The organism is Streptomyces sp. QH1-20 (genome assembly GCF_041283565.1).
Lineage (GTDB): Bacteria > Actinomycetota > Actinomycetes > Streptomycetales > Streptomycetaceae > Streptomyces > Streptomyces syringius.
This window is the reverse complement of sequence record NZ_CP166299.1, coordinates 4742891-4973576: the sequence shown is the minus strand read 5'-3', so window position 1 is coordinate 4973576 and position 230686 is coordinate 4742891. Positions and strand designations below refer to the sequence as shown.

Below are 230686 nucleotides of genomic sequence, written 5' to 3'. Positions count from 1 at the left end.
GGACGACGGCCGTCAGCCGGCCGTCAGCCGGGCAGGAACTGCGCCGCGTAGCTCAGCAGCGGCAGTTGCTCCAGGGCGCCGCCCTGGGAGAGCGGCGCGGTGAGCATCGCGGTGCTCACCGGCTGGAAGTCGGCGACCTGGGTGCCGACCGCGTTGTCCGTCGGGTCGCTTCCCGTGCCGGCGAGCGGGTTGAGCCGCAGCACCTTGAGCGGGCCGAAGGCGCCCGCGGAGGAGTGGTACAGCGACTGGCCGAGGGCCGTCCCGGCCGACTCCGCCGAGATCTCGCCGAGCGAGACGCCGACCGGCTGGGCGCTGTCCTTGGCCGGCGCGGCGTTCGCGCTCGCCGCACCGCCCGCGACGATCGCAGCTCCCGCCGATACGGACACCCCGACGCGCACGAGGCCGCGCGGGAGCCCCGGACGGGGAGACTTGGAGCGTGCGTGTCGTGCGTGCGAGGCCATGGCCACCTGCCGGGTCGGGGGATGTCGGAGGACGACAACGCAACGTAGTGGAATAGTGACGTTTCGCGCACGTTTCGACCCGGGGGGATCCCCCATGCGGCCCAATGCCTCACACTGGTGTCCCGTGACTCCCCACCTGACTGAAGCGCGCGTCATCCTGCTGACCGGACCCTCTGGTTCCGGAAAGTCGTCCCTCGCGGCCCGCACCGGACTGCCCGTGCTCAACCTCGACGACTTCTACAAGGAAGCCGGCGACCCGACCCTGCCGCTGCTCGCGGACGGGGCCGGCGCCGACTGGGACTCGCCGCTGTCGTGGGACGCGGAGGCGGCCGTCGCCGCGATCGACGCCCTGTGCCGCACGGCCCGGACGCCGGTGCCGCTGTACGACATCTCCACCAGCTCGCGGACCGGGCAGAGCACGCTGGACATCGGGCGCACCTCGCTGTTCATCGCGGAGGGCATCTTCGCCGCGGACATCATCGAGCGCTGCCGGGAGCTGGGCGTCCTCGCCGACGCGCTGTGCCTGCGGGGCCGCCCCTCGACGACCTTCCGCCGCCGGCTGGTGCGCGATCTGCGGGAGGCCCGCAAGCCCGTCCCGTACCTGGTGCGGCGCGGCCTGCGGCTGATGCGCGCCGAGCGCGGCATCGTGGCCCGGCAGACGGCGCTCGGCGCGCACGCCTGCGACAAGGACGCGGCCATGGGCCGCATAGCCGCCGCGGCCGCCGGACGACGAGAGACGTGCGCCCCCGGCCCGGACCCCGTGCGGGTGGCCTGAGCTCAACCCGTCAACGGCCGGGGACCCGGAAAACGGCGAGAGCGGGCAGGACAGACCCCCCGGCTGTCCGCCCGCTCTCTCCCCCGTGGTTCCCCCGTTGGTCCCCGGCCCTGGCTGCGGGCCGTCGTTGCCGCCTGCGGCGGCGAGCGCCCTGCGGGCGCGTCCTCAATCGCCGGCCAGGCCTAGGCCACCAGCTCGCCGAAGGACTCGACGGCGCCACGGCCGGAGCCGATGACCTCGTCCTCGCGCAGCCGGCGCAGCGAGCGCCAGATGCTGCTCTTGACCGTGCCGACGCTGATGTCCAGGATGTCCGCGATCTCCGGGTCGGTGCGGCCTTCGTAGTAGCGCAGCACCAGCATCGTGCGCTGGAGTTCGGGCAGCCGGGCCAGCGCCTGCCAGAGCACGGCGCGCAGTTCGGTGCCGCGCATCGCGTCCTGGTCGCCCACCGTCTCCGGCAGCTCCTCCGTCGGGTACTCGTTGAGCTTGCGCCGACGCCAGGCGCTGATGTGCAGATTGGTCATGGTGCGGCGCAGATAGCCGCCCACCGCCGCCTTGTCGGCGATCCGGTCCCAGGCGCGGTAGGTGGAGAACAGCGCGCTCTGGAGCAGGTCCTCCGCCTCGTAGCGGTCACCGGTCAGGTGATAGGCGGTCGCGTACAGGGAGGCGCGGCGCTCCTGGACGTAGGCGGTGAACTCCGCCTCCGTCCGGGACTCGGCCCTGGGTTCCCCCGAACCCCCGGGCTTTTCCCCCGTGCCCCGGCCGGCCTCCCCGTACACGCTCGCGTCGATGGCCGCCAGGTACATGGCCTGCGACCGTCCACGTCCGGTGCCGCGGGCGCACCCCCGTCCGCCCACGGCACCGGACTTCTCCGAACCCCGCCCGGCGTCGTGCAGGCGCGTGCGAATGACTGCGCTGGTCGTGGTGCTGTGCAGTGTGTTCATCTCGCGCCCCCCGTCGGTGGAGCCAGCTCGGTCCGATTGCGTCCGAGCCCTGGTACCGCTCGGTGAAACCAAAGCCTGCCGGGCCAGTTTCATCGCGCTGTCCCCCGACTGTCACAGCCCTGCAACAGGGCACGGAGCACTCCGGACACACTTCGGCCGCACTCCGGACGACGCCGTCTGTCGAACTGAGGGCCACTCTTAGGCCAGAATGACCACCGTGCCTTTCCTGTTGCTGATCGAGGACGACGACGCCATCCGCACGGCCCTCGAGTTCTCCCTGTCCCGCCAAGGTCACCGAGTGGTGACCGCGGCGACCGGCGAGGACGGCCTGAAGCTGCTGCGCGAGCAGCGGCCGGATCTGATCGTGCTGGACGTCATGCTGCCCGGGATCGACGGTTTCGAGGTCTGCCGCCGGATCCGGCGCACCGACCAGCTGCCGATCATTCTGCTGACCGCGCGCAACGACGACATCGACGTCGTGGTCGGTCTGGAGTCCGGGGCGGACGACTACGTGGTCAAGCCCGTGCAGGGCCGGGTGCTCGACGCCCGGATCCGCGCGGTGCTGCGCCGCGGCGAACGGGAGTCCAACGACTCGGCGTCGTTCGGCTCGCTGGTCATCGACCGCTCCGCGATGACCGTCACCAAGAACGGCGAGGATCTGCAACTCACCCCGACCGAGCTGCGGCTGCTGCTGGAGCTCAGCCGGCGGCCGGGGCAGGCGCTGTCCCGGCAGCAGCTGCTGCGGCTGGTCTGGGAGCACGACTACCTCGGCGACTCGCGGCTGGTCGACGCCTGTGTGCAGCGGCTGCGCGCCAAGGTCGAGGACGTTCCGTCCTCCCCGACCCTGATCCGTACGGTCCGCGGGGTCGGCTACCGCCTGGACACCCCGCAGTGATCACTTCGAACCGCCACAACAGCACAAAGAGCGCACCGTGAATCAAGAGCCCGGTCGGGTACGGGGCTGGGCGGCGGCGAAGCGGGTCGTGCAGCTCAGCATGCGGTGGGTGAGCCTCCGGCTGCGGCTGATGCTCGTCTTCGCGCTGGTCGCGCTGGCCGCGGCGGTGTCCGCGTCCGCCATCGCGTACTGGCTCAACCGCGACGCGGTCCTCACCCGCACCCAGAACGCCGCCCTGGACGACTTCCGCAAGTCCCTCCAGGACAACACGGGTTCGCTGCCGCTGACCCCGACCTGCCCGGAGCTGCAGGAGGCCGCGGACCGGATGGCCGCCACCTCGCAGAAGTACGAGGTGCTGCTGATCGACAAGGTCACCGGCGGCGGCAGTTGCGCGGCGCCCTCGGACCGGGACCTGTTCACGCTCGAGGTCGTGCCCGAGTCGCTGCGCAAGGCCGTGAACCGCGAGCGGCCGGTCACCGAGTCGAACCGCTACCCGTACCACCTGTACTGGCAGCGGATCACGCTCGACGGCAAGCCCTATCTCGTCGGCGGCGCCAAGGTGATCGGCGGCGGGCCCACCGGCTATCTGCTGAAGTCCCTGGACAACGAGCGGGCGGACCTCAATTCCCTCGCCTGGTCCCTGGGCATCGCCACCGGTCTGGCCCTGATCGGCTCGGCCCTGCTCGCCCAGGCCGCCGCCTCGACGGTGCTGCGGCCCGTGCAGCGGCTCGGTGACGCGGCGCGGCGGCTCGGCGAGGGCAAGCTCGACACCCGGCTCCAGGTGTCGGGCACGGACGAGCTGGCCGATCTGTCGCGGACGTTCAACAGGACGGCGGAGTCGCTGGAGAAGCGCGTCGAGGAGCTGAGCGCCCGGGAGGCCGCGAGCCGGCGCTTCGTCGCCGACATGTCGCACGAGCTGCGGACCCCGCTCACGGCGATCACCGCGGTGACCGAGGTGCTGGAGGACGAGGCGGAGAACCTCGACCCGATGATCGCGCCGGCGGTGCAGCTCGTGGTGAGCGAGACCAGGCGGCTGAACGACCTGGTGGAGAATCTGATGGAGGTCACCCGCTTCGACGCGGGCACCGCCCGGCTGGTGCTGGACGACGTGGACGTCGCGGACCAGGTCACCGCCTGCATCGACGCCCGTGCCTGGCTGGACGCGGTCGAGCTGGACGCCGAGCGCGGCATCATGGCGCTGCTCGACCCGCGCCGCCTGGACGTGATCCTCGCCAACCTCATCGGCAACGCCCTCAAGCACGGCGGCTCGCCGGTGCGGGTGGCCGTGCGGACCGCGGACGACTCCCTGGTGATCGAGGTGCGCGACCACGGCCCCGGCATCCCCGAGGACGTCCTGCCGCACGTCTTCGACCGCTTCTACAAGGCGAGCGCGTCCCGCCCCCGCTCCGAGGGCAGCGGCCTGGGGCTGTCCATCGCCCTGGAGAACGCCCATATCCACGGCGGCGAGATCACCGCCGCCAACTCGCCCGACGGCGGCGCCGTCTTCACCCTCACCCTCCCCCGGGGCACGGCCACGGAGAGTGAGCCGGACGACGGGGACGGCAGCGGGGCGGACGGCGACGGGGACGGCTCGTCGCCGGGTACGGCTGAGGGGAACGCGCGATGAGGACCGTGACCGCGAGGACCGCGGCCCGGGCCGCCACCCGGGCACTCGCCCTGACGCTCGGGGCGGGCGCCCTGGCCGGGTGCGGGATCCGGGGCACAGCCGTGCCGGTGGACGCCGGCAGCGCGCCCTCACGGGCGACGTGTGTCGTGCGCTCCGGCGCGCAGAGCCTGCCGCCCGCGGGCAGCGTCGCGATGTCCGCGCAGCTCGTGTGCGGCTCGCAGCTGCTGCCGGTGTCCCGGGTCATGCCGCTGCCCGAGAAGACGCCCGAGGACGCCCTGACGGTCGCCCAGGCGCTCCTTGAGGAGCTGCGACGGGCTCCTTCGTCCACGGAGGCCGCCGCCGGGTTCTCCACGGACGTCCCGCTGCGGCTGTCCGTCAGCGGGCCGCGCAAGGACGATCCGGCCGGGACGCTGCGGCTGAGCCGCGCCCCGGAGGAGCTGCCGCCGCTCGCGGTGGCGCAGCTCGTGTGCACGTTCGCGGGCACCGCGGCGACGGGCGGCAAGGCCGCGGTCGTCCTCGGCGGGCCGGGCGACGAGGCGCCCAAGCGCTTCGTCTGCACCGACGAGGTCCGCACCCGGCCGGAGACCGTGCGGGGCACCGCCGTCCGAGGGGGCGCGGCGGCGTAGCGCCGGGGTGTTGACGCTCCGTTGCCGACCGGCGGAACCGCGCGGGGCGCGCGCCGCGTCCTGTGGGGCGTGCAGGGTCATGGTTACGGCGGTACGACCGCCCTCCGATACCGCTACCGCGTCGCGGGCTGCGTCCTTCTGGCCGTCCACCTTCTCGTCGTCGGCTGGCTGGCCCTGCGCCCGCTGACCGCGCCGTGGGTGACCGCCGCGCAGGTCGAGCCGCTGGCCACCATCCGCGCCGACCTGGCGCTGGCGCCGTGGGACGCGGCCCGGGCGATCGGCGCGATGGTGCTGACGTTCGCGCCGCTGGGCGTGCTGCTGCCGTGGGCCCGCGGCCGGCTGGCGGTGTCGTCGCTGGGGTCGCTGACCCGCACGGTGTTCACCAGCGCGATGATCGCGCTGGTGCTCCAGGTGGTGCAGAGCGGCGTCGTGGGCCAGGTGCTCAACGCGGACGCGTTGTTGCTGAACGTGACGGGCGTGGCCCTCGCGCATCTGGCGGTGGTCCCGGCCCTCCGGGCCCGGCTCCGTCGCGGGGGTGAGGTGCGGCCCCGCAAAGCCCTCCGCCGGGATGAGGTGACTCAGGGTATGACCCCGACGATCCCCAGGGTCGGTATCGCCCCTTAGAGTGACGCTTTGCCCGGGGCGCGGTCGTAGCGTGGAGTCATCAGGGAAACCCCCGCGGCCGCCGCGTCACCATCGCGTCGCCGCACCGACGACGAGGAGTCGCCACCATGTCCGCTCCGCTGGTCCGCCCCCGGAACAACAGGATGATCGCCGGTGTCTGCGCGGGTCTGGCACAGCGCTTCGGCGTCTCCCGGACGACGATGCGGGTGATCTTCCTGGTCTCGTGCCTGCTTCCCGGCCCGCAGTTCGTGCTCTATCTGGCGCTGTGGCTGCTGCTGCCGAGCGAGAAGGCGCACAGCGAGGCCACCGCGTGGTGACCTACGGTCTGTTCCTTGGATCGTCGCCGATGGCCGTCCGTGCCGCCTGCGGCGGCGGGCGCCCTGCGGGCGCGTCCTCAAACGCCGGACAGGCTGATTCCGGCTGAGCTCAGCCGATTCCAGCCCGCTGGGCGCCTCCCGGACATCCCACAGCGTTCTCACACGCACGGCGGGCCGCGCACCCCTTACGGGGGCGCGGCCCGCTCGTCGCGCGCTACGGGCCTCAGCCGGTGAGGCCGCCGACCGGGAGGCCCTTGGTGGGCAGCTTGCCGGCGAGGGCGCCGGGCTGCAGGCCGCCGAGCAGACCGCCGTTGCCCTTGGTGTCGGTCGGCAGGAGGTGGGGGGCCGCCGCGGTGTCGACGGCCTTGGCGGCGCTCGTCACGACACCGGTGGCGATGGCCCGGTTCACGGCGGAGACGACCGGGCCCCCGGCCGGAGCCAGATTGGCGACCTGCTCGACGGGGAGGCCCGCCATGGTGCCCTGGGCGGTGGTGCTGACCGACTCGAGAGTTCCGGCGGTACCGGCCGCGGAGGCGGTGCCCGCCGCCGTGACGGCGAAGGCGGCACCGACGGCGGCGACGCCGAGCGTCTTGATGGTTCCCTGCTTCATCAGAAATCTGTCCTCGTGACGGGGGGATTTTGAGCGGCACTGCAACCTAGTCACGAGTCCGGGGAGCCCGCAAACAATGACACGGCCGGGACATTGAAGTCCCGGCCGTTTTCACTGTATTCGACGCTGATGGACCGTCAGCCCTCGGTGGAGTCGGAATTGCTGGTCACAGCGGTCGCGGCGGCCGTCTGGCGGAACAGCCACTCCGACCGCAGCTCCGCGTAACCCGGCTTGATCACGTCATTGATCATGGCCAGACGTTCATCGAATGGGATGAACGCGGACTTCATCGCGTTGACGGTGAACCACTGCATGTCGTCGAGGGAATAGCCGAACGCCTTGACCAGGTGCTCGAATTCGACGCTCATGCTGGTGCCGCTCATCAGACGATTATCCGTATTCACCGTCAGACGGAAATGCAACTTCCGCAGAAGACCGATCGGATGGTCCTCGTACGAGCTCGCGGCGGCGGTCTGGAGGTTCGAGGTCGGGCACATCTCCAGCGGAATGCGCTTGTCCCGGACGTACGACGCCAGCCGGCCGAGCGTGACCGTGCCGTCCTCGGCGACCTGGATGTCGTCGATGATGCGCACGCCGTGGCCGAGCCGGTCGGCGCCGCACCACTGCAGGGCCTGCCAGATGGACGGCAGACCGAAGGCCTCGCCCGCGTGGATCGTGAAGTGGTTGTTCTCGCGCTTGAGGTACTCGAACGCGTCCAGGTGACGGGTGGGCGGGAAGCCCGCCTCCGCGCCCGCGATGTCGAAGCCGGCCACGCCGCTGTCGCGGTAGCGGTTGGCGAGTTCGGCGATCTCCAGCGCACGGGCGGCGTGCCGCATGGCGGTGAGCAGCGCGCCGACGCGGATGCGGTGACCGTTGGCCTTGGCCCGGCGCTCGCCCTCGCGGAAGCCCTCGTTCACGGCCTCGACGACCTCTTCGAGGGTGAGCCCGCGCTCCAGGTGCTGCTCGGGGGCGTAGCGCACCTCGGCGTAGACGACACCGTCCTCGGCCAGGTCCTCGGCGCACTCGGCGGCCACCCGGAACAGGGCCTCGCGGGTCTGCATGACGGCACAGGTGTGCGCGAACGTCTCCAGATAGCGCTCCAGCGAACCGGAGTCGGCCGCCTCCCGGAACCAGACGCCCAGCTTGTCCGGGTCGGTCTCGGGGAGGTTGGTGTAGCCGATCTCGCGAGCGAGATCGACGACGGTGCCGGGGCGCAGGCCGCCGTCCAGGTGGTCGTGGAGCAGCACCTTGGGCGCGCGCCGGATCTGATCGGGGGTGGGCTGTGAGGTGGTCTCGCTCGTCATCTCGGCACTCTAGCCCCTACGCGCGTAGATGGCGGCGAACGATACGGAAAGGTGACCCGTCGGCGGGGTGGACACCACCCGGCCTTCTGCCATGGTTTCTGCCATGGCTCAGCAAGCGTTGCCGCAGCGGGACCCGGAGAGAACGGTCCGCCTCGGAAAACCGCTCGGTGCCGGGCACACCGTGCACGGTGTGGCCCTACTGCTCCCCGGCGGCCGGGCCGCCGGGACCCGGCGCCCCTCCCCCCTGACGCTCGCCGCGCAGCGCCCGCTGGCTCGCCGGCTGACCCGGGCGGGTGAGACGGAGGGACTGGTCACCCATGTGGTGCGCTACCGCTACCGCGGCTGGAACGGCGCCGCGGCCCACCCGGTGCGGGACGCGGAGTGGGCCGCGGACGAGGTCGTGCGGCGCTACGGCGACGTGCCGGTCGTCCTGATCGGTACGGGCATGGGGGCGCGCGCCGCGTTGTGCGCCGCCGGGCACACGGCGGTGACGTCGGTGCTGGCGCTCTCCCCCTGGCTGCCGGAGCCCGAGGCGGTCATCGACCCCGACCCCGTCCGGCAGCTCAGCGGCCGCACGGTGCTGCTCGTCCACGGCACCGACGACCAGCGCACCGACCCCGACCTCTCCTACCGGCTCGCCGAGCGGGCCAAGAAGGTCAACCGCGACACCTGCCGGTTCGAGGTCCACTCCGACGGTCACGACCTGCGGCAGCACCGGTCCGAAGTGCTGGCGCTCGCGGCGGACTTCGTACGGGGTGCGCTGTTCGGCCACCACTACGCCCGGCCGCTGGCCGACGCGCTGGCGGCGCCGCCGCCGCTGGGTTTGCGCATGCCGTTGGCCTGCGGCTTCGGGGAGTCTTTGGGGCACTGAGCGTCGTGGGTCCGCAAAGACCGGACGGGCCTGTTGTCCTACGTCCTCAAGCGCCGGACGGGCTGGATTTCCAGCCCGTCCGGCGCTTGAGGACCGGGGTCCGGGGCGGAGCCCCGAAGGCCGTCAACCGTGCAGCAACTGCCCGCGCCGTGACAGCAGGAACTTCTTGAAGGCCGCCACGGGCGGGGTGTCGGGATGCCCGTCGAGCCAGGCCACACCGATCTCGCGGAACGCGCGCGGGGCGGTGACGGTCAGCTCCACGACCCCGGGGCGGGGGACGGCCGGGGGTGGCAGCAGCGCGACGCCGAGGCCCGCGGCCACCAGGCCGCGGAGCGTCTCGGCCTCCTCGCCCTCGAAGGCGACCTTCGGGGTGAAGCCCGCCTCGGCACAGACCGCGTCGGTGATCCGGCGCAGCCCGTAGCCCGGTTCGAGGGTGACGAAGAGTTCGGCGGCGGCCTCGGCGAGCCGGACGCGCTTGCGGGCGGCCAGCGGGTGGTCCTCGGGGACGACGAGCCGGAGCTTCTGCTCGTCGAGGCGGCGGGCGACCAGATCGGGGGCATCGGGCACGGGCGAGGTCAGACACAGATCGAGGTCGCCGGTGCGCAGGCGTTCGAGCATGGCCTCGCCGTAGTTCTGCACGAGCTGGAACCGTACGCGCGGGTGATCGACGCGGAAGGCGCGGATGAGACCGGGGACGGTCTCGGGGCCGAGGGTGTGCAGAAAGCCGAAGGCGACCTTGCCGGCCGCCGGGTCGGCATCGGCCCGTACGGACTCGGCGGCGCGGTCGACCTCCGACAGGGCACGCTCGACGGAGACGAGGAAGGTGCGGCCGGCGGCAGTGAGGGAGACGGTGCGGCCGTGCCGGGCGAACAGGGCGACGCCCAGGTCGTGTTCGAGGCGGGCCATCGCGCGGCTGAGGGTGGACTGCGGCATGGCCAGCTGCTGCGCGGCCCGGGTGACGTGCTCGTGGCGGGCGACGGCCACGAACTGCGCGAGGCGCGGGGTGAGGGTGACCGCCCAGGAATCCACCTCGATGTCAGGTGTGTCGGGTGTTACCGGGATGTCAAAATTCTTGGTAACTCTCGTGTTGCCACTTGGTGACAGAGCCCTGGCTGACCTGCGCTGATGCTGCATGGGAACGATTATCGCGATTTTGTGCATTGGACGCATGAGCGGTGCGTGCATACGGTCGGTACATGCCTCCTGCGGATACCGGGGCATCCGACGTGATCACGCGTCCGGATGCCTCTGCCTCGTCGTCCCCGACTCCTGTCTCTCCCTCCTCGCCCTGCGACACCAAGCTGGCTCCCGGCGGGCCCGGCTACCGCCGGATGAGCTTCGCGCTCTTCGCCGCCGGTGTCGCCACCTTCGCGCTCCTCTACTCCACGCAGGCCCTCCTGCCCGCGATCTCCGCCGACCTCGGGGTGACGCCGGATCAGGCGAGCTGGACCGTGTCCGCCGCGACGGGCGCGCTCGCCGTCGCCGTCGTCCCGCTGAGCGCACTCTCCGAGCGCTTCGGGCGCCGCGCGATGATGACGGCCGCGCTCTGTGTGGCCGCGTTCGTGTCGCTGCTCGTGCCGTTCGCCCCGGACCTCGGCTGGCTGATCGCGCTGCGCGCCGTGCAGGGCGTGGCGCTGGCCGGACTGCCCGCCTCGGCGATGGCGTTCCTGGCGGAGGAGGTGCGGCCGAAGGCGCTGGTCGGTGCGATCGGGCTGTTCGTCGCGGGCAACGCCATCGGTGGCATGTCCGGACGGATCGTCACCGGCTGGGTGGCCCAGGCCTGGGGCTGGCGGGCCGGGCTCGCCGCGGTCGGGCTGATGGCCATGGTGTGCGCGGTCGTCTTCCGGCTGCTGATCCCGAAGGCCCGGCACTTCACGCCGGCCAACGTCTCGCCGCGCGCCCTGGCCCGTACGGTCGGCGGTCACCTCTCCGATCCGCTGCTGCGCCGGCTGTACGCGATCGGCGCGCTGTTCATGACCGTCTTCGGCGCGGTCTACACGGTCATCGGCTACCGGCTGGTCGAGGCGCCGTTCTCGCTGCCGCAGGGTGTCGTCGGTTCGATCTTCCTGGTCTATCTGGTCGGTACCGTCTCCTCGGCGGCGGCCGGAAAGCTCGTCGGCCGGCTGGGCCGCCGGGGTGCGCTGTATCTGGCGGTGGGCACGACGACGGCCGGACTGCTGCTGTCCCTGTCCGAGTCGCTGGGGGCCGTACTGCTCGGCCTGGTCCTCATCACGGCGGGTTTCTTCGCGGGCCACGCGGTGGCCTCGTCCTCGGTGAGCCGCGCGGCCAAGACGGGCCGGGCGCAGGCGTCGGCGCTCTATCAGACGGCGTACTACCTGGGCAGCTCGCTGGGCGGCACGGTGGGCGCCCTCGCCTACAACTGGGGCGGCTGGGACGGCACGGTGGTGCTGGGTCTGGTGGCCATGGTGAGCGCGGCGTCCATCACCCTCTACGCCACGCGTAAGGCTCTCGCCGAGCAGCGGATGATCGTGGCGGCCCGCCGCTGAGGCCTCAAATGCCGGACGGGCTTGATGTGGCTGAGCTCAGCCACATCAAGCCCGTCCGGGCAACCGACGGCGGTTACGCGATGCGGTCCAGCACGATCGGGTTCGCGGTGAACTCCGTGCCGGCCGGGGCGTAGTCCGCGGCGCCTTCCAGGGCCTGGAGGGCGTAGTCGAACTTCTCCGGCGTGTCGGTGTGCAGGGTCATCAGCGGCTGGCCCGCCGTGACCGTGTCGCCCGGCTTGGCGTGCAGCTCGATGCCCGCACCGAACTGGACCGGGTCCTCCTTGCGCGCGCGGCCGGCGCCCAGGCGCCAGGCGGAGACGCCGACGGCGTAGGCGTCGAGCTTGGTGAGGACACCGGACTCGGCGGCCGTCACGACGTGCTGCTCGCGGGCGACCGGCAGGGCCGCGTCCGGGTCGCCGCCCTGCGCGATGATCATGCGACGCCAGTGATCCATCGCGGAGCCGTCCGCGAGGGCCTTGGCCGGATCGGCGTCGGGCAGACCGGCCGCGACGAGCATCTCGCGGGCCAGTGCGACGGTCAGCTCGACGACATCGGCCGGGCCGCCGCCCGCGAGGACCTCGACGGACTCGCGGACCTCGAGGGCGTTGCCCGCGGTCAGGCCGAGCGGGGTCGACATGTCGGTGAGCAGCGCGACGGTCTTCACCCCGTGGTCCGTGCCCAGGCCCACCATGGTGGAGGCCAGCTCACGGGCGTCGGCGAGGTTCTTCATGAAGGCGCCGGAGCCGACCTTGACGTCCAGGACGAGCGAGCCCGTACCCTCGGCGATCTTCTTCGACATGATGGACGAGGCGATCAGCGGGATCGCCTCGACCGTGCCGGTCACGTCGCGCAGCGCGTAGAGCTTCTTGTCGGCGGGGGCGAGGCCGTCGCCCGCCGCGCAGATGACGGAGCCGACGTTGCGCAGGACGTCCATCATCTCGTCATTGGAGAGCAGCGCGCGCCAGCCGGGGATGGACTCCAGCTTGTCGAGCGTGCCACCGGTGTGGCCGAGGCCGCGGCCGGAAAGCTGCGGCACGGCCGCGCCGCAGGCGGCGACGAGCGGGGCCAGCGGCAGGGTGATCTTGTCGCCGACGCCGCCGGTGGAGTGCTTGTCCGAGGTCGGGACGGGCAGCGAGGAGAAGTCCATGCGCTCGCCCGATTTGATCATCGCGGCGGTCCAGCGGGCGATCTCCGCGCGGTCCATGCCGTTGAGCAGGATCGCCATCGCGAGCGAGGACATCTGCTCGTCGGCGACCTCGCCGCGGGTGTACGCGTCGATGACCCAGTCGATCTGCGCGTCGGTCAGTCGGCCGCGGTCACGCTTGGTGCGGATAACGGAAATGGCGTCCATCAGCACATTTTCCTTAAGGTTCGTGCGTCCTCAGTCTTCCCGGGGCCGGAAAGTGACCCGGACGGGCTGAACATCAGCCCGTCCGGCGCTTGAGGACATCTTTATCGATTCAGGTCGGAGGGCCCAAACGCGTCCGGCAGCAGCTCCGCGAGCGGGCGGACCCCCTTGGCGGTGTCCACGGCCAGCTCCGGGCCGCCGTGCTCCCACAGGAGCTGACGGCAACGGCCGCACGGCATGAGGATGTTGCCGTGCCGGTCGCAGCAGGTGAACGCGGTGAGCCTGCCGCCACCCGAGGAAATGAGAGCGGAGATCATGCCGCACTCGGCGCAGAGGGTCACGCCGTAGGCGGCGTTCTCCACGTTGCAGCCGGTGACGGTGCGCCCGTCGTCGACGAGGGCCGCCGAGCCGACGGGGAAACCGGAGTACGGAGCGTAGGCCCGGGACATCGCGTCCCGGGCCTGCGTCCGCAGGTTCTCCCAGTCGATGGGAGAGGTCACTTTCCTTCACCCTTCCGGTAGGGCTTGCCGTTGGCCTTCGGCATTCGCAGGCGTTGCGCGGAGAAGGACAGCACGAGCAGCGTGGCGACGTACGGGGTGGCGTCGACGAGCTCCAGCGGCACGGTCTTGGTCATCGTGTACCAGACGATGAGCGCCACACCGAAGGCCGCGCTGACGATCGCGGGCCGGGTCTTGCCGGCCCGCAGCCGCCAGGCGGCGAAGCCGATCAGCAGCACCGCGACGAGCAGCAGCAGCGCGTGGACGGTCGGGCCGCCGGAGCGCAGCTGGAGGCTGTCCATGAAGCCGAACAGACCCGCGCTCATCGCGACGCCGCCCGGCCGCCAGTTGCCGGAGATCATCGTGGCGAGACCGATGTAGCCGCGGCCGCCGGTCTGGCCGTCGGAGTACATGTGCGTGCCGATGGCGAGGAACGCGCCACCGAGGCCCGCGAGACCGCCGGAGACGACCACGGCCGCGTACTTGTACTTGTAGACGTTGACGCCGAGGGACTCGGCCGCCACCGGGCTCTCACCGCAGGACCGCAGGCGCAGACCGAAGGAGGAGCGCCACAGCACGAAGAACGTGAGGACGAACAGGCCGCCCGCGACGATCGTCAGCCAGGACACGTCGGTGACCAGGCCGTCGACGATGCCCGCGAGGTCGGAGACGAAGAACCAGTCCTTCTTCTCGACCGTGTTCAGCCAGTCGGAGAGACCGGGGATCGAGAAGTGCGGCATGTTGTCCATGACCGGCGACTGTTTGTCGTTGCCGCCCGCCTGCTGGGCCTCGCTGCCCTCCGCGCCGAACCAGAGCTTGGCGAGGTACTGCGTGACGCCGAGCGCCAGGATGTTGATCGCCACACCGGAGATGATGTGGTCCACGCCGAAGGTGACGGTGGCCAGCGCGTGCACGAGGCCGCCGAGCGCGCCGCCGAGGATGCCGGCGGCCGCCGCGGCCCAGGGGCCGTGCTGCCAGCCGATCCAGCCGGCGCTGAAGGTGCCGAGCATCATCATGCCTTCGAGGCCGATGTTGACGACGCCCGCGCGCTCGGCCCACAGACCGCCGAGGCCCGCGAGGCCGATCGGCACGGCAGCGCCGAGGGCGCCGCTGAACTGGCCGGAGGAGGTCAGATCCTCCGCGCCGGTGATCATCCGCAGTACGGAGAGCACCAGCAGCCCGCCCGCGATGAGCAGCAGGATCACGGGGTAGGAGAGCTTGCGCCGCTCGCCCTTGTTCTTGCCGGACAGGCCCTTGGCAAGCGCGTCGGTGAAAGTCGTACTCACGCGGAAACCTCCGCCTTGTCGCTCTTGGCCTGGGCGGCGAGCTCCTCGCCGACCTTGCGCTGCTGCATCTTGAGGCCGTACCGGCGCACGACCTCGTACGCGATGACGACGCACAGGACGATGACGCCCTGGATCACTCCGACGATCTCCTGCGCGTAGCCCTCGAACTCGAGCTGCGTGCCGGTGCGGTCCAGGAAGCCCCAGAGCAGGGCGCCGAGCGCCATGCCGATGGGGTGGTTACGGCCCAGCAGCGCGATGGCGATGCCGGTGAAGCCGATGCCGGTGGGGAAGTCGGTGCCGTAGTTGTACGAGACGCCGAGCAGGGTCGGCATGCCGACGAGGCCGGCCATCGCGCCGGAGAGCACCATCGAGGTGATCACCATGCGCTTGACGTTGACGCCGCTGGCCTGCGCCGCGGACTCGGAGCGGCCGACCGTGCGCAGGTCGAAGCCGAACCGGGTGCGGTTCAGACCGAACCAGTAGACGACGCCCGCGAGGGCCGCGATCACGACGAAGCCGTAGATCGGCTTGGGCATGGTCGGGATCTCGAAGAAGTGGGCCGAGTCGGGCAGGTAGGGCGTGTGGATCAGGTTGCCCTCCTTCTCCGCGAGCCGCCCGTCCTGGAGCAGATAGCCGATCAGCGAGGCGCCGATGGCGTTCAGCATGATGGTGCTGATCACCTCGCTGACACCGCGGGTGGTCTTCAGCAGACCGGCGATACCGGCCCAGATCGCACCCACGATCATCGCGACGAGGATCATGACCGGGATCTGGATGATGCCCGGCAGCGCCATCGCGCCACCGACGACGGCGGCGAAGAAAGCCGCGATGCGGTACTGCCCGTCGACGCCGATGTTGAAGAGGTTCATCCGGAAGCCGATGGCGACGGCCAGCGCGGCCAGGTAGTACGGAGTCGCCTTGTTGACGATCCAGACCTGGCTGTCGCTCTTCGACCCGAAGTCGACCATGACCTGGTAGGCGTGGAACGGGTCCTTGCCGGTGGAGACGATGATCAGCGAGGTGATCACCAGCGCGGCCACGATCGCGAGGACCGGGGCGGCGAAGCCCAGGACGATCTTGTCCTTGTCGAACTTCTTGGTGAGGCTCATGCGGAATCGCCCCCTTCCCGCTGTGTGTCGTTGCTGTCGGCGGCGGTGTCGGTCGCGGCGTCCCCGCCGTCCTCGACGTGCTCAAGGTGGCCGGTTGCGGCGCCGGTCATGGCCGAGCCCAACTCCTCCGGGGTGATGGTGGCCGGGTCCGCGTCGGCGACCAGACGGCCGCGGAACATGACCCGCAGGGTGTCGGAGAGCCCGATGAGCTCGTCCAGGTCGGCGGAGATCAGCAGCACCGCCAGGCCCTCGCGGCGCGCCTCGCGGATCTGGTCCCAGATCTGCGCCTGCGCGCCGACGTCCACGCCCCGGGTGGGGTGCGCGGCGATGAGGAGCTTCGGCTGGTGGCTCATCTCGCGGCCGACGATCAGCTTCTGCTGGTTGCCGCCGGACAGCGAGGCCGCGGTGACCTCGATACCGGGGGTGCGCACGTCGTACTCGCGGACGATCCGCTCGGTGTCGGTGCGGGCGGCCTTGTTGTCCAGGAGCCCGCCCTTGCTGTTGGGCTTCTCCGTGACGTGGCCGAGGATACGGTTCTCCCACAGCGGGGCCTCGAGGAGCAGGCCGTGCCGGTGGCGGTCCTCGGGGATGTAGCCGATGCCGCCCTCGCGCCGCTTGCGGGTCGGGGCCTTGGTGATGTCGGCGCCGTCGAGGGTCACGACGCCCTCGCTCGGGGTCCGCATGCCCATGATGGCCTCGACCAGTTCGGCCTGGCCGTTGCCCTCCACACCCGCGAGGCCGAGGACTTCGCCCTTGTGGATGGTGAAGGTGATGCCGTCGAGCACCGCGCGGACGACACCGTCGGGGTCGGTGGCGGACAACCGCAGCCCCTCGACGTTCAGCATCGGCGTGTCGGTGACCGTCGACTCCCGGGTCTCGGGCGAGGGCAGCTCGCTGCCGACCATCAGCTCCGCGAGCTGCTTGGGGGTGGTCTCACTCGGGGCCACGGAGGCGACGGTGGTGCCGCGCCGGATGACGGTGATGTCGTCGGCGACGGAGAGCACCTCGCCGAGCTTGTGCGAGATGAAGATGACGGTCAGGCCCTCGGCCTTGAGCTCGCGCAGGTTGTCGAACAGGGCGTCGACCTCCTGGGGCACCAGGACGGCGGTCGGCTCGTCGAGGATCAGCGTGCGCGCACCGCGGTAGAGGACCTTGAGGATCTCCACCCGCTGGCGGTCGGCGACGCCGAGGTCCTCGACGAGGACGTCGGGACGCACGCCCAGGCCGTACGCGTCGGAGATCTCCTTGATCTTCGCGCGGGCCTTGTCACCGATGCCGTGCAGCTTCTCGGCGCCGAGGACCACGTTCTCCAGGACGGTGAGGTAGTCGGCGAGCATGAAGTGCTGGTGCACCATGCCGATACCGCGCGCGATGGCGTCACCGGGGCTGTGCAGGCTGACCTGCTCGCCGTCGAGCGTGATGGTGCCCTCGTCCGGCTTCTGCATGCCGTAGAGGATCTTCATCAGGGTCGACTTGCCGGCGCCGTTCTCACCACAGAGGGCGTGGACGGTGCCGCGGCGGACGGACAGGTGGATGTCGTGGTTGGCCACGACACCCGGGAACCGCTTGGTGATGCCCGCGAGTTCTACGGCGGGGGCGGTACCAGCGGGTGCGGTACTACTGGACGCTTTGATGGCGCACTCTCCTCGGGGAAGGGAGCGGGGAAGCCTGGTCGGCAGGACGGGGCTACCGGAAGATCTCCGGTTGAGCGGGGGCGAGGCTACCGCGTTCAACGCCGCGCTACGCGCGTAGCGTTGGCTCGCATCGCGGGCCCGGCACGAGAAGAACGCTTCTCGTGCCGGGCCCCATGACCTACTGGACCGGTCGAAACCGGTCATGGATCACGGAGAGGTCTTGACCTTGACCGAACCGTCCGCGATCTTCTTCTTCGCCTCTTCGATCTTGGCCTTGATGTCGTCGATGTGACCACCGGAGGTGGCCAGCGAGACGCCGCCGTCCTTGAGCAGGTAGGCGTGCGGGCCGGTCAGCGGCTTGCCGTCCTTGACGCTCTTGGCCAGGTCGAACACCGCGACGTCGACGTTCTTGACGACCGAGGTGAGGATCGAGTCCTTGTACTTGGCGAGACCCGGCTGCTGGTACGCGTCGGAGTCGACGCCGATCGCCCAGGCACCCTTCTGGCCCGCGACGGCTTCGATCGAGCCGTTGCCGGAGAGGCCGGCCGCGGTGTAGATCACGTCGATGCCCGAGTCGAGCATGCCCTTGGCCTTGTCCTTGGCGGCCGCCGGGTCGTTGAAGCCCTTGTCGTTGTTCGGGTACAGGTACTGCGAGGTGACCTCGATCTTCGGGTCGGCCGCCTTGGCACCCTGCTCGAAGCCCGCCTGGAACTTCTGGATCAGTGCGTTGTTCACACCGCCGATGAAGCCGACCTTGTGGGTCTTGGACTTCAGCGCCGCGGCGACACCCGCGAGGTAGGAACCCTCGTGCTCACCGAAGGTGATGCTCTCGACATTGTCGCCCTTGGCAACCGAGTCGACGACGGCGAAGGTCGTCTTCGGGAAGTCCTTGGCGACCTTCTCGATGGACTTCGAGTAGTTGAAGCCCACGCCGATGACCGGGTTGTAACCCGCCTCGGCGAGGGAGTTCAGCCGCTGCTCGCGCTCGGCCTCGGTCTCGCCGTTCTTGGCGGTCAGCATGCGGGCACCGACGCCCAGCTCCTTCTCCGCCTTGTCCACGCCACGGGCGGCGGACTCGTTGAAGGAGTGGTCGTCACGGCCGCCGACGTCGAACGCGAGGCCGATGCCCTTGTCCTTGCTGCCACCCGACTCCGTCGAGGACTCGCCACAGGCGGTGAGAGAGAATGCGAGAGCCGCGGTAGCAAAACCCGCGACAGTGATTGTGGATACCCGGCGCACGAGGGGCCCCTTCACTCGAAGCGCCTCCGTCGGCGCTGGTTCGCGGGAATCGTAACGCGCGTAGATGGAGATAAAAGGGGTGCTTCAAAGCCGTTATCGGATCGTCGCGAACCTGTCTTGACCCGAATGGCTACATTCGCCCTCCATCCAGCAATGCGGCGGCGGTGAACAGTTCCACGGCGACCTGGATCGCGCCCTCGTCCACGTCGAAATCACCGCAATGCAGGTCACGGCGGGTCGTATCGCCGACGGGACGCACTCCGAGCCGGGCCATCGCCCCCGGCACGCGCTCCAGGTACCAGGAGAAGTCCTCGCCGCCCAGGCTCTGCTCGGTGTCCTCGATCGCGAAGGTGCCCCGCCGGGCCGTCATGGCCCGCCGCAGCAGGCCCGTGACCTCGGCGTCGTTGACCACCGGGGGCACGCCCCGGACGTAATTGATCTCCGACTTGGCGCGGTGCATCGTGGCGACCTCGTCGATCGCGGCGTGCACCAGGTCGGGGGCGTCCCGCCAGGCGTTCAGATCCAGGCAGCGAACAGTTCCGGACAGCTCCGCGTGCTGCGGGATGACGTTGCAGGCGTGTCCCGCCTCCATCCGTCCCCAGGTGACGGCCAGGCCCGAACGGGCGTCCACCCGGCGGGCGAGCAGGGCGGGCACGTCGGTGGCGACCCGAGCGGCGGCCGTGACCAGGTCGGTGGTGAAGTGCGGCCGGGCGGTGTGGCCGCCGGGGCCGTCCAGCGAGACCTCCAGCCGGTCGCACGCGGAGGTGATCGGGCCAGCCCGCAGCCCGAGCCGGCCGACCTCGACCTTGGGGTCGCAGTGCACGGCGATGATCCGGCCCACCCCGTCCAGCGCCCCGAACTCGATCGCGTCGAGCGCGCCACCGGGCAGCACTTCCTCGGCGGGCTGGAAGATCAGCCGTACCGGGCGCGGCAGCAGGGCCCGCTCCGCCAGCTCGGCGAGGACGAGACCGGCGCCGAGGACGGCGGTGGTGTGCACGTCGTGACCACAGGCGTGCGCCATCTTGGGGACGGTCGAGCGGTACGGGACCGTCTTGGTGTCCGGGATGGGCAGTGCGTCGAGATCCGCGCGGAGCGCGAGCATCGGCCGCCCGGCGCCGGCCCACGCCCCGGTGCCGGTGTCGATGTCCGGGCCGATGTCACAGATGAGCCCGGTGCCCATGGTCAGCGTGCGGGGTCTGAGCCCCGCTTTCTCCAGCCGCGCCTTGACCGCCGCCGTGGTACGGAACTCGCGGTTCCCCAGCTCGGGGTGCATATGCAAGTCCCGGCGGAAGTTGATGAGTTCGGCGCGCAGCCCCGAGGGCAGCGCGCCGGGCAGATCGCCATCGGCGGTGTCGGGCTCGGCTTCGCAAGGCATCAGATGGTTCACCCTGCGAAGGGTAGAGCCCCGAATGGGGCAACTGCCGCCCGATCAAGAAAAGTTCAGCCGCATGGATGGGTTCCCTATGGGGTATGACCCGTATTTACGGCCTGCGTCGTTGAAAGAGGGGCATACGGCAGCCTGCGCACATCGCGGGCCGTGTCGGTGACGCCGGAGAGGAAGCCCTCGGCGCGCGGCGAGGCGGTGTCCGTGAGCCACGCGGGGTCGATGTCGCAGACCACGACGGTGACGCCGGTGCCGGCGAGGGCGAGCGGCAGGGTGTGCACCACGGTCGAGGGGAAGCTCAGCACCGTGCGCCCGATGGGGCCGCGGCGCGCGATCAGTTCCAGCGGCAGTTCGGGCCGTACCACCTCCAGGCCGAGCCGGGCGCCGATGCGGTGCAGCTTGTCGGTGTGCTCGCGGCGGTGTGCGAAGTAGCGGGTGGCGCCGTGGGTGCGGGCCAGCGCGGCGACGGCCTCCAGATAGGCCTCCGCGTCCACGACACCGGTCTCGACGAGGGACGTTCCGACCAGGTCCGTGCCGCGGGTGAGCCGGGGCGGGCCGAACGTGGCCCGGGTCCAGGCGAAGTCGTTGGCCGTGACGGTCACCCCGGCGGGTGCCTCGACGGGCATCGAGGTGAACACCTCGACGCTTCGGCGGGTGTTCGGGGTCAGTTTCCGGCGCGCGGAAGCAGACACAGGCGCGAAGACGACATCGCGCGCCCCCCGGCCGCCGCGCCGGTGCCAGCGCACGAGGCGTTCACCGCGCGCGAGTTGGGAGACGAACTCCATGGTCGCCGTGCCGTCGTCCACCACGACCAGCTCCCGGGCCCGCGTGATCATCAACAGCAGCTGGACGTACCGCGAGAACGGATCGCCGATGACGACGCGACGCGCCTTGCGCAGCGCCCCGGCGAGCCCCCCGATCGTGTGCGCGGGCGCCCCGGGGCCGCCCCGTGCCTCCTCCCAGCGGACCCGGTACCCCTGCTCCCGGGCCAGTTCGGCCATCCGGCGCAGCTGTCCCCGGGTCATGGGGTCGTGCGGCGCGAGGACGACGAGGAGCAGACCGTCGGCGTCGTCCGGGAGGGGCGGCGTCGACTCGCCGGGGTGCCGCCCTGAGCTCTGGCGCGGTACGCCGTCGCACAGCGGGCTGTGGTCCGGGCGGGCCGCACCCGTGTGGTGGTGGGCCCATTCGAGGACGTTCAGCAGCTGGACCGGGCTCTCGACGAAGGCCAGCGTCGGTGCCGTGACCCGCTCGGCGGCGGGCCCGCGCCCCCGGAAGCGGCCGGGCGAGGCGGCCGGGGCCGCCTCCGGGGGTGGGCCGGGGACCGGCCCTTCGGAAGGGGTCACCGTGGTGGCCGTCAGACCGCTACGGGCTTGCGGTCACCGGACCCGGCGGCCTCGGCGACGACGCCCGGCACCCGGCGCAGCTTCTTCATCGGACCGAGCTCGCTCTCGTACACCTTCTTGACGCCGTCGCCCAGCGACTCCTCGACCACCCGGATGTCGCGCACGAGCCGCTGGAGCCCGCCGGGCTCGACGGACGCGGCCTGGTCGGAGCCCCACATGGCCCGGTCGAGCGTGATGTGGCGCTCGACGAAACCGGCGCCGAGGGCGACGGCGGCCAGGGTGGTCTGCAGGCCCGTCTCGTGGCCGGAGTAGCCGATCGGCACGTTGGGGTACTCGGCCTGGAGGGTGTTGATCACCCGGAGGTTGAGCTCCTCCGCCTTGGCGGGGTAGGTGGAGGTGGCGTGGCAGAGCACGATGTTCTCGCTGCCGAGCACCTCGACGGCGTGCCGGATCTGCTGCGGGGTGGACATCCCGGTGGACAGGATGACGGTCCGGCCGGTGGCGCGCAGGGTGCGCAGCAGCTCGTCGTCGGTGAGCGACGCGGAGGCGACCTTGTGGGCCGGGACGTCGAACTTCTCCAGGAAGGCCACGGCCTCGGTGTCCCACGGGGAGGCGAACCAGGCGATGCCGCGGCGCTCGCAGTGCTCGGAGATCCTGCGGTACTCCTCCTCGCCGAACTCGACGCGGTGGCGGTAGTCGATGTAGGTCATGCGCCCCCACGGGGTGTCGCGCTCGATGTCCCACTGGTCGCGCGGGGTGCAGATGTCGGGGGTGCGCTTCTGGAACTTGACGGCGTCGCAGCCGGCGTCGGCGGCGGCGTCGATGAGGGCGAAGGCCTTCTCCAGGTCGCCGTTGTGGTTGATGCCGATCTCACCGGTGATGTAGACGGGGTGGCCGGGGCCGACCGCCTTGTCGCCGAGGATGCGGGTGTTCCGGACGGTGCCGGTGGACAGCGTGGGGCTCATGGAGGCCGTTTTCCTTCGGGTTTCGGGTGAGTGTGCGGGATTCGGTGAAACGGTCAGAGGGACGGGCCGAGGAGCCAGGAGGCGATCTCGCGGACGGCGCCGTGGCCGCCGGGTGCGGAGGTGACGGCGCGGGCGGCGCCGCGTACGACGTCGTGCGCGTCGGCGACCGCGACGGGCCAGCCGACGAGGTCGAAGCAGGGCAGGTCGTTGACGTCGTTGCCGACGTAGAGCACGCGTTCGGGTGCGACGGCGTGTTCCTCGCACCACTGCTTGAGCGCGAGGTCCTTGCGGTCGATGCCGTGCAGCACGGGCACCCGCAGCTTGCGGCCCCGCGCGGCGACGACCGCGTTCACCTCGGTGGACAGGACGAGCAGGGCCAGCCCCGCCTTCCGCAGGGCGGCGACGCCGAGTCCGTCGCCGCGGTGCACGGCGACGAGTTCGCGCCCGTCGGAGTCGATCAGCACCCGGTCGTCGGTCTGGGTGCCGTCGAAGTCGAGGACGACCGCGTCGATGTCGTCGCGGGTGGGCAGCGCGCCGGTCCCGGGGGTGTCGAGCAGCGGGGCGAGCGCGCGGGCCCGCGCGAGATCGTGCGGGTCGTCGATCTCCAGCACGCGGGCGGTGTCGGTCCGCACGAGCTCGGTCCGCCCGAAGAACCGGTGCCCGGCCCTGCGGAACCCGTCCGCGCGCATGGCGTACGCGGCACCGGTCTCCAGCAGGTCCTGGGGGCGGTCCTGACGGCGGGGGCGGTGGGACTTGTCGTGGTTGACGCCGTGGCCTCCGGCGGCGGGGGGCGTGGATTGCGTGGCCGCGGGCCGCGACGGGGCGCGGAGGGCCCGGGCGGTGGCCGGGACAGGTGTGGGTCCGCCGGCGTCCGCCGATGCCGGGACACGCCCGTCGGCAGACGCGGGCACCACGGCGAGCTCATCCCCCGGCACCGGCCCGGCGCCGCCCCGCGCGTCCGTGGCTGCCTCCTGCCCGGCGGGCCGATCGCCCCGCGCGAGCGGAACCGCGGCTGTGAAGCCGTCCTCCTCCCGCCACACGAAGCCGTGGAAGGGGGCCACCGTCAGCGCGCTGTCGGCGCCCTGTTCGAGTACCGCGGCGGCCACGCCGTCGATGTCCTCGCCGGTGAGGAAAGGGCTGGTGCACTGGACCAGCAGGACCGTGCCGACCCGGGTGCCGTGCATGGCCTCGTACGCGTCCATCGCGTGCAGCACCGCCGCCTCGCTCGTCGCGGTGTCGCCCGCGATCACGGCGGGGCGCTGCACCACGACCGCGCCCGCGCCGCGCGCGGTGGCCGCGATGGCTGCGTCGTCGGTGGACACCACGACATCGGTGACCAGGCGGGCCGCCCGGCAGGCCCGTACCGCGCGGGCGACGAGCGGGACGCCGCCGACCGCGGCGAGGTTCTTGGCGGGCACGCCCTTGGACCCCCCGCGGGCGGGGATGACGGCCAGCACGGCGGCGGGTCCGGACGGGGCGGCGGACATGACGGTCTCCTTGCGGTCGCGGGGTGTTCCGGCCCTCACAGCTCCCCCAGCCGGCGGATGGCGGGGGCGACGCGCTGGACGCCGTGGCGGTACGCGCCGCGCGCCGCCTCGCGCACCGCGCGCCGCACGGCGCTCGGCTCGCCGGGCTCCCGGGCGGCGCCGGGCAGCGGCCGGCCCTGCGGGTCGAGGCCGTGGCGGGCGAGGATGGCGGGCAGATAGTGAGGGGCGGTCTCGGTCGTGTAGTACGGGGCGAGCGGGGGCAGCGTGTCCGCCGCGACCAGCTCCGTGATCCGTCGCCGCGCCGCATCGAAGGCGGTGGCGTACGAGCCGTCCGCGGCGACGCCCTGGCGGGCGGTCCACGCCGGGTCGGCCACCGGCAGGTGCCCGGCGTCGAGTTGGTCCCAGGAGGCGAGGCAGCCGGAGCCGAGGAAGTGGTGGTTGCCGAGCGGTTCGCGGATGCCGAGGTCGGTGAGGACGGCGGTCGGGATGCCCCGGTGGAGGGATTCCAGGGCGGCCGTGGAGCTGACGGTCACGAGCAGGTCGGTCCGGTCGAGGACCTCGCCCATGTGCCCGTAGACCAGGCGGCAGTTGGGCGGCAGCCCGCCCGGCAGCTTGGCCGCCAGCTTCTGGTACGGGAGTTCCTCGATGTGCGTGGTGTGCTCACCGGGCTTGCTGCGCAGCTTGATGAGCACCTCCCGGCCGGGGTGCCGCCGGGCGTGCCGGACGGCGCGGCGCAGCAGGTACGTGCGGTCGGCCCGGTTGTCGGGGACGGAGGGCTGGGCGGCGAACACCACGGTGCGGGGTTCCTCCGAGGCGGCCTCGGCCGCGTACCGTGCGCCGCCGAGGAACGGCAGCGCGCACTCCGTGACGCTCTCCCCCGAGACGCCGACGCCCGCGTACACCTCGCGGAACCGCTCCGCGTCATGGCGGGAGTTGGCAAGCACCACGTCCGCGCCGTGCCGCAACAGCAGTCCGTCGGCGAGCTTCTCGTAGACGACGCCCACGTACCCGGTGGCGACGACCGGCCGCGCTGCGGCGCCGTCCCAGGCCCGGCCCAGGCCGTGCAGCATGGCCTGGACTGCGCCGCCGACGCAGGCCAGTACGGTGAGGTCGTACCGCGTGCGGTCGATCGCCCGGACGAACTCGGTCCCCGTGACCTCGCGCAGGGCGTCCGCCCGCACGCCGACCTCGGCGAGCTGCCGGACGGTCGGCGTGGCGCGCCCGCGCAGCAGATAGCCGTCGAGCCGGGCGGCGTCCGGGGCGAGGCGGTGCGCGGTGAGGGCACCCCATTTCCACCGGGTGTCGGAATCGGCGAGCACGGCGACGCGCGGCGGGGATTCGGTTCGTTGTGGCACGTGGCCGACGATAGGAATCCATTCCGTTTCGTTGCCCAACGCGAGTTCAACAACCGGTAAACAGCACACCGCCGGACGGCGAATCGACTGGCGTCCGTGGCGGGTTCACCATTCCGCCGTTCTTCGTTCACCTCCGCGTACGCCTTAGGTCAAGACGAATGCCGGGGGGCCACCTAACGTCACCCGAGTGGTTAAGCTCTCCGTCATCGTGCCGTTCTTCAACGTGCAGACCTACGCGCCCGACACACTGAGAAGTCTGCGTGCGAACGCCCGCGCGGACTTCGAATTCATTCTCGTCGACGACTGTTCGACCGACGAGACCCCGGACATCCTCCGGCGCGCCGAGCGCGAGTTGCCCGGGGCCGTGCTCGTGCGGCACGAGAAGAACGGCGGCCTCGCCACCGCCCGCAACACCGGGCTGGAACGGGCGCGCGGCGAATACCTCACGTTCCTCGACGGCGACGACTGGCTCGCGCCGGGCTACTACGAGCAACTGCTCGATGTGATCGAGGGGTTGGGGGTGGAGTTCGTCCGCACCGACCACGTGCAGTGCACGGGCCGCGCCCGGACGGTGCACCGCGTGCCGCACGGCAGGCGCGGTGTGGTGCTGAGCCCGCGCGACGCGATACTGCCCGCCGACCGCTCCACGTCCGTGGACTACGCCTACGCCTGGGCCGGGATCTACCACCGGCGGCTGCTCGACGAGGGGCTGCTGCATTTCCGGCACGGGCTGCGGACGGCCGAGGACCGGCCCTGGATCTGGCGGCTGCACCGCGAGGCGCGCACGTTCGCGGTGGCCGGGCTGCTCGGCGTCTTCTACCGGCGGGGGGTCGCGTCCTCATTGACCCAGATCGGTGATGTGCGGCAACTCGATTTCCTTCGCGCATTCGATCAGGTAATCGACGAAACCTCGCACGACGCGGATGCGGAGATTCTGCTCCCGAAAGCCGTACGCACCTATTGCGCGATCATTTCCCACCATCTCGGTTCCATCGAACGATTCGAACCGGCCGTGGCCCGAACATTGCGTTCGAAGAGCGCGGCCGCCCTGCGGCGGATGCCCCAGGATCTCCTCAAGGACGCCCTGAATTCCATGGACGACGATCGCGCGGCCCGGCTGCGCAGGCTCCGCCGCCGCCCCGCCCCGGCGGAGGTGACCGGCTGATGGCCGAGCGCCGGCGCACCCAGATCTTCCTCGCCTCGACGCTGTACGGGGCGGCGACGCTCGCCGCCGCCCTGGACGCCGAGCAGTTCCCCCGCGCCGACCGCCGGCTGCTGCTGGTGGCCAACAACGCGGCGACGCCCGAGACCACCCCCGCCTTCGACGAGGCGCCCGGCTTCGACCGGCTGCGTGCCCGCTTCGACGGGGTGCTGTCCTGGAACGAGACGATCAGGCCCTTCCACCCCGGCGGCTGGTCGCCCCGCCCGGACGACGTCCCGCTGTGGGAGCGGCACCTGCGGCTGCTGTGGGGGCTCGGCACCGACGACGTCGAACTCGTCGTCGAGTCCCTCCAGGTCAACCCGGCCCTCGCGATCGCCCAGCTGTTCCCCGACGCACCGCTGGAGGTCTACGCCGACGGTCTGATGAGCTACGGCCCCACCCGCAACAAGCTCGATCCGCTGGTGGGTGGGCGGGTGCGGCGGCTGCTCCACCTCGACCTGGTGCCGGGGCTGCGGCCGCTGCTCCTCTCGGAGTTCGGCGTCCCGGCGGAGATCGTCCCGGCCGAGGCCTTCACCAAGGTGCTGGCCGAGCTCTGTGACGCCTCCCCGCTCGTCGAGGCCCCCGAGGGGGCCGCGCTGCTGCTCGGCCAGTACCTGTCGGCGATCGACATCCTCACCCCCGAGGAGGAGGAGCGGCTGCATGTGCGGATGCTGCGCGGCGCGGCCGCCCTCGGCCACCGCGAGCTGGTGTTCAAGCCGCACCCGAGCGCCCCGGCCCGCTGGTCGCGGATGCTGGAGGCGGAGGCCGGACAGCTCGGTGTCGCCCTGACGGTCCTGGACACCCCCGTCCTGGCCGAGGTGGTCTTCCGCCGGTCGCGCCCCGCGCTCGTCGTCGGCTGCTTCTCGACGGCGCTGCTCACCGCGAGCACCTTCTACGGGCTGCCCGTGGCGCGGGTCGGCACGGATCTGCTGCTGGAGCGGCTCAGCCCGTACCAGAACAGCAACCGGGTGCCGGTCACGCTCGTCGACGCGCTGCTGCCCGACCTCGAACGGCCCGAGACGGTGGCGGGCTGGAGCCCGGGGAAGCTGCCGGGCGAGGGGCTGTCGGGGCTGCTGGCCGCCGTGGGCTTCGCGATGCAGCCGCAGATCTACCCGGCGCTGCGCCCGGCCGCCGAGCGCTATCTCGCCGACCACCTCGACGCCGGCACCCGGCGCTATTTCAAGCGCCGTCGGCTGACCGCCCTCGCCCTGCCGGGCGCCGTCCCCTCCCAACTGGCCTTCCTGCCGCGCAATCCGACCGTGCGGAAGGTGGCCCGCCGGGCGCGGTCCGTGCAGCGGCGCCTCGCGCTGCGGCTTCCCGGACAGCGGGCCTCGGTGCCGGGCCGGACCCGGAACGGAAACGGGCGGTGACGTCCGAAGCGGTGCTGCCCGCCGCACTGCCGGACGCCCGGACGGGCCGCCCGGCGACCGTCTCCCCGCCCGCTCGCGGCAAGGGCCGCCTCCGGGCCCTGGACGGCCTGCGGCTGCTCGCCGCCCTCATGGTGGCGCTGTACCACTACGGCGGCCGGGGCGGGGAGGTCGAGCAGGCGTGGGGTGCGTCGCCGCGCCGGGAGTTCCCGACCCTGTCGGGCGTCTTCGCGTACGGCTGCCTCGGCGTGCAGATCTTCTTCGTCATCAGCGGCTTCGTGATCTGCATGAGCGGCTGGGGGCGCCCGCTGCGCTCCTTCTTCGCCTCGCGCGTCGCACGGCTCTACCCCGCGTACTGGGCGGCGATCGCGCTCGTCACGCTGGCCTTCGCGCTGCCGTGGGTCGCGTACCGGACGGTCTCCCCGAGCGACCTCCTGGTGAACCTCACCATGCTGCAACAGCCGGTCGGCGCGCAGCGGGTGCTCGGGGTGTGCTGGACGCTCTGGGCGGAGCTGCGCTTCTACGCGCTCTTCGCGCTCTTCGTGGTGCTCCCGGGCGCGACCCGCCGCCGGGTGGTGCTCTTCTGCGCGGTGTGGACGCTGGCGACGGTCGTCACGACCGCTTCGCACGTGGAGGTGCTCCGGGTCGTCGTCATGCCCGAGCACTCCTCGTTCTTCATCGGCGGCATCGGCCTGTATCTGATCCACCGGTTCGGTCACGACGCGCTCGCCTGGGGCATCGTGGCGGTCAGCTTCCTGATCGGCCAGCACTACGCGGTCGCCGGCCTGTGGCATCCGCCGGGCCCGCAGTACTTCTCCTACCGCTCCCCGTACGTCATCATCGCCGTCGTCGCCGTCGGCTACGCGGCCGTCGCCGCCGTCGCCGTGGGCAGGCTGCACTGGGCGAACTGGCGCTGGCTGACCGTCGCGGGCGCGCTGACGTACCCCTTCTACCTCGTGCACGAGCACCTGGGGTGGGTGGTGATCGGCGGCCTCCACCGGGGCCTGCGCATCCCCTCCTACGCGGCCTTCCCGCTGACGATCGCGCTGATGCTGCTGCTGGCGTGGGTGCTGCACCGCTGGGTGGAGCAGCGGCTCACGCCCCTGCTGCGCGGCTCACTCCTGCCCGGCCGGGGCCGGTAGCAGCGTCACCCCGACGCCCGCGATGACGGCGCGCAGCCCGTCCTCGAACCCCGCCTCCAGGTCGTCGAAGAACTCGTGGCCCGCCTCGACGGCGAGCGGGGAGTCGCCGAGGCGGCCCTCCCGCAGCGCCTGGTCGTAGGCGGGGTCGCGCTCCCCCGGCACGGGGTGGACGGACTGCTCCTCGATGACGTAGCCCATCGTGTAGGTGTTCACCGTGAACCAGGCGCGGGCGGCGCCGCGTGAGGTGAAGCCCGCGTCGAGGCAGGCCTGGAGGAACGACTCCAGGGTGCCGGCGTAGGAATCGTCCGTGAAGCGCGTGCCGCCGAAGACCTTCGCGCCGTCGCGGTAGCCGAGCAGCTCACGGCGCAGCACGTGGGCGGCGTGTGCCATGCCCTCCTGCCAGGTGGCCCCTTCGGACGGCGCCAGCTTCGGGAGCATCCGACGGAACATCTCCGTCGCCATCTCGTCCAGCAGCTCCTGCTTGTTCTTGAAGTGCCAGTACAGGGCGGGAGCCTGGACGTTCAGCTCCTTGGCGATCCTGCGCAGTGTGAGCCCTTCGAGGCCCACCTCGTTCAGCAGGCGCAGAGCGGTGTCCGCCACCAGGGCGCGGTCGATTCGAGTTGCCACCTTGACAGCTTAACGCTGTTCAGTTCAGGCTGGGGGCACAGCGAACTTAACGACGTTAAGGAGGCCTCTCATGGGCCTGCCCCCGACCACCCCTCCCACCGAGGTCCTGATCTCCGGTGCCGGGCCGACCGGTCTCGTCCTCGCCATCGACCTCGCCCGGCGCGGCATCCGGCACCGCGTCGTCGACCGCTCCGAGCGCGGCTTCCCCGGGTCACGAGGCAGCGGGATACAGCCGCGCAGCCAGGAGGTGCTGGACGACCTGGGCGCGATCGACGCCCTGTGGGCCGCCGGCGGACCGTGCCCGCTGGTGCGGATCTGGGAGGGCACCACCCCCCTCGGCGAGCGGCGGATCGTCGAGCCGGCCGAGCCGTCGCCCGGTGTGCCCTACGGCGAGACCCTGATGGTCCCGCAGTGGCGCACGGTGGAGATCCTCACCGCACGGCTCGAAGAGCTGGGCGGCCGGGTGGAGTTCGGCACCGAGCTGACCGGCTTCGAGCACGACGCGGACGGCGTCACGGCCACCCTGCGGGACGCCGAGGGCGTCGAGCGGACCGTACGGGCGGAGTATCTGGTCGCGGCCGACGGCGGACGCAGCACCGTCCGCAAGGCGCTCGGCATCCCCTTCAGCGGCGAGCAGGTCGACGCGCGCCCGATGCTGATCGCCGACGCGATCGTGGAAGGCGAGCTGCTGGACCGCGACGTCTGGCACATGTGGCCCCGGGCCGAGGGCGGTTTCCTCGCCCTGCGGCCGCTGGAGAACGTGGAGACCTGGCAGGTCATGGCCGGCTTCAACGACGCCTCCCACGAGCCCGACCCGGCCCGCGACGCCACCCCCGAGGCCCTGGCCCGCCTCATCTCCGAGCGCACCGGGCACCCGGGGGTGCGCACCGGCGAGGTGCGGTGGGCCTCCGCCTTCCGGGCGCGGGCCGCCATGGCCGAACGGTTCCGCACCGGCCGGGTCCTGCTCGCCGGGGACGCGGCGCACGTCCACTCCCCGGCGGGCGGCCAGGGGCTGAACACCAGCGTCCAGGACGCGTACAACCTCGGCTGGAAGCTGGGCGCGGTACTGCGGCTCAGCGCGCCCGACGCGCTGCTCGACACCTACGACACCGAGCGGACGCGGGTCGCCGCCGACGTTCTCCGCCTGTCCACCAGCGTCCACCAGGCCGACCAGACCGGCGGGGGCCCGAGCCTGCGCGGCCGCGAGACCCACCAGCTGACCCTCAACTACCGCGAGAGTCCCCTCACCCGGGAGCTGCGCCGGGATCTGCCGGAGGGCGCCCTGCGGGCGGGCGACCGCGCGCCCGACGCGCCCTGCGTGGACGCCTCGGGCACGGCCGTCCGGCTCTTCGACGCCTTCCGGGGCCCGCACTTCACGCTGCTGGCGCTGGGCGACGTGGAGTGCGCGGCGCCGGACGTCGCGTGGGTGCGCACGTACCGCGTGGGCGGTGGCCCGGCGGCGGACCTGCTGGACACGGAGGGGCACGCCAAGGCGGCCTACGGCTCGGGGCTGTTCCTGATCCGCCCGGACGGCTACGTGGGCCTGGCGACGGACGACCCGGCGGACATCGCGCCGTACCTGGCGCGGGTGGCGGGCTAGGCGGGACCCGGCATCCCCTCACCAGTGGAGCAGGACGAGTTCGCTGGTGAGGCCGGGGCCGACGGCGAGGAGCAGGCCGTGCGATCCGGGCGCCGGTGGGGCGGCCATGGTCCGGTGGAGGACGTCGAGCACGGACGCGGAGGAGATGTTGCCGCGCTCGGCCAGCGAGGTCCGGGTGCGGTCGAGCGCGCCGGGCGGCAGGTCGAGGCAGCGGTCCAGGACCTCGATGATCTTCGGGCCGCCGGGGTGGCAGACCCAGGTGGCGATGTCCTTCGTGGCCAGCCCGTGACCGGCGAGGAATCCGTGGATCTCGCCGGGGAGGTGCTTCTCGACGAAGTCGGGGATGTGCGGGGAGAGGAAGACGACGAAGCCGTCGGTCCCCAGCCGCATGCCCATGAGGTGCTCGGTCTCCGGGTGCAGCCGGCTACGGGTCGCCACCAGCGCGGGTCCGGCGACCTCCGGGGCGCGGTGGGCGCCGAACACCACGGCGGCGGCCCCGGCGTCGCCGAACAGGCCGGTCGCGACGAGATTGGCGACCGAGGCGTCCGTGCACTGGAAGTTCAGCGAGCACAGTTCGACGGAGACCAGGACGGCTATCTGATCCGGGTGACCCCGCAGATAGTCGCGCGTCCTCGCCAGGCCCGCGGCGCCTCCCGCGCAGCCGAGTCCGAGCATCGGCATCCGGGCCACATCACGCGGCAGGCCGACGCGCCCGATGAGTCCGGCGTCGAAGGACGGGACGCAGGCCCCGGTGGTGGTCGTCGTGACGATGGCCCCGACCTCGTCGGGCCGTACGTTCGCCGCGTCGAGGGCCCGGGCGAGCGCGTCGTGCCCGACCTGGTGTGCGGTGACGGCCCACGCCTCGTTGTACTCGGTGAAGGTGCGCGGCCGGCGGTACTCGGCCAGGGGCAGGGAGAGGTTGCGGTACTCGATGCCCGTGTGCGCGGCGATGCCGGTGAACTGCCGGCGGACGACCGCGTCGGCGGCGAGGAACGCCCCGGCGAACACGGCGGCGATGTCCCGCTGACGGTGCCGGTGCGGCGGTACGGCCACCGCGACGGAGGCCACCCGGGGAGCCGTGGGGCGCGCGTCGCTCATGGGGCCTCCCCCTCGCAGTCGCCCGCGCGGCCGCCCTCACGGTCGGATCCGTTCGGCACCGGGCACCCCACGGTGACGCGGGCGCGGCCCGGTCCGGCAGGGCGTACGGCCGGGCGTGAGGGCGCGTCCTGCGGCGCGGGGGGCCTGCGGCGCTTTCGGTCGCGCGGGGAAAGCGGTGGAACCGGAGGTGCCCGGGGTAGCCAAGTCGCCGTCAACCGCGCCGGGGTCCGGCGCACGCGCGGCAGCGAAGGGGTACCCCCATGATCGGCAAGCGTGGCATCGGAATCGCTCTGTCCTCCCTCACCCTTCTCGCGGCGAGCATCGGCTGGGCGCCGACGACACAGGCCCACACCGCCGGAGCCCACACCGTCCAGGACTGCACGGGCCGGGAGAACATCACCTACGGACCGGGGCTGGGCCTCTCCTCCGAGCCCGCGACCGTCACCGTCGACGGCGTCTACCACTGCGTGGACGCCTCGGGCCGCGGCGTCACGGCGGAGTACCACACCGAGGGCACCACAGCGGGCACCTGTCTGCTCCTCGCGTGGAACAGATCAGAGGAAACGCTGCGGTACGCGGACGGCGGGAAATCGGTCATCGCCTATCGCTCCGGCCCCTCCGTACGGGTGCTGGGGCTCAACACCGCGAAGCTGGAGGGCGTGGTCGTCGCCGGGCGCGGCAAGGGATCGGCCGCCGAGAAGATCATTCAGACGGTGCCCGGCAGCCTGCCGACCGACTGCGTGCTCGCCGACGGCATCAAGCGCACCACCGCGTTCACGCATCTGAGCATCCACCCCTGACCGAGGCTTTCGGCTCCCGGGCGGGCCTGTTCTCCGGCCCGCCCGGGACTCCGCTGCACCACCGAGCTCCCTTACAACACCAGCGACAGCAGCATCACGAAGCCGATCCCGACGACCGAGATGATCGTCTCCATGACCGACCACGTCTTGATCGTCTGACCGATGTCCATGCCGAAGTACTCCTTCACCAGCCAGAATCCGGCGTCGTTGACGTGGCTGAAGAACAGCGAGCCCGCACCGACGGCCAGGACGAGGAGGGCGGAGTGGGTCGTGCTCATGTCGGCGGCGAGCGGGGCGACCAGTCCCGCGGCGGAGATCGTGGCCACCGTCGCCGAGCCGGTCGCCAGCCGGATGCCGACCGCGATCAGCCAGGCCAGCAGCAGCGCGGAGACGGACCAGTCCTCGGAGAAGTCCAGGATCATCCGGCCGACGCCCACGTCGATCAGCGTCTGCTTGAAGCCGCCGCCCGCGCCGACGATCAGCAGGATGCCGGCGATGGGCACCAGGGACTTCTCGACGGTCACGGCCAGCCGGTCGCGGCCGAAGCCCGCGGCCCGGCCGAGGGTGAACATGCCGACGAGGACGGCGGCGAGCAACGCGATCATCGGTGAGCCGATGACGTCGGTGACCCGCTGGACGTGGTCCTTCGGGTCGTCGACGACGATGTCGACGAGCGCCTTGGCCAGCATCAGCACCACCGGCAGCAGCACGGTCGCCACGGTGGCCGCGAAGCCCGGGCGGCGTTCGAGGTCCTCCGAGGGCCGCTGGGGTATGAGCTTCTCGGGCGGGGTGATGTCGACCCAGCGGGCGGCGACGCGGGAGAAGAGCGGGCCCGCGATGACCGCGGTCGGCACGGCGACGAGCACGCCGAGCGCGAGCGTCACGCCGAGGTTCGCGCCGATGGCGTCGATGGCGACCAGCGGGCCGGGGTGCGGCGGCACGAGGCCGTGCATCACGGACAGTCCGGCCAGCGCGGGAATGCCGATGCGCATCAGCGAGTAGTTGCCGCGCTTGGCGACCAGCAGCACCACCGGGATCAGCAGCACGATCCCGACCTCGAAGAAGAGCGGCAGCCCGATGACGGACGCGATCAGCACGATCGCCCACGGCATCGAGCGGGGGCCCGCCTTGGCCAGGATCGTGTCCACGATCTGGTCGGCGCCGCCGGAGTCGGCGAGCAGCTTGCCCAGGATCGCGCCGAGCGCGATCAGCACGCCGACGCCCGCGACCGTGGCGCCGAGCCCGGTCGTGAAGCCGGCGATGACCTTGTCGAGCGGTGCGCCCGCGACGGCGCCGAGCACCAGCGAGCCGATGGTCAGCGCCAGAAAGGCATGCAGCTTGAAGCGGGTGATGAGGAGGACGATGACGGCGATGCCGATGAGGACGGCGATGCCCAGCTGTGCGTGACCTGCCGAAGTGATCGGTCCGGCGGGGGCCGCGGCCAGCATCTCGACGCTGAGAGTGCTCACGGGGCTTCCTGGGGAGGTGGGAGGGGAATGAGGGGCGAGAAAGGTGTCAGAGGTGCCGCAGTGCGGCGGTCGCCCGGCGGGCGATGGCGTCCGGGCCGGGCGCGACGTCCACCGCGACGCCCGCCTCGTCCGCGTCCAGTGGCTCCAGGGCCGCGAACTGCGAGTCCAGCAGCCGGGTGGTCATGAAGTGCCCCTTGCGGGCCTCCATCCGCTCGGCGATCAGCGCGCGGTCGCCGGTGAGATGGAGGAAGACGATGCCGGGGGCCGCGGCGCGCAGCCGGTCGCGGTAGGCGCGCTTGAGGGCCGAGCAGCTCACCACTCCCCCTCGTCCGGCGCGCCCGTGCGCCCAGGCGCCGATGGCGTCGAGCCAGGGGGCGCGGTCGGCGTCGTCCAGCGGGGTGCCGGCGCTCATCTTGGCGATGTTCGCGGGCGGGTGGAAGTCGTCGCCCTCGGCGTAGGGGACGCCGAGGGCGTCCGCCACCAGCGGGCCGACCGTGGTCTTGCCCGTACCGGACACTCCCATGACGGCCACGACAGGGGGGTGGGGGGCCTGCATCGCTACCTCGCTGTCCTCGTTGACCTCGACGCCATTGGCGATGCGGACACTCAAGCTCATAAGTACGACGTATTCAAGACCTCGTGACTTAAAAGTCATACTTAATTGGCCCGCTGGATCTACCCCCGGCCGCACTCCGGCCGCGGCCCGGGCAGCGACCCGGCTGGGCCCGGTCGAGCCCGGGCGGCGGGGGCCATGCGGCGGAAACCGTAGGCTGAGCCCATGGAGAACCAGGGGCAGGGGTTGCACGCGCGCGTGCTGCAATCCCTCGGGCCCGCGATCACGGCCGGCGAGTACCCGCCCGGCACCGTGCTGCGCACCGACGAGCTGGAGCAGCGCTTCGACGTCTCGCGCACGGTCATCCGCGAGGCGATACGCGTACTGGAGTCCATGCGGCTGGTCGCCTCCCGGCGCCGGGTCGGGGTGACCGTCCTGGCCACCGAGGAGTGGAACGTCTACGACCCGCAGGTCATCCGCTGGCGCCTCGCGGGCGCCGACCGCCCGCGCCAGCTGCGCTCACTGACCGTGCTGCGCTCGGCCGTGGAACCCGTCGCGGCGGGACTCGCCGCCCAGCTCGCGACGCCCGCGCAGTGCGCGGAGCTGACGGACCACGCCCTGGGCATGGTCGCCACCTCGCGCGGCCAGCAGCTGGACGCCTATCTGGTCCACGACATCGCCTTCCACCGCGTCATCCTGCGCGCCTCCGGCAATGAGATGTTCGCCCGGCTCGGCGACGTCGTCGCCGAGGTACTGACCGGCCGCACCCACCACCAGGTGATGTTCACCGACCCCGACCCGGCCGCCGTCACCCTGCACGTCCGCGTCGCCGAGGCCGTACGGGAACGGGACGCGGCCCGCGCCGAGGCCCTGACCCGCGAGATCGCCAGCGGGGCGATGGCCGAACTGGACATCCTGGCGCCGTAGTCGGCCACGCGTGGGGCGCCGCCCGCGCATGATGGTGATGTCCCCGCTACGTGACGGCCTTGCCACAAGCTCCCGCCCCGGCCGTAAAACTGACGCGTCATCGAACAGACGTCCGTAGGCTGGCTCCATGAGTCGCCACCACGACAGCGAACCGCTCCTGGTCCGCCAGCGGTACGGAAACCGCTGGGTCTACCACCACCGCAATCCCGGGGGCCTCGCGCTCGTCGTCATCACCCCGATCGTTGCCGTCCTCACGCTGTGGGCCCTGTCGAGCGGCATCCCGCGCTGAGCGGACCGCTCCGCCCGGCCCCGTCCGGCCACCGCTCGTACCACCGCTGGTCCGCCTCCAGTTGCGCGGCCAGCGAGATCAGCAGCGGCTCGCTGTTCGCCGGGCCGAGGAGCTGCGCGCCCATCGGCAGCCCGCCCGCGGTGAATCCCGCGGGCACGTTCACCCCCGGCCAGCCGAGCACGTTCCAGGGCCAGGCGTAGGGGCAGGCCGCGATCATCGTCGCGTCCGTCCGGTGGCTGGACAGCTCCGCCAGTTCCCCGGTGCGCGGCGGAGGGACCGCCGTGGTGGGGGTCAGGACCACGTCGAACCGGCCGAAGAGCTCCCCCGCCCGCCGCCGCAGCGGCCCCTCCGCCGCCCGCGCCGCGCGCAGCACCCCGCCGCCGAGCAGCAGCCCGCCGCGCGCGTTCACCCGCGTACGGGCGTCCAGCAGCGACGGGTCGGGCACCCGCCCGACCCAGTCCCGGATGCCGGCCATCGACCGCGGCACGAACGACAGCCCGATCAGCCCGTAGCGCGGCTCCTCCTCCACGACCTCGTGCCCGAGCGCCGCCAGCCGCTCCGCGGTCCGCACGGTCGCGGCCCGGACGACCGGATCGAGCCGCTGCCGGACCACCGCGAAGGCGGGCCGCAGCGAGAGCGCGATCCGCAGCCGCCGCGGCTCGCGGCCCGCCGCCGTCAGCAGGTCGACGGACGGCGGCCGGTGCAGATCACCGGCGTGCGAACCGCTCGCCGCGTGCAGCAGCAGCGCGGCGTCGGCGACCGTACGGGCCAGCGGACCGTCACAGGTGATGCCCCGGAACGCCTCCGCGTCCGGCCAGGTCGAGATCCGGCCCCGCTGCGGCTTGATGCCCACCAGATGCGTCCAGGCGGCGGGGATACGGATCGAGCCCGCCCCGTCCGACCCCAGCGCGGCCGGTACGAGCCCGGCGGCGACGGCCGCGGCGGAGCCGCCCGACGACCCACCGGGGGTGTGCGCCGGCTGCCAGGGGTTGCGCGTCACCCCGAAGGCCGGGCCCTCGGTGAACGGCCATTGCCCCAGCTCGGGGGTGTTCGTCTTGCCGACGATCACCGCGCCCGCGGCCCGCAGCCGCCGCACCGCCTCACTGTCGGCGCGCTTCGGCGGAAACGGTCCGGGGCACCCGAAGGCGGTCGGCTCGCCCGCCACGTCCATGTCGTCCTTGACCGCCACCGGCACGCCCAGGAGCGGCAGCCGCTCCCCCGCCGCCAGCCGCCGGTCGGCCGCGTCGGCCTCCTCCAGTGCGGCCTCGGCCCGCACCCTGCGGAAGGCGTTCACCGTCGCCCGCGTCTGCTCGATCCGCTCCAGCGCCCGCTCGACGAGCATCCGCGAGGACACGTCCCCGTCGGCCAGCGCACGGGCTTGATCCGCCAGTCCGTCGCCCATGAACCCGGTCACCCGATCCCCTCCCGTCGGTCGAATACACGGTAGGGGAACGCGAGTTGCTCGCACATCCGTCTGGCGGTGGTGGAGGTGCGGTGGGCCGACGGGCGCCAAAGGGGAGCCGGGGGCTACCCCCACCCTCCGGGGAACGGCTGGCCGGATGGGCAGGCCGCCGGGCGTCAACCACCCTTTCCCCATGCCACTTTCGAACCGGACGCACCGCAAGGCCCTCCTGCTCACCCTCGCCACCACGGCGGTCGCCGCGACACTCACCACCCCCGTACAGGCGTCCTCCGCCGCACCCGCCCTCACCTGGAAGCCGTGCGAAAGCCCGGCCGGCGCCACCGAGTGCGCGACGCTCTCCGTCCCGATGGACTACCGCGACCCTGGCGGCCGGCGGGTCGACCTCGCCGTCTCCCGGCTGCGCGGCGACTCCCATGCCAGACGCGGCACCCTGCTGGTCATCCCGGGCGGCCCCGGCGGTTCGGGCGTGGCCCGCCTGGCGTCCAAGGGCGCCGAGCTGCGGAAGCAGACGGGCGGGGCGTACGACATCGTCGCCTTCGACCCGCGCGGCGTCGGCGGCAGCACCCCGGCCGACTGCGGTGTCCTTGACGACGACCGCGAGCTCACCCACCTCCGCCCCTGGCCGGGCCCCGGCGGCGACATCACCGCCGGGCCCCGGCGGCGACATCACCGCGAACGTCGCCCGCGCCCGCCGCGTGGCCGCCGCCTGCGAGGCCAACGGCGGGGCCATGGTGCGCAACATCTCCACCGCCAACGAGGTCCGCGACATCGAGAGCCTCCGCCAGGCTCTCGGCGAGCGGAAACTGTCGGCGTGGGGCGTCTCCTACGGTACGTACGTGGCGGCGACGTACGCGCAGAAGTACCCGCACCGCACGGACCGTTGGGTGCTGGACAGCAATGGCGACCCCGACCCGAAGCGGGTCGCCCGGGGCTGGTCGGCGAACATGTCCGTCGGTACCGACGACCGCTTCCCCGACTTCGCCGCCTGGGCGGCCGACCCGGCCCGCGGCCCCGCGCACCGCCTGGCCGAGCGCCCCGAGGACGTCCGCCCGATGTTCCTGGAACTGGCGGCGAAACTGGACGCGGCGCCCCGGACGTTCGCCGATCCCGCCCACTTCCCCCTCACCGGCAACCGACTGCGCCAGGCCCTGCAGCAGACCCTCTACAGCAAGAACGCCTTCGCCCCCCTCGCCGAACTGATCCTGGCCGCCCGCGACACGACCGGCCCGCTGACCGTCCGCGACGTCCTGCCCGGCGGCCCGTTGAGCCAGCGCGATACGGCGGTCCTGGTCGGCACCCTCTGCAACGACGTCGGCTGGCCGCACGACGTCTCTTCCTACGCCCGCGCCGTCACCGCCGACCGCGCCCGCCACCCCCTCACGGCGGGCATGCCGGTGGGCGTCATGCCCTGCGCCTTCTGGAAGACCACCCCCACCGACAAACCCGTCCGCCTCACCCCCCACGGCCCCTCGAACATCCTCATGATCCAAAACCTCCGCGACCCCGCCACGCCCCACCACGGCGCCCTCAAAATGCGCGAGGCCCTCGGCGACCGCGCCCGCCTCGTCACCGTCGACTCCGGCGGCCACGGCGCCTACTTGGCAAACGGCAACACCTGCGGCGACCGCACGGTCACCGACTTCCTGACGACGGGCCGCCGCCCGGCGGGGGGCGTGGTCTGCCCGAAGGAGTGACGTGATCTTCACGGTTGCGGCTGCGAAATCGCGCGTGCGAGCATCGCAGTCATGACCATGACGGGGGATCAGGCAGGCACGCGGGCCGACGAGGGGAACGCGGCGGCGTTCGACGAGGCCCGCCGCACGTTCGCGGCCGCGCTCGGCGGCTTCCGCCGCTCCCCCGTGCTGGTCCCGCTCGACGACCGGGGCGGGCTGTGGACCACGTCGTACGGGGGCGTGTGGTGGATCCACGCCTTCTCCGACGAGGATTCACTGGCCGACTTCGCCCGGGCGCGGGACGAGCCCGCCGGGAGGCAGTGGGACTACGTCACCGTCCTCGGCGCACGACTCCTGGACGTGGTGATTCCCGGCATGGGGGAACCCGCGGGCATCGCCCTCGACCCGGGAGGGGCCCACCCAGCGCTGTTCCCGCCGCTCAAGGGAGTCGTACCGGACAGTGCCGCGATCGACGGCTACCCGCACGCGCATGAGGAGGGGGCGCGGTGAGCGACCAACCGGATCTGAAGGCCCACGCGCACGACCTGTCCCTGATCGCGAAGGGGCTGACGGACGCGCTCTCCGAGCTGGGCGAACTCAGCCCCATGGGCGGGGCCGCCGCGGGCCGCGGCTTCGAGGACATCGCCCTGTCCGGCCTGGAGCTCGGACACACGGGCCTCGCCGCGCAGTTCAAGGAGTTCTGCGAGCGGTGGGAATGGGGAGTCCGCACCCTCGTCCACGACGGGAACGAGTTCGCCCGGCGGGTGGGGCTGTCGGCCGGCACGTACTACGAGCAGGACAAGTACGCCGAGGGAACGATGAAGGTGGCCGGTGCCGCGTTCGGCGCGAATCCGAATCTCAAGGACGAGGACATCGAGAACATGTCCTGGGACGAGCTGAAGGCGAACGGGAACTTCGCGGACGTCGACTACAGCGGGAAGTCGTTCGAGAAGGCGTGGGACCACGGCAAGGAGACGTGGGACGGGGTGACCAAGGACATGGAAGCCACCCGGAACGAAAGGCTCCGGATGTTGCTGGAGCAGGCCGCGCAGCACGCTCCGCGGTCGGCCGGTCAGCAGCCGGGTGACCGCTGATGGGCACCTATGACATGTTCAAGGACGTCGTCAACGCGGCGGCCGACAAGGCCGGCGACCTCGTCGACAAGGGCAAGGAGAAGGCCGGCCAGGCCGTCGACTGGGGCACCGAGCAGATCGGCGCCGGCCTGGACCGGATGGGCCTGCACGACGCGGCCGACGTGATCGAGGACGCCGGTGACTTCCTCGCGGACCGGATGGGCGCGAAGGTCGCCGAGCAGCAGCTCGGGCAGACCGAGCAGGCCGCCGAGCTCATCCACGGGTCGCCGGGGAGGATCCGGGCCTCGGCACTGCACCTGAAGGACTTCCACGCCGCGTTCGACCGCGTCGGACAGGGGATGAAAGGCCTGGACTCCGACCACTGGCGCGGGGAGGGAGCGGAGGCGTTCCGCAAGAAGTTCGCCATGCACCCCCAGCAGTGGCTGAAGGCGGCGGACGCGTGCGAGGAGGCCTACAAGGCCCTGGAGTCCTACGCGGAGACGGTGACCTGGGCCCAGGGCCAGGCGAAGGAGGCCATCGCCGCGTACAAGGCCGGCAAGGAGGCCACCAAGAAGGCCGTCGCCGCGCACAACGCGCAGGTCCACGCCTACAACGCGGCGGTCGACGCCTACAACGCCCGGCTGGGCGAGGGCAAGGACCCCGGCGCGAAGCCGACGGGCGCGCCCGGGGCGTTCAGCGACCCCGGCGCGGCCAAGATCAAGGAAGCCCGGGAGATCCTCGCACGGGCCCGTTCGCAACGCGATTCCGCCGCCGAGAAGGCGCGGGAGTCGGTCGGCGGGGCACTGGCCCACGCACCGCAGAAGCCGGTGTTCACCGACCGTGTGTCGGACGACTTCGCCGACTTCCGCACGGCGTCCGCCGACACCGGCCTCCATGTGCTGGGAGGCGTGACCAAGGGGGCCGCGGACGGAGTGAAGTTCGTCCGCGGCGTCTTCCCCCTCGACCCGTACAACGTGACCCACCCCGCCCTGTACCTGGACCACCTCAACACCAGCGTGGCGGGCCTGACCACCCTGGCGAACCATCCGGACCGGGCGCCGCAGGCACTGCTCGGCGAGGGCTGGGGCAAGGACCCGAGGGAGGCGAGCGGACGCCTCGGTTTCGACCTGACCGCGGCACTCGCGACCGGCGGCACGAGCACGGCGGGCAGCGCGGGACGGCGAGCCGTCGCCTCCGGGACCAAGGAAATGGGCAAGGAGGGCGCGGAGAGCCTGGCCCGCAGGGAACTCGGCGGGGACGCACGCGAACCCGCGCGCACGGACGGCACGAAGTCCACCTGCGAGACCGACCCGGTGGACCTGGCGACCGGCAAGATGTTCCTGTCCCAGACCGATGTCGCGCTGCCCGGCACGCTGCCCCTGGTGTTCCGCCGACGGGTCCAGTCGGGGTACCGGCTGGGGCGATGGTTCGGCCCCTCCTGGTCGAGCACGGCCGACCAGCGGCTGGAGATCGACGCGGCCGGTGTGGTCTTCGTCCACGAGGACGGCCTGCTGCTGGACTATCCGCACCCGGCTCCCGGTGTCCCCACCTTGCCGGTCGAGGGCCCGCGGTGGCCGCTGGAGAACGCGGCGGACGGCGGGTACGTCGTCACCGATCCGATCGCCGGTCGCACCTGGCACTTCACACCCCATGGCGACGAGCTGGCCCTGCTGGACCAGATATCCGACCGTGGCGGCCACTGGATCACCGTCGAGTACGACACCGACGGCACCCCTACGGCTCTCGCCCACGACGGCGGTTACCGCATCCGCTTCTCCACGGACGCCGGTCGCGTCACCGCCCTGCACCTGGTCGGCGCGGGACCGGGCGGCACCGACACGGAGATCGTCCGCTACGGCTACACCGACGGCGATCTGACCGAGGTGATCAACTCCTCCGCCCTGCCCCTGCGGTTCACGTACGACGAACGCGGGCGGGTCACCTCGTGGACGGACCGCAACGACAGTCGCTACGACTACGCCTACGACGACGAGGACCGGTGCGTCCACCAGTCCGGCGTCGCGGGCCATATGCGCAGCACGGTGGAGTACGGACCACGCGACCCGGCGAGCGGGCTGCGGGTCACCAGCGTGACGAACTCGCTGGGCCACACCAGCCGTCTCACCTTCAACGCGGCCCATCAACTCCTCGCCGAGACCGACCCGACCGGTGCGACCACCCGCTACCGGTGGGACCGCTACGACCGCCTCCTGTCACGCACCGACCCGCTCGGCCGCACCACGCGCTTCCGCCATGACGAGGACGGGCGGCTGGTCGCGGTCGTCCGCCCCGACGGGCGCGAGGCGACGACCACGTACAACGCGCTGAGTCGGCCGGAGACGGTGACGCACGCGGACGGCACGACCTGGCGGCAGACCTTCGACGACGCCGGCCGCCGGACCTCTGTCACCGACCCCTCGGGGGCGACCACCCACTACGCCTACGACGCGCTCGGCCATCCGGCCTCGGTCACGGACGCCCTGGGCAACACCACCCGTGTGCGGTGCGACCGGGCGGGACTCCCCGTCGAGACCACCGACCCCCTGGGCGGGGTGACCACCTACCTCCGTGACGCCTTCGGCCGTGTCACCACGGTCATCGATCCGCTCGGGGCAACGACAAGGCTGTCGTGGTCGGTGGAGGGCAAGCTGCTCCGCCACGTCGCTCCGGACGGGTCGGAGCAGTCCTGGACGTACGACGGCGAAGGCAACTGCACCGCGCACACCGACGCCCTCGGCGGCGTCACCCGTTCCGAGTACACCCACTTCGACCTGCTCAGCGCCCGGACGGGCCCCGACGGCGTACGTCACGAGTTCACCCACGACACCCGGCTGCAACTGGTGGAGGTCACGAACCCGCAGGGCCTGAAGTGGAGTTACAGCTACGATCCGGCGGGCCGCCTCGCCGCCGAGACCGACTTCGACGGACGCACGCTCACCTACGCGCACGACGACGCGGGCCGGCTCACCGCCCGTACCGACGCGTCGGGCCGGACCATCGCCTACCGGCACGACGAGCTCGGGCGGGTGGTCGCCAAGGACGCGGACGGCAAGGTCACGACGTACGCGCACGACCCGGCGGGCAGGCTGCTGGAGGCCTCGGGGCCGGACGCAACACTGCTGTACAGCCGCGATCGGCTCGGCCGGATCACGTCCGAGACGGCAGGCGGCCGCACGACCGTCTTCACCCACGACGCACTGGGCCGCCGCACACGCCGTGTCACCCCCATGGGCGCCGTCAGCACCTGGACGTACGACGCCGCAGGCCGCCGTACCTCGCTCACCGCTTCCGGCCACGCCTTCACCATGGAGCACGATGCGGCGGGCCGCGAGATCGCCCGCCACTTCGGCGCGACGCTCACTCTGGCGCACGGTTGGGACGCGACGGGCCGCCTCAACTCGCAGACGCTGACGGGCGAGGGCGTGGGAACGGTCCAGTCGCGGACCTACACCTACCGCCGCGACGGCAACCTCACGGCCGTGGACGACCGCCTCTCCGGCCTCCACACCTTCGACGTGGACGCGGTCGGCCGCGTCACCGCCGTATCGGCACCCGGCTGGTCCGAGCGCTACGCCTACGACGAGGCGGGCAACCAGACCGAGGCCGCCTGGCCCGCCGAACACACGGGCCCGGAGGCCCTGGGCTCCCGTTCGTACACCGGCACCCGCATCCACCACGCGGGGCGCGTCCGCTACGAACACGACGACCTCGGCCGTGTCGTCCTGCGCCAGAAGCCCCGCCTTTCCCGCAAGCCGGACACCTGGCGCTACACATGGGACGCGGAGGACCGTCTCGTCGGCGTCGTGACCCCGGACGGCACGCGCTGGCAGTACCTGTACGACCCGTTGGGCCGCCGTATCGCCAAACAGCGCCTGACCGACACCGGGGACGTCGCCGAGCGGGTGGACTTCACGTGGGACGGCCCGACGCTCGTCGAACAGACCACGACGACGACGGGCCTGCCGAACCCGGTCACGCTCACCTGGGACCACGACGGCCTGCGCCCGGTCTCCCAAACGGAACGCATCACGGCCGCGGACGCGTCCCAGACGGAGATCGACAGCCGCTTCTTCGCCATCGTCACGGACTTGGTCGGCACGCCCAGCGAACTCGTCGACGAATCCGGCACGATCGCATGGCGAAGCCGCGCGACGCTGTGGGGTACGACGACATGGGCGGCGGACAGCACGGCCTACACGCCCCTGCGTTTCCCGGGCCAATACTTCGACCCGGAATCGGGCCTCCACTACAATTTCCACCGCCACTACGACCCGGAAACGGCCCGCTACGCCTCCCCGGACCCGCTGGGCCTGGCGCCGTCACCGAATCCTTCGACGTATGTCCATAATCCGCTGACGTGGGCGGATCCGCTGGGGCTGGCGCCGTGCCCGGTGGGGACCAGTTCATCCGGTCAAGCATCGAGCAACACCGCGTACCACTACACAACTGATGACGGCATACAGAGAATACTGGACTCAAACACGCTCAATCACTCGACCGGATCTGTGCACGCACGGTTCGGAGAAGGGCAATACTTCACCGATATTGCACCGGACAGAATCCAGGGGCTAAAGAAGGCCGACCTCACCCCGGACCAGATCGCTGAAGGCGAGATATCGAGATACCAGTTGGTCAGACAACTATTCGGACGTCCATCCCGATGGGGATTGACGAGAACCTCACATTTTCTTGAGATCGATCTGACCGGGCTGGAGATAGTCGCCTGCCGCCCCAACGTTCTCCTGCATCAGAATGGGGCTCCCCTGGATATAAGCGAACGAATCGTCAACCACGGAAAGACTCCGTTCTGATGGCAGAATATTTTAAGCTTGACATCGAGACCCTGGACTACCAGGACGGCATTACTTATATCGAATTCATCGACCGCGTTCCGACTCGGCAAGTGACTCATGTCGGTGAACGCTGGTTGAGCTCTCTCCGGGAGCACGACACGGCGGTTGGCCCCCTGCTCACAGACCAGCCCCTCCAACCGGGAGAGTTTGACGACAGCGATCGAGTATCAGCAGCCGAGTTTGAAGATGCTTGGACCCTCGCGATCACCCAGGAAAGAGACCAAGCAATGATCGAGCACCGGATCGGGGACCTGTTCACAGCTGACGATGCCGACGCACTCGCGCATGGCTGCAATTGCGCAGGGGCCATGGGACGTGGCATCGCTGTCGAGTTCAAGCGACGCTGGCCTCAAATGTATGAGGAGTACAAAGCCCTCTGCCGCGCAGGGAAGCTCACTCCTGGCGAAATTTTTCCCTGGCAGGCTGGCGAACGCTGGATCTATAACTTGGGCACACAGGCTCACTGGCGCACACGTGCAGAAATGCAGGCAGTCGTGTCGTCGGTCGATCGCATGCTGGCCCACGCCGGCGCACACGGCGTTCGCCGCATCGCCATGCCTCGGATTGCAGCCGGGCTCGGGGGCCTGGAGTGGGCCCACGTCGAGGATGCTCTCACCCCCATAGTCTCAGCTCATGGAATCAGCGTGGCCGTCTACCAGCTTCCGTAGATTCACCGCTGAAGTCAGTTTCCGCAACTTGGGGGCTACCGCTCCGAGGACGGCCGTACGCTGCGGTAGGGGCGTCCCTATCGGTCCGACACGCTCTCCAAGCTTCAGGGACTGGGAACGCTTCCTCGCGCCTGACGTGCACACCGTCCCCAATCTGCGCTACCCCTGGGAGATTGCGCGGAGCGGCTACGTTCCCGCGCACGGCCAAGTCGCCTGTCGCGACCTTGGCGTTGAGCACCGCCCTACGACCAGGTGGCGATCAACCCCGCCCTCGGCCCCTGGCGCTATCTCACCGACCGGTCCCTCGACAGGCCGAGGAGCTCCGCCAGGCTCTCGAACGACTGGCGGGGCACGCATCCCACGCAGGCGCTCACCTGGCCGGGATACGGGCGGGCGCCGGGGAAGGTCATGCGATTGTTCCCGGCCGATCTGGCCGCCGAGTACGGGTTCCGTGCACGGGTTCGCCACAGGGCGGCCGGGGGCCGACAACGCCCCCTCTCACAGTTGCGGCGCAGCCACCCGCTCACCGGTGGTACAGCCCCCGCGCCCTGTCCCCGTCCACAGAGCCGTCCTCCGGTATAGCCAGGAAGTAATGCGTCTGCCACTTCTGCGTGGTGCCCGCCTGGCGGTTGGTCGTGGTGACCCACGGCGGGTAGACGCGGAACGCGCGCTTCCCGCCGACACCGTCCGTCGACACGATGTCGCGCTCGCGCAGCACCTCCCGGGGGAAGACGAACTGACCGAAGCGGTCGCCGTCGCGGGTGCTGATGACGAAGAGGTCGACCGGGTCCGATGCGTCGAAGGGCTGGATCGGGCCGCCCGGGGATCGCTTCCAGACCGTGACGAATTGGCCCACCTTCGTGGGCGTCGTCTTCGCCACCCGGAATCGGACCGACCGGCCGTCCACCGTGAATGCGTGCGCCGCGTACTCGGCGCTCTCCGCCTCGGGCACCGGCTCCGAGCAGGTGAACCCGTTCGGGTCGTACACCAGCGTCCTCGCCGCGATCAGGTCGTCGTGGGTCGTCGTCATCACCTCATCCTGTCATCCCGCCGAAGGCACGGGATGCGGCCTTTGGCCCCTCGTGTCAGCCTTTCCGCGAGACCCGGGACCCGATCCGTGTCACCCCCAGGGAGTGATCAAGCATGGGCAATGAAGAGAAATCGCGGGGCAAGGCGCGGCAGAAGTCCGACGACGCCGCGTCCAAGACGTCCGGGGCCAAGGAGCAGGCCGAGGAGCGGGCCCGTAAGGCCAAGCTGAAGGCCGACGAGGAGGACCAGCGGGCCCGGGAGACGTTCGACCGGGACTACGACGCCTGACCCGGGCCGCACCCGGCCGCGACCCCTTATGCGACCGTTCGGGTCGATTTTATGTAAAGAATCCCGCCCGGCCGCGTGCCCCACCCCGCATTCGCCACGATGCCTGGCGCCCTTTTCTCAACAGGAGCGTAAAGAAGGGGCTGATCGCAGTGTTGATGTACAAGGTCAGGATCGCCGTCGCCGACATCAACGAGGCCGGCACCGACGAGAAGGTGCAGGCGCGCCTGGTTTTCCGGGACGGCTGCTCGACGGTGTGGACCATGCTCGGCACGTTCCAGCGCGGCACCAGCCCCGCCTTCGACATCGTTCTCGAGCAGGACCTCGGCACGCCGACGGGGATCGAGCTGATGAAGAACGGCCCCGACAACCTCTGTCTGACGGCGATCGAGGTGATCTGCCCCGGCGGAGCCGTCGCCCGGTGGATCGGCGACGGCAGCGTCCGTGAGTGGCTGGCCCACGAGACCAGCGACCGCTACGACACGTACTTCGGCGTCCGGAGCCTGTTCGACCTCAGCCCGGCGGACCCGACGACCGCCATCGCCCGGCCGGCAGCACAGCCGCCAGCCCAATCGGCGGCACAGCCAGCAACACAGCCCGTATCCCCATCCACCACGCCGCCCGCCGCGCGCGCCGCCGCCGTGCACGCCGTGCTGCCCGTCCCCGACCATCAGCGGGTCGACGGCAAGAGCCGCTTCTGGGCGTTCAACGGCGACCACTACCGGCTGATCGAGATCTCCGACGGCCCCGACCGCACCGCCTCCATCGTGGCTCGCGACCGGCCGATCTCACAGTGCCCGGCGCTCGTCGGGCTCCCCGCCCTCGACACCATCTGGCCGGTCCCCGACCGCCAGCGGATCGGGCCCCTGGACGGCGGGGAGGGCACGGAACCCACCAGTGAGTTCTGGGTCTTCTCCGGCGACCGGTACCGGAAGATCGCCATCGAGGACGGCCCCGCCCACACCAACCGTGCGCTCGGCGAGGACCACCCGATCCGTGACTGGTCGGCCCTCGACGGGTTCTCGTTCCTGGACGCCGTGCTGCCCGTGCCCGGCCACCAGCGCATCAACGGCACCAGCCGCTACTGGGTGTTCAGCGGTGACCGTTACCGGCTCATCGAGATCGAGGACGGCCCCGCCCACGCGAACACCATCATCACGCCCGACCGGCCGGTCGGGCAGTGGGCGGCGTTCGAGGGCTGGACCCACGTGGACACCTTCCTGCCCGTCCCCGACCACCAGGGCGTGTTCGACAAGAGCCGCTTCTGGGCGTTCAGCGGTGACCATTTCCGGATCATCGAGATCGACCACGGCGTGGGACACGCCGACAACCTCGTCGCCGGCGACCGGCCGGTCTCACAGTGGGCGACGCTCACGTAAGACGCTCACGTAAAGCGAGAAGACGGCGAAGGGGGCGAGCCACCCGGCGCGCTCGCCCCCACCCCCTCACCCCTCCAGTACCGCCCTGAGCTGGTCCAGCCCCCAGTCCAGGTCCTCCTTGCTGATCATCAGCGGCGGCGCGATCCGGATCGTCGAGCCGTGGGTGTCCTTCACCAGCACGCCCCGGTCCATCAGCCGCTCCGAGATCTGCCGGCCCGTGCCGTGGGAGGGGGCGATGTCGACGCCCGCCCACAGGCCCCGGCCGCGGACCGCCTCGACCGCGCCGGTGCCCGCCAACAGCCCCAGTTCGTGGTGGAGGTGCTCCCCCAGCTCCGTCGCCCGCTGCTGGAACTCGCCGGACTTGAGGATCGCCACGACCTCCAGGGCCACCGCGCACGCCAGCGGGTTTCCCCCGAAGGTCGAACCGTGCTCGCCCGGGCGGTAGACACCCAGGACCTCCCGGGAGGCCGCCACGGCGGAGACCGGCACCACGCCGCCGCCGAGCGCCTTGCCCAGGATGTAGACGTCGGGCACCACGTCCTCGTGCTCGCACGCGAAGGTCTTCCCGGTGCGCCCCAGCCCCGACTGGATCTCGTCGGCCATGAACAGCACGTTCCGCTCGGCGGTCAGCCGTCGTACGCCCGCGAGATAGCCGGCCGGCGGCACGAGCACCCCGGCCTCGCCCTGGATCGGCTCCAGCAGCACGGCGACGGTGTTCTCGTCGACCGCGGCCTCCAGCGCCGCCAGGTCGCCGTACGGGACGATCTCGAAGCCGGGGGTGTACGGGCCGTAGTCCGCGCGGGCCGCGGGGTCGGTGGAGAAGCTGACGATCGTGGTCGTGCGGCCGTGGAAGTTGTTGTCGGCCACGATGATCTTCGCCCGGCCGTCCGGCACGCCCTTGACGCGATAACCCCACTTACGAGCGGTCTTCACGGCCGTCTCGACCGCCTCCGCCCCGGTGTTCATCGGCAGCACCATGTCCTTGCCGCACAGCGCGGCCAGCTCGGTGCAGAACTCGGCGAACCGGTCATGGTGGAAGGCGCGCGAAGTGAGTGTCACCCGTTCCAGTTGTGCCTTCGCCGCGTCGATCAGCCGGCGGTTGCCATGGCCGAAGTTGAGCGCCGAGTAGCCGGCGAGCATGTCCAGATAGCGACGCCCTTCGACGTCGGTCATCCACGCGCCCTCCGCGGTCGCCACGACGACCGGCAGCGGGTGGTAGTTGTGGGCGCTGTGTTCCTCGGCGGCCGCGATGCTGTCTTGCGTGAAGGTCAACGTGTGCTCCGTTCGGTGTCGGGGCATGCTGCTGCTCACTTTCTACACCCCCACCCGTACCGCCGGACCGAGTCCGGTTCCGCACCTGAGAGAATGTGTGCATGGCCCTTGATCGTCCGCGCGCTCTCTCCGGTATCCAGCCCACCGCAGGCTCGTTCCACCTCGGGAACTACCTCGGTGCCGTCCGGCAGTACGTGGCGCTGCAAGAGACCCACGACGCCTTCTACATGGTCGTCGACCTGCACGCGATCACCGTGCCGCAGGATCCGAAGGAGCTGCGGGCGAACACCCGCATCGCCGCCGCCCAGCTGCTGGCCGCCGGCCTCGACCCGGACCGCTGCACCCTCTTCGTCCAGAGCCATGTGCCCGAGCACGCCCAGCTCGGCTGGGTGATGAACTGCCTCACCGGCTTCGGCGAGGCCTCGCGCATGACGCAGTTCAAGGACAAGTCCGCGAAGCAGGGCGCCGACCGCACCACCGTCGGCCTGTTCACCTACCCCGTGCTCCAGGTCGCCGACATCCTGCTCTACCAGGCCGACTCCGTGCCGGTGGGCGAGGACCAGCGGCAGCACATCGAGCTGACCCGCGACCTGGCTGAGCGCTTCAACACCACCTTCGGCGAGACGTTCACGATGCCGTCGGCGCACATCGTCCGCGAGACCGCGAAGATCTACGACCTGCAGGACCCGACGGCGAAGATGAGCAAGTCGGCGTCGAGCACCAAGGGCCTGATCAACCTGCTCGACGAGCCCAAGGTCTCCGCCAAGAAGATCAAGAGCGCGGTCACCGACACCGACACCGTGATCCGCTTCGACGCGCAGAACAAGCCGGGCATCAGCAACCTGCTCACGATCTACTCCACGCTCACCGGAACGGGTGTAGCGGAATTGGAGCAGAAGTACGAGGGCAAGGGTTACGGTGCGCTGAAGACGGATCTGGCCGAGGCCATGGTGGAGTGGGTCACCCCGTTCCGGGCCCGCACCCAGGAATATCTGGACGACCCCGAGACGCTGGACTCTGTCCTGGCCAAGGGTGCCGAGAAGGCCCGCGCGGTGGCGGGCGAGACCCTGGCCCGGGTCTACGACATGGTGGGTTTCCTGCCCGCCAAGCACTGACAGCACCGGTCACGGGGCCGGTGCGGACCGGCCCGTACCACCGGTGACGGGACGGTCACGGAGCGCGCGGGGCCTTCCGGTCCCGCGCGCGAAGGACCGAGTGACCTGGCGACAGGTGTGGCTCAGCCGCCACACTGGCCACGGGGACGTACAGGCTGCACAGGAGGGAGAACGCAATGGGGACCGTAACGCTCGGCGTTTCGATCGCGGTCCCGGAGCCGTACGGCAGCTTCCTCCAGAAGCGGCGCGAGGGCTTCGGTGACCCGCACGCACACGGCATCCCCACGCACGTCACCCTGCTGCCGCCCACCGAGGCCGACGACTCCTGCCTGCCCGCCATCGAGGCCCATCTGGCCGAGGTCGCGGCCGCGGGCCGGCCCTTCCCGATGCGGCTGTCCGGGACCGGTACGTTCCGCCCCCTCTCGCCCGTCGTCTTCGTCAACGTGGTCGAGGGCTCCGCCGCCTGTGCCTGGCTGCAGAAGCGGATCCGGGACACCGCCGGCCCCGTCGCCCGCGAGCTGCTGTTCCCCTATCACCCGCACGTCACCATCGCGCACGGCATCGCCGAGGAGGCGATGGACCGGGCGTTCGACGAGCTGGCGGAATTCGAGGCCGCCTGGACCGTCGGCGGCTTCGCGCTCTACGAGCAGGGCACGGACGGCGTATGGCGGCTGGAGCGTGAATACCCTTTCGGCCAGGGTGAGCAGGACGCGCCGCCCTTGGCAGCCGGCGTACCTCATCAGGGTGTGGTGCGCCCTTCCGCGCCCTCCCGCTGACGCGAAGCCGACGCACCCACCCGCGCTCCGGCCCGCGCTTCTTCCCGCCCCTCCCCCGCGCCCCGCTCCGCCGTCACACCCTCGGGATGCTGCCCGCTCACGCTTTCGGGGGACAGGGGTGTCCGGCCGTGAAGTGGTTAGGTGTCGTCCATGGACTGGTTGACCCGGCTGCCGTGGATCGGACCCCTGATCGCCCGGCTGATGCGCACCCATGTGTGGCGCTCGTACGAGACTCTCGACCGGGCGCATTGGGCCCGGCTGGCCGCCGCGATCACCTACACCAGTTTCCTCGCGCTGTTCCCCCTGATCACCGTCGGCGCGGCGATCGGCGCGGCCGTCCTCGACGACGCGCAGCTGAAGAAGCTGGAGGAGAAGGCCGCCGAGCAGGTGCCCGGCATCGCCGGCCAGCTCGACCTCAGCACCCTCGTCGACAACGCGGGCACGGTCGGGGTCGTCGCCGGTGCCCTGCTGCTGGTCACCGGTGTCAACTGGATCGGGACGCTGCGCGAGTGCCTGCGCGCCGTGTGGGAGCTGGAGGAGGCCCCCGGCAATCCCTTCCTGCTCAAGGGCAAGGACGCGGCCGTGCTCGTCGGCCTCGGCGGAGTGGCGCTGGTGTCGCTCGGCTGCTCGGCGTTCGCGTCGGCGGCGGTGGGCTGGGTCGTCGAGAAGACCGGGCTCGCCGACGGCGGGGCCGGTGCGCCGCTGCTGACGGCGGCGGGTTTCGGCGCCGCCGTGCTCGCCGACTTCGTGATGATGCTCTACGTCCTGTCGCGGCTGCCCGGCGTGCTGCCCGAGCGACGGCCGCTCGTCGTCGCCGCGCTGCTCGGCGCGGTCGGCTTCGAGCTGCTCAAGCTGCTGCTGAGCGGCTATCTGCAAGGGGTGGCCGCGAAGAGCATGTACGGGGCGTTCGGCACCCCGGTCGCGCTGCTGCTGTGGATCAACTTCACGGCCCGGCTGGCGCTCTTCTGCGCCGCCTGGACGGCCACCCCGCACGGCGAGGTGCCCGCGGCGCAGGACGGGGCCGAAGAGGTCTCCCCCTCCGGCCCCGTATCCTCCGGACCCGAATCCTCCGGACCCGGCCGGTCCTCCGGGGCGGTCAGCCCTGGCGTCGGCTCCGGTCCGGCAGCGGCCAGCGACGATGCACGGCGAACCCCGCCACCGCCACCGCCACCAGCGAGGCCAGCGTGATGCCGACCGCTGTCCACATCCCGCCGCCCGATCCGGCGACCGAGGCCTGCGAGCTGTCCGCCGTACCGGGGACACCGCTCTGGCCCGTCCTGTCGGCCACACCCGGCGGCGGCACCAGATGGCCCACCGGCTTGACGTGCCCGGCCGCCTCGAAGCCCCAGTCCAGCAGGCGCGCGGTCTCCTTGTAGACCTCGTTGGCCTCCCGGTTCTCCGGGTTCATGACGGTGACCAGCAGCTTGCGGCCGTCGTGCTGGGCGACGCCGGTGAAGGTGTTGCCGGCGTTGGTGGTGCTGCCGTTCTTGACGCCCGCCATGCCCTTGTAGGCGGCCATCCCGTTCGCCCCGGTCAGCAGCCGGTTGGTGTTCATGATGTCGAACGTGCCCCGCTTGCCGTCCTTCTTCAGCTCACCCGGGAACTTCGCGTACGCCGTGGAGCAGTACTCGCGGAAGTCCGCCTTCTGGAGCCCGGAGCGGGCGAAGAGGGTCAGGTCGTACGCGCTGGAGACCTGCCCCTCCGCGTCATAACCGTCGGGGCTGACGACATGGGTGTCCTTCGCCTGGAGCGCCTCGGCGTGCGCCTGCATGTCCTTGACGGTCTGCGGGATGCCGCCGTTCATGGAGGCCAGCACGCGCACCGCGTCGTTGCCCGAGCGCAGGAAGACGCCGAGCCACAGATCCCGGACGGAGTACGTCTGGTTCTCCTTGACCCCGACCAGGCTGCTGCCCTCGCCCATGCCCGCCAGATCGGCGGGCTTGACCTTGTACTCCCGGTTCTTGGGGAACTTCGGCAGCACGGTGTCCGCGAAGAGCATCTTCAGGGTGGAGGCGGGCGGCAGCTGCCAGTGGGCGTTGTGCGCGGCGAGCACCTCGCCGGACTCGGCGTCCGCGACCAGCCACGAGCGGCCGGTGAGCTCCTTGGGCAGGGCGGGCGCCCCGGGGCCCAGCCGCACCTGGGTGCCCGGCCTGCCGAGCAGCTCACCGCCGACGGTGGACATCCGGGCGGGCGGCTGGGCCGGCGGGCGGCCCTTGTCGTCCTTCTTCTCGTCGGCCAGGGCCGGGGAGGCGGTGAGCGCGGGGAGCAACAGGGCTGCGACCAGAGCGGCGGCGCGGCGGCGCGGCGTGGCGCACCGCGGGGAGTGTGATGTCGTCGTCGGCACGTTCGTGAACGTACCTCCAGGTCCACGCCCACAGGAGGGCGCCTCACCGGCGCGTGCCCCCGGCGTGGACCCGATAGGACCAGTGCGCGGGGCCGAACGCATACTGAAACCCATGCCGAACTCTTCCGAGGACTCCCCCCGCGCGGGTTTCACCCTCTCGCGCCCCGTGGCCTGGTTCCTGCTCGCCTTCGGGGTGTGGAGCTGGTTCATCTGGATCACTTTCGTCAAGAACCTCTGGAAGGACGGCAGCGGGCTCGCCTTTGACGACGCGGGCGATCCGACCGCGTACTTCTGGGTCCATCTGCTGCTCGCGATCACCTCGTTTCTTCTGGGGACGGCTGTCGGGGTCATCGGGTTGCGTGGTGTCAGGGCGTTGCGGCGCAGCTCATAGCCGACCGCCCGGGCACACTTGGCGATCACTTGGCCGATTCCCGGGACGTACGTCCGTTCGTGTGTTTAGGTGATGCGCATCACTGGGCGGAGGGGGCACGGGGTGCGCGGGGTCCGGGTTCGGACGGCTACATCGAGTGCGGTGGGCGTTTTATTGCTGGCGGTCGGCGTCGGAGGCTGCTCGCTCCTGTCGCCGGAGACGAAGAAACAGGAGCCGATCTCGGTCGGCACGACCGACACGGTCAGCTCGCTGGACCCGGCGGGAGCATACGACGCGGGCTCATGGGCGCTGTACAGCAACGTGTATCAGTCACTGTTGACCTTCGCGGCGGGCTCCAGCTCCCCGGTGCCGGACGCGGCGGAGCGCTGCGACTTCAAGGACCAGTTACGCACGTACGAGTGTGTGCTGCGGCCCGGGCTGAAGTTCTCGAACGGGCGGGGGCTGACCGCGAAGGACGTGAAGTTCTCCTTCGACCGCATCCTGCGCATCAAGTCGGACCAGGGTCCCCGGTCGCTGCTGGAGACCCTCCGGTCGGTCGAGACGTCGGGCGACGACCGGGTGACCTTCCGGCTGAAGGTGCCGGACGCCACCTTCCCGTTCAAGATAGCCACGGGCGGCGGGGCGATCGTCGACAGCACCCGCTACCCCGCGGACCGGCTCCGCACGGGTGACGAGGTGGATGGCTCGGGCCCGTACGTCCTCAAGAAGTACCGGCCGGGGGCGAGCGCCGAGCTGGCCCCCGCCGAGCAGTACCGGGGCGGCATGAAGCGCAAGGGCTCCCCGGTGGTCGTGCGCTACTTCGCCGATTCGGAGCGGATGAGCCAGGCGTGGCAGCGGCGGTCCATCGATGTCGCCACCCGCTCGATGCCGCCGACGGACATCGCGGCGCTCTCCCCCGCCGACTCGGACGTGAAGGTCATGGAGTCCGCCGCGGCCAGCACCCGGAATCTGGTCTTCAATCTGCGGGACGGCTCACCCGTGAAGGACGTCGCGGTGCGCCGGGCCGTCGCCTCGGTCGTCAACCGCGAGGCCCTCGCCCGTGATGTCCACCGCCGGACGGTCGAGCCGCTGTACTCCCTCGTCCCCACGGGCCTCACGGGCCACACCACGTCCTTCTACGACCGCTATCCCCGGCCCGACGCGGCCAAGGCCCGGCAGTTGCTGCGGGAGGCCGGGATCCGGGTCCCCGTCCGCTTCGACCTCGCCTATTCGCAGGGCGCCGCCACGGACCAGGAGGCGAAGCTGCTGAAGAAGCAGCTGGAGGCGAGCGGACTGTTCGAGGTGACCACCCGGCGCGTGGGGTGGGCGGAGTTCCAGAAGGGCTATGCCCGTGGGGCGTACGACGCCTACTGCGTCAGCTGGGTCGCCGACTTCCCCGACCCGGACACCTTCACCAGCCCCCTGGTCGGTGCGGGCAATGCCCTGCACTCGGGCTACTCCAGCCCCCGCGTCGACCGGCTGATCGAGGCGGGCCAGCGGAACGAGCAGCGCGGCCGGGTCGCGGGCACCTTCCGGGACATCCAGAAGATCGTCGCCGAGGACGTGCCCCTCCTGCCGCTGTGGCAGAAGAAGGACTACGCCCTCAGCGACTCCACCATCTCCGGCACGCAGTACCTCTCGGACGGCACGGGCACCTGGCGGCTGTGGCAGCTGGGACGCATCTGACGCACCTGATCGGCCGTCAGAGCGCCTGTCACAGGCCGTGCTTGTCCAGGAAGCTCGTGATCAGCTTCTGCCACTCCTCGGGCCGCTCGGCCATGGGGACGTGCCCCGTCTCGATCTCGGCGTACTCGGCGCCGGGGATCCGCTCCGCGAGCACCCGGGAGTTGGCGGGCGAGACCAGCGTGTCCAGGGTGGTGGCGATGACGAGGGTGGGGACGGAGATCCCGGCGAGGTCCCCCGTGGTGTCGGCGGTCTGCACGACGCCCGCCTGGTCGGCGGCACCGTCCGGGACGCCGGCGGCGAGCATTCCGTAGAAGGAGTCGCGCTGCTCGGTGGGCACGGCGTTGAAGAACGGCTCACCGAAGCCGCTGAGGGCGACGAAGCGGGCGAACGTCTCCCGGTCCCCGTCGGCCAGCAGCTTCCGCCAGATGTCCAGGGAGGCCAGCAGCCGGTTGTCGGCCTTGGCCGTACCGGCCGTCAGAACGAGCCCGCGCACCCGCTCCGGGTACCGGGCCGCCGCCCGCACGGACACCAGGGTGCCCAGCGAGTAGCCGACCAGGGTGAACGTCTCCAGGCCCGCCTCGGTGGCGGAGGCGACCACGGCGTCGGCGAGTCCGTCGAGGGTCAGCGGCTCGGTGGCGCGGGGCGTACCGCCGGAGCCGGGGTAGTCGGGGGCCACCACGGTGTGCCGCTCGGCGAGGGCCGGGATGATCGGCAGGTAGTTGCCCTCGATGCTGCCTCCCGCGCCGTGCGCGAGCAGGAGGCCGGGGCCGGAGCCGTGGACGGTGGTGGCGAGGGGCGTGAGAATCTGTGTCTGTGTCATGGGCGAGAGGTTGCCGTATGACATCAGTGTCAAGGTCAAACGCGGGTGGGGGTAGTCGCGCGATGCGGATCGGTGAACTGTCACGGCGTACCGGGGTGAGCCCCCGGCTGCTGCGCTATTACGAGGGCCAGGGCCTGCTCGTCTCCGAGCGGGACTCCAACGACTACCGGCGCTACGGGCCCGACGCGGTCGAGCGGGTGACCCGCGTCCGTGAGCTCCTCGCGGGCGGTCTGACGACGGAGGCCATCCGGGACCTGCTGCCCTGCACACAGGGCGGGCCGGGCCTGCTCGCCTGCGAGCACTCCGTCCAGGTGCTGGACGGGCAGCTGTCCCGCGTGGAGGAACAGTTGGAGGAGCTCCTGCGTAAGCGCGAGGCGCTGCAGGGAGTGACGTCGGCCATGCGGCCGGAGTAACCGGGGCTCCGCCCCGGACCCCGGCCCGGGGTCGCCGGACGGGCTGAAATTGCAGCCCGTCCCGGGAATGCCCGAGGGCCCCGCCCCCGTCGTATCGACGGAAGCGGGGCCCTCGGGCGTACAGACCCGACCAGGGGTCAGAAACGACGCGTGATCAGCGCGCGCTTGACTTCCTGGATCGCCTTCGTGACCTCGATGCCACGCGGGCAGGCGTCCGTGCAGTTGAACGTCGTGCGGCAGCGCCAGACGCCGTCCTTGTCGTTCAGGATCTCCAGCCGCTGCTCGCCGGCCTCGTCACGCGAGTCGAAGATGAAGCGGTGGGCGTTGACGATGGCCGCCGGGCCGAAGTACTGGCCGTCGTTCCAGAACACCGGGCAGGACGACGTGCACGCGGCGCACAGGATGCACTTGGTGGTGTCGTCGAACCGCTCGCGGTCCTCCGCCGTCTGCAGGCGCTCACGCGTCGGCTCGTTCCCCTTGGTGATGAGGAACGGCATGACGTCGCGGTACGCCTGGAAGAACGGCTCCATGTCGACCACGAGGTCCTTCAGGACCGTGAGGCCCTTTATCGGCTCGACGGTGATCGGCTTGGCGGGGTTGATGTCCTTGATCAGGGTCTTGCACGCCAGGCGGTTCTTGCCGTTGATGCGCATCGCGTCGGAGCCGCAGATGCCGTGCGCGCAGGAACGCCGGAACGTCAGCGTGCCGTCGTGGTCCCACTTGATCTTGTGGAGACCGTCGAGGACCCGCTCCTTGGGGTCGATCTCCAGCTGGAAGTCCTGCCAGGTCGCCTGGTCGGAGATCTCCGGGTTGAACCGGCGGATCCGGAAGGTGACCGTGATCAGGTGCGCGGGGGCCTCGGACTCGGCCGAGGCCGCGCTCTTCTCGAGCGTCGGGGTGCTCATCAGTACTTACGCTCCATCGGCTGGTAGCGGGTCTGGACGACCGGCTTGTAGTCGAGGCGGATCGAGTCCTTGCCGTCCGCGTCGACCTCGCGGTACGCCATGGTGTGCCGCATGAAGTTGACGTCGTCGCGGTTGGGGAAGTCCTCGCGGTAGTGACCGCCGCGGGACTCCTTGCGCGCCAGCGCGGACACGGCCATGACCTCGGCCAGGTCGAGCAGGTTGCCCAGCTCGATGGCCTCCAGCAGGTCGGTGTTGAACCGCTTGCCCTTGTCCTGGACGGAGACGTTCAGGTACCGCTCGCGCAGCTCGGCGATCTTCTCGACGGCCGTCTTGATGGTCTGCTCGGTGCGGAACACCATCACGTTGGCGTCCATGGTCTCCTGCAGCTCCTTGCGGAGCTCGGCGACCCGCTCGTTGCCGGTGGAGTTGCGCAGCCGCTCGACCTGGTCCGCGACGAGCTGCGCCGGGTTGTCCGGCAGCTCGACGTAGTCGGCCTTCGCGGCGTACTCGGCGGCCGCGATGCCCGCCCGCTTGCCGAAGACGTTGATGTCCAGCAGCGAGTTGGTGCCGAGGCGGTTGGCGCCGTGCACGGAGACACAGGCGACCTCGCCGGCGGCGTACAGGCCGGGGACGACGGTGTCGTTGTCGGCCAGCACCTCACCCGCGACGTTGGTCGGGATGCCGCCCATGGCGTAGTGCGCGGTGGGCTGGATCGGGATCGGGTCCGTGTAGGGCTCGATGCCGAGGTACGTGCGCGCGAACTCGGTGATGTCCGGGAGCTTGGCGTCGAGCTGCTCCGGCGGCAGGTGGGTGAGGTCGAGGTAGACGTGGTCGCCGTCGGGACCGCAGCCACGGCCCTCGCGGATCTCCGTGTAGATGGAGCGCGAGACGACGTCTCGCGAGGCGAGGTCCTTCATGACGGGCGCGTACTTCTCCATGAAGCGCTCGCCGTCCTTGTTGCGGAGGATGCCGCCCTCACCGCGGGCGCCCTCCGTCAGCAGGATGCCCATGCGCCAGATGCCCGTCGGGTGGAACTGGAAGAACTCCATGTCCTCCAGGGGCAGACCGCGGCGGTAGCAGGCGGCCTGGCCGTCACCGGTCAGGGTGTGGGCGTTGGAGGTCACCTTGAAGAACTTGCCGGTGCCGCCGGAGGCGTAGATGACGGCCTTCGCCTGGAAGACGTGGATCTCGCCGGTGGCGAGCTCGTAGGCCACCACGCCGGCCGACTTCTTGACGCCGTCGACCTCGGTGATCAGCTGGTCGAGGACGTAGAACTCGTTGAAGAACTCCACGCCCTCCTTGACGCAGTTCTGGTACAGCGTCTGGAGGATCATGTGGCCGGTGCGGTCCGCGGCGTAGCAGGACCGGCGGACCGGGGCCTCGCCGTGGTTACGGCTGTGACCGCCGAAGCGGCGCTGGTCGATGGTGCCGTCCGGGGTGCGGTTGAACGGCAGGCCCATCTTCTCCAGGTCGAGGACCGCGTCGATGGCCTCCTTCGCCAGGATCTCGGCGGCGTCCTGGTCGACCAGGTAGTCGCCGCCCTTGATCGTGTCGAAGGTGTGCCACTCCCAGTTGTCCTCTTCCACGTTGGCCAGCGCGGCGGCCATGCCGCCCTGCGCGGCACCCGTGTGGGAGCGGGTCGGGTAGAGCTTCGTCAGGACCGCGGTGCGGCTGCGCTTGGTCGACTCGATGGCCGCGCGCATGCCGGCGCCACCGGCGCCGACGATGACGGTGTCGTACTTGTGGATCTTCATGGTCGCGTCAGCCCCGGGCTCTAGCGGATGTTCGGGTCGAAGGTGAAGATCACCAGCGTGCCCAGCAGGACGGTGAACACCGTGGCCGCGTACAGCAGGTTCTTCAGCCAGAAGCGGGTCTTGGGCCGCTCCGCGTAGTCGTTGATGACCGTGCGCAGGCCGTTGGCGCCGTGCAGCATGGCCAGCCACAGCATGAGCAGGTCCCAGCCCTGCCAGAACGGCGAGGCCCAGCGGCCGGCCACGAAGGCGAAGCCGACCTTGCTGACGCCGCCGTCGAGGACGAGCTGGATCAGCAGGTGGCCCAGGACCAGGACGACCAGCACGACGCCGGACAGCCGCATGAACAGCCAGCCGTACAGCTCGAAGTTGGTGCGGGTCGACTTCGGGGTCTTCTTGGTGCGCTTGCGGGGCGGCTCGATGACCGGCGCCGGATTGTCCACGTCGTACAGGCTCACGCCCTCGACGGGATCGACCGCGGAAGAGGTGTCAGCGGACATCAGGCGTCAGCTCCCGAACAGTTCGCGTGCGGCGTGCCCGAGGACGGGGTAGACAGCCCCGGCCATCAGCACGATCCAGATGGCCATGACGGACCAGAGCATCTGCTTCTGGTACTTCGGGCCCTTGGACCAGAAGTCCACGGCGACGACGCGGAGGCCGTTGAGCGCGTGGAAGAGGATGGCGGCGACGAGGCCGTATTCCATCACGGCGACGATCGGTGTCTTGTACGTCGCGACGACGTCGTCGTATGCCTCGGGAGAGACACGGACGAGCGCGGTGTCGAGGACGTGCACGAACAGGAAGAAGAAAATGAGGACGCCGGTGACTCGATGAGCCACCCAGGACCACATGCCTTCCCGGCCGCGGTACAGCGTTCCAGCCGGCACGGAAAACCCTCCGGGAGCGGGGATTGGGGCCTGCCGGCTTCACTGTCAGCGGGCCCGGCCGGGTACGGTCCACCGGCCCTGGCCATCGTAGCGACGCCTTGTCGGTTCGGTCTCGCGGGGTATGTCAGGTGTGATCAAACAGGCACGTACGGCCTAGCTACCGGGGGGCCGATGCCTCGTCGAGGCGTCCGGTCCGTCCCAGCGTGTCCGATACGGGTGGGGCTTTTGTCAGGATAGATGCGACTTCCGTCTTCCGCTCATACGAGTCCGATCTTGCGACCAAAACGTCACCGCCGACTCCCCTGACGCTCCCGCAGTTCCCGGGCCGGTCCGCCGCGGCCCGGCGCGAGGGTGCCTTCGGCCAGTCGGGTGAGGCGGCCGCGGGCGATGCGGCGCAGTTCCCCGGCGGCGGTGGCGTGCTCCTCGTGGAGGGTGCCGGCGAGACGGGCGGCCAGGGCCGAAAGCAGCCGGCCGAGGGCCTCCTCGGGGCGGCAGCCGTCCAGACAGATCACGAAAACGTGGCCGAATCTGCGCTCGTAGGCGGCGTGCGCGGCTCGTAACGCCCCGGCGGCGCGCGCCTGCGAGGGGGTGAACGCCGCGGCGGCCTCCGCGGCGAAGGCCTCGGAGAGGTCGGCGCGGCCGAGGGCGCGGCCCGCGGCGTCGGCGGCGGCCAGCAGGGCGTCCGGTCCGGGGTAGGGGCGGTGGGCCGCGACCCGCCTGGCCCAGCGGCGGCTGCCGCAACAGGCGAGGAGGGCGGCCTCGGCCTCGGCCTCGTCCGCGGCGTTGAGCCGGTCGAGCCCGTCGAGCCGATCAATCCGATCGAAGCGGTCGAGGTCGTCGTGCAGCGTGAGCTCCTCGCAGAGGGCTGGCGGGAGGCGGCGAAGAGGAGTAACGAGAAACGAGAAAGGGGGGCAGAAAGCGGCAGGACCGGGCAGTACGGGGCGGGAGTGACGAACTGCGGCGGGAGCGACGGCCGGGACGCCAAGCTGAGACGTCATCGACGCCAACCCGAGACGTCACGACGTCAAGGTTTACGCCACGGTAACGATGCATCTCAGCCACTGTCCGACGGATGCGCGAATTTCATTCGGACGAGAGGGGTTTCGGGCGCGTAGTCGACGCCGGGAGGGGCAAAGGGCAATACCTTCGCCCCAGAGTCGCACCAAATAGGAGATTTGCTCCATGGGACTACCTGGCAGGATCACCCGCGCTCAGCTCATCCGCACCCCGATCGCCCGCACTCCGATCGCGCGGGGACTCGTGGCGAGCCTCTCGCTCGTCGCCACCCTGAGCCTCGTGGGCTGCCCGGGGAACGGCGACGGTGCCAAGGACGTCCCGACCAGGCTCGACTCCCGCTCCCCGGCGAGCGCGGCGAGCTCCCCCGGCACCTCCGCCGCCGCGACCTCCTCCGCCCCGGCCTTCGCCGCCGTCCCGGCCGGGCCCCCGCGCACCATTCCCTCCGTGCGGTCCTTCACCGCGGGCAGCGGCCCCGGCTGGCGGCCCACCTCCGGCGCCCGGGTCGTCACCGACCCCGGCGGCCCGCTCGCCGACGAGGGGCGCCGGCTCGCCCAGGACCTGGGGCTCACCTCGGCCGGCGGCCCCGCCCGCCCGGGCGACGTCGAGCTGGCCCTGCGCCCGGGCCAGAGCGGTGGCTCCGAGGGGTACGAGCTGACCACCCGTGGCCGCAAGGTCCTGATCACCGGTGCGGACCAGGCGGGCGTCTTCTACGGCACCCGGACCGTCGTCCAGGCCGTGCGCTCCGGCGGCGGGGTCCCCGAGGGCGTCGTGCGCGACAGCCCCGACCGGCCGCAGCGCGGCCTCAACCTCGACACCGCGCGCAAGCACTTCCCCGCCGCGTGGATCGAGGCCCGGCTGCGCGAGATGGCCGACCTCAAGCTCAACATGCTGGGGCTGCACTTCTCCGACGACCAGGGCTTCCGCATCGCGAGCGACTCCCACCCCGAGGTCGTCTCCGCGCAGCACCTCACCAAGGCCGAGGTCCGCCGGATCGTCGCGCTCGCCGGTGAGCTGCACATCACCGTCGTCCCCGAGCTGGACTCCCCCGGCCACCTGGGCGCGGTGACGGACGCCCACCCCGCCCTGGAGCTGCGCAACCGGTCCGGGTCGCCCGCCGAGGGCGCGGTCGACGTCACCAAGCCCGAGGCCGCGCGCATCGTGGACGATCTGCTGCGCGAGTACGCGCCCCTCTTCCCCGGCCCGTACTGGCACCTGGGGGCCGACGAGTACCGCGCGCTGCTCGCGAAGGACCCTCAGGCCTCCTATCCCGGCCTGGCCCAGCAGGCGCGGGCGAAGTACGGCCCCCAGGGCCGCGTCCAGGACCTGGCCACCGGCTGGCTCAACGACCGGGCCGCCGTGCTGCGCGGCCTGGGCAAGAAGGCCAAGGCCTGGAACGACGGCTTCTTCCGCGGCGGTGTGGTCACCGCCGACAAGGACATCGAGGTCGAGTACTGGACCGGCAAGGAGCTGGGGGCCCGCGAGCCGCTGGAGTATCTGAACGAGGGCCGGCCGGTGGTCAATCTCAACGACGAGTACCTCTATTACGTCCTCGGCGAGCCCAATGAGTTCCGCTACCCCACGGGTGAGCGGATCTACGAGCAGTGGTCCCCGGCGGTGCTGCGCGGTACGACCGCCGTACCGGCGAACCTCGCCGGGCCCTCGCGGATCCTCGGCGGCCGGCTCGCCGTCTGGTGCGACCGGGCGGGCGCGCAGACCCCGCAGCAGGTGGCGAACGGCATCCGGCTGCCGCTGGCCGCGCTCGCCCAGCGGCTGTGGGACCCGCGCCCGCCGACCCTGCCCTGGAGGGACTTCTCGGCACTCGCCGGGCGTGTCCGGGCGCCGGGGGCTTAGCCTCCGGGGGTGAACCACGTGGGCCGTCCCTTCGTCGCACGGATACGGAAGGACAGATTCGGGATGCCCGCGTACTCTCCACGGCGGAGTGCGCGCACGCGCGCCCGCGCATCTGAACGAGGGCCCGATGAAGATCGAATTCCTGCTTCACAACGCGTACGGGATCGGCGGCACGATCCGCTCGACCGTCAACCTCGCCGCCGCCCTCGCGGACCGGCACGAGGTGCGGATCGTCAGCGTCAACCGCCCCGTGGACGACCCAGAGCTGGCCATCGACCCACGGGTGCGCCTGACCCCCCTCGTGGACCTGCGCGAAGGCACCGAGGGCGACGAGTACGCGGCCCCGCGGAACCAGCTGCCGAGCGAGATCTTCCGTGACGAGCGCATCGACAACGGCCGGATGGCCGCGACCGCCCTCACCGACGAGCGCGTCGCCGCCCACCTCGCCGCCACCGACGCCGACGTCGTCATCGCCACCCGGCCCAAGCTCATCGGCTATCTCGCGAAGTACGGCAGCGACCGCTATCTGCGCCTGGGCCAGGAGCATCTGACCCACGAGGCGCACGTGCCCGAGCTGCACGCCGTGATGGACCCGGCGATCGCCGCGCTGGACGCCTTCGCCACCGTCTCCGAGGCCGACGCCGGGCACTACCGGGACGCCCTCCCCGGCGCCCACTCGAAGATCCTCTCCATCCCCAACGCCGTGCCCGCCCCGGCCGCCGAGCCCTCCACCGGCGACTCGAACACGATCGTCTCGGCCGGCCGCCTCGTGGGCGTCAAGCGCTACGACCGGCTCATCGCCGCCTTCGCGAAGATCGCCGCCGAGCGCCCCGAGTGGAATCTGCGGATCTACGGCCGCGGCCCCGCCAAGGCCAAGCTGCGCAAGCAGATCGAGGAGCTGGGCCTGTACGAGCGGATCACGCTCATGGGCGCCCGCTCGCCCATCGAGACCGAGTGGTCCAAGGGTTCCGTGGCCGCCGTCGCCTCCGACGCCGAGTCCTTCGGGATGACCATCGTCGAGGCCATGCACGCGGGTCTGCCCGTCATCGCCACCGACTGCCCCTACGGTCCGCGCGAGATCCTCACCGACGGCACCGACGGCGTGCTCGTCCCGCTCGACGACGCGGACGCCGTCGACGCCTACGCCGACGCCCTGCTGAAGCTCACCGGCGACGCCGAGCAGCGCCGCCGTCTGGGCGCCGCCGCGCGCGAGACCGCCCACCGCTACGAGCCCTCGCGGATCGCCCAGCGCTACGAGGAGCTCTTCGAGGAGCTGCGCCCGGGCTCGACGGCCGAGAAGAAGAAGGGGCTGCTGCGCGGTCTCTTCGGCGGCGGACGCCCCAAGGCCGCCCCGGCCCCCGCGCCGCAGGCCGACATCGCCCACCCCGTGGCCCGCTGCGCCGTCGAGGCCGACGGCACCCTGACCGTCCGGCTGCGCGCCGAGCAGCTCACCGCCGCCGACACCCATGTGCTGCTCCGGCACCGCGGCACCAAGGGCAAGGAGAGCGTGCGCGCCGAGCTGACCGGCCGCCGGGAGCCGGGCGGCTGGGCCGAGGCCCGCTTCGCGTGCGCGCCCATGCCCGAGGGCCGCTGGGACAGCTACGTCGAGCGGCCGGGCGAGAAGTCCCGCCGCCGGTTGGCCGCCGGGCTCGTCGAGCAGAAGGCGCTGCTGACGCTGCCGCTGGCGGCGACGGCGGACGGCGTCGCGGCGCGCGTCCCGTACGAGACGAGCGACGGCTTCCTCGCCGTGCGCACCTGGCTGCGCCCCGAGCACGCCGAGGTCACCGAGGTGCGGGTCGGCGAGGACGGCGTCACGCTCACCCTCGCCGCATACGGCACGGCGTTCGGCGAGGGCGCCGAGCTCGTCGCCCGGCTGCGCGGCGGCGACGGTTCGGTGGGGGATGTGCGCGCGCCGCTCACGGGCGGCACGGGCCGTCTGCCGTACGGGCCGATGGAGACGCGGCGCGGTGCCGAGCAGGATCTGTGGGACCTGTGGGTGCGCCCGGCGGCGGGGGCCGCGCTGGTGCGCGTCGGCCGGATCGGCGGGGACTTCGCGGACCGCAAGGGCATCGACACCTTCCCGGCGGCGACCCGCGGCGCGGCGGGAGGGGTGCGGCTGCGCCCGTACTTCACGGTGACCAACGACCTGACGATCACCGTCAAGGACGTCACCGACGAAGCGGCCGAATAGCGCGGGGGCGGCTCCGGACGGAGGACGGCCGGAGCCGCCACCCCCCACAGGAGAGGCTCCGGCCGCCGTCCGGTGCGAACCATGGAGTGGCCCGCACTTCCTACAGCGCCACGACCCGCGATTTCGTCACACCCGCCGGTGGAATCGCTCGCGCCCAGGAGGCGGGGGGCGGTGTGGACGCGGCCGGGCCCCAGCCCGTAACGTGCCCTTTTCCGCGCCTGGTGGGCGCGATCGTCACTGCCTTTTCCCGGTGGCCGGGGTCACGGCCACATCCCCTGGGGGCTGAAGAAGATGTATCCGTGCGGTCACTGCCGCGCTGTCGCCGTGGGTCCGGACGGCCGCTGCGCGGCGTGCGGCTCCTTCCAGCAGCCGCAGCCGATGGGCATGCCGGCACCGCCGTACCCGTACGCCGGGGCGCTGCCCGTCGGCGGTGTGGACCTGCGCCGCGGGGTGCGTACCGCGCTGACCGTGCTGCTGTGGGTGAACGTCCCGATGCTGCTGCTGGTCATCGGGGCGCGCGGCAAGCACCGGGCGGCGATGCAGGACTTCCTCGACTCGGGCCTGTCGCTGTCGGCCGGGCGTGAGCTCGACGACGCGGAGGCTTTCGCCGTCGGCATGGACCTCGTGTACCTCCTGGTGTTCGCCGCCACGGCGGTGCTCTGGGTGATCTGGTTCCGGCGGGCGCGGCTGAACGCGGAGTACTTCGCACCGGGCACGCACCGCTTCGGCTCCGGCTGGGCGGTGGGTGCGTGGTTCACGCCGGTCGTCAATCTCTGGTTCCCCAAGCAGATCGCCAATGACATCTACCGGGCAAGCTCCCCGGCGGGCCCGCACAACGTCCGCAAGGGGCTGCTCAACTCCTGGTGGACCCTGTGGGTCGCGGCCATGGTGATCAGCGTCATGGGGTCCGTCACCTACTCGGGCGCCGAGACGAAGATCCGGGCCCGGGGTTACGACGCCTCCGACATCGAGGGCGATGTCCACACCCTGATGACGGGCGTCTCCTTCACCGTCTTCTCCCGGCTGCTGCTCCTCGTCACCGCGGTGCTCGCGGTGCTGCTCGTGCGGCAGCTGACGAAGATGCAGGAGCAGCGCGCGATGGCCGGCCCGCAGGCCGCCTTCCCCCAGCCCGGATACCCGCAGGCCGGTTTCGCGCAGCCCGGCTTCCCGCCCGCCGGCGCCCCGCAGCCCGGCTTCCCCGGTTACCCGCCCGCACAGCCCGGTCCGCAGCCTGGTTCCCCGTACGGCCCCGGCGGCCCTGCGCAGAATCCTTTCGGCAGCGGTCCGGCGGGCTACTGAAGTTCGGTTTCCGCCAGTGGGGCAGGATGAGGGCGTGCAGGGGGACGACGCTGAGCTGACCGTCGCGGTGCGTGCGGCGCAGGACGGGGACGAGACGGCATTCCGTACCGTCTACCGGTCCGTGCACCCTCGGCTGCTCGGATACGTGCGATCGCTCGTCGGTGACGCGGACGCCGAGGACGTGGCGTCCGAGGCGTGGTTGCAGATAGCCCGGGACCTCGCCCGGTTCTCCGGGGACGCCGACCGCTTCCGCGGCTGGGCGGCCCGGATCGCCCGCAACCGCGCGCTCGACCACATCCGGATGCGCGGGCGGCGCCCGGCCGTCGGCGGCGACGAGAGCGAGCTCGCGGGCCGCCCCGCCGACGCGGACACCGCGGGCGAGGCCCTGGAGTCCCTCGGCACCGGCCGCACCCTCGCCCTGATCGCCCAGCTCCCGCAGGACCAGGCCGAGGCCGTCGTGCTGCGCGTCGTCGTCGGACTCGACGCGAAGAGCGCGGCGGGCGTACTCGGCAAGCGCCCCGGCGCGGTGCGCACCGCCGCGCACCGGGGCCTGCGACGGCTGGCCGAGCTGGTCACGGCCGGTCCCGGCCAGCAGTCGGCCGACCAGATCCCCGGACAGCGGCAGTCGTCCCCCGGAGCCAACGCTTCTGCGGGTGTGACGCAATTGCGGCCGCGGACGCAGAAGGACATGTGATGGCGGACGACCACCGGTACGACTGGCTGGATGACGACGCCGTGGAGCGGTTGCTGCGCGGCGGAACGGTCGACTCCGCAGCTCTGGACGAAGACACCCGGCCCGCCGCCGAGCGGCTGGCCGCGAGCCTCGCCGACCTGCGGCACCCGGTGCTGCCGGAAGCCGGGGCCGACGGGCCGCTGCCCGGCGAGGAGGCGGCACTCGCCGCGTTCCGCTCCGCCCGGGCCGAAGGCGCCCCGGGTATACGGGCGTCCCTGCGCTCGGTGCGCGGCGGCGCGTCCGGTGTGTCCGGTGTGTCCGGTTCCGGTGCTGCCGCGGACGCCGACGGGCCCGTCGTGCGGCTCGCCGCCCGGAGCGGCACCCGGTCGTTCCTGCGCCGCCCCGTCAAGGGGGCGCTGGCCCTGGCCCTGGCCGGGTGCGCGCTCGGCGGGGTCGCGGTCGCCGCCGGAACGGGCGTGCTGCCGGGCCCCTTCGGGAGCGCGGGCAGCGCACCGGCTCCCGCCACCAGCGTGTCGGCGGCCGAGGACCGTGACACGCGGACCCTGGCCCCCGGCATCGGCGATCACGGCGCCACGCCCTCGCCCGGCGCCACCGGCACCCTGCGGCCGAGCGAGAGACCTTCGGCGTCCGGCTCCGCGACGCCGGGCCACGGCTCGCCCAGCGGGCGGGACGGCAAGCACGACGGGCCCGGCGAGAGTCCCTCGGCCACGACCGGCCCGGGTGACGACCGCGCCGGGACCGGCAAGGACGGCGGCGCCAAGCAGGACCCCAAGGCCTACGCCCGGGTGTGCCGCCTGCTGCTGGCCCGTCAGCGCGTCGACGAGGACGAGGTCCGCACCCTGGAGCGCGCCGAGGGCGGCGCGGCGCAGTTGCGCGCCCTGTGCGAGCGGATCCTCAAGAGCGGCACCGTCCCCGACTGGGACGACGTCCACCGCACCACACGGCCCGTGCCGCACTCGCGCAGCGGCTCGCACACCCGGCCGCCGACGCTTCCGGTGCCCCTGCCGCCGGCGCTCCCGGCGCCCACCGCGGCGACGCCGGTGCTCGACGTCCTGGTCCGCTGACCGCGCTCCGTCCCCCACGGATTCGCCGGATTCTTCCGACGGTGTGACGTTCGGTGTGACGTTTTTCGACCCGGTGACGCAGAAGGAAGTGGGCCGACTGGTCATCGGCCGCGCATGAGCTGGAGTTCCCCCAACAGCCGGCTCTGCGCACCCGGCGCGGGCGGGGCTCTTTCCCCCGGCCCTGCCCGCGCCCCCCTCCCTCCCCGACCCGGGGTGTGCCCGTGCGCGCCCCCGCCCCCGCCCGCTCCCCCGCCGCTACAGTCGCGTTGCACAGGCTCTGGTGGTTGCCGGTGACGGCGGCGGGAGGCGTGAAGACATGGCACGCGAGTCGGACGGCACATGGACGAACGAGTCCCGACTGCCCGTCCAGCCGGTCTACGGACCGGGGGCGCTGGAGGGCTGGGACCCCGAGGAGAAGCTGGGCGAGCCCGGCGCGTTCCCCTACACCCGCGGCGTCTACCCGACGATGTACACCGGCCGCCCCTGGACCATGCGGCAGTACGCGGGTTTCGGCACGGCCGCCGAGTCCAACGCCCGCTACCGGCAGCTCATCGACCACGGCACCACGGGCCTGTCGGTCGCCTTCGACCTGCCCACCCAGATGGGCCACGACTCGGACGCCCCCCTCGCGAGCGGCGAGGTCGGCAAGGTCGGGGTCGCGATCGACTCGCTGGAGGACATGCGGACGCTGTTCGACGGCATCCCGCTCGACAAGGTCTCCACGTCGATGACGATCAACGCCCCGGCGGCCCTGCTCCTGCTGCTCTACCAACTCGTCGGCGAGGAACAGGGCGTCCCGGCACACCGGCTGAACGGCACCATCCAGAACGACGTCCTGAAGGAGTACATCGCGCGCGGGACGTACATCTTCCCGCCCAAACCGTCGCTGCGGCTGACCGCGGACATCTTCCGGTACTGCGGCGCCGAGATCCCCCGGTGGAACACGATCTCGATCTCCGGCTACCACATGGCCGAGGCGGGCGCCTCGCCCGCGCAGGAGATCGCCTTCACCCTGGCCGACGGCATCGAGTACGTCCGCACCGCCGTGGCGGCGGGCATGGACGTCGACGACTTCGGCCCGCGGCTGAGCTTCTTCTTCGTCTCCCGGACGACGCTGCTGGAGGAGGTCGCGAAGTTCCGGGCGGCACGGCGGATCTGGGCGCGGGTGATGCGTGAGGAGTTCGGCGCGCGCGACCCCAAGTCGCTGATGCTGCGCTTCCACACCCAGACGGCCGGGGTACAACTGACCGCGCAGCAGCCCGAACTGAATCTGGTGCGGGTGGCCGTCCAGGGCCTCGCCGCCGTCCTGGGCGGCACGCAGTCCCTGCACACGAACTCCTTCGACGAGGCCATCGCCCTGCCCACCGACAAGTCCGCCCGCCTCGCCCTGCGCACCCAGCAGGTCCTCGCCCACGAGACCGACGTCACGGCGACGGTCGACCCCTTCGCGGGCTCGTACGCGGTCGAATCGCTGACCGACGACGTCGAGCGGGCCGCGCTGGACCTGATGACCCGCGTCGAGGACCTCGGCGGCGCCGTCGCCGCCATCGAGCACGGCTTCCAGAAGGGCGAGATCGAGCGCAACGCCTACCGCATCGCCCGGGAGACCGACAGCGGCGAGCGGGTGGTCGTGGGCGTCAACCGCTTCCAGCTCGCCGAGGAGGAGCCGTACGAGCCGCTCCGCGTGGACCCGGCGATCGAGGCCCGCCAGGCCCGGCGCCTGGCGGAGCTGCGCGCCGCGCGCGACGGCCGGGCGGTCCAGACGGCGCTGTCGGACCTGAAGCGCGCGGCACAGGGCACGGACAACGTCCTCTATCCGATGAAGGAGGCCCTGCGCGCTCGCGCCACCATCGGTGAGGTGTGCGGCGCGCTCCGCGAGGTGTGGGGCACCCATGTGCCGACGGAGTCGTTCTGACGCGCCCACGCGCCGGTGGCGCCCGGACGCCGGCTCGCGGGGGCGCGGCCGCGCTGCGTCACACTGGTGTCATGTCCTCTCCCCGCCGTACGTGTCCCGTCTGTGCCCGTGAGATCGCCGTCGTCGGCGGTCGCTTCGCGCGGCACGATCCGCCGGGCCGCCGTTCCTCCTTCGAGCTCATCTCCTGTCCGGGGTCGCGCAAGTCCGCGCCCCTGCTGTCGACGGCCCCCCGGCTCTTCGACCCGGACGAGCCGCCGACGCCGGGCCAGCAGCAGCTGTTCTGAGCCCGGACGGGGTGCGTCAGAGGATCACGTGGGGCAGGAAGCGCGCGTAGCCGTCCGTGACCAGGCCGGAGGACTCCCGGATGCCGAGCCCGGCCGCCTCGTCCTCGACGACCCACGCGCCGAGCACCACGCGGTTGCCGTCGAAGTCGGGCAGCGGCGCCAACTCCTGGTAGCAGCAGGCCTCGTCGCGGGCGGGCGCGGCGGAGCCCGGTTCGTGGACGGTGACGCCCGCGCCCTCGCGGCCGAGCAGCGGCTTGGCGACGTAGCCGCGGCCGTGGGCCAGCTCGCGCGGGCCGTCGAGGTAGGCGGGCAGCAGGTTGGGGTGGCCGGGGAACAGCTCCCACAACACCGCGAGCAGGGCCTTGTTGGACAGCAGCATCTTCCAGGCGGGCTCGATCCACAGGGTGGAGCCGGTGCCGCCGCCGTTGTCGAGGGTGTCCAGGACGTGCGGGCCGAAGCGGTCCGTGGCCAGCCACTCCCACGGGTACAGCTTGAAGCAGGCCCGTACGAAGCCGTACCGCTCGTCGACGAAGCGGCCGGAGAGCCGGTCCCAGCCGATGTCCTCCATCGAGATGGCCCGGGTGTCGAGCCCCGCCTGTTCGGCCGTCTCGCGCAGGTAGGCGACCGTCATCAGGTCCTCGCCCAGCTCGTCGTCGGCCGAGTGCGCGAAGTACAGCGGCGCGCCGGGCGGCAGCAGCGGGGCCTGTCGCTTCCAGGAGTCGACGAGCCGCTCGTGGAGGGAGTTCCACTGGTCGGCGTCGGGGAAGCGGTCCTCCATCCAGAACCACTGCGGGCTCGCGGCCTCCACGAGCGAGGTGGGGGTGTCGGCGTTGTACTCCAGCATCTTGGCCGGGCCGTCGCCGTCGTAGCGCAGGTCGAACCGGCCGTAGAGGGACGGCAGTTCCGCGCGCCGCCGCCAGGACTCGGCGATCAGGGCCGCGAGGCGCGGGTCGGTGATGCCGAGGTCGGCGAAGCGGCCGGTGTCCACGATGTGCGCGGCGGCCGTCAGGCACATGCCGTGCAGCTCCTCCACGACCTCCTCGAGCTCCTCTATCTCCGCCAGCCCGAAGGAGTAGTAGGCGCTCTCGTCCCAGTACGGCCTCAGGGAGCCGTCCGGGTAGCGGGTGAGGGGATAGATGAGCCCCTGCTCCTCGACGGTGGCCTGCCAGCCGGGCCGGGGCTCTGTGCGATGGCGGCGCATGCTCGCTCAGCCACCGCCCGAGCCGGAACCGGAGCAGCCGAAGCCGCCGCGGTCGACGGCCTGGCTCTTGCTGAACGTGCCGCGGTCGGAGAAGCCGCCGGACTTGTCGCCGTCGTAGTACCAGCGCCCGGACGAGGAGCCGCCGCTGCTGCCGCTGCCGCCGCCCTTGCCGCACGCCTTGGAGTCGACGACCTTGTAGCCGCGCGAGACGTCGTAGCTGTTCGGGTCGACGCAGCGCTTGTCGGGTTCGGAGCCGCAGGAGGTCAGGGCGGTGGCGAGGACGCCCATTCCGCCCAATACGACCGTACTGGACCGCAGTCGTCGTCGTTCCTTCGCTGCCATGTGGCTGACCCCCGTCAACTCGGACCGATTGAAGTCCGTTCACCCTAAGGGGCGCGTCCCGGCATCGGAACTCAGGGCGTTCTACAGTCGGTATGTGCTTTTGGGGATGATCTGCGCGCTCGGTTCCGCGGTCTGCTTCGGCACCGCGTCCGTTCTCCAGGCCGTCGCGGCCCGGGCCGTCGCGCCCGGCAGCGGCTCGGGCGTGGACACGGTGCTGCTGATGCGCGTGCTGCGCCAGTGGCGGTATCTGGCGGGCCTGGCGCTCGACGCCCTCGGCTTCGCGCTGGAGCTGTTCGCCCTGCGCCATCTGCCCCTCTACGCCGTCGGCGCCGCGCTCGCCGCGAGCCTCGCGGTGACGGCCGTGGTGGCCTCATGGGTGCTGCGGGTGCGGCTCAGCGGTGTGGAGTGGGCGGCGGTGGGCGTGGTGTGCGGAGGCCTGGCGATGCTGGGCCTGGCCTCCGGCGCGGAGGGGGACGAGACGGGCTCCCTCGCCCTGCGCGTGGGCACCCTGTGCGTCGCGGCCGGGGTGCTGGGCCTGGGCGCGTTGGCCGGACGGCTCCCGGGCCGGGCCCGGGCGGCGGCCCTCGGCCTGGGCGCGGGCATCGGCTTCGGGGTGGTGGAGGTCGCGGTCCGGCTGACCGACGACCTCTCGCCGGGCGCGCTGGTCACCGACCCCGCCGCCTATGCCGTACTGCTCGGCGGCGGCGCGGCGTTCCTGCTGCTGACGTCGGCGCTCCAGCGCGGTTCGGTGACGGCGGCCACCGCCGGCATGGTCATCGGGGAGACACTGGGTCCGGCGTTGGTGGGCGTGGTCTGGCTCGGCGACCGCACCAGGCCGGGCCTGGCCCCGCTGGCGGTGGCGGGCTTCGTCCTGGCGGTGCTGGGCGCGCTGGCGCTGGCACGCTTCGGGGAGGCGCCGGTGGTCGAGGAGCACGCCCCGTGAGGGCGCCTCACATCATTTCGGCGAAGGTCTCCACGACCTGCGTCCGCCCGGTGACGATGATGATGTCCCCGGGCCGTACGACCGTCTCGGCCGTGGCGTACGTGAAGTCCTCGCCGGCCCGCTTGATGCCGACCACCGTGATCCCGTACGTGGAACGGATCTTGAGCTCACCGAGCGGCCGCCCGGTGGCGCAGGCGGGGGCGACGGTCTTGGCCAGGGCGTAGTCGTCGTCGAACTCGATGAAGTCGAGCATCCGCCCGGTGACGAGATGCGCCACCCGCTCCCCCATGTCATGTTCGGGCAGCACCACATGGTGGGCGCCGACCCGCTCCAGGATCCTGCCGTGCTGACGGCTGACCGCCTTGGCCCAGATGCGCGGGACGCCCGCGTCGGCGAGGTTGGAGGTGATCAGGATGCTGGACTCCAGGGCGTCACCGATGCCCACCACGGCCCTCGGGAACTCCGGCACCCCGAGCTGCGCCAGGGCCTCGGGGTCGGTGCAGTCCGCCGCGGCCGCGTGCGTCAGCTCGTCGCGCAGCCGCTGCACGAGGGCCGCGTCGCAGTCCACGCCCAGGACGTCCCAGCCGCGGCGCATCAGTTCGGTGCCGAGCGAGATCCCGAAGCGCCCCAGCCCGATGACCGCGACCCGCAGGTCTCCGGCGCCGGAGCCGTCGGCGGCGCCCCGGCGGTGCGTACGGCGGATGCGGCGCGGGCCGCGGCGCAGTCGGTCCATGTGACTAGCCAATGACGGGTCGCTCCTCGGGCAGCTGGTAACGGCGGCCGCGCACGCGCAGCGCGAGCGCGGAGGCGAGGGTGATCGGGCCGAGCCGGCCGAGGAACATCAGCGCGATGAGGATCAGCTGCCCGGCGGCCGGCAGATCGCCGGTGATGCCCGTACTCAGCCCGCAGGTGCCGAACGCCGAGGTGGCCTCGAAGAGGACGGCTTCCAGGGGCTCGTCGGTGATGGTCAGCAGAACGATGGTGGCGAGCATGACCGCGCCGACACCCAGCAGGGCGACGGTCAGCGCCTGGCGCAGGACGGAGGGCGCGATCCGGCGGCCCATTACCTCCACCGCGGTGTCGCCGCGCGCCTCGGCGAGGATCGCCGCGGCCAGCACGGCGAAGGTGGTGACCTTGATGCCGCCCGCGGTGCTCGCGCTGCCGCCGCCGATGAACATCAGCACGATGGTGCCGAGCAGGGTCGCGGGCCGCATCTCCCCCACGTCGACGCTGTTGAAGCCGGCCGTGCGGGCGGTGACGGCGTTGAAGAAACCGTTGGTGAGCTTGTCGGGCCAGGTCAGCGGGCCGAGGGTGCCGGGGTTGCCCCACTCCAGCAGCAGGGTGAAGGCGCCTCCGGCGACGAGCAGGACGGCGGTGGTGAGGAGGGTGAGCCGGGTGTGCAGCGACCAGCGGCGGGCGGACCGGAGGAAGGCGCCCGAGCGGGCACCGCGCAGCACTTCGAGGAGTACCGGGAAGCCGATGCTGCCGAGGAAGCAGGCCAGGGCGATCGGCAGCATGACCCAGACGTCCATGGCATGGCCGACGAGATTGTCGGAGCGGAGCCCGAAGCCGGCGTTGTTGAACGCCGACACCGCGTGGAACAGCCCGTGGTACACCGCTTCCCCGATCGGCTGCCCGCGGCCGAAATGGAAGCGCAGCGTCAGCCAGACGCCGGTTGTGATCTCCACGGCGGCGGTGATGACGACGACGCCCAGCAGGACCTTGCGGAGGTCGCCGATGCCGAGGCTCTGCGTCTCGGCCTGGGCGGTCAGCTGCAGGCCGAGCCGGAGCCGGCCGGAGACCAGCAGGCCGAGGAGGGAGGCGAAGGTCATGATCCCGAAGCCGCCGAGCTGGATCATTCCCAGCACCACGAGCTCGCCGAACGTGCTCCAGTGCCGGCCGGTGTCGACGACGGGCAGTCCTCCCGACATCGCACTGGCCGCCGTGAACACGGCCGTCAGCAGGCTCGTGGACCGCCCGCTCTCCGTCGACACGGGCAGCATGAGCAGCCCGGTCCCGAGCACGATGACCACGGTGAAGGCCCCGACCAGCACCCGCGCCGGATGGGCCAGCAGCGCTGCCCACCGCGTGCGGTCCATGCCGTGCCCCTTCGCCTCCGACGCCGCGCACCAAGGTACTGGCAAGACGGGACGAAGAGGGCATATGACGCCGTACGGCGGGGCCTGGATGGCGGCGGATACATGACGGGCACCAACCCGCCCATTACCCGGGCACGCCTTTCCGAATGACAGCTGTTTCAGCAGCCACGTAATCGGCGTACGGCTTCATTGCCGCCCGTATAAGCGTTGCATAAAGGGCCCGTCCATAACGTATCACCCGGCCACCCCGACGCATAATCAAGTCCGTTGCCCCAGACGGAATTTCGCCTTCCAGATATACCGAGTTGACGGCCCCTCACCAGCGCTTATGCTCAGCCAGCCCATACATGGGCATCTCACAGCACGTTGGAAAGGCCGACTCGGTGAAGAGAAGTGTCTACTCCGCGAGAGCGAGAAGGCAGACGAATACCGGCATGCGCGGTGCGTGCCTGACCGTGGTGTCCCTGGCCCTTGTCGCGGGATTACTCGGTACGAGCCCCGCAGCGGCCGACGCGGCGGATGACGTCACTATCGTCAACCCCGTTCCGGCGACCGAACGCGGCCGAATAGTCGACCTGTGGAAGACCGGCGGCCCGGGCGTCAAGGCGGCTGCGGAAGCGGCCCTGTTGGGCAGTGACGCGGACGTCCGTCGCTTCCTCGACAGCGAGAAGGAACTCGCCGAACTGCACGACGACCGCGTGGCCACGGTCCAGGTGTTCACCCTGGGCGGCCGTGGGGTGCGCGAGGCCGCGAAGCAGGCCCTCGCCGGCACCCGGGAGGAGCTGCGGACGTTCCTGCGGAGCGGCTGGCAGGCTCCGATGGAGCAGGACCAGCGGGTCCGGGTCATGCAGATCGTCAGCGCGGGCGGCAGCGGCGTCCAGGAAGCCGGCAAGGCCGCACTGGGCGGCACGGCGGAGGACGTCCGCAGGTTCCTCGACGAGGGCCAGTACCCGGCCCGGGAGGCCGACGACCGGGTACGGCTCATGCAGATCATGAGCTCCGGCGGCCCCGCGACGAAGGAAGCCGCCAAGGTCGCCCTCGCCGGCTCGATCGACGACATCCGTGAGTTCCTGGACGTCGGGCAGAACGTGGCCCGCGCCCGGGACGAGGAGCGCTCCACGGTCGCCCAGCTGGCCGAGCGCGCCAAGGAGGCCGGGAAGCTCGCCAAGCGGGAGACCGACGCCGCCAAGGAGGCCTCCGAGCGCGCGGTGATGGCCGCGAAGCTGGCCAAGGAGGCCGCACAGAAGGCGGCCAAGGAGACCGACGAGGCCCGTAAGGACTCCAAGCGGGCGGCGAACGCGGCGGGCCGGGCGGCGGAGGCCGCGACCGGTGCCGCCGAGGCCGCCCAGGAGGCCATCGGCGCGGCCCGCGCGGCCAACACCTCGGCCCGCATCGCGGCGAGTGCCGCCTCGCAGGCCGCCGAGGCCGCCGCGGGTGCCGCCGAGGCGGCGGCCCGCGCACGGGGTGCCGCGGCGAACGCGGCGACCGACGCGGGCCAGGCCGCGGCCGCCCGCAAGGCCGCCGAGGACGCCCGCAACGCCGCCAAGGGCGCACGGCTCGCGGCCGACGCCGCCGTGGCGGCGGGCGAGGCGGCGACCCAGGCCGGTGAGGCGGCGGCAGCCGCCGCCGGTGCGGGCGCCAACGCCACCGCAGCCGCGGACGCGGCCGACGAGGCCGGCAACTTCGCCGACGCCGCCGGTGCGCAGTCCGCCGTCGCCAGGTCGGCCGCGGCAGCGGCCCGCCGCCACGCACGCGAGGCGACCCGCGCGGCCAACGCCGCCCAGTCCCTCGCCCAGCAGGCCGCGGGCGCCGCCTACCAGGCGCGCGACGCCGCCACCTCGGCGGCCGAGCACGCGGAGAAGGCGGCGGCAGCCGCCGAGGAGGCCGCGAAGCACGCCGGTGAGGCGGCGAAGGCCGCCAAGGAGTCCACCGCCCACGCGGAGGCCGCCAAGAAGGCCGCCGACGTGGCGTCCGGCGCCGTGGACAAGGCCCGTACCGTCCAGGAGATCGCCCGCAAGGTCGAGGACGAGGAGCTCAAGTCCCGTACCGCCGGGGCGATCGAGCAGGCCAAGGACCTCAAGGCCGCCGACAACGAGCGCAAGGCCAAGGCCGCCGAGGGCGTCAAGGAGGCCAAGGCGCTCGACGAGGAGGCGACCCGGCTCGCCGCCGAGGCCGCCAAGCCCGGTACGGACACCAAGCAGGTCGCCGAGAAGGGCCGTCGGGTCGCGCTGCTGGCGATGAAGACCCGTGGCCCCTGGAGCCGCACCGCCGCCGAGTCGGCGCTCGCCGCGTCCGACGACGCGGTCCGCGCCTACGTCCGCTCGGGCTGGAAGACGGCCGCGCAGCAGGACGAGCGCGCCCGCGTCGAGCGGTTGGTCGACGAGGCCGACTCGGAGTCCGTGCGCAAGGCCGCGGCGGAGGCCCTCAAGGGCGACGCCGCGAAGGTCAGTGAGTTCCTGCGCACCGGCCAGCACCAGGCGGCGGTCGACGACTACCGCGTGAGCGTGGTCCAGATCGCCAACAACAGCAAGCGGGGCATCCAGGAGGCGGCCAAGGCGGCGCTGAAGGACGGCTCCCCGGCGAAGCTGCGCGAGTTCCTGGGCGAGGGGCAGTACGCGGCCCGCGAGGCCGACGAGCGCGTCGAGGCCGTGCAGCTGATGAGCACCGGTGGCGCCGAGCTCAAGGCAGCCGCCCGGGTCGCCCTGGAGTCGCCGCCGCTGCTGCTGCACGCCTTCATCCAGAACGGGCAGTTCAAGGCCGCGCGCAAGGACCAGCTCACCGCCACCCACGTGGCCGAGGTCAAGAGCCTCATCGCCGGGGCCTCCGTGGTCGCGGCGACGGCTCAGCAGAACGCGGCGGAGGCGGCGCGCGTCGCGGCCGTCGCCCGTAAGGCGTCCGCCGAGGCCGACGGCTGGGCCAAGCAGGCCGCGGACTCCGCCAAGCAGGCCAAGGGCTACGCGGTGGACGCGCTGAACTCCGCCAAGCAGGCCGCGGCCTCGGCGGCCGACGCCGCCAAGTCCGCCAAGGTCGCCCGTGAGGCCGAGGCCGCCGCCAAGCGCGACGCCCGTGACGCGGAGCACTCCGCCGCCCGCGCGGCCGTCTCCGCCTCCTGGGCCCGCTCCTCGGCCGACGAGGCCTACGCCGCCCGGGACGAGGCCCGTGCCTCCGCCACGGCCGCGGGCAAGGACTCCGAGGCCGCGAACAAGGCCGCGGAGGAGGCCTACGAGGTCGCCGTCGCCAAGCAGCGCGCCGAGGACGAGGCCCGCCGCCGCGAGGAGCAGCTCCGCAAGGAGCGCGAGGAGGAGCTCCGCAGGCAGGCCGAGAAGGAGGAGGACGACGGCTGGGGCTGGGGCGACTGGGGTCACCTCGCCCTCGACGTCGTGGGCGCCGTGCCCGGCATCGGCACCATCGCCAACGGCGTCAACTGCGCCTGGTACGGGGCCGAGGGCGACTACGGCAACGCCGCCCTCTCCTGCGCGGCCGCCATCCCGATCGCCGGTGAGGCCGCCACGGCGGCCAAGCTCGCCAAGTACGGCGACAAGGGCCTCGGATTCATCAACGGCCTGCGGAAGGCCTGCAAGAACAGCTTCACCCCGGGCACGCCCGTGCTGATGGCCGACGGCTCCGTCAAGCCCATCAAGGACGTACGGACCGGCGAGAACGTCCTGTCGACCGATCCCGCGACGGGCCGGACGGAATCACAGCCCGTCGACGGCGTCATCGTCGGCAACGGCGTGAAGCAGCTGGTGAACCTCACCGTCGACACCGACGGGGACAAGGGCGACGCCACCGGCACGGTCACCGCGACCGCGGGTCACCCCTTCTGGCTCGCCGACCGGCGCGCCTGGGTCAAGGCCGGCGACATCAAGCCGGGCGGGATGCTGCGCACCGCGACGGGGGCGACGGTCAAGGTCACGGGCACCGACGCGCGGACGGCGACGCAGCAGGTCTTCAACCTCACCGTCAATTCGATCCACACGTACTACGTGCTCGCGGGCCGGACCCCGGTCCTCGCCCACAACGCCGAATGCAAGATCGACACCATCGCCAACGACTGGGCCGCCAAGGGCTTCCACGTGAAGCTGCCGGGCAAGGGCAGTGCCGGTGAGGTCTCCGTCTCCGCCGACAAGTCCGGGGCGATCACCTACCGGTCCACGTTCTCCGGCAAGGCGGGCAAGGAAGCACTGGCCGCGGCCAAGAAGAGCTTCTCGAACGCCGCGTTCCAGAAGAAGGCCCTGGAGGCGGCCGAGAAGGGACTGAAGTACCTCAAGGAGAATCACAGCTTCAGCAATGAGATCCCCGGCCTGGAGCGGCTGGTGGAGACACTGAAGAAGCTCACGACTCCGTGAGTGCGGACCGATGATCGAAGAACCGATGAGTGAGGAGCGACCCTGATGAATGCCCTCCTGCGCTTCATGCGCACGGGAGAGCTGGGCGCGGCCGTCCCCGGAACCGACTACCGCGACCTCGTCGCGCTGTGGGGCGAGCCGGACGGCCTTGCCAGCGAGGACCCGGTCTTCTGCCTGTACGGGGACGTCCAGCTGGGGTTCTCCGCCGAGGGCTCGCTCCACCACATCGCGGTCGAGCCCGACGGGGACACGGTCTCCGTCCCCGGTGACGGGGGCGCGTTCTCCGACGAGCGGGTCCCCCGCCTGTCGGAGGCGCTGTCCCGACTGGCCGAGGACGGCTACGGCGCGACGAAGTGCGCGCCGTTCGTCCCGGACGAGACGTGGTGGCGGATCGACCGCTCGGGCGTCCTCGTCCCGGACGACCCGGACGACCGCCTGACGGCGATCCACCGGACGCTGCCGTAGGCGTGTCCCGCACCTCGTAGCCGGGGTTGTTCACCCGGAGCACCACCGAGCCGACCGCCGGTCGGCTCACCCACCGCAGGCCCTGCCGGACTCCCCGGACAGGGCCTGCGGCTTGTGCCCCTCCCACGCTGCTCGTTCACCTCGCCGGGGTGGTCAGCAGCAGGTCGGCCACCCCGGGGCGGGGACGGCCGCCGGTCTCCTCGAAGCGGCGGATGTGGTCGGCGACCCAGGGGATCGAGTTGTCGTGGACCGTGACGGTCATGCGGCGGACACTCCCGCGTGGGTCCGGTGCAGGGTCGGGGCTTCGGCCTCGTCCAGCAGCGCGCGGGCGAAGTCCCCGGCCGTGATCCGGCTGTCGGCGGCCGCCGGGGCGGGCAGGTACCCGCCCGAGGGCTCGCCCTCGTGGTCGAAGTCCCCCGCCGGGCTCAGCACGACCCAGTCCAGCGCCTCCGGCGCGGCCGCCCGCAGGGCTTCGGTGCCGGCGCCGTGGCCGACGTAGAACTCCCGCCACTCCTGCGGGTACCCGGGGGTGTCCATCAGCAGATCACCGGACGCGGTGGCCAGTACGGACGCCAGCCCGACCGACACCAGCCGCTTCACCCCGGCCGCCGGGAGCCCCTCCGCGAGGGCGCGGGCGACGGCCGGGAAGAACTCGCCGGGGCGCGCCCCGGCGTCGTACACGGCGACGATCGCCGCATCGTGCCCCGCCGCGAGCCGCGCCACGGCCGCCGGGTCCGTCACGCTCCCGTCGCCCCGCCCGGCCTCCGTGACCTCATGGCCCCGCCTCCGGGCCTCTGCCACGGCCGCCCGGCCGACCCGGCCGCCCGCCCCGAACACGATGATCCTGCTGCTCTTCGCTTCCATGGGCAGGAGCGTAGAGAGAGGGCTGGTTTCCGATCGGATACCGCCCTACGGTGTGGATCATGACGAAACCGCAGGCCGGACGGGCCCCTCTGGACCCCGAGATGTTCGACCCCGTCTGCCCGTCCCCGCTGGTGCCGTTCCGCGTGGGCGACAAGTGGGCCACGCTGATCCTGCGCTGCCTCCAGGACGGCCCGCGCCGGTTCTCGGAGCTCAAGGTCCCCTTGCGCGGCATCACCGCCAAGTCGCTGAGCCAGTCGCTGCGCAGGCTGGAAGGGGACGGCTTCGTCGCCCGGCAGGAGTACGAGGGCGCGGAGCGCCGCGTCGAGTACGCCCTGACCCCCCTCGGCCGGGGCCTACTGGGCCCCCTGGACACGGCCTGCGAGTGGACGCGGGAGCACTGGGACGAGCTGATCGACGCGCAGGAGGCGGGGCTTTCGGGGAGCGCCTGACGGGGGAGGCCGTGCGCGCCGGCCGTCAGCCGTCAGCCGGGGCCGTCGAGAGGGGCGACTCGCAGTCGAACTCGAACGTCTCGATGGCGGCTTCGGCGGGGAACTCCGGGTGGTCCTGCCAGACTTCGGCGAGGGCAACCAGAAGGTTCCATGAGGCGGTGGCGTGCAGCTCGGTTTCCGTCGCGCGCTCCGGCGGAGAGTTCCGGTGAAAACGCACGGCCGCGATCTGCTTGAGCGCGGCCACACGCAGGGCTGTGGCCGTGCGACGGGCTTCGCCCTGGAGCGGCTCTGCATCAGGGATGCGCGCCATCACAAAGCTGACCAGCTGCGCCACCTGCTCCTCAGTGATCCGTTCCATTCTCGCCCTCCGGCCGCGGTGAAGAAAATTTACGTCAAAAAATCCGGGCAGACGAGCCCGAAAAAACAGGCCACCCGACAGGCCGACATATAAGGGCGACATAAATGCGCCGCCCACAATCTACCATCACCGTTGACTTTGCGACTTCTTGACGCTCATCCAGGTTCACATCCCCCTGATTTCCGGGGCGTACCGCAAGTAACTGAATGACGCGAGCATGACATCAACCCGGTCCCATTCCTGAATCTGGAACAGGTAACTCCGGTTAACGGCAACCGAGTTAACGAACCCAGCTATGGATATGCTCCGTCGGCCGAAATTCGGCGCACCCGACCTGACCGTGCGGGTTGCATTCGATGGGAAACACCAAAGTGAACAGATCTGGGGGGAGATGGGGGCGCGGCATACGCACGTTGTGCGCGGGCGCCCTTTCGCTCTCTATCGCCGCGGGGGCGCTGGGCGCCAGCCCGGCGGCGGCCGATGACGCCGTCACCAGCCCGATACCCGCTACCGACCGCGGCCGCGTCGTCGAGCTGTGGCGGTCGGGAGGTCCGGGTGTCCGGGCGGCGGCGGAAGTCGCGCTCATGGGCACCGACGAGGACGTACGCCGATTCCTCGACAGCGAGAAGGACATCGTCCAGCTGCACGACGAGCGGGTCGCTCTCACGCAGCTTTTCGAGGTCAGCGGCCGTGGCGTGCGCGAAGCCGCCAAGGCGGCGCTCAACGGCAGCCGCGACGACCTGCGGACGTTCCTGAAGGACGGCTGGAAGGCCCCGCTGGAACAGGACCGTCAGGTCCGCGTCATGCAGATCGTCAGCGAGAACGGCGGCGCCACCAAGGAGGCAGGCCGGGCCGCGCTCAACGGCGGTCCGGAGCAGATCCAGGAGTTCCTCGAGGAGGGCCAGTACCCGGCCCGCGAGTCCGACGACCGGGTCGAGCTCACGCAGATCGCGACCACGGGCGGCCCGGCCACCAAGGCCGCCGCGAAGCTCGCGCTCAGCGGCACCATCGAGGACGTACGCGAGTTCCTCGCGGTGGGCCAGCACGTGGCCCGCGCCCGCGACCAGGAGCGCGCGTCCGTCGCGCAGTTGGCCGAGCAGGCCAAGGCGGCGGGCATCCGGGCCAAGCGGGAGACCGAAGCCGCGCAGGAGGCCTCCGCCCGCGCGGTCGAGGCCTCGAAGCTGGCCAAGGAAGCCGCCCTGAAGGCGGCCAAGGAGACCGACGAGGCCCGTAAGGACTCCAAGCGCGCCGCGAACGCCGCGGGCCGGGCCGCCGAGGCCGCCCGTGGCGCGGCAGCCGCCGCGCAGCAGGCCATCAGCGCCGCACGGTCCGCGAACCACTCCGCTCGGGTAGCGGCCTCCGCCGCCTCCCAGGCCGCCTCCGCCGCCGCCGGTGCGGCCGAAGCCGCCTCCCGGGCACGTGGCGCTGCAGCAGCCGCCGCCAACGACGCGGGCCAGGCGTCCACCGCACGCAAGGCCGCGGAGGAAGCCCGAAACGCGGCCAAGGGTGCCCGCATGGCGGCCCAGGCCGCCTCACAGGCCGGTGTCGCCGCCGACGCCGCCTCGGGTGCGGCCAGGGCTGCCGCGTCTGCGGGCGCGAACGCCAATGACGCCGCAAACGCGGCCGGCGAGGCCAGTGGCTATGCCGACGCGGCCGGTGCGCACTCGGCCGAGGCGTCCGCCGCGGCGGCATCCGCGCGTCGTCACGCACGCGAGGCGACCCGTGCGGCCAACGCCTCCGAAGCGCTGGCACGGGAGTCGTCGGCTGCCGCCTACGAAGCGCGGGACGCCGCCAACGAGGCCGCTGAGCACGCCGAGAAGGCGGCCGACGCTGCCGAGGAAGCGGCCAAGCACGCGGGCGATGCGGCAAAGGCCGCAAAGGAATCGACCGCCCACGCCGTTGCGGCCAAGAAGGCCGCCGACACCGCCACGAACGCGGTGGCCAAGGCCCGCAAGATTTTCGAGATCACCCGCAAGACCGAGACCGAAGAGCTCGCCGCACGCACCGCCGCCGAGATCGAGCAGGCCAAGGACGCCAAGGCCGACGACGACGCGCGCAACGCCAAGGCCGCCAAGGCGGCTCAGGAGACCAAGGACCTCGACGCCGAGGCCGCACGTCTCGCGGACGAGGCCACCAAGTCCGGCGCGGACACCAAGCAGGTCGCGGAGAAGGCCCGCCGGATCGCGGTCATCGCGATGAAGACCCGTGGCCCTTGGAGCCGTGCCACCGCCGAGGTCGCCCTCGCCGGTTCCGACGGTGTCGTCATCGACTACCTCCGCACCGGCTGGAAGAAGGCCGCCGAGCAGGACGACCGCGCACGCGTCCAGCGCCTGGCGGACGAGCCCCGCACGGTCGAGCTCCGTACGGCGGCCCAGCAGGCGCTGACCGGCGACGCCGACCAGGTCCGCACCTTCCTGGAGTCCGGCGCGGACAAGATCATGCTGGACGACTACCGCGTCCGCGTCACGCAGGTCGCCACCTCCAGTGGTCGCAGCGTGAAGGAAGCGGCCATGGCCGCCCTCAAGGACGGCAGCGCCGCCAAGCTCCGCGAGTTCTTCACCTCGGGCCAGTACACCGCCCGCACCACCGATGAGAAGGTCCAGGCGACCCAGCTCAGCAGCGGGGGCCCCGAGCTCAAGTCCGCCGCCCGCGTCGCCCTCGAAGGCACGCCGCAGCAGCTGCACCGGTTCATCGCGACCGGCCAGTACCAGGCCAAGCGCAAGGACATGCTCGCGGCGGCGCACATCGCCGACGTCCAGCACCTGATCGCCGGCGCCGCCGGTATCGCCGCCGGAGCACAGAAGAACGCCGCGGAGGCCGCCCGGGTCGCCGCCATCGCCCGCAAGGCCGCGGACGAGGCCAAGGACTGGGCCAAGAAGGCCGACGAGTCCGCCGGCCAGGCCAAGAAGTACGCCGCCGACGCCAACAAGTCGGCGAACGAGGCGGAAGCCTCCGCCGCCCAGGCCAAGGAGTCGGCGAAGTCCGCCCGCCAGGCGGAGGCCGACGCCAACCGCGCCGCCGCCGACGCCATCGACTCCGCGGCCGCCGCGCAGAGTTCGGCCGATTTCGCACGTGGCTCAGCGGACGTGGCATGGACCGCCGCCAACCAGGCGCGCAGCTCCGCCACCGCCGCCGGTAAGGACTCGGTGGCAGCCGACAAGGCATCCGCCGAGGCCTTCACGATCGCCGTCACCAAGCAGAAGGAAGAGATCGAGCGGCGGCAGAAGCTGATTGAGGCGTATAAGAAGAAGTACGCCGAAGCCGAGAAGGCCGCCCAGGACAAGGACGACGGCTGGATCCCCGACTGGCTGGAGAACGGCGCCAAGACGGTCGGTAACTACGCCACGGAGCTCCTGAACCCCGACGTCGTCATCGGCGCCGGCGAAACGGCTCTCGGCATCGTCATGATGGGAGTCGGCGGCTCGGGTGACATCGCGGGCGGCGCCCTGTGCATCACCGGAATCGGCTGCTTCGCGGGAGCCCCGGCCATTGCCGTCAGTACCGGCCTCATCGTCGGCGGCGGGTACACCGCTGCGGACGGAATACGCCGCATCGACGAAGGCGTCGGAATTGCACTCCGTAACGCTCGCAGCAAGGGGGGCGGCGGCGCCAACAAGGATCCGGAACCGCATAACATCGTCCATGAAGGCGTCGAGGCCATCCGGAACGGACGCCCTCAGCGCCTCAAGCCCGACGGGAAACCTGACTTCTTCGAGGTACGCACGGGCGGGAACAATCCGACTCCGAAACGAATCGCGGACAAGTGGGGCGGCGCCGAGATCTACGACATCGACGGCGGTGGGGACTCGTACCGGATCCTCATCAACAAGTACGGCGACATCGGCTGGGTGGTAAACCACAACTACAACAAGATCATCCCGTACAAGCCGCGCCCCTGATCCCGAAGAGAGAGGAATTTTCGTGGAGGCCACTGAAATTGCGCACCACCTAGCAGCGTCAGGCTTGCGGCTGTGCGGGATAGAAGAGCCGGGCACGCATCTGCCCGTGTGGGGCGCGTGGGTCGCCACCGGATGCCGCCCCGACGAGGGGAGGCGGGACGTCGTCGTCACCAAGGACGACCCCGACTTCCCGGACTCCGCGAATTCTGCGTGGTTCCGCCTGGCGGAAGATGAGGGATTGCTCGACGAGAACGGCGAGTTCCTTCTCGCGGTCCCGGGCGGACCAGGCAATAAGGCGTCCAGAATGCAGTGGGCGAGGGTAAGCCTCATGGACGGATGGGACATATTCGGAAGCCGCTCCGATGCGGATTCCGAGTTCTTCGGACCGGAAGGCTTCCCAGAATTCGCCATGCTGTCCACCGACGGAACGCTCGTCCTACGGGCCACCACCTGGGGCGATGGCACCATCGGCCTGCTGATGCTGCCGGACCCTCGACGCATGGAGACGATCAGCCGCTACGTCGAGCGCCGCAGCGCCAACCCGACGTCGCCTCCGCACGAGCGCACTGAGGGTATGAACTGGCTGAGCTCGCCCGCGTAGTCCCTCTGGGGATGAACGCTATGCAGCCCCCTTTCCGGCTTTGCCGGGGAGGGGGCTGCTCACTACCCAACAACCAACCTCAACGGGAAGGGACTTCGTGAAGTTCACCGTCATCTCATATCCGAAGGGCTCCGATCACCCGGATGGCGAGACGGATGTGTCGGAGGTCGGAGTGGAAGCTCTCGCCAACCTGCTGGGCATCCCGGCCGACAGCCTCATCGACGTCTACCCCTTGGGCGAGGTCCAACTGGTTGCCCTCCACCGGATCTCCAGGATCAGTTTCGATCTGAGCTCTCACGAATACTTCCTGGAACCGCAGGGTTCTGAAGGAGAGGACGCCAAGCAGTCATTTGGCTGGCCGACGGTTGCCATGGCCGTCGGCACTCGCGTCACGGTCGTCCGCGACAGCTCTTGGGACGGGCCGTGGCAGGTCGAGTTCCAAGGGACGATTGGCGACCTCTACGCCCCCGAACCTGTGCGGCATTCCATGGCGCGGGACGGCGAGTTGGAGTACTGGGTCGTCTTCGACGAGCCGCAGTACGACAGCAGTGGGGAAGGCCCGTACCGAGGGGCGCAGATCTGGGACCGCTACCTGATCCCCGAGGTGTAGCAGCTGTCCTTCCGGACGGCGGTGACGAAGGTGTGCCACGCGGCGGGGTGGAATGTGAGGGCGGGGCGGTGGGGGTGCTTGCTGTCGCGGACAGCCACGATGCCGGTGGGTATGTTGTCGGCGATTTCGAGGCAGTCTTCCTGGTCGTCGCTGTACGTCGATTTACGCCACTGGACGTTGCTTGGGCTCACTCGTATGGCTGGCATGTTCCGATCTCCTCCATTGCCTTCTCGATCCATCTGACAGAGGCGGCTGGCGAGAGCGCCATGGCGTGCACCCGATCGTACTTGTGGGAATACCGAGCCACCCGTTTGCGATCCTTCACCAGATCCGTCAAGGCACCACCTTCGAGGTAGACCAGGTTCGGCCCGGTATCGAAGGACAACACGGTCACCGAACTGCCCATGGCGGCATGGCCTCCAGCAGCGAAGGGCAGCACCTGCACCTCGATGTTCGGAGCGGCTGACGCCTCCAAGAGGTACCTCAACTGTTCACACATGATTGACGGTCCACCCACCGGCCGCCGAATGACCGCCTCGTCCAACACCACCCACAGCAGCGGCGGAACGGACTTCGCCAGCACGTCCCTCCGGGCGAGTCGTGCGGCTACCTTCTCCTCGATTTCGTCCTCAGTGCACCATGGCAACGCGTGGCTCATCATCTCGCGCGCATACGCCTCGGTCTGCAATAGACCCGGCACGGAGTGCGCCAGGTACTTGTGCATAGCAGCAGCCTTGGCCTCGAGCTCCTTGAACTTGAGGAACGCATCCGTGTGCGGGAACCGCTCTACGTGGACCCACAGGTCGGACAGGTCGCCGTCCGCGCCAAGGAGCTTGTCCATGAGGTCAGAGATGTCCTTGGACGGCGTCTCGTTGCCGAGCTCGAACTTGGCGATCAGGCTGTGGTGGACCGGGATCTTGTCCCCCAGCTCTCGCTGGGTCCAACCCGCCCGGATACGCAGTTTGCGGAGCTTCACGCCGTAGAGGGAGGCCAGCGAGGCCGAGGGATCAAGTTCCTTTGGTGGAGGCACCGTTGTCACCAGGTTTCACTTTGACTCGCCGAAATCAGCTACTCCTGGCGAGCGTAGCTCTGGAGTCCGAAGCCCGTAACCGAAAACGGGACAACCACCCTGAACGAGTGTCGGAGCACCGAATCCGCCTTCCCGGCCCCGCCCGCAGGGCTAGCGTGCCGTAAACGAAGCGACCCCCGACGCCGGAGGCAACCGGCGGCAGGGGTCTACATCCCCCAGGAGAAAAGGGCTCCCCGAGAATGCTCAGGCATGTTATCGCTCCCACGCGCTTCTTCACCCAAGTATCGAACGAGATCATCCGCCACCCCCGGCTGTCGGCGGCAGCCGTACGCCTGCTGACCTGGCAGATCTCCTACCCCGCCGGCACAGACGAACCCCTGGGTGCGACGGCCGCCCGAGCCGACATCAAGAAGACGGCGTTCACCCAAGCCAAGCGCGAACTGGTCGCCGAGGGGTATCTGCACGAGTGGAGCGAGCAGGTCGAGAAGGGCCAATGGGTGACCATCCAGCTCATCTCGAACGTGCCGCTGACGGCGGAGGAAGCGACGGCCGCGCGGAACCCGGGTGCTTCACCGGCTGCCGCCGAACCAACTGCCGTCGAACCAACTGCCATCGAACCGACTGCCGCAGAACCGACTGCCGCAGAACCGACCGTCGGCGAGCCGACCCCTCGGTCCGTCGGCCGCTCCCAAGAAGAAACAACGGGGGCCAACACGTCCCACCCTCCCCACCCGCTGGCCGAACGCGGCGCTCAAGCCCTCACCGCGGTCTCGCGGGGCGAACGCAAACTGCGGCTGTCGCCCCGCGACATCGCCCGACTCGCCCCGCTCGCAGCGGAATGGCTACAGCGCGGGTCCACCTTGCGGGAGCTGCGTGAGGCGCTGACCTCCGGGCTTCCGGCTCGGATCAACTCACCGGCGGGCCTGACGCGCGACCGGCTGGTGCGGAAGATGCCCGAACCGCCGTCGTTCGCCGATCAGCGAGCCGTGGAGCCCACGGCACCCCGCGTGGCGAGCATGCGGGAGTGCCGGGGTGATCACATGCATCCGTACCTGTTCCGGCCGGTGGACGGGGAGACGCTGTGCCGCGACTGCCGCCAGGAACAGGCAGCCGAAGCCCAGGACGACGCCTCCGGCGCCATTGGTGCCGCGCTACGCGGCGGCAGCCTGGTGCGGGCGGCGCTGCGGGGCGGGCAGCGGCAGCCGTCGTAGCCCCCAGGCGCAGCCGAGCGGCTCGCCGCGCGACCGGGGTGGCGCGGGCCTAGCCTGGTGCTGACGCACTGGTCCTCGTACGGCAGGAGGCCATGCCGTGAAATCGACCCGCATTCGGCTGCGCCGGGCCTGCGTGGCCACTGCCGCCGCAGGTGCGCTCATCGCCCCGGCCGCCGAGGGCTCCGCGTACGGGGCGACCGCTCCGGCGCTGCCCGTCCCCGCAGCCGCCTCCACGGATCACGACAAGGACTTCCGGCACCTCACCCCGGCCGTCGCGGCGAAGCTGGACGCGGCCGTACGCCAGGTCATGGACGAGACGCAGGTGCCGGGCGTGAGCGTGGGGCTGTGGACCCCCGACAAGGGGAGCTACGTGCACACCTTCGGGGTGGCGGACAAGGCGACCGGTGCGCCCATGGCGACCGATCTCTACACGCGCATCGGCAGCGAGACCAAGACGTTCACGGTCACCGCACTCCTCCGGCTGGTCGGCGAGCGAAAGGTCGGCCTGGACGATCCCATCGGCACGTACGTCAAGGGCGTTTCGAACGGGGACCGCATCACCCTGCGCCAACTGGCTGGGATGCGCAGCGGTCTCTTCAACTACAGCGAGGACTCCGACTTCGACAAGGCACTGGAGACCGACCCGAGACGCCCGTTCACGCCACAGGAGTTGCTCGACTTCTCCTTCAAACACCCCGTGCAGTTCCAGCCGGGCGCACAGTTCGACTACTGCAACACCAACCTGATCCTGCTGGGCCTGGTGGTGGAGAAGGTCACCGGCCGTCCGCTGCACGAGGTCATCAGGCAGGACGTCCTGAAGCCGGCCGGGCTGCACCGCACGCTCTTCCCCACGGGCGCGGAGATCCCGGACCCGCACGCGCACGGCTATACCAACCAGACGGCCTCGGGGAAGATCGAGGACGCGACGGACTGGGACCCCTCCTGGGCCTGGGCCGCCGGAGCGATGATCTCCGACCTTCAGGACCTGCGCCGCTGGGCCCATACCCTCGCCACCGGCAAGCTGCTGACGCCCGCGACTCAGGCGGAACGCCTGAAGACCACGCCGATGGACATTCCGGGTGACGGCTACGGGCTGGGCATCTTCAACGTCCAGGGCTGGATCGGCCACAACGGCTCGCTGCCCGGTTACGAATCGCTGACCGTCTACCTGCCGGAGGCGCGAGCGACCCTGGTCATTATCCTCAACACCGACGTCCTGCACGACGGCCAGGAGCCCAGCACGCTCTTCGGCGAGGCAGTCACCCGCATCGTGAGCCCCGATCACGTCTACCCCGGCCACAAACCGGTCGCGCCCCGCCACGACTGACGGGCGCACGCCGCCGGCCCAGAACTGTCCGAGTTGCCACGGGCACATGTCCTGCTTCTGCCTTCGCGCCACGACGTCCTACGCATAGCCTGACACTCCGTCATCGCCCTTGCGTTGGAGGCCTCGTGCGAAACGTCATGCCCCGCCCCTCTCTGCGCCGCGTCGGAGCACTGACCGCCATTACGGCCGTCATCGGCCTGGGCCTCGCCGCCCCGGCCCAGGCGGGCCCTGGCCCCATCCCACCGCTGACCGCCTCCGAGCAGGCCCTGCTCAACTCCAGTGCCCCCAAGGCCGTCGCGCTCGACCCGGCCACCGGCCGGATCCTCTCCGTCAAGCCGCAGTCGACCGACCAGAGCATCAGCCAGCGCAGCGGCTGCAACTCGGGCGACGGCTGCTATCTGAGCGGGCGCGTCCCCTACGCCCATCGGGGCTTCTACGGCTCACGAGGCACCGCACGCGGCAGCTGGCCCTACCGCATCGCCTACAACACCGGCCGGTACACCGCGTCCGCGTGCTGGGTACAGGCCTGCGCCCAGCGCTCATTCCCCCCGAACACCCGTGTGGACTTCAACGGCGCGCTCGTCACCGGGACGTCCTTCCGCATCCACTGAGGCAGGGTCTTCGGCAGCCCCTAACCGGCCGCGGCGAACGCTCCGTTCGTGAGGACGGGGACCACTTCACAGGCATCCAGCTCCGTCGCGATGGCGACATCGTCGGCATAGCCGTCGTCGATGAGTTCCCGGCCCGAGGCGCTGGTCGCGACCGTCGTGCCGACGTCCGTGACGCCTGCGAAGGCTGCTGCTGCCACGGTGGCCTCCGGCGAGAGCCGGTCCCTGCCGTGGCGGCGCAGTGAGGCGATCACCGCTCCGGCCCCGAGGAGATCCTCAAGCGCGGGCCGGAGACTGCTGTCGGGCCAGCGCTCGCCCGAGGCGATCACGGCGACGGGCCGTTCAGTCGTTCCGTAGCCTCGATCCGCCAGCCATTGCCCCACGGCGGTCGCGTTCCGCAGCGAAGCAGCGACCACGGTGGATTCGCCCGCAGCGGCGGCGATGGTGGAGCCGTTGGGCGACGGAAGCACCAGACGAGGGGTGAAGGGCGCCCTTCGCAGCGCGGCCGGTGACAGCGACCATGGTGATGTCGCGGTGGCCGCGCGGCGCCCTACGGCGAGGTCGGCGCCCATCTGCTCGGCGAACGTCGCGGCGGTCTCATCACGCCAGCGATACGGGATGACGTGGGTCCCCGCCTCCACCGCCACCGTCACCGACGTGGTGAACGAGAGCACGTCGACGACGACAAGACAGGCGACGTCCTCCGCGAGACGAGCCGCGCCGACGGGGCCCCATTCGAACCGCACCCCGTGGCCTGCCTGCATGAACCAATCCCCCATGACCGGTGATCATGCCAGTACCGACGCGCCCGGAGGTCAGTGGGTGAGCCCCCGAACCCTTGGCGGACACGGCGCCCCTCACCCGAATGGCGGAGCCGAAATGCCGGATGGACTAGACCACCCTACGGTTGTGGGTCCAGGTGCCCGATCCGTCGAACACCTGATCCCCCTCATGGAGGTCACCATGAACCGTCTTCGCACCCACGCCATCGCCCTCGCGGCGGCCCCCATCGCCCTGCTCATCGGCGTGGCGGGCACAGCGTCAGCCGCGGACGACCCGGCACAGACCAAGCCCACGACCTCGCGCGCGGCCTGTGACACGCCCGCCACCGACGCCGTCCTCACCAGCCAGGAAGGCATCGCGCTCAGGAACTGCACCACCTCGAAGGCCGCCCAGACCAAGACCTGGCACTGGATGGGCAACTACGGGTCGGTCTACGACGTGGCCAACGCCGCCAACGGCGGCGGGATAGGCGCCGGCGAGGTCATCACCCAGTACCTCAACGGGCTGTACCCGACGTTCATGTACTACTGATCGTCAGTAGGACACGGACGGGCACGACCGCCCCTCCCGCAAGGCCGAGCGACGATCGTCAACCGCACGCCGTCATGGCGTGCGGTTGACGACGCTCGTGGGCTGAAGACCAGCGGGCACGCACAGCCGAGTTCATCGATCAGGCGACCGGCCCGCCCGCGTTGTGGATCAGCCGCTGGAGCACCTTCATCGTCGTGACGTAGTCCGCGTCGTCGATGCCCTCGTGGAGGGCGGCGCGGATCGCGGGAGCGTTGCGCGCGAGGTCGACGCGGGCCTGTTCCCCCTCCTCGGTGAGCCACAGCCGGTCCTCGGCGTCGCGGGTCAGCCAGCCGCGCTCAAGAAGCGGCTCGGCCTCCGCCGCCAGGTCGTCCTCGGGCCGGATGTAGGAGGCCATGGCCTCCCGCAGCTCGGGGACGGTCATCCCCTGACCGTCCGGCGAGATGTCGTTCTCCGACAGATTGCGCAGCAGCCAGAACTGAGGCTGGGTGTAGCCCTTTGCGGCCTGCTGGGCCCGGGTGTACGCGATGAGCGCCTCGTAGGCCATACCGGTCCAATATGCGGCGGGCTGTCCTGCGAGCTCGGCGTCCGACATCTGCTGGGTCGTCACGGGATGCCCCCTGGTACTTCGGTTCGGAGCCTGCACACCGTGCAGGTCATGCACAGACCGTAGGACCTCAAGTGCGGTTGAGGGCAAGCGCGTGATCTCCGGACCGCACACGCCCGTCCCGGGATCTCACGGCGTGCCCTTCGCCTCGGAGGCGAGGCCGTCACGGCGGGCGCGGCGGGCTCCGATCAGCAGCAGGGCGCACGCGAGCGCGAAGAGGGGCCAGGGCGTGAAGGGGAGGACTACGGCGTCGACGACGGTCCAGATCCCCAGCGTCCAGGCGATGAACGCCGGCGGGGTGATGCCGCGGCGGTCCAGCCACAGCACCGTCAGGCCGATCAGGACGAGCGGCACCCCGAAGCTTTCCAGGCTCAGAAAGTACGCGCTGCCCGCCGGGCTCATATCGGCAAGGTCCTCGCTCCACAGTCCGCCGCTGAACCATGTCCCGGCGTGACGCGCGGCTTTCTCCACCGTCAGGGCGCCGACCGTGTGTACGGACCCGCATAACGTGATGATCCAGCCAGCCCACTTGATCATCCGAGTACTCCGTCCCGGGTTGGAGGTTACGAGACCGTGGTTTCGATACTCGCGTTCCGTATCATGCGGGCATGACAGCGAGAAGGCAACGGGTTGGACGCCCCCGGGACAGCCGCGTGGACGACAAAATCCTGCGGGCCACCCGTGAGCTGATCGACGAAGTCGGCTACCCGGCCCTGACCGTCGACCAGGTCGCGACGCGCGCCGGGGTGGGCAAGGCGGCCATCTACCGCCGCTACGCCTCCAAGGCCGAGATGGCGTTCGACGCCACCCTGCACGAGCAGCCGCTGCCTCCGTTCACCGGCACCGGCTCCCTGCACGGGGACCTGCTGGCACTGGTCCGCGCGTTCCACGTCCGCATGGCCACCCCGGCCGCGCGACAACTGACACCGGCCCTGATCAGCGAACTGGCCGGCAATCCGGAACTGGACGCCCGGTTCCAGGACACCTTCCTGGCCGCCGAACAGGCCTGCTTCGCCGAGATCATCGAACAGGCCGTGGCCCGCGGGGAGCTGGCCGGGGCCGTCGACCCCGCGACGGCCCACGTGCTGCTGCTCGGCTCCCTGGCGTCCGCCCTGTACATCCTCAACCTTCCCGTCGACGACGCGATGGTCACCGACCTCGCTGCCGCCGCCACAGCAGGGATCACCGCCCTGGCCGACCTGCGCCACAGGAACCCCGGTGGAACCGCCGAGCCACGCTGACAGGGCGGCTTCCCCTGGGGGGCGGCCGTCCGGCCCTGCAAGAACCCCACTGGCCGTTGCCAACGATGCGGCCAGCGGTTAACGAGACATGACGCGCAATTCGATTCTCCGGACGGTCAAGAGCAGCCGCCCCCTCCGGCAGGCCGGACGGTCCCTGGCGGCGCAGTGGCATCGCGTCACCGACCGGCCCGTGGCCGACATCCGCGCGCGGCGGATCGCGGCCGTGCCCCTGACGTTCGCTTCGCTGGTGCTGCTCACCTTCTTTCACGTGGCGGCGCTGCACCACGCGGGGGCGCGGCTGGTGTGGCTGGTCGGAGGGATCCGGGCCGATGTGCCGCTGGCCCTGGTCGCGGCACGGCTGCCCCTGTCGATGTTCGTCCCGGCTCCGGACCTCCCCTTCCTGCTGGCGCTGTTGCAGGTCGCCGTGGTCTTCGCGCTCGCCGAACGGGTCCTCGGCGCGGGACACACCGCCGCCGTCGCGCTGCTCACCACCCTCGCGGCGACCCTCGCCGTCCGGGTCCTGAGCCACCTCGGACCCGGCCACCCTCTCGGCCTCCCGACCGACGAGGCACTCGCCCTGGACACCGGGCCGTCGGCCGCCGTGGTGGGGCTGCTCATCTGCGTCGCGTGGAAGTGCCGGTCCCCGGTCCTGCTGACCGGCACGGTGGCGGCCATGGTCCTCGAAGTCGCCGTCGTCCCCAACATCGCCAGTCGCGGACACCTGGTGGGCATCACGGCAGCGCTCGTCTACGCCGCGGCGACCCGCTCCCGGCTGGCCGCGACGGCCTGAGGCGTGGCCGGCCCAACTACGCGTTCAGGGGGCCTTTGTCCTTGAGGACGTAGCCGCCCTTGATCACCGCCGCGTCGGCCGCCGGGGCCATGCACTTGGCGATCTGCGTCTCACCCGCCTTCGGGAACCCCGACAGCCCGATCCGGCTGGGACCGCCGCCCTTGCCCGCGACGTAGAAGCTGATGCCCATGCGGGCGTGCCGGTCGGCGAACTCCTGCCAGGGGCCGCCGGGGACGGTGCGGACGAGGGTTCCGGTGACGGTCGCGGTGGGGCCGCCGGTGGTCAGGCAATCGACGGTGAAGTCACCCCAGTTGACGAAGGCAGGCTTGCCCTTCCCCTGGTCGATGCGGTGGTACACGCGGAACGTGCCCGAGGAACGGGTCGGGAAGGACGGGCTGTCCTTGGTGTAGGTGCCGTGGGCGTCGACGGAGATCTGGACGTCGTTGCCCGGTGCGGGGAAGTCCATGCGCCCCCAGCCCTTGATGGAGGCGGTGGTGGTGGCCGGGGCCGGGGCGTCGTCGGCCGATGCCTCCGCGGGCATCGCCAAGGCGGTCAGGACGAGAAGAGAGGCGACCGGCAGAGCCTTCTTGATCACGAGGATGCTCCCCTTCGAGGGTTCGCGGATTCCGTTTCGAGGATTCCGGGTTCAAGGGATGACGTCTGTCCCCTCGATCCTCGCGATCAGCGACCCCGCGTTCGTCGCCCTGACGGCCGAGACGCCTCCGCCGCCCGAGCGAGGCGCCGGGGGCACTGCCGCGCCGCGCGACGGGCCGGGGCCTCCCCCACCTGGGGGAATGCCGGGCAGCCGGGGAGAGCGGGGGCGGCGGAGCGGCCGCGCCACAGAGCTTTCGTGTACGACGTAGACTTACTGCACGGCGTTCAGTGACGGCACGGCGGAGAGTAACCCAACGCTGTAAGGTGACAACCGTGGGAGACCAGACGCAGAACCGACGGGCCAGGCTCCGGGCGGAAACCGCCCAGGAGATCAAGACGATCGCGCTGCGGCTCATGGCGGAGGGCGGGCCGGACGCGATCTCGCTGCGCGCCATCGCCCGTGAGATGGGCATGACGGCCGGGGCCATCTACGGCTACTACCCGACCCGGGACGACCTGGTCACGACGCTGATCTCCGATGTCTACACCTCACTCGTCGACCGGGCGGAGGCAGCCGTCGCACCCCTGCCCGCCGACGACGTGGCGGCCCGCACCCTCGCCTGGGCGCAGGCCTTCCGCACCTGGTCCGTGGCCAACCCCGAGGGTTTCCGGCTCATTTACGGCGACCCCGTCACCGGCTACCAGCCCCCCGAGGGCGGTCCGGCCGCCGAAGCCGCGCAGCGCGCGTGCGCGGGCCTGACCGCCCTCGTCGCCGGTGCCTGGCCGCGCGCCGAGAGTCTGGAGGCGGCGGACGGGCATCTGTGGTCCGACTTCCAGCCCGCCTTCGCCGCCGACATCCGGGAGCGGTTCCCCGAACTCCCGCCTGCCGGGGTCGCGCTCGCGATCCGCGTCTGGGGCCGGATGCACGGCCTGGTGGCCCTGGAGATCTACGGCCACCTCCGCCCCCTGACCCACGACCCGGCCAAGCTCTACCGCGCGGAAATGCTCGACCTGGTGCGGTCGTTGGGGCTCACGCCGCACGCGTAGCGGCACCCGGCCCTTCGAGCGGGCCTCAGCGCTTGCCCGTGCGTACCGCGCCCGCGCTCGCCGTGACCACCATCGCGATCGCGACCCACTGCGACAGCGACAGCCCCTGGTCCAGCACCAGATAGCCCGCCGTCGCGGCAAGGGCCGGTGACAGACTCGTCAGCACCGCGAACGTCGCCGTGGGCAGCCGCCGCAGGGCGAGCAGCTCCAGGGTGTAGGGCACGCCCGAGCTCATCACCGCGATCGCCAGTCCGAGACCGAGCACTGCCGGTTCCAGCAGCGTCCCGCCCGACGCCCCGACGCCCAGGGGCAGACTGACCAGCGCGGCGACGGACATCGCGATGGCCAGGCCGTCCAGCCGGGGGAAACGGGCGCCCGCACGGGCGTTCAGCACGATGTACGCCGCCCACATCGCCCCGGCGCCCAGCGCGAAGGCCACGCCCGCGACGTTGAGTTGACCGAATCCCCCGCGGCCCAGCAGGAAGACCCCGGCCAACGCGAGCCCCGCCCACAGCAGTCCGGCGGCGCGGCGCGCGGCGACGACCGACAGCAGCAGCGGGCCGAGCACCTCGACGGCGACCGCCGCCCCCAGCGGTATGCGGTCGATCGCCTGGTAGAAGAGGAGGTTCATACCGCCGAGCGCCAGGCCGAACCCGCCGGCCACCGCCCAGTCGGCGCGCGTGTACCCGCGCAGCCGGGGCCGGGCGACGACCAGCAGCAGCACCGCGGCGAACGTGACCCGCAGCGCGACCGTGCCGAGCGCCCCGGCCCGGGGGAACAGCAGCGCGGCGAAGGCCGACCCGAACTGGACGGACACCGCCCCGGCCAGCACCAGGCCGACGCCGCCGAGGGTGCCGCGCCCCGGGGCGCGGCGGAGGAGAACGGGCGTGGCCGTCGTCGTGGATGAGTCCTGCACCGTGGAAGTCATGGGGTTCACGCTAGGCAGCCGACTACGCCCTGTGAAATGCCGATCGCGGCACGGTTATGCTCCTGAGGCATGACCATCGAGCTGCGGCACCTGCGTGCCTTCCTCGCCATCGCCGACGCCGGCAACGTCACCCGCGCCGCAGCCCGCCTCCACCTGAGCCAGCCCGCACTCTCCCGCACCCTGCGCCAACTCGAGGACCACCTCGGCGCCCGCCTCGTGGACCGCTCCACCCACCACCTCGCACTCACCACCGAGGGCCACACCTTCCGCGACAAGGCCGCCGCCGCCCTCGCCGCCGTCGAGACCGCCCTCGACCCCCGAGGGCTGCGCGGTTGGCCGCTGCGCCTCGGCCACACCTGGGCCGCGCTCGGCGACCACACCATCCCCCTGCTGCGCCGCTGGGACGAGACACACCCGGGCACTCCCCTGGAGCTGCTCCGCATCGACGACCGCACGGCGGGACTCACCCGGGGCGAGGTCGACGCGGCCCTGCTGCGCGGCGCGGTCACCTCGCCCGGCCTCCGCATCGAGCCGCTGCTGTCGGAGACGAGGGTGGTGGTCATGCCGGCGGACAGCCCCCTGGCGGCGCTCCCCCGGGTCACCCTCGCGGACCTCGCCGGCCGTCCGATCGCCGTCAACACCGTCTCCGGCACCACGACGATGGACCTGTGGCCGCCCACCGCCCGGCCCGTCGCGACCATCGAGGTGACCAACACCGACGAGTGGCTCATGGCCATCGCCGCGGGCCGTGCCCTCGGGGTCTCCACCTCGGCCACCCCGAGCAACCACGCGCACCCCGCCCTGGTCTACCGCCCGCTCGCGGACGCACCGACCGTTCCCGTCGTCCTCGCCTGGCGCGAGGGGCCGGGACACCCGGCCATCCCCGACCTGGTGGCCCTCGCGCACGAGGTCCTCGCGGCCGGACCATTGGGGCTCACGCCACAAACGTAGGGGCGTCCGGCCCCTTGTGCGCCCTCAGCGTCGGCTGCGACAGTCGCTGACATACCGGGTGGTCGCAGCCAGCCCCAGGCCGAAAATGATGACTGCCAGCGCACCGGCAACAAGGGAGTCGCTGGCATGCAAGGGCCACATCCATGCGTACGGCCGCCCTCCCGGGCCCAGTCCGATCAAAGCGCAGGCCACGGGGAGGACCGCCACTGCGACGGAACCGTATTGCGCGTGGGTGAATCGCTGCACGATCAAGCCCACGCCCAGATATCCCAAGAAGTTGCGGGCAACGGCGAAGGCCAGCGAAAAGTCGAGGAGAAGCGTCTCCAGCAGAGCGACAAGCACAGAGAGGGCACTGGCAGCGGCCAGAGCGACCATCCACCACGAGGCCGCGGGTCGCACCGCGGATGCCTCCGTCTCCCAGGGTGCGCGGTTCAGCCCATAGAGCATCGCGCCGGCAGGAAGCACCGGCAGCACAAGTGGCACGGGAACACCACCTCCTAGCCCGCTGAAAAAAGAAGGCAAGGGGACCGCCGACGTCGACAGAAGCGGAGCCGCCACAAAACACAGAGCCAACGCCCCTGCCCAAGTCGAGACGGCATGCACACGTAGCCACCAGGTCATGTCGTCTGCCCTGCCGCCCTCGCATAGGACGCCGGGTCGAGGTCGGGCTCCACGGAGCAGTCGCGGACCGCCCTCATGTTCTGCTCGAACCACCTCTTCTGCGCCTCCGCCGGCAGTCGGCGGACCTCTTCGCCCAATGCGACGGCCGGGGCAGGCCACTGCCTCTGCAAGGCAGAAGGCTCAGCGCCCGCCGTCAGGGCAAGCCATGAGTGGACAGCCGAGACCGCCTCATCGCCGGGGTAACGGGCATTCGGCCTCTGTGCACAGGCCGGCGGCTCAGAGGGCATCGACCCGGCCGAAATGGCGGTGAGGACAGAGTTACGGTTCGGGATGGTGGCACCGAACTCGACTCGGGACACCGGTTTGATTCCTACGGCACGAAGGTTGCGGTCCGCGTCGTGGGACCAGCGGAGGAAGTCAGCCTCGTTGGCACGTTGTTCAGGCCACAGGCAGACCTGGGGCCTGTTGCCGACGCACTGGAACAAAGACCGGTCCCGCGCTTGGGCTCCCTTGAAACCCATCGGGTGGGCCATTGCCACGCCCGCCGCGATACCGACGAAACCGGCTGTCCAGGCCAGCGCCAGTCGAGCCTTGCTCTTGCGCATCACCAGCACGATCAGCGCCAGGATGATCAGTCCGGCCGAGAAGGCAGCGGCCGACCCCAGACTGCGCAGTGAAGGCTCCTGATCCAAGCCGCAGCATTCCGTGACCCCCTGGCCGTTCAGATGCCGCAGCCAGGAGGGGCTGTCGAGGGCAGCGGGCCAGAACCCCCAGAAGTAGCCGACGATGAGCATGAGCGCCGCGCTGATCAAGCGGGGCAGTCGACAGCCCAGCAGGAATCCCACCGCCATGTGGGAGAGCACGATGAGGTAGGCGGTGGCCAGGACGAGGACGTCCGGATGGCCCGGGGTGCCAAGGGCAGGGCCGGAGAAGGCCACCAGGGAAACGAGCAAGCCGACGAGCCCTAGGACGGCGACCGGGGCAAGGTGGACGGCGGCAACATGCAGCCGAGGCCGCACAGGTGCCCAGCTCTCGATGCCCGCGTCGGTCAGGCGACCGGCTTCCCATGCGGCACAGGCGCCACAGGCTCCGCTGACGAAGCCCAGGACGACAAGGGACTGAGTGCTGGCGGATGCCCAGTACTCCACGGTGGTGTCGGCGTTGCGGGCGCTGAACCACAGCAATGCGGGAAGGAGGACCAAGGCGGCCCACAGGGCGGGGCCGGAGCGCAGAAGCGTCTTGATGCGCATGGCTGGGGTCAGACCTCCCCGCGCACCAGTGACCGGTAAGCGGTCTCCGCGCGCCGATCGCCGGGTACATCGCCGGGGGCGTGAGCCAAGAAGCCGTGGGTGTTGCCCTCGTACGCCACTCGCCCCTGGTCGAAGACCACAACGGAGTGATAGATGTCCGCCAGGTCCTCGGTCTGGTGGGTGGATACCACGAAGTGGACCCTGTCCGAGAGGTCTGCGAGCAGTTCCCGGAAAACTCTGCGCTGTTCCGGGTCCAGACCGGCTGTGGGTTCGTCCAAAAGGACCACCTCCGCCCGGTGCACGATCGCTTGGGCTATTCCCAGGCGCCTCAGCTGACCACCGGAGAGCTCGTGGCTGCGTCGGGATGCGAGCTGGGTGAGGCGGACCCGATCAAGGGCGTCGGCCGAACGGTCCCAGGCCCGGCGCCGCGACATGCCCTTGAGCCAGCCGGCGTAAGCGGCTTGCTCCCGGACGGTGAGCCCCGGCACCGGGCTGATGCGTTGCGGCAGCCAACCGACACGGCGACGGAATTCTCTTCTGTCCTTCCGCCTCACACTGTCGGCTGATCCGAGGCGTACGGTGCCGGACGAGGGCGACAGGACAGAGGCGCCTAACGACAACAGCGTGGACTTCCCAGCGCCGTTCGGGCCCAGGAGTACCGTGTTGCCCAGCGGGAACTCGAAGGTCAGCGAGTCGAGGACGGGGACGCCGGCCCGGTACCCGAAAGTGCAGTCTGTGTAGCGCAGTGGCACGTGGCTTCCCAGATGAAGACGGCAGGGGGAGGAAACAGGGCCGCCCGGCCCGCCGCTCCAGGACGACAGGCCGGGCGGGAGCTCCATTTCGATCAGTACCTGACGGCGATGCTACTGACGTTCAGGTACGAGCGGGGAGCGTCATCCCCGTTGAGGTTGGAGTAGTTGAAGTAGTACGTGCCGCCGGACTGGCGCCCGAAGTTGGACGTGTTGCAGTAGTTGTTGCTTCTGTCGACCACCGGGTCGGGAAGTCCGCTGCGGTCCCTCTTCAGCTGAATCCCGGCATACCTGAAGGCCGAATTCGACGCGGAGCATCCGGAGAACCTGACGGTCGTAGACGCGCCGTCACTGTTGTTGTCGTCCCAATGGCGCGATTCCTTACCCGTGACCCAGTTACTGGCGTAGGAGTCGAAGCCGCCTTCGGCATGGGCTATCCCGGCCGTGAGAGCGAACGCCGCGACAGCCGCGGAAGCTATCGCGCCTACCTTCTGTGCTGCACGCATGGGTACCTCCTCAGTAGGAGGGCCGCGTTACACAGCGACCCAAATCGATCTTGTGTTCGAAACGCGTGCCGAGCATCACCCATCACACACGGGTGGTCAACAAGGGGCGGCAAGATCGGGGCATGCGAGAAGGGCGATGACACTCCGATGGCGGAAGCAGTGATTCAGGACGCAATCATGTAGCCCCCGACGCCGCCTTGAGCCTCGTCAACACGGCGCCATTGGCGGGGAGTTGGCTACAGCAGCTACCTGAGCTGTGGGCATCCACCCATCTGGCACGAGGGCGGTGCCACCGCCCGGCTCCGACGCCGACGGTGATGTGCGGCGGACGGGTTCTCAGGCCAGATCCTTACACGAGCCCTAGGCTCTGGTTGCCCGCGACCGACGGGAAACAGCCACTCCTGCCCTCGGGTAACGGCGACCCCACTGCCCCGTTCCGCCCCATTCCCCCTCCCTGACCTGCCGCCGCTCACCCCGCCGACAGCGCCCGGCGCAGCGCGTCCTGGGTGCGGCCGTGAAGGCGCGGTCCGGGGGTGTGCCGTACGCGATGACCAGGCCGTCGGAGATCCCGCAGCCACCCGAGTGGTGTCCTCGCCGGGACACCCGGCCATCCCCGACCTGGTGGCCCTCGCGCACGAGGTCCTCGCGACGGGTACGGCCTGACCTCGCCGCACCCGCCACGGCGATCCGGCTCGTCACCCTGACGCACCAGACGTCCGGCGGAGCCCGTCACCCCCGTTCGGGCACGATGTGGGTTCACGCAGTCGACCGGCCGTCAGGCCCCCCGCACACCCGGGACCCGACGGCAGAGCCCGTCCGGGCGCGACAGCCACCGCGGGTCCGCACCCCGATCGCCCCACGGGCCGCGCCCCCGGCGAGGAGGACGACCGATGGACACGGAACAGGCACCCCTGCCGCCCCACGGGACGGACTGGCGGATGTTCGACCCCGCCCCGGTCGCGGTTGCGGTCACCCGCGGACCGCGGCACATCCTGGCCTACACCAACGACCTCCACGGCGAGCTGTTCGGTGACCGGCCCGTCGGCCTGCCCGTCTCCGAGGCATTCCCCGAGCTCCGGGAGCGCCGGTGCTTCGACCTCTTCGACCAGGTCCTGCGCTCGGGTGAGGCGGTGACCGTCACCGCCGCGCCCGTACGGATCGGCTCCCCGGGCCCCGGCGGAACCCGCTTCTTCACCTTCAGCCTCTCCGCGATCCCCGGCGGCACGGGCACAGCCGGTGTCCTGGTCGTGGCCGTCGAGGTGACCGAGCAGGTCAAGGCCGCCGAACGGGCGCGGCTGCTGTCGGAGGAGCGGCTGCGGGCCCTGCGCCGCTACGAGAGCCTCGCGGCCACCGGCCCCCGGATGATGTGGGTGACCGCCGCCAAGGGCGGGACCATCGAGCCGAGCCCGGGATGGGAAGAGGTGACCGGCCAGACGTGGGAGGAGTTCCGCGGCGACGGCTGGCTCGACGCCCTCCACCCCCACGACCGCGCCCCGATGACGACCGCGTGGCGGCGCGCCCTCGACGAGGTGCCCGACCAGTTCGAGTACGTCTACCGGCTGCGCACCCGGGACGGCAGCTACCGGCACTTCGACGTCAAGGCCGTACCCGTCCGGGAGCACGGCACCGTCGTGGAGTGGGTGGGCACCTGCACCGACATCGAGCAGCAGTGGCTGGAGCAGCGCCGCAAGGACCTGCTGGCGCGGGCGGCGGCCGTCCTCGCGGGGGCCACCAAGCCGCGCGACGCGCTCGCCGCTCTCGGAGACGTGATCGTTCCCGCGCTGGCCGACAAGTGCGGGATCTATCTCCTGCCGGCCACGGACGGCCACATCGCCGCCGACGGGCCGATCACCGTCGAGCGGATCTCCTCCCGCATCCGCGAGGGCCTCCCGTCCGACCTTCCGGCGCGCCGGGAGGAGCTCCTCGAAACGGGCAGCGCGCTCGCGCGGGCCGTCCGGGAACGACGCGTCATCCACGCCACCTTCACCCCCGACACCATTCCCCCGGACACCGCCCCGGCCGCCACCCTCTCCTGGCTGTGCCGGGCCGGCGCCCACAGCATGGTGATCGTGCCCATCGTCATCGACGGCACCCTCGCCGCCGTCGTGGACGCCTTCGCGTGCGGGGACCGCGAACCGATCGGCCCGGCCGACGTGGCCCTGATGCACGAATTCGTCGAGCAGGCACATGAACCGCTGCGGCACATCGCCGAGTTCCAGCGCACCCGGCGCGTCGCCCTCGCCCTGCAGCACAGCCTGCTCAGCGACCCGCCCCGGTACGACCGGCTGCGCATCGTCGCCCGCTATCTGCCGAGCCCGACGGCCGCCGAGGTCGGCGGGGACTGGTACGACTCCTTCGTCCTGCCCGACGGCGCCCTCATCCTCGTCATCGGTGACGTCGCCGGCCATGACATCGCCGCCGCCGTGACCATGAGCAAGATGCGCAACATGATGCGCGGCCTGGCCGCCGACCGTCAGGAACCGCCCGGCGACATCATCCGGCGCCTGGACGTGGCCACCCAGACCCTCAACCCCGAGGAGGGCACGGCCACCTGCGCCATCGCCCGTCTGGAGCAGGGCGACGACGGCGGCTGGCAGACGCACTACAGCGTCGCGGGCCACCCGCCGCCGCTGCTCGTCACCAAGGACGGCTGCACCCGCTTCCTCGACCGGGCCGCGTCACCGATGCTGGGTCTGCCCATGCAGGACGACTGGCGCGACAGCGCCATCGAACCCCTGCCCGCCGGGAGCACCCTGCTGCTCTACACCGACGGTCTGGTCGAGCGCCCCGACGAGGACATCGACCAGGGGCTCGACCGCCTCCGTCGCACCGCCGCCGTCCTCGCCCGGGAACCGCTCGACGTCTTCTGCGACACCCTCCTCGCCGAACCCGCCGCCACCGGCCGCGACGACATCTGTCTCATCGCCCTGCGCGTCCCCGCGGCGGAACCTGCGGGCGTGCGAGGCGACCGCTAGGACCGCGTCGCCGTCGCGCACTCGTCCCCGGAGGAGCCGCCCCGCCCGACCGGCGTGCTGCGGTCGTACGGGTCGACCACCGTGCCGGCCTCGTCCGCCCGGCGGTCCGTGCCGAAGGGCGGGGTGAGGTAGCCCGTGGGGGCGCCGCAGCCGCCGTTGGTCATGTCGTACTTGTTGGAGACGATCGAGAACGTGCCCGGCTCGGTGATCACCTTGTCGGGATCGTCCCAGCTCAGGATCAGCTCGCGCCGGACAATGGTGCGCACGATCTCGTCGTCGCCGCCCGCGTCCGCGCGGGTGACGGGATAGACGAAGGTGACGTCGGCGGTCACCTGGAGCGCACCGCGCTCGCCCTCCCGGTAGGTGAGCCGGCCCCGGGTCTTCACGACGTCGCCGACCAGCCGGGTGCGGGAGGGCTGGAAGCGGCTGAAGAGGAGGAGGGGGTCGTTCTTCTCGCTCGGGGTGCGGAAAGCGGTCGTCAGGAAGTCCTGGACGTCCTTCTGCTTCGGGTTGATCAGTGCGATCGCCTTCTCGGGGCGCTCGCCCCGCAGCACCCCACGGTCCAGGCCGGACGCGACGAGGAAGTCCCGGCTGCGGGCGAGAGCCCGCTCGACCTCGGCCGCGCTCATCCAGCCGACCGCCCGGGCCTCCGGCACGGTGATCCCCGCCGCTCCGCTCGCCCAGCTCGCCGCCGGGGACCCGCGGAACGGCTCGTCCATGGTCGGGCGTTGGCCTGCCGCCGCCGGTGGGCCCGCCTCCGCCGGGGAGTCGGGGTCGTCGCCGGCGAACAGGTCCACCACCCGTCCCGGCGCGAGGGCCACCACCAGCAGCACCAGCGAGGCCAGCAGCCCGACCACGTACCAGCCCGTGCGCCGCTTGGGCCGCGCGGGCGTATAGCTGCGCCAGCCCTCCGGGCCGCCGTCGGGCTGTGCGCGCAGCCGCTTCGCCACGTCGCGGGCCCGCGCCGACGGCTCCTTGGGCGCGTCGGCGGCACCCGCGACCGACGCGCGCAGAAACCGCTCCCACTCCTCGTCCGATCTGGACGAGCCGTCCGGCTCCGTACCCGCGCCCATCCCCGACCCCCTGGCAATCAGTACACCGCGACCCTCCCCTGGGGCGCGTCCGCATAATGACACAGCGCGCTGACAGCGAGTCCGGCCGGCCCGACCGCCGCTCACGCGGGCGGCAGCGAGCGGAGGAGGGCCTCCAGGACGGACGGGAAGGCGTGGTCCGCCGCGGTGCCGTAGGCGACGACCAGGGCGTCGGGGGCATCGGGCGCGCCGGGGGCGTCGGGGTGCCGGAAGCGGCTCAGGCCCTCCAGGGCGAGGCCGTCCCACGCGGCGGCCTGCAGGGCCGTGCGTTCCGTGCCCGGCGGGAGTTCGAGCACGGCGTGCAGTCCGGCGGCGATGCCGGTGACGCGGACGTGCGGGGCGTGTTCGGCGAGGGCGGCCACGATCTGGTCGCGGCGGCGGCGGTAGCGCAACCGCATCGCGCGGACGTGACGGTCGTACGCGCCCGAGGTGAGGAACTCCGCGAGCGTGAGCTGGTCGAGGACGCCCGACCCCCACTCCCCCGTCCGTTTGAGCGCCAGCACGTCACCGACCAGGTGTTCCGGCAGCACCAGCCAGCCGAGTCGCAGGGCCGGGGCGAGGGCTTTGCTCGCCGTGCCGCAGTAGACGACGTGTTCGGGGCCAAGGCCCTGGAGGGAGCCGACCGGCTGTCTGTCGTAGCGGAACTCGCCGTCGTAGTCGTCCTCCAGGATCAGCCCGCCGGTGCGCGAGGCCCAGTCGACGACGGCGGACCGCCGGTCGGGGTGGAGCGGCGCGCCCGTCGGGAACTGGTGGGCCGGGGTGAGGAGCACCGCCCGGACGTTCTTGTGCGCGTCCAACTCGCCGACGTCCGCGCCACGTTCGTCGACCGGTAGCGGCCGGCCGCGCAGTCCGACGCGGGCGATGACGTCGCGGTGGAGCCACAACCCGTACTCCTCGACGCCCAGTTCGCGCACGCCCCGCTGCCGCAGCACCCTGCTGAGCAGGGCGAGTCCCTGCATATAGCCCGCGCACACCACGATCCGGCCGGGGTCCGCGCGGACGCCCCGGGCCCGTGCGAGGTAGTCCGCGAGTGCGGCCCGCAGCTCGGGGCGGCCCATGCCGTCGTTGTAGCCCAGTGCCTCGTTCGGCGCCTTGGCCAGGGCGCGGCGGGCGGCGGAGAGCCAGGCCGCGCGGGGGAAGGCGGAGACGTCGGCCGAGTTGGTGCGCAGGTCGTACGTGGGGCGGGCGGGCGGCCGGGGCGGGGTGGCGCGGCGCTCGGGGGCCCGGGGCGTGGCGCGCTGGGCGACGCGGGTGCCGGAGCCCTGGCGGGCGGTGAGCCAGCCCTCGGCGACCAGCTCGCCGTACGCGTCGGCGACGGTGTTGCGGGCCAGCCCCAGATCGACGGCGAGCGAGCGGGAGGAGGGCAGCCGGGTGCCGGGCGCGAGGCGGCCCGTCCGGACGGCGTCACGCAGGGCGCGGATCAGATTGGCCCGTACGCCGCCCGGCCCGGTGAGGTCCAGATGCAGATCGGCGCCGCCGGGGGGCGGTGTGGCGTCCTGAGAAGTGGCCCATGATTTCCGCATGGAAATGGACCATACCCGTGGGCTAACCCGGCCGTAGTGTCATCGGTATGACGAACAACGCCACTCCCCACAGCCACGGTCCCCGGATGCACTTCCACAAGCTGGCACCCGAGGTCCAGAAGGCGATGTACGGCCTGGAAATGGCCTCCCGCAAGGGCCTCGAACCGACCCTGATCGAGCTGGTCAAGATCCGCGCCTCGCAGCTCAACCACTGCGCGTTCTGTCTCGACATGCACATCAAGGACGCCCGCAAGGCGGGCGAGACGGAGGAGCGCATCTACCTCCTGGGCGCCTGGGAGGAGGCGGTCGGCTACTACACGGAGAAGGAGCAGGCGGCCATCGCCCTCACCGAGGCCGTCACGGTCCTCACCGACGGCTTCGTCCCGGACGCGGTCTACGACCGGGCCGCCGCGCAGTTCGAGGAGCAGGAGCTGGCCCAGCTCATCGCCCTCATCACCACCATCAACGCCTGGAACCGCATCGGCGTCACCACCCGCATGACGCCGGGCCTGTACGAGGCCTGACGGCACCCGACGCAGACGGCCCCGGGCCGCCGGACACGTGCGTGTCGGCGGGCCGGGGCCGTCTTCGGAGATACGGCGAGGTGCGGCGGGCCTTACGGCAGCCACGCCTTCCACACGTCCGGGTGCCGCTGCACCCAGCGCTTCGCGGCCTCCTCCGCCGGGAGCTTGTCCTCGGCGATCATCTGCGAGACCTCGTTCTGGTCCTTCTTCGACCAGGTGAAGTTCTTCAGGAAGCGGGCCGCCTTGCCGCCCTTCTCCGTGAACTCCGCGTTGAAGAACTTCTTCAGCGACGACGTCGGATAGGCGCAGTCGACCGTGTCGGGATCGGCCGCGCCCTTCTCGGCGCACGCGTCCGTGTACTTCGGCAGCTTCACCTCGACCATCGGCACCTCGTTGAAGAGCCACTGCGGCTCGTACCAGTAGGTGAGGAAGGGCTGCTTCTTCTTGGCGAACTGCTTGATCTGCGTGATCTGCGCCGCCTCGGAGCCCGCGAAGACGACCTGGTAGTCCAGGTTCAGGTTCTTCACGAGCGCCTTGTCGTTGGTGACGTACGACGGGGAGCCGTCGAGCAGCTGGCCCTTGCCGCCGCTCTCGCCCGTGCGCAGCTGCGACGCGTACTTGTTGAGGTTCTTCCAGTCCAGGACGTCCGGGTGGGCGTCGGCGAAGTACTTGGGGACGAACCAGCCGATGTGCCCGGTGACCCCGAGGTCACCGCCGGGCGCGATCGTCTTCTTGTCCTTGACGTACCGCTGCTCCTGCTCCGGGTGGCCCCAGTCCTCCATGATCGCGTCGACGCGGCCCTGGCTGAGCGCGTCCCAGGCGGGCACCTCGTCGACCTGGACGGTGTCGACGCGGTAGCCCAGCTCGTGCTCCAGCAGGTACTGGGCGACGGCCGTGTTGGCGCGGGCGCCCACCCACGACTGGACGGACAGGGTCACGGTCTTCGCCCCGGCCGCGTTGGCGTAGGGCGAGGCCTGCTTGGTCATGTCGGCCGCCCCGCAGCCGGTGGCGGCGAGGAGTCCGAGGCTGCCCGCCAGGGCGGCCCCGATGGTGATGACGCGCTTGCGAGCCATGTCAGGCCCCCTTTCCGGCACGGGCCTTCGTCGGCTGGGTGACCCTGTCGAGCATCAGGCCCAGGCAGGCGATCGCCACACCGGCCATGAGCCCGGTGGCCAGGTCGCCCTGGGCGAGGCCGAAGACGACCTCGTAGCCGAGCGCGCCGCCACCGACGAGACCGCCGATGATGACGACGGACAGCACCAGCACCACGGCCTGGTTGACCGCGAGCAGCAGCTCCGGGCGGGCCAGCGGGAACTGCACGTGCCGCAGCTGCTGGCCGCTGGTCGCGCCGAGCGAGCGGGCGGACTCCATGGCGCCCGGGTTCACCTGGCGCAGGCCCTGGCTGGTGATGCGGACGACGGCCGGCAGCGCGTAGACGATCGCGGCGGCCGCCGCCGGGGCCCGGCCCACGCCGAACAGGGCGACGACGGGGATCAGATACACGAACTGCGGCATCGTCTGGAAGACGTCCAGGACCGGTCGCAGCAGCCGCTCCGTGCGGCGGCTGCGCGCGGCGCCCACGGCGATGGCGAAGCCGAGGACGAGGGTCACGGCGACGGCCGCGAGCACCTGCGACAGGGTGTCCATGGAGCTTTCCCAGCGGCCGAGCACACCGATCGCGCCGAGCGCGAGGACGGCCGTCAGGGCGGTCCGCCAGGTGCCGATCAGCCATGCGAGGGCGGCGACGATCAGCAGCGCGCCCCACCAGGGCAGACCCAGCAGACCGTCGCGCAGCGGGTCGAGGACCCAGCCGGTGTAGTGCGCGGCCCAGTCGGCGGTGCCGCCGATGCCGGGGATGCCGGAGTAGAGGTGGTCGACCATCCAGTCCTTGGCGTCGTTGACCGGCGCCGCGATGGCCACGGTCCAGCCGTCCGGCCAGCTCAGGGCGCCCATGGCGCGGGTGATGACGGCGACGGCCGCGGTGGCCACGGCGACGAGCGCCCAGCGCTGTCCGCCCTTGCCCCGGGACTCGGTGCCCATGCGCTCGCCCGCGGCGGCGGTCGTCCGGTCCAGCACGATCGCCAGCAGCACGATCGGGATGCCCGCGGCCAGGGCGCTGCCGACGTCCACGGTCGACAGGGCCTGGTAGACGCGGTCACCGAGGCCGTCGGCGCCGATGACGGAGGCGATGACGGCCATCGACAGGGCCATCATGATGGTCTGGTTGACGCCGAGCAGCAGCTCACGGCGGGCCAGCGGCAGCCGCGCGGTCAGCAGCCGCTGCCGCCCGGTGGCGCCGAGCGACGCCACGGCCTCCAGCACCCCCTTGTCGGTGCCGCGCAGCCCCAGCGCGGTGAGCCGCGCCATCGGCGGGGCCGCGTAGACGACCGTGGCCAGCACGGCCGGCGCCACACCGATGCCGAAGACCAGCACGATGGGCAGCAGATACGCGAAGGCGGGCAGCGCCTGCATGGTGTCGAGGACGGGCCGCAGTCCGCGGAACATCCGGTCCGACAGCCCGGCGGCGAGGCCCAGCAGCGCGCCGATGACGACGGACGCGGCGACGGCCACGGCCATCAGCGCGAGCGTCCGCATCGTCGGCACCCACATGTCCAGCAGCCCGCACACGGCGAGCGACGCCAGGGTGGTCGCGGCGACCTTGACCCCGGCGACCCGCCAGGCCAGCAGCGTCGCCGCGGCCGTCACGCCCGCCCAGCCGAGGGCGAGCAGCACGACGTAGACGGCGTGCACGGAGGTGACGATGGCGTTGCTGATGTGGCCGAAGAAGTACAGGAACACCCAGTGGCTGTCCCGGTTGTCGATGATCCAGTCGCTGACCTTGTCGAGCGGCTCGTCCAGGCCCACCGTCAGCGCGTCGGGCCAGCTGCCGCTGCCCCAGCGGGCGTGGGCGAGCGGCACGAGGACCGCCGCGGCGACCGCGAGCAGCAGGAGCTTGCGGGCGACGGGGTGGGTGCTGAGGAAGCTCAGGACACTGCGGCCGCTCGTCGCCGCCGGAGCCTCGGCGGCGGTGGCTCTGCCGGGCGCGGGAGCGGAGGCCCTGCCGGAAGGGGCGGGCTGGGCGGGCTTGGCCGTGGTGACCTTCGTGGCCGGCTTCGCCGGGGACGTGGCGGCACTCATGCGAGCCTCCCGTCCGGTCGGGCGGGGCGGCCCGTGGGGCGCGCCTCCGCGAGCGGGGCCGCGGGGGCCGTCGTGCGATACGTACCTTCGCTCATGCCGCCGCCCTCTCCACGCGGTCCAGCCCGGCGACGACACGCAGCAGGCTCTTGTGGTCGACGACGCCCAGGCAGCGCCCGGCGTCCACGACACGGGCCGGGGAGCCGGTGCGGGCCACGGCCTCGATCGCGTCGGCGACCGTCGTGGCGGGGGCCAGGGCGGGGCCCGACTCGGCCTCGCCGCCGGTGGCGGGGCGCATCGCGCGGCGGACGGTGATGACCTGCTCGCGGGGGACGTCCCGGACGAATTCGCGGACGTAGTCGTCGGCCGGGGAGCCGACGATCTCCTCGGGGGTGCCGCACTGCACGATCCGGCCGCCGCGCATCAGCGCGATGCGGTCGCCGACGCGCAGCGCCTCCGACAGGTCGTGGGTGATGAAGACCATCGTGCGGCCCTCGTCCTCGTGCAGGCGGACGACCTCTTCCTGCATGTCCCGGCGGATCATCGGGTCGAGCGCGCTGAACGGCTCGTCGAACAGCAGGACTTCGGGGTCGGCGGCGAGTGCGCGGGCCAGTCCGACGCGCTGCTGCTGTCCACCGGAGAGCTGGGTGGGGCGGCGGCCCTCCAGGCCGGCGAGGCCGACCTTCTCGACCATCTCCATGGCCTTGGCGCGGCGTTCGGCCTTGCCGACGCCCTGGATCTCCAGGCCGTAGGCGACGTTGTCGAGGACGGTGCGGTGCGGGAGGAGCCCGAAGTGCTGGAAGACCATGGCGGCGCGGTGCCGACGCAGATCGCGCAGCCGGCCGCGGTCCATGCCGACGACGTCCTCGCCGTCGATGGCGATGGCGCCGGAGGTCGGCTCGATGAGCCGGGTCAGACAGCGGACGAGGGTGGACTTGCCCGAGCCGGACAGGCCCATGACGACGAACACCTCGCCCTGCCGGACGTCGAAGGAGACATCACGGACGGCGACCGTGCAGCCGGCTTCCCGGCGCAGGTCGTCGGGCGACAGCTCGGCCAGCGGGCCGTCCGGGACGCGGTCGGCCTTCGGACCGAAGACCTTCCACAGATTGCGCACGGAGAAGACGGGCGGGGCCTCGGTGCTGCTACCGGCCTCCATGGTCTGTATACCGTCAGCGCTCATCACGCATCACCACCTAGGCTCGTGGCCGCACCGAGCAGTTCGGCGCACTTCTCCCCCACCATCAGTACTCCGATCATCGGGTTCACCGCGGGCATCGTCGGGAAGACGGACGCGTCGGCGATGCGGACGCCGTCGAGGCCGCGAATCCTCAACTCGGGGTCTACCACGGCCAGTTCGTCTGTGACAGCACCCATGCGGCAGGTGCCCGCCGGGTGGTAGACGGTGTGCGCGACCTTCCGCGCGTACTCACTGATCTCCTCGTCCGAGGTGATCTCCGGGCCGGGGCACACCTCGCGCTTGAGCCACTTGGCGAGCGGCTCGGCCTTGGCGATCTCCCGGGCGATCTTGATGCCGTCGACGAGCGTACGGGCGTCGTAGTCGTCCTCGTCGGTGAAGTAGCGGAAGTCCAACGCGGGCTTGACGGCCGGGTCGGCGCTGGTCAGGTACAGCCGGCCGCGACTGTGCGGCTTGGGGATGTTCGGGGTCATCGACACGCCGTGCTCGGGCTTCTCGTAGCCGAGCCGCTCGGGGTTGTCGGTGAAGGGGATCTGGTAGAAGTGGAACATCAGATCGGGCCCGTTGGCCGCCGGGTCGCGGCGGACGAAGAGACCCGCGTCGGAGTCCATCGCCGAGTTCTCGGGGATCGGCCCGTCGGTCTCCCAGACGATCACCGACTCGGGGTGGTCGAGCAGGTTCTCGCCCACACCCGGCAGGTCGTGCTTCACGGGGATGCCCAGCGCCTCCAGATCGGCCTTGGGGCCGATGCCGGAGTGCAGCAGCAGCCGCGGGGTGTCCACCGCGCCGGCGCACAGCAGGACTTCCCGGTCCGCCTCGACGATCATCTCGGTGCCGTCCGCGGTGCGGACCCGCACGCCGGTCGCCCGGTTGCCGTCGAGCTGCAGCTCATACGCCCAGGTCTCCAGCAGGATGCGGAGGTTCGGGCGGTCACCGGCCTCCATGTGGGGGTGGAGGTAGGCGACGGACGCGGAGGAACGCTTGTTGTTCTCCGGGTGGTACGCGAGGTCGAAGAAACCGACGCCCTCGTGGAAGGGCTTCTTGTTGAAGCCCTCCACACGCGGCACGTCGATCGCCGCCTGGGCGGCCTCGACGAAGTCGCGGGCGATGGCGTTACGGTCCTTCTCGTCCACCGGCACGATGTTGTTGCGCAGCCGGGCGAAGTACGGGTCCATCGACTCCGCGTCCCAGCCCTCTGCTCCCGCGGTCGCCCACTCGTCCCAGTCGCCGGGCAGCGGCTTGAAGGAGATCAGGGTGTTGTGCGAGGAGCACCCGCCGAGCACCCGCGCCCGGCTGTGCCGGATGTGGGAGTTGCCGCGCGGCTGCTCGGTCGTCGGGTAGTCGTAGTCCAGCTCGCCGCCGAGCAGACCGAGCCAGCGGCGCAGGGTGAGCACCTCGGGGCGGTCGACGTCGGACGGACCGCCTTCGATCACGACCACGGACAGGCCCGGGTCCTCGGCGAGCCGGGAGGCGATCACCGATCCGGCGGTGCCTCCGCCGACGACGACGTAGTCGGCGGTGATCTTCTCAACTGCGGGGGGCATGGGGGGTACTCCTCGGGGGCGGAAAGTTCTTCGCTCGTACGGCACCGGCCCGGTCGGGCGGTGGCTTCGGTCATCGGCCGTCGGTGTCACCGACCGGCTGCGCGGGGCTCAGCCTCCGAACCAGCGCACCGGCTTCGGTGCGAGGTTCTGGTAGATGTGCTTGGCCTCGCGGTACTCGGCCAGTCCGGACGGCCCCAGCTCGCGCCCGATGCCGGACTTGCCGAAGCCGCCCCACTCCGCCTGCGGCAGGTAGGGGTGGAAGTCGTTGATCCATACGGTGCCGTGGCGCAGCCGGCCGGCGACACGGCGCGCGCGGCCCGCGTCCTTCGTCCAGACGGCGCCCGCGAGCCCGTACTCGGTGTCGTTGGCGAGCGCGACGGCCTCGTCCTCGGTGCGGAAGGTCTCCACGGTGAGGATGGGGCCGAAGGTCTCCTCGCGGACGACCTTCATCGTGCGGTCGCAGCGGTCCAGGACGGTCGGCGAGTAGAAGTAACCGGCCGCCGGTCGCACGGCGTTCGGCTCCGGCTGGGATCCGCCGCAGCGCAGCGCGGCGCCCTCGGCCAGCGCGGAGGCGACGTAGGCCTCGGTCTTGTCAAGCTGCTGCGCGGAGACGAGCGGGCCGCACTCGACGCCGTCCTCGGTGCCCCGGCCGAGCTTGATCTTCTCGGCGCGGCGGGCGAGTTCGGCGACGAAGCGCTCGCTGACGGACTCCTCGACGATGAGCCGGGAGCCGGCCGAGCAGACCTGGCCGCTGTGGATGAACGCGGCGTTGAGGGCCTGGTCGACGGCGGTGTCGAAGTCCTCGTCGGTGGCGCAGGCGTCGGCGAAGACGACGTTGGGGTTCTTGCCGCCGAGTTCGAGGGCGACCTTCTTCACGGTCGGCGCGGCGGCCTGCATGACCTTGGTGCCGCTGGCCAGTCCGCCGGTGAAGGAGACGAGATCGACGTCCGGGTGCTCGGAGAGACGGGCACCGACCGGGTCGCCCGCGCCGGTGACGAGGTTCGCGACGCCGTCGGGCAGGCCCGCCTCGACCAGCAGCCGGACCAGCTGCACGGTGGTCAGCGGGGTGACCTCGCTGGGCTTGATGACGAAGGTGTTGCCCGCGGCGAGCGCCGGGGCGATCTTCCAGCTGGCCTGCAGGAGCGGGTAGTTCCAGGGGGTGATCAGCGCGCACACGCCGACCGGCTCGTGCACGACGACGCTGTGGACGTCGGCGGAGCCCGCGTCGACGACGCGGCCGGGGCCCTCGCCCACGACGAGATCGGCGAAGTAGCGGAAGGCATCGGAGACGCAGTCGACATCGGTGCGGCCCTCTTCGAGGGTCTTGCCGGTGTCGCGGCTCTCGGTCAGCGCGATGGTCTCGCGGTCGCGCTGGAGGAGGTCGGCCACGCGGCGCAGCAGCGCGGCGCGCTCGGCGACGGGCGTGTGCGGCCAGGGGCCGAAGTCGAACGCGCGCCGGGCCGCGGCGACGGCCGCGTCGGTGTCCTCGGTGCCGCCCTCGGACACCACGGCGAGTGTCTTGGCGTCTGCGGGGTCGAGGACCTCCCGCTGCGCGCCGGACGCGGCGGCGCGCCACGCCCCGTCCACATGGATGGTCTCGACTGACGACATGTCTCTTCTGCCTTCCGATTTCCGAAACGTCCCGTTACCGGCCGAGCAAAGTCGGACTCGGCAACGGGACGCCCCTAACCGGTGGGGCAAAACCTATGCCACTTCTTTCACAAAGAGTGACCCGAGTCACGTCACCCGGGACTCTCCGTGAGGATTTCCGGTCGCTCCGTGAGCAACCCGGCCTGAGCTACGACGAGCAGTAGCCCGCGGGACAGAACGACCGCAGGAGCACCTTGAAGATCTCCAGATGTGCGTCCCAGACGTGCACGGGCCCGGCGACCAGCAGCGCGTACTGCCGCCGGTCGGGCCCGGTGAAGGCGTGGATGATGATGTGCCGCACGCTGCCGTCGTCCCGCTCGTAGGTGTACTCCAGCTCCGCCGTGTCACCCGCCCTTCCACTGACCCTTGCCAGGCTCAGCCGTCGGTAGTCCTTGTTCTTGGAGACCGTCTTCTCCGTCGCCACCAGCGATTCGTACGGAGTGCCCTCCGGGCCGTTGAGCGTGAAGACCTGGATCAGGCTCTTGTTGTCCGGCGTCTTGTAGAAGACGCTGGCGCCCTCCGTGCTGCGCCGCCAGTTCCGGGGCACGTCGAGGCGGAACCCGGCCGGGTCGTCCGTCCGCAGATATCCCGGCGGCGCTCCCGCTCCGGGGGTGCCCGACAGGGTGCCGGGGCTGGTGGGCGACGGGGTGTACGGATAGCCACCGGTGCCGCCCGTCGTGGTGCCCCCGGTACTCGTGCCCCCTGTCGTGCCCCCGGTCGTCGTGCCCCCGGACAGGCTCGAACCGTCGGACGTCGGGCCCGGGGTCGCCGGGGCACTCAGGCTGGGTACGGACTCACCGGGCGAGGAATCGCCGTCGTCGTCCCGCAGCAGCGCCCAGGCCCCGATGCCGATGCCGCTCGCCAGCAGAACCCCGGCCATCACCCCGGCCAGGATCGACGCGTGCGAGGGGCCTCTGGGCAGGTCCTCCGGCTCGTCCGGGTAGTACGGCCCCTCCGGCGGCAGCCCGTCGGAGGAGAACCCGTCCGGGGAGAACCCGTCCGGGGGGACCGGCCCCAGGCCCGTCTCGGTCTCGGCCTCCGGCGAGGGCCGGCGGGCAGGGCGGGGCGGCAGAGGTGTGGGCGGTAAGCCCTCGACCCATTGCTGCCGGTCCGCGTCCCAATAACTCATGTTCCCCGCCCCCTCACCCGAGCAGCCCGCTGATCGCCTGGACGACGGCTATGGCCGACGCCAGTCCCCCGGCGGTCGTGGCTCCGCCGGTCAGCAGCGCCCGCAGCCGGACCAGCCGCCCGCGCTCGGCCCGGCCGGTCCGCACCACCTCCTCCTCCAGCTCCGCCAACTGCCCGTCACAGCGGTCGAGCCCGTCGCCCTCCGCCCGTGCGAGCAGCGGCAACTGCTGCCGCAGCAGCCGCACGGCCGCCAGCAGTTCCGGAGACGCGGACAGCAACTGCCGGGAGGCGTACACCGCTTCGGCGTCGGGGCCCGTGGCGACCGCGCCGCCCGACATCTCCCCGACGGCCACCCCGCCGTCCTCCGGCACCGACTGCGGTACGGCCGCAGGGCCGCTCCCCTGCTCGGCGCCCTGTCCGACGCGCTCCGAACGGTCCTCGGCACGGGAGCCGTCACCGGTGGCGATGGCGCCGCCGGAGAACCGCCCCACGGCCACCCCGCCGACCTTCCCGCGCCCCTCACGCACCTCACGCTCGCGCTGGTCGCGCTGTTCGTCCGTCATTGGCCGACGCCTCCCGCCACGTGCTTGGCCTGCGCACCACTGCCCGTGGCCACCGCACCGCCGCTCATCGAGCCGATGAAGACACCGCCCTCGCTGACCTGCACGATCTGCTGCTCGAACTGATCCGTCTCATATCCCTTGGAACGCAGCGCGTCCCGCACACCGCTCGCGATCCGGTCCTGGACCGTCTTCACGTAACGGCTGATGTCCATCTCCTGGAACAGCGAGACGGTGCGCACCCCGGCCAGCTCCCGCACCGACCCCGCCGGGCCGTCCGGCACCGCGCGCCGCGGGTCCGCCAGCCAGGTCCGGAAGAGGGTGATGCCCGTACGGACCGCCGAGACGGCCGCGGCGAAGCCGGCGGCGGGCCCGGTCAGCAGCGCCCGCGCGCCGTCGCGCAGGATGTCCTCCTCGCCGCGCGCCGCGATCACATCGACCGCGCGGAACTCCGGCCGGATCGGCGTCAGGACGTGCGGCACCACTTCCAGCACCAGCATGCCGCCCTGGGTGTGCACCCTGACCAGCACGGACACCACGATCTGCTCGTCCCACGCACCGACGCGCACCCGCAGGAAATGCCGCCGTGCCTCGCCGCCCTCGTCGACGGACTCCCGCAGATGCGCCCGCACGGTCGGCTCGTCGTAGCGCACGGCGGGCCGCTGCGGGCCGACGGGCAGATAGACGAACTCCTCGATCTCCAGGTCCTTGAGCCGGTCGCGGCTGGTCTCGGCGGCCGAGTCGCGCAGCGCCTCCAGCCGGGGCCGGATCAGCTCGACGACCGTGCGGCCGGTGAACGGCTCGTCGTCGGACTTGGCGAGCCCCGAGCGCTTGAGCTCCAGGGCGAACGACCACGGCTCGTACGGCTGGCCCATGCCGATGAAGGGCCGGAAGGGGTCGTAGATGGTCAGCCCCGCGTACTGCTCGCGGTCGATGGAGGCGCCGATCCGCCGGTAGCGACCGGCCGGCACGGCCCGGGGCCGGTGGTGGAAGGCCTGACGGCCCAGCTCCAGCCGCATGACGGCCGCGACCCGCGAGCGGTGCAGCCACACCGGCAGGACCAGCAGCAGCGGGAAGAGCACGGCCACCCAGTCGTTGCCGCCCTGGAAGAGCGCGACGACGGCGAGCAGCCAATAGCCGATCATGAGCACGGGCGGGCCGACGGGCAGCAGCCTCTTCAGACCGCCGCTGCCCTTGAGGGCCTGGCGGAGGGTCGACTTGTCGACGACGTACACCGCCGTCCCGCGCCCGGCGGCGGCCCGTGCGGACCAGGCGCCCAGGCAGACCACGGCGTACATGAGCGCCCACATCCCCGGCACCCCCAGCATCCCGCCGGTGCCGGTGGACAGGTCGACGGCGAAGAAGGCGACCCACAGAGCGAGCAGGAGGAGCGCGGTCAGCACCTCCTGCCCGCGGGCTCTTAAGGCGTGGGCGAGCACCGGCACGACGTCGATGCCGAGCGACGGTGCGATGGGTCTTTCCTCGTGTTCCACCAGCTCTTCGATGACGCGGCGGCGGAAGTCCGCGTCGAGATAGACACCCGCGCACAGCAGCCGTGTGGCCTCCGTGCGGGAGTCGTGTGGACCGGACTGGGTCATGCGTCCCCCGATCGTCGAACTCACCTGCGAAGGTGCAGGAGTTGACGGATTTTCGGAGAATCCAGAATAAGCCAGAAGGCCCGCCATCGACCCCCTGCCGGAGGCAAATGACGGGCCGAAAAGCACCCCGTACGGACGTACGTCAGTACGCCCGTACGAAAAGCGGGTTGATCAGATCAGGACCGGCTCAGATGAGGCCGAGACCGCGGACCGCGTCGCGCACTGTGCCCAACGCTCCTCTCGCACCGCTCGGCCCCGGAGGGCCTCACGGGCTTCGAGAGAGCTGCGCCGGCCTCCGGCCGACGGGAGTTCGGCTCAGATGAGGCCGAGACCGCGGACCGCGTCGCGCTCCTCCGCGAGCTCCCGCACCGAGGCGTCGATACGGGCGCGGGAGAACTCGTTGATGTCCAGGCCCTGGACGATCTCGTACTTGCCGTCCTTGCAGGTGACGGGGAAGGAGGAGATGAGGCCCTCGGGCACGCCGTAGGAGCCGTCCGAGGGGATACCCATGGAGGTCCAGTCGCCGACGGCGGTGCCGTTGACCCAGGTGTGGACGTGGTCGATGGCGGCGTTGGCGGCGGAGGCGGCCGAGGACGCGCCACGGGCCTCGATGATCGCGGCACCGCGCTTGGCGACGGTCGGAATGAAGGTGTCGCCCAGCCACTTCTCGTCGTTCACGACCTCGGCGGCGTTCTTGCCCGCGACCTCGGCGTGGAAGATGTCCGGGTACTGGGTGGCGGAGTGGTTGCCCCAGATCGTCAGCTTCTTGATCTCGGAGACCGGGACACCGGTCTTCTTCGAGAGCTGCGAGAGCGCGCGGTTGTGGTCCAGGCGGGTCATCGCGGTGAAGCGCTCGGCCGGTACGTCCGGGGCGGCGGCCTGCGCGATGAGCGCGTTGGTGTTGGCCGGGTTGCCGACGACGAGGACCTTGATGTCGTCCGCGGCGTGGTCGTTGATGGCCTTGCCCTGGGGCTTGAAGATGCCGCCGTTGGCCTCGAGCAGGTCGCCGCGCTCCATGCCCTTGGTGCGGGGGCGGGCGCCGACGAGGAGGGCCACGTTCGCACCGTCGAAGCCGACGTTCGGGTCGTCGGTGATCTCGATGCCCTGGAGGAGCGGGAAGGCGCAGTCGTCGAGCTCCATGGCGGTGCCCTCGGCGGCCTTGAGGCCCTGCGGGATCTCCAGCAGCCGCAGCTTGACCGGCACGTCCGCGCCGAGGAGGTGACCGGAGGCGATGCGGAAGAGCAGCGCGTAGCCGATCTGACCGGCCGCGCCGGTAACGGTGACATTGACGGGAGTGCGGGTCATGGCGGTCTCCTGCTGCGAACTGGGGTTGGGTGTCCCTGCCCATTTGTGGGGATCTCTCTCGGTGTCAAGAGACCCGGCGTCAGGCTATCCGACCGCGCACCCCGTGAACCGCCGACCCTGTGTGGGACGCCTCACGAGTGTCTGTCCGACGGATCGTCCTGCCGACGGCGGGCCACCTGTACCGCCTGCGGCGGCAAGCGCCCTGCGGGCGCGTCCTCAAACGCCGGACGGGCTGGTTCGGGCTGGGATCAGCCATATCCAGCCCGTCCGGCGCTTGAGGACACCGCCGCGCAGCGGAGGTGCACCCGACACGGCCCCAGGGGGCTGATCCGGCGTCCTAGCCCGCGGCGGACGCCGCCCGCGGCACGGTGCACCCCTTGCGGCCGGTCGTCAGCGTCGCGCAGGCCGAGGCACGCTCGGGGCCGGCGACCGGGACCATGCGGGTGTAGCCGTCGGCGTCGCGGTCGACCCGGCCGTCCTCCGAACGGGCCGGCACCCCGCCGCCGGCCGCCGCGCTGACCCGCAGCGTGTCACCGGGGACGGCCTGGGTGATGCGGGCCCAGGCCGCGCCGCAGACCTTGCTGTAGCGGACCTCCAGATAGGAGGTCCCTATGGTCGCGGAACCGGCCGTGGTGGCATGACGGCCACCGCAGCCCATGGTCTCCGGGTCCTTGCCCGCGCAGTCGCCACCCGAGCACTTCACCCCGGCGGGCAGCCCGACGACACTGCCGCTCGGCGACGTGCCCGGACCGGCCTGCCCGCCCGTCTCGCCCTCGCCCATGCCGAAGAGCAGCAGCGCGGCGGCGACGACGAGCAGGGCGCCGAGGACACCGGTCAGGAACAGGGCGACATGGGCACGCGGCCGCCGGTCGTCCGGGATGGCGGCCGACCGCACGTCGGGCGACTGTCCGACCCTTGCCGGAGGCAGCGCGGCGGATCGTATCTGCTCCGGCGGGCCCTGCCGCGGTCCTGTGCGCGCGCCTATCTGCGGGCCTATCGGGTCGGCGTGGTAGCCGCCGGGCTCACGGGGCACCGCCCCCTCGGCCGGCGGGCCGAACTCGCCCAGCGCGGCCCGGGCCTGGGCGACCCGCATCCCGTCGAGGGTCGTGTCGTGCCGCAGCTCCGAACGGCTCCAGGAGCGCTCGGCCAGCTCCCACATCGTGCTCAGATGGCCGACGTCGGTGCCCGTCGCCTCGGCCAGCGCCTCGGCCGCCGCGCGCGGCGGCAGCAGCCGCCCGTTCAGATAGCGCTCCCACGACGACTTGCTGTATCCCGTGCGGTCCGCGACCGCGGCGACGCTCAGACCACTGCGTTCGACGAGTCTGCGCAGCTGCTCGGCGAACTCACGCACCTGCGGGTCGAGTTCCTCCGGTAGCGCCTTCCAGCGAGGCATTGCCCTCCCCTGTCCCCCGATGTCTACGGTGAACCTTGCCCTGCCCTTCCGGTTACTTTTCCGTGCCCTTTCCTACCCCTCGCGCGCCCTCTCCACAGCTTCGGTGCTGACTGTCCACAGGGATGCCGCGACTCGGCATATCAGTTCCCAACGCCGGGGCGCACGGAGGTATTTGCGGTTGATCACATACGTCACGCGCACGGGCGCACGCCCCCTTGACGCCACCGGAACCGCTCCGCCCCGGCGTGCGCCGCGCTGCGCTTTCGTCACATCCTGCGGACATCCGGTACGCGACGGGGACCTCGTAGCGAAACGGTCACCTCCGCGCCACAGAGCGCCATCGGACCTTGATCGGAATCGGCGCCGTCATGATCCTCAAAAGTGACGACGGCCGGTCCTCCCACGGGGGTGGAGGACCGGCCGTCGCCTTGCGCGCGTCTGCGGCTGTGCCTGCGTCAGCGCACGGTGAAGTGCAGGATGTCGTCCAGGAACGGGATCTTCAGCCACGCCTTCGGCTGCGCCATCAGGGCGAGCAGCACGATGGCCACCCCCAGACCGCCGTACGTGAACATGTCGGTGAACCGCGACCGTACGGCCAGCATGCCCACGGACGGCAGCGCCCAGCGCAGCGCGGCGCCGCCGATCATCGCCAGGCCGATCAGGAGCGTGCCGACCCGGAACGCGTCGAACGCGACAAGCAGCAGCCCCAGTCCCGTCGCGCCCAGCACGGCCAGCAGCGGCCACTGCCGTGCCGGTGCGGGCGCGTCCCCGGGCGCGGCCCGGCCGCCGCCCTCGGGACGCGCTGTGTCCCGCGTGACCGCCTGGAAACGACGTGACTTCCGGGGCCCCGGGCCGTGGCCTTCGGTGGCTTCCGGGGCCTTCCCGGACCCGGGTCGCCCACCGGGGCCGGTGCGCGTCGCCGCGGCGCGGGAGGCCTTCCCGGCCTCGGGGCGCTGCGGGGACGCGGAACCGTTCACGGCCCCGGCCCCCTTCCCGGGCGCGGAACCCTTCCCGGCCTCGGACCGCTTGCCGGACTCCGGACGCTTGGAGGACGCGGCACCGTTCACGGCCCCGGCGTCCTCTCCTGACCCGGCACTCTTTCCGGCCTCGGACCGCTGTCCGGAAGCCGAAGGCCCGGGGCGGTCGCCCTCGGAACCACGTGCCGACCCGGAGGGTCCCCGCTCAGGACTCATCGGCGCTTCCGGCCGCGCGAGAGGCGGCCTCGGCCGCCTCCGCCGCCTCCACCACGTTCACCAGCAGCTGCGCCCGCGTCATCGGGCCCACACCGCCCGGGTTCGGGGAGATCCAGGCGGCCACCTCGGCCACGCCCGGGTGGACGTCACCGACGATCTTCCCGTGCTCGTCCCGGCTGACACCGACGTCCAGGACGGCCGCGCCCGGCTTCACGTCCTCCGGCTTGACCAGGTGCGGCACACCCGCCGCGGCGACGATGATGTCGGCCTGGCGGAGCTGCGCGGACAGGTCACGGGTGCCGGTGTGGCAGAGGGTGACCGTGGCGTTCTCGGACTTGCGGGTCAGCAGCAGGCCGATCGAGCGGCCGACGGTGACACCGCGGCCGACGACCACGACGTGCGCGCCGTTGATCTCGACGCCGTGGTGGCGCAGCAGCTGGATGATGCCGTACGGGGTGCAGGGCAGCGGGCCCGTCTCGTTGAGCACGAGGCGGCCCAGGCTCATCGGGTGCAGCCCGTCCGCGTCCTTGGCCGGGTCCATGAGCTCCAGCACCCGGTTGGTGTCGATGCCCTTGGGGAGGGGGAGCTGGACGATGTAGCCCGTGCACTCGGGGTTGTCGTTCAGCTCGCGGACGACCGCCTCGATCTCCTCCTGCGTGGCGGTGTCGGGCAGCTCGCGCTGGATCGACCCGATGCCGACCTGCGCGCAGTCGCGGTGCTTGCCGGCCACGTACCACTTGCTGCCGGGGTCGTCGCCGACGAGAAGAGTGCCCAGGCCGGGGGTGACGCCCCTGGCCTTCAGCGCCTCCACGCGGACGGTGAGTTCGGACTTGATCGCGGCGGCGGTGGCCTTGCCATCGAGAATCTGGGCGGTCATGGGTTCATCCTCCAGGATGGGGCGGCCCTCGTTCCAATCCGGGCGGGGCCCGCCCCGGTGATGTGCACGGTGGTTTTCACGGACCGTGGTCCTTGTACAACGCATACGGGTATCGGCTGGACAAATGTCAAGAGCCCAACAACGATGATCCGGCAGTGCCGCGGGCTGTGACGGGGGGCGGACCGCTCTGCAATCTCTCCTCCTGATGTCCGCGCCGTCCCCGCACGACTACGGAGGAACTCCCTCACCATGAGCTTCGGCGACCAGAACAACCCGTACGGACAGCAGCCCCCGCAGGGTCAGCCCGGCTACGGCTATCCGCAGCAGGCCCCGCAGGGCATCCCGGCCCAGCCCGGCCAGCCGTACGCCCCCTTCCCGCAGGACCAGGGCGGCGGGTACAACGGCGCGCCCTACGGCCAGCCCTTCGCGATGCCCGGCCTCACCAAGGCCGCCCGCATCCTGATGTACGTCATCGCCGGCATCCACGTGGTGCTCGCGGGCCTCTTCGCCGCCGCCATCGCCGCGATCGACGACGCGGTCGAGAAGGAAGGCACGAACGGCACCGTCCGTACCGCGAACGGCGAGGAGGTGGACGTGGACACGGTCATCGACGCCGGAAAGGGCGTCATCGCCTTCTTCGTCCTGCTGGCCGCCGTCTTCGCGATCATCGGCATCATCCTCGCCGTGCGCTACGCCAAGGGCCGCAACGGCGTCCGCGTCGGCTCGATCGTCTACTGCTCGTTCGGCATCATCAGCGGTCTGCTCACCTCGGTGGTGTACGGGCTGGGTCTGGTGACCCTGGTCGCGTCGATCCTGGTGATCGTCTTCGCGGCCAAGCGCGTGTCGTCCGAGTGGTTCCAGCGCCCCCGCTACTGAGCGCCACGGACCGCCGGAGCCGGAGGCCGCACCCGCACGGGGTGCGGCCTCCGGTCGTACCGGCCGCCGACGAGGCGACCGGTCAGTGGAAGAAGTGGCGCGTACCGGTGAGGTACATCGTCACGCCCGCCGCCTTCGCGGCCTCCACGACCTGCTCGTCACGGACCGAACCGCCCGGCTGGACCACGGCCTTGATACCGGCGGCGGTCAGCACCTCCAGCCCGTCCGGGAAGGGGAAGAAGGCGTCCGAGGCGGCGTACGAGCCCTGGGCGCGCTCCTCGCCCGCCCGCTGGACGGCCAGCTTCGCGGAGTCGACGCGGTTGACCTGGCCCATGCCGACGCCGACGGTCGCGCCGCCCTTGGCCAGCAGGATCGCGTTGGACTTCACCGCGCGGCAGGCGCGCCAGGCGAAGGCCAGCTCGGCGAGCTCGTCGGCGGACAGCGCCTCGCCCGTGGCGAGCGTCCAGTTCGCCGGGTCGTCGCCCTCCGCCTGGAGCCGGTCCTTGACCTGGACCAGGATGCCGCCCTCGACGGGACGGGTCTCGCCCTGCGCCGCGGGGGCGTCGGTGCAGCGCAGCACGCGGATGTTCTTCTTGCGGGCCAGCACCTCGACCGCGCCGTCCTCGTAGGCCGGGGCGACGATGACCTCGGTGAAGATCTCCGCGACCTGCTCGGCCATGGCGACCGACACGGGGCTGTTGACGGCGATCACACCGCCGAACGCCGACAGCGGGTCGCACTCGTGGGCCTTGCGGTGGGCCTCGGCGACGTCCGAACCGATGGCGATGCCGCACGGGTTGGCGTGCTTGATGATCGCGACACACGGGTCGGTGTGGTCGTACGCCGCCCGGCGCGCGGCCTCGGTGTCGACGTAGTTGTTGTACGACATCTCCTTGCCGTGCAGCTGCTCCGCGTACGCGAGGCCCTTGCCCGTGCCGTCGGTGTAGAGCGCGGCGGGCTGGTGCGGGTTCTCGCCGTAGCGCAGGACCTGCTTGCGGGCGTAGGAGACGGCGGTGAAGTCCGGCCAGGGGCCCTCGTCGGCCGCGTAGTCGTCGGCGAACCAGTTCGCCACGGCCACGTCGTAGGCGGCCGTGTGCTGGAACGCCTCGGCGGCCAGCCGCTTGCGCTGCGTGAGGTCGAAGCCCCCGTCGGAGGCGGCCTTCAGCACATCGGCGTAGCGGTCGGGGTTGACGACCACGGCGACGGAGGGGTGGTTCTTGGCGGCGGCGCGGACCATCGACGGGCCGCCGATGTCGATCTGCTCGACGCACTCGTCGGGGGCGGCGCCCGAGGCGACGGTCTCCCGGAACGGGTAGAGGTTGACGATCACCAGCTCGAAGGGCGCGATGTCCAGCTCGGCGAGCTGCTCACGGTGCGAGTCGAGCCGCTGGTCGGCGAGGATGCCGGCGTGCACCCGCGGGTGCAGGGTCTTGACCCGCCCGTCCAGGCACTCGGGGAAGCCCGTCAGCTCCTCGACCTTGGTGACCGGGACCCCGGCCGCCGCGATCCGGCCGGCCGTCGAGCCGGTCGAGACGAGCTGGACGCCCGCCGCGTGCAGCCCGCGGGCCAGCTCCTCCAGCCCCGTCTTGTCGTAGACGCTGACCAGCGCGCGCCGGATGGGCCGCTTCGTACCTTCGGCGGTCGTACCTTCGACGGTCACGGGATTCTTACCTTTCGTCCCTCTATGCGGTAGCCGTTACGGGCCAGGCGCCCCACGACATCGACGAGCAGCTCTCGCTCGACTTCCTTGATCCGCTCATGCAGCGCGGATTCGTCGTCCTCGTCCCGGACCTCGACCACGCCCTGGGCGATGATCGGGCCGGTGTCGACGCCGTCGTCGACGAAGTGGACGGTGCAGCCGGTCACCTTCGCGCCGTAGGCGAGCGCGTCGCGCACGCCGTGGGCGCCGGGAAAGCTCGGCAGCAGGGCCGGGTGGGTATTGACCACGCGGCCCTCGAAGCGGGCGAGGAACTCCTTGCCCACGATCTTCATAAAACCGGCGGAGACGACGAGATCGGGTTCGTACGCCGCCGTCGCCTCGGTCAGCGCGCGGTCCCACGCGTCCCGCGTCGGGTGGTCCTTCACCCGGCAGACGAACGTGGGCAGCCCGGCGCGCTCGGCCCGCTCCAGCCCGGCGATGCCGTCCCGGTCGGCGCCCACGGCCACCACCTCGGCGCCGTAGCCGGCCGGGTCGGCGGCGATCGCGTCGAGCAGGGCCTGCAGATTCGTCCCCGAACCGGAGACGAGCACGACGAGACGGGCGGGGACGGGGTGCCGCCGGAGGCCGGGAGACGCGGGAGGTGGGGAGGCCACAGCGGGGCCCTTTCTCGCGGTGATGCGGTTTGTATGGTCGTACGAGACGGAGGGGTCCCCGAATACGGGGGACTCTACGAAGCCGCCGACCGCCAGCAACGATACCGGCACTCCGAACGGCCCCCACGGGACGGGGGCGCGCGCGGAAGGTAGCGTCTGGAAGCAGCGCACGAAGTGATGTGCGGAGGCGATGTACGGATTCGGCACCACGCGGTAAGGGCGTGCGGCCGCGACGCGCCGGGGCGACGCGCGGAATCCGGGCGCGGAATCCGGGCACGCCCCCGTACGTTCGATGTGCGGGAGTCGCGGGACCTGCGGTGTGCGGGGCTCGCGGAGCCCGCGGGGTCCGCCGGAAGGCCGGCGGACGCCGGCACATCCGACACCGCCGACGCAGCAGCCGAAGCCGACACGCCGACCGACGCGACGGACGGCGACCGACGCCGACACCGCCCGACACAAGGGGAAGACACACTCCACATGCCGGACCGACGCCGCCACGCGGCTCACCGCCTCTCGCTGCCCACCGCGCCCACCGCGTCCGCCGCGTCCACCGGAGGGCAGTGATGAGGAACGCCCGCATGTCGCACGAGCGCGATGCACAGAAGCCGTCCTCGCCGTCTCCGTCGCCGTCCGACGAGCAGCGGGACAACCCCTTCGCCGCGCCGCCCGAGGGCCGGCCGGACCGGCCGTGGCAGCCGCGGCGCGGGCCGGAGGGCGACTCCTCCGGATCCGGGGAGGGATCCGAGGACGGCCGCGAGGACGGCCGCGAGGGCCAGGACCCGCCCCCGGCGTGGGGCAGTGAGTGGAGCAGCCGCCAGCCGGGCCGCCAGGGCGGCGGCTTCGGCGGCGGCAAGGGCCCGGGCGGCCCGAACCCCTCCGGTGGCGGCCCGGGCGGGGGCGGCCTCCGCTGGGACCCCACCGACCCGGCCCAGCGGCGGGCCCGCTACGCCCTGCTCGCCGGCATGTGGGGCTTCTTCTTCGCCCTGTTCAGCATCCCCCAGGTGGCCCTCCTCCTCGGCGCCCTCTCCGTCTACTGGGGCATCACCGCCCTGCGCGCCAAGCCCAGGCCCCAGCGCACGGACCCGGACATCCCACCCCCGCCGAACGGCGCCCCCACCGCGACCGCCTCCCGCCCGCAGACGACGGCGGCTGTGAGCGGCCTGGTCACGGGCGGCCTCGCGCTGGCCATCGTGGCGGCGACGTTCACCTTCCAGTTCGTCTACAGCGACTACTACACCTGCGTCGACGACGCCCTCACCCAGACCTCCCGCCAGGCCTGCGAGAACCACCTCCCGAAGCAGTTGCGTCCGCTTCTGGGCGAGAAGGACTGACCGCCGCCCCGGCGGAGCCGGGGTGGTAGCGCGGCGCCGCGCCCGGCGCTGAGGGGACTGGCGCGGGCCGCGCGGGTCGGGGAGAGAAACCCGCCCGGCCGGGCGGGCCCGCGCGCCGCCGGTTCGGTCGCGCTACGTATGCCGCTCGCCGCCAGGCGAACGTCACAGGCCGTCGGTCGGCCTGGTCAGGTCGTGGGGTTCGAAGTCGGGCATGAGGCCGCCGCCGCTGTCCTTGAGGGCGGCCCAGCGGAGTTGCCGGGCGCGGGTGTCGTGCCAGTCCGGTGCGCCCGGGTGCGTGGGGGAGAACGTCAAGGTGGGCGGCGCCGCGTGGCGGGGCCTGCGTTTCTTGCGGTCCCCCCGCCCCTTGCCGCCTTCCTCCTTGGTCTCGCGGTCTCCCCCGCTCCTGCGGTCCGCCCGGCTCCTGCGCCCGGCTCGCACCTCACGGCCCACGCGCTCCGCCGGATCCGCCCGGCCCGACCGGACCTTGGCGTCCCCGGCGGCGTCCTTGCCGCCTTCCCGCGCCTCGGGGCCTTTGCTGTTCCGGCCGCCGGTCCCGGCATCGCGGCCGAAGCGCTCGGCCAGACCGCCCCGAAGCGCCCGAGCCTTGCCGCCGTCCTTGGGGGCCTCCTTGGCGTCGTCCTTGGCGCCATCCTTGGCGCCCCCACCGACCTCCGGGGCCTCCCCCTCCGTACGGATCCGCCGACGCTCGCGGTCGGCCTTCTCGCCGCGCTTGCGCTCCTTGCGGCTCGGGCGGCCCTTCCCCGGCAGCATGCCGGGCCACCACGACCGCCCGGCCGCCGCCTGCGGCTCCGCCTCCGGTTCCGACGCGGGCCCGGCGGCGCGGGCCGGGCGTACCGGCAACGCGGCCACGAGGGCCTTCGGCTCCGCCGGCTTCGGCGGCGTACCGGCAGCGGGCACCACGGGGACCGCAGTCGCCCCGTCCTCCCGGGCCGGCCTCACGCCCGGCAGGGCCAGCGCGGGCAGCCCGGGGCCGACGACAGGGGTGACGACGGGCTTGGCCGCCGTGCCGTCGCCGCCGGCAGGCTGCGCACCGAAGCCCAGCCAGCCCGCCGCGCCCCGGACGAGCGCCCCGCCCGTCCACCACCGGGGCCCCGTCTCCTTGGTGGTCGCCGGCTCGGGCCGGGCAGCAGCGGCGGCGGCCGCGGCCGGGGAGCGTTGCGGCCGGAGCCGTTCCACCACCGCACCCCGCCGGAGCCAGCGCAGCACCAACGCCCCCGGGACGCCGATCGAGAAGGTCCAGGCAAGTGCCGCCCCGCCGGCGAGCCACCACGGCGGCCCGAAGGTCGCGAGCGTGCCCGAGCCGAGGGCACCGGAGGCGGCGAACGACAGGGCGGTGGTCACCACCGCACAGACGACGGCGGCGAGGGCGGCGATCACCGCGACCTCCCACACGCCCACCACGGCGGGAGGCCGTGGCACGGTGAAGCGGGCGACCGCCGCACCCGTCGCGACCGACAGCAACGCCGCCACCACCAGCATCAGCGGCCCCGCGTCACCCGGCGACGGAACGGCCACGAGCAGCGGGAAGCTCGGCAGCGCGGGATACGCGACCGCCCCCAGCGGAGCGACCACACTGCCCGCACCGACCGTGAACCCGGGCCCCAGCCCGTACGCCGCCGCCCAGACGACCGCGTTGGGCAGCAGTGCCGCGCACAGCAGCAACACCGCCACCCGCCCCGACCAGTCCTCGGTCAGGTGGACCAACGCTTCCTGGGCCTCCGCCGCGTGCCACACGAGCGAACCCGTCAGCAGCAGCGCGGCACCGCAGAACAGCACAGCCGTCGCGGCCGTTCCGGCCCGTACCGCCGCGACCATCCGGCGGCGGGTGAACCACCGGCGCAACCGCGCGGGCAGCACGTCCACCAACCGGCGCACGCGCCCCGACCGGGGCCAGCCGGGGCAGCCCGCAGCGGTCCACACACCCGCCGCGACGGTCGCCACCGCGAACACCGGCAGATGCAGCAGCGCGCTCCAGGGCGCGACCCGCAGGGTCCCCGAGGAGGCGAAGAGCACGGCACACGCGCCCACCAGCAGATAACCACCGGCCATGGCCAGGATCGCCGTACGCGGTGTGAGCCCGGTGGACGGCTCCGCCCCGGCCGCCCGGTCGGGCACGTCCGGCCCGTCCGGCGCATCCGAGGCCTCGGAGCCGTCCGGGGCGTCCGGCGCACCCGAGGCACGGGGCCCGTCCGCCATGTCCATCACGTCCGGCATCCCCGGCACCGTCACCGCCCGCGCCTCGTCGTCCCCGCACGGGACGTCCAGCGCGTGCCGCGCCGTTCGGTAGAGCAGCCAGCACGGCAGTGCCGTGAGCAGCAGCGGCGTCAGGCCGAGCGGCGCGGGCGCCCCGGAGAGCGTCTCGGTCCGGACGAGATCGGCGCCGTGCGCCAGCAGCCACAGGTCGGCGGCGATGCGCAGCGCCGCCCCTGGCCCGCCGTCGGGGTACGGCGACGAGATCCACAGCGCCAGGACGCCCACGGCGAACGCCCCGAGGCCCAGGCCCGCGGCGATCATCCCGTCGAAGAAGGCGGTGCCCACGACGGGCGGAACGCTTGCCGCGGGCCGGCCGCGCGTCGGCGACGACGTGCTGCGATCGGCATTTTGGGTCACGGTGCCATGCTGCCAACAACAGGGCTTTCGTCCTGGTAGCGGGCATATAGCCGTCGTGTCGCCCAAGATACGCTTATGCACCTTTTCGAGCCGAAGGGCAGAAAAGTCGGTGTCCCCGCCCTGTCAGTGGCGGTGTCCACACGCCCCGTCAGCGGCGGGGAAACAGGCGTGGGCCCGCACCCCCAAGGGGTGCGGGCCCACGGCCGGGATCCGTGAGGATCAGGCGCTGAGCGCGGCGCGCGCGAGGCGAGCCGTCTCGGACGGGGTCTTGCCGACCTTCACGCCCGCGGCCTCAAGGGCCTCCTTCTTCGCCTGCGCGGTGCCGGACGAACCGGACACGATCGCACCGGCGTGGCCCATCGTCTTGCCCTCGGGCGCGGTGAAACCGGCCACGTAGCCGACGACCGGCTTGGTGACGTTGGCCTTGATGAAGTCCGCGGCCCGCTCCTCCGCGTCGCCACCGATCTCGCCGATCATGACGATCAGGTCGGTGTCGGGGTCGGCCTCGAACGCGGCGAGCGCGTCGATGTGCGTGGTGCCGATGACCGGGTCGCCACCGATGCCGACGGCCGAGGAGAAGCCGATGTCACGGAGCTCGTACATCATCTGGTAGGTCAGCGTGCCGGACTTGGACACGAGACCGATGCGGCCGGGCTTGGTGATGTCGCCCGGGATGATGCCGGCGTTGGACTGGCCTGGGGTGATCAGACCGGGGCAGTTCGGGCCGATGATCCGGGTCTTGTTGCCCTTGGCCTTCGCGTACGCCCAGAAGGCGGCGGAGTCGTGGACCGCGATGCCCTCGGTGATCACGACGGCCAGCGGGATCTCGGCGTCGATCGCCTCGACGACGGCGGCCTTCGCGAAGGCCGGCGGCACGAAGAGCACCGACACATCGGCACCGGTCTTCTCCATCGCCTCGGCGACGGAGCCGAAGACGGGCACCTGGGTGCCGTCGAAGTCGACACTCGTGCCGGCCTTGCGCGGGTTGACGCCACCGACGATGTTGGTGCCGTCGGCCAGCATGAGCTTGGTGTGCTTCATGCCCGTGGCGCCGGTCATCCCCTGGACGATGACCTTGCTGTCCTTGGTGAGGAAGATAGCCATGGTTGTGGAGTCCTCGTCCTTTACTTAGCCGCAGCCAGCTCGGCGGCCTTGTCGGCCGCGCCGTCCATGGTGTCCACGCGCTGCACCAGCGGGTGGTTGGCGTCGGAAAGGATCTTGCGACCCAGCTCCGCGTTGTTGCCGTCGAGGCGCACGACCAGCGGCTTGGTGACGGCCTCGCCCTTGGCCTTGAGCAGCTCCAGCGCCTGGACGATGCCCTTGGCGACCTCGTCGCACGCGGTGATGCCACCGAAGACGTTGACGAAGACGGACTTGACGTCCGGGTCACCGAGGATGATCTCGAGACCGTTCGCCATCACCTCGGCGGAGGCGCCGCCACCGATGTCGAGGAAGTTGGCGGGCTTGACGTTGTCGTGCTTCTCACCGGCGTACGCGACGACGTCCAGGGTGCTCATGACGAGACCCGCGCCGTTGCCGATGATGCCGACCTGACCGTCGAGCTTGACGTAGTTCAGGCCCTTGGCCTTCGCGGCCGCCTCGAGGGGGTTGGCCGCGGCCTTGTCCTCGAGCGCCTCGTGCTCCGGCTGGCGGAAGTCGGCGTTCTCGTCGAGCGAGACCTTGCCGTCGAGGGCCAGGATGTCGCCGTTGGCGACCTTGGCCAGCGGGTTGACCTCGACGAGGAGCGCGTCCTCGGCGACGAAGGTCTTCCACAGGGTCACCATGACCTCGGCGACCTTCTCGGCCACCTCGGCCGGGAACTTCGCCTGGGCGACGATCTCGCGGGCCTTCTCGATGGTCACACCGGTGTTGGAGTCGACCGGGACCTTCGCGAGGGCCTCGGGGGTCTTCTCCGCGACCTCCTCGATGTCCATGCCGCCCTGCACCGAGGCCATGGCCAGGAAGGTGCGGTTGGTCCGGTCGAGGAGGTACGAGACGTAGTACTCCTCGAGGATCTCGGGAGCGGTCTCGGCGATCATCACCTTGTGGACCGTGTGGCCCTTGATGTCCATGCCGAGGATGTCCGTCGCGCGAGCGACGGCCTCGTCCGGGGTGGCAGCCAGCTTCACGCCGCCGGCCTTGCCGCGGCCGCCGACCTTCACCTGCGCCTTGACGACCGAACGGCCGCCCAGCTTCTCGGTGGCCTCGCGCGCCGCCTCAGGCGTGTCGATGACTTCACCGGCCAGCACCGGTACACCGTGCTTGGCGAAGAGGTCCCTCGCCTGGTACTCGAACAGGTCCACGCGCGTCAGTCCCTTTTCCATGGATATCGCGGTTCGTTGTCTGCGCGGGCGTGCCGCAGGCAGCGTGAGGACGCGATCTTTGACGAGGGCGGCACACGTTCACCGTTGACGCGGCATGTCCGTCTCGCAGGTTATCCCCGAGGGAGGGAGGTCCCTAAATCGCAGGTCACACTCGGGCCGTGATTACGCTCACAGATCGCGACAGCGCCCGTACTCATATGGGTATACAGCGGTCCGCCCGGCGGGGCCGCGTTCCGCCCGGCGACACCGCGCGTCCTCGTCAGCCCGCCACCCCCGATCCGCCGTACGGGGCAAAGGATTCGGGCACCGGCAGCGGCCTCTTCTCCAGGGCCGCCGCCATGACCTCCGGGAAGAGATCGGGCGTGCAGGCGAACGCGGGCGCCCCGAGGGCGGCCAGTGCCGCCGCGTGATCACGGTCATAGGCGGGGGCGCCCTCGTCGGACAGCGCGAGCAGCGTGACGAACCGGACCCCCGCCGCCTTCATGGCCGCGACCCGCTTGAGCATCTCGTTCCGGATGCCGCCCTCGTAGAGATCACTGATGAGGACGACAACGGTCTCGGCCGGCCGGGTGATCCGCGACTGGCAGTAGGCGAGCGCGCGGTTGATGTCCGTGCCACCGCCGAGCTGGGTGCCGAACAACACGTCCACGGGATCGGACAGCTGGTCGGTGAGGTCCACGACAGCGGTGTCGAAGACGACCAGACGGGTGTCGAGGGACCGCATCGAGGCGAGGACGGCACCGAAGACCGAGGCGTAGACGACGGAGGCGGCCATCGACCCGGACTGGTCGATGCAGAGGATCACCTCCTTCTTCACCGACCGCGCCGCCCGGCCGTAACCGATCAGGCGCTCCGGCACGACGGTGCCGTACTCGGGCAGATAGTTCTTGAGGTTGGCCCGGATGGTGCGGTCCCAGTCGATGTCCCGGTGGCGGGGGCGGCTGATGCGCGCCGAGCGGTCCAGGGCACCGGCCAGCGTGGCCCGGGTGCGGGCCGTGAGGCGCTTCTCCAGGTCCTCGACGACCTTGCGGACGACGGCCCGCGCCGTTTCCTTCGTGGTCTCGGTCATCACCTTGTTGAGGGACAGGAGCGTCCCCACCAGGTGGACGTCCGCCTCGACGGCTTCGAGCATCTCCGGCTCCAGCAGCAGGGCGGACAGACCGAGCCGGTCGATGGCGTCCCGCTGCATCACCTGAACGACGGACGTCGGGAAATACGTCCGGATGTCCCCCAGCCACCGTGCGATCTGCGGTGCCGACCCGCCGAGCCCGGCCGCGCGCCGGCCACCGCCCGCGCCCTGGCCGGAGCCAGGACCGGGCCCCGAGCCGTAGAGGGCTTCCAAGGTGCGGTCCATGGCGGCGTCGGTGCCCCCGAGCGCGCACCCGGTGCCGTCGCCGCCGCCCTCCCCGCCGAGCACGAGCCGCCACCGCCGCAACCGCTCGGCGGCGGGATCCGTGCCCTGGCTCGCGCCGGGTCCCCCGACCGTCCCGTCCGCCATCGTCGCCGTTGTCGCCGTCGTCATTGCCCCGCTCCCCCTGCCCGCGCCATGGCGGGCGTCCATGCGTCGATGTCCCTGCCCGTCCCCGTGTCCCCGCCCGGGTCCTCTCCTGTCGCCGGCCCCAGCAGCAGACGCATCGTCGGCAGCACGGCCGCCGCCCGCTCGGGGTCGAGGTCCGGGCCGAAGCCGGGGGCGCCGCCCGCGCCCCGGGCCGCCGTGCCGTCGGACGTGCCGCCCCTGCGGACGAGCTCGCCCAGCGTGCGGCGCACACTCGCGTCGTACGCGGAGAAGGTGCGGCGCAGCAGGGGCAGGACGTCCGTGAACGCCTCGGCCGGCACCCCGACGAGCCAGTCGTCGACGAGGGCGAGCAGCCGCTCGTCGTGGATCAGCAGCATGCCGCCGGAACCGCCGCTGCCGACGAATCCCTCGATCCAGGCCGCCGCCTCCGCCGGTGCGGTGCCGACCGAGAGGGCGAGGCCCATCAGCCTGGCCGCCCGGTCCTCGGCGAGCCGCCCGTCGTCCAGCAGGAGTCGCGCCGCCCGCCCCCGGATCACCCCGGGCAGCCCCTCCCGCTCTGCGAGCACCCCGAGCACACCGGCCCAGCGCCCCCGCAGGCCGGACGAGTCGGGCTCGGTGGGGTCGTTCGCCGGGGTGGGGTCGTTCGCCGTGGTGGGGTCGTCGGTGCGGTCGGCCGGGGCCGCTTCCGCCAGGAGGGCCACGGACCGGTGCACGGCGTCCAGATGGCCCCGCATCTCCTCCGCCGCGTCCGTGTCGAGCCCGGCACAGGCCGCCGGGAGGCCGACGAAGACACGCTCCGCGAGGCCGGTGGCCACGTCGCCGAGGGCGGCGGTGTCGGTGCGGCGGACGTCGCCGTAGCGCACGGAACGGACCAGCGCGGGCAGGGCCTGCGCCAGGTGAGCCACGTCCGCGTCGAGGGCGGCGCGGTCGGCGAGGACGCGCATCACGACGGGGAGGGCGTCGGGGAGGTCGGCCAGCAGGCAGCGCTCGGCGAGGGTGGTGACCTCGGCGAGGGCCGAGGACGCGACGGCCTCGGACTCGGCCTTGGCGGTGGCCGCGCCGACCACGGTCGTGCCCCACACACCCGCCTCGGCGACCCGTACGGACAGCTCCGGCTCCCATTGGAGCCGCCATGTCTCACGGAAGGTGCCCAGCCCGCCGCACGAACGCAGCGGTTCGCCCCAGTCGACGCCGAGCAGCCGCAGCCTGTGCAGCAACCGGCTGCGCGCGGCGTCGGTGTCCTTGCGCAGATCGAGCTCCCACTCCCGCTCCCGGCCCTCGGGTTTGAGGCGCAGGGTGCGCTGAAGGCGGGACAGGTCGCGCTGGAGGGGGGTGGCCGGCGCCGATTCGGGGACCTCGCCGAGCACGTCACCGACGACGAGCCGGTCCCGTACGAGCGCGAGGGGGACGTCCGAGCCGTCGCACATCACCGCCCGGACCGCGTCGGTGGTCTCGGTGAGCCCGGCCAGGGGGCGGCCCCGCATGGCGGCGAGGGTGCCGGCGAGCCGGACGGCCTCGATGACGTGGGCCGAGGAGACGGGGTGGTCCTCCTCGCGCAGCAGCCGGGCCACGGTGGTCATCCACCGCTCGACGGGCCGGTCCGGGGCATGGAAGAGATGGCTGTACCAACCGGGTGAGGCGATACCCGCCCCGTATCCGCTGTGGCGGGAGAGCCGGCGGCTGGTCCATGGCACCCAGCTGAGCTGCGGCTTGACCTTCGGCAGCCCCTTGAGGGCCTGCCGGTCGGCCGCGACGGTCCGCTTCTCGGTGAGGGCCGGCACGTGCCAGGCCCCGCAGACGACGGCGATCCGGTCCCCGAACTCGCGGCGGGCTTCGCGCAGCTTGAGCCGCATGTGCGCCTCGCGCGCGGCGTCGCTGCCACCGTCGCACCCGCCGTCGCAGCCACTGTCGCCGTCGGACCCGCCGTCGCACCCGCTGTCGCCGAAGGTGGCACGCAGCTCGCCCATGGCCTCGGCGATGGCCTGGAAGGGCGCGAGGGCGTCGCATCCTGACGGGCCCCCGTCGCGGCGGTGCTCGACGGCGTCCTCCCACCACAGCTCCGCGTCGTCGTACCCGGCGGCCGCGGCGAGCGCGGCCAGCGGATCGAGGCGGGGCGCCGGGCAGGGTACGGGGAGATCGTCCGGGGAGCCCGGAGCGTCGTCGGCGGGCACCGGCGAAGGGCCCCCGCCCGCACGGTTCAGCGCGAGCGAATGCGCGGCGGGCAGGTCGATGAAGCGGACCGGCACGTCGTGGGCCAGGGCCCACCGGATGGCCACCCACTCCGGGGAGAAGTCGGCGAACGGCCAGAACGCGGCCCGTCCCGGGTCGTCCGTGGCGTGGGCGAGCAGCGCGACCGGCGGGCGCATCCCGGGGTCGGCCGCCAGGTGCACGATCGCGTCCGCCTCGGGCGGGCCCTCGATGAGCACCGCGCTCGGCGCGCACTGGTCGAGCGCCGCCAGCACGGACCGCGCGGAGCCCGGGCCGTGATGGCGCACGCCCAGCAGCGCCGGGGCGGTCCCGCTCATACGGAGACCTCACGGCACGCGCGGTAGAAGTCCTTCCAGCCGTCCCGCTCGCGGACGACCGCCTCCAGGTACTCCTGCCAGACGAGCCGGTCCGCCGCCGGGTCGCGGACGACCGCGCCGAGGATCCCGGCCGCCACGTCGCCCGCGCGCAGCACGCCGTCACCGAAGTGCGCGGCGAGCGCCAGGCCCCCGGTGACGACGGAGATGGCCTCGGCGGTGGAGAGCGTGCCCGAGGGCGACTTGAGCTTCGTACGGCCGTCGGTGGTGACCCCGTCGCGCAGCTCGCGGAAGACGGTGACGACCCGCCGGATCTCGTCGAGCCCCTCGGGGCCCGCGGGCAGGTCGAGCGAGCGGCCGATCTGGTCGACGCGGCGGGCGACGATGTCGACCTCGGCGTCGGCGGTGGCGGGCAGCGGCAGGACGACGGTGTTGAAGCGGCGGCGCAGCGCGCTGGAGAGTTCATTGACGCCGCGGTCCCGGTCGTTGGCCGTGGCGATCAGATTGAATCCGCGCACGGCCTGCACCTCCTGGCCCAACTCGGGGATCGGCAGGGTCTTCTCGGACAGGATGGTGATGAGCGTGTCCTGCACGTCGGCCGGGACCCGGGTCAGCTCCTCGACGCGCGCCGTCCTGCCCTCGGCCATGGCGCGCATGACGGGGCTGGGCACGAGCGCCTCCCGGCTGGGCCCGTGGGCGAGGAGCCGGGCGTAGTTCCAGCCGTAGCGGATCGCCTCCTCCGGCGTGCCCGCCGTGCCTTGGACGAGGAGGGTGGAGTCGCCGCTGACGGCGGCGGCCAGGTGCTCGGACACCCAGGTCTTGGCGGTGCCGGGCACGCCGAGCAGGAGCAGCGCCCGGTCGGTGGCGAGCGTGGTGACGGCGACCTCGACGATGCGGCGCGGGCCGACGTACTTCGGTGTGATGACGGTGCCGTCGGGCAGCGTGCCGCCGAGCAGATACGTGGCGACGGCCCACGGCGACAGCCGCCAACGCTCGGGCCGGGGCCGGTCATCGGCCGCCGCCAGGGCCCTCAACTCCTCGGCGAAGGCGTCCTCCGCGTGCGGTCGCAGGGCTTCGGTCTCAATTCCGGGCACGGTCACAAGTCCCCCTCGTCGTGCGCTTCCGGGATACGTGAACCACCTTGCACCCACCCACTGACAATCGGTCTGGGCAGCAGGAATCCGCTGGTCAGAGCGATTGTCAGTGGGTGGGCCTAGCTTCGTGGTCATGAATTGGCAGGGGGAACGCTGGACGGCGGAACAGGTGCTCGCGCTGGCTCCTGACGCCGCATCACGCAAGGCGGGCGCCAAGCTCGCGGCGCCCGGCCCGTGGTCGGCCGCGGGGGCGCGCACGGAGGGGGGCGGCGCGGTCTGGGGGGAGTGCGCGGGCAGTGGGAGCAAGCCGTACCGGACGGTCGTCGACCTGTCCGGGCACGGCGGGGGGCCCGGCTTCCACTGCTCGTGCCCGAGCCGCAAGTTCCCGTGCAAGCACGCCCTGGGCCTGCTGTTGCTGTGGACGGAGGGCGAGGACGCCGTCCCCGCCTCGGGCGCCGAGCCGCCCGGCTGGGCCGGGGAGTGGCTGGAGCGGCGGCGGCAGCGCGCGGAGCGTGCCGCCGAGCCACAGCCACCGGCCGACGGCCCGGCGGCCGTGGACACCGACGCGGCCCGCCGCCGCTCGGAGCGCCGCGCGCAGCGGATCGCCGCCGGGGCCACGGAGTTGGAGCAGCGGCTCACCGATCTGCTGCGCGGCGGCCTCGCCGCCGCCGACGGCGGCTCGTACGGGCCGTGGGAGGAGACGGCGGCCCGCATGGTCGACGCCCAGGCCCCGGGACTGGCCGCGCGGGTCCGGGAGTTGGCGTCCGTGACCGGCTCCGGCGCGGACCGGGCGGCGCGGTTGCTGGAGGAGTGCGCCTTGCTGCACACCCTCAATCAGGGCTATCTGCGTCTCGACCGGCTGCCCGAGGCGCTGGCCGCGACGGTGCGCACCCGGGTCGGCATCACCTCGGACGCGGCGGCCCTGCTGGCGACCGCCACCCCCGTCCGCGATCTCTGGCTCGTCCTGGCCCAACAGGACAGTGACGACGGTCGGTTGATCACCCGCAAGATCTGGCTCCACGGCCGGTCCACGGGCCGGACGGCCCTGCTCCTGTCCTACGGAGCGGGCGGACGGGCGCCCGAGCTGTCCCTGCCCACCGGGCTCGCCCTGGACGCGGACATCGCGTACTACCCGGCCGCACGGCCCTTGCGTGCCGTGCTGGGCACCCGCCACGCGGCGCCCACCCCCAGCCCCTTGCCACCGGCGGGCGGCGATGCCGCGGCGGCCCTCCGCACCTACGGCGAGGCCCTGCGGGACGACCCGTGGCTGGAGGCGTGGCCCACGATCCTCTCGGTCGTGACCCCGGTCCCGGGCCCGGAGCAGGGCTGGCAGTTGGCCGACGCGCACGGCGGCACGGCGCTGCCTGTCGACCCCCGGTGCGCCGACCGCACGGGCCTGTGGCGGCTCGCGGCGATATCCGGCGGCTCCCCGGTGACGGTCTTCGGCGAATGCGGCCACCGGGGCTTCACTCCCCTGACCACCTGGGCGCCGGAGCCGGTCGCGCTCTGACGACGCCCCACCCGACCGGACGACCCGGCGGTCGGCGGCATTCCAGGCCACATTCCACAGGAAGGGCAAGCTCATGATCAGCACCTGGGACGAGCTCGTCACCGCGGCCCTGCTCGGCACCGAGCGGCGCACCCCGCCCACTCGGCCGCGCCCCGGGCAGGACGCCGCCGCGGCGCTGCTGGACGCCGCAGCGCTGCGGACCGTGCAGCGGCGCGCCGGGCTGTTGCCGGTCGCCGCCAGGGAGCTCCCCGAGGCCGCGCCCGAGGACCCGCGGCCGTCGCTGCCGCCCGCCGCACGGCGGCGGCTGGAGCTGCTGCTCGCCGACCGGGCCGGACCCGGCGGCGGTGCCGGACGGCGCGGCTCCGCACCCGATCTCGTCGAATTGTTGCCCCAGTGGCTGGCCGCCGCCAACGGCCACGGATACCGGGCGCCCGCCGCGCTGCTGCCCGCCCTGCTCGAAGCGGCCCGGGCCCGCTCGGACCTGCGGCCGCAGGCGCTCGCCCTGGCCGGGCCCCGCGCCCTGTGGCTGGCCCGGCTCAACCCCCAGTGGAAGTACGCGCTGCGCGGCGGCCCGGCGCCCGCACCCGGCACACACGCCGCCGACGTGGGAGCGGCGCAACGGGTGTGGCAGGAGGGGCTGTTCTCCGAGCGGGTCGCCCTCCTGTCGTCCGTCCGGCGCCGCGATCCGGCCGGTGCGCGGGAGCTGCTCGCCACGACATGGCCGACGGAGCGGGCAGAGGACCGGCTGATGTTCCTGGACTCCCTGCGCGAGGAACTGTCCCTCGCCGACGAACCCTTCCTCGAACAGGCCCTGTCCGACCGCAGCCGCAATGTGCGGGCCACCGCGGCCGAGCTGCTGTCCGCGCTCCCCGGCTCCGCGCTCGCGGCCCGGATGGCCGAGCGGGCCCGCTCCTGCGTCGGCCTCGACCGCACGGGAGCGGCCGCGCCGCGCATCGCCGTCGAGGCCCCGCACGAGTGCGACAGCGGCATGCAGCGGGACGGCATCGTCGCCAAACCGCCGTCGGGGCGGGGCGAGCGGTCGTGGTGGCTGAGCCAGCTGGTGGAGGCGACACCGCTGCACACCTGGTGCGAGCGGTTCGGGGTCACGAGCGCGGCCGAGGCCGTCGCGCTGCCCGTCGCCGACGGCTGGCAGCCGGACCTGCACGCCGCGTGGTGCCGGGCTGCGGTCCGGCAGCGGGACGGGGCGTGGTCGCGGGCGCTGCTCGGCCCGGCGACATCACCGCCCGCCACCGAGGGCTCCTCGTGGCGGGACCCGGCGAAGCTGCTGTCCGCGCTGCCGGCGGCGGAACGGGCGGAGTGGGTGGCGGAGTTCATCGCCACCCACGGGCTCTCGGAGGCGTTCCGGCTGCTCGGGGTCTGCACGGTGCCATGGGCGGAGCCGCTGGGAAGGGCCGTCGTCGACGCCCTCGACATCGCCCGGGACGCGGGCAGCTACCCGTGGAGCTTCAGCGGCGTGATGGGCCTGGCCGAGCGCTGCCTCGACCCGGCCGAAGCCGATCGCCTGGAGGTCCTCACCGCCCTCCCCGACGATCCCGAGGACGGCACGGGCGCCCCCGGCGCCGTCGGCTACTGGGCCGAGGCCTTCCAACGCCTCGTCGGCACGCTGCGGCTACGCGCCACGATGCGAGCGGAGCTCGCGGGGTAGCGGGCTTGTGCGCCCGCCCCCCGCCGGGCGCCGCCCGGGTGACGCGCAGGACGACACCACAGGCTCCGCTTCGGCACGGCGCCCGGCGATCACGCCGGCTGGCGGACGTTCGCGTTGACCCACTCCACGATCGACGTCGTGGTCGCGCCGGGGGTGAAGATCTCCGCGACCCCCTGCGCCTTGAGCGGGGCGATGTCCGCCTCCGGGATGATGCCGCCGCCGAAGACCTTGATGTCCTCCGCCTCGCGTTCCCGCAGCAGCTCGATCACCTTCGCGAACAGCGTGTTGTGCGCGCCGGAGAGGATGGACAGGCCGATCGCGTCGGCGTCCTCCTGGATCGCGGTGTCGACGATCTGCTCGGGCGTCTGGTGCAGCCCGGTGTAGATGACCTCCATGCCGGCGTCGCGCAGCGCACGCGCGATGACCTTGGCGCCGCGATCGTGGCCGTCGAGCCCCGGCTTGGCCACCACTACGCGGATCGGACCGGTCACTCCCATCACTGCCTCCATCTACGACTGCCGTCACCGGCCGAGGTCCCGGGCCCGGAGGCCGGGTAAGTGAACGAACGTTATCGCCAGCATCCCGCAACCCGCCGTTTCACGGAGGAGAGGGAGGGGGAAATCACACGTGGGACAAAACGTTCGACACGTCCGCTACGCACCGCGCCCGCGCCTCCGCGTCCGGTGGGCCGTCCGGCCGCACGGATCGCCGAGGAGGCGGGCGCGGTGGTCGCGACGGTAGCCGCGGTGCGGTCGCAGTGGCACCCGCCCCGCCCGGCCGCACGGCGGGCGGTGCGACGAGCGGCGCCGCGCAGCCGCCAGGAGTGCACACGGGGGACGGAGCCGCCTGCTGTGCGCAGTTCAGGAGGTCGGCCATGGGGGCCCTGCCCTTTTCCTTCCCCACCCTCGTTCGCCCTTCGGCGGCGCTGGTGCGGTCCACGGTGTGGGAGCTGTTGATCCTCGCGGGTCATCTGCTGCTCTATCCGACCGGCCTGACGCAGGAGCGCCGCCCGCCTCCCCTGCCCGTCCCGACCGCGCCCCCGCCCCCTCCCCCCGCACCAGCCCCACCGGCACCAGCGACCGCACCCGCACCCGCCGAGCCGCACCACCCACCAGTGCTCCTCCTGCACGGCTTCATCGACAACCGCTCGGTCTTCGTCCTGCTGCGCCGTTCGCTGCGGCGGCACGGCTGGTCCCAGGTCTCCTCCCTCAACTACTCGCCGCTGACCGGTGACCTCCGCACGGCGGCCGCGGTGCTCGGAGGGCATGTCGAGGAGATCTGCGGGCGCACGGACCAGGAGCGGATCGACATCGTGGGGCACAGCCTCGGCGGGCTGATCGCCCGTTACTACGTCCAGCGACTCGGCGGGGACACCCGGGTCCGCACCCTCGTCACGCTCGGCACCCCGCACCGCGGCACGACCGTGGCACCCCTGATGTCCGCGCACCCGCTCGTGCGGCAGATGCGTCCCGATTCGGAGGTCATCGCGGAGTTGTCCCGGCCCGCCCCCGATTGCGGTACGCAATTCATCGCCTTCTGGAGCGACCTGGACCAAATCATGGTCCCCGTGGAGACGGCCCGAATCGATCACCCGGATCTGTCGGCGCGCAATGTCCGGGTGAGCGGCGTCGGTCATCTCGCACTGCCGGTCCACTGGGCGATCGCGGCCGGCATCCGGCAGGCGCTGGCCGCCGAGGAAGCGGTGGCCGACGCGACGGGAACATCCTCGGTCGCCTGACCCGGTCCACCCGGCCGGCCGGGTGTTTCCTCGCTCAATCGGCCATCATTTCGAACATATATCGAACGCCAAACCTATTACTCGGGGTTCAGTCCACCGAAAGGCGGCCAAATGCCCGGACCCCGAGGGATCGAAACGTGACGAAGATTGTCGCCGTCCCGTACCGCCGGGTACAGTCGCCGCTAATTCACCTGCTGCCGAGGCGAAATGGAAGTGGTGGTGAACGACCGTCACCCGTCGGCGGGCCCAACCCCGACCGTTCCCACTCCCGATGCCTACGGGCATTACCCGGCGTATGAGCAGCAGGGCACCCAGCAGGGTTATGCCCCCTATGGCGGCTATGACACCGGGCAGTGGGACACCACAGGCCAATGGGACACCACCAGTCAGTGGGGAGTCACGGGCCAGACCCAGACCTGGGACTTCAGCGCCGTCACCGCGCAGCAGACCGGGCAGTGGGACACCACCACGACCGGCCAGTGGGACGCGAACGCCTGGGGTGCGGGCAGCTCGTACGACACCTTGGGCCAGTGGGACACGGCCGGGCACACACAGGACCAGTTCCAGCCCCAGTCGGCGTTTCCGGGCCAGGAGCACCCCCAGACCCAGACGTGGGACACGTCCGGGCAGTTCCAGGGCTGGGACACCTCCGGCCAATGGGACATGAGCGGTCAGACGCAGACGTGGGACACCAGCGCGTACGCGACACCTGACGACACGCACGGCGCCGGCCACGGCCACGAGGCCCCGCACCAACCGCCGCACGAGACCCCGCACGACGCGACCGTCATGACCGATCTCGGTCTCGCGGAGCTGAACGCGCCGGGTCCCGACACCGGCTTCGACGCCGGTTTCGACAGCGGCTTCGACTCCGGCCCCGACAGCACGGCGGGCACGGAGCCCGGGCCGCGCGTCGTCGCCGACGCCGAGACCCGGACCATGGAAGCGGTGACCGCACCGCCGCGCCGGGACGAGCCACAGGACGCACCCGGGGAGACGCGCAGCGGCCAGGGCCGCAGCCGCCGCAAGGGCGCGCCCGCCAAGGCCGGTTACCGCCCGCGCCGCAAGGCGCTGCTGACCGTCGCCGTGCCCTCGGTCGCCGTCATGGGCGTCGCCGGCATCGCCGCCGCCTCCGTCTCCACCGGCGGACAGAGCGACACCAAGCAGACCCAGGCGGCCACCGCCCCGGATCCCTCGGCCATAAAGCCCGCCATGGCCAACAGCAAGCTGGACACCCAGCTCGCGAGCCTCAGCAAGGGCGCCGACGACTTCGCCAGCCGCGCCAGCCGCACCCAGGAGCGCATCGACCTCAAGGCGCGCCAGGAGGAAGAGCGCAAGCGCAAGGCGGAGGAGGCGGCCCGCAAGGAGGCCGAGCGGCCGAAGTTCGCACTGCCCGTCGCCCAGCACGGCCTCAGCGCCTACTACGGCCAGGCGGGCATCAACTGGATGTCGACGCACACCGGCATCGACTTCCCGGTCGGCTACGGCACCCCCGTCATGGCCGCCACCGACGGCACCGTCCGCACGCAGTACAACGTGGCCTACGGAAACATGGCCATAGTGACCTCGCCCGAGGGCGTCGAGACCTGGTACTGCCACCTGAGCAGTACCAAGCTGCGGTCCGGCCCGGTCAAGGCCGGGGACGTCATCGCCTACTCCGGCAGCTCCGGCAACTCCACCGGACCGCACCTGCACTTCGAGGTACGGCCGGGCGGCTCCGCCGTCGACCCCCTGCCGTGGCTGCGCGGCCAGGGCCTCGACCCGACATAGGCGCGATGCCCCGTCCGGCGCAACCGACACGCCCGGCCGGCCGACCGATTTCCGTCGATCGATCAAGGGGCCCGTACGCACGTACGGGCCCCGGCATCGCTTGCCCCTCCGGACCGGAGTCCGGGCTAGAGCTTCTCGACCGGTGCGTAGCGCAGCAGGAGCCGCTTCGGCTTCTCCTCGCCGAAGTCGACCGTCGCCTCGGCGTTGTCACCGCTGCCCTTCACACCGACGACCGTGCCGAGCCCGAACGAATCGTGCGTGACCCGGTCCCCGATGGTGAGGGCCACCACCGGCCGGTCCTTGGTGCGCCGCGTCGCGAAACCGCTCGGGCCCGCCTTGGTGCCACCACCGCGCGAGGACGAGAACCCGGACGTCAGACCGGAGACCGCGCCCATCGACGCCGACGGTGTCGCCGGGCCGGTGCGGCGCCACTGCACGTACTGCTCGGGGATCTCCTCCAGGAAGCGCGACGGCGGGTTGTACGCGGGCTGGCCCCACGCGCTGCGCATGCTCGCCCGGGTCAGATACAGCCGCTCGCGCGCCCGCGTGATGCCGACGTAGGCCAGCCGCCGCTCCTCCTCCAGCTCCTTGGTCTGGCCGAGGGCCCGCATGTGCGGGAAGACGCCGTCCTCCATGCCGGTGAGGAAGACGCAGGGGAACTCCAGGCCCTTCGCCGTGTGCAGGGTCATCAGCGTGATGACGCCGGTGCCCTCGGTGTCCTCGTCGGGGATCTGGTCCGAGTCGGCGACCAGCGCGACCTTCTCCAGGAACTCCGCCAGCGTGCCGGGGCTCTCGGCGCCCTCGACGGACCGCTCCTGTTCGAACTCCAGGGCCACGGCGGCCAGCTCCTGGAGATTCTCGATGCGGGTCTCGTCCTGCGGGTCGGTGGACGCCTGGAGCTCGGCGAGATAGCCCGTGCGCTCCAGGACCGCCTCCAGCACGGTCGCGGGACCGGCCCCGGACTCCACGATCGTGCGCAGCTCCTCCATCAGGACGTTGAAGCGCTTGACCGCGTTGGACGAGCGGGCGGCCATGCCGTACGCCTCGTCCACCCGCCGCAGCGCCTGCGCGAAGCTGATCTTCTCGCGCAGCGACAGTGCGTCGATCATGGCCTCGGCGCGGTCCCCGATGCCCCGCTTGGGCACATTGAGGATGCGGCGCAGCGGCACGGTGTCCTCGGGGTTGGCGAGCACCCGCAGGTAGGCCAGCACATCGCGGACCTCCTTGCGCTCGTAGAAGCGCACGCCGCCGACGACCTTGTAGGGCAGTCCGACGCGGATGAAGATCTCTTCGAAGACACGGGACTGGGCGTTGGTCCGGTAGAAGACGGCGACGTCCCCGGCCTTGGCGTCCCCGGCGTCCGTCAGCCGGTCGATCTCGTCGGCGACGAACTGCGCCTCGTCGTGCTCGGTGTCGGCCACGTAGCCGGTGATGGTCGCGCCGGCCCCGGCCTCGGTCCACAGATTCTTCGGGCGGCGGTTCTGGTTCCGCTCGATCACCGCGTTCGCCGCGGAGAGGATCGTCTGTGTGGAGCGGTAGTTCTGCTCCAGCAGGATCGTGGTGGCGTCCGCGTAGTCCTCCTCGAACTGGAGGATGTTGCGGATCGTGGCGCCGCGGAAGGCGTAGATCGACTGGTCGGCGTCACCCACGACGCACAGCTCGGCGACACCCTCCTCGGGGGCGTTCTCCGCGGTGCCCACCAGCTCGCGCACCAGGGTGTACTGCGCGTGGTTGGTGTCCTGGTACTCGTCGACCAGCACGTGCCGGAAGCGGCGGCGGTAGTGGTCGGCCACGTCCGGGAACGCCTGGAGGAGGTGGACGGTGGTCATGATGATGTCGTCGAAGTCGAGGGCGTTGGCCTCGCGGAGCCGCGACTGGTACATCGCGTACGCCTCGGCGAGCGTCTTCTCGAAGCCGTCCGCCGCCTGCGCGGCGAAGTCCTCCTCGTCGATCAGCTCGTTCTTCAGGTTCGAGATCTTCGCGCTGAACGACTTCGGCGGGAACTTCTTCGGGTCGAGGTCCAGATCGCGGCAGACGAGCGCCATGAGGCGCTTCGAGTCGGCCGCGTCGTAGATCGAGAAGGAGGACGTGAAGCCCAGCTTCTTGCTCTCCCGGCGCAGGATCCGCACGCACGCACTGTGGAAGGTCATGACCCACATGGCGTTGGCGCGCGGGCCCACGAGCTCCTCGACGCGCTCCTTCATCTCGCCCGCGGCCTTGTTGGTGAAGGTGATCGCGAGGATCTGCCCCGGGTGGACGTGGCGGGAGCCCAGGAGATGGGCGATGCGGTGCGTGAGCACCCGGGTCTTGCCGGACCCGGCACCCGCGACGATCAGCAGCGGCGAGCCGGTGTGCACCACGGCGGCACGCTGCTGGTCGTTCATCCCCTCCAGCAGGGCGACCGGGTCCACGACAGGCCGGGCCGCCCCGTCGCGGTAATACGCGTCGCGGGGGACGGGAGCGTCGAAAGCGCCCCCGAAGAGGTCGTGCGGCACCGGCTCCGGGGCCGCTTCCTCCGGGGGCGGTGGGTGCTCCTCGCCCGAGGGGCCGAGGTCCGCCAGGAAGCTGTCGTCAAAGAGGCTGCTCATCGCCTCCCGAGTCTAGGCCGCCCCACTGACAGCCGGTCCCGCTTCGGCCGAGCCGGACGCCCCCGGGGCTGTGACCTACGTCTACGTCCGCTCCGTCCGCGGGGACGACGGCGGGGACGGAGAGGGGCCCGGCGCCGTCGCCCGCGCCCGCCCAGGACGAGCGCGGTCGCTACGTCCAGAGCACGGCGACGAAGACGTTCGCCGTGGTCAGCGCGCCCACCGTGCCGAAGGCGGCGGCCGGGACCTTCTCGTCGTCGCGCTTGACGTAGACCAGGCCGAGGATCACGATCAGCAGCGCCAGCTTCACGCCGATCTTGACGGTGTTGACGGTGTTGTCGTCGGCCTGGTTGAGGCCGACCAGCGCGACACCGGTGACCAGCATGGTCAGCGCGCCGTGCAGCATCGCCGGGACCATGCGGGCCTCGCCCTTGCCCATGGCCTTCATCTGGGTCATGAAGCCACCGAGCAGGGCGGCGATGCCGATGATGTGCAGGCCGACGAAGGCGTGAATCAGTACGTCCATGGTGACCGACCCTAGCCGGGGCCATAGCACCCGACCGCAGCCAGGTAGGGCGCTATCGCCACATCGGTCACACGCTGGCCGCTTCCCTCCGTACGGGCCCGAGCCGCGCGGTCACCGACGGTCACTGAATAGCTGATTCCGGGCATTACCGGTCAAGCCCGTATCCACGTGACCCCGCGGTTTAGCGTCCTCCTCCAGACGGCGGTGGTCCGCTCACTCTCCCCCCTCGCGCGGACCACCGTCGTCCGGAACACCGCATCGCAAGGCTCCGGAAGGGAGTGACGACCGACGTGGCGTCGCACCGCAAGCCCAAGCAGTACCCGCTGGCCGGGAACACCGCCCGGACGGCGGCCACCCTCGCCCTCGCAGGCGTCGCCACCGCGACCGCGCTCGACGGCACCGGCAACGCCACGCCACCTCCCACCAAGGACCAGGTCAAGGCGCGGGTCGGCCAGTACTACCGGGAGGCCGAGGTGGCCACCGAGCGGTACAACGGCGTGCGGGAGAAGGCCGACCGGGCCCGGTCGGCGCTGGACGGGCTGCAGGACGAGGCGGCCCGCAGGACCGAGCGGCTCACCGCCGCCCGCAACGCCCTGGGGTCCTTCGCCACCGCCCAGTACCGCGAAGGCGGCCTCCCGCCCGCCGTGCGGCTCCTGCTGTCCTCCTCGCCGGACCGGTATCTGGAACGGGCGTCGCTGGCCGACCGCGCGGGCAGCCTGCAGGCCGTCGCCCTCACCCGGGTGCGGAGCGAGCTGCGGGGCGTGGAGCAGGTCCGCACCACCGCGGCGGCCCGGCTCGCCGAGCTCAAGGACGAACAGGCCGCGCTGGCCCGGCACAAGCGGACCGTCGAGGCGAAGCTCGACGACGCCCGGCGGCTCCTGAACCGGCTCACGGCCGAGGAGCGCGCGGAGTTCCAGGGCGGCGGCGCAGCGGCAGACGCCCCGGCGGGCGAAGCCGAGCGGGGCGCCGCCGCGAGCACGGCGCCCCTGGGGCGGGCGGGCCGGTCGGTCTCCCACGCCGGCGCGCAGGCCCCGACGGAGCGCGCCGCACGGGCCGTGGCCTTCGCGTACTCCGCGCTCGGCAAGCCGTACGTGTGGGGGGCGACGGGCCCGGCCGGGTTCGACTGCTCGGGGCTGACGCAGGCGGCCTGGCGGTCGGCGGGGGTGTCGCTGCCGCGTACGACCTATACGCAGATCAACGCCGGGCGGCGGATCGGACGGTCCCAGCTGGCCCCCGGCGACCTGGTCTTCTTCTACTCGGGCGTCAGTCACGTCGGCCTGTACATCGGCGGCGGGAAGATGATCCACGCCCCGCACCCCGGGGCGCCGGTGCGGGTCGCCCCCGTCGACCAGATGCCGTTCGCGGGGGCGGCCAGACCGGCCTGACGGGGGCTACGGCCGGAGCTGCCGGGTGAGCCAGCGGAAGACGTCCGGGACCTGCCGCTTCCAGACCGCCGTGCCGTGCCCGCCCGCGCCCGCGGGGATCATCGACACATGGACGGTCGTCGGCGCCTTCGCCGACTTCTTGATCGCCAGCCCGCCCTGGTAGCCGTCGCCCTCCGCACCGGAGATGAACAGCGCGACGCGCGGCGGGGTCTTGGCGCGCTGGAGCATCTTCCAGGGGTTGTTCGCCTCGCGCAGCTCGGGGGTCTTCGCGGTGAGCGAGGCGGGCTCGCCGATCGGGTCGTTGTAGCCGGACAGGCTCACCCCGGCCCGGTAGCGGTCGGGGTGCGCGACGGCCAGCTTCGCCGCGCAGTGCGCACCGGCCGAGTAGCCGGCGACGGCCCAGCCGTCGGCCTTCTCCTCCGCCCGGAAGTTGTCGACGACCATCTTGCGGACGTCGACGCTCAGCCAGGTGTCGGCGTTGACCTTGCCGGGGATGTTGGCGCAGCCCGTGTCGACGTTCCCGAGGAGGGTCGTGCGCGGCGCGACGATGATGAAGGGGGCCACCTCGCCCTTGGCCATCAGCGGCTTGAGCTGGGTGTTGACGTTCAGGCTGCCGAACCACGCCTTCGCCGAGCCGGGGAAGCCGGGCAGCACCTCGACCACCGGGAACTTCTTGTCCTTGTACGCCGGGTCGTCGTACTGCGGCGGCAGCCAGACGTAGACCTCGCCCTCCACTCCCGATATCCGGCCCTTGAGCTGTGTCTCGCGGACTCCGGGCCCCATCCGCCCGTCCGAGGCGGGCTTGAACGTCTGCAGCACCTTCGGCTCGCGGTCCAGCGACTTGCCGCCGGTGCCGTCCGGCCCGAGGTCGGCCGCCTCGGTCACGTGGTCGCCGGTGCCGAGCAGGTCGTCCCAGTTGTCGAAGAGCGCGTTGGAGTTGTTGACGATCACGAAGACCATGACGATCGCGGTCACCTGCGCGAAGAGGATCATGAACAACCGCGTGACCAGGCGTACGACCTTCGGGCCGCCGATCCGGCTCCACAGCGCGAGCGGCAGCACCAGGGCCACCACGACCAGGACGATCGTGGTCAGGAAGAAGGGCGTACCCGTCAGACTCATCGGGCTCTCGTTTCCGGATCGCGGGCCCGGCGGGCCCCGGCCCTGCGTGAGTGAGAGCCTCTCGTCCGTTCAAGATGCCATGGGAGGCGCGAAGGTTCCGCCGCCGTTTCTCCCGGCGGCCGGGGGCCCAGGCGGCACATACTGTCGGTGATCGTCGCACTCCGTTCCGCACTTCAGGGGGCTTTCGTGCCGTCGTCCACCACCCCGGGCCTCGCATGGTCGTCGGGATACGACCTCGGCAAGAACAACTGCAGTGAGTTCGGGGCGGCACCGCAGGCCGACGGTTGTCTGTGGGTGTTCGTCCGCAGCAGTTACCCGAACGACTTCTACGGGCGGCTCCGACGGCGGGACGACTCATGGGCCCCTTGGAGCAAGTTCGCCCTCGGCCCCACCACCATTGACGGCGTTCCCACCGCCCTGCGCGGTTCCGACGGGATCATCGGCGTCTTCTGGCGCAGCCGGGACGACGGCCTGTGGGGCGTGCGCCAGACGGCGCTCAACACCGACGGCTGGGGTGCGCCGGAACGGCTCGCCTCACAGGTGGCGAGCGACCCCGCGGTCGCGCTCGGCGCGGACGGCAGGGCCTGCGTCTTCTTCCACGGCACCGACCGTGCCCTGTGGCTCGTGCGGCAGGAGCGGGCGGACGCCGCGGCATGGGCCGAACCCCGGAGCCTGGGCGGGGACGCCGGCGGGAGCGCCACGTCGGCCCCCGCCGCCGCCCGGGGCGGAGACGGGAGGCTGCATGTGTTCACACACGACGCGGCCGACGAGCTGCGGGTGATCGCGCAGGACCCGGCGGACCCCTCGGGTGACAGCTGGGACGGGTACGCGCGCGTGTCGGCGCCCGGGACCACGGTGGCCGTAAGGCCGTTCGCCACCACCGACGCGGATCAGCGCGTCCGGGTCTTCTGGCGGGTGGGCACGACGGGGTGGCACGCGGTCCAGGGCCCGGGGTACGCGGGCTGGACCGCCCCGCGGGCCCTGCCGGGGAACACCCAGGAAACACCGGCGGCGGTCCTCGCGCTGGACGGGCGGCTCGAGGTGTTCCTGGTCGGCACGGACCGCCGGCTGTGGATCGCCTCGCAGAAGCGGCCCAACGCGGACGACTTCGCCGGCCCCGAGAGCCTGGGCGGCGGCTACACGGGCACCCCGGCTCCGGCCAGGGTCCAGGACAACCGCGTCACGGTGGCCCTCCGGGAGCACGGGAGCGACAGCCGCGCCTCGTTCCGGACGCAGCAGTGGACGTCGTAGCGCTCCGTCACCGAGGCCGCTACACTGTGTAATCATCGCAGTGCGCACCGTTTCCGCAGGGGGTTAGCGTGCCACCCACCACCACGCCCGGCCTTGCCTGGCCGAACAGTCCCATCAGCCTCTCCGGCACCACTACGAACGCCCCCTGCGCATCGCCCCAAGCCGACGGGCGCATCCACGCGATCACCCAGTTCAGCAACGGCGGCCTCGGCCACCGATGGCAGAACAGGGACGGGAGCTGGGCGGGCTGGGAGCAGTTCGGCAACGTCTCCAACCAGGTGGACGGCGTCCCGGCCGCTCTGCGGGACGCCCGTGGCCTCCTCCACATCTTCTGGCGCGACACGAAGAGCAGCCTGTGGTGTCTTTCGCAAAAGACCGTCAACACCGACTGGGCCAAGCCGGAGGAGATCGTCACCAAGACCGCCGGTGACCAGGGCGGGACGGCCGTCGGCGTTCAGGGCGACCCCGCGCCCGTCCTGAACGCCGACGGTCGGATCTCGGTCTTCTTCCACGGCACCGACGGCGCCCTGTGGCACGTGCACCAGCAAGGGGTGGACTACGCCTCCTGGAGCCGGCCGCGGAGTCTGCGCGGAAATGTGGGCCAGAGCAGAAGGGCCCCCGCCGTCGCCCGCGCCGGGGACGGCCGCCTGCACGCCTTCGTGACCAACGCCGCGGGCGAAGTGGACGCCATCACGCAGACGGAGGCCGACGCCACCGACGAGTGGGGGCCGTACGTCCGCGTCTCACCGCCCGACGCCGGGGTGACGGCCGGCCCGTCCGCCACCACGGACGCCAACCAGCGCGTCCGCGTCTTCTGGCTGTCCGGCACGACGGCCCACCACGCGGTCCAGTGCGCGGGCTACACCGGCTGGAGCGCCTCCCGAGCCCTTCCGGGGTCCGTCTCCACCACGCCCAGGGCGGTCCTCGCCCAGGACGGGAAGCTGGAGGTGTTCGTCATCGACTCCGGCAGAAGCCTCTGCGTCGCCCGGCAGAAGTCGGTCAACGGCTCGGACTTCACCTCCTTCGAGTCCCTCAACCTCACCGGCTTCGCCGGCTACCACCCGGTCACGACCACGACCTCCGACAACCGGGTCGCCGTGCTGGCGCGCGGGTCGGACCACGCCACATGGGTCGCCATACAGCAGTGACCGTGAGCGACTTCGTGAACAGCTTTGTCGGTATCGCAGTGTGCGCCTGAAGGAGAGTCGTGCCGCCCCCCACCGCCTCCGGCCTCAATTGGGCCTCGCAGAGCGTGTCCATCGGCCCCGCCCAAGGCCTTATCGGCCACCCCGCCCTGGCGTCCCACGCCGACGGCCGTCTGCACATGTTCATCCGGACCCCCGACAACGCCCTGGCCGGCAGGGCCTCGCAGCGCGACGGGACCTGGGCCGAGAACGGGAGCTGGGACACCGCGCCCGGCACGGCAGGCAGCGTCGCCGGTGCCCCGGCCGCCGTGCGGGGCGCGGACGGCCGCGTCCACGTCTTCTGGCGCGGTGCCGACGGCAGCCTCCGGCTGTACCGCCAGCAGGTCGTCAACACCGGGGACTGGTCGGCCGCCATGGAGATCGTGCCCCACGGGGTCGCCGGAAACCCGGCGGCCGCCCTGAACGCCGACGGCCGGATCTCGGTGTTCTACAACGGCACCGACAGAACACTGCGGCACGTCACCCAGCACGAGACGGACCCCGACGGCTGGGCACCGCCGTACGCCCTGAAGGGGACCGTCCTCCATACGAACCTGGCCCTGGCACCCGCGGTGGCCCGTAACGGCCAGGGCCGGCTGCATGTCTTCGCGCACGGCTCCGCCCGCGAGGTGTGGGGCACGGCGCAGAAGGCCGCGGGCAGCACCACGGGGTGGGGCGACTACGTCCAGGTCTCCGCCCCCGGGGCCAAGGTCGCCGACGGTCTCTGCGCCGTGACCGACGCCGATCAGCGCATCCGCGTCTTCTGGCGGTCGGGCGCCACGGGCTACCACTGCGTCCAGTCGCCCGGTTACCGCGGCTGGGAGCGGCCCCGGGCCCTCCCGGGCAGCACGGACACCACACCGATGGCCGTCCTGGCGCAGGACGGCCGACTGGAGGTGTTCCTGCTCAAGGACGGTCAGCTCGCGGTCACCAAACAGGAGGAGGTCAACGGCGCCACGTTCTCACCGCCCCAGAGCTTCGGCCGCGTGTACGGCACGTTCCCGGCGGTGCCGGCCAGGACCCACGACCACCGCGTCGTGGTCGCCGCCCGCAACGGCTCCGTCTTCGTCCACCCGCAGGTCTGGGCCTAGCGGGCAGGGGCCTTGCGGGGCCGACCGGTCAGACCAGCCTGCGGGCCGTGGCCCAGCGGGTCAGCTCGTGACGGTTGGACAGCTGGAGCTTGCGCAGCACCGCCGAGACATGCGACTCGACCGTCTTGACCGAGATGAAGAGCTGCTTGGCGATCTCCTTGTAGGCGTAGCCGCGCGCGATCAGCCGCAGCACCTCGCGCTCGCGCTGGGTCAGCCGGTCGAGGTCCTCGTCGACCGGCGGGGCGTCCGTCGACGCGAAGGCGTCCAGCACGAAGCCGGCCAGCCGGGGCGAGAAGACGGCGTCGCCGTCCTTGACCCGGAAGACCGCGTCGACCAGGTCCGTACCGGTGATGGTCTTGGTGACGTAACCGCGGGCGCCACCGCGGATGACACCGATGACGTCCTCGGCGGCGTCGGAGACCGACAGGGCCAGGAAGCGGACCGGGGACTCGGGGTCGGCCATCAGCGGGGCGCAGCGGCGCAGCACCTCCACCCCGCCGCCGCCGGGCAGATGGACGTCCAGCAGGACGACCTCGGGGCGGGTCGCCGTGATGACCGTCACCGCCTGGTCGACATCGGCGGCCTCGCCCACGACCTCGACGCCCGTCCGCTCGGTGGCCCCGATCTCGGCCTGCACACCGGTGCGGAACATCCGGTGGTCGTCCACGAGCACGACCCTCGCATGGCGCTCCGTCACTTCTTCGGTCGTCATGACGCCTTCTCCGCCCTCTCCATTTCCAGCTCCACTTCGGTCCCCCCGTCGGGCGCGGAACGCAGTCTCGCCGTGCCGCCGTTGCGCTGCATCCTGCCGATGATCGATTCGCGGACGCCCATCCGGTCCTCGGGGACGGCGTCCGGATCGAAGCCGGGCCCCCGGTCCCGTACGGAAATGAAGACCGTACGCCCCTCGACCTCGGCATAGACCTGGACGGCGCCGCCCTCGCCACCGTACTTGGCGGCGTTGACCATGGCTTCCCGGGCGGCCTGCTGCTGCGCGGCCAGCCGCTCGTCCAGCGGGCAGTCGCCGACGACGACGACCTCGATCGGGACCCCGTGGTAGTCCTCGACCTCGGCGGCGGTGGCCTTCACGGCCTCGGCCAGGGTGGTGGGCTCCTCGGCCTCGTCCTTGCCGCGCCCCTCGGGCCTGTAGAGCCAGGCGCGCAGCTCCCGCTCCTGGGCGCGGGCGAGGCGGGCGACCTCGCGGGGGTCGTCGGCGTTGCGCTGGATGAGGGTGAGGGTGTGCAGGACGGAGTCATGGACGTGGGCGGCGACCTCGGCGCGCTCCTGGGCGCGGATGCGCATCGTCCGTTCCGCCGAGAGGTCCTGCGTCATCCGGACGACCGAGGGGCCCGCCAGCAACGCGATCCCCACCACGACGGCCAGCGAGGCCTGGAGGACCGTGCCCAGGTGCCGGGCCGAGCCCTGGAGGACGACCATGCCGGTGACCCCGGCGCCGACCAGCAGCACGCCCGCCGCGCCGCGCGCGAGCGGCAGGACCCGCTTGCGGCGGCTGACCTCCATCCAGTGGGCACGCCGGGCGTTGTCCGCCTGCCGCCACACGAGGGCGACCCCCGCGCCGATCAGCAGCAGCGGCCAGATGTAGGCGTTGGCACGGCCGAGCTGAAGCGTGTCGACGAAGATCGCGACACCGATGATGACGGCGATGAGCGCGAAGACCTGACCACGGTCGGGCCTACGGGCCAAGCGCCTTCTGCGCCCGTCCGGGGAGGTCTCGGTGGCGGTCGCCGCGCGCGGTGCCTCGACCCCGCCGACGCCGAGCGGCACCACGAACCAGAACACCGCGTAGAGCACGGCACCCATGCCCTGCACCATGAACAGCGCGCCGAACGCGACCCGCACCCACGACACCGGCATGCCCAGATGCCCCGCGAGCCCCCGGGCCACGCCGCCCAGCAGCCGCCCCTCGGCACTGCGGTACAGCTTGCGCAGCGGCGGGGCGTCGGGGTCGGGCGGCGCGTAGGCGCCCCCGGCACGGGGCGGCGTCGTCGATGCGCTGGTCATGCTCCGATCGTCACATGCCCGTGCCCGCAGGGGTATCAGGGTCGTCCCTGACCGGACCCGGGAAACCCCCCGGGAAGAACCCGCCGCTTTACGAGCCCGGTCCGCCGGGTCCCGGCCGGAAGCCGTCGCGGAGCACGTTGAAGACGGAGACGTGCCGGTTCCACTCGTCCTTCGGCGCGGAGAGATAGAGGGCGTACTCATTGCCGCCCTCCCGGCCGAACCCGAGGTCGATGGCCCGGAACTCACGGACCCGGCCCTTGAAGGTGAACTCCCATACCGCCGCGGGCTCGCCCCGGAACTTGGTCTCCTGCATCCGACCCAGCCGGTAGCCGTCGACCTCCGTCTTGAGCTGCTCCTCGACCTCCTTCCAGTGCTGGAGGTGGTCGGGGCTCGCGAAGTCGAGGACGTTGACCTTGAGGCCGACGAGTCCGCCCGGGGCGATGTAGTCGACCTCGACGGGCGACTTCTCCTTACGGGTCCAGCCGTTGGGCACGGGGAAGGAGACGCCGAGCCGCTTCTCCTCCACCAGGTGGTAGCCCGTCGGCACGGGCGGTGGTTTCCAGGCGGCCTGCGACGGGTCGGCGGGCCGGCCGGTGTGCTGCTCACCGCCCTTGGGCGCGGTCGCCCGGGGGTCGGTGTCCTGGCCGGGGCCGGCGTCCCACGTCATGAAGAACGCGCCGGCCGCGAGCCCGGCGACGACGACGGTGGCCGTCGCGCCCCACAGGAGCCTGCGGGTCCGGCGGCCGCCGCCTTCGCGCGCGGCAGCGGCTGCCGGCTCCCCCGCCGCGTCGGAGGACCGCGGCGGAGCGACCGTCCCCGCGGTGTCCGCGGCCTCGGCGGGCCCCGGCGGCTCGGCGGGCTCGTCGCGCCCGGAAGGTTCAACGGCCGTGGGCGCGCAGGTGGTGGCCATCGTGCGCTCGGTCCGCCGCTCCGGTATGCGCAGATACGCCGTCTCCACCTCGGCCACCGGCTCGCGCAGGATCTGCTCGGCCAGCTCGGCCGGCGGACGCAGGTCCGGTTCCTTGGCGAGCAGGGTCTCGATCAGCCGGGTCAGCGGCCCCGCCCGCAGGGGCGGTTCCAGCGGGTCCATGGCGATGGCGTAGGCCGTCTCGACCGCGGTGTCCTTGCGGAACGGCGGTCGCCCTTCCAGCGCCTGATACAGCGTCGCGCCGAGCGCCCACAGATCGGACGCGGGGCCCGGCTTGGCCCCTTTGACCCGCTCGGGCGCGATGTAGTCGATCGAACCGACCATCTCGCCCGTCTTGGTCAGCGTCGACGTACCGGTGGACTGGGCGATGCCGAAGTCCGTGAGCACGACGCGCCCGTCCTCGCCGAGCAGCACATTGCCGGGCTTGACGTCGCGGTGCAGCACCCCGGCCGCGTGGGCCGCCCGCAAGGCCGCGATCATGCCGCGCCCGATGCGGGCCGCCTCGTCCGGCGAGACGGTGCCCTGCCGGAGCACGTCGCCGAGCGTCCTCGACGGCACGTACTCCATCACGATGCACGGCAGTCCGTCGTGCTCGACCACATCGTGGACGACCACCACGTTGGGGTGGTTGATACGGGCCGCGCTGCGCGCCTCGCGGCGGGTGCGCTCGTAGAGGGTGGCGAGTTCGTCCTCCTCCAGATACGGGGAGACGTGCAGCTGCTTGAGCGCGACCTGACGGTCCAGCAACTCGTCCTCGGCACGCCAGACGGTGCCCATGCCGCCGCGGCCCACACGCTCGAGGAGCCGGTACCGCCCGGCGATCAGCAGACCGCGATCCGGCCGCGATCCGGCCGCCTCGGGCCACCCGGACGCAGCCCCGGACACTGACTCAGACACCGTGCGCCCCTCCGGTTCCCACATGGGTGTTCGATGCGCCACGATATCCGCCACCGTCTCAGGGAAAATCTCAGGGAACGAGCAGGGTCCCCACGGATGCCTTTCGCACCGCCCGGTTGACACCATGTCCGTATGACCGACGCACCAACCGCCCAGGGCTCCCGGCCCGCGAACCCGGCGCCCCACCCGCCGCCGGGCGCCAGGCCGCCCTTGCGGCGCAGCCGTGAGCACAAGGTGCTCTCCGGTGCCTGCGGGGGCCTCGGCCGCTGCTTCGACCTGGACCCGGTCGTCTTCCGGGTGGTGCTGGGCGTGCTCGGGGTCACCGGCGGGCTGGGCCTGATCGTCTACGGGCTGGCGTGGCTGCTCATCCCGCTGGAGGGCGAGGAGGAGAACGAGGCCCGGCGGATGCTGTCCGGCCGGGTCGAGGGCCCGGCCCTGACGGCGTTGCTCTGCGCGCTGGTGGGCTGCGGTCTGTTCCTGTCGATGCTCAACAACAGCGGGGCGATGGCCTTCTCGCTGGCGCTGACCGTCGCGATCGTCGGCGCGGCCTATTGGTCGCAGCACCACCGCCCCGCCGACGGCGAGGAGGACGCCCCCGCCACGCAGAAAACGGTGGAGGCCCCGCCGGAGACGAAGGCGCCGCCCACGCCGGGCACCCCCTCCTGGTGGCGCGACCCGATCGTCAAGGACGGCATGACGGGCCCGGCTCCCATGGGCACGGGCTATTTGTGGGGTCCCGACGACGGCCTGGGCGCCGCCCCGGCCCCCGGTCCCGCACCCGGCCACGGCACCGGCCACGGCCGGTACGGCGGCCACGGCCCGTTCGACGGCCTGTACGAGCCGAAGGCCACGGCAGCCCGTCCGCCCGCGCCCCGCGCCACGCCGCAGCCGGCCGGGCGGGCGCTGGGCGGCTGGCTCTTCCTGCTGGCGCTGGCCGCCTTCGCGCTCGGCGTCGGTCTGACCCGGCACGACCGGGCGCTCGGCACCTCCCTGGAGATCGGCCTCGCCTGCGCGCTCGGCGTCTTCGGCCTCGGCATCGCGACGAGCGCGCTGTACGGGCGCACGGGCGGCGGGACCGTCTTCGCGGCGATGCTGACCGGCGTCCTGCTCACGGGCGCCGCCGCGCTGCCGGAGTCGGTGACGGCCGACTGGACCCGCAGGACCTGGCGCCCGGCGAGCGCGGCGGAGGTCCGGGACCACTACGCGGTGGGCAGCGGCGTGGGCGTGCTCGACCTGTCGGGTGTCGCTTGGCCGAAGGACAAGCCGATCGGCACGAGCGCCGGGGCGGGGGCCGGACAGCTCAAGATCATCGTGCCGCCGGACGTCACGGCCCGGCTCGACGTCAAGGTCGGCCTCGGCGACATCCAGCTGCCCGGCGAGCAGCGCGAGGACATCGACATCAGCCCCGGGCAGCGCAAACGGATCAGCCTGCCGCCGCTCGCCGGACACACCTCGCGCGGCACGCTGGAGATCCGGCTCGAGGTCGGTATCGGCCAGGTGGAGGTGACCCGTGCGACGCCATGACTTCGAACCGGGCAAGCTCGTCATCGGACTCGTCCTCCTGGGCGGCTGCGCGGCCTATCTCGCCGCCGCCGCAGGCCGGTGGCACTTCCCCGCCTATGTGCTGCTGCCGGCCCTGGGCATCGCCCTCTGCGTCTCCGGCGCGGTCTCCGCACTCGCCGTCTCCGTCCGCCGCCGCCGCGAGCCTGCCGGCCGGGATGACCGGGATTGAAGCCGTGGAGTGCGCACCTCCGCTGCGCGGCGGTGCCCTCAAACCCCGGACGGGCTGCTGTGCTGTGTCCTCAAGCGCCGGACGGACTGCTGTGGCTGAGCTCAGCCCCCATCAAGCTCGTCCGGGGCTTGAGGACGCGCCCGCAGGGCGCTCTCCGCCGCAGGCGGCACGACAGCCGGATCAGGCCGGCAGCCCGCCGCGTCGGCCGCGCCGCCCCCGGAAGGCCCGGCGGCCCCGGCGACCGCGCAAGGCCGCGTCGGCCGAGAATATGGGCGCGCCCGCGAGGACCAGCGGTAGCCAGGCCATCAGATAGGCGAGGTCATTGCCGTAGTAGTAGGGCGTGGTCGCCCAGCTCACGGTCAGCCACAGACTGAGGGAAATGAGAGCGCCACCGACCGCCGCCACCCGGGCGAACAGCCCCAGCAGGGTGCCTATGCCGACCGCCAGCTCGCCGATGCCGATGGCGTAGCCGAAGCCGACGGGGTTCTTCAGCGCCAGGTCGACGAGCCCGGGGAGCGCGGCGCTGTCCCGCACCGCGCGCATCAGCTCACCGAGGGAACCCGGGCCGCTGCTCGCCAGGAAGGCCGAGTCTGTGAGCTTGTCGAGCCCCGCGTAGACGAACGTGACGCCCAGGAAGACGCGCAGCGGCAGCAGCGCGTACCGCGAGAGGGCGGACCGCCGGTCCGCGCCGCCGCTCGTGTCCGTTCGGCCTGAGAAAGCCATGCCACCCGCCACCTCTCCGCCATCGCCCCGCCCACTGCCCACACCCCGACCATACGGACGTCGAGCGGAACGCGTTCAGCCCTGTGGACAACCACAGGGTTGTGGACAACCCCGCCACCCAGGTCAGGGACGGCTCAAGGGCGCCGAGCGGGCCGGTCCGCCGTCAGCCGTCAGCCTGTGCGGGCGCCGAGCGCGCTGCCCTTCAGCCACTGCTCCCAGCTGAGGTTCCAGTCGCCGTAGCCGTTGCCGAAGGTGTCCATGGGCTTGCCGGAACTGCCCGTGACCTGGACGACGTCGCCCTTGAGGCTCAGCCCGTACAGCCACTTGGCGTCGGCCGTGGACATGCCGATGCAGCCGTGGCTGACGTTCTCCTTGCCGAAGGACTCCGCGTTGTCGGGCGCCGCGTGCACGTACTCACCGCTGACCGTCTCGCGCATGCTGTAGTCGTACGAGCCGTAGAAGCCGTCGGGGTGGTTGCGCGGGATGCCGATGGAGCGCGAGTCCATGACGACCCGGCCCTCCTTGGCGAGGATGGTCTTGATGCCGTCGCGGGTCTTGAACTTCTTCTCGTCGCCGCCGCTGACGGGGATGCTGCGCAGCGTCCTGCCGTCGCGGACGACGGTCATCCGGTGGGCCTTGAGGTCCACCGTGCTGATCATCGCGGCGCCGATGGTGAAGTTGATCTGCCGGTCGCGGTCGACGGCCGTGCCGGGGGCCAGCTTCACCTTGCCGAGGCGCGCGTCGAGGGAGACCTCGGTCCCGGCGGGCCAGTACTTCTCGGGCCGGAAGTGAAGGAGGGTGTCGCCCTTGGACTCCGCCCAGTGCCAGGCCCCGGCGGTCTTCGTCGAGGTCCGGACCTTCAGCCGTCCCTCGATGCCCGCGCGCAGCCCGGGCGAGACCTTCTGCTGTTTGAAGACGATGGCGACGGGCTGTCCCACGCCGACCTTCTCGCCGTTCGCGGGCGCGATCTCGGGCCGTACGACCTTGGCGGCGCCCGGCAGCTCCACGGCGGGCGGGGCGGGCTTCTCCGGGGCGGCCACGGAGGCCGGCGCGGAGGGCCCGGACGAGGACGGCGAGGACGGCTTGCCGGAGCCGGACCGCTCCTCGGCCTCGGCGCCGCCGCCGCATCCGGTGACGGCCAGGCCGGTCAGGGCCAGGGCGGCGGACAGCCCGATGCAGCGGGAGAGGCGCATGTTCCTACCAGTCTTCTTCCGAACCGTTTCTTCCAGGCGTGACAATGCCGAGGCGGCGAGGCCCCGGCATCGCATTCATCGTAGGCAGCACGAAAGCGCCTCAAAGGCGCCCGGAAGGACGAGCCACCCCCGCCCCCGGGCGGGGGTGGGGGCCGGGGTGGCCCGGGCCGGAAGTCACCCCGGCCGGAGGCTCAGCCCAGCAGCTCCGGCTCACTGCGGGTGATCTGCTGGTACAGCGGCTGGTAGTTGATCCACGCCACCAGGTCGTTGCCGAGCTGCTCGCGGGTGTGCAGCGCGCTCTCGGGGTCGATGAGCACCGGCTTCCCGGCGGCCTTCGCGACCAGCTGCACCTGGCAGGAGCGCTCCATCGTGATGAACCACCACGCCGCCGCGTCGACGGAGTCCCCGACGGTCAACAGCCCGTGGTTGCGCAGGATCACGGCCTTGTGCGGCCCGAGGGAGGTCGCGATCCGCCGCCCCTCCTCCTCGTCGAGGACCACGCCCGTGTAGTCGTCGAAGACCGCGTGGTCCTGGTAGAAGGCGCAGACGTCCTGCGTGATCGGCTCCAGCGGCTCCCCCAGCGCGGCCAGCGCCCGCCCGTACGTGGAGTGGCTGTGCGCGGCGGCCACGACGTCCGGCCGGGCCCGGTGGACCTGCGAATGAATCGCGAACGCAGCCTGGTTGACGTGGTAGCGCCCCTCGACGACCTGCCCCTGGTGGTTCACCAGGATCAGATCGGAGACGGTGACGTGCTTGAAGGACATCCCGAAGGGATTGACCCAGAAGCAGTCCGTGAACTCCGGGTCCCGCGCGGTGATATGACCCGCCACGCCCTCCTCGAACCCGAGCCGTCCGAAGAGCCGCAGCGCGGCCGCGAGCCGCTCCTTGCGGTGCCGCCGCTCGTCCTCGACGTTCTCGTGCTGGGGCGGCATCGCGAAGTGGAGCCGGTCGGTGGGGATGGGCTCCGGCGGGGTCGGCTGCGGCATGACGGTCTCCTCGGGCGGCTCCGTGGCTACGCAAGGGAAGCTACCGCCGGGTACCCGAGGAGAACAGAGCCCTGGCCCGGGAGGTTACAGCTGGTCGATCTCCGTGAGATCGATATCGAGATCAAAGGGGACAGTCAGCTTGAGGTGATCGTGATAAATACCGGTGACGGCATAGGACTTCGTAGCCGGGTCGAGCTCGTACACATAGGCCACCGGCCGGTCGTTCTCCCCCACCATCTCGACACGCCAGAAGTGCCGGATACCGGCCTTGGCGTACTTGTGCGGCTTGGCATCCCGGTCGCGAGCCTCCGAATCGGGGGAGACCACCTCGACCGCCAGAACGACATCCTTCACGTCGTAGCGGGTCTGGCGGCGGTCGGTCACGGCCTCCGCCCGCACGACGGACAGGTCGGGCTCCGGAGCATTGCTGCGATCGATCACCACCGTCATTTCCCGCTTGACCCGTAGGCTGTCGGGCACACTCCTACGCAGACCCCTCTCCAGCAAATAGAGGGTCAGCGTATGGAAATCCCGCTGAGGACTCACGAAGACCAGACTCCCGTCGATCAGCTCAGTGTGCGGCGGGAGGTCGGGCAGGCTGAACAGATGGTCCACGGTGAAGCCACCGGGCGGCGGCACCGGCCACCGCGGCCCAGTCGGCTGCTCGGGCTCCGGCAGCGATTCGGGCATCGGTTCGGCAGTCATGAGTCCTCCCATGGACGGGATTCTGGGCCGTACAGCCAGCGTACCCACCGCAAACGCCGATGCCGCCGCTCAAACGAATGAGCGACGACATCGGCGTTGACCGTACAAAAGGCCTATCGGGAGGCCGGTGGGATCACTCCCACTCGATCGTCCCCGGCGGCTTGCTCGTCACATCGAGCACCACGCGGTTGACGTCCTTGACCTCGTTGGTGATCCGGGTCGAGATCTTCGCCAGCACCTCGTACGGCATCCGGGTCCAGTCCGCCGTCATGGCGTCCTCGGAGGAGACCGGGCGCAGCACGATCGGGTGACCGTAGGTGCGGCCGTCGCCCTGGACGCCGACGCTGCGGACGTCCGCCAGCAGGACCACCGGGCACTGCCAGATCTCCTTGTCCAGACCGGCGGCCGTCAGCTCCTCGCGGGCGATGGCGTCGGCCTCGCGCAGCAGGTCCAGGCGCTCCTTGGTGACCTCGCCGACGATGCGGATACCGAGACCGGGGCCGGGGAAGGGCTGGCGCTGGACGATCTCGTCCGGCAGGCCCAGCTCGGCGCCGACCATGCGGACCTCGTCCTTGAACAACTGGCGCAGCGGCTCGACGAGCTCGAACTCGAGGTCCTCGGGGAGACCGCCCACGTTGTGGTGGGACTTGATGTTGGCGGTGCCGGTACCGCCACCGGACTCGACCACGTCCGGGTAGAGCGTGCCCTGGACGAGGAACGCGACGTCCTCGCCGTCGGCCGCGCCCTCGGCGACGATCTCGGCCTGCGCCTGCTCGAAGACGCGGATGAACTCACGGCCGATGATCTTGCGCTTGGTCTCCGGGTCGGAGACGCCGGCGAGCGCGCTCAGGAAGCGCTCCTGCGCGTCGACGACCTTGAGCTGCACACCGGTCGCGGCGACGAAGTCCTTCTCGACCTGCTCGGTCTCGCCCTTGCGCATCAGTCCGTGGTCGACGTAGACGCAGGTGAGCTGGGAGCCGATGGCCTTCTGGACGAGGGCGGCGGCCACGGCGGAGTCGACGCCGCCGGACAGCCCGCAGATGGCGCGCTTGGTGCCGACCTGCTCACGGATCGAGGCGATCTGCTCCTCGATGACGTTGCCGGTGGTCCAGGTGGGCTCGATGCCGGCGCCGCGGTAGAGGAAGTGCTCCAGGACCTGCTGGCCGTGGGTGGAGTGCAGCACCTCGGGGTGGTACTGGACGCCGTAGAGCTTCTTCTCGTCGTTCTCGAAGGCGGCGACCGGCACGACGTCCGTGGACGCGGTGACGGTGAAGCCCTCGGGGGCGGCGGAGCAGGCGTCGCCGTGCGACATCCACACCGACTGCTCGGCCGGCGTGCCCTCGAAGAGGGTGGAGCTGACCTTGGAGACGGTCAGCGGGGTGCGGCCGTACTCACGGGCGCCGTTGTCGTCGACGGTGCCGCCCAGGGTGGTGGCCATCAGCTGGAAGCCGTAGCACATACCGAAGACGGGAACGTCGGCTTCGAAGAGGGAGCGGTCGATGCTCGGGGCACCGTCCGCGTAGACCGACGACGGACCGCCGGAGAGGATGATCGCCTTCGGGTTCTTGGCGAGCATCTCCTCCACCGGCATGGTGGACGGGACGATCTCGCTGTAGACCCGGGCCTCGCGGACGCGGCGGGCGATGAGCTGGGCGTACTGCGCGCCGAAGTCGACAACGAGGACGGGGTCCGCGGCGTTGTCGTGGGCGGCAGCAGGGGACGCTGATGGCACTTCGGCGGCCTTCCGGCGGTGAAACGGGGGGTTGGACTTTCCATTCTAACGGGCTCATACTGAGCCCCATGTTTAAGCAGCTCACCTTCGCGTTTACCTATGGCACCGGCCCGACCGGCTGCCATGGCTGTGCTGCTTGAAACACTGATCAGCGACTTCCCAGGCGCCCCGGGCCGACAAGGCCCGGGGCGTCCTGCGTTTTCCGGGTCCGATGACCGGCCTGGGGGCTCCAGAACCCCCGAGACCCCCTTAAGACCCCAGGAGACACGGACATGAGCACCCCGACCGCCGCACCCAGCACCGCCCCGGCCCCGATCGCCGCCGAGACCGGCGCCCGCACGGACGAGGCCGTCCATCTGATCACCGACGCGCGCGGGCGGATCGATGATCTCGACGGGCGGATCATCGGGCTCGTGCAGGAGCGGATGGCCGTCTCGGCGGTGATCCAACGCGAGCGGATCGCCTCGGGCGGTCCCCGGGTGAGCCTGGCCCGCGAGATGGAGATCCTCACCCACTTCAGCGACCAGCTCGGCAAGCCCGGCACCACGCTGGCCATGACCCTCCTGGAACTGTGCCGCGGACGGATCTGACCGCGGCTGCGGGCCCGGAGCCGATACAGGTCTGACGCGGACCTGACGCGGATCCGAGTTCGGGCGCCGTCACCCGTACGGCGCGTGACCGCCTCCCGACGCCCTTCGTTGGACTCGTTGTCCGCGCCAGCCAGGAGCGGCCCACTTGAAATCCACGCGTGGCTTCCGTCCCTGTTCACCTGGGCGCCCGGCAACGACAGGGCGGATCCACCGGAGTGTGAGACGTACGAGCACGTACGTCGTGGGACCTCACTCCGGTGACACGGCGACCGGTCAGCAGGGGACAGCAGCCCGGCCGCCACCCAAGATCGGTCGGTTCCAGGGACGCCTGGAACCGACCGTATCCGGTCGAAACGGTTGCGCCCGGCGAGGGACATCCCCCACGATGCCAGAGGGACACCAAATCCCTTGGCCCGCACCGTCATTGGTTGAACCAGTGGCCCGGGTCGACACGACCTCTCGAACCTGCGGCGCTTCCCCCGGCGCCGCTCCGCGGCACCGACCCTGCCCTGACTCCGGTGCCGGCAGTCAAGGGCCCCGTGGCCGCCCGCGCCCCCCGCGGAGGCGGCCACGGGGCCCTTCGCCGATCCCCGCCCGCCCTGTGAGATCAATCACGGGCGTCGGCCCCGGGGGGTGGCGCAACCATTCGCGTCGATCACTGGTCATGTACCTGCAATCGCATGGGCCATGACCGCGTTCCACACCCCCCACCGCGACGGCCCCTTCACTTCGGACCCCGAAGAGGTCTCCATGAAGCTTCGCCGCGCTCTTGCGACCGCCGCCGCCACGGCTGTCATCGGCCCCACCGCACTGCTCGTCGCCCCGTACGCCTTCGCCACCGGCGAGGCGACCGTGCCGAGCGCCTCGCCGGATCCGTCGCTCACGCCGTCCGCGCCGTCGACCCCCGGCACCTCGTCCTCGCCCGTTGTGGAGCCGCCCGCCTCGTCCGCGCCCCCGAGCCCGGCCGCGCCGTCCTCGGCCGCCTCGGCCACCACCTCGACCGGTGAGCCGGACCCATCGTCCACCTCCGGCTCCCCGACCGCCGAAGCTTCGAGCACGACGACGGGCTCCCCGGACGCCTGCGACGTGTACGCGGACGAGGCACGGATCAGGACCGAGCTCCTCGGGCTCCCCAGCAAGATCGTGGCCGGTTCCGGCTGGCAGGACTTCACCTACCGGACGACCAACACCTCCGACAGGGAGCTGCGTTCGGTCGTCGCCTATATGGACGTCTGGACCTGGGACGGCAGGGGCGAGGGGAAGGAGACCAGCCAGTACCTCGCCGTGGAGTGGTACGACGTGCGGAAGCAGGCCTGGCAGCCCCTGCCCGAGGACTTCGGCGACTTCGCCGAGACGGAGAACCTGGGGCCCCGGCAGTACGCCGACGCCAAGCTCCGGCTGAAGATCGACGCCAAGACCCCCGCCGGATACGGCTCGGCCTTCCAGGCCGGGTCCTACACCGGTCACGACGGCAAATGCGGGGACGCGGAAGGCTCGATCTTCTACTTCGACGTCCTTCCCGTCGGCAGCAGGCCCGGCAAGGTCGACGACGCCAAGGGCACCACCGCCAGGCCGGGCAAGCCCCAGCACACCAACCGGCCCGCCGCGCAGGGCAGTCTGTCCACGCTGCCCGTGACCGGTGAACTCGCCCGGACGGGCTCCTCGTCCGGGCTGCCGACGGTCGCCGCGCTCAGCGGGGCGGCGGTGGCCGTGGGAGCGGGCGCGGTCTTCGTCGTACGCCGCCGCCGTAAGGCGGACTCCGCCGCGTAAACCCGGGGAACAGCGACGGGTAAGCCCCGCTCCCCTGGAGCACGGGGCTTACCCGTGGACCTACACCGGTTCGACACCCCGCTCGGCGCGCTTCGGTACCTCCGGCACCGCCAGGAACGGCAGCCGCAACGCCCCGAAGGCGTCCTTCGGGACCGCCGGGCTGCGGGGCTCGACGGCGGCCACGCGCGTGTACGAACTGCCTTGCTCCGGACGGGGATCCGCCTCACCCTTGTTCGGCCAGAACGACATCGCACGCTCCGCCTGGGCCGTGATGGTGAGCGAAGGATTGACGCCCAGGTTCGCGGAGACGGCGGCGCCGTCGACGACGGAGATGCCCGGGTGCCCGTACAGCCGGTGGTACGGGTCGATGACCCCCTGGGTGGCGTCCGACCCGATGGGGCAGCCGCCCAGGAAGTGGGCGGTCAGCGGGGTGCCGATCAGCTCGCCGACGTTGCTGCCCGCGAAGCCGTTGATCTCGCGCGCGATGAGCGTCGCCGCCTCGGCCGCCTCGGGGATCTGCTTCGGGTTGGGCGCGCCGTGCCCCTGCCGGGCGGTGAGCAGCCCCTTGCCCGGGCCGCTCCGCTTCCGGTACGTGGTCAGGGAGTTGTCCAGTGACTGCATGACCAGGCCGATGATGGTGCGCTCGGACCAGCGGCGGTTGGAGAGCGACCGCAGGGCCGTCACGGGATGCCGCACACAGTTCGCGGCGAAGGCCACCACGCGGGGCGCGCGGGTGCCCACCGGCACCTGGCTGACCGACAGGAAACCCATCGCGTTGGAACCCTTGCCGTACCGGACGGGTTCGATGTGGGTATCGGCGTTGGGGTGGACGGAGGACGTGATCGCGACGCCGCGCGTGAAGTCGACCTCCGGCACCCCGTGGGCCTTGCGGTAGCGCCGGTTGTCGGTCATGGCGCCGACGAGGGCCTCGGAGTTGGTACGGGTGAGGTGCCCGAGACGGTCGGGGATCCGGGGCAGCAGGCCCTTGTCCTTCATCGTGTGCAGCAGCGTCTGGGTGCCGTACGTACCGGCGGCGACGACCACCCGTTCCGCGCGCAGCACCCTCGGCCGGGCCTTGCGCCGCTGGTCGGTGGGCACGGTCACGACCCTGAACCCGCCGTCGCCGTGCTCGGTGACGGCCACGACCGTGGTCATCGGGTGGATGACGGCCCCGGCCCGCTCGGCGAGGTGGAGGTAGTTCTCGGTGAGGGAGTTCTTCGCGCCGTGCCGGCAGCCGGTCATGCACTCGCCGCACTCGGTGCAGGCCCTGCGGGCCGGGCCCGCGCCGCCGAAGTACGGGTCGGGCACCTCGGTGCCCGGCTCGGCCCGCGCGGTGCCCGCCGTGCCCTCGGCGTCTCTCCCGTCCCCGAAGAACACGCCGACCGGTGCCAGATGGAAGGTGTCCCCCACGCCCATCTTCTCGGCCGCCGCCTTGAGGTGGATGTCCGAGGGCGTCATGGTCGGGTTGAGCCGGACGCCGAGCATGCGCCGGGCCTGGTCGTAGTACGGCCGCAGTTCCTCCTGCCAGTCGGTGATGTGTGCCCACTGCGGGTCGTCGAAGAACGGCTTCGGCGGCACGTACAGCGTGTTGGCGTAGTTGAGCGAGCCGCCGCCCACGCCGGCGCCCGCGAGCACCATCACATTGCCGAGGAGGTGGACGCGCTGGATGCCGTAGAGGCCGAGGGCGGGGGCCCAGAGGTAGTTGCGCAGGTCCCAGGAGTTCCTGGGCAGGGTGTCGCGGGTGAAGCGGCGGCCCGCCTCCAGTACGCCGACGCGGTATCCCTTCTCGGTCAGGCGCAGGGCGGACACCGAACCGCCGAAGCCCGAGCCGATGACGATCACGTCGTAGTCGAACTCTGCCACCGGTACCTCCGTAGGGGGTGCGGACCGTAGAGGCGGACCCGTAGGCGGCCCGTAGAGCGTGCGGGGTGTCAGCGCACGCGCAGGGCCTTCATCGCGCGAAGGCCGCGCGACATGAGCGCCGTGTACTGCTCGTCGTCCAGTCCGAACGCCGGGGCGAGCGGCAGGATCCGCTGCTGGGCGACGGTCTGGGCCTCGGTGTACTTGAGGATGCCCTCGGAGCCGTGGCGGCGCCCCAGCCCCGAGTCGCCCATGCCGCCCATGGGTGACTGCGCGCTGCCGTAGGCGGCCGCGTAGGCCTCGTTGACGTTGACGGTGCCCGCGCGCAGCCGGGCCGCGACCGCGCGGCCCCGCCGCCCGTCCCGGGTCCAGACGCTGGCGTTGAGCCCGTAGGGGGTGTCGTTGGCCCGTGCGACGGCCTCGTCCTCGTCACGGAAGCGGTAGACGGAGACGACCGGGCCGAAGGTCTCCTCCGCGCAGACCGCCATGGGTGCCTCGACGCCTTCGAGGACGGTCGGCTCGTAGAACAGCGGCCCGATGTCGGGGCGGGGGCGACCGCCCGCGAGGACGGTGGCGCCCTTGGCGACGGCCTCGTCGACGTGCCGGGTCACGGTCTCCAACTGCCGGCCGGAGACGAGCGAGCCCATGTCGGCGCCGTAGGCGAGGCCCGTGCCGAGCCGCATCGCCTTCGTACGGGCGACGAACCGCCGGACGAAGTCGTCGGCGACCGACTCGTGGACGTACAGCCGCTCGATGGAGATGCACAGCTGACCGGCGGAGGAGAAGCAGCCGCGGATCGCGCCCGCGGCGGCCTTCTCGACGTCGGCGTCACGCAGGACCAGCATGGCGTTCTTGCCGCCGAGCTCCAGCGAGCAGCCGACCAGGCGGGCGGCGGCGCCCTGGGCGACCTCACGGCCGGTGCGGGTCGAGCCGGTGAAGGAGACGTAGTCGGCGTGGGCGACGACGGCCGGGCCGACGACCGGGCCCGCCCCGAGCACGACCTGCCACACCTCCGCGGGCAGACCCGCCTCGATCAGCAGCTCACGGGCCCACAGGGCCGTGAGCGCGGTCTCGGTGTCGGGCTTCATCACGACGGCGTTGCCCGCGACGAAGGCGGGGAGGGCGTCCCCGACGGACAGCTCGAAGGGGTAGTTCCAGGGGGCGATCTGACCGACGACGCCACGCGGTTGGCGCAGTTCGGTCACCTTGGTGAAGGCAGGGACGACACCCGTGTGCCCCTTGGGCCGCAGATACGCCGGTGCCTTGCGCCCGTAGTGGCGGGCCGCGATGGCGACGGCCTGCACTTCCTCGTGCGCGTGCAGCCTGGCCTTGCCGGTCTCCAGCTGGATGAGGTCCAGGACCTCGGCCTGCCGCGCGAGCACCAGGTCGTGGAAGCGCAGCAGCACCGCCGCGCGCTGCCGGACGGGCACGGCGGCCCAGCGGCGCTGCGCCTCACGGGCCCGGTCGAAGGCGACGGCGACGTCCTGCGGGCTCGACTCCGGCAGATCGGCCAGCTTCTGCCCGGTGAAGGGCGTGTGGTTGGCGGTCGTGCCGCTGCCGAGGACACCGGTGCTGAGCCGGGCGACGAGGGCCGGGGTGACGACGTCGGCCGCGGTACGGGCCCCCGCGGGGGCAACCGGGTTTCCGCCGGGCTCCGTTGACCCCGTCGTCGCCTCTCCCGTCTCCGCTGTGCCTGCTATCTCTGCTACGCCGCGCCGCGAGTCCGTCATGAGGGCGAGCGTAGGCGTGGGCCGACACTTTGGGTACCCGCCAGTAGCCTGATTTCACCCGTCCCTGGGTGTTACTTCTCCTGGAGCTTCAGGTATTGGCGGACGTTCTCGAAGAGCTTGTCGCCGTCCTTGCGGGACTCGCCCTTCTCGGGCATCCGCACTTCGAGCTGCCAGGAGACGTTCTTGGCCTTGTTGACGATGATCTGGGTCCGGATGAGCCGCTTGGGATCCGCCGCGTCGCTCCCGGACTTGCGGTAGACGGTCTGTACCTCCGCCGAATCCATGCCCTGGTAGGCCGCCTCGCTCTTCTTCGCCACGGGGTCGTTGAGCCCCGGGGCCGTGCCGCCCTGGTAGTAGGCCTTGAGCTTGTCGGCCTCGGCGTCGGCCGAGCCGATGTCGGGCTTCGCCTGGGACGATCCCGGCTTGGGTTCCTCCGTCGCCCGGGTCAGATAGATGACGAACACGCCGCTGGGGTCGCTGAAGCCGACCCATCCCTTGTCGGCGTCCGTGGTCTTGATGTAGTCCTCGGGGACCGCGAGGGACGCCCGCACGATCTCCGGCTCCTCCCGGACCTTCCAGTGCAGGGGTATCGCCGGACCGACCGCGAACGGGTTCACGATCAGGAGCGCCGCCGCGACGCCCAGGGCGAGCACGCCGCCGCCGAGGCCCCACTGCGCCTTGCGGTTGCCCTGGAGCACGGGCGGCACCCAGCGGCTGCCCGTGCCCGACGTCGCGGACGGGGCGAACGCCGTCGGCTGCGGGGCCGTCGGACGGGCCACGGACTCCAGCGTCTGCCGGGCCTCGGCGCTCGTCGGGCGAGCCGCCGGGTCCTTGCGGAGCAGCTGCATGACGAGCGTTCCGAGCGCTCCCGAGCCGCGCGAGGGGGTCTGCGGCTCGGCGGACAGGATGCTCTGGAGGGTGGCGGGGGTGTTGGTGCGGCGGAAGGGGGAGACGCCCTCCACGGCCGCGTAGAGCACGACGCCCAGCGACCACAGGTCGGACTCCGGCCCGGGCACCTGGCCCAACACACGTTCCGGCGCGACGAATTCGGGCGAGCCGACGAAGGCACCGGTCTCGGTCAGGCCCTGCTCGCCCTCGATCTGCGCGATGCCGAAGTCGGTGAGCACCACGCGCTCGTCGGGGCCGAGGAGGACGTTGTCCGGCTTCACGTCGCGGTGCAGCACGCCGGCCGCGTGGGCGGCGGACAGCGCGCCCAGGACCGAGAGGCCGATCCGGGCGGTCTCGCGGGGGTCCAGGGTGCCCTCGGTGAGCCGGTCGGCGAGGGAGCGCCCGCGCACCAGCTCCATGACGATCCACGGGCGGCCGTCCTCGATCACCACGTCGTGGACGGTGACGACCGAGGGGTGGTCGATGCGGGCGGCGGCGCGGGCCTCGCGCTGCATGCGCTGGTAGACGGTCTGCCGCATGCTCTCCGGCAGGTGGTCGGGGACGCGCGGCTCCTTCACGGCGACGTCGCGGTCGACGACCTCGTCACGGGCCTTCCACACGGTGCCCATGCCGCCGTGGCCGAGGCGGGAGACGAGCCGGTAGCGGCCGCCGATTCTGCGGCCACTCCCCGGCTCGGCCGTGCCGTGAGCGGCCGCGGGCTGCGGGGGCGGGGTGTGGTGGGCCGTCGGCTGATACGTACCGTTCGCCCCGTTCGGTGCCGCGAATTGGCCGGAATAGGGATTGGCCGGCGCGCCGAACGCAGCCGGAGCACTCGGCGGCTGGAGCCCGTAGCTGGTGGGCTCGTCGGCCCGTCCCCCGTGGTTCGTCATGTACCAATCATTACCAACCGGGGGACCGTGGGCGCACCTCGGCCACTCGGCCCCGCCCCAGGTCAGGGCGACGAAACCGGCCGGGTGCGCACAAAGGTGTCCAGGGCGGTGTCGAAATGCCGGCGCCCCTCGACCGACTTGGTGGCCGGGCCCGAGACCCACACGTCGTACATCTTCCCGGCCTCGTCCCAGCCGAGGTCGAAGGTGTGGCGGGGCCCCGCGTCCTCCTCGAAGCCGTTCCAGGTGAACTCCCAGGACGCGGCCGGGTACCCCTTGTGGGTCGTCTTCTCGACGCGGCCGTCGCAGTAGCCGGGGTAGCGGTCCGGGGCCCGGGCGGCGGAGTCGCGCATCGCGCCGATCGGACCGCCGGGGCGGGCGTCCTGGATAAGGATGCCGATCCGGAACTCCTTGCCGGGCGAGTAGTAGAAGACGCGCGGTGGTTCGAAGGAGCGGGTGTAGCCCTCGGGTACGGCGAGCGCGAACCCGGCCGGGTCCCGGACGACCTGATACCCGGCGGGTGCCTTGACGCGCGGCGTGCTGGGCGGCGCGGAGGCCACGGCCTGGTTCGAGGGCATCGACGCACGTCCCGGCTTCGGGTCCACCGGCTTCGACTCCCGGTCGACCAGGACGACGGCGAGACCGGCTCCCATGCCGGCCAGGGCGGTGAGGGCGACGGCCGCCGCCACGACGGTACGCGCGCGCCCGCCCCGGGGGCTTCGGGGCGGGCAGGTGGGTGACGGATCACCGCTCGTGCTCTGCGGCGTCTCGCTGGAGACCGGCACGGGCGGTGGTACGGGAACGCTGCGCTGCGTCGGGGTGTAGCGGGCGGACGGCGCGAGCCGCCCGGTGTCGAGGTAGCCGCGCAGCAGCCGCTCCGCCTCGTCCGCGCTCATCCGGCGCGCCGGGTCCCGCTCCAGCAGGCCGCGCACGACCGGAAGCAGCGGGCCCGCGTCGGCGGGTGGCCGGATCTCGTCGTAGACGACGGCGTGCAGGATCCCGCCGAGGGAGTCACGGTGAAAGGGGGACGCACCACTGAGCGCGGTGCACAACAGCACCCCCAGGGACCACAGATCGGATTCCGGACCGGCGCGACCGCCCGACATCCGCTCCGGCGCGGTGTACTCGGGCGAGCCGACGAACGCACCGGTCTCGGTGATCGTCGTCGCCCCCGACACCTGGGCGATGCCGAAGTCCGTCAGCACGACACGGCCGGTGCCGGCCTCCAGGAGGACGTTCGCGGGCTTGATGTCCCGGTGCAGCACCCCGCGCGCGTGGGCGGCGCGCAGCGCCCCGAGCAGCGCGACCCCGATCCGGGCCGCCTCCCGCACCGGCACCGGGCCCTCCGCCGACAGCCGGTCGGACAGCGCCCGGCCGTCCACCAGCTCCATGACGATCCAGGGACGCCCGTCCTGCTCGACGATGTCGTGCAGGACGATCACATTCGGGTGCTTGATCTGCGCGACCGTACGGGCCTCGCGCAGCGTCCGGTCGCGGTGCGCCTGCGCCTCGGTGGCGCTCAGCTCGTCATCGACGTGCAGCTCCTTGACCGCGACTTCACGGGCCAGCAGCTCGTCATTGGCACGCCAAACGGTGCCCATGCCGCCACGCCCGATCCTCGGCCCGAGCCGGTAGCGACCGGCGATCAACCCTTCGGGTGCAGCGAAGGTCCCCATGGCCCCATCTTGCCCCACCCCTCCGGCCCGATACCGGCGGCGTCCCCCATCCAACAGCCCGAATTCAACCGGCCTGGCTCCGTTCGATCACCACCAGCACCCCGTGACTCCCCCGTCGCACGGCGTGCGAGGTATTGGGCGGTACGACATACAGCTCACCTGCCCGGACGGCCACCGGCACGCCTGCCACGGTGAGTTCGAGGCACCCGTCGAGCACGAACAGCGCCTCGGCGCTGTCGTGCGCCTCGTCCTCCAGCCCGCCGTCGTCCATCCGCAGCACCTTCACACAGGCCCCGCCGGCCTCGCCGAGCACGCGTGAACTCCACGCTCGGGGGAGGGCTGCGGCCACGTTTCGTACGTTGATCGTTTCCATGGACGGTGACGCTAGTGGCGCGGGGCGCGGCGTTGGCTGACCGTTGGGTAAAGCTTCGCGGCAGGGCGGCGGGTCGCTGTCACGCCCCACCGGGCCGTTGCCCCCACCACGCCGGACGCCGGACTGTCCGCGACACCACCCGAGCCGCACTGCGGTCCGCCCGACGAGCGCTCCCGACCGGAGTGACCACCTGAGGCAGCCCCGGAGGCCGCAGCGCCCCGTACTCCGTGAACCGCACCACCCCGCACGCCCCGCAGCGGGCCTCACCACCTGTGTGCCTCCACCCCGCACCGTGCCCGCACTCCCGCGAGAGAACCGCCACGGTCACTGCCCCTCCTCCAGCAAGTGCGACGTCCGCCGATGCCGACGCAACGCGACCAGAGCATCCCCGGCCTCCACCTCGTCCTCCCCCGCCACCGCCTCCCGCCACGCAGCCGTCAACTCCGCACACTCCCCACAGCCGAGCAACGGCCTGGGCCCCACCGGCCAGAGACCCGCCGCCACCCGCTCCTCCCGCGTCGCCAACCGCAACACCGAACACGGCACCTCCCACTCCAGCCCACCCCCCGGACGCCGCACCTGCACCCGCCGACCCGCGTTCCCGATCACCTGCGCGATCCGGTTCTCCCGCGTATCCATCACGAACGCACCGTTCCTGTACGTCATCGCACTGAAGCCTCTCCGAGTTCCATGGGGTCCCGTCCCGGCCCGCACATCGGCGGGGCCCCTGCAGCGTGTCCGTCGGCATGGGTCCATCTCCACCGTCATTTCGACCCCGAATTTTCCTCAAGGGGCGCGACGTGACCTCGAATCACCCCCATATCGCCTTCACTTCGCCCAAAGGACGCTCTTTGCCGGGGCGTTGGGCGCGTTCGCCGTTACCGTCGGAGTCACGTGCTGGACACCTAGGAGGGGGCACGATGCGCACGCTGCTCCGGGCACTTGTCGACCAGCGGGAATGGCAGACGTACGACGTCTTCCGCCTTCATTTCGAGCGGGCTGCCAGTGAACTGGCGGAGATCGAGAACAACCCGGGGCTGGCCAACCTCTCGGTGTCCGACAGCACGTACCAGCGGTGGTACTACGGATCGGGAAGACCCCACCCGGGGTCGCGTCGCGTGCTCCGCCATCTGTTCGGGTATTCAGTCGATGAACTCTGGGCCGCGGAATCGGTTCCTGTATGCCCGGCTGACGAGGTCAGCGCGTCTCACACCGAGCACTGGGCCGGCCCCGGCACGGACGACCTGAACGAGATGGGGAGGAGCGCGGCTATGGCTGCACGACGTGCGATGGCATTCGCCATGGGAGCCGAGCGAGGCGAGGTCGGCCCCGAGACGTTGGGGTTCCTCCAGGACCAGGTCCGCCGAATCGCGGAGACCTACGTCCGGGTCCCTCTGGGGACGATCCTGGATGACCTCGTGGATGTGCAGGATGAGACCTTCCGCCTGCTGGAGAGCGGTCGAACCAAGCCTTCGCAGGCCCGCGACCTGTATCTACTGGCCGCACTGGCGTCCGGAATGCTCGCCAAGGCCGGACACGACCTCGGGGACCCGTCCTCGGCCATGATGCAGGCCCGTACGGCTGCCGTGTGCGCCGACAAGGCAGAGCACAAAGGTATGGGCACATGGGTACGCGGACTCCAGTCCCTCATTTCCTACTGGGCCGAACGCCCCGAGGACGCGCTGCACTACGCACGTCAAGGAGCCGCCATGGGTGAAGGCTTGCGCGGCAGCGTGAGCGTGTGGCTGGCAGGCCTCGAAGCCCGCGCGGCAGCGCTCCTGGGCGACGAGGACATCGTGCGCGCGGCCAGCGAGCGCGCCTCTGACCTGCGCGACCAAGTGATCCCCGACGACCTCGACGCACTTGGCGGACTTCTCGTGTTCCCGCAGATCCGACAGGACTATTACGTGGTCGAAGCAGAGGTACTGATCGGCGACGGCGATTCTCAACTGACGGAGCGCGCTGAGCGAGTAGTCCACGGCTACAGCGACATCAGTGATCCACACTGGGCCTTCAGCGACGCGGCTGGGGCACAGACGAGCCTGGCGCTGGCACGCCTCCACCATGGCGACCTGGAAGGTACTGCCGAAGCCATGCGGCCCGTGCTTGACCTCCCTGCCAATCGACGCAACGCCGGAATCATCTACTCCGCTGAACGCGTACGGGAAGCCCTGCTGCGCGGGCCGGTCCGCAACGCGCTCGCGGCTCGGGAAATCCGCGAGGAGATCGCGATGTTCCGCCGTCCCACGCTCGCCCTGCCTCGCTGAATCGTGGGAGTAAAGTCCCCTGCCATGTATCCGGTCAACCGCGTCAGCCAGCGGCTCGCTCTCCGTGAACTCACCCACGACGACGTGGACTCTGTGCTCGCGATCTACGGCAGCGCAGAGGTGACCGAGCACCTTTCGTTCACGCCTCGCTCGCGGGACGAAGTCGGTGGGATCGTCACTCGATCCATCGCCTCGGCAACGGCGACTCCACGCGATGAGTACGCACTCGCGGTCGTCCAGCGTGACACCAACAGGCTGATCGGCTTCGCCCGCCTGGCCACCGACCCTCATCAACAGCGCGCAGCCACTATTGGCTTCGCCCTGCGCACCGACGCATGGGGAGTGGGATACGGCACCGAGACGGTCCGGCTACTGCTCGCGCTCGCCTTCGTTGACCTCGGCCTCCACCGGATCTGGGCAGCCCGTTCTCCGCTGAACATCGCATCGGACAAGACGCTGATCACAGCGGGTATGACAGAGGAAGGAAGGATCCGCGGACACGTCCAGAAGAACGGCGTCTGGAGGGACTCCATTACCTACTCGATCCTCAGCGAGGAGTGGGAGGCTGGGCCTTTCGCGCGTGACGCGTAGAGGGAGCGCAGTGCGTGGAACGGGAAACGGTCACAGTCGAGCCCGTGGACGGCCGGGCCGCCGCGCAGGTCGAGGACGCCTTCCAGTTCGTCTACGCCGAGGTATTCGCCGAGCCGCCCTACCGCGAGACGGCAGCCGATGTGAAAGCGACCTTCCGGCGCTTCCGCTCGCAGACCCGTCAACACACCTTCCGAGGCGCTCTCGCCCACACCGGGACGGGCGAGCCGGTGGGCATCGCCTACGGCTACAACCTGGGCCCCACCACAGGCTGGTGGGATCAACTCACCGCACCCGTGCCTGACGAGATGCGCCGCGAGGACGGCCACCGGACCTTCGGACTGATGGAGCTGGCCGTACGCGCGCCCTGGCGCGGGCGCGGCATCGCCCGCCGACTGCACGAAGCCGTGCTCCAGGGCAACGACGCCGAGCGCGTCTTGCTGAACATCCACCCCGAAAGCGAGGTTGCAGTCGCCGCGTACCGCTCCTGGGGATATCGGAAGATCGGCGACGCCTACCCCTGGGAAGGCGCGGATCTTCATGATGTACTCCTGCTCGACCTGACCGATTGCGGGCGCTGATGGCTGCAAGGATTCGCGCAGGATGGGATCCGCACCCCACCCGCCTCACGCTCGATCGGGTCGACCGGCGCCAGTGGCGCGACGCCCAACTGCTCTGGGACTACCAGCAGCTCGGTCACGCCTTGCGGCCCTGTTCCGCGGCAATCGTCCTCGGCAGCCATGATCTCGGGGTGGCGACAGCCGCCGCCGGTCTCTACCGCGCCGGTCTGTTCCCCGTTCTTGTCTTCAGCGGTGGCAACAGCCCGGGCACCGCAGCCCGCTTCCCGCGTGGAGAGGCGGTCCACTACCGCGAGCACGCGCTGGGCCTCGGCGTCCCGAGCGAGGTGATCGTGCTCGAGACGAAGGCCGGGAACACCGGGCAGAACATCACGTTCTCCCGCGAGGCGCTGCGCACGGCCGGGGTCCAGGTCGAGACGGCCATGCTGGTATCCCTGCCGTACATGGAGCGTCGCGCCTATGCCACATGCCGCAAGGTCTGGCCCGAGATCGACATCGTCTGCGCGTCAGCCCGGATGAGCTTCGGCGACTACGTCCAAGGCATCGGCGACGCGAAGCTGGTCATCGACACGATGGTCGGCGATCTGCAGCGGGTGATCGAGTACCCGAAGCGCGGCTTCGCGATCGAGCAGGATGTCCCGGACCACGTCCACGTCGCCTACGAGCGCCTCGTACGTTCCGGTTTCGACAGCCGGCTCCTGGACCCGTCGCAGTGAGACGGGCGCTGCCCCCACCCCCCGGACGCGGGCCCCGCTCACGGGTGTGCGAATACTCCGGAAAAAATCCTGTAAGGTTGCTCCCGCAACGCCCCGCACTCGTAGCTCAACGGATAGAGCACTTGACTACGGATCAAGAGGTTGCAGGTTCGAATCCTGCCGAGTGCACAGCCCGAGAGGCCCCTTCCGACACCGGAAGGGGCCTCTCGCGTATGCCGCAGCAACAAGGGCAGGCTACGGCCGCCAGACGTAGCGGACGTCCGGCTCGCGCTCCTCGTTCGTCGAGCCGTCCGTGCGCTCCGCCTCCGTGAAGCCGTGGCGTTCGTAGAAGCGGTGGGCGGGGGTGTTGATCTGGAAGGTCCACAGGTCCAGGCCGGACGGGGAGCGCTGCTTGGCCAGGGTCATCAGGCGGTCGCCCAGGCCGCGGCCGCGCCAGCCGGGGGCGAGGTAGAGCTGGTCCAGCCAGTTCTCGTGCAGGACCATCATTCCGACGATCTCCCCGGCCGCCTCCGCGACCCACGTCTCGCGCTCCGGGATCACCACATAGCGGAAGTAGTCGCGGACCTCGTCGTCCGTGTGTGCGCGGCGCACGGTCGGCAGGGCCGCGTCGTACGAGCGGAGCCACGTTTCGGCCGTACCGGCCGCGTCGGCAGAGGTGGCGCGGCGGATCAGGATCTCAACGGCAGCGGCAGGGGCAGGGGTGTCCATGCTGCGCAACCTCTCAGCAAAGCCCTCGCGGCGCACCTGAAATAGCGCCCCATCGAGGACAGGAGCCGACCTACTCCGCCCCTACCCTCTCCCCCATGAAGAGCCACCGCATCAGCGACGAGCAGCGCCGTGCCCGCCTCGGGCGGCGGCATCTGCTCGCACCCGGCCACCGGGCGACCACCGTCGAGGACGCGGCGGACGCCCTCGTCGCCCTGCACGCCACCGACGCCGCGACCGTGTATCTGTCGGCCTGCGCGCGGCTCGCCGAGCCGTCGACGGCGGAGGTGGAGCGGGGGCTGTACGAGGACGTGACGCTGATCAAGCTGCTGTCCATGCGGCGCACCCTCTTCGCCGTGAGCCGGGAATTCGCCCCGTACGTCAGCTCCTCCACGGCGCGGGCGATCGCGGTGAAGGAGCGGGCCGCGTTCGTGAAGTTCCTGCGGGACGGCAGCGACGGGGGCTGGGACGAGGAGCGGCTCGCGCGGACCGAGGCGGAGGTGCTGGAGGCGCTCGGCGCGCGGGGCGAGGCCACGACGGCCGAGCTGGCCAAGGACGTGCCCGCGCTGAAGGAAACGATCGTGGTGTCGCCCGGCAAGCCCTACGAGGGGCGGCAGAGCGTCGGCAGCCGGCTGCTGCGGCTACTGGCCTCGGACGGGCATGTGCGGCGCGCCCGGCCGCGCGGCTCGTGGACCAGCAGCCTCTACCCGTACGCGCGCGTGCCGCAGCTGCCGGAGATCGACGTCCGGGAGGCCAAGGCCGAGGTGGCGCGGCGCTGGCTCGCCGCGTACGGGCCGGCCACGGAAGCGGATCTGAAATGGTGGACCGGCTGGACGCTCGGCGATACGCGCCGGGCGCTGGCCGATGTGGGGGTGACGGGCGTCGAGTTGGCCCACGGGGCCGGGGTCGTGCTGCCGGACGATCTCGACGACGAACCCGCCGCCGAGCCCTGGATCGCCCTCCTCCCCGGGCTCGACCCCACCTCCATGGGCTGGCGCGGCCGCGACTGGTATCTCTCACCCGATCACGTACCCGCCCTGTTCGACCGGGCGGGCAACGTCGGCCCGACCGTCTGGAGCGACGGGCGCGTCGTGGGCGGCTGGGCGCAGCGGGCGGACGGGGAGGTCGCCTGGCGTCCGCTGGCGGACGTGGGCCGCGAGACGGCCGCCGCGATCGACGCGGAGGCCGCCCGGCTGGCCGCCTGGCTGGGCGGGGTGCGGGTCACGCCCCGTTTCCGCACTCCCTTGGAGCGGGAGCTCAGTGCGTGAGCGTCACGCCGGCGTCGGCCGCGACTCCGGCACCTCGGCGTACGGCTTCGTCATGAACTCGATCGCGCAGGTGCCGCCCGGGTCCAGCAGGTAGATCGAGCGACCGCCGTAGGCGAGGTTGATCTGTCCCTCGGCCTTCATCGCCGGGTCGGCCCAGAAGCGCACCCCGCGCTTCTCGACCCGGCCGAAGATCGCGTCGAACTCCTCCTCGGTGACCAGGTACGCGAGGTGGCTGAGGTTGATGTCCTCCGGGGCCACCATGTGGTCCGCGAAGTCGATGCCGACGCCGTTGGACGAGGTGATCTGCGTGAAGTGCGCCCAGTCGACGGGCGCGTCGGCGCCCAGCAGTCCGGCGAGGAACTCGGCACTCTCGTGCCGGTCCTTGACGTGGACGATGATGTGGTTCAACTCCAGTGCCATGACGTTCCTTCCTTCAAAACACGCGGACGTGCGGACGTGAGGAGGAGCAGGGGGAAGAACTCACGATCGTTCCGTACGGTTCCCGCCCGGCAGGGCCAGCGCCCCGAGCGCCGCGCACGCCGTGAACACGGCGGCGATCAGCAGCGCCCTGCCGTAGCCGTCGGTCAGCGCCACCCGCAGGTCCTCGTGGGCGGCCAGCCGGCCGGCCGTGGTGTGGGAGGCGACCGTGGCCAGCAGGGCCAGGCCGATCGCGCCGCCCACCTGGCGGGAGGTGTTGACGAGGCCGGAGGCGAGGCCGGCCTGGGCCCGGTCGGTGCCGCTCGTGGCGGCGACGGTGGCGGGCATCATCGCCAGGCCCGCGCCGAAGGTCGCCAGGGTGAACGGCACGACGACGTCGGTCGCGAAGCTCCCGTCCGCGCTCAGCCGGGAGAGCCAGACGAAGCCGACGGTGCTCAGCGCCATGCCGGTGACCAACAGCGGCCGTGGTCCGGTACGGGCGATGACCCGGGTGGCGAGCTGGGCGCCCACGATGATCGCGATCGAACCCGGCAGGAAACACAGGCCGGCCTTCACAGCGCTGTGGCCGAGGATCTGCTGGAAGTAGAGGGAGAGCAGGAACCACATCGAGAAGGTCGCCGCGCCCATACCCAGCACCACCAGGTTGGCGACGGCCAGGGTGCGGCGGCGCAGGATGCCGAGCGGCACGAGCGGGTGGGCGACCTTGGCCTCGATGGCGAGGAAGGCGGCGAGCAGTACGGCCGCGGCGGCGAGCGGGCCCCAGACCGCGGCCTCGCCCCAGCCGTGGGTCTCGGAGGCGATGATCCCGTAGACGAGGGCGGTCAGGCCCCCGGTCACGGTCACCGCGCCGGGCAGGTCGAGGCGGCGCAGCCCGCCCTCCCGGGCCGTCGCCCGCGGGACGTAGACAAGGGCGGCGGCCAGCAGGGCGACGCCGATGGGGACGTTGACGAACAGCACCCAGCGCCAGCCCGCGTACTCGGTCAGCACTCCGCCGACGACGGCGCCCGCCGCGCCGCCGGCCGCCATGACGGCACTCCAGGCGCCCATCGCCCGGGTACGGGCGGTGGGTTCGGTGAACGTCGTCATGATCAGCGTGAGGGTGGCGGGGGCGAGGATCGCGCCGCCCAGGCCCTGGACCGCGCGGGCGGCGATCAGCAGGGCGCCGCCCTCGGCGAGGCCGCCCGCGAGGGAGGCCACGGTGAAGGCGGCGAGGCCGGTCATGAAGGCCCGCTTGGTGCCCACGAGGTCGGCGGCCCGGCCGCCGAGCAGCAGCAGCCCGGCGAAGGCGAGGGCGTAGGCGTTGACGATCCACTGCTGGCCGGCGGCGCTGAGGTGGAGTTCGGCGCGCATGGCCGGGAGGGCCACATTCACGATCGACACATCGAGGACGACCATGAACTGGGCCGCGCAGGCGATGACGAGGATCGCGGCGGGGGAACGGGGCGTGCGGGACGACGGGGACAAGGCGTCGGCGGGCCCTGGTATCGGATGCGTCGGTGGTGACTGGGCGGCGGCTGTGCGCATGGCGGGGCGTCCTCACAACGGATGGCGGCACCCGAAAGTAGAGGTGCTCTAAAAATGTAGCACCTCTAATTCTGGCGGGGGAGCGGTTATCCTGAACGCATGACGACGGCCCACGCCCACACCGCCCCCGACGCCACGCCCTGCGCCGCGCCCCCGGCCGGGCTGCGCGGCCGCAAGCGGGAGCGCACCCGGCGCGCGATCTCCGAGGCCGCTTTCCGGCTGTTCGCCGAGGAGGGGTTCGAGGCCGTCACCCTCACCCGGATCGCGGCGGCGGCGGAGGTGGCACCCGCCACCGTCTTCACGCACTTCGCCTCGAAGGAGGACATCTTCTTCGGGCGCGGCAGCGAATTCGACGCGGCGCTGCCGGAGGCGGTCCTGCCGGCCGCCGACAGCGCCGAACTCCTCGACCGGCTGCACCGGTTCTACGTCGACTGCTACGGGATGGTGCTGACCGAGGAGAACGACTCCCTCGGTCAGGCCCGCGTCTTCGCCCGCATCCTCCTGGGCAGCCCGGCACTCCGCCGCAGCTATCTGCCCGTCTCGCGCGCGCGGCGGCGGCTCCTGCTGGAGCTTCTCGTCGAACGCGCCGGACGGAAGGCGGAAAGCCCGGAGGTCCGGGCCGAGCTGGAGCTGTTCGCGTCCTTCGCGAACGCCGTCCGTGAGCAGGCCTTCGAGGCCCTGCACGCGTCGCTTGCCGCGGGCGAGCCGGCTTCGCGGACGCATGAGGTGATCGCCAGCGTGCTGGCCTGCGGCTTCGATCGGCTTGCCCTCGCGTATGGCGGCTGCGCCGTCTTGGATGCGGGCTAGGGTCCGGCCGGCGGATCTTCGACTACCGGCCCGTCTTGCCGGCTGCGGGCCGTCTTGCCGCCTGCGGCGGCGTGCACCTCTCGCCTGGCCGGCGGATCTTCGGCTACCGGCCCGTCTTGCCGCCTGCGGCGGCGAGCGCCCTTCGGGCGCGTCCTCAATCGCCGGACGGGCTTGATTGGCTGGGCTCAGCCTTCAGCCCGCCCGGCGATCGGGGACACAACACAGCGCCCGTCCGGCCCTTGAGGTCACATCACCGCAGCCCCTCCGGCGATTGAGACCCCGTCCGGCCCGGATCGGTCCTAACCCGTCACCTTCCACGTCAGCGAGCCCGACAGCCGCTTGCGCAGTTCCGGGTCCACCACCGCGTTCGTGCGGTCGACGGCCTTGGCCGTCAGGGTGTGCGTCTTGCCGTCCGGCTTCACGCCCAGGGAGCGCGGTGTCACGCTCGTCCGGCCCCGGCCCGCCTGGACCTCGTGGCCGTCCACGTACCAGCGCACGGTCGTGGTCGCGGCGGGCAGCCGGACCGTGACCTTGTCGCGGCCGCCGACCTTGCCGGACGTGCTCGTCGTGCTGGTCAGCACCTTCGCGTGGCGGTAGAAGCCCGCGATCATCGCCTCGCGGCCCGGCAGGTTGAACTCACGCCCGAGCGACCGCATGATCGAGTCGTCGGTGGGGCGGTAGAGGCCCTTGGGGTAGTAGCCCGCGCCCTCGAACGCGCCGACCTTGCCGCCGTCCGGCGAGGTCTTGCCGATCCAGCGGTACCACTTCTTCTTCTGCGCGGAGAGTTGCGCGGCGGTCAGCTTGCTGGTGTTGACACTGTCCGGCTCGGCACCGGTGTACGTGCCGTACTCCTCGTACTGGTACTCGTCGGCGAGCTTGCCGAAGGAGTGACCCGTCTCGTGCACGGCGACCTGGTCGGAGTCGTCGTTGTCGGACGAGGCGGTGGCGATGCCGTCGTAACCGACCTTGGAGACGATGTCGTTGTAGCCCGCGCCGCCGTACTTGGTGGAGTTGGACAGCACCACCACCAGGTCCGCGGCGGGCGCCTTCGCGGCGTACGACTCGACGCGGCCGGTGTCGACGCACAGCAGCCGCTCGATGCCGTCGCAGAAGAAGCGGGACTTCAGCGCGGTGTCCTTGACGACACCCTCGCCCGGGTCGCCGGAGACGCCGGACTGCCGCGAGACGGCGTCGACGGCCCAGACGTTGAAGAGCTTCTTGTACGAGGCGTAGGGCTCGACGGCCGACATCTTCGCCCACTTGGCGCGTACGTCGGCGTGGAAGTCGCCCTGCTGGGCGGCGGTGTAGCCGTCGCCGATGAAGACGACGTCGACCTTGGTCCGCACCGTTCCGTTGCCGATGACCTTCGTGACGGCACCGTCGCCCGCGGCCGAGGGGCGGAGCGACTGCGGCGGGGTGGTGGAGGCGGGGACGGTGGTGTGGCGGGGGTGGCCGCCGGGGCCGGTGAAGTACTCGACGTGCTGGGTACGTTCACCCTTCGGCTCGGGTGCCGCCGCCTTCGACGCCTTCGTGGACGTCTTGGTGGACGCCGTCGTGGCCGTCGCGGTCACCGTCGTCGCCGTGGCGGCCAGCGCGGCCGTGAGGGCCACGCCGGCCGCGAGGGATATTCGTCTGCGCATGGGGGGTCCTCCCTGAGCCCGCCACTTAAATGGCGGGTTAAGTCGCATTGAGGTGCGGCTCAACGTAGGGGCTCAGAGGGACCCAAAGCAATGGATGAGGCTGAAGTTACCAGTGTGACGAACTATGTGACGAACCGTGAAACCGGCCGCCCGCCGGAGGCCTCGTTCGGGCCGGGCCACCGCCGTGGACCGCGCTACGCCTCGTCCCGTACGAGCCTCAACAGCCGGTCCAGCACCACGCGTCCGCCCGCCCGCACGCCGTCGTGCTCGTACTCGTCCGTGACCCACGTCCGCAGCCCCGCGATCGCGCGCGCGGTGCGCAGCGAGTGCGCGGTGTCGACGTAGAGGTCGTCGTGGTAGATCGCGGCTGCCACGGGGACGGTGTTGCGGGCGAGGCGCTCGGGGTCGTAGAGGGGGGTCCAGCCCCGGCGTTCGGCGAGGAGTTCGGCGGTGTGGCGCAGGGGGCGCAGGGCCGGGTGTGTGCGCAGCATCCAGGGGTGGACGCTCTCCCCGGTGAAGAGGAAGCGCGCTCCTGGCTCGATCCCCCGTTCGAACTGCGGGTATTCGCCCCTCACCCGATCGGCTGACCAGTGCGTCGCGCGCTCGTCCTGGGCATAGATGGCCTCATGGAGGATGGCGTAAAGAGGGCTGTCGGCGTGGGAGAGGACCGCCGCGACCTGTTCGGCGAAGGCGTCGGACAGCCGCGGGCCCGCGACGGTGTCCACGAAGGCGTCCTCGAGGAGGTAGTGCAGTCGGTGGGAGCCGTCGCCGGTGCCGAGGAGGATGCCGAGTTGCTGGAATGCCGGGACCGTGAGGAGGGTGCCGTCGGGCAGCACCTCCTCGTGGTCGGCGAGGTGGCGCGCGATGCGGCGGGCGGCGGCCTCGTCGCCGGGGTACCGGGCGTAGTGCGCCAGCGACTTGCGTTCCATGCGCGGGTAGGCCGCGCGGTAGACGGTGTCCGCGTCGGCGTCGAGGGACGGCAGACCGCCGGTGATCAGGACCTCGGCGAGCCCCTCGGGCGCGTACGAGAGGTAGGTGACCGCGCAGAAGCCGCCGAAGCTCTGCCCGAGCACGGTCCACGGCCGGCCGCCGGTCAGCCGGGCACGGATCAGCTCGCAGTCGCGGACTATGGAGTCGGCGCGGAAGTGCGCCAGATACTCGGCCTGTTCGGCCGGGGTGCCGCGAAGCGGGAGGGTCTGCCGGGTGGCGGGCGTGGAGCGGCCGGTTCCGCGCTGGTCGAGGAGGAGGACGCGGTAGTCCTCCAGCGCCCGGTCGAGCCAGCTCTCCCGGCCCACGGGCCGCCCGGCCCGGCAGCCGGGTCCGCCCTGGAGGTAGACCAGCCACGGCAGTTCGTCGCGCTCGCGGCGCGTGGCGACGACCTCGCGGGCGTAGACGCGTATGTGTTCGCCGTCGGGCACACGGTGATCGAGGGGGACGTCGAAGAAGTGGTCCGTCATGACGAGACCGGGCTGTCGGACGACCCCCGTACCCGTGGTATCTATCGATTCCGCCGGTCCGGCCGTCCGCGCGGCAGCAGCCGCCTTCCCCAGGGTTTCCGGCATCATCCGTCCTCACGTCAACTCAAACAGATTTAACTCACGACTTAAGTCACGGCGTAACTTACCGAGGGGCACAAGTGGCCGAGAACAGCACCCACGGCATACGGGCCGACGAACCCGCCGACATCGGCCGACGCGTGCTCCGGATGCGCACGGAACGTGGTCTGACCCAGAAGCAGCTGGCCGAGCCCGCCTACACCGCCGCGTACGTCTCGACCCTGGAGGCCGGGAAGGTACGCCCCTCCGAGACCGCCCTGCGGCACCTCGCCGGGCGCCTCGGCATCACCCTGGAGGAGCTGGCCACCGGCCGTCCCCCGCATCTGGCCACCGAGCTGCGGCTGCGGCTGACCGACGCCCGGCGCGTCCTCGCCACCGGCGAGGCCGAGGACGCGGCCGTGCGCTACCGCGCCCTGCGCGAGGAGGCCGCCGGGCACTCCCTGGTGGCCGAGGAGGCCGCCGCGGTGCAGGGGCTCGGTGACTGCGCGCTGGAGACCGGCGACCTCGTCGCCGCCCGGGACCACTTCGCCGAGGTCGAGCGGCTGCTGGCCGACGAGCCGCTGCCGCGCCGCGTCCCCGCCGTCCGCGGCCGCGCCACCGCGCATCTGCTCGCGGGCGAGCTGCGCTACGCCTGCTATCTGCTGGAGTCGACCGTCGACGAGCTGAACGCCGCCGGGCTGCACGACCCCGATGCGCTGCTGCTCCTCTACACCGCCGTCATCGCCCCCTATATGGACATGGGGGCGCACGCGCGGGCGGCACACGCCGCCGAGCTGGCGCTCGCGCTCGCTCCGAAGGTGGACAACCCGGCGCTCGTCGCGAGCATGCACCGCGGGGTCGCCCGCACCCTCATCGCCGAGGGCCGGATCGCGGAGGCCGACGCCTCGCTCGCCAAGGCCCAGGAGCTGTACCAACAGCTCCACATCCGCACCGAGCTGGCGCACTGCCACTGGATGCGCGGCTACGTCCACGCGCAGGACGGCGATCTGCGGAAGGCCGAGAGCGAGCTGCGCATCGCCCGCGACATGCTGGCCTCCAAGAAGGCCCCGCTGTTCACCGTGCAGGTCGAGGTGGAGCTGGCGGACGTGCTGCGGCGGCGCGGCAAGGCGGCCGAGGCGGAGGAACTGCTGCGCCCGCTGCTGGCGCCCTCGGCGCTGGGCGCCGAGCGCGGCGCGGTCCACGCGGGCGGCGCGCACCGGCTGCTGGGGCTGATCGCCGAGGAGCGCTCCGACACCGAGGCCGCCGAGGAGCACTACTGCGCCGCGCTGTCCCTGCTGGAGCGCACGGGCGCCGCGGGCGATCTCGCCGATCTGTGCCGGCTGCTGGGCGACCTGCTGCGGCGCACCGGCCGCACGGACGCCGCGCTGGACGCGTACCGCACCGGCCTCGGACACCGCGCGGCGCCCGGGACGACGACGCTGGGCCCCGCCCCCGCCGCACCCCCGCTGTGGCGGCCCTGATTCCCGCGCCGCTGACCGGCCCTCCCCTCCAGAGGCCGGTCAGCGGTCGGTCTTGTACGGCGCGAGGAGGCTGCCCCAGCCGCGCCGCAGATCCTGGTACTCGTCGGCGCACAGCTCGGCGCGCTCCTTGGTGAGCAGCGTGCCGTCGACGAGTTTCGCGCTCTTCTTCGGCGCGGCGCCGTAGAGGTAGCAGCGGTAGTTGGCCGAGCGGGTGGCCTCCGGGGGGTGCTCGGCGGAGAAGTCGATCTCCTCGGGGTCGATCTCGCGCGCGTACTGGGCGTAGTTGTCCGCGGCGGCCAGCACCGCGGCCCGGCCCTCGGTGCCCTGCGGGATCAGGCTGTACGCCGCGAACTGGTCGGCGACGTCCTCCTCGCGACCGGTGGTCGCGAGGTGCAGCGTGTCCTTCAGGGCGTGCGCGGCCTCGTGGTAGAGCGTCTCGGTGATCACGCCCGCGGTGCGCTCGTCCGGGTCCGGGCTGTCGGCGTCCTCGAACATCGACCGGACCTCGCCGATGAAGTCGTAGCAGAGCTCGATGCGCCGGGTCTGCTGGTCGTAGGTGGGGACGTCGTCCTTCTCGTCGCAGGTCCGGCCGACGACATCGATGGTCTTGGGCAGCCGCAGGGTGTCGTTCAGGTGCTCGGCGACCCGCTCCGGCAGCCGCCGGTCCTTCAGGAACGACCGCTCGTCGGCGCCGCCGCGCCGGGGAGCCTCGTAGGACACGGACAGGCCGCCGCTTGTGGGGGACGCGGCGGCCTGAGACCGGGTACAGCCGCACGCGGTCGCCAGGGCGACGCAGACGCCGGTCGCGACGAGGGCGCGGGCGCGCCACGCGCGATCGGGCGTCCGGGGGTGGGCCCCGGCATGGTGCAGCATGGACACACTCTGCCGGTCGGGGTAACCGGAACGGAATCCCCCGTGGGTCCCGGCCGACCCCCGCCGATCGGCGGGGGTGTCCCCTCCCGCTGGGTGGAGCGCCTGGCTCCGCTTTTGCCCGAGCCGTACGGCAGGCTGGAGGGCGCCGGGGGCCGACAGGTGGCACCCGGCTTTTGAACAGGGAAGAGGGAGCGGCCCGTGATCCGTGTGGCGGTGGTGGACGACGAGCAGCTCGTCCGGTCCGGGCTCCGGATGATCCTGGGCACGGCCCAGGACATCGAGGTGGTCGCGGACTGCGGCGGCGGCGCGGCCGTGGACACCGTGCGCGGCTGCGCACCCGACGTGGTGCTGCTCGACATCCGGATGCCGGACGTCGACGGACTGACCGTCCTCCGCGCGCTCCGCCGCCTCCCGCACCCGCCCGCCGTCGCCATGCTCACCACCTTCGACGCCGACGAGTACCTCGCCGCCGCGCTGCGCGCCGGAGCCTCCGGGTTCCTGCTCAAGGACACCGACCCCGAGCAGCTCGTACGGGCGGTACGGACCCTCGCCGCCGGCGCCAGCGTGCTGGACCCGGGCGTCACCCGCGCGGTCATCGGCGGCTATCTCGCCGCCGAGGCCGAGACGACCGCCGCCTCGGCGGTCCAGGCGCTGACCCCGCGCGAGCGCGAGGTGCTGGCCCACCTCGGCGCGGGTCTCGCCAACCCCCAGATCGCCGAGCGCATGGGGCTGGCCCCCAGCACCGTCAAGGACCACGTCCGGGCCGTCCTCGGCAAACTCGGCGGCGTCAACCGCGTCCAGGCCGCCGTCGTCGCCGACCGCGCGGGCCTCGTCGCCACCCGCCGCCCCGCCACCCCGCCGAACGGCGGCGCCCGATGAGCGTCTCCCCCCGGGCCGGCCGGCTGCCCGCGGCCCTGCCCGTCGCGGTGCCCGTGCTCTTCGCGGTCATGGACGCGCTGCTCGTCAACGGCACCGGACTGGGGCTGGAGCTCGGGGTGTCACTGCTCGCCGCGGTCGCGCTGCTGTGGCGCCGGCGGTTCCCGCTCACCGTCTTCGCGGCCACCCTGCCCGGCATCTACATCGGCTACATCTGGTTCGCGCCCATGGTCGCGCTCTACACGATCGCCGTCCGCCGGCCCGACCGGCGGCTGCTCGTCGTGTGCGGGGCGCTGCTGGCCACCGCGCACTTCCTGCCCTACCCGATCTCCGACCTGTCCTTCGACGACCGCCGCGAGACCGCCCTCTTCCTCGTCGACGCGCTCGTCACCGCGGCCACCCCCATCGCCGTCGGCCTGCTCACCCGCACCCGCCGCGAACTCGCCGCCCGCCTCGACGAGCTCACCCGCAGCCGCGCCCGCGAGGACCGTCTGCTGTCCGACCAGGTCCTCGCCACCGAGCGCGCCCGGCTCGCCCGCGAGATGCACGACGTCGTCGCCCACCAGGTCAGCCTCATCAGCCTGCAGGCCGGGGCCGTGCAGATCAGCACGGCCGACAACGAGGCCCGCGCCGGGGCCCGCACGATCCGCGAACTGTCCGTGCGCACCCTGGACGAGCTGCGCCACATGGTCGGCATCCTGCGCGCCGCGGGCGCCGACACCGAGGAGCTGACCCCCCAGCCGCGCCTGGCGGACCTGCCCCGGCTGATCGAGCTGAGCGCGCTGAACGTCGACTTCGAGGACACCTCCGACCGTGACGCCGAACGCTCGGAGGCCGTGGAGCGCGCCGCCTTCCGCACGGTGCAGGAGGCTCTGACGAACGTGCGCAAGCACGCGCCCGGGGCGTGGGTACGGGTCCGGGTCAGCGAGGAGGCGGGGCGGGGCCTGCGGGTCGAGATCCGCAACGGCCCGGCCGACGCGGCCGTACCGGCACCGGAACTGCCCGGCGGGGGCCACGGTCTGGTCGGGCTGCGGGAGCGGGCGCAGAGCCTGAGCGGGACGCTGACCGCGCACGGGACGGCCGACGGCGGCTTCCTCGTACGGGCGGAATTCCCCGCGGCGGAGTTCCCCGCGGCAGGGTGAACGCGCTACGCCGACAGCGGGTTCGCCCGTTCGTCGGTCGCGCTGTCCAGGTCGGGGAAGACCTCGAAGAGGCGGCGCACCCCGAGGGCGCCCAGCACGCGGTTGACGTGCGAGCCGTCGACCGCGCCCTGCGCGGGCAGGATCAGCCGCAGCCGCCCCTGGCAGGACCGCATCAGCCGGCGGGCGGCGATCAGCACGCCCACCCCGCTGGAGTCGCAGAAGCGGACCTCTCCGAGGTCGAGCACCAGGGAGCGCCGCCCCTCGGCCACCGCGTCGTGCACATGCTGCCGGACCGCCGGCGAGGTCACGAGATCCATCTCTCCGGAGACCCGGAGCACGGCCCAGTCGCCCTGCTCACCCTCCGTCACCTGCAATGTCACGTGCCCGCAGCCCTTCACTCGGTCCCGCGCTCCCACGGACGTCTTCCTCGGTGGCCCCTGCCCGGCCGCTCCTGCGTGAAACACCACCTGGCATACGCCGACCGCCAAGGAGCCTATGCCCGGTCCGAAGCCCTCTCCCCCACAGATCCGGTCACACCCGCATAACACATCGGCACATTCGCGCACGTACGATCTGTACCGATCGGCGAAACATGCACAAAGTGAACGTACCCATATCATCCATGGCCGTTCCCGGACGGTGATTTGCCGCAAAGGCGACTGCGCCACCGGGCCCGACCACTACATTCGACGAGTATGTGACGGTGGGCACAAGCAGTTTTGGGCAGCAGTACGACGTACGCGCGTACGGACACGTGAGTGAGGCGCCACCGGGGGCCACCTGCGTGGCGGTGCGCACGGAGGGGGCCGCATGACGAACGACGCACCACCCCGCTGGGACCGGAAGATGCAGCAGCGCCTCGCGAGCGGCGAGGCCGCCGCGCTCGGTGAGCTGTACGACCGCTTCGCCTCCCTCGTGCACGGCCTCGCCCACCGCGTCCTCGGTGACGAGGCCGCCGCCGACCGCGTCACCCGCGAGGTGTTCGGCTACGTCTGGGAACACCCCGACGCCTACGACCCCAAGCAGGGCCCCCTGCGCTCCTGGATCGCGACGGTCACCCACCGGCAGGCCGTCAGCAGGCTGCGCCAGTCGGAGAGCGACCGGGAGCGCGCGCCCGAGGAGATCGAGGAGAAGGTCCGCGCCGCGTCCGCCGCCGCCCGCGCCGACTACATCGTCACGTCCATGCCCGCCCCGCTGCGCGCCGCCCTCGACCTCGCCTACTTCCGCCGCCTCGACTACCGCAGGGCCGCCGCCGACCTCGGCGTCACCGAGGACGAGGCCCGTCGTCGGCTCCGCCTCGGTCTGCAACTGCTCTCCACGGCCCACCCCGGGCCCCGCGCGATGACGCCGCCCCACGGCGGGAGCGGGAGGGCCGGCCGGTGAGCGGCACGAACGACCCCGCGGACCCCGGCCGCCGACTGCCGGACGGCGGGAACGGCACTCCGGGCAGCCGGCCGCGCATACCCCCGCCCCGCTCCCCCGCCGAGGACGCGCCGCGCTGGCCGTACGCACCGGACCCGGCGCCGACGTCTCCCCCGCCGCCTCCCCCGGCACCGCCGAGGGCCGATCCCGAGCCGCCCACGCCACCGACGCCGCCGATGTCCCACGGATTGCTCAAGTCACTGCTCGGTGCCTGGGCGTTGGCCGCCTGTTCCGCCGAGGAGACGGCGGCGGTCGAAGCGCATCTGACGGACTGCGCGAGCTGCGCGGAGGAGGCCGTCCGGTTGCGCGACGCGGTCGCGCTGCTGCACCCCGAGGACAATCTCGACCTCGACCCCACCCTGCGCTCCCGCACCCTCGCCACCTGTCTGACCCGCCGCCCCGCCCGTATCCCGGTGCCCGAATGGGCCGCCCCCTACGACGCGGAAACCGCCCGCCTCGACGCCCTGCTCCGCGACATCGGCGAGGCGGAATGGCGGGCCCCGGTCCGGCTGCACTGGTTCGACGGCCGGCGCCCGGCCGGACGGGACACCACCGTGGCCGAGGTGATCGGCCATCTGATGGCCGTGGACGGCATCGTCGCCGACGCACTCGGACTCCCCACCCGACGGGGCTGCGAGGGCCCGGGCACACCCGCGGAACGCACGGAGGCGTTCTGGGCCTCGACCGCCGCGGAACAGCCACCCGGGGAAACACGGGCCGCCTGGCGCACCCAGGGCCACTCGCTGATCCGGACCGCGTCCTTCGCGGGCTGCGGCGCCGCCGAACTGGCCGTACCCTACGATCCGTTCACCCTGCCGCTGCGGGATTCCTTCCTCGACCGTGCCTTCGAGTGCTGGGTGCACGCCGGGGACATCGCGGAGGCCGTCCACTACCCCTACGCCCCACCGGCGGCCGGCCACCTCCACCACATGATCGACCTCGCGGCCCGGCACCTGCCCGCCACGATCGCGCACCGCCGCCGCACGGGCCTCTCGGGCCCACCCCGCACCCTGGTCGCCGCGGGCACCCCGGGCCGCACCCTCCACCTGGAGATCGAAGGCGACGGCGGCGGCCACTGGCACATCCCCCTCGACTCCCCCGCGGCCCTCCCCTCACCGGACGAGGAGGTCGCCCACGTCGCCCTGGACGCCCTGGAGTTCTGCCGCCTCGCGGCGGGACACGTACCGCCGGAGGAAGCGGCGGCGGGGCAGCTCGGGGACCGCGAGGCGATCCGGGATGTGCTGCGCGCTACGGCGTCGCTTTCGCGGTTGTGACGAGTCGGGGCCCCGTATCTCGGATACGGGGCCCTGATCCGGCGAGAGTCCCGCGGCAACGGGTGGCTCTCGAAAGCTGCGGCAGACCGTCCGGACCAACGGAACAGATATCTGGATCGCATCTTTGATTGAGTTTCTCCCACTCGGTTGGGCGTTGCAGGAAGGGCCGCAACGCTTTCCGGATGGATCCGGATGGGTTGTGAACAACTCCAGGGGGCTGACCAGGCGGAAGGCCGAGACGGACGTCATTGTTCACATGCGTCCCGGACGCTCCGAAAACAATCCGCGTTGCAGTTCATTCCGGCAAAGAAAACGCGGGCCCGGAAACCAGTGAACAACAAGGCAACGTGACCGGGTGCCTTCGCGCCCCGCGAGCTGGGAGAGTGAAGCCGCGCCCCGGGCGGCAACCCGTGACGCGCCGTCAATGACCGTCCGGACCAAGGGAAGTGGTGTCCATGTCACCCGTGCCGCACTCGCTGTGCGTCAGCCTGCCCGGAGGCAGGTCCCTCACGATGCCGCCGGTTGTTCCGGTGCTGGTGGTCGTCATCGTGCTCGTTGCTCTCGGCTATGACGAGACCGCCGCACTCGCGACGATCCTCGCCGCCGGCACGGCGGCCCGCGAGCTCCAGCGCACGCCCTGACCCCCTGGACGACCCGCAGGGAGGCGCGAGTGGCACGCCCGGAAAACCCCATCGACCCCATGGCCCCGTACGCGACGTTCGCGCTACAACTGCGAAAGCTGCGGAAGGCCGCCGGATCCCCGACCTACTCGACTCTCTCGCGGCGGACGAGGTATTCGGTGTCCGCCCTTTCCCAGGCAGCGACGGGCTGGAAGCTGCCGAGCCTCGACCTGACTCTCGCGTATGCCACGGCCTGTGGCGGCGACCGCGAACACTGGAACGAGCAGTGGCTCATCGCCCACCACCGGACTACGCCGACGGCGCCCGAAGCCCCGGCCACTGCCGAGGTGCGCCCGTGGTCGACGCGGCCACCCGTCCCGGCTTCGGCGGAGACCCCTCAGGAGTTCATCGCCTGCCTGCGGGAGCTGAAGCTCTGGGCGGGCAATCCGTCGCTGTCCCGGCTCGAAGGCATCGCGAGCGAGATGGGCTTCCGGCTGCCACGCAGCACCATCGGCGATGCGCTGAACCGCAACCGCGTCTCGCGGCCCGACCTCGCCAGGACCACCGCGCTCGTACTCGCATGCATGAGGTTCGCGACACGCCAGCGCCGCGTCCGCGCGGAGGAAATCGCGCCCGTCGGCGCGCAGTGGCAGCAGCACTGGGTGCGCCTGTACGCGAGCGAGCCTCCGCAGCGGCCCCCACGGCCCGGGCAACAGCCCGCGGCCACCATCTGGCCGGCCCTCGTCGAGAGAACCGTCGAGGTCGTCGATCTGCCCCCGCGCCAGGATCGTGCCCTGGCCCCCCTCGGCGAGGTGCCGCATGACCGGCGCCTGTTCGTCGAAGCGCTGCGGGAGCTCTTCGGCGAGCTCGGCGTCTCGCTGCGCATGTTCGCCGCACGTTATTCCATGGACCCGAGCACCGTCTCCAGGTATCTCTCGGGCAACCGCATCCCACCACGGAAATTTCTCGAGCTGCTGGGGCGGGAGGCATCGTTGCGTCGAGGCCGGGAGATGGCACCGGACACACTGCGACGTCTCTACGCATTGCACGTGGCCGCTCTGCGCGAGGCTCTCGACGACACCCTGGACCGGCTATGCCAGAGCATCGAGCTGGAGACCGCGCTGAAGACGCAGCTGCTCTCCCGGCAGCAGGCGCTCGCCAAGCTGGAAGCGCGACTGCGGGAGCTGCGAGGCTCCCGCAGCCCGCAATCAGCCTGACCCCCGCGGGAGGCGACTACGCGAAAACGACCGTCCGCCGCCCGTTCAGCAGCACCCGGTGCTCGCTGTGCCACTTCACCGCGCGCGCCAGCGCCTGGCACTCCACGTCGCGGCCGATCGCGACGAGCTGGTCGGGCGTGACGCCGTGGCCGACGCGCTCGACCTCCTGCTCGATGATCGGGCCCTCGTCGAGGTCGGCGGTCACGTAGTGCGCCGTGGCGCCGATCAGCTTCACGCCGCGCGCGTGCGCCTGGTGGTAGGGCTTGGCGCCCTTGAAGCTCGGCAGGAAGGAGTGGTGGATGTTGATGATCCGGCCCGACAGCGCCTTGCACAGGTCGTCGGAGAGCACCTGCATGTAGCGGGCCAGTACGACCAGCTCGACGCCCTCGGCGCGGACCAGCTCCAGCAGCTCCGCCTCCGCCTGCGGCTTGTTCTCCTTCGTCACCGCAATGTGGCGGAAGGGGATGCCGTAGGAGCCGACCAGCTCGGCGAAGTCGGTGTGGTTGGAGACGACCGCCGCGATCTCGACCGGAAGGGCGCCGATCCGGGAGCGGAAGAGCAGGTCGTTGAGGCAGTGCCCGAACTTGGACACCATCAGCACGACGCGCATCTTCTCGTCGGAGCGGTGGATCTGCCAGTCCATGTGGAAGGTGTCACCGATGGCCGCGAAGCTGGCCCGCAGCTTCTCCACCGTCACCGGCGGGTCCGCGGTGAAGTGGACCCGCATGAAGAAGAGCCCGGTGTCGTGGTCGCCGAACTGCTGGCTGTCCTCGATGTTGCAACCGGTCATGAAGAGATAGCTGGACACCGCGTGCACGATGCCCTGCTTGTCCGGGCAGGAGAGGGTGAGGACGTACTGTTCGGGGGCCCCTTCGGTGGCGGGGGGCTGCGAGGCGTTCATAGCCCAATAGCGTCGCACACCCGTCGGGCCGATCGGACCGCCCGCCTCCGCGAGGCCCCCGAACCGCGCTTCGCGCGCGTCAGGCGATACGGGTGAGCTGCGCCAGCACATCCAGCGGGCGGGGCGGTACGTCCGGTTCGTCCCCGTCGTTCGCCGCCAGCCGGACATGCGCCTCGCGGGCGGCCCGTACGGCCTCGGGCCAGGCGTGGTGCTCCAGGTACGCCGAGACGGGCGCGTCGGCCCCGACCTGGTGCATGATCCGCAGCACCCGCAGAACGGCGACGTCGACGAGATTGGCCTCGGCCGGGTCCCGGAAGATCGTCCCTATGTACTTCTCCGCCGACCAGTTGTCCAGCCAGGTGTCCTCGACGAGCCGGTAGACGGCGTCGGTCACATCCCCGTACCCCGGGAGCCCGGGCAGCCAGCACTCCCGCTGGAAGACGGGGTCCGAGAGCATGTGCAGCGCGGAGCGCACATTCACGCGCCAGCGCCACCACGGCATGTCATTGAGCGGCATGCCGTCCATGGTGGTCGAGCGGCGGCCGCGACGGGAAGACTTCTCCGAACCTTGCACAGCACTCGATCGTACGTTCCCCATCGGCCGTCCACATCAGGCCCCCGCAATTCACTCCGGTGTCACCCGTCGTTGCGCCGCGATCACACATCTGTTCCCCGGCGGCCGGGAGAGTGCGGGCCATGACCGGACGGCGTCGCCTGACCATCCGCCCCTTACGGACCACCGCGATATCCGCGGTGTGCGTGGTGGTGAGCGCGGCACTGCTCGCCGGTTGTGATGGGCTCCCCGGTGCCAGGGGGGACTCCGGGGGCCCCATCACCGTCATGACCTGGGCCCCGGAGGGAACGAGGGCCACCAACATGCCGGGCATGCCCGCGATGGCCGCGGCCTTCGCCCGCTGGGGCAACGCGCGGGGCGGCATCCATGGCCGCGACCTCAAGGTCATCACCTGCAACGAGCGCAACGAGTCCGTCGCCGCCTCGCGCTGCGCGCGGCGCGCCGTCGAGGAGGGGGTCGTCGCGGTCGTCGGCTCCTACAGCCAGCACGGCCGCGCGATGATGTCCCCGCTGGAGGCGTCCGGCACCCCCTTCATCGGCGGCTACGGCCTGACCGACGAGGAGCTGAGCAGCCCGCTCTCCTACCCGGTCAACGGCGGCCAGGCCGCCCTGCTCGCGGGCAACGGCCGCCAGCTGGCGGGCGTCTGCAAGCGCGTCGCCCTCGTACGGCCCGACACGATCTCCGGCGACCAGACGCCCGGTCTGCTCGACGCGGGACTCGCCGCCGCGGGCCGCCCGCCGGCCGCCGACCTGCGCGCGCCGGAGGACGCCACCGACTACGAGCGGACGAGCACGGAAGCCCTCAAGGCCGTGGGCACCGACGGCGGGGGCTGTGTCACCGCGGCGCTCGGCGAGCGGACGGGCACGTTCTTCGATTCCTTCCGACGGCAGCCGGAGGCCGGTGCCCAGGTGCGGATCGCATCGGTGCTCGGCAGCGTCAAGCAGTCCCTCGTCGACAGCACCGGCGGTGCGAAGAGCCCGCTGGAGGGCGCGTTCGCCACCGGCTGGTACCCCGCCGCCGACGACCGCCGCTGGTCGTCCATGCGCGAGGTCATCGACCGGCACGCCTTCGGTGACAACCGGGTCGACCCCGCCGACCCCGGTGTCCAGACCACGTGGGTCGCCTACACCGCCCTGCGGTCGGTGCTGATGGCGCTGGACGCCGACGACATCAGCGCCCACTCCGTCCGGACCGCGCTCGACCGGGGGCACCGCGTCGGCACGGGCGGGCTGACGCCCCCGCTCTCCTGGCGCTACCAGGATCTGCTGGCCGTCCCGGACTATCCGCGGATCGTCAACGCGAACGTCACCTATCAGGTGGTGCGGGACGGCCGGCTCGTGGCCGTGCGCGAGGGGTTCACCGACGTCACCAGGACGCTGGAGCGCCGCCGCAAGCACCCGTGACCCGGGTGCCGCTCACAGCTGGGACCACGAGTGCTGGCTCAGCCCGTACTTCTTCGCGATCGGGTTCCACAGGGCCGCCGCCTTCTTCTTCGCGGCGGTCGCTTCACCGCTCGCCCGGTCGCCGGCGGCGCTCTCCCGGGTCGGGCGGGCATGGCCCTTGACGCAACCACGCTTGCCGTCGACCTGCTTGGCCCACTTCGCGTAGTGGCTGTCCGCCGAGGCGGACGACTGCCAGGCCTTCTTCAGCTGCGCCGACAGCTCCGCGTGGTCGGGGAGCTTGTCGATCGGCGTCCGGCCGAGGCGGGTCACCAGGCCGTTGCGCTGGGTCGCGGCGGCCCGCAGATCACTCGCGGACGAGTCGAGGTTCTTGCAACTCTTGGTGGAGTCCACGGCCTTGCTGACCGACTCCCGGCTGTTGTTGCTGTCCTTGAGCAGTGCGTCCAGCGCCTTCGCCTGCGCCAGCGCGGGGTCGGCCGACGGGGACGCCGGCGGGCTCGACTTCTTGTCGTCGTCCTTCGCCGGCTCGCTGGGGGCCGTGCTCGCGGAGGTGTTCTGCTTGTCGCTGTTGTCCTCGCCGCCTCCGCTGCTGAGCAGCGCGCCCGCGCCGAGGCCGGCGATCGCGCAGACCGCCACGACCGCGCCGATCAGCACGGCCGGGGACTTCCTGCGCCGGACCGGCGGCTCGTACGGGTCATACGGCTCGGGGGCCTGGTGCGCCTCGTGCGGCGCTTGCCGGCCGGGGCCGCCCGGGCCCTGGTGGGACGGCACGGGCCCGTGGCCGGGCGGCGGGGTCTGCTTACGGATCGGCGCCTGGACGGGCGGCAGCTGCGCCGTCGGCTCGGCCGCGCGGAAGAGCCCGTCGAACTCGGCCGGCGGCGGGCGTTCCGCCTGCCCCGGCCGCATCGCGAAGACCGGCGGGCCGCCGGCGGCGGGCTCGGCGGGCCGGGCGGCCGGTGCCGGGGACTGCGCGGAAACGGGCGGCAGATGACGGGTGGCCTCGGAGTCCGCCGGGGCGGGCGGCTGCGGGGACAGCAACTGCGTGGCCTCGGCAGCCGATTCGGCCGCGTGCTGCCTGTAGGACTGATCGGCCCGGTCGGTGTCCGCCGGCCCGGGTATGCCGGTGCCGGATGTGCCGCCGGGTATCCCGCCGCCCACCGGCGGCAGGTACTGGGTCGCCTCGGCCGGCGAGTCGGGCGAACCGCCCGGCTCCAGGTACTCGGGGGTCACGGCCCCGGGGTCGGCCGCCCCGCGCGCGAAGGACGCCGTCGGCGTGGACGTGCCGGGCAGCGAGCCGGTGCCCATCGACGGCAGGTACTGCGTCGCCTCGGACACCGAGTCACCGGCACCGGGGGCGGGGCCGGTGGCGGCCACCGGCGGGAGGTACTGCGTGGCCTCCGACACCGAGTCGGCGGCCGGCTGCGCGAAGGGCGCGGGCGGCACCGGGGCGCCGGGGAGGGGGGTGTTGCCCACGGGCGGCAGGTACTGCGTCGCCTCGGACACCGAATCACCCCCGGGCATCGGGCCCGGCGGGACGGGCGGCAGGTACTGGGTGGCCTCGGAGCCCCCCGGGCCCGGCGGTGTGCCCGGCGCGTGCGCGGGCGGCGGCGGCACGCTCACAAAGGCCTCGGTGATCTGCGTGACCGGCATGGGCGGCTGAGCCGGCGGAGTCTGCGGCGGGGTCTGCGGTGCCTGCGGCGCGTGCTGAGGACGCTCCGGGGGCAGCGGCGCGCGCTGCGCGTCGGCACTCCAGGGCTCGCCCCAGGACTGGTCCGATGCCGCGTTCCGCTCCCGGTCGGCCGACCACGGCGCGCCGTGACTCCTGCGCGAGGGCAGCACGACGCCCTCGTGCACGGGCTGCTCGGGCTGCGCGGGCGGGGCCGCAGGGAACTGCGGCTCGTCCCCCTGTCCGCTCTGCGTCACCGGGACTCCTCAAGCTGTACGGGACTGACTCGAACCGGCGGCTCACGCTACCGGTTCGCACTGGCGGTCGGCCATGCACCGCCCGCCCAGCCCCGTACGACGCTCCTGTCACCCGGTCCGGTTCCGTGCCGAACCCTGCCGGTCCCGCCCGTTCGCGCCCGTGCGCGCGGATCGCGCAGGTCGGTGCCGAGCCCACCCGGTCACGTCCCCACGGCACCAAGCCCTCCCCGTGCCGGTGCCATGGGTCGTGACTCCCCTCCGATCGGCGGCGCCCGTACGACCACTCGTGATCCGCGCGTCCCCTTTGCCCTACAGGGCTGCGGTCCCCCTAGGCCGCCTGCACCTCCAGCCTGGCCCCGAACTCCCGCACCACGGACTCCTCCCGGTACGGCGCCAGGCGCTGCTGGAAGTCCTCCAGGTACTCCGCGCCCCGGTTCGAACGCAGCGAGCCGAGGAGCTCCAGGGCACGGGTGCCCGTGGCGCAGGCCTCTTCCACCTCGCGCTGCTGGACGTGGGCGGTGGCCAGCAGCAACAGACCGATGGCCCGGCGGCGGACGCGGCCCTCGGGGTGACCGGCTACGGCCGCCTCGGCCTGACGGCGGGCCGGCTCGGCCTGGCCGAGGTCGCGGTGGCAGTGCGCCAGCTCGTCCGCGAGATAGGCCTGGTCGAAGTGGCGGATCCACGGCGGGTCGTCCCCCGAGTCCCCGTCGCCGTCGGCCTGTTCGAGACAGGTCACCGCCCGGGTCGCGACGGACTGGAAGGCCCGCGCGTCACCGAGCAGCGCGTGACCGCGCGCCTCGGCCGCGCAGAACATCGCCTCGGCCCGTGGGGTGACCTGCCCCCGCGCCCCCTCCTGCGCGGCCTTGGCAAGCTGGGCGATCTCTCTGGGGTTGCCCAGCGACGCGGCGAGGTGACTCATGCTCGCGGCCAGTACGTAGCCGCCGTAGCCCCGGTCCCCCGCTGCCTGGGCCAATCGCAGGGCCTGGATGTAATAGCGCTGGGCGAGGCCCGGCTGGCCGGTGTCGACCGCCATGTATCCGGCCAGCTCCGTCAACCTGGCGACCGCCGCGAACAGTTCACGGCCGACCACCTCGCGATACGAACCGGCCAGCAGCCCCGAGACGACGCTGTTGAGGTAGTGGACCACCACCGGGCGGACGTGCCCGCTGCCGTACCGGTGGTCGAGCTCCACCAGGGCGTCGGTCGTGGCCCGGACGGCCTCGACGTCGGAGACCCCGACCCGGGCGCCCGCGCTGCGCGCGACCTGCGCGTCGGCACTGGTGATCAGCCAGTCCCGGCTGGGCTCGACGAGCGCGGAGGACGCCACGGACGTACCGCTGAGGAAGTCCCGGCGGCCCACGTCACTGCGCCACAGCTCACAGACCTGCTCGATGGCACCGAGCACGGTCGGGGAGAACTGGAGCCCGACACCGGAGGCCAGATTCTTGCCGTTGGCCATGCCGATCTCGTCGATCGTCACCGTGCGGCCCAGCTTGCGGCCGAGCGCCTCGGCGATGATCGCCGGGGCGCGGCCCCGCGGCTGCTGGCCGCGCAGCCACCGGGCTACGGACGTTTTGTCGTACCGAAGGTCGAGACCGTGCTCGGCGCCGCACATATTGACCCGGCGTGCCAGACCGGCGTTGGAGCAGCCTGCTTCCTGAATGAGCGCCTGCAACCGTTCGTTCGGCTGCCGCGCCACGAGTGGCCGTGCGGCCATGCTGTACCCCCTGAAACTGCTATGCCTTCGCGACGGCTGCCGCGAAGCGCGGAGAAGCTGAGCCGGCTGTGAACGCGTTCTCCTGTGATCTTTGCCCCCTGGTGTCCGGAGAATGCGGGACTTGCCGGTAATGACCGGCAATTGCGGTAATGACGCGGTGCCGTCTGCGGTACGTGAAGCGGTGACGACCGCGTCCGCGACCGCCAGGCAGGTGGCTACCCCTTCGCGGCGGCGAACCCGCGCCTGCGCCCCCGTGCATGCTCCCGTGCGCCCCATATGCATGGCCGGGGTCCGGCGAGGAGGCTGTGTCCGAGCCGTAACCCCTGGTGACAAGGGGAGTTGTGATGAACGTGGAAAAGACCATCGGAGTAGGAGCCCCGCTTATCCCCCAACAACGCGGCGAGCAGGTCCTCGACGCCGCGGTTCGGTACGCGGAAGAGCGGCACTGGGACGTATTCGCCGGGACCTGGCTGGAAGTCGACGCGGGCAGGGAACGCTGCTCGTGCGGCGACCTCGACTGCCCGTCGCCGGGCGCGCATCCGGCCCGTCCCGACTGGGCCACCCAGGCCACCGGCAGCGCGGTCGCCGCGCGCCGGATGTGGGCGAAACAGCCCAACTCCTCGGTTCTGCTCCCGACCGGCCGCACCTTCGACGCGCTCGACGTACCCGAGAGCGCCGGCTGTCTGGCGCTCGCCCGCATGGAGCGGATGGAGATCCAGCTCGGGCCGATCACCTCCACCCCGCACCGCAGGATGCTGTTCTTCGTGCTGCCCGGCGGCGCCCTGAAGGTCGCCGACCTGGCCCGGAAGCTGGGCTGGCCGCCCTCCTCCCTCGACCTGGTCGCGCGCGGCGAGGGCGACTACGTGGTCGCGCCGCCGACCCGGATGGGCGCGCGCGGCGCGGTCCAGTGGGCCCGCCAGCCCACCGCCGCCAACCGCTGGCTCCCCGACGCGGAGGAGCTGGTCAGTGCGCTCGCCTACGCGTGCGGACGCGAGACCGCGGACACCCGCGGCCGCTGACCAGGCCGCACCGCGGCGGCCGTAGCGACTGCGAACGACTGCCCTGGCCGTGACCGGCGGCGCATCGGGCGAACGGCCCTGCGGGCCGGCTCCGCCGCCCACGGGAGCTCGGCCGCGTCAAGCCCGCAGGCGGCCGGACGGCCTGGCCGGCCGAGGATCCGCCGGCCAGGCGAGGGGCTGTCCCGGGTGTGTACCCCCGTCTCACACCCGGGACAGCGGAACGGCGCCGACCGTCGGCACGGGCCCGGTGGCGCCGTCATCGGAAGCCCAGGCCACATATCCGTCGGGCCGCACGAGCAGGCTCTGCTGCCGCGCGTCGGCGCGCGTGACGGTGACGACGTCCGTCTCGCGCTCCGCCACCGGATCCCGGGGAGCCGCACCGCGCGGAAGGACCTGAACGTAACGGCCGGCACGCAGCGCCTCGTACAGACGCGTGGGGCCGTCGGGGACCTCGACCAGGGGCAGGTCGGGGGCGCGGCTCCCGGTGAGGGGGTGGGCGCCGGGCGGCGCGGTGTAGCGGATGCCGAGGCCGGAGACGAGCAGCGCGGGACGGCGGGTCATCCGCGGCACGTACCGGAGGACGGCGGCCGCGCCGCGCCGCAGCCCCCGCACCACGGTCGAATCGGCCACCGCCACCCGCAGGAGGGCTCCGCTGAGGCGCACAACCATGGCGCCCACCGGGTGCCGCTCGTCGTGGTAGGTGTCGAGGAGGGCGTCGTCGGCGCGCCCGGCCAGCACTTCGGCGAGCTTCCAGCCGAGGTTGGCGGCGTCCTGCATGCCCGCGTTCATCCCCATGCCGCCGGCGGGCGAATGGACGTGCGCGGCGTCGCCCGCGAGGAAGACCCGGCCGTCGCGGTAGCGCGGCGCCTGGCGTTCGTCGCTGTGGAAGCGCGAGGTCCAGCGGGCGTCGTGGGCGCCGAAGTCCGTACCGAACGCGGCCCGGGTGATGGACCGCAGGTCCTCCAGCTCGACGGGCGCGTCGGCGGGCACCTCGCTGTGGCGCTCCCAGGCGATGATGCGGTACCAGCCGTCACCGAAGGGAAGGATGAGGCAGATGCCCTCGGCGACGTTGCTGAAGACGGGCATCTCGCGGGGAGGGGCGGCGAGGCGCACGTCGCCGAGCATGATGGACCGCAGGACGGACTTGCCGGGGAAGGGGATGCCGAGCGCCTGTCGCACGGTGCTGCGCACCCCGTCCGCGCCGACGACATAGCGGGCGCGGAGGGTCGCCGTCCCGCCGCTGCCGGAGGCGTCGCCCGAGGGCTCGTCGGTGGTGTGCGTCCGGACGTCCACCTCGACGCCGTCCGCGTCCTGCCGCAGGCCGAGGACCTCGGTGCCGCGCCGGATCTCGGCACCGTGCTTGACGGCCCGCTCCTCCAGGACCCGCTCGGTCTCGTACTGCGGGGTGATGAGGACACCGGGGAAGCGGCTCGGCAGTCCGGACAGGTCGAGCCTGGCCTTGCCGAAGAGCCGCGCGGAGGAGACGAGCACACCGGTGGCGAGCAGCTGCTCGGCGACCGAGCGTATGTCCAGCATCTCCAGGGTCCGCGCGTGGACGGCGAAGGCCCGGGTGAGGTTCGACTCCCGCGCCCGGCGCTCCAGCAGCACGACCCGCACCCCGGCGGCGGCGAGATCGCCGGCCAGCAGAAGTCCGGTGGGGCCGGCGCCGATGACGAGGACGTCGGCGGTGGGATCGGTACGAGAAGTCATGGCAACTCCAGGTGTCTCGGTCCTTCCAGTGCACACCCGGTCCCGGAGTTATGTCAACGGTCGTTGAATTAATTCAGGCCATGCCGATCCGGCTAGGGGCGGTGGGGAGAAGGGGGGCGCCTCGGACCGGCGATCAATCGGCTTCGGCGGGCCGCCCGCCCTTCCCGGCTACGGTCGGACCGGCAGGACCGAGGCGAGAAACGGCTCGACGACGCGGCGCCAGCCGTCGGGCTGGTCGTAGTGGACGAGATGACCCGCGTCCGGCACCTCGGCGTAGACGCCGCGCGGCAGGACGCGGACCATCTCCTGGGCCTCGGCGCGGCCCAGCTCGCCGTCGAGACCGCGCACGACAAGGGCCGGGCACTCGACGAGGGCCAGCTCCTCCCAATGCGCGTCGTGGACATAGGTCTCCCGGGCCAGGAGCATCTGGCGGCGGGAGAACAGCGGACGCCAGCCGTCCGCGCGCTCGGCCGCCACCTCGGCGTAGAAGTCGCCACGGGCCGGATTGGGCCGCTCCAGCGTGGGGTCGTCCTCGCCGAACCACTTCCGGACGTCCGCGAGCGTGGCGAACGGCACCGGCCAGGACCTGAACCACTCGCCCCACTCCCGCTGCGTCGCCGCGCCGAGCGCGGAGGCCCGCATGTCGCAGACGACCAGGGCGCGGACGAGGTCGGGGCGGCGGGCGGCCAGCTGCCAGGCCGTCAGGGCGCCCATGGCGTGCCCGACGAGGGTGACGGGCCCCAGCCCCAGCTCCTCGACGGCCGCCTCGGCGTCGGCCACATAGGCCTCGCGGGTGTACGGGCCGTCGGCGGGCTTCTCGCTGCGCCCGTGCCCCCGCTGGTCGAGGGCGACCGCGCGGTGGCGGGTGGAGAGCCAGCGGGCGGTCGCCGCCCAGTGGGAGGCGCGGCCCATCAGCCCGTGGAGCAGCAGGACGCCGCTCGGGCCGCCGCCGCCGAACGGCCCGCCGGCCTTCGGGGGGTCGGCGAACTCCCAGGCCGCCAGCCGTACTCCGCCGCTTCCGCTCACGTCGATACGCCGCACCATGAGTCCTGGCACCCCCACTTCTCCCCCGAGCAGCCCTACTTTATAGAACTCGCATTCGAACGAACCGCTTTCGCGCGCAACACCCCTCGTTCGAGTGACCATGCAGCAGGATTGGCCGCCCGCACCCAGGGGAGACATCGATCTGGGCGCGGACCGCTCGGGGAAGAAGGTCCGCGAGGCGCACCCTGGGAGCTCGGGGCTCCGGGTCGCCGCGGGGGAGCACGGGGAGGTGGGGCCCCGGCGGTCTGAAAAGCCGCCGGGGCCCTTGTCATGACCGTCGCGCCGACTGACGCCACGACAGGTGCCACGACGGGCACCGGGGTGCCACGTGGTGGCCGTGCGGCCCGCTGGCCCCATCGAGCCCCTCCCCAGGTCGGTGGCGCGTGGGCATATGCGTCAGCGCCAGCGTGGCATGCCGAGGGGCCGGGCGTATCGATTCCGCGAACACCGGCCGGAACGAGGGGAGTTGCCACGGCTTCCTGTGCCGCCACTTGCCCGTCCGGCGGACCTTCACCTACCGGCCCGTCATGCCGCCTGCGGCGGCGAGCGCCCTGCGGGCGCGTCCTCAAACGCCGGACGGGCTTGTTGTGGCTGAGCCCAGCCACAACAAGCCCGTCCGGGCGCATGAGGTCACTGATCCGCCGGAAGGGCTACCGCTTGGCGACGAAGACGTGCGCGGCGATGTCCGCCTCGAGCTCCGCGGCCTCGCCGCCGCTGCCGACCAGGACACCGCCGGCCGACTCGGTCACGCTGACCACCGCGCCCGGCTGGACGCCCGCGCGCCGCAGTGTGTACATCAGCTGGGCGTCCGTCTGGATCGGCTCGCCGATGCGCCGGACGACGACCGTCTTGCCCTCGGTGCCCGGCTCCAGGTCCATCAGGCTGACCATGCCGGCGTTGAGGAACGGATCGGCCTCGGACTTCTCGCCCAGCTCCTCCAGGCCCGGGATGGGGTTGCCGTAGGGCGACTCGGTGGGGTGGCGCAGCAGCTCCAGCACGCGGCGCTCCACCGCCTCGCTCATCACGTGCTCCCAGCGGCACGCCTCGGCGTGCACCTGCTCCCACTCCAGGCCGATCACGTCGACCAGCAGGCACTCGGCCAGCCGGTGCTTGCGCATGACGCGGGTCGCCAGCCGGCGGCCCTCCTCGGTCAGCTCCAGGTGGCGGTCGCCGGCGACCGAGACCAGGCCGTCCCGCTCCATGCGGGCCACGGTCTGGCTCACCGTCGGGCCGCTCTGGTCGAGCCGCTCGGCGATGCGGGCGCGCATGGGGACCACGCCTTCCTCTTCCAGCTCGAGGATGGTGCGGAGATACATCTCCGTGGTGTCGATCAGTCCGGACATGTGTGCCCCTCGATATGTCGTGCGCTGGCCCTGGACTCAATTCTGACGCATACCACCGACAACGGTGCCGCGTGCGGCGTCGGCGCGGACGCCGTATTGACAGGGCGCTGGTCAAGACCGCAACGTGATCCGCGCCACGAGCGTACGCACCGACCGTGCGCACTCCCCACGCACCACCGGATTCCGAGCTAAGGAGCCCCGCAGCGATGAGCGAGAACAAGCTGGCCGGGCAGTTCTTCGACGCCGCGATCGGACTGCTCCAGCGGGCTCGCGACGAGGAGGCCGACCACATCACCGCCGCCGGGGCCATGCTCGCCGACACGGTGGTGGACGGCGGCCGGCTCTTCGTCTTCGGTGCCGGGCACTCCTCCCTCCCCGCCCAGGACGTCGTCTACCGGGCGGGCGGCCTCGCCCTGATGAACCTGCTCGCCGTCCCGGGCGCCGTCGGCATCGACGTCATGCCCGCCACGCTCGGCAGCGCCCTGGAGCGGGTGAACGGCCTGGCCGGCGCGGTCCTGGACTCCAGCCCCGTGCAGCCCGGTGACGTCCTGATCGTCATCTCGCTGTCCGGTCGCAATTCCCTGCCGGTGGAGATGGCCATGAACGCCCGGGCCCTCGGGCTGAAGGTCATCGGCGTCACCTCCCTCGCCTACGCCGAGCAGACCAGGTCACGGCACGTCTCGGGCACCTTCCTCAAGGACCACTGCGATCTGGTCATCGACAGCAAGATCCCGCCCGGTGACGCGGAGCTGACCGCCGACGGCATCGCCGCCCCCTTCGCCCCGGCCTCCACCGTCGTCACCAGCGCCCTGCTGCAGGCCGTCGTCGCGACGGCCGCCGGTGAGCTGGCCGCCCGGGGCATCGACCCGCCCATGCTGCGCTCGGGGAACGTGGACGGCGGCCACGAGTGGAACGGCCGGGTGATGGCCGAGTACGGGGACCGCATCTTCTTCCGTCACTAGGGCCCGTCCGTCACTAGGGCCCGTCCGGGCCACGGCTCAGCCGACGGGCTTCCCGCACCAGCCGACCGTCCCGGCCTCTGCCTCCGCTTTCGCCGCCGCCTCGGCCGTCAGCGCCAGATCGATCGACGCGGCCACCCGCGAGGCGACGTCCTCCGCGTAGGTCGCGTCCGCCCGGTCGAACGGGCGGCGGGAGGGCCCGCGCAGGAAGGTGACCGCCCCCAGCGTGCGGCCCCGGCTGCGCAGCACCGTGGCCAGGGCGTGCTCGGTGCCGTCCGGCCACTTGCGGGCGGGCGCCCAGCCGTCCGTACGGTCCGAGCCCGCCCGGACCGAACCGCAGCGCTCGACCGCCTGCAACGCCGGGTGCCCGTCCGCGTAGGGCACCGGAAGCCCGCTCAGCGCCGCCACCGGGCACGGCCCCGGGGCCCCGGCGGGCGTCGCGGCGGCCCGCAGCAGCCGCACGGTCCCCTCCGGGGCGGCCACCGGCTTCGGCAGCAGATCGATCACGGCGTGGTCGGCGAAGCCCGCGAGGGCGAAGTCCATGTAGAGCGCCGCGCCCTCCATCGGGTCCTCGCACTCCGCGACCGCCCGCCCCGCGCGGTGCAGCTGATTGCCCCGGAACCGCAGCCGCGCGCTCTCCTGTTCGGCCAGCCGCGTCTTCGTCACGTCCAGGAACAGCCAGGCCACGCCCAGCGGCACGGGCTCCTCCGCGAGCGGGGACGCCAGCCGCAGGAAGCCGCTGCGCCAGCAGCGTCGCTCCGAGGCCGCGCCGGTGGCGTCCCGCAGCGTCACCCACAGATCGGTGGGCGCGGGCGGGGCTCCGGCGGCCAGTACGTGCTGGAGAGCGCCCTCCAGCTCCTCCACGCCCTGGTCCAGGAGATCACCCAGCGGCCGGCCGAGCAGTGCCGTCCGGCCCGTGCGCAGCGCCCGTGCGGCGTGCGCGTTGGCGAGGGCCGGGCGCAGATCCGCGTCGACCAGCACCACACCCCAGGACGCGTCCCCGAACAGCCCCTCGCTCAGGGCGATCGACCGCTCCAGGTCGATCTGCGTGTGCACCTCGCTGAACGCGCAGTACACGCCCGTCGGCCTGCCGTCCGGGCCGGGGACGGCCGAGGTCTGGAGGCGGACGAGGACCCGGCCGCCGTCCTTGGTGAGCAGGGCGAACTCGTGCACCTGCCGCCCGGGCGTCTCCATCACGTCCAGCAGCCGCGCGGTGACCTCCTCGGCGTCGGCCTCGCGCACGGCCCAGCCGGCCAGCCCGTGCCGCCCGACGGCTTCCTCGGCGGACCAGCCCAGTATCCGCTCGGCCTCGCGGTTCCAGTGGGTCACCGTGCCGTCGGCGTCGAACGCGCACAGCGCGGCGTCCATACCGTCGAGGAGCGCCGCGAGGAGGCCCGAGTCGTCGCTGTGAGCGGCGGCGGCCCCGTCCCCGGTGCGGGTTCCGCGACGGGCAGGGCCGGACGGGTGTGGAGCGGTCACGAGGTACCCCCTGCTGGACGCGTCTGCATGTCCTGCACGACGGGCCATTCAACTCGACCGTGCCCGGCACCACACCGTCTTCGGCGAAATCGGTACCCCGGGAAATTCGCTTGTCGTCCCGGGGGCCGTTTTTTACGCTGGGGGTACACGAGAAGGGAGGTGGTTCGGGACATGATTTCAGTCCGGACGCGTGAGGTGACTGCGGGCTAGCGCCCGTCGTCGCGCAGAGCGCAACGCCGGCCACGCCGGCCAATCCCAAGCAGTCACCCGATCCGTGGGCCGCCGAGTCGTCCGCTCGGCACCGCCGCGCCGCCAGGCGCGGCGGTAACCGGCCCACGGATCGTCTGCGTTCTGCCGTACCGCTACGGGCAGAGCCGCTCGACCCGCCAGCCCGGGCCCTCGGCGGCCCGCAGGTACCGGAGCCGGTCGTGCAGCCGGTTCTCCCGGCCCTGCCAGAACTCCACGGCCTGCGGCGTCACCCGGAAGCCGCCCCACCCCGTGGGCACCGGCACCGGCTCGCCCTCCGGGTAGCGGGCCGCCAGCCGCTCGTACACCTCGTCGATCTCGGCGCGCGAGGAGACCACCGTCGACTGCGCGCTGGCCAGGGCGCCGAGCTGCGAGCCGTGCGGGCGGGAGCGGAAATAGGCGGCCGTCTCCTCGGGCCCGACCCGCTCGGCGGTACCCGTGACGATGACCTGGCGGGCGATGGGGTGCCAGGGGAAGAGCAGCGAGATGTTCGGGTTGGCCGCCAGTTCGACGGCCTTGCGGGAGCCGTAGTTGGTGTAGAAGACGAAGCCGCGCTCGTCGTAGCTCTTCATCAGCACGGTCCGCGAGCTGGGCCGCCCGGCGGCGTCCGCGGTGGAGACGACCATCGCGTTCGGCTCGTGCAGCCCGGCGGCGACCGTCTCCGCGAACCAGCGTGCGAACTGCCCGTACGGGCTGTCGGCGAGGTCCGTCTCCAGCAGACCGCCGAAGCGGTACTGCGCGCGCATCGCGGCGGGGTCGAGATCATCGGCGTGGGACACGCGGACATCTTGCAACACGGGCCGCCCGCGCCGATACGGCGCACGGAAGCGGAAATCGCGACCGGAGCCGCTCATCCTCCCCCGTGCCGGGCTTCTCTAACCCCGCGGCGGACGAAACCCGCACTGTGCCGGACATCACCCTTCCCCGCATCTGAGGAACCCACCAAAATCACTTCGCAGGAAGCTGTGGCGCCCACACACCACCGGCTATCGTGTCCGGCCTGAGCGGACCCCGGCTTCCCACCGAAGCCCGGTGCGCCGGCCGGGCGGGTACCGGGCGAAGAACCGGGCGTCGAGCCGGGTGAAGAACAGCCGCACGGGGCATGACCGGGTTGACCGAATCGGACCGCGAGCCGCGCCGAGCAGCCGCGTAACCGCTTCGGGGCCGCCAACCGCAGCCGTAGAAGCAGTGACGGCCACCACCGTGGCCGGCAGCCGCTTGTCACACATCATGAGGAGCCGCCTGATGTCCGACTTCGTACCCGGACTCGAGGGAGTCGTCGCGTTCGAGACGGAGATCGCCGAACCCGACAAGGAAGGCGGCTCTCTCCGCTACCGAGGCGTCGACATCGAGGACTTGGTGGGCCAGGTCTCCTTCGGGAACGTCTGGGGCCTGCTGGTCGACGGCTCGTTCAACCCCGGGCTGCCGCCCGCCGAGCCGTTCCCGATCCCCGTCCACTCCGGTGACATCCGGGTCGACGTCCAGTCGGCGCTCGCGATGCTCGCACCCGTCTGGGGCCTGAAGCCGCTCCTCGACATCGACGAGGCCACCGCGCGCGACAACCTGGCGCGGGCCGCGGTGATGGCGCTCTCCTACGTCGCCCAGTCGGCACGTGGCCAGGGCCTGCCGATGGTGCCGCAGAAGGAGATCGACAAGGCGGAGACCGTCGTCGAGCGTTTCATGAAGCGCTGGCGCGGCGAGCCGGACCCCAAGCACGTCAAGGCCGTCGACGCGTACTGGACCTCCGCCGCGGAGCACGGCATGAACGCCTCCACGTTCACCGCCCGCGTCATCGCCTCGACGGGCGCGGACGTGGCGGCGGCCCTGTCGGGCGCGGTCGGCGCGATGTCCGGCCCGCTGCACGGCGGAGCGCCGTCCCGCGTCCTCGGCATGATCGAGGAGATCGAACGCACGGGCGACGCCACGGCCTACGTCAAGCAGGCCCTGGACCGCGGCGAGCGCCTCATGGGCTTCGGCCACCGTGTCTACCGCGCCGAGGACCCCCGCGCCCGCGTCCTGCGCCGCACGGCCAAGGAGCTCGCCGCACCGCGCTTCGAGGTCGCGGAGGCCCTGGAGAAGGCCGCCCTGGAAGAGCTCCACAACCGCCGCCCGGACCGGGTGCTGGCCACGAACGTCGAGTTCTGGGCGGCCATCGTCCTGGACTTCGCGGAGGTCCCGGCGCACATGTTCACGTCGATGTTCACCTGCGCCCGCACGGCGGGCTGGAGCGCCCACATCCTCGAACAGAAGCGCACGGGCCGCCTGGTCCGCCCGTCGGCCCGCTACGTGGGGCCGGGCTCCCGTGACCCGCGCGAGGTCGCGGGCTACGAGGACATCAAGGGCTGACGCCCGTCGCCACGGCCCGCTCCCCAGCCCGGGGGCGGGCCGTTCGCGTCAGCGCAGCACCCCGTCCAGGATCCGCGCCCACTGCTCCACCACCCGGTCCCGCCGCGCCGAGTCGTCCGTCAGCAGATTGGCGAGCCCCAGCCCCCGCGCCATGTCCAGCAGCCCCTGCACCGTCTCGCGCACCCCCGGACGGCCCTCGTCCGCCCCCAGCAGCTCCACCGCCATCCGGTGCGACTCCCGCCCGACGCGCGCCTCCAGCGACGTCACCCGGGGCCGCAACTGCTCCTCGTGCGCGGCCGCCGCCCACAGTTGCAGCGCCGCGCGGAACAGCGGACCGGTATAGAGGCCCACCAGTGCGGTCACGACCGCCCGCGTACGGTCCGGGCCACCTCGCGGCATCAGCGTCCGCAGCGCCGCCGAACGCTCCTCCGCGACGTACTCCACGGCCGCCGTGAACAGGTCCTCACGGGTGGGGAAATGATGCTGCGCCGCACCCCGCGACACCCCGGCCCGCTCGGCGACCACCGCCACCGTCGAACCCGCCCACCCGTACTCCGCCAGACACGCGATGGCGGCCTCCAGCAGACGCTGCCGGGTGGCCCGGCTGCGGTCCTGCTTGGGGACGCTCACCGTGCCCATACGGGGTCCCGCCGCTCCAGGAACGCCGTCATGCCCTCCCGGGCCTCCGCCGACGCGAACAGCCGCGCCGACTGCTCGGCCAGCGCCTGCGTATCGCGGTCGAAGGTCCGCACCACCTCGGCCGTCACCAGCCGCTTGGACTCGGCGAGCCCCTGCGGCGAGGCCCGGCGCAGCCCGTCGAGCACCGGACCAAGGAGCTCATCCGGGTCCCCGGCCAGAGTGATCAGCCCGATCCGGGCCGCCTCCCCGGCATCGAACCGCTCGCCGGTCAGGTAGTACCGGGCAGCGGCCCGCGCGTCCAGGCGCGGCAGCAACGGCAGCGAGATGACGGCGGGCGCGAGCCCCAGCCGGGCCTCGGTGAACGCGAACGACGCCCCCTCCCCCGCCGCCGCGATGTCACACGCCCCCAACAGCCCGAGCCCCCCGGCCCGCACATGCCCGGTGACCCGGGCGACGACCGGCTTCGGCAGTTCCACCACCGCACGCAGCAACCGCGCGAGCCCGAGCGGGGCCGTCGCGTCCGACCCGGCCTCGCTCAGGTCCGCGCCCGCGCAGAAGGTGTTGCCGGTGTGCGTCAGGAGCACGGCCCGCGTGTCCGCGTCCTCGGCCGCCCACGCGAGGCCCTCGTGCAGTTCGCCCACGAGCCGGGCCGAGAGAGCGTTGCGGTTGTGCGGGGAATCCAGGGTCAGGGTGGTGATGCCGTGCTCGTGCGAGCGGTGAACCAACATCCGCGAATCACCTTTCCTCAGTACGACTTGGGCAGGCCCAGCGTCTGATGCGAGACGTAGTTGAGAATCATCTCCCGACTGACCGGCGCCACCCGCGCCACCCGCGCGGCGGTGATCAGCGAGGCCAGCCCGTACTCCGACGTCAGACCATTGCCACCGAGGGTGTGCACCGCCTGGTCCACGGCGTGGACGGCGGCCTCCCCGGCCGCGTACTTCGCCATGTTGGCGGCCTCGCCCGCACCGGCGTCGTCACCCGCGTCGTACAACGAGGCGGCTTTCTGCGTCATCAACCGCGCCAGTTCCAGCTCGATGTGCGCCTGCGCCAGCGGGTGCGCAATGGCCTGGTGGGCACCGATCGGCCGGTCCCACACCTCACGGGTACGGGCGTAGTCGACGGCCCGCGCCACGGCGTACCGGCCCATCCCGATCGCGAACGCGGCCGTCATGACACGCTCGGGGTTGAGCCCGGCGAACAACTGCAGCAGACCCGCGTCCTCATCACCGACGAGCGCGTCGGCAGGCAGCCGCACATCATCCAGCACCAGCTCGAACTGCTTCTCCGGAGCGGCGAGTTCCATGGCGATCCGCCGACGCGAGAACCCGGGCGCGTCACGCCCGACGATGAACAGGCACGGCTTGAGCCTGCCCGTCCGGGCGTCCTCGGTCCGCCCGACAACGAGGGTCGCATCAGCGATGTCCACACCGGAGACGAACACCTTACGACCGGTGAGTACCCAGTCGCTGCCGTCCCGACGGGCGGTCGTGGTCAGCCGGTGGGAGTTGGACCCGGCGTCCGGCTCGGTGATCCCGAAGGCCATCTTCGTCGCACCACTCGCGAGCCCCGGCAACCAGGCACGCTTCTGCGCGTCCGTACCGAACCGGGCGATCACCGTCCCGCAGATGGCGGGCGAGACGACCATCATCAACAGCGGACTCCCGGCGGCGCCCAGCTCCTCCAGCACGATGGCGAGTTCGGCGATGCCACCGCCCCCGCCCCCGTACTCCTCGGGCAGGTTCACCCCGAGATAGCCGAGCTTGCCGGCCTCCGCCCACAGCTCGTCGGTGTGTTTGCCGTCGCGCACGACGGAGGTGAAGTACTCCCGCCCGTAGCGAGCGCCGAGGGCGGCGACGGCGGCGCGCAGATCGCGGTGTTCCTCGGTATCGACGAGGGCATGGCTCATGGCGTGGTCTCCTCGGTGGTGACGACGGCGAGCAGGGCTCCGACCTCGACCTGACGACCGGGGACGGCTTGCAGAGCGGTGAGCGTGCCGTCGGCGGGCGAGACGACGCGATGCTCCATCTTCATCGCCTCCAACCACATCAACGGCTGCCCGGCCTGTACGGGCTTCCCCACCGCGAGCCCGTCCGCGACCCGCACGACGGTGCCGGGCATGGGGGCGAGCAGGGAGCCGGGCTCGGTGCGGGTGGTGGGGTCGGGGAAGCGTGGCAGGGCGGTAAAGGCGAAGGAACCGAGGGGAGAATCGACGTAGACACTCCCACCGGAGTAGGCGGCCACCTCGAACTCCCGCAGAACTCCGTTCACTTCGAGGCCGACACACAAGGGCGCGGCGGCCACCAACCGCACCCGGTCAAACCCGTCCGCGACGAGCCCGTCACGCCCGAGCCGATACCGGATCTCGACCTCGTCGTCGCCGGCGCGATAGCGCTTGACCTGCGGCTGGGAGGGAACGTTGCGCCAGCCGCCGAACCGGGACGGCGAGGAGGCCGCGTCGGCGAGAGCGGCCGCAAGGGCAGCGAGCCGAATACCGCCTTCCCCATCGGCACTGGTCAGCGCGGCCAGATGCCGCTCGTAGAACCCGGTGTCCATCTCCCCCGCCAGGAACTCCGGGTGCCGGAGGGACCGTACGAGAAGCGAGCGGTTGGTCACGGGCCCATGGATGCGGGCCCGCTCAAGCTCGTAGGCGAGGCGCCGCACGGCCTCGACACGCGTCGGGGCCCAAGCGATGACCTTGGCGAGCAGGGAGTCGTAGTGAACGCCGACGACATCACCGTCATCGACGCCGGAATCAACGCGCAGCCCGGCAGCCGGGACACCACGGGAGGTGACGGGGGCGCAGGGGTGGGGGTCCTCGCTCGGGGTCACCCATGCCGAAGGCCAGGGGCGTATTTGCGGGCCCGAGTGCGGGGCTCCCAAAGGATTCCGGTCCAGGGGCCCGTAAATATACGGTCCCGGGCCCCCGCCCCGGAGGCCCCGGCGCCGTACCCCGAACGCACCGGCCCCCGCCTCCGCCCCCACCGACAGCCGATGCACCACACCCGCCCAAGGCCGCCACGAACGCGCCGGATCCTCCGCATACAGCCGAGCCGACACCGCATGCCCCACCGGCGACGGCGGCGCGCCCAGCGCGTACCCCTCCGCCACCCGGATCTGGAGCGCCACCAGGTCCACCCCGTACACGCACTCCGTCACCGGATGCTCCACCTGCAGCCGGGTGTTCATCTCCAGAAACCAAGCACGTTCCCCCGACACCAGGAACTCCACCGTCCCGGCCCCCCGGTAACCAACGGCGGACGCCGCCGCGACAGCAGCCGAGCGCAACGTTTCCCGCAGCTCCTCCGACAGTCCCGGCGCCGGCGCCTCCTCCACCACCTTCTGGTGCCGGCGCTGAAGCGAGCAGTCACGCGTCCCCAGCGTCCACACCGTCCCGTGCGCGTCGGCGAGGATCTGCACCTCCACATGCCGCCCGCCCTCGACGTACGGCTCGACGAACACAGAACCATCACCAAAGGCAGCAGCAGCCTCGTCCCGAGCGGAGGCCAACTCACCTTCCAAACAAGCGAGCTCACGAACGACCCGCATCCCCCGCCCACCCCCACCGGCCGAGGCCTTCACCAACAAAGGCAAATCCGCGGCGGAGACCGAAGCCGGATCCACAGACGAAAGCAACGGCACCCCCGCCGCCCCCATCAGCTCCTTGGCCCGCACCTTCGACGCCATCGCCGAGATCGCCGACGGCGGCGGCCCGATCCACACCAGCTCCGCCTCGGACACCGCCGCCGCGAACCCCGCGTCCTCGGACAGGAAGCCGTACCCGGGGTGGACCGCGTCCGCCCCCGCCGCGAGGGCGGCCCGGACCACCAGCTCGCCCCGCAGATACGTATCGGCCGGCGCCGACCCCGGCAGCCGGACGGCGGCGTCCGCCTCACGGACGTGCGCGGCGGTCGCGTCGGCGTCGGAGTACACGGCCACCGTGCCGATGCCGAGCGACCGGCAGGTACGGAAGACACGACGGGCGATCTCGCCACGGTTGGCGACAAGCACAGAGCGGATCACGGGCACGAAACCTCACATCCGGAAGACACCGAAGCCACCGCGCGCACCTTCGACGGGCGCCGTGTGGATCGCGGACAGGCACAGTCCCAGCACGGTCCGCGTGTCACGCGGGTCGATGACCCCGTCGTCGTAGAGCCGGCCGGACAGGAACATCGGCAGCGACTCCGACTCGATCTGCGCCTCGACCACGGCCCGCAGCCCGGCGTCGGCCTCCTCGTCGTACGGCTGCCCCTTCGCGGCGGCGGACGCGCGCGCGACGATCGACAGGACCCCGGCGAGCTGCTGCGGGCCCATGACGGCGGACTTGGCGCTGGGCCAGGCGAAGAGGAAGCGCGGGTCGTAGGCCCGCCCGCACATCCCGTAGTGCCCGGCCCCGTAGGAGGCGCCCATGAGGACGGACAGGTGCGGCACGCGCGAGTTCGACACCGCGTTGATCATCATCGCGCCGTGCTTGATGATGCCGCCCTGCTCGTAGTCGCGGCCGACCATGTAGCCGGTGGTGTTGTGGAGGAAGACCAGCGGAATATCGCGCTGGTTGGCGAGCTGGATGAACTGCGCGGCCTTCTGCGACTCCGCGCTGAAGAGGACGCCTTGGGCGTTGGCCAGCACGCCCACGGGGTAGCCGTGCAGCCGGGCCCACCCCGTCGCGAGACTGGGCCCGTACAGGGGCTTGAACTCGTCGAAGTCCGAGCCGTCCACGATCCGGGCGACGACCTCGCGGGGATCGAAGGGAACCTTCAGGTCACCGGGAACGATCCCGAGAAGCTCGTCCTCGTCGTACTCGGGCGGATCGACGACCGACCCCGGATCGGGATGCGCCTTGCGCCAGTTCAACCGCGAGACCACCCGCCGGGCCTGCCGCAGCGCGTCACTCTCGTCGACGGCGAAGTAGTCGGCGAGGCCCGAGACGCGGGCGTGCATGTCCGCGCCGCCGAGCGATTCGTCGTCGGACTCCTCGCCGGTCGCCATCTTCACCAGCGGCGGCCCGCCGAGGAAGACCTTCGCCCGGTCCTTGACCATGATCACATGGTCGGACATGCCGGGGACGTACGCCCCGCCCGCCGTCGAGTTCCCGAAGACCACCGCGACGGTCGGGATCCCGGCGGCGGACAGCCGTGTCAGGTCCCGGAACAGCGCGCCGCCGGGGATGAAGATCTCCTTCTGGCTGGGCAGGTCCGCGCCGCCGGACTCGACGAGGCTGACGCACGGGAGCCGGTTGGCGTAGGCGATCTCGTTGGCGCGCAGGGCCTTCTTGAGCGTCCAGGGGTTGCTGGCGCCACCGCGTACGGTCGGGTCGTTGGCCGTGACGACGCATTCGACGCCTTCGATGACGCCGATGCCGGTGACGAGGGACGCGCCGACGGCGTAGTCGCTGCCCCAGGCGGCGAGGGGGGACAGCTCCAGGAAGGGCGTGTCGGGGTCGAGGAGAAGCTCGATGCGTTCACGCGCGAGGAGCTTGCCGCGTGCGCGGTGCCGGGCGGCGTACTTCTCGCCGCCCCCGGCGACGGCGCGGGCGTGCGCGGCGTCGAGCTCGGCCAGTTTGGCCAGCATCGTCTCGCGGTTGGCCGTGTACTCGGGGCTCGACGGGTCGAGCCCGGACGCCAGCAGGGTCACAGCAGCACCTCCGGTATCTCCAGATGGCGGGAGCGCAGCCATTCGCCCACCGCTTTGGCCTGCGGGTCGAAGCGCGCCTGGGAGGCGACGCCGTCGCCGAGCAGCCCGTCGACGGTGAAGTTGAGCGCGCGGAGGTTCGGCAGGAGATGCCGTTCGACGGCGAACCCGCCCACTTCCGGCAGGAGTTCGACGAACCGTGCCACGGTCAGCTCGTGCGCGAGCCACCGCCAGGCGTCGTCGGTGCGTACCCACACGCCGACGTTCGCGCTGCCGCCCTTGTCGCCGCTGCGGGCCCCGGCGACGAGCCCGAGGGGGGCACGGCGGGTGGGGCCGGCGGGAAGAGGAAGAGGGAGGGGACCTCCGGTGGCCACGGAGACAGGGGCGGTGGCAGGCGCCGGCGGCAGAACGGGCACGCACGTGCCGTCCGGGAGGACGGCGGTGTGCGGCACGTCGCCCGCGTCCACGTACGCCGCCTCGAAGACGCCGTAGGGCGCGCCCTTGCCGGGCGGGGCGGTGAGATGGAAGCCGGGGTAGCCGGAGAGGGCCAGTTCCACGGCGGCGGCGCCGACGGCCCGGCCCACGGCCTCCGGGTCCCGGTCGCGCACGACGAGCCGGAGCAGCGCGCTCGCCTCCTCCTGCACTGGCGCGTCGGCCCGGTCCGTACGGGCGAGGGTCCACCGGACCTCGGTGGGCCGGGCCTTCGCGAAGACGGCCTCGAACTGATCGCGCACCAGCCGCGCCTTGGCCTCGATGTCGAGGCCGGTCAGCACGAACACGACCTCGTTGCGGAAGCCGCCGATCCGGGTCAGCCCGGCCTTGAGCGTCGGCGGCGGGGCCTCACCGCGCACCCCGGAGATCCGCACCCGGTCCGGGCCATCGGGGGTCAGCCGGACGGTGTCCAGCCGGGCCGTGACGTCGGGCCCCGGGTAGCGGGGGCCGGCCGTCTCGTAGAGCAGTTGCTCGGTGACCGTGCCGACGGTGACGGCACCTCCGGTGCCGGGGTGCTTGGTGATGACGGCCGAGCCGTCGGCGTGGATCTCGGCGAGGGGGAAGCCGGGGTGACGGACGTCGTGCTCGTGGAAGAAGGAGTAGTTGCCGCCGGTGGCCTGCGCGCCGCACTCGAGTACGTGCCCGGCGACGACCGCGCCCGCGAGGGGATCGAGGTCGGCGGCGGTCCAGCCGAAGTGGGCGGTGGCGGGCCCGGTGACCAGTGCGGCGTCGGTGACCCGGCCGGTCACGACGACATCGGCACCGGCCCGCAGGCACGCGGCGATCCCGGCGCCGCCCAGATAGGCGTTGGCGGTGAGCACGCCCGTACCCCAGTCGCGCTCCCCCAGCAGATCGTCCCCGGTGACGTGCGCGACCCGGACGGGCACGCCGACGCGGTCCGCCAGCTCGCCGATCCGCCGGGCGAGACCGGCGGGGTTGAGCCCGCCCGCGTTGGTGACGATCTTGACACCTCGGTCGGCGGCCAGCCCGAGGCCTTCCTCCAGCTGTGCGAGGAAGGTCTTCGCGTACCCGAGGCCGGGGTCCTTCAGCCGGTCGCGGCCGAGGATGAGCATGGTGAGTTCGGCGAGGTAGTCGCCGGTCAGCACGTCGAGGGGGCCACCGGTCAGCATCTCGCGCAGGGCGTCGAAGCGGTCGCCGTAGAAGCCTGAGGCGTTGCCGATGAGGAGCGGGCGCGGCACGGTCATCGGCCGCCTCCCCCAGGCGCGCGGCCCCCGGGCTCACGGCCCCCGGGCTCACGGCCCGCGCCCGGCGGGCCCGCGAAGGCCTGGGCGATGTCCAGCCAGCGGTCCGCGTCGGGTCCGGTCGCCCGGAGGGCGAGGTCGGCGCGGTGGGCGCGCTGGGTGGCCAGCAGACAGAAGTCCAGGGCGGGCCCGGTGACGCGCTGGGCCGCGTCCTCCGGCCCGTACGTCCACAGGGTCCGCCCGTCGGGGGCGAGGAGTTCGACGCGGAACGCCTCCGTCGGCACCGGGAGTCCGCGCACCGCGTACGCGTAGTCCCGGGCCCGCACCCCCATCCGTGCCACGTGCCGCAGCCGGTCCGTCGGGGCGCGCCGGGCGCCCAGCGCGTCGGCGACGTCCTGGCCGTGCGCCCAGGTCTCCATGAGGCGGCCGGTCGCCATGGAGGTGGTGCTCATGGCCGTCCCGTACCAGGGCAGCTTGGCCGCCGTCGGCATCGCCGCCAGCACCCGGGCCAGCTCCGCGCGCCCGGCGCGCCACCGCGCCAGCAGCTCGCCGGGCGGGGCCTCGGCCCCGGCCCGCGCGGCCTCGTCGACGAAGGTCTCCGGCGACGCGAGGGCCTTCTCGGTCTCCCCGGCGAAGCCCTCGGGGTCGGTGGCGGACTGTGCGGCCCGCTCGTCGGTCCACGCCAGGTGCGCGATCTGGTGCGCGACGGCCCATCCGGGGGCGGGTGTCGTCCGCTGCCAGTCCTCGGCGGTCAGCCCGCCCACCAGCGCGTCCAGCTCCTCGCCTTCCGCCCGCAGATCCGCGAGTACGTCCGCGAGCACTTCCGCCGGGTCGACCACACCGCGCTCCCCTCGAAGGGTATGTCCGTGCGTTGCTGTCCGTGCGTGCATCCGTTCAGACAGGGCGAGTTGGCGGATCGGCGAACGGTCCGGCGCGCCCGGTCAGAGCGTGGCAGCGGCCGGAGAAACAAGCAAGCGTGCTTGCATTATTTTCGGCCGTCCTCCCACTCCGGCATCCCGAGCGCCTCCGCGAGGACCTCCGCCAGGTGGCGCCCGCGCCGCCCGGCGAGCTGTTCGAGCTGGGTCCGGCAGGAGAACCCGTCCGCCAGCACCTCCGCCCCTTCCGGCGCCTCCCGCACCGAGGGCAACAATTGCTCCTCGGCGCACGCGACCGACACGTCGTAGTGCCCCCGCTCGAAGCCGAAGTTCCCGGCCAGACCGCAGCAGCCGCCGCTCAACCCGCCGGTCAGACCGACCCGTTCCCGCAGGCGGCGCTCGGCCGCGTCGCCCAGGACCGCGTGCTGATGGCAGTGCGTCTGGCCGACCACGGGCCGGTCGAGACGCGGGGGCTCCCAGTCGGGGACGTGCTCCTCGATGACCTGGGCGAAGGTCCTCACAGCCGAGGCGAGGCGTGCCGCGCGCGAATCGTCGGGCAGCAGCTCCGGCAGATCGGTGCGGAGCGCGGCCGTACAGCTCGGCTCCAGCCCCACGACGGGCAGCCCGGCGGCGAGGGCGGGCGCCATGACATCGAGCGTCCGGCGCATGACGGCCCGGGCTCGGTCCAGTTGCCCGGTCGAGACCCACGTCAGCCCGCAGCACACCGCCTTCGGCGGGACGACGACGCGCAGCCCGGCGGCCTCCAGCACAGCGACGGCCGACCGGCCGACGGCCGGGGAGAGGTAGTTGGTGAAGGTGTCGGGCCACAGGACGATGGTGCGCTCGCGCGCCGGGCCCGCGCCCGGCCGGGGTGGGGCGGCTTCTCCGGACCCGAGGTCGCGACCCGCACCACTGGTGGCACGGCCCGCGTCCGGCATGGTCGGCCCTCCGGGCCCTGCCGCGCCTCGCACCCCCAGCGGCCCCCGCGCCCGCCACCACCGGAGGAACGGTTCCGGAGCGAGCTCCGGCAGCGCCCGTTCCGCAGCGATACCCCCGACCCGCTTGGCAAGGGAGGCCAGCGGTCCCACACCGAAGGCCGCATTGACCACCGGACCGAGCCGGACAGCCGCCGCCACCCGCAGCCACACCGGCAGCCACCCCATGGCGTAGTGACCGGCGGGCCGCAGCCGGCCCGCGTAGTGGTGGTGGAGGAACTCCGCCTTGTACGTGGCCATGTCCACCCCCACCGGGCAGTCGCTGCGGCACCCCTTGCACGACAGGCACAGGTCGAGCGCCTCCCGCACCTCCTCCGAGCGCCAGCCGTCCGTGATCACTCCGCCCCGCTCGCCCGCGAGCATTTCGTGCAGCAGCCGCGCGCGCCCGCGCGTGGAGTGCCGTTCCTCGCGCGTCACGCGGTACGACGGGCACATCACTCCCGTGGCAGCCGTAGTGTCCCGACACTTGGCCACCCCCACGCACCGCCGCACCGCCGCCGTGAAGTCCCCGCCGTCGTGCGGGTAGCCGAACTCCACCGGCACCGGTCGCCTCGGCAGCACCGCGAAACGCAGGTTCTCGTCCAGCCGGCGCGGGCGGGCGAGGACGCCGGGGTTCAGTCCGCCCGCCGGGTCCCACAGGTCCTTGACGCGCTCGAAGAGGGCCACCACCTCCGGCCCGTACATCCGGGGCAGCAGCTCCGCCCGGGCCTGGCCGTCGCCGTGCTCGCCCGAGAGCGAGCCGCCGTGCGCGACCACCAGGTCGGCCAGATCGCCGGAGAACGCCCGGAAGCGGCGCACCCCCGCCTCACCGAGCAGATCGAAGTCGATGCGTACGTGCACGCAGCCGTCACCGAAGTGTCCGTACGGCGCGCCGCGCAGCCCGTGGTGCGCCAACAGGGCTCGGAATTCCCGCAGATACGCGCCGAGCCGCGCCGGTGGAACCGCGCAGTCCTCCCAGCCCGGCCAGGCCTCGCTGCCGTCGGCCATCCGGGTCGCGATACCGGCCGCGTCCTCCCGCACCCGCCACAGGACGCGCTGTCCGCGCGGATCCGTGACGACGGTGTGCCCGGCCGCGCCGTCCGCGACCGCCGCCCGGCACAGCGCGGCGGCGCGGGCCGCCGCCTCCTCCGGCGTCGCCCCGCCGACCTCGACGAACAGCCACGCGCCGCCCTTCGGCAGCCCGGGGACGTCACCCACGTCGCCCACCAGGTCGGCCGCCATGCCCTCGACGGTCAGCGGCCCGTACGGCAGCAGCAGGGGCGCCGCGTCGGCGGCGGCGCTCTCGTCGGCGTAGCCGAGCACCGCCAGCACCCGGGCGCCGGGCGTCTCCACGAGCCGGAGCGTCGCTTCCGTCAGCACCCCGAGCGTGCCCTCGCTGCCGGTGAACGCCCGCGCCACGTCGGTGCCCCGCTCGGGCAGCAGCGCGTCCAGCGCGTACCCCGAGATGCGCCGGGGCAGCTCGGGAAAGCCGGTCCGAAGCCGCGCCAACTCCCCGTCCACCAGCGCCCGCAGCCCGTCGGCGAGCCGTGGCGGCAGGCCGTCCCACCTCTGCCCGAGCCGGGCCCGCTCCCCCGCATAGGTGAGCACGTCCAGCGCGCGCACGTTGTCGGCGGTGGTCCCCCACGCCACGGAATGGGCGCCGCACGCGTTGTTGCCGATCATGCCGCCGAGCGTGCAGCGGGCGTGCGTGGACGGGTCGGGACCGAACGTCAGCCCGTGCGCGCCCGCCGCCGTCCGCAGCTCGTCGAGGACCACGCCGGGCTGTACGACGGCCGTACGGGCGTCCGGATCGATGCGGACGATCCCGTTCATGTGCCGGGTGAAGTCCAGCACCACCCCCACGCCCGTGGCCTGCCCGGCGATCGACGTCCCACCGCCGCGCGCCACGACCGGCACCTTGTGCTCCCGGCACACGGCGAGGGCGGCGGCGACATCGTCGGCGTCCTTCGGGGCGACGACGCCGAGCGGGACGCGGCGGTAGTTCGACGCGTCCATGGTGGTCAACGCACGGGCGGTGATGTCGAAATCGACATCTCCACGGACGGTGGCGCGGAGCGCGGCCGGCAGTCCTTCGTGATCAGCCATGGGATCAGCCTGCCCGAGCGGAACGCCGGGACACGGGACCGGACACCCCGTCCGCCCCTCCCACCTCCACCGTTACCTGCGTCTCATCCGGCGGACAGCCTCCCGTGAGCCGCGCCGCGACGGATTAGGCTGCCCCCGTGGCTGATATCCAGATCCCCGCTGACATCAAGCCCGCCGACGGTCGCTTCGGCGCGGGCCCGTCCAAGGTGCGTACGGAGGCGCTCAGCGCCCTGGCTGCCACCGGAACCTCTCTCCTCGGCACGTCCCACCGCCAGGCCCCGGTGAAGAACCTGGTCGGCAAGGTGCGCGACGGCGTCCGGGACCTCTTCTCCCTCCCCGAGGGCTACGAGGTGATCCTGGGCAACGGCGGCTCCACCGCCTTCTGGGACATCGCGACGCACGGACTCATCGAGTCCAAGTCGCAGCACCTCAGCTTCGGCGAGTTCTCGTCGAAGTTCGCCAAGGCCGCGAAGCTCGCCCCGTGGCTGGCCGAGCCGACCGTGATCTCCTCCGAGCCGGGCACCCACCCGGAGCCGGTGGCCGAGGCGGGCGTCGACGTCTACGCCTTCACCCACAACGAGACCTCCACCGGTGTCGCCGCGCCGATCAAGCGCGTCGCGGGCGCCGACAAGGGCGCGCTCGTCCTGGTGGACGCGACGTCCGGCGCGGGCGGTCTGCCCGTGGACATCACCGAGAGCGACGTCTACTACTTCGCTCCCCAGAAGTCCTTCGCCTCCGACGGCGGCCTGTGGCTGGCGGCCTTCTCCCCGGCGGCCCTGGAGCGCGCGGCCCGCGTGCACGCCTCCGGCCGGCACATCCCGGAGTTCTTCTCGCTGCCGACCGCGATCGACAACTCCCTCAAGAACCAGACGTATAACACCCCGGCCCTCTCGACGCTCTTCCTGCTCAACGAGCAGCTCGAATGGCTCAACGGCCAGGGCGGCCTGGACTTCGCGGTGCGCCGCACGGCGAAGTCCGCGCGCACCCTCTACGGCTGGGCCGAGGCGTCCAAGCACGCGAACCCGTTCGTCGCCGACCCGGCGAAGCGCTCGGCCGTCATCGGCACGATCGACTTCTCCGACGACGTCGACGCGGCTGCCATCGCCAAGGTGCTGCGGGCCAACGGCATCGTCGACACCGAGCCCTACCGCAAGCTCGGCCGCAACCAGCTGCGCGTGGCGATGTTCCCGGCGATCGACCCGGCGGACGTCGAGGCGCTGACGGCGTGCGTCGACTATGTGATCGAGCGCCTGTAAACAGCCAGGACGTGGGCCCGGGCCCGGCGGGCCCGGGCTTCAGCCACTCTCGCGCATACGGGCGCCGAGGCGCCTTCCATCCATGGTCGCCGATGAGTTCTCCCTCCCGGGCGTATCTGTATCCGATCCCGTAACCAGATAATTCTCCTTCGCGTTACAGGGCTGACCTCGGTGTTCTCCCATCGCCCGGCCGCCGGAGCCGGGACGTGGGACGCGACATGTCCCGTGGGGCAGCGACGCCGGGGCCGTCGGTTCCTACAGGAGGGGTTCTTCCATGAAGCGCATGACCGCTCACCGGTGTGCCGCAGTACTGGCCGGTGCGCTGCTGACGACCGGGGTGTTCGCCTCCGCCGCTCAAGCGGCCGATGGCGGGCGAGGACACGAGAAGACACGGCTCAACGCCACCGCCTACTACGGCAGCCTCGACCCCCTGGCACGCCAGACCCACGGCCTGAAGGCGCGGTTCGTCAAGACCGACGGAACCCCGGTCGAGGGTCTGCCGGTGAAGTTCACCGTCTCCGGCGAGAAGACGTTCCTGTGCAACGCGACCACGGACAGCGACGGTTACGCCGAGTGCAAGAACTCCCCGCTCCCGCTGGGAGTCCCCACCGTCAAGGCGCTGCTCTATGGCTACGACGCCACCTTCGAGGGAAACGCCCACTACGCACCGGTCAACGCCCACAACTCCATCGGGGTCCCCTGACCGTCCCGTAGGACTGGTCGCGGTCCGTCCTCCGGCAGGACGACGGACCGCGACAGCCGCCCGAAGTGCAGGACACCGCGTCGTGGCCCGGGCCCTACCGCCGCCGGAACACCCGCCGCAGGGCCACGACCAGCAGTGTCGCGACCGCGAAGGTACCGGCGCCGATGGCGAGGTTGCGGTTGCGGTCGTCGCCTCCGCCGTCACCCAGACCGCTCTCGGTCCGGCCGTCGCCCTTGTCGTCGGCGGGCGCCTTCCCGGCGTGGTCGGGCAGCAGATCACCGTCCAGCGGGACGGGCGAGACCTGGCTGCGGACGCCCTCCGTGCCGTACATCAGCGTCCGGCCGTCCGGAGTGAACGTGACGGATTCGCCCTGCCGTTGCAGCGGCACGTTCGGCCGTCCGATCTCCTTCGGCCGGCCGTCCTCCCATCGGTACTCGCGCACGTCGAAGTAGCTGCGCACCACGAGCCGCGTACCGTCCGGTGAGAACGCCCCGTCGGTCGCCCACAGTTTGAGGTCGGCGACGCGCCGGAAGACATTGGTCCCGGACGCGGACAGCTTCTCGGGACCGGCGAAGAGACCACCGCCCGAGCGGTGCTTGCTGGCGATGTAGACCCGCCCGGTCTTCGGGTGCACCATCAGCGATTCGGCATCGCGCGGACCGCCCTCGTACTGGACCGCGTACCGGACCGGGGTGACGGTGACGTCCTTCAGCTCCTTCGGCTCGGCAAACCTGTAGATCCACACCTTCGGCCAACTGCCCCCGAGGTTGTCGCCGATGTCGCCCACGTAGACGTTCCCCTCGGGCCCGATGGAGATGGCCTCCACGTCACGGGGATCGACCCCGCTGAGCGTGACGGTCGCGACCGTGCGGCCCGTGCGGCTGTCCACGGCGTAGACGTACGGGCCGTCGTCGCTGTCGTTGTGCGTCCAGTACACGCCGGGGTGCGCGCGGCTCGCCGCGAGACCGCTGGACTCCTTGATCCGCGGGTCCTGGACGGTGAACGCGGAGGGCGTCCCCCCGTCGGCCACGGCGGGCGTGGCGGCGGGCAGCACGGTGAGTGCGGCGAGCGCGGTCAGCGCGGCGAATCCGGGGGCACACAGGAGCGGACGCATGGCCCAAGCCTGCCATCACGGGCGGCGGAGGTGGGGAGGGCACCCGGGGCGGGCTCGTCGCTCCCGGAAAAACGGTCGCACGCCCGGCGCGTGGGTCGCTACGATCACCGCCATGAAGCGCGCTGCTATGTGCATGACGACGACGCCGGAGAGTGTCCCGGCGCGCTGACAGCTGTTTTTGTCCGAAGCCCCGGGGCGAGTGCCCCGGGGCTTCGCCGTGTGGTCACTCGCCTCACCGCCCGTGAGGAGATCACGATGCCCGACCGGATGCCTGACCGCCTGCACGACCACCGCAAGCTCGGCCGCGAGCTGGACCTGTTCGACACCGATCCGCTGATGGGCGCGGGCCTGCCGTACTGGCTGCCCGACGGCGCGGCCGTCCGCCACGCCCTGGAGGAGTACGTCCGCGACGCCGAGCGGCGCGCGGGCTACCGCCATGTGTACTCGCCCGTCCTCGGCAAGCGGGAGCTGTACGAGATCTCCGGCCACTGGGCGCACTACAGCGACGACATGTTCCCCCCGATGGACCTCGGCGGCGAACAGGTCGTCCTCCGCCCGAGCCTGTGCCCCCACCACGCCCTGATCTACCGCTCCCGCGCCCACAGCTACCGCGAACTGCCCCTGCGGATGGCGGAGCTGGGCGGCATGTACCGCTCCGAACTCTCCGGCGTACTCGGCGGGCTCACCCGCGTCCGGTCGATCCAGCTGAACGACGCGCATGTCTTCTGCACCCCCGACCAGGCCGCCGACGAGGCGCGGGCGGCCCTGGAACTGATCGGCGAGGCCTACGCCGCCCTCGGCATCCGCCCCACCCGCTACCGCCTCTCCCTCCCGGGCGCGGGCGGGAAGTACGTGGCCGACCCCGCGATGTGGCGCCGGGCCGCCGACCTGCTGACCGAGGTCCTCGACGCCTCCGGCGTGCCGTACGAGGCCGCCGAGGGAGAAGCCGCGTTCTACGGCCCCAAGATCGACGTCCAGGTCACCGACGGCGCCGGCCGTGAGTTCACCCTGTCCACCGTCCAGATCGACTTCCACCAACCCGAACAGTTCGACCTGCACTACATCGGCCCGGACGGCGCCAAGCACCGGCCGGTGATGGTCCACCGCAGCGTCATCGGCAGCGTGGAACGGGCCGTGGCCCACCTCATCGAACTGCACGGCGGCGCCTTCCCCGCCTGGCTGGCCCCGACCCAGCTGGTGGCCGTCCCGATCTCCGAGGCGGAGGTCCCGCAGGCCGCCGCGCTCGTCCGCCGCTGCGTCGAACAGGGCCTGCGCGCGGAGCTCGCCGGCCCGGAACACGGCACCCTGGGCGCCCGCATCCGCGCCGCCCGGCTCGTCCCCTACCAGGCGGTGATCGGCGCCCGGGAGGCGGCGGACGACCGGATCGCGCTGCGCCTGCGCGACGGACGGCGACTGGACGCGATGCCTGCGGCGGAGGCGCTGGCGCGGATCGGCACGGTGGTCGCGGCCCGCGCTGGCGAGCTGTGGGCCGGTGCGGCCGAAGCGTAGCGGGGGTCTGACGGTCGGGCGCCGCGCCAAGATCGGTGATCCGGGAACTGTGGAGGTGGATGCGGGGCCGATGACCAGCCCGCCCCCAGCTGTACTAGGGGCGGACCAACTGGTCACGGCTCGGTCCTCGCCCGTGATTCTTGCCGGTCCCGGGCGGGGACACTCCACTGCCCACAGTAGCGCCCGAAGATCGCCCCGGGTGACGGGACGCGCGTCGTCACTCCCCGGCGGGCCGGTAGTCGAGGATCAGGGCGCCGGAGGCGAATGTGGTGGTGCCGCCCAGCTTCCACGTCGACGTGGGGGCGCCCTCCGGGAAGAGTCGCTTGCCCTTGCCGACGACGACCGGGTGCACCCACAGCTTCAGCTCGTCCACCAGGCCCTCGGTGATGAGCGAGCGGATCAGGGCGCCGCTGCCGTATATGAGGATGTCCCGCTCGTACGTCTCCTTGAGCGCGGTGACCTGCTCGCCCAGGTCACCCTTGATGACCTCCGCGTTCCACTCGGCCGACTCCAGGGTGGCACTGGCGACGTGCTTGGGCATCGCGTTGATGCGGTCCGCGAAACCGTCCTCGTCGGTCATGCCCGGCCACGCCTGGGACATGCCCTCGTACGTCTCGCGGCCCAGCAGCAGCGCGTCGGCGGCGAAGAGCGCCTGGTGCGCGTACTGCCCGTGCTCCTCGTCGAAGTAGGGGGCGGTCCAGGCCGGGGCCTCCATGACGCCGTCCAGCGACACATAGACCAGTGCGACGATCTTGCCCATTGCAACCCCCGTGGTGTGTTCCGTCAACGCGACTCGGGCGCGGGCACGGGCACGGCGACATGGCAGGAGCCGTGCCGTGAAGGCGCCCTACTGCCGATCAACTTAGGGCACACCACTGACAACGGACCGGGCCCCGTGCCCACGCCACATGGCGATGATCACCCCGGCCATCGCCACCCAGCACGCCGCCACGAGCAGGGGAAGCAGCACCATGATCAGGCCGGTCGGCGAGGACTTCAGCCAGCCGTTCCCCGCGGTCTCCGTCTGTCTGCCCACTATCCGCTGGCCACCGTGCCAAGCCATGTGCTCTTCCAGGTCGATGACCGCGCGCTTGCGGGCCAGCAGATAGCGCCGGCCGAACCGCAGCATCTGCGAGAAGGCCACCGAACACGGCACCGTCCTTGCCCAGGGTCACCGCCACGGCAGCCGCCATACCGGCCGTGATGCAGAAGAAGCTGTTCAACTTGTGCCAGTTGGTGGTGTCCTCGTGCTTGTAGAGGTCCACCGCCACCGCGTATTGGATCTGGAGCATGGACTCGCGCGGCTTGCGCCGGACCCACGCCGTGCGCTGCCGGCCGTCGGGCGGCGTCAGCCGGGTGAGCTCCTCGAAGCCGAGCTTGCGGTGGAACTGCGACGAGGCCTCGTTGTACGGCTCGCTCACCACCGCGGCGATCACCGGACTGCCCGGCCACTGCTCCAGTAC

The 230686-nt window shown here is 71.8% G+C and carries 200 protein-coding genes, 1 tRNA gene and 1 pseudogene (1 of these 202 only partly in view); 87 read left to right on the top strand and 115 right to left on the bottom strand.

From position 1 onward, the window contains the following. Positions 1–23: 23 nt before the first annotated feature. Positions 24–461 carry a hypothetical protein gene (locus tag AB8O64_RS22660; RefSeq protein ID WP_365380854.1) on the bottom strand — a complete coding sequence of 146 codons (438 nt, stop codon included), beginning with the start codon at positions 459–461 and terminating at the stop codon, positions 24–26. A gap of 94 nt (positions 462–555) precedes the next feature. On the opposite strand from AB8O64_RS22660, the gene AB8O64_RS22655 reads away from it, so the two are divergent. After that, a complete protein-coding gene (locus AB8O64_RS22655) occupies positions 556–1236 on the top strand; it encodes a uridine kinase (RefSeq protein WP_370421000.1) in 681 nt (226 codons plus the stop codon). Positions 1237–1418: 182 nt separating this feature from the next. On the opposite strand, the gene AB8O64_RS22650 is transcribed toward AB8O64_RS22655, so the two are convergent. Further along, entirely contained in the window at positions 1419–2177 is a 759-nt protein-coding gene (locus AB8O64_RS22650; RefSeq protein ID WP_356457917.1) for a SigE family RNA polymerase sigma factor, read from the bottom strand. 217 nt (positions 2178–2394) lie between these two features. Here AB8O64_RS22650 and afsQ1 point away from each other — a divergent pair, with 217 nt between their 5' ends. The 5 genes from afsQ1 (at position 2395) to AB8O64_RS22625 (ending at position 6266) form a co-directional block, all read left to right on the top strand. Next, positions 2395–3072 (top strand): response regulator transcription factor, encoded by a 678-nt coding sequence (gene afsQ1, locus AB8O64_RS22645; protein ID WP_207303965.1) that lies wholly within the window; start codon positions 2395–2397, stop codon positions 3070–3072. A gap of 100 nt (positions 3073–3172) precedes the next feature. Continuing rightward, positions 3173–4699, top strand: a complete 1527-nt coding sequence (locus AB8O64_RS22640) for a HAMP domain-containing sensor histidine kinase (RefSeq protein ID WP_356457942.1) — start codon at positions 3173–3175, stop codon at positions 4697–4699. Next, positions 4696–5325, top strand: coding sequence for a hypothetical protein (locus AB8O64_RS22635; protein ID WP_370420999.1), 630 nt, complete (start codon positions 4696–4698; stop codon positions 5323–5325). The genes AB8O64_RS22640 and AB8O64_RS22635 overlap by 4 nt, the downstream gene beginning before the upstream one ends. 69 nt (positions 5326–5394) lie before the next feature. Next, positions 5395–5949 (top strand): VanZ family protein, encoded by a 555-nt coding sequence (locus AB8O64_RS22630; protein WP_370423935.1) that lies wholly within the window; start codon positions 5395–5397, stop codon positions 5947–5949. A gap of 107 nt (positions 5950–6056) precedes the next feature. Further along, a complete protein-coding gene (locus tag AB8O64_RS22625; protein ID WP_130879562.1) occupies positions 6057–6266 on the top strand; it encodes a PspC domain-containing protein in 210 nt (69 codons plus the stop codon). Positions 6267–6489: 223 nt separating this feature from the next. Here AB8O64_RS22625 and AB8O64_RS22620 read toward each other — a convergent pair whose 3' ends face one another. Together AB8O64_RS22620 and AB8O64_RS22615 are read right to left on the bottom strand one after the other, a co-directional pair. After that, entirely contained in the window at positions 6490–6876 is a 387-nt protein-coding gene (locus tag AB8O64_RS22620) for an ATP-binding protein (RefSeq protein ID WP_370420998.1), read from the bottom strand. Positions 6877–7013: 137 nt separating this feature from the next. After that, positions 7014–8180, bottom strand: coding sequence for an adenosine deaminase (locus tag AB8O64_RS22615; RefSeq protein WP_370420996.1), 1167 nt, complete (start codon positions 8178–8180; stop codon positions 7014–7016). Between the two features lie 103 nt (positions 8181–8283). Here AB8O64_RS22615 and AB8O64_RS22610 point away from each other — a divergent pair, with 103 nt between their 5' ends. Then, complete coding sequence (locus AB8O64_RS22610) at positions 8284–9051, top strand: alpha/beta hydrolase (protein WP_370420994.1); 768 nt, start codon at positions 8284–8286, stop codon at positions 9049–9051. Positions 9052–9174: 123 nt separating this feature from the next. Here AB8O64_RS22610 and AB8O64_RS22605 read toward each other — a convergent pair whose 3' ends face one another. Beyond that, a complete protein-coding gene (locus tag AB8O64_RS22605) occupies positions 9175–10185 on the bottom strand; it encodes a LysR substrate-binding domain-containing protein (protein WP_370420993.1) in 1011 nt (336 codons plus the stop codon). Between the two features lie 62 nt (positions 10186–10247). Here AB8O64_RS22605 and AB8O64_RS22600 point away from each other — a divergent pair, with 62 nt between their 5' ends. Beyond that, on the top strand, positions 10248–11558 hold the full coding sequence (locus AB8O64_RS22600; RefSeq protein WP_370420992.1) for an MFS transporter: 1311 nt from the start codon (positions 10248–10250) through the stop codon (positions 11556–11558). A 73-nt stretch (positions 11559–11631) separates the two neighbouring features. On the opposite strand, the gene AB8O64_RS22595 is transcribed toward AB8O64_RS22600, so the two are convergent. The 11 genes from AB8O64_RS22595 to AB8O64_RS22545 all read right to left on the bottom strand — a co-directional run bounded on the left by AB8O64_RS22595 (position 11632) and on the right by AB8O64_RS22545 (position 25169). Then, positions 11632–12909: a thymidine phosphorylase gene (locus tag AB8O64_RS22595; protein WP_370420991.1), complete on the bottom strand. Its 1278-nt coding sequence runs from the start codon at positions 12907–12909 to the stop codon at positions 11632–11634. A gap of 101 nt (positions 12910–13010) precedes the next feature. Continuing rightward, positions 13011–13355 (bottom strand): cytidine deaminase, encoded by a 345-nt coding sequence (locus AB8O64_RS22590; protein WP_370423934.1) that lies wholly within the window; start codon positions 13353–13355, stop codon positions 13011–13013. Positions 13356–13402: 47 nt separating this feature from the next. Beyond that, a complete protein-coding gene (locus tag AB8O64_RS22585) occupies positions 13403–14689 on the bottom strand; it encodes an ABC transporter permease (protein ID WP_356453419.1) in 1287 nt (428 codons plus the stop codon). Next, positions 14686–15798: an ABC transporter permease gene (locus AB8O64_RS22580; protein WP_130879554.1), complete on the bottom strand. Its 1113-nt coding sequence runs from the start codon at positions 15796–15798 to the stop codon at positions 14686–14688. Before AB8O64_RS22580 ends, AB8O64_RS22585 begins: the two co-directional genes overlap by 4 nt. Continuing rightward, complete coding sequence (locus tag AB8O64_RS22575; RefSeq protein ID WP_356453505.1) at positions 15795–17432, bottom strand: ABC transporter ATP-binding protein; 1638 nt, start codon at positions 17430–17432, stop codon at positions 15795–15797. The genes AB8O64_RS22580 and AB8O64_RS22575 overlap by 4 nt, the downstream gene beginning before the upstream one ends. Positions 17433–17639: 207 nt before the next feature. Then, a complete protein-coding gene (locus AB8O64_RS22570) occupies positions 17640–18671 on the bottom strand; it encodes a BMP family ABC transporter substrate-binding protein (protein ID WP_365377018.1) in 1032 nt (343 codons plus the stop codon). A gap of 130 nt (positions 18672–18801) precedes the next feature. Then, entirely contained in the window at positions 18802–20046 is a 1245-nt protein-coding gene (locus tag AB8O64_RS22565; RefSeq protein ID WP_356453506.1) for an amidohydrolase, read from the bottom strand. Between the two features lie 86 nt (positions 20047–20132). Beyond that, the gene (locus AB8O64_RS22560) at positions 20133–21284 is read right to left on the bottom strand and encodes a hypothetical protein (RefSeq protein ID WP_370423932.1); all 1152 of its coding nucleotides are present in this window, start codon (positions 21282–21284) and stop codon (positions 20133–20135) included. Positions 21285–21409: 125 nt separating this feature from the next. Continuing rightward, a complete protein-coding gene (locus AB8O64_RS22555) occupies positions 21410–22363 on the bottom strand; it encodes an N-acetylneuraminate synthase family protein (protein ID WP_356453421.1) in 954 nt (317 codons plus the stop codon). A 53-nt stretch (positions 22364–22416) separates the two neighbouring features. Next, positions 22417–23850, bottom strand: a complete 1434-nt coding sequence (locus tag AB8O64_RS22550) for a cytidylyltransferase domain-containing protein (RefSeq protein WP_370420988.1) — start codon at positions 23848–23850, stop codon at positions 22417–22419. Positions 23851–23885: 35 nt separating this feature from the next. Further along, positions 23886–25169 carry a DUF6716 putative glycosyltransferase gene (locus AB8O64_RS22545; RefSeq protein WP_370423931.1) on the bottom strand — a complete coding sequence of 428 codons (1284 nt, stop codon included), beginning with the start codon at positions 25167–25169 and terminating at the stop codon, positions 23886–23888. A 223-nt stretch (positions 25170–25392) separates the two neighbouring features. On the opposite strand from AB8O64_RS22545, the gene AB8O64_RS22540 reads away from it, so the two are divergent. The 3 genes from AB8O64_RS22540 to AB8O64_RS22530 are packed head-to-tail and all read left to right on the top strand — an operon-like array spanning position 25393 to position 28915. Further along, positions 25393–26370 carry a glycosyltransferase family 2 protein gene (locus AB8O64_RS22540; RefSeq protein WP_370420987.1) on the top strand — a complete coding sequence of 326 codons (978 nt, stop codon included), beginning with the start codon at positions 25393–25395 and terminating at the stop codon, positions 26368–26370. After that, positions 26370–27776, top strand: a complete 1407-nt coding sequence (locus AB8O64_RS22535; protein ID WP_370420985.1) for a polysialyltransferase family glycosyltransferase — start codon at positions 26370–26372, stop codon at positions 27774–27776. Before AB8O64_RS22540 ends, AB8O64_RS22535 begins: the two co-directional genes overlap by 1 nt. Beyond that, positions 27773–28915, top strand: a complete 1143-nt coding sequence (locus tag AB8O64_RS22530) for an acyltransferase family protein (RefSeq protein ID WP_370420984.1) — start codon at positions 27773–27775, stop codon at positions 28913–28915. Before AB8O64_RS22535 ends, AB8O64_RS22530 begins: the two co-directional genes overlap by 4 nt. Here AB8O64_RS22530 and AB8O64_RS22525 read toward each other — a convergent pair. Further along, positions 28889–29542, bottom strand: coding sequence for a TetR/AcrR family transcriptional regulator C-terminal domain-containing protein (locus AB8O64_RS22525; protein ID WP_370420983.1), 654 nt, complete (start codon positions 29540–29542; stop codon positions 28889–28891). The genes AB8O64_RS22530 and AB8O64_RS22525 overlap by 27 nt on opposite strands. 70 nt (positions 29543–29612) lie before the next feature. Here AB8O64_RS22525 and AB8O64_RS22520 point away from each other — a divergent pair, with 70 nt between their 5' ends. After that, the gene (locus tag AB8O64_RS22520) at positions 29613–31142 is read left to right on the top strand and encodes an FAD-dependent monooxygenase (RefSeq protein ID WP_370420982.1); all 1530 of its coding nucleotides are present in this window, start codon (positions 29613–29615) and stop codon (positions 31140–31142) included. Positions 31143–31160: 18 nt separating this feature from the next. On the opposite strand, the gene AB8O64_RS22515 is transcribed toward AB8O64_RS22520, so the two are convergent. After that, entirely contained in the window at positions 31161–32240 is a 1080-nt protein-coding gene (locus tag AB8O64_RS22515) for a type III polyketide synthase (protein WP_370420981.1), read from the bottom strand. Between the two features lie 260 nt (positions 32241–32500). Here AB8O64_RS22515 and AB8O64_RS22510 point away from each other — a divergent pair, with 260 nt between their 5' ends. Next, positions 32501–33040 carry a hypothetical protein gene (locus tag AB8O64_RS22510; RefSeq protein WP_370420980.1) on the top strand — a complete coding sequence of 180 codons (540 nt, stop codon included), beginning with the start codon at positions 32501–32503 and terminating at the stop codon, positions 33038–33040. A 71-nt stretch (positions 33041–33111) separates the two neighbouring features. Here AB8O64_RS22510 and AB8O64_RS22505 read toward each other — a convergent pair whose 3' ends face one another. After that, positions 33112–34509 carry a gluconate:H+ symporter gene (locus AB8O64_RS22505; RefSeq protein ID WP_370420979.1) on the bottom strand — a complete coding sequence of 466 codons (1398 nt, stop codon included), beginning with the start codon at positions 34507–34509 and terminating at the stop codon, positions 33112–33114. 46 nt (positions 34510–34555) lie between these two features. After that, entirely contained in the window at positions 34556–35065 is a 510-nt protein-coding gene (locus AB8O64_RS22500; RefSeq protein ID WP_370423930.1) for a gluconokinase, read from the bottom strand. A gap of 222 nt (positions 35066–35287) precedes the next feature. Here AB8O64_RS22500 and AB8O64_RS22495 point away from each other — a divergent pair, with 222 nt between their 5' ends. Together AB8O64_RS22495 and AB8O64_RS22490 are read left to right on the top strand one after the other, a co-directional pair. Next, positions 35288–35989 (top strand): FadR/GntR family transcriptional regulator, encoded by a 702-nt coding sequence (locus AB8O64_RS22495; protein WP_370420978.1) that lies wholly within the window; start codon positions 35288–35290, stop codon positions 35987–35989. A 127-nt stretch (positions 35990–36116) separates the two neighbouring features. Beyond that, positions 36117–36278 carry a hypothetical protein gene (locus AB8O64_RS22490; protein WP_356453431.1) on the top strand — a complete coding sequence of 54 codons (162 nt, stop codon included), beginning with the start codon at positions 36117–36119 and terminating at the stop codon, positions 36276–36278. On the opposite strand, the gene AB8O64_RS22485 is transcribed toward AB8O64_RS22490, so the two are convergent. Beyond that, positions 36241–37680: an amidase gene (locus AB8O64_RS22485; RefSeq protein WP_370423929.1), complete on the bottom strand. Its 1440-nt coding sequence runs from the start codon at positions 37678–37680 to the stop codon at positions 36241–36243. The two genes, AB8O64_RS22490 and AB8O64_RS22485, sit on opposite strands and share 38 nt — an antisense overlap. A gap of 193 nt (positions 37681–37873) precedes the next feature. Here AB8O64_RS22485 and AB8O64_RS22480 point away from each other — a divergent pair. The 5 genes and pseudogenes from AB8O64_RS22480 to AB8O64_RS22460 all read left to right on the top strand — a co-directional run bounded on the left by AB8O64_RS22480 (position 37874) and on the right by AB8O64_RS22460 (position 45968). Then, positions 37874–39395 (top strand): annotated as a pseudogene (locus tag AB8O64_RS22480) (alpha/beta hydrolase). Positions 39396–39446: 51 nt separating this feature from the next. Then, positions 39447–39884 carry an SseB family protein gene (locus AB8O64_RS22475; RefSeq protein ID WP_370420976.1) on the top strand — a complete coding sequence of 146 codons (438 nt, stop codon included), beginning with the start codon at positions 39447–39449 and terminating at the stop codon, positions 39882–39884. Next, positions 39881–40468 (top strand): hypothetical protein, encoded by a 588-nt coding sequence (locus AB8O64_RS22470; protein ID WP_370420974.1) that lies wholly within the window; start codon positions 39881–39883, stop codon positions 40466–40468. Before AB8O64_RS22475 ends, AB8O64_RS22470 begins: the two co-directional genes overlap by 4 nt. Then, a complete protein-coding gene (locus AB8O64_RS22465; RefSeq protein ID WP_370420972.1) occupies positions 40468–45258 on the top strand; it encodes a putative T7SS-secreted protein in 4791 nt (1596 codons plus the stop codon). The genes AB8O64_RS22470 and AB8O64_RS22465 overlap by 1 nt, the downstream gene beginning before the upstream one ends. Beyond that, complete coding sequence (locus AB8O64_RS22460; RefSeq protein ID WP_370420971.1) at positions 45258–45968, top strand: macro domain-containing protein; 711 nt, start codon at positions 45258–45260, stop codon at positions 45966–45968. The genes AB8O64_RS22465 and AB8O64_RS22460 overlap by 1 nt, the downstream gene beginning before the upstream one ends. A 523-nt stretch (positions 45969–46491) precedes the next feature. Here the strand turns inward: AB8O64_RS22460 and AB8O64_RS22455 are convergent. After that, positions 46492–46998 (bottom strand): MepB family protein, encoded by a 507-nt coding sequence (locus tag AB8O64_RS22455; protein ID WP_370420970.1) that lies wholly within the window; start codon positions 46996–46998, stop codon positions 46492–46494. Between the two features lie 113 nt (positions 46999–47111). Here AB8O64_RS22455 and AB8O64_RS22450 point away from each other — a divergent pair, with 113 nt between their 5' ends. Together AB8O64_RS22450 and AB8O64_RS22445 are read left to right on the top strand one after the other, a co-directional pair. Then, entirely contained in the window at positions 47112–47285 is a 174-nt protein-coding gene (locus tag AB8O64_RS22450) for a hypothetical protein (protein WP_370420969.1), read from the top strand. A gap of 155 nt (positions 47286–47440) precedes the next feature. Continuing rightward, the gene (locus AB8O64_RS22445) at positions 47441–48661 is read left to right on the top strand and encodes a PLAT/LH2 domain-containing protein (protein WP_370423928.1); all 1221 of its coding nucleotides are present in this window, start codon (positions 47441–47443) and stop codon (positions 48659–48661) included. Positions 48662–48727: 66 nt separating this feature from the next. Here AB8O64_RS22445 and rocD read toward each other — a convergent pair whose 3' ends face one another. Beyond that, on the bottom strand, positions 48728–49933 hold the full coding sequence (gene rocD, locus AB8O64_RS22440) for an ornithine--oxo-acid transaminase (protein ID WP_370420967.1): 1206 nt from the start codon (positions 49931–49933) through the stop codon (positions 48728–48730). Positions 49934–50028: 95 nt separating this feature from the next. Between rocD and trpS the strand changes: the two genes are divergently transcribed. From trpS to AB8O64_RS22425, 3 genes are all read left to right on the top strand, one after another. Beyond that, on the top strand, positions 50029–51048 hold the full coding sequence (gene trpS / locus AB8O64_RS22435; protein WP_370420965.1) for a tryptophan--tRNA ligase: 1020 nt from the start codon (positions 50029–50031) through the stop codon (positions 51046–51048). A gap of 176 nt (positions 51049–51224) precedes the next feature. Beyond that, positions 51225–51824, top strand: coding sequence for a 2'-5' RNA ligase family protein (locus AB8O64_RS22430; RefSeq protein ID WP_356453438.1), 600 nt, complete (start codon positions 51225–51227; stop codon positions 51822–51824). Positions 51825–51974: 150 nt separating this feature from the next. Next, the gene (locus AB8O64_RS22425) at positions 51975–53012 is read left to right on the top strand and encodes a YihY/virulence factor BrkB family protein (RefSeq protein ID WP_370420963.1); all 1038 of its coding nucleotides are present in this window, start codon (positions 51975–51977) and stop codon (positions 53010–53012) included. On the opposite strand, the gene AB8O64_RS22420 is transcribed toward AB8O64_RS22425, so the two are convergent. Continuing rightward, the gene (locus AB8O64_RS22420) at positions 52921–54168 is read right to left on the bottom strand and encodes a D-alanyl-D-alanine carboxypeptidase family protein (protein ID WP_370420962.1); all 1248 of its coding nucleotides are present in this window, start codon (positions 54166–54168) and stop codon (positions 52921–52923) included. The genes AB8O64_RS22425 and AB8O64_RS22420 overlap by 92 nt on opposite strands. Before the next feature lie 112 nt (positions 54169–54280). On the opposite strand from AB8O64_RS22420, the gene AB8O64_RS22415 reads away from it, so the two are divergent. Further along, entirely contained in the window at positions 54281–54559 is a 279-nt protein-coding gene (locus AB8O64_RS22415; protein WP_229822222.1) for an SCO4848 family membrane protein, read from the top strand. A gap of 102 nt (positions 54560–54661) precedes the next feature. Beyond that, on the top strand, positions 54662–56224 hold the full coding sequence (locus AB8O64_RS22410; protein ID WP_370420960.1) for an ABC transporter substrate-binding protein: 1563 nt from the start codon (positions 54662–54664) through the stop codon (positions 56222–56224). Positions 56225–56252: 28 nt separating this feature from the next. Here AB8O64_RS22410 and AB8O64_RS22405 read toward each other — a convergent pair whose 3' ends face one another. Then, on the bottom strand, positions 56253–57044 hold the full coding sequence (locus tag AB8O64_RS22405) for an alpha/beta fold hydrolase (RefSeq protein ID WP_370420958.1): 792 nt from the start codon (positions 57042–57044) through the stop codon (positions 56253–56255). A 62-nt stretch (positions 57045–57106) separates the two neighbouring features. Here AB8O64_RS22405 and AB8O64_RS22400 point away from each other — a divergent pair, with 62 nt between their 5' ends. After that, positions 57107–57457, top strand: coding sequence for a MerR family transcriptional regulator (locus AB8O64_RS22400; protein WP_370420957.1), 351 nt, complete (start codon positions 57107–57109; stop codon positions 57455–57457). A gap of 137 nt (positions 57458–57594) precedes the next feature. Here the strand turns inward: AB8O64_RS22400 and AB8O64_RS22395 are convergent, their stop codons facing one another. The 5 genes from AB8O64_RS22395 to AB8O64_RS22375 all read right to left on the bottom strand — a co-directional run bounded on the left by AB8O64_RS22395 (position 57595) and on the right by AB8O64_RS22375 (position 61998). Further along, positions 57595–58362, bottom strand: coding sequence for a succinate dehydrogenase iron-sulfur subunit (locus tag AB8O64_RS22395; RefSeq protein ID WP_356453444.1), 768 nt, complete (start codon positions 58360–58362; stop codon positions 57595–57597). Further along, a complete protein-coding gene (gene sdhA, locus AB8O64_RS22390; RefSeq protein WP_370420956.1) occupies positions 58362–60116 on the bottom strand; it encodes a succinate dehydrogenase flavoprotein subunit in 1755 nt (584 codons plus the stop codon). Before sdhA ends, AB8O64_RS22395 begins: the two co-directional genes overlap by 1 nt. 20 nt (positions 60117–60136) lie before the next feature. Then, on the bottom strand, positions 60137–60613 hold the full coding sequence (locus AB8O64_RS22385; RefSeq protein ID WP_184733302.1) for a succinate dehydrogenase hydrophobic membrane anchor subunit: 477 nt from the start codon (positions 60611–60613) through the stop codon (positions 60137–60139). Positions 60614–60619: 6 nt separating this feature from the next. Then, positions 60620–61000 carry a succinate dehydrogenase, cytochrome b556 subunit gene (gene sdhC, locus AB8O64_RS22380; RefSeq protein ID WP_356453446.1) on the bottom strand — a complete coding sequence of 127 codons (381 nt, stop codon included), beginning with the start codon at positions 60998–61000 and terminating at the stop codon, positions 60620–60622. Between the two features lie 287 nt (positions 61001–61287). Continuing rightward, entirely contained in the window at positions 61288–61998 is a 711-nt protein-coding gene (locus tag AB8O64_RS22375; protein WP_370420954.1) for a 2-oxo-4-hydroxy-4-carboxy-5-ureidoimidazoline decarboxylase, read from the bottom strand. 184 nt (positions 61999–62182) lie between these two features. On the opposite strand from AB8O64_RS22375, the gene AB8O64_RS22370 reads away from it, so the two are divergent. From AB8O64_RS22370 to AB8O64_RS22340, 7 genes are all read left to right on the top strand, one after another. Beyond that, positions 62183–63868, top strand: a complete 1686-nt coding sequence (locus tag AB8O64_RS22370; protein WP_370420953.1) for a glycoside hydrolase family 20 protein — start codon at positions 62183–62185, stop codon at positions 63866–63868. 127 nt (positions 63869–63995) lie between these two features. Then, positions 63996–66059 carry a glycosyltransferase gene (locus AB8O64_RS22365; RefSeq protein ID WP_370420951.1) on the top strand — a complete coding sequence of 688 codons (2064 nt, stop codon included), beginning with the start codon at positions 63996–63998 and terminating at the stop codon, positions 66057–66059. A 324-nt stretch (positions 66060–66383) separates the two neighbouring features. Beyond that, on the top strand, positions 66384–67358 hold the full coding sequence (locus AB8O64_RS22360; protein ID WP_370420949.1) for a DUF4328 domain-containing protein: 975 nt from the start codon (positions 66384–66386) through the stop codon (positions 67356–67358). Positions 67359–67392: 34 nt separating this feature from the next. Beyond that, positions 67393–68052, top strand: a complete 660-nt coding sequence (locus AB8O64_RS22355) for an RNA polymerase sigma factor (protein ID WP_356453451.1) — start codon at positions 67393–67395, stop codon at positions 68050–68052. Then, a complete protein-coding gene (locus tag AB8O64_RS22350) occupies positions 68052–69116 on the top strand; it encodes a hypothetical protein (RefSeq protein WP_370420947.1) in 1065 nt (354 codons plus the stop codon). The genes AB8O64_RS22355 and AB8O64_RS22350 overlap by 1 nt, the downstream gene beginning before the upstream one ends. A 316-nt stretch (positions 69117–69432) precedes the next feature. Beyond that, positions 69433–71031: a methylmalonyl-CoA mutase gene (locus tag AB8O64_RS22345; RefSeq protein WP_370420945.1), complete on the top strand. Its 1599-nt coding sequence runs from the start codon at positions 69433–69435 to the stop codon at positions 71029–71031. Between the two features lie 71 nt (positions 71032–71102). Further along, positions 71103–71315, top strand: a complete 213-nt coding sequence (locus tag AB8O64_RS22340) for a hypothetical protein (RefSeq protein ID WP_130879522.1) — start codon at positions 71103–71105, stop codon at positions 71313–71315. Between the two features lie 16 nt (positions 71316–71331). On the opposite strand, the gene AB8O64_RS22335 is transcribed toward AB8O64_RS22340, so the two are convergent. Then, positions 71332–72516: a glutathionylspermidine synthase family protein gene (locus AB8O64_RS22335; RefSeq protein ID WP_370420943.1), complete on the bottom strand. Its 1185-nt coding sequence runs from the start codon at positions 72514–72516 to the stop codon at positions 71332–71334. A gap of 6 nt (positions 72517–72522) precedes the next feature. Beyond that, the gene (locus AB8O64_RS22330) at positions 72523–72858 is read right to left on the bottom strand and encodes a hypothetical protein (RefSeq protein WP_370420941.1); all 336 of its coding nucleotides are present in this window, start codon (positions 72856–72858) and stop codon (positions 72523–72525) included. A 106-nt stretch (positions 72859–72964) separates the two neighbouring features. Between AB8O64_RS22330 and AB8O64_RS22325 the strand changes: the two genes are divergently transcribed. After that, positions 72965–73801, top strand: coding sequence for a hypothetical protein (locus AB8O64_RS22325; protein ID WP_370423927.1), 837 nt, complete (start codon positions 72965–72967; stop codon positions 73799–73801). Between the two features lie 7 nt (positions 73802–73808). On the opposite strand, the gene AB8O64_RS22320 is transcribed toward AB8O64_RS22325, so the two are convergent. Together AB8O64_RS22320 and AB8O64_RS22315 are read right to left on the bottom strand one after the other, a co-directional pair. Next, positions 73809–74534, bottom strand: a complete 726-nt coding sequence (locus AB8O64_RS22320) for a TrkA family potassium uptake protein (RefSeq protein ID WP_370420939.1) — start codon at positions 74532–74534, stop codon at positions 73809–73811. A gap of 4 nt (positions 74535–74538) precedes the next feature. Next, entirely contained in the window at positions 74539–75900 is a 1362-nt protein-coding gene (locus AB8O64_RS22315; RefSeq protein WP_370420937.1) for a TrkH family potassium uptake protein, read from the bottom strand. A 434-nt stretch (positions 75901–76334) separates the two neighbouring features. Between AB8O64_RS22315 and AB8O64_RS22310 the strand changes: the two genes are divergently transcribed. Beyond that, the gene (locus AB8O64_RS22310; protein ID WP_370420936.1) at positions 76335–80249 is read left to right on the top strand and encodes a polymorphic toxin-type HINT domain-containing protein; all 3915 of its coding nucleotides are present in this window, start codon (positions 76335–76337) and stop codon (positions 80247–80249) included. Between the two features lie 45 nt (positions 80250–80294). After that, complete coding sequence (locus tag AB8O64_RS22305) at positions 80295–80714, top strand: hypothetical protein (RefSeq protein WP_370420934.1); 420 nt, start codon at positions 80295–80297, stop codon at positions 80712–80714. A 136-nt stretch (positions 80715–80850) separates the two neighbouring features. Here AB8O64_RS22305 and AB8O64_RS22300 read toward each other — a convergent pair whose 3' ends face one another. Next, entirely contained in the window at positions 80851–80976 is a 126-nt protein-coding gene (locus tag AB8O64_RS22300) for a hypothetical protein (RefSeq protein WP_370420932.1), read from the bottom strand. After that, positions 80973–81578, bottom strand: a complete 606-nt coding sequence (locus tag AB8O64_RS22295; protein ID WP_370420930.1) for an NAD(P)-dependent oxidoreductase — start codon at positions 81576–81578, stop codon at positions 80973–80975. Before AB8O64_RS22295 ends, AB8O64_RS22300 begins: the two co-directional genes overlap by 4 nt. Before the next feature lie 59 nt (positions 81579–81637). Here AB8O64_RS22295 and AB8O64_RS22290 point away from each other — a divergent pair, with 59 nt between their 5' ends. Next, positions 81638–82027, top strand: a complete 390-nt coding sequence (locus AB8O64_RS22290; RefSeq protein WP_370420929.1) for a winged helix-turn-helix transcriptional regulator — start codon at positions 81638–81640, stop codon at positions 82025–82027. Between the two features lie 25 nt (positions 82028–82052). Here the strand turns inward: AB8O64_RS22290 and AB8O64_RS22285 are convergent, their stop codons facing one another. Further along, positions 82053–82385 (bottom strand): hypothetical protein, encoded by a 333-nt coding sequence (locus AB8O64_RS22285; RefSeq protein WP_370420927.1) that lies wholly within the window; start codon positions 82383–82385, stop codon positions 82053–82055. 356 nt (positions 82386–82741) lie between these two features. Between AB8O64_RS22285 and AB8O64_RS22280 the strand changes: the two genes are divergently transcribed. The 3 genes from AB8O64_RS22280 (at position 82742) to AB8O64_RS22270 (ending at position 87495) form a co-directional block, all read left to right on the top strand. After that, a complete protein-coding gene (locus AB8O64_RS22280; RefSeq protein ID WP_370420926.1) occupies positions 82742–86284 on the top strand; it encodes a chemotaxis protein in 3543 nt (1180 codons plus the stop codon). Positions 86285–86306: 22 nt separating this feature from the next. Continuing rightward, positions 86307–86885, top strand: a complete 579-nt coding sequence (locus AB8O64_RS22275; protein WP_370420924.1) for a hypothetical protein — start codon at positions 86307–86309, stop codon at positions 86883–86885. A gap of 97 nt (positions 86886–86982) precedes the next feature. Beyond that, a complete protein-coding gene (locus tag AB8O64_RS22270; protein ID WP_370420923.1) occupies positions 86983–87495 on the top strand; it encodes a hypothetical protein in 513 nt (170 codons plus the stop codon). On the opposite strand, the gene AB8O64_RS22265 is transcribed toward AB8O64_RS22270, so the two are convergent. Both AB8O64_RS22265 and AB8O64_RS22260 read right to left on the bottom strand, forming a co-directional pair. Continuing rightward, a complete protein-coding gene (locus tag AB8O64_RS22265; RefSeq protein ID WP_370420922.1) occupies positions 87474–87701 on the bottom strand; it encodes a DUF397 domain-containing protein in 228 nt (75 codons plus the stop codon). The genes AB8O64_RS22270 and AB8O64_RS22265 overlap by 22 nt on opposite strands. Next, entirely contained in the window at positions 87683–88534 is an 852-nt protein-coding gene (locus AB8O64_RS22260) for a Scr1 family TA system antitoxin-like transcriptional regulator (protein ID WP_370420920.1), read from the bottom strand. The genes AB8O64_RS22265 and AB8O64_RS22260 overlap by 19 nt, the downstream gene beginning before the upstream one ends. Before the next feature lie 230 nt (positions 88535–88764). On the opposite strand from AB8O64_RS22260, the gene AB8O64_RS22255 reads away from it, so the two are divergent. The 3 genes from AB8O64_RS22255 (at position 88765) to AB8O64_RS22245 (ending at position 91674) form a co-directional block, all read left to right on the top strand. Then, on the top strand, positions 88765–89736 hold the full coding sequence (locus tag AB8O64_RS22255; RefSeq protein WP_370420919.1) for a hypothetical protein: 972 nt from the start codon (positions 88765–88767) through the stop codon (positions 89734–89736). A gap of 97 nt (positions 89737–89833) precedes the next feature. Then, positions 89834–91063, top strand: coding sequence for a serine hydrolase domain-containing protein (locus AB8O64_RS22250; RefSeq protein ID WP_370420917.1), 1230 nt, complete (start codon positions 89834–89836; stop codon positions 91061–91063). 125 nt (positions 91064–91188) lie between these two features. Beyond that, on the top strand, positions 91189–91674 hold the full coding sequence (locus AB8O64_RS22245) for a hypothetical protein (protein WP_370420916.1): 486 nt from the start codon (positions 91189–91191) through the stop codon (positions 91672–91674). Positions 91675–91694: 20 nt separating this feature from the next. On the opposite strand, the gene AB8O64_RS22240 is transcribed toward AB8O64_RS22245, so the two are convergent. Further along, positions 91695–92450: a 2-phosphosulfolactate phosphatase gene (locus AB8O64_RS22240; RefSeq protein ID WP_370420915.1), complete on the bottom strand. Its 756-nt coding sequence runs from the start codon at positions 92448–92450 to the stop codon at positions 91695–91697. A gap of 184 nt (positions 92451–92634) precedes the next feature. Here AB8O64_RS22240 and AB8O64_RS22235 point away from each other — a divergent pair, with 184 nt between their 5' ends. Beyond that, positions 92635–92985 (top strand): hypothetical protein, encoded by a 351-nt coding sequence (locus AB8O64_RS22235; RefSeq protein ID WP_365377358.1) that lies wholly within the window; start codon positions 92635–92637, stop codon positions 92983–92985. Between the two features lie 139 nt (positions 92986–93124). On the opposite strand, the gene AB8O64_RS22230 is transcribed toward AB8O64_RS22235, so the two are convergent. Together AB8O64_RS22230 and AB8O64_RS22225 are read right to left on the bottom strand one after the other, a co-directional pair. Beyond that, positions 93125–93592 carry a MarR family transcriptional regulator gene (locus tag AB8O64_RS22230; protein ID WP_370420913.1) on the bottom strand — a complete coding sequence of 156 codons (468 nt, stop codon included), beginning with the start codon at positions 93590–93592 and terminating at the stop codon, positions 93125–93127. 126 nt (positions 93593–93718) lie between these two features. Next, a complete protein-coding gene (locus AB8O64_RS22225; protein ID WP_370420911.1) occupies positions 93719–94126 on the bottom strand; it encodes a DUF6463 family protein in 408 nt (135 codons plus the stop codon). 116 nt (positions 94127–94242) lie between these two features. Here AB8O64_RS22225 and AB8O64_RS22220 point away from each other — a divergent pair, with 116 nt between their 5' ends. Next, positions 94243–94830, top strand: a complete 588-nt coding sequence (locus tag AB8O64_RS22220) for a TetR/AcrR family transcriptional regulator (RefSeq protein WP_370420910.1) — start codon at positions 94243–94245, stop codon at positions 94828–94830. 88 nt (positions 94831–94918) lie between these two features. Further along, complete coding sequence (locus AB8O64_RS22215) at positions 94919–95620, top strand: hypothetical protein (protein ID WP_370420909.1); 702 nt, start codon at positions 94919–94921, stop codon at positions 95618–95620. Positions 95621–95636: 16 nt separating this feature from the next. Here AB8O64_RS22215 and AB8O64_RS22210 read toward each other — a convergent pair whose 3' ends face one another. Continuing rightward, entirely contained in the window at positions 95637–96215 is a 579-nt protein-coding gene (locus tag AB8O64_RS22210) for a hypothetical protein (RefSeq protein ID WP_370420908.1), read from the bottom strand. A gap of 332 nt (positions 96216–96547) precedes the next feature. Between AB8O64_RS22210 and AB8O64_RS22205 the strand changes: the two genes are divergently transcribed. After that, complete coding sequence (locus AB8O64_RS22205) at positions 96548–97261, top strand: TetR/AcrR family transcriptional regulator (protein ID WP_365377342.1); 714 nt, start codon at positions 96548–96550, stop codon at positions 97259–97261. Between the two features lie 25 nt (positions 97262–97286). Here AB8O64_RS22205 and AB8O64_RS22200 read toward each other — a convergent pair whose 3' ends face one another. Beyond that, positions 97287–98189 (bottom strand): DMT family transporter, encoded by a 903-nt coding sequence (locus tag AB8O64_RS22200; protein ID WP_370420907.1) that lies wholly within the window; start codon positions 98187–98189, stop codon positions 97287–97289. Positions 98190–98258: 69 nt separating this feature from the next. On the opposite strand from AB8O64_RS22200, the gene AB8O64_RS22195 reads away from it, so the two are divergent. After that, positions 98259–99140 (top strand): LysR family transcriptional regulator, encoded by an 882-nt coding sequence (locus AB8O64_RS22195; RefSeq protein ID WP_370420906.1) that lies wholly within the window; start codon positions 98259–98261, stop codon positions 99138–99140. 24 nt (positions 99141–99164) lie between these two features. Here the strand turns inward: AB8O64_RS22195 and AB8O64_RS22190 are convergent, their stop codons facing one another. From AB8O64_RS22190 to AB8O64_RS22175, 4 genes are all read right to left on the bottom strand, one after another. Further along, on the bottom strand, positions 99165–99623 hold the full coding sequence (locus AB8O64_RS22190) for a hypothetical protein (RefSeq protein WP_370420905.1): 459 nt from the start codon (positions 99621–99623) through the stop codon (positions 99165–99167). 134 nt (positions 99624–99757) lie between these two features. Further along, positions 99758–101011, bottom strand: coding sequence for a hypothetical protein (locus AB8O64_RS22185; protein ID WP_370420903.1), 1254 nt, complete (start codon positions 101009–101011; stop codon positions 99758–99760). 8 nt (positions 101012–101019) lie between these two features. Next, the gene (locus tag AB8O64_RS22180) at positions 101020–101850 is read right to left on the bottom strand and encodes an ATP-binding cassette domain-containing protein (RefSeq protein ID WP_370420901.1); all 831 of its coding nucleotides are present in this window, start codon (positions 101848–101850) and stop codon (positions 101020–101022) included. Positions 101851–101855: 5 nt separating this feature from the next. Further along, complete coding sequence (locus AB8O64_RS22175; protein WP_370420900.1) at positions 101856–102266, bottom strand: hypothetical protein; 411 nt, start codon at positions 102264–102266, stop codon at positions 101856–101858. Positions 102267–103156: 890 nt separating this feature from the next. On the opposite strand from AB8O64_RS22175, the gene AB8O64_RS22170 reads away from it, so the two are divergent. Beyond that, the gene (locus AB8O64_RS22170) at positions 103157–105241 is read left to right on the top strand and encodes a SpoIIE family protein phosphatase (RefSeq protein ID WP_370420899.1); all 2085 of its coding nucleotides are present in this window, start codon (positions 103157–103159) and stop codon (positions 105239–105241) included. Here the strand turns inward: AB8O64_RS22170 and AB8O64_RS22165 are convergent. Together AB8O64_RS22165 and AB8O64_RS22160 are read right to left on the bottom strand one after the other, a co-directional pair. Then, the gene (locus tag AB8O64_RS22165; RefSeq protein WP_370420898.1) at positions 105238–106314 is read right to left on the bottom strand and encodes a hypothetical protein; all 1077 of its coding nucleotides are present in this window, start codon (positions 106312–106314) and stop codon (positions 105238–105240) included. The genes AB8O64_RS22170 and AB8O64_RS22165 overlap by 4 nt on opposite strands. 101 nt (positions 106315–106415) lie before the next feature. Further along, positions 106416–107855 (bottom strand): PLP-dependent aminotransferase family protein, encoded by a 1440-nt coding sequence (locus tag AB8O64_RS22160; protein WP_370420897.1) that lies wholly within the window; start codon positions 107853–107855, stop codon positions 106416–106418. 47 nt (positions 107856–107902) lie between these two features. Between AB8O64_RS22160 and AB8O64_RS22155 the strand changes: the two genes are divergently transcribed. Beyond that, positions 107903–108379, top strand: coding sequence for a carboxymuconolactone decarboxylase family protein (locus tag AB8O64_RS22155; protein WP_370420896.1), 477 nt, complete (start codon positions 107903–107905; stop codon positions 108377–108379). Positions 108380–108471: 92 nt separating this feature from the next. On the opposite strand, the gene AB8O64_RS22150 is transcribed toward AB8O64_RS22155, so the two are convergent. From AB8O64_RS22150 to AB8O64_RS22095, 12 genes are all read right to left on the bottom strand, one after another. Next, positions 108472–109452 (bottom strand): ABC transporter substrate-binding protein, encoded by a 981-nt coding sequence (locus tag AB8O64_RS22150; protein ID WP_356453489.1) that lies wholly within the window; start codon positions 109450–109452, stop codon positions 108472–108474. 1 nt (position 109453) lies between these two features. Continuing rightward, positions 109454–111517: an ABC transporter permease gene (locus tag AB8O64_RS22145; RefSeq protein ID WP_370420895.1), complete on the bottom strand. Its 2064-nt coding sequence runs from the start codon at positions 111515–111517 to the stop codon at positions 109454–109456. 91 nt (positions 111518–111608) lie between these two features. Then, positions 111609–112697, bottom strand: coding sequence for a glycine betaine/L-proline ABC transporter ATP-binding protein (locus AB8O64_RS22140; RefSeq protein ID WP_370420893.1), 1089 nt, complete (start codon positions 112695–112697; stop codon positions 111609–111611). Next, positions 112697–114256 (bottom strand): GMC family oxidoreductase, encoded by a 1560-nt coding sequence (locus AB8O64_RS22135; RefSeq protein ID WP_370420892.1) that lies wholly within the window; start codon positions 114254–114256, stop codon positions 112697–112699. The genes AB8O64_RS22140 and AB8O64_RS22135 overlap by 1 nt, the downstream gene beginning before the upstream one ends. A 108-nt stretch (positions 114257–114364) precedes the next feature. Further along, the gene (locus tag AB8O64_RS22130) at positions 114365–115867 is read right to left on the bottom strand and encodes an aldehyde dehydrogenase family protein (RefSeq protein WP_370420891.1); all 1503 of its coding nucleotides are present in this window, start codon (positions 115865–115867) and stop codon (positions 114365–114367) included. A 187-nt stretch (positions 115868–116054) separates the two neighbouring features. Further along, positions 116055–117035: a hypothetical protein gene (locus AB8O64_RS22125; protein ID WP_370420890.1), complete on the bottom strand. Its 981-nt coding sequence runs from the start codon at positions 117033–117035 to the stop codon at positions 116055–116057. 13 nt (positions 117036–117048) lie between these two features. Next, positions 117049–117597, bottom strand: coding sequence for a hypothetical protein (locus tag AB8O64_RS22120; protein WP_370420889.1), 549 nt, complete (start codon positions 117595–117597; stop codon positions 117049–117051). Beyond that, positions 117594–119192 carry a hypothetical protein gene (locus AB8O64_RS22115; RefSeq protein ID WP_370420888.1) on the bottom strand — a complete coding sequence of 533 codons (1599 nt, stop codon included), beginning with the start codon at positions 119190–119192 and terminating at the stop codon, positions 117594–117596. The genes AB8O64_RS22120 and AB8O64_RS22115 overlap by 4 nt, the downstream gene beginning before the upstream one ends. 315 nt (positions 119193–119507) lie before the next feature. After that, entirely contained in the window at positions 119508–120497 is a 990-nt protein-coding gene (locus AB8O64_RS22110; protein WP_370420886.1) for a malate dehydrogenase, read from the bottom strand. Positions 120498–120834: 337 nt separating this feature from the next. Beyond that, positions 120835–121890 (bottom strand): XRE family transcriptional regulator, encoded by a 1056-nt coding sequence (locus tag AB8O64_RS22105; RefSeq protein ID WP_370420884.1) that lies wholly within the window; start codon positions 121888–121890, stop codon positions 120835–120837. Between the two features lie 455 nt (positions 121891–122345). Next, complete coding sequence (locus AB8O64_RS22100) at positions 122346–122957, bottom strand: DUF3017 domain-containing protein (protein ID WP_370420883.1); 612 nt, start codon at positions 122955–122957, stop codon at positions 122346–122348. Between the two features lie 115 nt (positions 122958–123072). Then, positions 123073–123960, bottom strand: a complete 888-nt coding sequence (locus tag AB8O64_RS22095) for a bifunctional methylenetetrahydrofolate dehydrogenase/methenyltetrahydrofolate cyclohydrolase (RefSeq protein ID WP_370420881.1) — start codon at positions 123958–123960, stop codon at positions 123073–123075. 249 nt (positions 123961–124209) lie between these two features. Between AB8O64_RS22095 and AB8O64_RS22090 the strand changes: the two genes are divergently transcribed. Further along, positions 124210–124836, top strand: coding sequence for a hypothetical protein (locus AB8O64_RS22090; RefSeq protein ID WP_370420880.1), 627 nt, complete (start codon positions 124210–124212; stop codon positions 124834–124836). A gap of 82 nt (positions 124837–124918) precedes the next feature. Here AB8O64_RS22090 and purH read toward each other — a convergent pair whose 3' ends face one another. Both purH and purN read right to left on the bottom strand, forming a co-directional pair. Continuing rightward, positions 124919–126496, bottom strand: coding sequence for a bifunctional phosphoribosylaminoimidazolecarboxamide formyltransferase/IMP cyclohydrolase (gene purH, locus AB8O64_RS22085; protein WP_370420879.1), 1578 nt, complete (start codon positions 126494–126496; stop codon positions 124919–124921). Then, a complete protein-coding gene (gene purN / locus AB8O64_RS22080; RefSeq protein ID WP_370420877.1) occupies positions 126493–127149 on the bottom strand; it encodes a phosphoribosylglycinamide formyltransferase in 657 nt (218 codons plus the stop codon). The genes purH and purN overlap by 4 nt, the downstream gene beginning before the upstream one ends. A gap of 578 nt (positions 127150–127727) precedes the next feature. Here purN and AB8O64_RS22075 point away from each other — a divergent pair. Continuing rightward, the gene (locus AB8O64_RS22075; RefSeq protein WP_370420876.1) at positions 127728–128480 is read left to right on the top strand and encodes a hypothetical protein; all 753 of its coding nucleotides are present in this window, start codon (positions 127728–127730) and stop codon (positions 128478–128480) included. A gap of 162 nt (positions 128481–128642) precedes the next feature. On the opposite strand, the gene AB8O64_RS22070 is transcribed toward AB8O64_RS22075, so the two are convergent. The 6 genes from AB8O64_RS22070 to AB8O64_RS22045 form a co-directional block, all read right to left on the bottom strand. Further along, positions 128643–131111 (bottom strand): DUF6350 family protein, encoded by a 2469-nt coding sequence (locus tag AB8O64_RS22070; protein WP_370420874.1) that lies wholly within the window; start codon positions 131109–131111, stop codon positions 128643–128645. 219 nt (positions 131112–131330) lie between these two features. Next, the gene (gene sucD, locus AB8O64_RS22065; RefSeq protein WP_130879468.1) at positions 131331–132215 is read right to left on the bottom strand and encodes a succinate--CoA ligase subunit alpha; all 885 of its coding nucleotides are present in this window, start codon (positions 132213–132215) and stop codon (positions 131331–131333) included. Between the two features lie 20 nt (positions 132216–132235). Next, positions 132236–133414 carry an ADP-forming succinate--CoA ligase subunit beta gene (sucC, locus tag AB8O64_RS22060; protein WP_130880256.1) on the bottom strand — a complete coding sequence of 393 codons (1179 nt, stop codon included), beginning with the start codon at positions 133412–133414 and terminating at the stop codon, positions 132236–132238. A gap of 280 nt (positions 133415–133694) precedes the next feature. Beyond that, a complete protein-coding gene (locus tag AB8O64_RS22055) occupies positions 133695–134933 on the bottom strand; it encodes a VWA domain-containing protein (protein WP_370423926.1) in 1239 nt (412 codons plus the stop codon). 20 nt (positions 134934–134953) lie between these two features. Continuing rightward, on the bottom strand, positions 134954–137476 hold the full coding sequence (locus tag AB8O64_RS22050; protein ID WP_370420873.1) for a DUF5682 family protein: 2523 nt from the start codon (positions 137474–137476) through the stop codon (positions 134954–134956). After that, complete coding sequence (locus tag AB8O64_RS22045) at positions 137473–138573, bottom strand: AAA family ATPase (protein WP_356453334.1); 1101 nt, start codon at positions 138571–138573, stop codon at positions 137473–137475. Before AB8O64_RS22045 ends, AB8O64_RS22050 begins: the two co-directional genes overlap by 4 nt. A gap of 127 nt (positions 138574–138700) precedes the next feature. Between AB8O64_RS22045 and AB8O64_RS22040 the strand changes: the two genes are divergently transcribed. Further along, positions 138701–140077, top strand: a complete 1377-nt coding sequence (locus AB8O64_RS22040; protein ID WP_370420872.1) for an SWIM zinc finger family protein — start codon at positions 138701–138703, stop codon at positions 140075–140077. A 73-nt stretch (positions 140078–140150) separates the two neighbouring features. Further along, positions 140151–141743 carry a DUF5691 domain-containing protein gene (locus tag AB8O64_RS22035; RefSeq protein ID WP_370420871.1) on the top strand — a complete coding sequence of 531 codons (1593 nt, stop codon included), beginning with the start codon at positions 140151–140153 and terminating at the stop codon, positions 141741–141743. An 89-nt stretch (positions 141744–141832) separates the two neighbouring features. Here the strand turns inward: AB8O64_RS22035 and AB8O64_RS22030 are convergent, their stop codons facing one another. Then, complete coding sequence (locus AB8O64_RS22030; RefSeq protein WP_356453331.1) at positions 141833–142240, bottom strand: cobalamin B12-binding domain-containing protein; 408 nt, start codon at positions 142238–142240, stop codon at positions 141833–141835. A 377-nt stretch (positions 142241–142617) separates the two neighbouring features. Here AB8O64_RS22030 and AB8O64_RS22025 point away from each other — a divergent pair, with 377 nt between their 5' ends. Both AB8O64_RS22025 and AB8O64_RS22020 read left to right on the top strand, forming a co-directional pair. After that, the gene (locus AB8O64_RS22025) at positions 142618–143481 is read left to right on the top strand and encodes an esterase/lipase family protein (RefSeq protein WP_370420870.1); all 864 of its coding nucleotides are present in this window, start codon (positions 142618–142620) and stop codon (positions 143479–143481) included. Positions 143482–143700: 219 nt separating this feature from the next. Beyond that, positions 143701–145251: a peptidoglycan DD-metalloendopeptidase family protein gene (locus tag AB8O64_RS22020; protein WP_370420869.1), complete on the top strand. Its 1551-nt coding sequence runs from the start codon at positions 143701–143703 to the stop codon at positions 145249–145251. Positions 145252–145376: 125 nt separating this feature from the next. On the opposite strand, the gene pcrA is transcribed toward AB8O64_RS22020, so the two are convergent. Together pcrA and AB8O64_RS22010 are read right to left on the bottom strand one after the other, a co-directional pair. After that, a complete protein-coding gene (gene pcrA / locus AB8O64_RS22015; protein WP_370420867.1) occupies positions 145377–147839 on the bottom strand; it encodes a DNA helicase PcrA in 2463 nt (820 codons plus the stop codon). A 169-nt stretch (positions 147840–148008) separates the two neighbouring features. After that, positions 148009–148362 (bottom strand): hypothetical protein, encoded by a 354-nt coding sequence (locus AB8O64_RS22010; protein ID WP_130879460.1) that lies wholly within the window; start codon positions 148360–148362, stop codon positions 148009–148011. A gap of 290 nt (positions 148363–148652) precedes the next feature. Here AB8O64_RS22010 and AB8O64_RS22005 point away from each other — a divergent pair, with 290 nt between their 5' ends. Then, positions 148653–149747 (top strand): NlpC/P60 family protein, encoded by a 1095-nt coding sequence (locus AB8O64_RS22005; RefSeq protein ID WP_370420865.1) that lies wholly within the window; start codon positions 148653–148655, stop codon positions 149745–149747. Positions 149748–149753: 6 nt separating this feature from the next. Here the strand turns inward: AB8O64_RS22005 and AB8O64_RS22000 are convergent, their stop codons facing one another. Next, on the bottom strand, positions 149754–150869 hold the full coding sequence (locus tag AB8O64_RS22000) for an alpha/beta hydrolase (RefSeq protein ID WP_370420863.1): 1116 nt from the start codon (positions 150867–150869) through the stop codon (positions 149754–149756). Between the two features lie 186 nt (positions 150870–151055). On the opposite strand from AB8O64_RS22000, the gene AB8O64_RS21995 reads away from it, so the two are divergent. The 3 genes from AB8O64_RS21995 (at position 151056) to AB8O64_RS21985 (ending at position 154395) form a co-directional block, all read left to right on the top strand. Further along, positions 151056–152120, top strand: a complete 1065-nt coding sequence (locus AB8O64_RS21995; protein ID WP_370420862.1) for a hypothetical protein — start codon at positions 151056–151058, stop codon at positions 152118–152120. Positions 152121–152188: 68 nt separating this feature from the next. Continuing rightward, positions 152189–153268 carry a hypothetical protein gene (locus tag AB8O64_RS21990; protein WP_370420861.1) on the top strand — a complete coding sequence of 360 codons (1080 nt, stop codon included), beginning with the start codon at positions 152189–152191 and terminating at the stop codon, positions 153266–153268. A gap of 59 nt (positions 153269–153327) precedes the next feature. Then, on the top strand, positions 153328–154395 hold the full coding sequence (locus AB8O64_RS21985) for a hypothetical protein (protein ID WP_370420859.1): 1068 nt from the start codon (positions 153328–153330) through the stop codon (positions 154393–154395). A gap of 28 nt (positions 154396–154423) precedes the next feature. Here the strand turns inward: AB8O64_RS21985 and AB8O64_RS21980 are convergent, their stop codons facing one another. From AB8O64_RS21980 to AB8O64_RS21970, 3 genes are all read right to left on the bottom strand, one after another. Further along, positions 154424–155107 (bottom strand): response regulator transcription factor, encoded by a 684-nt coding sequence (locus tag AB8O64_RS21980; RefSeq protein WP_356453323.1) that lies wholly within the window; start codon positions 155105–155107, stop codon positions 154424–154426. Further along, a complete protein-coding gene (locus tag AB8O64_RS21975) occupies positions 155104–156417 on the bottom strand; it encodes a PspC domain-containing protein (protein ID WP_370420857.1) in 1314 nt (437 codons plus the stop codon). The genes AB8O64_RS21980 and AB8O64_RS21975 overlap by 4 nt, the downstream gene beginning before the upstream one ends. An 88-nt stretch (positions 156418–156505) precedes the next feature. Next, a complete protein-coding gene (locus AB8O64_RS21970; protein WP_370420855.1) occupies positions 156506–158242 on the bottom strand; it encodes a serine/threonine-protein kinase in 1737 nt (578 codons plus the stop codon). Between the two features lie 132 nt (positions 158243–158374). Here AB8O64_RS21970 and AB8O64_RS21965 point away from each other — a divergent pair, with 132 nt between their 5' ends. Both AB8O64_RS21965 and AB8O64_RS21960 read left to right on the top strand, forming a co-directional pair. Next, a complete protein-coding gene (locus AB8O64_RS21965) occupies positions 158375–159766 on the top strand; it encodes a PspC domain-containing protein (protein ID WP_370420853.1) in 1392 nt (463 codons plus the stop codon). Further along, entirely contained in the window at positions 159753–159974 is a 222-nt protein-coding gene (locus AB8O64_RS21960; RefSeq protein ID WP_370420851.1) for a hypothetical protein, read from the top strand. The genes AB8O64_RS21965 and AB8O64_RS21960 overlap by 14 nt, the downstream gene beginning before the upstream one ends. A 180-nt stretch (positions 159975–160154) precedes the next feature. On the opposite strand, the gene AB8O64_RS21955 is transcribed toward AB8O64_RS21960, so the two are convergent. The 5 genes from AB8O64_RS21955 to guaA form a co-directional block, all read right to left on the bottom strand. Beyond that, positions 160155–160697: a DoxX family protein gene (locus AB8O64_RS21955; RefSeq protein WP_370420850.1), complete on the bottom strand. Its 543-nt coding sequence runs from the start codon at positions 160695–160697 to the stop codon at positions 160155–160157. Positions 160698–160867: 170 nt separating this feature from the next. Then, positions 160868–161890 (bottom strand): L,D-transpeptidase, encoded by a 1023-nt coding sequence (locus AB8O64_RS21950; RefSeq protein WP_370420848.1) that lies wholly within the window; start codon positions 161888–161890, stop codon positions 160868–160870. Positions 161891–162081: 191 nt separating this feature from the next. After that, entirely contained in the window at positions 162082–162876 is a 795-nt protein-coding gene (locus tag AB8O64_RS21945; RefSeq protein WP_365378489.1) for a class II aldolase/adducin family protein, read from the bottom strand. Positions 162877–162960: 84 nt separating this feature from the next. After that, a complete protein-coding gene (locus AB8O64_RS21940) occupies positions 162961–163581 on the bottom strand; it encodes a Uma2 family endonuclease (RefSeq protein WP_370420846.1) in 621 nt (206 codons plus the stop codon). A 133-nt stretch (positions 163582–163714) separates the two neighbouring features. Then, on the bottom strand, positions 163715–165313 hold the full coding sequence (guaA, locus tag AB8O64_RS21935; protein WP_370420845.1) for a glutamine-hydrolyzing GMP synthase: 1599 nt from the start codon (positions 165311–165313) through the stop codon (positions 163715–163717). Between the two features lie 272 nt (positions 165314–165585). On the opposite strand from guaA, the gene AB8O64_RS21930 reads away from it, so the two are divergent. Further along, entirely contained in the window at positions 165586–165903 is a 318-nt protein-coding gene (locus AB8O64_RS21930; RefSeq protein ID WP_370420843.1) for a chorismate mutase, read from the top strand. Between the two features lie 687 nt (positions 165904–166590). Then, positions 166591–167673 carry a hypothetical protein gene (locus AB8O64_RS21925; protein ID WP_370420842.1) on the top strand — a complete coding sequence of 361 codons (1083 nt, stop codon included), beginning with the start codon at positions 166591–166593 and terminating at the stop codon, positions 167671–167673. 60 nt (positions 167674–167733) lie between these two features. Here AB8O64_RS21925 and AB8O64_RS21920 read toward each other — a convergent pair whose 3' ends face one another. The 6 genes from AB8O64_RS21920 to AB8O64_RS21895 form a co-directional block, all read right to left on the bottom strand. Next, positions 167734–169536, bottom strand: coding sequence for a GMC oxidoreductase (locus AB8O64_RS21920; protein WP_370420841.1), 1803 nt, complete (start codon positions 169534–169536; stop codon positions 167734–167736). 68 nt (positions 169537–169604) lie between these two features. Further along, the gene (locus AB8O64_RS21915; protein ID WP_370420839.1) at positions 169605–171263 is read right to left on the bottom strand and encodes a succinic semialdehyde dehydrogenase; all 1659 of its coding nucleotides are present in this window, start codon (positions 171261–171263) and stop codon (positions 169605–169607) included. A gap of 71 nt (positions 171264–171334) precedes the next feature. Continuing rightward, on the bottom strand, positions 171335–173041 hold the full coding sequence (locus AB8O64_RS21910) for a serine/threonine-protein kinase (protein ID WP_370420837.1): 1707 nt from the start codon (positions 173039–173041) through the stop codon (positions 171335–171337). A 62-nt stretch (positions 173042–173103) separates the two neighbouring features. Then, the gene (locus AB8O64_RS21905) at positions 173104–174714 is read right to left on the bottom strand and encodes a serine/threonine-protein kinase (RefSeq protein ID WP_370420835.1); all 1611 of its coding nucleotides are present in this window, start codon (positions 174712–174714) and stop codon (positions 173104–173106) included. 64 nt (positions 174715–174778) lie between these two features. Next, entirely contained in the window at positions 174779–175087 is a 309-nt protein-coding gene (locus AB8O64_RS21900; RefSeq protein WP_370420833.1) for a cupin domain-containing protein, read from the bottom strand. A gap of 79 nt (positions 175088–175166) precedes the next feature. After that, positions 175167–175835 (bottom strand): DUF6255 family natural product biosynthesis protein, encoded by a 669-nt coding sequence (locus tag AB8O64_RS21895; RefSeq protein ID WP_370420831.1) that lies wholly within the window; start codon positions 175833–175835, stop codon positions 175167–175169. Positions 175836–176007: 172 nt separating this feature from the next. Between AB8O64_RS21895 and AB8O64_RS21890 the strand changes: the two genes are divergently transcribed. The 5 genes from AB8O64_RS21890 to AB8O64_RS21870 all read left to right on the top strand — a co-directional run bounded on the left by AB8O64_RS21890 (position 176008) and on the right by AB8O64_RS21870 (position 179404). Then, positions 176008–177354, top strand: coding sequence for a hypothetical protein (locus tag AB8O64_RS21890; RefSeq protein WP_370420830.1), 1347 nt, complete (start codon positions 176008–176010; stop codon positions 177352–177354). A gap of 24 nt (positions 177355–177378) precedes the next feature. Next, positions 177379–177945 carry a GNAT family N-acetyltransferase gene (locus AB8O64_RS21885; protein ID WP_370420828.1) on the top strand — a complete coding sequence of 189 codons (567 nt, stop codon included), beginning with the start codon at positions 177379–177381 and terminating at the stop codon, positions 177943–177945. A gap of 14 nt (positions 177946–177959) precedes the next feature. After that, positions 177960–178523 (top strand): GNAT family N-acetyltransferase, encoded by a 564-nt coding sequence (locus AB8O64_RS21880; protein WP_370420827.1) that lies wholly within the window; start codon positions 177960–177962, stop codon positions 178521–178523. Further along, positions 178523–179236 carry a YdcF family protein gene (locus tag AB8O64_RS21875; protein ID WP_370420825.1) on the top strand — a complete coding sequence of 238 codons (714 nt, stop codon included), beginning with the start codon at positions 178523–178525 and terminating at the stop codon, positions 179234–179236. Before AB8O64_RS21880 ends, AB8O64_RS21875 begins: the two co-directional genes overlap by 1 nt. A 95-nt stretch (positions 179237–179331) precedes the next feature. Then, positions 179332–179404 (top strand) — tRNA-Arg (locus AB8O64_RS21870). Between the two features lie 66 nt (positions 179405–179470). Here the strand turns inward: AB8O64_RS21870 and AB8O64_RS21865 are convergent. Further along, positions 179471–179944, bottom strand: coding sequence for an N-acetyltransferase family protein (locus AB8O64_RS21865; protein ID WP_370420823.1), 474 nt, complete (start codon positions 179942–179944; stop codon positions 179471–179473). Positions 179945–180039: 95 nt separating this feature from the next. Between AB8O64_RS21865 and AB8O64_RS21860 the strand changes: the two genes are divergently transcribed. Continuing rightward, on the top strand, positions 180040–181209 hold the full coding sequence (locus tag AB8O64_RS21860; protein WP_370420822.1) for a winged helix DNA-binding domain-containing protein: 1170 nt from the start codon (positions 180040–180042) through the stop codon (positions 181207–181209). A 3-nt stretch (positions 181210–181212) separates the two neighbouring features. On the opposite strand, the gene AB8O64_RS21855 is transcribed toward AB8O64_RS21860, so the two are convergent. Next, complete coding sequence (locus AB8O64_RS21855; protein WP_370420820.1) at positions 181213–181629, bottom strand: VOC family protein; 417 nt, start codon at positions 181627–181629, stop codon at positions 181213–181215. Positions 181630–181689: 60 nt separating this feature from the next. Continuing rightward, positions 181690–183171 carry an MFS transporter gene (locus AB8O64_RS21850; RefSeq protein WP_370420818.1) on the bottom strand — a complete coding sequence of 494 codons (1482 nt, stop codon included), beginning with the start codon at positions 183169–183171 and terminating at the stop codon, positions 181690–181692. Positions 183172–183270: 99 nt separating this feature from the next. On the opposite strand from AB8O64_RS21850, the gene AB8O64_RS21845 reads away from it, so the two are divergent. Then, complete coding sequence (locus AB8O64_RS21845) at positions 183271–183978, top strand: TetR/AcrR family transcriptional regulator (RefSeq protein WP_370420816.1); 708 nt, start codon at positions 183271–183273, stop codon at positions 183976–183978. Between the two features lie 299 nt (positions 183979–184277). Here the strand turns inward: AB8O64_RS21845 and AB8O64_RS21840 are convergent, their stop codons facing one another. Both AB8O64_RS21840 and AB8O64_RS21835 read right to left on the bottom strand, forming a co-directional pair. Beyond that, the gene (locus AB8O64_RS21840; RefSeq protein WP_370420814.1) at positions 184278–185618 is read right to left on the bottom strand and encodes a M64 family metallopeptidase; all 1341 of its coding nucleotides are present in this window, start codon (positions 185616–185618) and stop codon (positions 184278–184280) included. A 194-nt stretch (positions 185619–185812) separates the two neighbouring features. Continuing rightward, entirely contained in the window at positions 185813–187075 is a 1263-nt protein-coding gene (locus AB8O64_RS21835) for an alpha/beta fold hydrolase (protein WP_370420812.1), read from the bottom strand. A 248-nt stretch (positions 187076–187323) separates the two neighbouring features. Here AB8O64_RS21835 and AB8O64_RS21830 point away from each other — a divergent pair, with 248 nt between their 5' ends. Beyond that, on the top strand, positions 187324–188634 hold the full coding sequence (locus AB8O64_RS21830; protein WP_370423925.1) for a helix-turn-helix domain-containing protein: 1311 nt from the start codon (positions 187324–187326) through the stop codon (positions 188632–188634). Between the two features lie 39 nt (positions 188635–188673). On the opposite strand, the gene AB8O64_RS21825 is transcribed toward AB8O64_RS21830, so the two are convergent. Continuing rightward, positions 188674–189507, bottom strand: coding sequence for a DUF4344 domain-containing metallopeptidase (locus tag AB8O64_RS21825; protein WP_356453297.1), 834 nt, complete (start codon positions 189505–189507; stop codon positions 188674–188676). A 198-nt stretch (positions 189508–189705) separates the two neighbouring features. Here AB8O64_RS21825 and AB8O64_RS21820 point away from each other — a divergent pair, with 198 nt between their 5' ends. After that, on the top strand, positions 189706–190386 hold the full coding sequence (locus AB8O64_RS21820; protein WP_370420810.1) for a response regulator: 681 nt from the start codon (positions 189706–189708) through the stop codon (positions 190384–190386). After that, the gene (locus AB8O64_RS21815) at positions 190383–191525 is read left to right on the top strand and encodes a sensor histidine kinase (protein ID WP_370420808.1); all 1143 of its coding nucleotides are present in this window, start codon (positions 190383–190385) and stop codon (positions 191523–191525) included. The genes AB8O64_RS21820 and AB8O64_RS21815 overlap by 4 nt, the downstream gene beginning before the upstream one ends. A gap of 5 nt (positions 191526–191530) precedes the next feature. On the opposite strand, the gene AB8O64_RS21810 is transcribed toward AB8O64_RS21815, so the two are convergent. Continuing rightward, a complete protein-coding gene (locus AB8O64_RS21810) occupies positions 191531–191905 on the bottom strand; it encodes an STAS domain-containing protein (protein ID WP_370420806.1) in 375 nt (124 codons plus the stop codon). A 430-nt stretch (positions 191906–192335) separates the two neighbouring features. Between AB8O64_RS21810 and AB8O64_RS21805 the strand changes: the two genes are divergently transcribed. From AB8O64_RS21805 to AB8O64_RS21790, 4 genes are all read left to right on the top strand, one after another. After that, a complete protein-coding gene (locus tag AB8O64_RS21805; protein ID WP_370420805.1) occupies positions 192336–192908 on the top strand; it encodes a sigma-70 family RNA polymerase sigma factor in 573 nt (190 codons plus the stop codon). Continuing rightward, the gene (locus AB8O64_RS21800; protein ID WP_370420803.1) at positions 192905–194221 is read left to right on the top strand and encodes a maleylpyruvate isomerase N-terminal domain-containing protein; all 1317 of its coding nucleotides are present in this window, start codon (positions 192905–192907) and stop codon (positions 194219–194221) included. Before AB8O64_RS21805 ends, AB8O64_RS21800 begins: the two co-directional genes overlap by 4 nt. Positions 194222–194676: 455 nt before the next feature. Next, positions 194677–194862, top strand: coding sequence for a hypothetical protein (locus tag AB8O64_RS21795; RefSeq protein WP_370420801.1), 186 nt, complete (start codon positions 194677–194679; stop codon positions 194860–194862). A gap of 29 nt (positions 194863–194891) precedes the next feature. Beyond that, a complete protein-coding gene (locus AB8O64_RS21790; protein WP_370420799.1) occupies positions 194892–196058 on the top strand; it encodes a helix-turn-helix domain-containing protein in 1167 nt (388 codons plus the stop codon). 16 nt (positions 196059–196074) lie between these two features. Here the strand turns inward: AB8O64_RS21790 and purU are convergent, their stop codons facing one another. Together purU and AB8O64_RS21780 are read right to left on the bottom strand one after the other, a co-directional pair. Continuing rightward, entirely contained in the window at positions 196075–196959 is an 885-nt protein-coding gene (gene purU, locus AB8O64_RS21785) for a formyltetrahydrofolate deformylase (protein ID WP_370420797.1), read from the bottom strand. Positions 196960–197038: 79 nt separating this feature from the next. Then, on the bottom strand, positions 197039–197557 hold the full coding sequence (locus AB8O64_RS21780; RefSeq protein WP_356453289.1) for a hypothetical protein: 519 nt from the start codon (positions 197555–197557) through the stop codon (positions 197039–197041). Positions 197558–197655: 98 nt separating this feature from the next. On the opposite strand from AB8O64_RS21780, the gene AB8O64_RS21775 reads away from it, so the two are divergent. Further along, positions 197656–198936 (top strand): ABC transporter substrate-binding protein, encoded by a 1281-nt coding sequence (locus AB8O64_RS21775; RefSeq protein ID WP_370420795.1) that lies wholly within the window; start codon positions 197656–197658, stop codon positions 198934–198936. Positions 198937–198948: 12 nt separating this feature from the next. Here the strand turns inward: AB8O64_RS21775 and AB8O64_RS21770 are convergent, their stop codons facing one another. Next, a complete protein-coding gene (locus tag AB8O64_RS21770; protein ID WP_370420793.1) occupies positions 198949–200856 on the bottom strand; it encodes a hypothetical protein in 1908 nt (635 codons plus the stop codon). A 328-nt stretch (positions 200857–201184) separates the two neighbouring features. Continuing rightward, positions 201185–202573 carry a transcriptional regulator gene (locus AB8O64_RS21765; protein ID WP_356453286.1) on the bottom strand — a complete coding sequence of 463 codons (1389 nt, stop codon included), beginning with the start codon at positions 202571–202573 and terminating at the stop codon, positions 201185–201187. Positions 202574–202917: 344 nt separating this feature from the next. Between AB8O64_RS21765 and AB8O64_RS21760 the strand changes: the two genes are divergently transcribed. Beyond that, positions 202918–203592, top strand: a complete 675-nt coding sequence (locus AB8O64_RS21760; RefSeq protein ID WP_370420792.1) for a bifunctional DNA primase/polymerase — start codon at positions 202918–202920, stop codon at positions 203590–203592. Between the two features lie 201 nt (positions 203593–203793). Here the strand turns inward: AB8O64_RS21760 and AB8O64_RS21755 are convergent, their stop codons facing one another. The 3 genes from AB8O64_RS21755 to AB8O64_RS21745 form a co-directional block, all read right to left on the bottom strand. Further along, positions 203794–205302 carry an FAD-dependent monooxygenase gene (locus tag AB8O64_RS21755; RefSeq protein ID WP_370420791.1) on the bottom strand — a complete coding sequence of 503 codons (1509 nt, stop codon included), beginning with the start codon at positions 205300–205302 and terminating at the stop codon, positions 203794–203796. 168 nt (positions 205303–205470) lie between these two features. Next, on the bottom strand, positions 205471–206346 hold the full coding sequence (locus AB8O64_RS21750; protein WP_370423924.1) for an alpha/beta fold hydrolase: 876 nt from the start codon (positions 206344–206346) through the stop codon (positions 205471–205473). 650 nt (positions 206347–206996) lie between these two features. Then, on the bottom strand, positions 206997–207689 hold the full coding sequence (locus tag AB8O64_RS21745) for a metal-dependent transcriptional regulator (protein ID WP_130879416.1): 693 nt from the start codon (positions 207687–207689) through the stop codon (positions 206997–206999). Between the two features lie 206 nt (positions 207690–207895). On the opposite strand from AB8O64_RS21745, the gene AB8O64_RS21740 reads away from it, so the two are divergent. Beyond that, the gene (locus AB8O64_RS21740) at positions 207896–208651 is read left to right on the top strand and encodes an SIS domain-containing protein (protein WP_130879415.1); all 756 of its coding nucleotides are present in this window, start codon (positions 207896–207898) and stop codon (positions 208649–208651) included. Between the two features lie 36 nt (positions 208652–208687). On the opposite strand, the gene AB8O64_RS21735 is transcribed toward AB8O64_RS21740, so the two are convergent. Both AB8O64_RS21735 and pdxH read right to left on the bottom strand, forming a co-directional pair. Further along, on the bottom strand, positions 208688–210175 hold the full coding sequence (locus AB8O64_RS21735) for a PAS domain-containing protein (protein ID WP_370420788.1): 1488 nt from the start codon (positions 210173–210175) through the stop codon (positions 208688–208690). A gap of 314 nt (positions 210176–210489) precedes the next feature. Then, positions 210490–211119: a pyridoxamine 5'-phosphate oxidase gene (gene pdxH / locus AB8O64_RS21730; protein ID WP_370423923.1), complete on the bottom strand. Its 630-nt coding sequence runs from the start codon at positions 211117–211119 to the stop codon at positions 210490–210492. A 499-nt stretch (positions 211120–211618) separates the two neighbouring features. Between pdxH and AB8O64_RS21725 the strand changes: the two genes are divergently transcribed. Beyond that, positions 211619–212719 carry a citrate synthase 2 gene (locus AB8O64_RS21725; RefSeq protein ID WP_370420787.1) on the top strand — a complete coding sequence of 367 codons (1101 nt, stop codon included), beginning with the start codon at positions 211619–211621 and terminating at the stop codon, positions 212717–212719. A 48-nt stretch (positions 212720–212767) separates the two neighbouring features. Here the strand turns inward: AB8O64_RS21725 and AB8O64_RS21720 are convergent, their stop codons facing one another. From AB8O64_RS21720 to AB8O64_RS21685, 8 genes are all read right to left on the bottom strand, one after another. Continuing rightward, positions 212768–213358, bottom strand: a complete 591-nt coding sequence (locus AB8O64_RS21720; protein WP_370420785.1) for a TetR/AcrR family transcriptional regulator — start codon at positions 213356–213358, stop codon at positions 212768–212770. After that, positions 213346–214086, bottom strand: a complete 741-nt coding sequence (locus tag AB8O64_RS21715) for an enoyl-CoA hydratase family protein (RefSeq protein ID WP_370420784.1) — start codon at positions 214084–214086, stop codon at positions 213346–213348. Before AB8O64_RS21715 ends, AB8O64_RS21720 begins: the two co-directional genes overlap by 13 nt. A 17-nt stretch (positions 214087–214103) precedes the next feature. After that, a complete protein-coding gene (locus AB8O64_RS21710) occupies positions 214104–215267 on the bottom strand; it encodes an acyl-CoA dehydrogenase family protein (RefSeq protein ID WP_370420782.1) in 1164 nt (387 codons plus the stop codon). Then, positions 215264–217381, bottom strand: coding sequence for a biotin carboxylase N-terminal domain-containing protein (locus tag AB8O64_RS21705; RefSeq protein ID WP_370420781.1), 2118 nt, complete (start codon positions 217379–217381; stop codon positions 215264–215266). The genes AB8O64_RS21710 and AB8O64_RS21705 overlap by 4 nt, the downstream gene beginning before the upstream one ends. A gap of 12 nt (positions 217382–217393) precedes the next feature. Beyond that, positions 217394–218995, bottom strand: a complete 1602-nt coding sequence (locus tag AB8O64_RS21700; protein ID WP_370420780.1) for an acyl-CoA carboxylase subunit beta — start codon at positions 218993–218995, stop codon at positions 217394–217396. Then, positions 218992–220689, bottom strand: a complete 1698-nt coding sequence (locus tag AB8O64_RS21695) for an acyclic terpene utilization AtuA family protein (protein ID WP_370420778.1) — start codon at positions 220687–220689, stop codon at positions 218992–218994. The genes AB8O64_RS21700 and AB8O64_RS21695 overlap by 4 nt, the downstream gene beginning before the upstream one ends. Then, positions 220686–221525: a TIGR03084 family metal-binding protein gene (locus AB8O64_RS21690; protein ID WP_370420777.1), complete on the bottom strand. Its 840-nt coding sequence runs from the start codon at positions 221523–221525 to the stop codon at positions 220686–220688. The genes AB8O64_RS21695 and AB8O64_RS21690 overlap by 4 nt, the downstream gene beginning before the upstream one ends. A gap of 146 nt (positions 221526–221671) precedes the next feature. After that, the gene (locus AB8O64_RS21685; protein WP_370420776.1) at positions 221672–224641 is read right to left on the bottom strand and encodes an FAD-binding and (Fe-S)-binding domain-containing protein; all 2970 of its coding nucleotides are present in this window, start codon (positions 224639–224641) and stop codon (positions 221672–221674) included. A gap of 137 nt (positions 224642–224778) precedes the next feature. Between AB8O64_RS21685 and serC the strand changes: the two genes are divergently transcribed. Next, entirely contained in the window at positions 224779–225897 is a 1119-nt protein-coding gene (serC, locus tag AB8O64_RS21680; RefSeq protein WP_370420774.1) for a phosphoserine transaminase, read from the top strand. Positions 225898–226180: 283 nt separating this feature from the next. Then, positions 226181–226600: a hypothetical protein gene (locus tag AB8O64_RS21675; protein WP_370420772.1), complete on the top strand. Its 420-nt coding sequence runs from the start codon at positions 226181–226183 to the stop codon at positions 226598–226600. Between the two features lie 94 nt (positions 226601–226694). On the opposite strand, the gene AB8O64_RS21670 is transcribed toward AB8O64_RS21675, so the two are convergent. Beyond that, the gene (locus tag AB8O64_RS21670; protein ID WP_370420770.1) at positions 226695–227714 is read right to left on the bottom strand and encodes a hypothetical protein; all 1020 of its coding nucleotides are present in this window, start codon (positions 227712–227714) and stop codon (positions 226695–226697) included. Between the two features lie 279 nt (positions 227715–227993). Here AB8O64_RS21670 and thrS point away from each other — a divergent pair, with 279 nt between their 5' ends. Next, on the top strand, positions 227994–229223 hold the full coding sequence (thrS, locus tag AB8O64_RS21665) for a threonine--tRNA ligase (protein WP_370423922.1): 1230 nt from the start codon (positions 227994–227996) through the stop codon (positions 229221–229223). A 217-nt stretch (positions 229224–229440) separates the two neighbouring features. Here the strand turns inward: thrS and AB8O64_RS21660 are convergent, their stop codons facing one another. Next, a complete protein-coding gene (locus AB8O64_RS21660) occupies positions 229441–229983 on the bottom strand; it encodes a dihydrofolate reductase family protein (protein WP_370420769.1) in 543 nt (180 codons plus the stop codon). A gap of 97 nt (positions 229984–230080) precedes the next feature. Beyond that, positions 230081–230686 carry the 3' portion of a GNAT family N-acetyltransferase gene (locus tag AB8O64_RS21655; RefSeq protein ID WP_370420767.1) on the bottom strand. It continues 162 nt past the right edge of the window, so only the last 606 of its 768 coding nucleotides appear in the window; the start codon falls outside the window, past its right edge; its stop codon occupies positions 230081–230083.

Coding starts and splice junctions, on each gene's coding strand:
- AB8O64_RS22660 (WP_365380854.1), bottom strand. CDS start 461: ATGGCCTCGCACGCACGACACGCACGCTCCAAGTCTCCCCGTCCGGGG.
- AB8O64_RS22655 (WP_370421000.1), top strand. CDS start 556: ATGCGGCCCAATGCCTCACACTGGTGTCCCGTGACTCCCCACCTGACT.
- AB8O64_RS22650 (WP_356457917.1), bottom strand. CDS start 2,177: ATGAACACACTGCACAGCACCACGACCAGCGCAGTCATTCGCACGCGC.
- AB8O64_RS22640 (WP_356457942.1), top strand. CDS start 3,173: ATGCGGTGGGTGAGCCTCCGGCTGCGGCTGATGCTCGTCTTCGCGCTG.
- AB8O64_RS22635 (WP_370420999.1), top strand. CDS start 4,696: ATGAGGACCGTGACCGCGAGGACCGCGGCCCGGGCCGCCACCCGGGCA.
- AB8O64_RS22625 (WP_130879562.1), top strand. CDS start 6,057: ATGTCCGCTCCGCTGGTCCGCCCCCGGAACAACAGGATGATCGCCGGT.
- AB8O64_RS22620 (WP_370420998.1), bottom strand. CDS start 6,876: ATGAAGCAGGGAACCATCAAGACGCTCGGCGTCGCCGCCGTCGGTGCC.
- AB8O64_RS22615 (WP_370420996.1), bottom strand. CDS start 8,180: ATGACGAGCGAGACCACCTCACAGCCCACCCCCGATCAGATCCGGCGC.
- AB8O64_RS22610 (WP_370420994.1), top strand. CDS start 8,284: ATGGCTCAGCAAGCGTTGCCGCAGCGGGACCCGGAGAGAACGGTCCGC.
- AB8O64_RS22605 (WP_370420993.1), bottom strand. CDS start 10,185: ATGCAGCATCAGCGCAGGTCAGCCAGGGCTCTGTCACCAAGTGGCAAC.
- AB8O64_RS22600 (WP_370420992.1), top strand. CDS start 10,248: ATGCCTCCTGCGGATACCGGGGCATCCGACGTGATCACGCGTCCGGAT.
- AB8O64_RS22595 (WP_370420991.1), bottom strand. CDS start 12,909: ATGGACGCCATTTCCGTTATCCGCACCAAGCGTGACCGCGGCCGACTG.
- AB8O64_RS22590 (WP_370423934.1), bottom strand. CDS start 13,355: ATGTCCCGGGCCTACGCTCCGTACTCCGGTTTCCCCGTCGGCTCGGCG.
- AB8O64_RS22580 (WP_130879554.1), bottom strand. CDS start 15,798: ATGAGCCTCACCAAGAAGTTCGACAAGGACAAGATCGTCCTGGGCTTC.
- AB8O64_RS22565 (WP_356453506.1), bottom strand. CDS start 20,046: ATGCCTTGCGAAGCCGAGCCCGACACCGCCGATGGCGATCTGCCCGGC.
- AB8O64_RS22555 (WP_356453421.1), bottom strand. CDS start 22,363: ATGAGCCCCACGCTGTCCACCGGCACCGTCCGGAACACCCGCATCCTC.
- AB8O64_RS22550 (WP_370420988.1), bottom strand. CDS start 23,850: ATGTCCGCCGCCCCGTCCGGACCCGCCGCCGTGCTGGCCGTCATCCCC.
- AB8O64_RS22535 (WP_370420985.1), top strand. CDS start 26,370: ATGGCCGAGCGCCGGCGCACCCAGATCTTCCTCGCCTCGACGCTGTAC.
- AB8O64_RS22520 (WP_370420982.1), top strand. CDS start 29,613: ATGGGCCTGCCCCCGACCACCCCTCCCACCGAGGTCCTGATCTCCGGT.
- AB8O64_RS22515 (WP_370420981.1), bottom strand. CDS start 32,240: ATGAGCGACGCGCGCCCCACGGCTCCCCGGGTGGCCTCCGTCGCGGTG.
- AB8O64_RS22510 (WP_370420980.1), top strand. CDS start 32,501: ATGATCGGCAAGCGTGGCATCGGAATCGCTCTGTCCTCCCTCACCCTT.
- AB8O64_RS22500 (WP_370423930.1), bottom strand. CDS start 35,065: ATGCAGGCCCCCCACCCCCCTGTCGTGGCCGTCATGGGAGTGTCCGGT.
- AB8O64_RS22495 (WP_370420978.1), top strand. CDS start 35,288: ATGGAGAACCAGGGGCAGGGGTTGCACGCGCGCGTGCTGCAATCCCTC.
- AB8O64_RS22490 (WP_356453431.1), top strand. CDS start 36,117: ATGAGTCGCCACCACGACAGCGAACCGCTCCTGGTCCGCCAGCGGTAC.
- AB8O64_RS22485 (WP_370423929.1), bottom strand. CDS start 37,680: ATGGGCGACGGACTGGCGGATCAAGCCCGTGCGCTGGCCGACGGGGAC.
- AB8O64_RS22475 (WP_370420976.1), top strand. CDS start 39,447: ATGACCATGACGGGGGATCAGGCAGGCACGCGGGCCGACGAGGGGAAC.
- AB8O64_RS22465 (WP_370420972.1), top strand. CDS start 40,468: ATGGGCACCTATGACATGTTCAAGGACGTCGTCAACGCGGCGGCCGAC.
- AB8O64_RS22460 (WP_370420971.1), top strand. CDS start 45,258: ATGGCAGAATATTTTAAGCTTGACATCGAGACCCTGGACTACCAGGAC.
- AB8O64_RS22455 (WP_370420970.1), bottom strand. CDS start 46,998: ATGACGACGACCCACGACGACCTGATCGCGGCGAGGACGCTGGTGTAC.
- AB8O64_RS22450 (WP_370420969.1), top strand. CDS start 47,112: ATGGGCAATGAAGAGAAATCGCGGGGCAAGGCGCGGCAGAAGTCCGAC.
- AB8O64_RS22445 (WP_370423928.1), top strand. CDS start 47,441: ATGTACAAGGTCAGGATCGCCGTCGCCGACATCAACGAGGCCGGCACC.
- AB8O64_RS22430 (WP_356453438.1), top strand. CDS start 51,225: ATGGGGACCGTAACGCTCGGCGTTTCGATCGCGGTCCCGGAGCCGTAC.
- AB8O64_RS22425 (WP_370420963.1), top strand. CDS start 51,975: ATGGACTGGTTGACCCGGCTGCCGTGGATCGGACCCCTGATCGCCCGG.
- AB8O64_RS22415 (WP_229822222.1), top strand. CDS start 54,281: ATGCCGAACTCTTCCGAGGACTCCCCCCGCGCGGGTTTCACCCTCTCG.
- AB8O64_RS22405 (WP_370420958.1), bottom strand. CDS start 57,044: ATGACACAGACACAGATTCTCACGCCCCTCGCCACCACCGTCCACGGC.
- AB8O64_RS22400 (WP_370420957.1), top strand. CDS start 57,107: ATGCGGATCGGTGAACTGTCACGGCGTACCGGGGTGAGCCCCCGGCTG.
- AB8O64_RS22395 (WP_356453444.1), bottom strand. CDS start 58,362: ATGAGCACCCCGACGCTCGAGAAGAGCGCGGCCTCGGCCGAGTCCGAG.
- sdhA (WP_370420956.1), bottom strand. CDS start 60,116: ATGAAGATCCACAAGTACGACACCGTCATCGTCGGCGCCGGTGGCGCC.
- AB8O64_RS22385 (WP_184733302.1), bottom strand. CDS start 60,613: ATGTCCGCTGACACCTCTTCCGCGGTCGATCCCGTCGAGGGCGTGAGC.
- AB8O64_RS22375 (WP_370420954.1), bottom strand. CDS start 61,998: ATGACGTCTCAGCTTGGCGTCCCGGCCGTCGCTCCCGCCGCAGTTCGT.
- AB8O64_RS22370 (WP_370420953.1), top strand. CDS start 62,183: ATGGGACTACCTGGCAGGATCACCCGCGCTCAGCTCATCCGCACCCCG.
- AB8O64_RS22365 (WP_370420951.1), top strand. CDS start 63,996: ATGAAGATCGAATTCCTGCTTCACAACGCGTACGGGATCGGCGGCACG.
- AB8O64_RS22350 (WP_370420947.1), top strand. CDS start 68,052: ATGGCGGACGACCACCGGTACGACTGGCTGGATGACGACGCCGTGGAG.
- AB8O64_RS22345 (WP_370420945.1), top strand. CDS start 69,433: ATGGCACGCGAGTCGGACGGCACATGGACGAACGAGTCCCGACTGCCC.
- AB8O64_RS22340 (WP_130879522.1), top strand. CDS start 71,103: ATGTCCTCTCCCCGCCGTACGTGTCCCGTCTGTGCCCGTGAGATCGCC.
- AB8O64_RS22335 (WP_370420943.1), bottom strand. CDS start 72,516: ATGCGCCGCCATCGCACAGAGCCCCGGCCCGGCTGGCAGGCCACCGTC.
- AB8O64_RS22330 (WP_370420941.1), bottom strand. CDS start 72,858: ATGGCAGCGAAGGAACGACGACGACTGCGGTCCAGTACGGTCGTATTG.
- AB8O64_RS22325 (WP_370423927.1), top strand. CDS start 72,965: ATGATCTGCGCGCTCGGTTCCGCGGTCTGCTTCGGCACCGCGTCCGTT.
- AB8O64_RS22320 (WP_370420939.1), bottom strand. CDS start 74,534: ATGGACCGACTGCGCCGCGGCCCGCGCCGCATCCGCCGTACGCACCGC.
- AB8O64_RS22315 (WP_370420937.1), bottom strand. CDS start 75,900: ATGGACCGCACGCGGTGGGCAGCGCTGCTGGCCCATCCGGCGCGGGTG.
- AB8O64_RS22310 (WP_370420936.1), top strand. CDS start 76,335: ATGCGCGGTGCGTGCCTGACCGTGGTGTCCCTGGCCCTTGTCGCGGGA.
- AB8O64_RS22305 (WP_370420934.1), top strand. CDS start 80,295: ATGAATGCCCTCCTGCGCTTCATGCGCACGGGAGAGCTGGGCGCGGCC.
- AB8O64_RS22300 (WP_370420932.1), bottom strand. CDS start 80,976: ATGACCGTCACGGTCCACGACAACTCGATCCCCTGGGTCGCCGACCAC.
- AB8O64_RS22295 (WP_370420930.1), bottom strand. CDS start 81,578: ATGGAAGCGAAGAGCAGCAGGATCATCGTGTTCGGGGCGGGCGGCCGG.
- AB8O64_RS22290 (WP_370420929.1), top strand. CDS start 81,638: ATGACGAAACCGCAGGCCGGACGGGCCCCTCTGGACCCCGAGATGTTC.
- AB8O64_RS22285 (WP_370420927.1), bottom strand. CDS start 82,385: ATGGAACGGATCACTGAGGAGCAGGTGGCGCAGCTGGTCAGCTTTGTG.
- AB8O64_RS22280 (WP_370420926.1), top strand. CDS start 82,742: ATGGGAAACACCAAAGTGAACAGATCTGGGGGGAGATGGGGGCGCGGC.
- AB8O64_RS22265 (WP_370420922.1), bottom strand. CDS start 87,701: ATGCCAGCCATACGAGTGAGCCCAAGCAACGTCCAGTGGCGTAAATCG.
- AB8O64_RS22255 (WP_370420919.1), top strand. CDS start 88,765: ATGCTCAGGCATGTTATCGCTCCCACGCGCTTCTTCACCCAAGTATCG.
- AB8O64_RS22240 (WP_370420915.1), bottom strand. CDS start 92,450: ATGGGGGATTGGTTCATGCAGGCAGGCCACGGGGTGCGGTTCGAATGG.
- AB8O64_RS22235 (WP_365377358.1), top strand. CDS start 92,635: ATGAACCGTCTTCGCACCCACGCCATCGCCCTCGCGGCGGCCCCCATC.
- AB8O64_RS22225 (WP_370420911.1), bottom strand. CDS start 94,126: ATGATCAAGTGGGCTGGCTGGATCATCACGTTATGCGGGTCCGTACAC.
- AB8O64_RS22215 (WP_370420909.1), top strand. CDS start 94,919: ATGACGCGCAATTCGATTCTCCGGACGGTCAAGAGCAGCCGCCCCCTC.
- AB8O64_RS22200 (WP_370420907.1), bottom strand. CDS start 98,189: ATGACTTCCACGGTGCAGGACTCATCCACGACGACGGCCACGCCCGTT.
- AB8O64_RS22195 (WP_370420906.1), top strand. CDS start 98,259: ATGACCATCGAGCTGCGGCACCTGCGTGCCTTCCTCGCCATCGCCGAC.
- AB8O64_RS22185 (WP_370420903.1), bottom strand. CDS start 101,011: ATGCGCATCAAGACGCTTCTGCGCTCCGGCCCCGCCCTGTGGGCCGCC.
- AB8O64_RS22180 (WP_370420901.1), bottom strand. CDS start 101,850: ATGGAGCTCCCGCCCGGCCTGTCGTCCTGGAGCGGCGGGCCGGGCGGC.
- AB8O64_RS22175 (WP_370420900.1), bottom strand. CDS start 102,266: ATGCGTGCAGCACAGAAGGTAGGCGCGATAGCTTCCGCGGCTGTCGCG.
- AB8O64_RS22170 (WP_370420899.1), top strand. CDS start 103,157: ATGGACACGGAACAGGCACCCCTGCCGCCCCACGGGACGGACTGGCGG.
- AB8O64_RS22165 (WP_370420898.1), bottom strand. CDS start 106,314: ATGGGCGCGGGTACGGAGCCGGACGGCTCGTCCAGATCGGACGAGGAG.
- AB8O64_RS22160 (WP_370420897.1), bottom strand. CDS start 107,855: ATGCGGAAATCATGGGCCACTTCTCAGGACGCCACACCGCCCCCCGGC.
- AB8O64_RS22155 (WP_370420896.1), top strand. CDS start 107,903: ATGACGAACAACGCCACTCCCCACAGCCACGGTCCCCGGATGCACTTC.
- AB8O64_RS22150 (WP_356453489.1), bottom strand. CDS start 109,452: ATGGCTCGCAAGCGCGTCATCACCATCGGGGCCGCCCTGGCGGGCAGC.
- AB8O64_RS22145 (WP_370420895.1), bottom strand. CDS start 111,517: ATGAGTGCCGCCACGTCCCCGGCGAAGCCGGCCACGAAGGTCACCACG.
- AB8O64_RS22140 (WP_370420893.1), bottom strand. CDS start 112,697: ATGAGCGCTGACGGTATACAGACCATGGAGGCCGGTAGCAGCACCGAG.
- AB8O64_RS22135 (WP_370420892.1), bottom strand. CDS start 114,256: ATGCCCCCCGCAGTTGAGAAGATCACCGCCGACTACGTCGTCGTCGGC.
- AB8O64_RS22130 (WP_370420891.1), bottom strand. CDS start 115,867: ATGTCGTCAGTCGAGACCATCCATGTGGACGGGGCGTGGCGCGCCGCC.
- AB8O64_RS22125 (WP_370420890.1), bottom strand. CDS start 117,035: ATGAGTTATTGGGACGCGGACCGGCAGCAATGGGTCGAGGGCTTACCG.
- AB8O64_RS22120 (WP_370420889.1), bottom strand. CDS start 117,597: ATGACGGACGAACAGCGCGACCAGCGCGAGCGTGAGGTGCGTGAGGGG.
- AB8O64_RS22115 (WP_370420888.1), bottom strand. CDS start 119,192: ATGACCCAGTCCGGTCCACACGACTCCCGCACGGAGGCCACACGGCTG.
- AB8O64_RS22110 (WP_370420886.1), bottom strand. CDS start 120,497: ATGACCCGCACTCCCGTCAATGTCACCGTTACCGGCGCGGCCGGTCAG.
- AB8O64_RS22105 (WP_370420884.1), bottom strand. CDS start 121,890: ATGCCTCGCTGGAAGGCGCTACCGGAGGAACTCGACCCGCAGGTGCGT.
- AB8O64_RS22095 (WP_370420881.1), bottom strand. CDS start 123,960: ATGACCGCCCAGATTCTCGATGGCAAGGCCACCGCCGCCGCGATCAAG.
- AB8O64_RS22090 (WP_370420880.1), top strand. CDS start 124,210: ATGAGCTTCGGCGACCAGAACAACCCGTACGGACAGCAGCCCCCGCAG.
- AB8O64_RS22075 (WP_370420876.1), top strand. CDS start 127,728: ATGTCGCACGAGCGCGATGCACAGAAGCCGTCCTCGCCGTCTCCGTCG.
- sucD (WP_130879468.1), bottom strand. CDS start 132,215: ATGGCTATCTTCCTCACCAAGGACAGCAAGGTCATCGTCCAGGGGATG.
- AB8O64_RS22055 (WP_370423926.1), bottom strand. CDS start 134,933: ATGGCGGACGGGACGGTCGGGGGACCCGGCGCGAGCCAGGGCACGGAT.
- AB8O64_RS22050 (WP_370420873.1), bottom strand. CDS start 137,476: ATGAGCGGGACCGCCCCGGCGCTGCTGGGCGTGCGCCATCACGGCCCG.
- AB8O64_RS22040 (WP_370420872.1), top strand. CDS start 138,701: ATGAATTGGCAGGGGGAACGCTGGACGGCGGAACAGGTGCTCGCGCTG.
- AB8O64_RS22035 (WP_370420871.1), top strand. CDS start 140,151: ATGATCAGCACCTGGGACGAGCTCGTCACCGCGGCCCTGCTCGGCACC.
- AB8O64_RS22030 (WP_356453331.1), bottom strand. CDS start 142,240: ATGGGAGTGACCGGTCCGATCCGCGTAGTGGTGGCCAAGCCGGGGCTC.
- AB8O64_RS22025 (WP_370420870.1), top strand. CDS start 142,618: ATGGGGGCCCTGCCCTTTTCCTTCCCCACCCTCGTTCGCCCTTCGGCG.
- pcrA (WP_370420867.1), bottom strand. CDS start 147,839: ATGAGCAGCCTCTTTGACGACAGCTTCCTGGCGGACCTCGGCCCCTCG.
- AB8O64_RS22010 (WP_130879460.1), bottom strand. CDS start 148,362: ATGGACGTACTGATTCACGCCTTCGTCGGCCTGCACATCATCGGCATC.
- AB8O64_RS22000 (WP_370420863.1), bottom strand. CDS start 150,869: ATGAGTCTGACGGGTACGCCCTTCTTCCTGACCACGATCGTCCTGGTC.
- AB8O64_RS21980 (WP_356453323.1), bottom strand. CDS start 155,107: ATGACGACCGAAGAAGTGACGGAGCGCCATGCGAGGGTCGTGCTCGTG.
- AB8O64_RS21975 (WP_370420857.1), bottom strand. CDS start 156,417: ATGACCAGCGCATCGACGACGCCGCCCCGTGCCGGGGGCGCCTACGCG.
- AB8O64_RS21965 (WP_370420853.1), top strand. CDS start 158,375: ATGACCGACGCACCAACCGCCCAGGGCTCCCGGCCCGCGAACCCGGCG.
- AB8O64_RS21955 (WP_370420850.1), bottom strand. CDS start 160,697: ATGGCTTTCTCAGGCCGAACGGACACGAGCGGCGGCGCGGACCGGCGG.
- AB8O64_RS21950 (WP_370420848.1), bottom strand. CDS start 161,890: ATGCGCCTCTCCCGCTGCATCGGGCTGTCCGCCGCCCTGGCCCTGACC.
- AB8O64_RS21945 (WP_365378489.1), bottom strand. CDS start 162,876: ATGCCGCAGCCGACCCCGCCGGAGCCCATCCCCACCGACCGGCTCCAC.
- AB8O64_RS21940 (WP_370420846.1), bottom strand. CDS start 163,581: ATGACTGCCGAACCGATGCCCGAATCGCTGCCGGAGCCCGAGCAGCCG.
- AB8O64_RS21930 (WP_370420843.1), top strand. CDS start 165,586: ATGAGCACCCCGACCGCCGCACCCAGCACCGCCCCGGCCCCGATCGCC.
- AB8O64_RS21925 (WP_370420842.1), top strand. CDS start 166,591: ATGACCGCGTTCCACACCCCCCACCGCGACGGCCCCTTCACTTCGGAC.
- AB8O64_RS21915 (WP_370420839.1), bottom strand. CDS start 171,263: ATGACGGACTCGCGGCGCGGCGTAGCAGAGATAGCAGGCACAGCGGAG.
- AB8O64_RS21910 (WP_370420837.1), bottom strand. CDS start 173,041: ATGACGAACCACGGGGGACGGGCCGACGAGCCCACCAGCTACGGGCTC.
- AB8O64_RS21905 (WP_370420835.1), bottom strand. CDS start 174,714: ATGGGGACCTTCGCTGCACCCGAAGGGTTGATCGCCGGTCGCTACCGG.
- AB8O64_RS21900 (WP_370420833.1), bottom strand. CDS start 175,087: ATGGAAACGATCAACGTACGAAACGTGGCCGCAGCCCTCCCCCGAGCG.
- AB8O64_RS21895 (WP_370420831.1), bottom strand. CDS start 175,835: ATGCCGACGGACACGCTGCAGGGGCCCCGCCGATGTGCGGGCCGGGAC.
- AB8O64_RS21890 (WP_370420830.1), top strand. CDS start 176,008: ATGCGCACGCTGCTCCGGGCACTTGTCGACCAGCGGGAATGGCAGACG.
- AB8O64_RS21885 (WP_370420828.1), top strand. CDS start 177,379: ATGTATCCGGTCAACCGCGTCAGCCAGCGGCTCGCTCTCCGTGAACTC.
- AB8O64_RS21875 (WP_370420825.1), top strand. CDS start 178,523: ATGGCTGCAAGGATTCGCGCAGGATGGGATCCGCACCCCACCCGCCTC.
- AB8O64_RS21865 (WP_370420823.1), bottom strand. CDS start 179,944: ATGGACACCCCTGCCCCTGCCGCTGCCGTTGAGATCCTGATCCGCCGC.
- AB8O64_RS21860 (WP_370420822.1), top strand. CDS start 180,040: ATGAAGAGCCACCGCATCAGCGACGAGCAGCGCCGTGCCCGCCTCGGG.
- AB8O64_RS21855 (WP_370420820.1), bottom strand. CDS start 181,629: ATGGCACTGGAGTTGAACCACATCATCGTCCACGTCAAGGACCGGCAC.
- AB8O64_RS21850 (WP_370420818.1), bottom strand. CDS start 183,171: ATGCGCACAGCCGCCGCCCAGTCACCACCGACGCATCCGATACCAGGG.
- AB8O64_RS21845 (WP_370420816.1), top strand. CDS start 183,271: ATGACGACGGCCCACGCCCACACCGCCCCCGACGCCACGCCCTGCGCC.
- AB8O64_RS21840 (WP_370420814.1), bottom strand. CDS start 185,618: ATGCGCAGACGAATATCCCTCGCGGCCGGCGTGGCCCTCACGGCCGCG.
- AB8O64_RS21835 (WP_370420812.1), bottom strand. CDS start 187,075: ATGACGGACCACTTCTTCGACGTCCCCCTCGATCACCGTGTGCCCGAC.
- AB8O64_RS21830 (WP_370423925.1), top strand. CDS start 187,324: ATGCGCACGGAACGTGGTCTGACCCAGAAGCAGCTGGCCGAGCCCGCC.
- AB8O64_RS21825 (WP_356453297.1), bottom strand. CDS start 189,507: ATGCTGCACCATGCCGGGGCCCACCCCCGGACGCCCGATCGCGCGTGG.
- AB8O64_RS21815 (WP_370420808.1), top strand. CDS start 190,383: ATGAGCGTCTCCCCCCGGGCCGGCCGGCTGCCCGCGGCCCTGCCCGTC.
- AB8O64_RS21805 (WP_370420805.1), top strand. CDS start 192,336: ATGACGAACGACGCACCACCCCGCTGGGACCGGAAGATGCAGCAGCGC.
- AB8O64_RS21795 (WP_370420801.1), top strand. CDS start 194,677: ATGTCACCCGTGCCGCACTCGCTGTGCGTCAGCCTGCCCGGAGGCAGG.
- purU (WP_370420797.1), bottom strand. CDS start 196,959: ATGAACGCCTCGCAGCCCCCCGCCACCGAAGGGGCCCCCGAACAGTAC.
- AB8O64_RS21780 (WP_356453289.1), bottom strand. CDS start 197,557: ATGGGGAACGTACGATCGAGTGCTGTGCAAGGTTCGGAGAAGTCTTCC.
- AB8O64_RS21775 (WP_370420795.1), top strand. CDS start 197,656: ATGACCGGACGGCGTCGCCTGACCATCCGCCCCTTACGGACCACCGCG.
- AB8O64_RS21765 (WP_356453286.1), bottom strand. CDS start 202,573: ATGGCCGCACGGCCACTCGTGGCGCGGCAGCCGAACGAACGGTTGCAG.
- AB8O64_RS21760 (WP_370420792.1), top strand. CDS start 202,918: ATGAACGTGGAAAAGACCATCGGAGTAGGAGCCCCGCTTATCCCCCAA.
- AB8O64_RS21755 (WP_370420791.1), bottom strand. CDS start 205,302: ATGACTTCTCGTACCGATCCCACCGCCGACGTCCTCGTCATCGGCGCC.
- AB8O64_RS21750 (WP_370423924.1), bottom strand. CDS start 206,346: ATGGTGCGGCGTATCGACGTGAGCGGAAGCGGCGGAGTACGGCTGGCG.
- AB8O64_RS21745 (WP_130879416.1), bottom strand. CDS start 207,689: ATGTCCGGACTGATCGACACCACGGAGATGTATCTCCGCACCATCCTC.
- AB8O64_RS21740 (WP_130879415.1), top strand. CDS start 207,896: ATGAGCGAGAACAAGCTGGCCGGGCAGTTCTTCGACGCCGCGATCGGA.
- AB8O64_RS21735 (WP_370420788.1), bottom strand. CDS start 210,175: ATGGCCCGTCGTGCAGGACATGCAGACGCGTCCAGCAGGGGGTACCTC.
- pdxH (WP_370423923.1), bottom strand. CDS start 211,119: ATGCGCGCGCAGTACCGCTTCGGCGGTCTGCTGGAGACGGACCTCGCC.
- AB8O64_RS21725 (WP_370420787.1), top strand. CDS start 211,619: ATGTCCGACTTCGTACCCGGACTCGAGGGAGTCGTCGCGTTCGAGACG.
- AB8O64_RS21720 (WP_370420785.1), bottom strand. CDS start 213,358: ATGGGCACGGTGAGCGTCCCCAAGCAGGACCGCAGCCGGGCCACCCGG.
- AB8O64_RS21715 (WP_370420784.1), bottom strand. CDS start 214,086: ATGTTGGTTCACCGCTCGCACGAGCACGGCATCACCACCCTGACCCTG.
- AB8O64_RS21710 (WP_370420782.1), bottom strand. CDS start 215,267: ATGAGCCATGCCCTCGTCGATACCGAGGAACACCGCGATCTGCGCGCC.
- AB8O64_RS21695 (WP_370420778.1), bottom strand. CDS start 220,689: ATGACCGTGCCGCGCCCGCTCCTCATCGGCAACGCCTCAGGCTTCTAC.
- AB8O64_RS21685 (WP_370420776.1), bottom strand. CDS start 224,641: ATGGCTGATCACGAAGGACTGCCGGCCGCGCTCCGCGCCACCGTCCGT.
- AB8O64_RS21675 (WP_370420772.1), top strand. CDS start 226,181: ATGACCGCTCACCGGTGTGCCGCAGTACTGGCCGGTGCGCTGCTGACG.
- AB8O64_RS21670 (WP_370420770.1), bottom strand. CDS start 227,714: ATGCGTCCGCTCCTGTGTGCCCCCGGATTCGCCGCGCTGACCGCGCTC.
- AB8O64_RS21660 (WP_370420769.1), bottom strand. CDS start 229,983: ATGGGCAAGATCGTCGCACTGGTCTATGTGTCGCTGGACGGCGTCATG.